Below are 230,686 nucleotides of genomic sequence, written 5' to 3'. Positions count from 1 at the left end.
GTGCCTTGAACAGTTTACCTGCTTATGCAGATGGCATAAGTTATGAAAATGAACCTACTCAGACTATGCGGATGATAGCGGCTGCTGGTCGAAATATTATTAACAGGGAACAAACGGAGCCTCAAAGTGGCAATGTTTATTATCAACCCTCAAGCGATAACAGCGACATTATTGTGTTATTACAAGAATTAATTGTTGCTGTTCGAGAAGGAAAAAATATTGTTATGAATGATAGGGAAGTCGGTCGAATTATAGAGCCGCATATCACTGAAACACAAGATAGAAATAAGAGGGTGAGGGATAATTTTGCATAGATCATTAACCTTTAACGGAATTCGCAAAGAATGGTTGTACTTGTTAAGAGGTAGGCTAGAATCCCCTTACGCTCCAATCCGGCATGGTTTAATCAGAGTTCCGGGTATGTCCGGGGTACATGTATCATCAACTGACACGGATGAATTGTATGTGTACCAACCTGTTGGATTTAAAGTAGAGGATGAAAACCATGAACAGGAATTGCTAGATGAATTAAAAAACTGGCTCATAAAAAATGAGGACGCGGAAATTCAGTTCGATAACGTTCCGGGGAAAACCTATATCGGGAGAGTGACAGGTGAGATAACGGACTATTCTCGTCCTGCTCCCACGCTACGATCTGGAACGTTAGTGTTTTTGTGTAAACCATTCAAGTACGGTCCTGAACGCTCTCAATTACTCACAGCAGACACAGCCATAATCGAAAACCCCGGTACAACAGAAGCCGATCCCATTTTTGAAATGGAAGTGCTTGAACCTGTAACTTTTGCTATGGTGTCAAATGGTGAGGAATATAATTTAATTGGAAAACCGGTAGAGGAAGAGGGAAATGAAGAAATTGTTGACGAAAAAGTCAGTGTGCTTTACGAAAATGGCAGCACGGTTGATGAGTGGGAAATATCATCTCCCGATCATGTTGACGAGCATGCAAATGATATAGACGGAAGAATGGTCGGCGATCCAGGTGTAGGAATCCGAGCAGATAGCTATGGAACAGGAAACCGTATGCACGGACCAGCAATCACAAGAGAATTACCAGAGGCCATACAGGATTTCGAGATAAGTTCAGTATTTGACATTATTTCGAGACGGGAAATTGAAAATTTTAGAATGGAAATTTACTTTCATGATGAAAACATGAACAACCTCGGGAAATTAGGGATAAAAGACAACACGAGAAGTTTTTTACGTAGACGAGGATTAGGACGGGCTGGGCATTATCGAGGAGATGGTCCTAGCAATGGCTATGCAATAGGTCAGCATAATCACTCTTATGATAATGTGCCTGAGGCTACTATTATGCAATTAAGAGTTAAAAGAGAAGGAAATAAGTTTACTTTTTATATTGCAAGATGGTATACACAAAGACACGTTGATGTTGTCACTGAAAGTTTCAATGATGTCAACAACGAATTTTCCGGCAGATTAAAGTTTATAACTTTATTTATTGGTAGTTATCAAGATAGGGTGACTCCATGGCGATTGAGAATGAACAGTGTTGAAGTCTTTGAACTTAGAACAGTTACTGAAGATCAAACACCGTATATTGCTTATCCCGGAGATATAATCACGTTTGATCATATTACAGAGGAAATACTGTTAAATGGCGAAGACGCAACACCTCATAAAGATTTTGGTGGGGACTATTTTCAGTTACAAAAAGGAGAAAACCAAATAGCCGTGCTGCCAGATTTATCGTTTAATTCGGAATTGAAATACAGACCGCGCTATAGGTAGGAGGTGAGATAATATGAAAAAAGAAAAAAACACGAGCATTAAAAATGCCCGTGAAATAGATGCGTATAAAACACTTAATTTACCTTATAAGATTTGGTTTTCTAAGTATTAGAATCTTCATCGTCTACAAGTGTTCCAGTTTCAACCAAGGCATTAAGAGTTAGATTCACAGATTCCATCACAATCATTTGGGCATATAATTTTAGAAATGTGTCCAAACTCTTTTTCTTTGTTTCGGCGTCAACATCATCAGAAATTAAACTATCGATGTTCGACCAAATCACATCAAATACCTTTTGATAATTTGAATCATCAGCTTCAATACTTTCTATTGCTAAATGTTTTAGCCGTTCAGAATCAAAACCTTTTACCATACCATTCACCCCCCTCTCAATATTCAATATTCGACAGGGGGTTATATTTTTCCTGCAATTGGAGGTGAAGCCATGATACACATTACCGGCGCACAATCAGACAATATTTTAGATTTCATTACACATAAAAACACTATTGATAATGAACATCTAAAGTCTCTTGAAAGCACCATGGAAACATTTAACTTTACAACATTCGGTGACAAACGTTTCTCTGAACATTTATCAAAACGAAACAGGCTAATAATTCCTGGTGAAGATAGTGGCTATATAGAATTTATCATTCATGAAGCGGTTAAATATCGAGACTCTGAAGGCTTGAAAATGGATGTATTTTCATCTGCTAGTTATCTGGAAGACTTGAAAAAAGGTGCGGTTATTGAACCGCAAACATTAGAAAGTCAAACCGTATCAACAGCAGTAGCGCGTGCCTTGAATGGTACTAACCACAGAGCAGGAATTTTAGAAGGAACAGGCAGCCGTACTTTTGAAATTGAAAACAACACGAATCCATATGCTTTTTTAAAAAGGATTGCTAACGAATTTGACCTTGAATTAAATTTCCGTGTGGAGACGGATGGTAACCGTGTTACCGGTCGCTACGTTGATTTATTAGAACGAACTGGTGAATGGCGCGGCAGAGAAGTTACTTTTGGAAAAGATCTGCAAGGCATACGTCGAATTGAAAAAACAGACAATATTTATACGGCTCTGAAAGGCATCGGCCCAGAACAGGAAGACGGCACGCGGCTTGAAGTGTTTGTCGAAGATCAAGAAGCTTTACAACGATGGGGCAGACCTAATGAATTTGGTGAGCTGCAGCATCTTGTAGGTGTGTATGAACCACAATCATCACGATTGGAAATGACTTTATCAGAGTTGGAACAATACACCCGGACTGAATTAAATAAGCGCATTAATGAAGTTGTAGAATACGAAGGAGATATTGTTGATCTTGAACATGTACCCGGAATGGCAAATAAAAAAATACGTTTTGGCGATACAATACGGACAAAAGATACTGAGTTTAATCCGCCCTTATATTTGGAAGCACGCATTTTTGAACAGGCAAGAAATATATTTCTCAAGGGCAGAAAACGCGTAAAATTAGGAGATTACACAGAATACACCGAAGAAGAAGTACAGGCGATATGGCAGCAACTACGTGATGAGATTCGGGATAAAATCAGTAGTGCCGAACTAATAGAATACACCTACGATAAGATTACCATTGATGACAAGGACGAATATGTGTTTACTGAAGGACAGACTTTTGCGGAAGCAGTAGGTGAAGATGCAAAAGGTCATGCAGACATTGTAGCTGGAAATGCAGAATCAAACGCTAGGAATTATGCAGAACAGGTTGCAAGTGATGCAGAGGATAGCGCAAAAGATTTTGCAGAGGATAGAGCAGATCAAACGTTAATAGATGCACAAAGTTATGCCGTTGCTCAAACTGTATATGACACTAAAATGCAGGAAATTGCAGATGACCTTGCAGACAGGACGACAATTGAGTATGTGGACGGTCAACTGGTCGATAAGGCAAATGTTGATGATGTCTATACAATTGAAGATATTGATAATAGGCTATTAAATTATGTTGGTGTTACTGAATATGAAACAGACATTGATGGTATCGTACAGACCTTGGACGACCAAGGCACACAGATTGGTCAGAATGAAGAGGCCATTGGTTTAAAAGCTGATAGCAGCAGAGTTGATACTGTAGAAGGTATTGTGGATGACCATTCAGCAGAATTATTGGTCATGGCTGACGAGATAAGCAGTAAAGTTGATTCCACATATGTGGATGGTGTTGTTGGAGATTTGTCAGATGACATTAACAACATTATTGATGATATAGAAAATGGCATTGGTGATTTAGATAGTAACCTTTCTAATTTGGAAGGTATGCTGGATGGAATAGATGCTACTGTATCGCAGCACAGCACAGACATATCCCAAAATGCGACAGCAATTACGCAAAGAGCGTTACAAACTGACTTAGATACAGCCACAGGACGTATTACGGATGCAGAAGGTCAAATAAGCACCATTGCTGGAGAAGTAGCTTTAAAGGCAAGCCAGACTGACTTAAACACGCTTACTGGTGAAGTTGATACTCTCGAAGCTGAATTAGTGGTTATGTCCGATGAAATAGCCTCGAAGGTTGACGATGGGGAAGTACGTTCGATATTTACGCAGGAGGCAGGCTCATTTACGTTCGATGCTGATCAGATAAATTTTGATGGTCATGTGTTTGGGGAGGATGCTACTTTTTCAGGCAGAGTCGAAGGTGCTGTAATTGAGGGTAGTCGCTATGAATCTAGTTTTTATTCAACTAATCTTACTATTGATGCGGGCTGGCTCAGAATACAGACTACACACGGGGAGTTTGGTATTAGTGACGATGAAGGTTTTTATAGTGTAGAGGACGAGGTTAGTGCATTGCAGAGACGTATGTGGGCATCTTATGAAGGTTTGTTTTTAGATATGGGATCATCTAGTTTCCGTTTGTCAACAAGTGGTATCAATAGAAGGGTAAACTTCGATTCAGAAGCTATAGACGAGTATCGCTTTGACAATGATGTAGTGATTGATGGAGACATTATTTCCAATGGTGGAATTCGTTTATTGAATGCTGATGGGTTTGCAAATTGGCAAGGTGTAAGGTTTGGCGCAGACGACAGTGACTCTATAAGTTATGGAGATAGAATTCTTACCATATACGGAAATAGAGCCCTTGGCGGCGCTTCTTTTAGAGTGAGATCGCATGATAATCAAAGTAATTTTAGGGACGATCTATGGATTAGAGATGATGGAACGTTGTACAGCGACCCAACTTATGAAAATACATCTTCAAACTCATCAAATGTCCGTATTGGCTATAGTGCTAGTTTAGGGAGTAGATTTTTACGCACAACATCAGCCCGAAAATATAAAACGAACATTGAACCAGTAGACGTTGATCCTTACAGATTGTTAGACATGAACCTTAGCATGTGGAATGACTTGAAAGAGGTTAAGGAAAACGGTTGGACATCAGATGGTTTGAAAAAACATTATGGGATTATTGCCGATGAACTTGTGGATGTTGGACTAGGCCAATATGTTGATTATCATGACGGGGAAGTCGAACATTATGAAGAAAGAGTATGGACTCTTCTAATCCCAATTACAAGGGATTTGGTTGATGACGTTGACTGGCTAAAATATGAAAATGAACTACTGAAAAAGCGTGTTGAACAATTAGAAAAAGGAGTGGCATAATGAAGCTAACTGTTAGAAAGTTATACGATTTAAAAGCTGGATTAACTGATCTTTTGGATAAAGAGCTGCCGACTTCGGTAGCTTTTTCTATTCAGCAAAATTTTAAAAAGGTAGGTGATGAGTTAAAGCCTTCTGATGAAGTGAGAAGGAAGATAACAGAGAAATATAAAGATCATATCACAGAAGATGGGCGCATACCTGATGTCAAAAAACGAGAAGCCTTTAAGAAGGAAATTGATGAGTTAATGGAACAGGAAGTCAAAATTGATCTAAAGAAACTTAAGCTGTCAGATTTAGGGGAAGAGATCAAACCGCGTACATTAGGATTGTTAAATATTATTTTGAAGGAGGAGAAATAATGAACTTTGAAATTAGATCAGTGAATACTAGATATAAAGATGGTGATGTTTCCGGTGTGCAGGTGGTATATTCGGCGAAAACGGATAACCGTAGCATAAATGTGAATGGAAACTTTGAGTTATCAGCTGAAGAATATGAAAACAACGAGGCCATTGAGCAGTTAGAAATTATGGCTAAAGAGCATTTGTTGACTGAGATAAACGCTGAATAGGCGTTATTTTTTATGTGAAAAAGCAGGACTTTGTTTCCTTCTGTAGAATTATGTAGGCAGGAGGGGATGAGATTGTCAAAAAATAAAAACGTATTCTTTAATTTTTTTAGGAGCACAACATATAATAGTGTTCGCGGAAGAAACGAAAGGCTTGAAATTCATGAACTTCTTGAAAGCATTAGAAGTAGTTATGCAAAAGGTGAAAAAAAAGGCATACCTGATTACAAAATTGTATATACCTACAACGATGACATTGCAATGTTAACTGAGATTACCTTTGATACAGAACATCAAGTGTATCATTTAGTTTTTGAAAGGTTGGTCTATAATGTACCAAACAGAACTAGTATTGACGGAAGTTCAGAAGTAATTAGGTTAGAAGAAAACGAATATATTGGACACGAGGTAAGCCTTATTTATGATCCTGAAAATTGCGTGTTAATGGTTCAAAGAAATAGAGATTCATTAAGCCCTAAAGGGATAGAAAGTTGTTTAAATTCACAAGTGTTAAAGTATGAAATTGCAGATAACTTCGATATGGCTATAATTACAGATCCAGACGCTAAAAGAAAAGCCTTTAATCAAAGCTCATACAGGAAAATTCATGCTAAAATTGACGGAGCAAAAGCCGATGGGCTTGTTGAAAAATTAAGCGAAATGGTTGGGTTAAGTGAAAGAGATCATAATATAGATAACATAGAGGTTGTTTTAAGTTCAGGAATCAAAAAAGATGATGAAATAAATGATCAGTACGCTAAACAAATCCTAGAAGATTTTGATCCAGAAGACGATGACATAAAGACTTTAAGGATAAGAAGTAGGCCGGAAGATGGTGATAGAGTTCAAACAATCGATTTAATTGAACATAAAATTGAGGTTTTTGATACAGTGAAAATTGATGACAATAGGAAAATAAATGCGTATAGTATATTTGATAAAATGACTGTTCTATATTTTGGAAATGAAGAGTTCAGGGGAGTAAAATTCAATCTACCAACAAGATGAAGTGGTGAGGCATAATGTCTTTTGTTTATAAGAGTCTTATTGGGGTCGTCTCGCTGTGCATCATTATAAGTATTATCACATTTTTGTGGCTTCCGTTTTATTCTTTTAAAGGGTTTGAAAAAGCTTTAGATGGGGTTTTACTTCTATCCTCAATAGGATTAGGTTTTTATGGAGCTTGCCTAAGTGTTTTGGCATCGATTTTTAACACAAAGGCTGTTAAAGAAATTATGAATGATAATGAGTATAGGAAGGAGTTTATAGTCCTATCTTTATCTACTTTAATAATAAGTTTTTTTACAGTACTTACCACTATAGTATACCAAGTTTTATTGGAAAATGAAGGGTTCAGTAACTTTGGTATGGGTCTAATTAATGCATTTTGGGTAGGTGCTACTAGTGGGTTTATTATGTTGAATATTCTATTTATACTTGTATCTTTTATGATTTTCTTCGCTAATGAAAGTTAGTTCTTTAAACAGAAATTATTTTTAAGCACCCATAAAGGGTGCTTTTTTTCTATGTCTAAAAACAGGGGGTCGAGCATGCCACAAAATGAGGATGTGACCGAAGTGAAAGAGTTCATGAATGTGCTGACAGAGGTTAAAGTGTCGGTTGCCGAAATGAACGGAAAAATGGACCGCGTGATGGATTCAACTGACGATACGAAAAGAGTTGTAGAGGGTTTGCAGAAAGAGCATGCGGAAACAAAAGAAACCGCCAATGCTGCTTACAATAAAGCGGAAACAAATGAGAAAAGCATTGAGAGAATTGAATCAAACAATAAGAAGACAAATTTAGCACTCCTGTCCATAGTGGGTGCTTTTGTTTTGCAGCTTATCTATTTCATTTTGACCTTTAATTTTTAAGGGAGGTGATTTTATGCAAGAAATACTCATGATAGCAACCATCATTGCGCCAGTTACTTCCGGACTTATCCAGGCTATTAAAAAAGCCTCAAACATCAATAAACGTTACGTGCCCGTCATGGCGGTTGGAACTGGTGTAGTGCTGGGAGCAGCTGCTTTTTTTGTTGACGCAGAAATCGGTCAAAGATTGTGGGCAGGAGGTATTTCCGGTTTAGCGGCAACCGGCTTATTTGAGTTAGGGAAAAACACAAAAAAGGAGGATAAATAATGAAACTTTATTTAGATCCGGGGCATGGAGGAAACGACTCAGGAGCAACAGGAAATGGTTTAATGGAAAAGAACGTTGTTTTGGATATTTCTTTGAAAATCAGGAATCTGTTAAACGATTACGAAGGGATATCAGTAAAAATGAGCCGAACCAATGATAAATCTGTCAGTTTATTGGCACGAACCAATGAAGCTAATAACTGGGGTGCTGATTATTTTTTATCTGTACATGCCAATGCTTTTAACGGTTCTGCAAATGGATATGAGGACTTCATTCACAACAGTTTAGGAAGTAATAGCCAAACGGCAAAATTACGGGACACTATCCATGCTGAGATCATGAAGCAGGTTGATTTTAATAACCGTGGAAAGAAGTCAGCTAACTTTCATGTTTTACGTGAGACAAGCATGTCAGCCATCTTGACCGAAAACGGTTTTATTGATCATGCAGGTGATGCTGCAAAATTAAAAAGTGATGCATATCTCAACCGGATTGCACAAGGTCATGTAAATGGACTGGCAAAAGCATTTAATTTAAAGAAAAAGTCATCCGGCGGAGGTAACTTGCACTTGGTACAGATTGGAGCATTTAGTGATAAATCTAATGCCGACAGTTTAGTTAAACAAGCCCATTCTAAAGACTTTGATGCATATGTTAAACAGGAAGGGGGATTATTTAAAGTACAAATTGGTGCATTTGCTAACAGGAAAAACGCTGAAGATCATGCGACTGTAGCCAAAAGAGCAGGATTTGATGTTTATATAACCGAGTAATTAATTTAATAAGTTAGTGTTATTTGACCGTTTATGACCAGGGCGTGGAAAACCCTGGTCTATTCATCTTCTATTTCCTTCATTTCATCATTAATTCTGTCGAGCGTTCGTTTGATTGCTGTCGCAGATTCATAATCTTTGTCTTTTTCAGCCTCAACCAATTTTTTCAATAGTTTTTGCTCTTCATTATAGAGATTTTCCATTTAATCAGTCCTTTCTTTTTAATTACATAATTCTACATAAAAATAATAAATCCTTTAATTTAAGTGACCAAAAAAGTGACCAACAGGATAAATTATGGTCACTTTTAATGAATTAAGAAAAACCAAGATATAGTTTCAATTGCTGTAACCCTTGGTACATCAAGGTTTTCACATTAAGATAAACCAAACTAAAGTTCGGATAACGAAATGCATCCATTGTACATCCAAGGGAAATCTTCAGAGAAGCAGTAAAGCGATCTGCCGCCTCTATTATTGTAGTTCATAATCACCCATCCGGCGACCCCAGTCCATCCCAGGAAGATATTCATGTAACAAGGCGGCTTTTGGAGTCAGGGAAATTAATCGGCATCGACGTATTGGACCATCTTATTATCGGTGATAGGAAGTTTGTGTCCCTTAAAGAAAAAGGATACTTATAAATACTATCTATTTTACTGGTTTTTTCGTATAATTGAATAGAAGAATGATAGGATAGCGCCATTTTTCAATTTGTTGAAAGTGGCGCTTATTCAACTTTTATTGTAAAAAATACTTTTGATAAACAGCAATACATATTATAATGATGCTATTGCTACACATAAAATGAACAGATAAACTAAAGCTATAAACAGAAAATCGAACGCAGTATGGAAGGGAAGATTTTTTTTGGGAATATTTAACTTTTCACATGGTATAGGTATAGATTTGGGTACAGCAAATACGCTTGTGTTTTTAAAAGGTAAAGGGATCGTTTTAAGTGAGCCTTCTGTAGTGGCAAAAAATAAGGAAACCGGTGAAATAGAGGCAGTGGGCAGAGATGCTTATAATATGATAGGAAGGACTCCAGGAAATATTTCAGTCATACGTCCAATGAAAGATGGAGTCATAGCCGACTACGAAACAACTGCAGCCATGATGAAATATTATATAAAAAAAGCAATGCGAAAACGTTCGTTTTTAGCCAAAAAACCCAGTATTATGGTATGCGTACCATCAGGGATCACCATGGTGGAAGAAAGGGCGGTCATTGACGCGACAAAGCAGGCAGGAGCAAAAGAAGCCTTTCCAATAGCGGAACCATTTGCAGCAGCAATCGGTGCCGGTTTACCTGTATGGGAACCTACCGGCAGCATGATTGTGGATATTGGTGGTGGCACTACTGAAGTTGCGGTAATCTCTTTGGGCGGAATAGTTACGAGTGCATCCATCCGGACTGCCGGAGATAATCTGGATGAAGCGATAACAAATCACATTAGGAAAACGTATAGTTTAATGATTGGTGAAAGAACAGCTGAATCCATCAAATTTGAAATAGGGACAGCCGGTACAGTTACAAATAATGAAAAAATGGAAATCAGGGGACGGGATCTGTTAACCGGACTGCCGAAAACAATAACCATTACGGCAGAGGAAATTGCTGAATCGCTGGAGGATACAGTCCAATCCATCATTGACGCCGTAAAGGATACACTGGAAAAAACGCCTCCGGAGCTGGCGGCGGATATTATGGATCGGGGCATTGTTTTATCCGGTGGTGGTGCGCTGCTTAAGAACATTGATCAGGTTATTAGTGACGAAACGAAAATGCCTGTATTTGTTACGGAAGATCCATTGGAAAGTGTAGCAATCGGTACAGGGAAGTCATTGGAATACATCGAGCATTTCCGTTCCATCCCACATGTCTCCTCTCGTCCTACGGTTAAATAAGCAGGTGTTTATATGAAATTATTTCAAAAGAAACGACTTTTTATCTTTTTGATTGGCTTCATTATCCTCGTCGTATTAATTGGTTTTTCCATAAGCGGGAGAGATGGTTTAACTACAGCCGAACAATTTATCAATGATACAGTCGGCTGGGGGCAGCGAATTGTGCATGCACCGGTAAACTTTGCTGCGGATGTACTTACCAATATTGAGGATATCAGAAATACGTATAATGAGAACCAGCTGTTAAAAGAAAAACTGGCAGAATATACGGGACTGATTTATGAAAATCAAAAATTAAATGAAGAAAATGAAGACCTTAGAAATCTGATGGAATGGGGGGAGGATTCTATCAGGGATTTCAATCCGATTCAGGCGACAGTTATTTCCCGTTCACCGGAACGATGGGTGGAGCAGGTGACAATAAATAAAGGAATACAGGACGGCGTGGAGATAAACATGGCAGTCATTACTGCAGACGGAATGATCGGAAAGGTGCAAACCACTTCCCAATTTACCTCAACAGTCCAACTGCTTACCGGTTTTGATCAATTCAATCGAATTTCAGCTACCGTTTCCCGGGAGGACAGTGATGATATATTCGGAATGATTGAAGGCTATGATGAAGAAACTGAATCACTTATGTTTAGGATTATTGAAGAGTCAGATGAGGACCTGGAAGAGGGAGAGCTGGTGGTTTCTTCCGGAATGGGCGGTGTATTCCCAGCCGGATTGGTTATTGGCAATGTAATTGAAGTAGTTTCTGATCAATATGGCCTAACCAGAACTGCACTGGTTGAACCGGCAGCCGATATGTATGAAATTAATCATGTCGTAGTTGTAGATCGATCCTTACCTGAAGGGGAAGAAGATGAGGAGGAGAATGATTGATGCAGCACTTGTATATACCGCTTATCCTCTTTTTCTTCCTCATTCTTGAAGGGGTGGCCCTGGAGCTTTTGCCGACTGGTTTATTTACGGGTGAATTGCTGATCGTTCCTCATTGGATTTTATTATTCTTAGTGATGACAGCCATTTTTTACGAAAAGGACAAGACATATTTCTCAGTGATCTATGCCCTTGTGTTTGGCTTGTTAATTGACGTCGTTTACACGGGAATTCTTGGTGTGTATATGTTTTCCTACGCACTTGTCATCTACTTTATGCTGGGTTTTAGAAAAGTGTTGCACGGAAATATTCACGTAACTCTATTATTGGGTATAATAAGTGTAGTACTTGCTGATGCAGCAATTCATGTTATTTATTCAGCAGCCGGTGTGATTCAGATGGTATGGAGTGACTATGCCATTTATCGTTTGTTGCCGACTGTCCTAATGAATATTATATTTTTACTCATTCTCTATCCTTTTACTGCAAAAAAGCTCAGCAAATGGAGCAAAGGGCTTTTGTCAGGGAGTGATTCGTTATAATAATAAAGAGCAAGGTGATTTGGGGTGAGAAATAAGTGCTTGAAAATAAAAAACAGCTGGTTACAATAAAAGGTACCAGGGATGGACTTACATTCTTTATTGATGATACCTGCGCCTTTGATCAAGCTGTTCAGGAACTGCATGATAGAATTAAAAACAGCCGGCCGAAAGAAGACGAGCCGGTCATATCCGTGAAAGTAAAATTGGGTAACCGGTATTTAACAAAAGAATCGGAAAGCCGGTTAATGGAATTGTTTACCGAAGAAAACCGTTTTCAGGTCGACAGGATTGAAACAGATGTGATCCATAAAAAGGATGCAATGCAATGGAAGCAGGAAAGTGAAATAAAAGCCATAAACCAAATAGTTCGCTCCGGTCAGGTACTGGATATTACTGGAGACCTGTTATTAATTGGAGATGTAAATCCCGGCGGGAAAGTAGCAGCTACCGGGAATGTTTACATAATGGGAAGTTTATACGGTATCGCTCACGCAGGTTCGGACGGTGATCGAGAAGCATTTATAGCCGCATCGTACATGAAACCAAGCCAACTGAGGATTGCTGATTACATCAGTCGAGCTCCGGATTATGAATCTGATGGTGTGTATATGGAATGTGGTCTTATTGATGAAGAACAGGATAAAATTATTATTGATCGACTGCAGGTTCTGTCACATAGAAGAAAAGAAATCAGCGGATTCGAAAGGAGAATACAATATGGGTGAAGCAATCGTCATCACTTCCGGTAAAGGCGGAGTCGGAAAAACTACTACTTCTGCAAATATCGGGACTGCTTTGGCGCTGATGGATAAGAAGGTATGTTTAATAGATACGGATATTGGTCTGAGAAATCTTGATGTAATTATGGGATTGGAAAACCGGATTATTTTTGATATCGTTGATGTTATTCAGGAAAGATGCAGATTAAACCAGGCACTGATCAAAGATAAGCGGTTTGAATCCTTATCTCTGCTTCCTGCAGCGCAAACAAGTGATAAAACAGCGGTAACGGAAGAAGGCATGAGGAAAATTATCGATGCTTTAAAGCCGGAATATGATTATATAATTATAGACTGTCCTGCAGGTATTGAGCAGGGGTTTCAAAATGCTGTAGCCGGAGCTGATAAAGCAATTGTAGTAACCACCCCGGAAAAATCCAGTGTCCGAGATGCTGATAGAATCATAGGTTTACTGGAGAATAAAGAAATGGAATCCCCGAAGTTAATTATTAACAGAATTCGCAATCATATGATGAAAAGTGGGGAAATGATGGATATAGATGAAATTATCCAAATCCTTTCCATTGATTTAATTGGTGTTGTAGCTGATGATGAAGATGTCATCAAAGCTTCCAATAATGGTGAACCGGTGGCAATGCAGTCAAAATCAAAAGCGTCCATTGCTTACCGGAATATTGCCAGAAGAATACTTGGGGAAAGTGTCCCTTTACAGTCTCTTGAAGAGGATCAAGGTATGATGCACCGAGTAAAAAAGTTTTTTGGCATGCGTACTTAAATATAAGATTAATCCGCATTATAGAAAATAAAGTAAAACAGCAGAATGGTTCTTTGGAATCGGCATCTGCTGTTTTTCTTGCTTTTTACCATTCCCCGGGTTTTTCTTTCATCATAACTTGTACCACCTTTACATACAATGGAACAAAAGCATGTGAAGGAATGAAGGTTAAATGAAAAAAGGAGTAAAAAGAGTTCGCAAATCGATTGAACAACGAAAAAAGGCACGGGGCTATCCTTACAGAGAAGGAAATAATAAACAGATCATTTCCCATTTACCGCAGGAGGAAGAAAAGCATGGCTATCTTCCGGTTTTTACTGATGTGGCAGGCAATAGAAAGAAAGATAGGGCAATCGCCGGCTTTTTTATGAAAGGTACTTTATCTGTCATGCTTTTTTTTGGTACAGCGTTGTTGTGGCAGTCAGACGCTGCATTTTTGGAATCGCCAAAAAGGTGGTCAAGCATGGCTCTCACTCAGGAATTTCCGTTTGCCAAAGTCAATGTCTGGTATCAGGAAACGTTTGGAACTCCATTGGCATTTACTCCACCAAGCGGAGAAGCTGTGGAAGCTGATGGTTTACTGGCATTTCCGGTAAGCGGTAATGTAACAGAGACGTTTCAGGCAAATGGAAAGGGGATTATGATTGAACCTGGCGAAACAGCGGATGTGGCTGCATTACAGGAAGGGATTGTAATTTTTGCCGGAAATGACCGGGAAACGAATAAAACTATAGTTATACAGCATCCGGATGGCACTAATTCCACTTATGGATTTTTGAACTCCATCGATGTTCATTTATATCAGTATGTTGGCAATAATCAAAGGGTTGGCCAATTTTCTCCAACGGAAAACGAAACAATGTATTTTGCTATAAAAAAAGATAATGACTATATTGACCCGGTTCAGGTGATTCAAGTCGATGATCAAGAATAATTTAAAAAAAGTTCATATCCACCCCATCCTGATTGTATTTATACTTATATCCTTTCTTACAGGTACTTTTTTTGAATTAAGCATTATCCTTTCGATTGTATTGTTGCATGAAACCGGTCATTTCCTAATGGCTGTTTTTTTCAAATGGCGAATAAGAAGAATTATGCTTTGGGTGTTCGGCGGTGTTATGGAGACGGATGAACATGGAAATAAACCAATCCGGGAGGAAGCCCTTGTTATTCTTGCAGGCCCCTTTCAGCATGTTGTCATTTACTTTGTCATACTCCTGATGTCAAGCATGCAGTTGCTGCCGGCATCGGTGCTGGAACTCATTTTTTTCTATAATACGATTATTCTTATTTTTAATTTATTGCCTATTTGGCCGTTGGATGGAGGAAAGCTTTTATTCCTGCTTATTTCCAACTATTTCCCTTTTAAAACCGCGTATCATTTTATTATCTTTTTTTCCATGTGTATAAGTATTTTTCTTTTGTTATTACAATTATGGTTATTCCCCTTTACTTTAAGTGCATTGTTGATTATGCTGTTTTTGTTCATGGAAAACAGGACGGAATGGAAAAATCGTTATTATGTTTTTATGCGTTTTTTATTAAAACGCTATGATGGGGAAAGTACGGTCAGTGGTGTAAAATCCATTGTTTTGCCACATAGCAGTTCGCTGATGGATGCCTTTTCGCATTTTAACCGGCAGAAAAAACACGCTATTTATGTGACATTTCCTGATCAGAAAAGAAAACTACTGGATGAAAATGAATGTTTGCGTAACTTTTTCTATCATAAATACCATAATAAAACGATGGGAGAAATCACGGAAATTGTCAGCTGATTACCGATATACAATGCAAAGAAACGAACACACCTCGTTGACAAGTAGTGTTTAAATATGATAATATCAATACGTTATTCATCGTAGCACCATTGCTACAACCGCTCAGAACAGGTTTTAAACTCGAGGGTATGAGTGCCTGTATGGCGAGTCTTAGTTTATTAAGGAGGTGCAGAAATGTACGCAATTATTGAAACAGGCGGTAAACAGGTAAAAGTAGAAGAAGGTCAGGAGATTTTTGTGGAAAAAGTGAATGCAGATTCGGATGAAACGATTACTTTTGACAAAGTGCTTTTCGTTGGTGGAGATGACGTGAAAGTTGGTGCTCCATATGTGGAAGGAGCAACTGTGACTGCAAAAGTGGAAAAGCAGGGTCGTCAGAAAAAGATTACTGTATTCAAATACAAGCCTAAGAAAAACTACAAGCGTAAACAGGGTCACAGACAGCCTTTTACAAAACTTGTTATTGATAAAATCCAGGCATAAAGGATTTTACGATGATTAAAGTAACTGTAGCACGCTCAGATGGAAAAATTAATGCATTTGAATTGACCGGTCATGCCAAAAGCGGCCCCTACGGTTATGATTTGGTTTGTGCTGCTGTTTCAGCAGTATCGATCGGTACCGTAAATGCTGCTTCTGTTCTGACAGAGGCTGATCTTGACATAAAGCAAGGGGATGAAGGTGGTTACCTGAATGTAAGTATTCCGGAATCTCTTACAGGAGAGACTATGGAAAAACTGCAGCTCTTGTTTGAAGGCATGATCATATCATTAAAATCAATTGAAGCTGAATATGGCGAGTTTATAAACATACAGAGTGAATAAGGAGGTGCATCCAAATGCTTAAAATGGATTTGCAATTTTTTGCCCAGAAAAAAGGTGCTGGAAGTACAAAAAATGGTCGTGATTCCGAGTCCAAACGACTTGGAGCAAAACGCGCAGATGGCCAATTTGTAACTGGTGGATCCATCCTTTACCGTCAGCGTGGAACAAAAATTTATCCGGGTGAAAACGTGGGCCGAGGTGGAGATGATACCCTTTTTGCCAAAGCGGACGGCATTGTTAAATTCGAACGTTTTGGCCGAAACCGTAAAAAAGTAAGTGTTTATCCAGTTGCACAGGAAGCGTAAAATAATGAATTTGTATGAAAAGAGAGGCTGTAGGAATTTTACAGCTTCTCTTTTTTGTTTTTTTTCCAAGCATGTTGAGATTTGGACATGGAGGCCAAATATTTTATAGCATGACCTTTGACGGTTTTTCTGCTATACTTCTTGTTACATAAGGGGGGGCAGTATAATGGAAGATGCCGAAGTAGTAAAACTCCTGCAGCAGTACCGTCATGATTTAATGAATCATTTGCAGATTGTGCAGGGATACATAAGTATGAACAATAGAGAGAAAGCGGAGAAAAAATTAAAAGAAACGATAAGGCATTATGAAAATGAACGTAAATTAATGAATCTAAAGGTACCGGCATTCACACTTTGGCTTATGCAGGTAAATAACTTATTTAACCATATAAAATTGGAATACCATGTATTAACAGAAAAGAAATTGTATCATGTTGACCATGACCTGGTATCCAAAGGAAATAAAATTATATCTGCCATTAATAATACGTACAATAAGGAAGAACTGCTTGAAATAAGCATGGAAATCAAGGATGCAGAGGATTTAATATTTCCACAAGTAAATTATGTTATTCAAGGGCAAAATAGCCGGGAAATGGTGTTGAAAAGGAATTTAAATGATGATGAAGTTCAAGTTAAACAAACACCTGCCGGAATTATTTGCAGTTTTTTAATTCAGTAAAGTCAGTGAGGTGAAAACATTGTTTGTAGATCAGGTTAGTGTTTTTGTAAAAGCAGGAGATGGAGGAAACGGACTTGTTGCCTACCGCAGGGAAAAATACGTCCCCAAAGGCGGCCCTGCAGGCGGTGATGGGGGAAACGGTGCAGATATTGTTTTTAAAGTGGATGAAGGACTAAATACGTTAATGGATTTTCGTTACAACCGCCACTTCAAAGGAAAGCGCGGGGAAAATGGCATGAGTAAAAACAAGCATGGAAAAAATGCCGATCCTTATATCATTTCTGTCCCCCCCGGCACTACCGTTATCGATGAAGAGACAGACGAAACCATTGCTGACTTAACAGCGCATGGGCAGGAGGCCATTATTGCCAAAGGTGGAAGGGGAGGCAGAGGAAACAGCCGTTTTGCGACCCCGCGAAATCCCGCACCTGATATGGCGGAAAATGGGGAGCCCGGGATAGAAAGAAAGATAAGAGTGGAATTGAAATTGATTGCCGATGTAGGTCTGGTTGGTTTCCCAAGTGTGGGTAAATCTACATTCCTATCTGTTGTCAGTGCAGCAAAACCAAAGATTGCTGATTACCATTTTACTACATTGGCGCCTAATTTGGGTGTAGTGGAGACAAGTGATGGACGCAGCTTTGTAATGGCTGATCTGCCGGGGCTTATAGAAGGTGCACATGAAGGGGTCGGTCTGGGCCACCAGTTTCTTCGCCACGTGGAAAGAACCAGATTGCTTGTACATGTTATTGACATGGCTGGAACGGAAGGCCGGGACCCCTATGAAGATTATCAGAAAATTAATCAGGAATTGCAGGAATATGATGATAAAATGATGGATCGCCCACAGATCATTGCTGCAAATAAAATGGACATGCCCGGAGCCGAAGATAATTTAAGAGAATTTAAAGCCAAGATGCAGAAAGATGAACCTGTTTATCAAATATCAGCACTTACAAAAAATGGAGTAAGAGATATATTGTTTGCCATTGCTGATGTTCTGGATACGATTCCAAAGGCTGCACCGCTTACTGAAGAAGTTGAGGAGAAAGTAGTTTACCGTCATCAAAAACAGGAAGCTCCATTTCAGATTACCCGTGATGATGATGGTGCGTATGTTTTATCCGGTGACCGTATAGAGAAATTGTTTAGAATGACGGACTTTAACCACGATGAAGCAGTACAGCGATTTTCAAGGCAATTGCGGAAGATGGGCGTTGATGATGCGTTGAGGGAACGAGGCGCTGAAGATGGTGATACAATTCGTTTATTAAATTATGAATTCGAATTTATTGAATAATATTGCAAACGTGTATAGTAAACAAGGAGGGGAAATGTTGACAACGAAAATCGGTTATTTAGGACCAAAAGGAACATTTACGAAACTAGCGGTGGATACAGCATTTAACGGGGAAGCAAAAGAAAGCTTTGATACGATACCTGAGTGTATAGATGCAGTGGAGGAGAATCGGATTGACATTGGGGTTGTTCCTCTTGAAAATGCTATAGAAGGCACTGTTCAATTAACGGTTGATTATCTGGTTCATCAGGTGCGTCTGCCAATCATGGCAGAAATTGTTGTCCCTATTCAACAGCATTTACTGGTTCACGAGGGTTTTGACGGAAGTTTGGAAGAAATTACAGAGGTACATTCCCACAGTCATGCGATAGCCCAGTGCCATCAATTTTTACATAAAAACATGCCCAATGCAAAATTGGCATTTACTTCTTCAACCGGGAAGGCTGCTGAAATTGTAGGCCGGAGCAACAGTACTAATGCTGCCATTGGCAACTATTTGGCAGCAGAAGAGTATGGTTTGCGTCTGCTTGAGGAAAATATTCATGATTTTTCAAATAACCATACACGGTTTCTAGTGTTAAGCAAAAACAGCAGCCAACCGCTTCAGATTAAGCACGATGTTCAGATGGAGAAAACGAGTCTGCTCATTACACTGCCAAGCGATCAGCCGGGAGCTCTCCACCAGGTATTATCCGCTTTTGCCTGGAGGAAGATGAATTTGTCCAAAATAGAATCCCGTCCGATGAAAACGGGTTTGGGGAATTATTTTTTTATTATTGATGTGAACCAACCGTACGATGATGTTTTATTTCCCGGTGTAAAAGGTGAGCTGGAAGCATTGGGATGTAAGGTAACCTTTCTTGGCAGCTATCCAGTTTACGAGATGAAAATATAAGTATAAATCAGTTTAAAACCGCCAATCACCCTTTGGCGGTTTTTTTATGCAGTATGGATGGTGGAATGGTTATTATTTATCCGACGTTAATTATGCAAAAATATAAATTTGGTTCAACTTTTAACTGTTTTATGCATATGTTGATATAGAGTAATTAGCCCAGTGTTATAAGAAAGGAGATTAGATTGTTTTGAAAATACACGTCGTGCAAAAGGGAGATACATTGTGGGAGATTTCACAGAAATACGGGGTGGATTTTGAGGAATTAAAACAGTTAAACAGCCAGTTGTCCAGTCCGGATATGATTATGCCTGGCATGAAGATTAAAGTGCCTTCGTCTTCCAAAACAGTTAAACACGAAACGAAACCGATCAAGGAGACGAAGAAGGAACCGGTAAAAGAGCCATACAAAGATATTTCGCCAAAGCCGATGCCGGTAATTAAAGAGGATGATAAAAAACCGCCTAAAGAGATAAAGCCTGAAAAACCTAAAATGCCCAAAATGCCCGAAATGCCTGTTCAGCCAATTATTCAAATGCCCATATTGGAACAGGATTTTGATTACCATACTACAGTAAAATTTCCACAGATGCCAAAGCAGCCTGAAGAGAAAAAAGAAAAACCGAAACCACAGCCAAAACCAATGCCAAAACCACAGCCAATAAAAGAAGAGAAGAAAGCGGTAATGCCACCACAACCAATGCCAATACCTATGGCACCATGCTATATGGTTCATCCCTGCTTTGCACCAGCGCCATATCCGATGATGGCACCACCATTTGATTATCATGCTGGACCAATGCAGAAACATGGAAAAAAAGATTGTGGTTGTCAAGGTACAGGAATGCAGTATCCGCAAATGATGCCATATCAAATGTCTGAAGGCATTGGTAACCCGCCATCAAGTATGGCAGCGCCGCAGCAGCCGTTGCCGCAAACCGGTTTTACATCCCAGCAACAGCAGCAGCCAGATTTTATTCCGGCACAACCACAACAATCAACGATGTATCCGCCGCCATTATCTCCGGGTATGAATCCGTCTTACCCAAGTCCTCCGGAATATCCACAAAACTACCTTAGGAAAGATGAGGACGAAAAAGGTAATGAGGAATGAATTAATTCAAAGAGACGAAATAATTAATCGTCTCTCTTCTTTTTTGTTCAAAGAAGGAAAATTAAAAGTAAAGAAATTAGCTGCAATTAAGTCGCATGTTTTACTTATGGAGACACAAAATAACCGAAAATATATTTTAAAGAAACATATAAATAAAAAAATCCTGCTGCAACAATGGGGTTTTTTCAAGATGATCGGCAATGAGTATATCGTTCCGTTTCACCCTTTCCCAAATGGACGGGAATTTCTGACTTATAATAATCATTACTATACCATCGCACCATATATAGAAGGGAAAAAGTTAAATTATCAATCAGCCGGAGACAGAAGATCAGCAGTGGATACTTTAAAACAATTTCATGAAAATGCAAGTAATATTCATATGAAAAACCCTGTGGAAAGAAAACAATTTCTTATTAAATGGCATGAGCGGTTTCAGGCATTTAAGCAAACAGAATCTTTATTTTACAAATACGGATTTGGGCATTTATATGCGGACATAGTACAAACAACAACATTTTATTTTCAATTCCTTTCTCAATTTCCTTGGCAGCATCTTGAAAAAAATGCAAAAAGAAAAGGGACATGGATCCATGGAGATGTAGCCTCACACAACTTTATACGTACCCCACAACAAACCATCATGATTGACTTCGATTTATTGCATCGCACTCCCCAGCTGTATGATTTTATTCAATTGGGTCAAAGGTTTCTCCCGTACGAAAAATGGGAAATAGATGAATTAATCGGGTATAATATGGTGCCGGAAGAGCATTTAAAAATGTGGGCTTACGCCATGGCCCTGCCCAGTGATGTGTTCAGGGAGTGGTTGTATTTCCTGAGGAAAAAGCCGGCTTCTGTTTTTAATTATTTGAACCAACTTGATAATGAGTGGGTCCATCGACGATATTTCTTTAAAAGTATAAAAAATATGATAAACTAACATAAGACAGGTTTCAAAATAGGAGTGATAGCTATGAAAGAACATGTAGACGGAATTGTCAAATGGCTGCAGAACCAGGTTAACGAAACTGGGACAAAAGGATTGGTTGTGGGTGTAAGCGGTGGACTGGATTCTGCTGTTGTTGCTCATTTAATGAAACGAGCCATGCCGGATAACTCACTGGGTGTTTTACTGCCAATTTACACCTCCGAAGAAAATATGGGGCATGCGAATGAGGTTATAAAAAGCAGTGGGATAGATTCGGTAACAATTGATTTAACGGAAACGCATAAAACCATGTATTCAGAAATTAAAAACCAATTAAAGGAAAGCAATGCTTTTATTGATGCAAACGACCGATTATCCTCTGCCAATTTACGGGCCAGACTGCGAATGAGTGCGTTGTACGCATTGGCCACAAATTATAATTATTTGGTTGTTGGGACGGATAATGCTTCTGAATTTTATACCGGTTATTTCACGAAATACGGGGATGGCGGTGTCGATATTTTGCCGGTAGTGGAATTTACCAAGAAGGAAATCCGGGAAATGGCTGCTTACTTGGGCGTTCCGGATGATATCGTTCAGAAAAAGCCAAGCGCCGATTTGTGGGAAGGTCAAACAGATGAGGATGAGATGGGTACAACTTATGACATGATCGATGATTATTTGAAAGGGAAGGAAATTCCGTTAAAAGATAAAGAAATTATTGAAAGAATGCATGCCAAAAGTGCACATAAACGTGATCCCCTTCCACAGTATAAACGGCGTTAATTCCCTGTAATTAACAGTGTAAAAAAACCTCCTTTATACAAACTATTGTATAAGGGAGGTTTCATATGTATGGTTAAACGACTGATATTACCGTGTAGTTTATTGCTGTTTTTTATTGCCGCCTGTACAAATGCCGGTGAAGAGGAAACAAGTATGTATGCTGATGACAACGACGTTACCGAGCCTATTCACTATGAAACAGAGCAGGAACGAAAAGATCGTCTGAATGTGCGTGAACCTTCGATTGGAGAACGGGGAGGGTATCCTCAATCGAAACAGGAAAATGTCAGTGATGCAGATTTTGAAAGTGAATATACGGACTTGTATACAACTGACAGAACAGAGGAAATTGCTGATTATTTAAAAAGAAAACAGGAAATTGTTCAGGCACAGGTGGCGGAAACTGATGACCGGATAGTAATTGGTGTTTTGCTTCCGGAACATACAAACCGTGACGTTGAGGTAAGCGGATCAATTGAGGAAGAAGTCAGAGATATCCTCCCCGGAACAAATAAGCAGATTATAGTAATTACGGATGACGTATACTGGGATCGGATGAAGAACATTGATGCCAGATGGAAGGCAAGGGAAAGAGGCGAAGATCTTGGCGAAATGCTTGAAGATTATTTTAACACGGGGAACAACAATTAAAAGTCTTTGCTGATGCAAAGGCTTTTTTTACCTTGAATAAATACTTCTTTATGAACCATTCATATTTTGGTATAGTATAAATGGAATTTATCGTCATTTAAATTTGAAAGAAGAGAGAGGAGAATGTCCGATGGCAGGTCATTCTAAATGGAATAATATAAAAAGAAGAAAGAATGCCCAGGATGCAAAAAAAGGAAAAATCTTTATGCGCCATGCCAAAGAAATATATCAGGCTGCCAAGGAAGGTGGCGGTGACGTGTCAATGAATGCCTCTTTAAGAACTGCCGTAGAAAAGGCGAAAGCAGTTAATATGCCAAATGACAATATTGATCGTGCCATCAAAAAGGCAACCGGCACCCTGGACGGTGCCACCTTTGAAGAGATAACCTATGAAGGTTATGGACCTGGCGGCGTTGCAGTTATCGTTCATGCCTTAACGGATAATAAAAACAGAACCGCAGCAGAGGTCAGGCATGCATTCAAAAAGAATGAAGGTAACCTTGGCGAAAACGGAAGTGTTTCTTTCATGTTTGACCGGAAAGGCTATATAATCATTGCAAATGAAGATGGAACCGTTGACGAGGATACCATCACGATGGATGCTTTGGAAGCAGGGGCGGAAGACATTGTTGCACAGGAAGATGTATATGAAATAATTACTGCGCCGGAAGACTTTCGTGATGCAGTTGCATATTTAACAGAGCATGGTTACACGATTGCTGATGCAGAAGTAACATATCTCCCGCAGAATTACAATACAGTTTCAGAGGAAGATGAAAAAAAACTGGAAAGTATGATTGAAGCTCTGGAAGAAAATGAGGATGTCCAGGACATTCATCATAATCTGCAAATAACTCAATAATGTACTATGGTTGAGATTTAGACATGTATACCACCTTTACATTTTTAAGAATGCTTCCTTGCCGGATTTTACTTACTATTGGATGGCCTGAGAGAATGCGAGGGGTTAGCGTTTTTCCCCGCTTATGTTAAAATGGGATGAGGTAAAAAAGGAGAAGAAGAGATGATTGCATATATCAGAGGGAAACTTTCTACGATACAGGATGATGCTGTGATCGTGGATGTACATGGAATTGGGTATGAAATTATCTGTCCCAATCCTTTTGTTTTTCAATCCTATTTAAACGAGGATTTATTAATTCATACATACCATTATGTCCGGGAAGATCAGCAGCTGTTATACGGATTTAAAAACAATGATGAAAAATATTTATTTACCAAGCTTATTTCCGTGTCCGGTATCGGCCCAAAAGGGGCATTGGCTATATTAGGGTCTGTCCATATTGAGGATTTTGTTGCTGCCGTAGAACAGGAAGACGAAAAATACCTGACGGGTTTCCCTGGTGTGGGCAAAAAAACAGCCAGACAGATCATCCTGGATTTAAAAGGCAAGCTGACTTCGGAAATCTCCATAGCCACCAGGGAAGAAGATGGAGAAAAGAACAGCAGCCAAAAAGATGTTTCCGGTCTTCTGGAAGCACAGGAAGCACTCCTGTCACTGGGCTATACGGACAGAGAAATTAGAGGAGTCTTACCGGAACTGCGCAAAATGGAAAGTAAGCAAACGGATGAGATTATCCGCAGGGCATTGTCATTATTAATGAAAACTTAGGAAGGGGGGGTACGGATGGAAGAACGCATGATTACCGGCGAATTGCAAAAAGAGGATGAAACGGTGGAATTGAGCCTTCGCCCGGATACGCTGAAACAATATATTGGTCAGCAAAAGGCAAAGGAAAACCTGAGTATTTTTATCCAGGCAGCGAAAATGCGGGAGGAACCGCTTGATCATGTTCTGCTTTACGGACCACCTGGACTCGGGAAAACAACTTTGGCTTTAATTATAGCCAACGAAATGGGTGTACAGTTCCGCTCGACTTCTGGTCCTGCAATTGAACGGTCGGGGGACCTTGCAGCCATCCTTTCATCACTTGAACCTGGAGATGTCCTGTTTATAGATGAGATTCACCGCCTGCCAAGGTCGGTGGAAGAAGTATTGTATCCTGCAATGGAGGATTTCTTTTTGGATATTGTCATTGGAAGTGGTCCAAGTGCCAGGTCTGTCCGCATCGATCTGCCTCCTTTTACACTTGTAGGAGCAACGACCCGGGCAGGCCTCCTGTCTGCTCCGCTGCGAGATCGGTTTGGGGTGTTGAGCAGACTGGAATTCTATGAGACAGCGGATCTTTGTGCGATTATAGAACGTACAGCGGATATTTTTGAAACGGCGGTAACAAGGGAAGCTGCGGTGGAAATAGCCAAAAGGTCAAGAGGAACACCACGTATTGCAAACCGATTGTTAAAGCGGATCCGCGATATTTCCCAGGTGAAAGGAGAAAAGGAAATCAGCTTGGATACAACAGATGAAGCTTTAAAAATGCTCCAGGTGGACCAGGCGGGATTGGACCATGTTGACCATAAATTACTAAAAGGAATTATAGATCATTATCAGGGCGGGCCTGTCGGACTGGATTCCATTGCCGCTACTATTGGGGAGGAATCCCAGACGATTGAAGATGTATATGAACCATTTTTATTACAGCTTGGGTTTATACAGCGTACTCCAAGGGGAAGGATAGTAACAGAAAAAGCCTACCGCCATTTTGGGTTGAAAGTGAATGATGGAGAATGAATCCAGGTAAACTATTCATTATACTCGGTATTATATTTCTTGTGATTGGATTGCTGTGGACCTTTATAGGTCGCCTGCCGGGAGATATAAGTTTTAGAAGGGGCAATTTCTCCTTCCACTTTCCGATTATGACCTCCATCGTAGTAAGTATTATTTTAACCTTAATTTTTTACATCATAAGCAGGTTTCGTTAAAGGAGATACAGCATGCAAATTGAAGATTTTGATTTTGAATTACCGGAGGAATTAATTGCCCAGACCCCTTTAAAAGACAGGGCAGCTTCCCGTCTGCTTGTACTGAATAGAAAGACTGGGAAGGTGAATCATGCGCATTTTCCATCCATCAAAGATTATCTGTCTCCGGGTGATTGTCTGGTGCTCAATGATACCCGGGTGCTGCCGGCCCGTCTGTATGGAACGAAAAAGGATACCAATGCGAATGTGGAAACACTGCTGCTTCACCAACAGGAAAAAGATAGATGGGAAGTGCTGGTTAAACCCGCAAAAAAAGTGAAAGAAGGAACGGAAATATCTTTTGGCGATGGAAGGCTGCAGGCAGTATGTAAGTCGGTGAAGGAGCACGGCGGACGAATACTTGAATTTTCCTATAAAGGCATTTTTTACGAAGTCCTTGATGAACTGGGGGAAATGCCGCTTCCCCCATATATAAAAGAACAGCTTTCGGAAAAGGAAAGATACCAGACGGTATTTGCAAAGGAAGAAGGTTCTGCTGCTGCACCGACAGCCGGTTTGCATTTTACAAATGAATTGTTGGAAGAAATAAAAGAAATGGGTGTACAAATTGCATTTATCACCCTGCATGTCGGACTTGGCACGTTTCGCCCTGTTAGTGCGGAGACTATTGAAGAGCATAATATGCATGCTGAATTTTACCACATGTCAAAAGATACAGCCCGTGTATTAAATAATGTAAAAGAAAAAAACGGAAAAATTGTTTCTGTTGGGACCACTTCCACCAGAACACTGGAAACGATTATGCGGGACCATGATGGCATTTTCAGAGAAGCGTCCGGTTGGACGGATATATTTATTTATCCACCCTATAAATTTAAAGCAGTGGATGCCCTTGTTACAAATTTTCATTTGCCAAAATCCACTTTGATTATGCTTGTCAGTGCATTTGCCGACAGGGAAACGATACTTGAGGCGTATGAGGAAGCAGTCAGGGAGCGCTACCGTTTCTTTAGTTTCGGGGATGCAATGTTAATTTTATAAAAAGGAACGAATAAGCTATGACACCTATAACATATGAATACATTAAAACCTGCAAACAAACCGGTGCAAGACTTGGACGGGTGCATACACCTCACGGCTCTTTTGATACTCCAACATTTATGCCGGTCGGAACATTGGCAACGGTAAAAACAATGAGTCCGGAAGAGTTAAAGGAAATGGACGCAAGAATTATTTTGTCCAATACATATCATCTCTGGCTGCGCCCCGGAGAGGATATAATCCGGGAAGCGGGAGGACTTCATCAATTTATGAACTGGGATGGTGCGATATTAACGGATTCCGGCGGTTTCCAGGTATTTAGTTTAAGTGATATGCGGCAAATAGAAGAAGCAGGCGTTCACTTTAGAAATCATATCAGTGGAGAAAAGTTGTTTCTCTCACCGGAGAAAGCTATGGAAATCCAAAATGCGCTTGGTTCGGATATTATGATGGCTTTTGATGAGTGTCCGCCTTATCCGGCTTCCCATGAATATATGAAAAAATCGGTGGAACGAACATCCCGCTGGGCTGAAAGATGCTTAAAAGCTCACCAAAATGAAAATACACAGGGCTTATTTGGAATTATTCAAGGGGGAGAATATGAAGATTTAAGGAGACAAAGTGCTTCAGATCTGGTATCATTGGATTTTCCCGGGTATGCAGTCGGCGGCCTGTCAGTTGGTGAACCGAAAGACGTAATGAATCATGTACTGGAATTCACTACACCACTATTGCCGGAGAATAAACCACGTTATTTGATGGGAGTTGGGTCTCCTGATGCTTTAATTGATGGAGCGATCCGCGGCATTGATATGTTCGATTGTGTTCTTCCGACCCGAGTTGCCAGAAATGGAACATGCATGACTTCCAACGGGAGGCTTGTCGTTAGAAACGCAGCCTACAGCCGTGATTTTGGTCCGATTGATGAGGACTGCGATTGTCATGTATGTAAAAATTACAGTCGTGCTTATATCCGTCATTTAATAAAATGCAATGAAACATTCGGTTTCAGACTTACTACTTATCATAACCTGCATTTTCTGTTAAAATTAATGAAGCAAGTACGAGACGCGATAAGCGACGATCGGCTTGGTGACTTTAAACAAGCATTCTTTGAGCAATATGGTTTTAACAAACCAAATGCAAAGAATTTCTAGCTCGAATGTTGAAAGGAGGGAAATAGATGGAACTGTTAATTTCGTTATCACCGATTATTTTAATGTTTGTGATTTTTTACTTTCTGCTAATTCGTCCACAGCAAAAACGCCAAAAGCAAGTAAGACAAATGCAGGCGGACCTGCAAAAAGGTGATGCAGTTATTACCATCGGCGGTTTGCATGGATCCGTTCATGCTATTGATGAGGATACGATCGTCATTCAATCTAATGACGGTACAAAACTTACATATGACCGTTCTGCTGTGCGAGAAGTGAAACAGTAAAATACTGTATTTCTATCTTACAATCAAACAGGCTGTCCCTGAATAAAGCATTATGGGACAGCCTGTTTTTAGTTTTGGGAGTTTAATATATTGACACCGGCAACGCCGCCAAACAATGCAGCCACTATATATGCTGCGTGATGAATGGACTGTTCCAGAGAAAATCCCTGTTCGAATCCCAGGTATTGTACAAGAAATGTAAATAAAGTGAAGCCCAGCCCTGTAATTATGCCTGTAAACCAGCCTTTTTCTTTGCCTTTTATTCCGGCAACCAATCCCCCTATAAAAAGTGATATTAAACCTATTACCAGTGTCACCCACGTCAGTGCCGGTTCCTGGAAAGTTGTAAACCGGAGCAGGAAACCCAAAATAACACTTGCAAAAAGAATTAAGCCCAGTACGATAATCCATCCATATAGTAACCCAATGAATTGATGTTTCCGCACCAATATCCCCCCTATGATTGTCCATTTATATTAATCCTATTCACAACTGAAAAAAATAGAATAAATAATTTCACTTTTTGTTACATATAGTTTTATGAGGGTGGACAAGTACAGAATTATTCACTGTCTTTGTATGTTGCAACAAACCTGAAACAACCCGTTATATGTTTTTAAGCTCTTGATGAAGAAAGCAGGTGAAAGATGGATATAATTCTTGCGAGTATTATTTTTATTGTCAGTTATGTATTTATTATGACAGATCGGATCAATCGTGCTGTAGTTGCACTGGCAGGAAGCGTGTTATTGCTGCTAACCGGTATTTACACCCCGGACGATGCTTTTGTCAATTATATTGACTGGAACACCATTGCCCTACTGTTTTCCATGATGATTCTGATTGCCATCACGGAAAAAACAGGGTTATTTGCCTACATCGCCATCCGCTTTGCCCAGTTGGTACAAGGGAAACCGCTGCCGTTATTGATGGGGGCAGCATCTCTGACGGCATTTGGTTCCGCTCTGCTGGATAACGTAACGACCGTGCTCATATTTGTACCGATTTTGCTTAAAATAACAAAGCTGCTAAAACTGCCGGCATTCCCTTATCTGCTGGCAATTATATTCAGTTCAAACATTGGAGGAGCTGCAACATTAATTGGTGATCCGCCCAATATTATGATTGGTCAGTCGGTAGAACACCTTACTTTTTATTCGTTTATTATTCATATGGCCCCTGTAGCTATTATTTTGTTTCTATTTCTTTGTTTCGGATTATATGTCGTTTTTCGTAAATCACTGGAGAAAACAGAAACGGAAAAAGAAGAATTGATGAAGTTGGATGCAGATGCACATTTAAAGAGAACACCGATGCTTTATCAATCCGTCACTGTTTTAATTGTAACGATTACCGGTTTCTTAATGCATGCTTTTGTCCATGTGGATTTAACAATTATCGCGCTGTCGGGTGCTATTTTACTATTATTGCTGACAGAGAAAGAACTTGCGGCAGAACATATTTTTGAAAAAGTGGAATGGGTCACTCTGTTTTTCTTTATTGGGCTTTTTATGCTCGTAGGAGGTCTGCAGGAAACAGGTATCATTGATGAAATAACAAGAATGATTGTCATGTCCACTGACGGTGACTATACGAAAACAGCTTTGCTTATATTGTGGGTATCCGGTTTATTGTCCGGTTTGGTGGATAACATTCCATTTGTGGCTGCGATGATTCCGGTGGTGTATGAATTGGAAAGCTATGGAATGGTATATTTGGATCCAATCTGGTGGTCATTGGCTTTAGGGGCATGTCTGGGTGGAAATACGACCTTGATCGGCGCATCTGCTAACGTGGTTGTCGCAGGACTGGCGGAAGGTGCAAACGAAAGGATATCCTTTATCCGTTTTATGCTTTACGGCATCCCCATTGTACTACTTTCATTAATCGTAGCAAGTATATATGTTTATTTCCGATATTTACTGCCTTATATGGGACAATAAAAGAAATTCAGCATATGTTTGCTCTGTAAATAAAAAGAGTCTGGCACATGACAAAAAAATCTATTAAAAAGTCGAACGGTGTACCACATTATCTCCAGCAATATACGTAGACTCCTTGAAAATGCTATGCATTTTCTGCGTGCGATGTAATGCTGCCGAAGCTTTATTTGTCCTGCGGGTAAAAAGGCATCGGCGAGACCACACAGTGAAACATAAATGAAGGCCGACTAAAAACGCCCTTTGCGGGCAACGTCGGCATACCCCTTGTCGGGGCAAGGAGGTTCACCAGCCGCCCGCGGTGAAAGCGTAGTATATTGCCGGAGCGGGTTATGTGCGCTTACGTTCGGCTTTTATTTTAAATATTATGTGATTGTCCAGCCTCTTTTTATAATTCAAGAAAAGATAAAGTTATTATTCAGAGGCTAACTTTCATATCAGTTTAGCCTCGTTTCTTTTATTCCCAGGAGGATTAAGTTTAACGATATGATAGAAATCAAACCCATTTTTGTATGATAGGAATTTGTCTCAGTTCATCTTTTGTAATAAATCTTAACAGGAAGAGAAACACAACATATATCAGGGTGAGCATAACCAGAGAAAGCAGAAACAGGATTAGATTTGGCTCCTGCAAGTCATACACATATTTCACCAGGGAGCCTGCCTGCCAAGTCAATAATAATAACAGAATCATTTTACTGATATCCTTAATTGGAATCCGGAAATGAATCGCTTTATATAATGCAGCCAAATGCAATAATGTTACTAATACGACACCCGCCGACATAGCAATGGCAACACCCATTATTCCAAAATGGGGGCTTGAAGCAAGAAAAAATAAAACGACTAATTTACAACCGGCACCTATCAGGCTGTTCCACATGGCGGGTTTTGCAAGATCCAGTGATTGCAAGGCCGCTTGTAATGGTGCCTGAATATAAAGTAAAATGAAAAAAGGTGCCATTAAAACTAAAAAGTGACTGGCGTTTGCTGTACCGTACATATACGATAAAATGGGTACGGAAAAAAGGGACAGCACAATGGTTGCCAATGCCCCGGAAGCAAAAGAAATTCTGATTGATTGATGAATTCGGTAATGGACGAGCTGTTTATTCAAATTTGCTTCTGCTTCCGATATGGAAGGGACAAGTGCTACGGATAAAGAGTGTGTAATAAAGGTCGGCAGAAATAAGAGCGGCAAAATATATCCCGTCAGCTCTCCATACTGTTTTGTCGCTACCGTAGTGGATATACCTGCCAGCGCAAGGCTCTGAGCGACCAATATAGGTTCCAGAAAGTTTGATATGGAACTGATCACCCGACTGCCTGTGCTTGGCAGTGCTATGGAAAACAACTCTTTTAGCGTAGTTTTGCTGGTTTTTAAATATGAAAAAAATCGCTGGCGTACTTTGATGACTTTTCTCCTTTTAAACTGATGCACCATATAAATCAGCGAAACAAATTCACCTAGAATAATACTGATCATTGCGCCTGCTGCTGCAAATTCCACGCCATAAGGAAGCAATAGTTTAACAAACAAAGCAACAAAGGAAATGCGGACAATTTGCTCGATCACCTGAGAATAGCTTTGCGGCTTCATATTTTGTTTCCCTTGAAAATAGCCCCTGAGCACGGAAGTTATAGCAATAATCGGGACGATAGGGCTGATAGCAAGCAATGGGTATAAGGTCCGTTCGTCTGTTAACAGGTTGGAGGCGATGAATGGTGCCGTGACAATCATGCCAATAGTAAAAATTAAACTGGAAGTACCGGTAATGGCCAATGAAACAACGAGTATTTTTTTAATTTTTTGCTGGTCATTTAACGCTTCCGCTTCCGCCACTCTTTTAGAGATAGCTACAGGAAGCCCGAGTTGAGTTAAGGTCATGACGAGAAATAAGGTGGGCAGGGCCATCATATAAAGTCCAACGCCTTCTTCTCCCATGAGCCGGGCTACAACTATACGGTTAATAAAACCAAGAAAGCGTGTAATCATGCCGGCAGCTATAAGAATTAACGTACCTTTTAAAAAAGTTTGTTTGGTCATTATTGTCGACCTGCCTTCTCAAATTATAAAATTTCATATACAATGATATATATGCAAGAAGAGTGGCCAAGCATGACAAGTTGATGCATAATATATTCTCCTGACAGGTGGGATTACATAAATGGAAATAAAACAAAAGGTATCGGAATGGAAGGCAAGTGTTTATCCGGCATTGGAGTCCAAAGTAAGCGAATTTCATTTAATGGGGTATACCAAGGCAACAGAAGAGGAAATTTGGGAATGTTTAAAACAAAAAGTTTGGAAAGGGGAGCCTGAAAAAAGACTCCATGAAGTAATCCAGGATATTTTTCATTTGAATCCAACAGTTTACATGAATCATCTCACATTAAAAGTCTATCAGGATACCGACTTAATGGATTCCATCAGTGCGGTGATGGATGTTGAAAAGAAATAAATACATAAGCTTTTTTGGAGAAGTAAAGAGGGAGGAATTGTGTTAAATGAAAAAGAGAGGCAGAATTGTTGCCTTTTTTCTGATCGTTATTGCTCTATTTACAACGATTGGAACGACGGTTACAGGAATTGCAAAAGATATTAACTTAGGTTTGGATTTACAGGGCGGCTTTGAAGTGCTGTACGAAGTGGAACCGGTGGATGAAGAACAGGAAATTGATCGGACATTAATGGAATCCACAGTGCAGACTTTAAATGATCGTGTGAACCGCTTGGGGATTAGTGAAGCCAGTATAGATATAGAAGGACAAGATCGTATTCGGGTCCAGCTTGCGGGTGTGGAAGATCAGACAGAAGCCCGAGAATTGCTGTCCACCTCGGCCAGGCTTTCTTTCCGTGATGTGGATGATAACGAAATGCTTGACGGTTCCGATGTTCAGGAGGGAAGTGCAAGACAGGATTTTGATCCGAATACGAATGCACCGATTGTAACGTTACAATTACAGAATGCTTCTGATTTTGCTGAAGTAACTACGGAAATTAAGGAAAAAGGTGCTCCTGATAATTTATTGGTTATTTGGATGGATTATCAGGAAGGCGACTCTTTTCGTGAGGAAGTTACGAAAGAGGACCCAAAATATGTTTCTGCTCCAAGTGTAACGGAAACGCTTAATACAACAAATGTAATGATTAGCGGTAATTTTACCGTGGAATCGGCTCAGCAGTTAGCTAACATTATCAATTCCGGGTCACTGCCTGTACATATGAATGAAATTTTCTCCACTTCGGTTGGAGCCCAGTTCGGTGAACAGGCTTTAAATCAAACTGTCTTCAGTGCGTTCGTGGGTATAGGTTTAATTCTTTTATTTATTGCTTTTATCTATCGCTTCCCCGGTATTATTGCTGCGGTTAATTTAATTGTGTATATTTATATCGTTCTTTTGGTATTTGAATTAATGAATGGTGTCCTCACTCTACCTGGTCTTGCCGCGTTAATTCTCGGTGTCGGGATGGCAGTGGATGCCAATATTATCACGTTTGAACGAATTAAAGAAGAACTCAGGACCGGCAAGTCTGTAATGGCCTCCTTTAAAGCAGGGTTAAAGAATTCACTGTCTGCTATACTGGATGCGAATATTACAACCATGCTGGCCGCTGTCGTGCTTTTTATATTCGGGACAAGCTCTGTGCAAGGATTCGCCACTATGCTGATTGTAAGTATTTTAGTCAGCTTTCTGACAGCGGTATTTGGTACCAGACTATTTTTGGGATTATGGGTAAAAAGCCGTTTTCTGAATAAGCGGAAAACCTGGTTTGGCGTCAAGAAAGAAGCTATTCAGGATATAGCGGATAAAGAGGAACCTGAACCGGTTATATTCAACAGAACGCCAAATATAGTGCAGCACAGAAAAAAGTTTATTTTGGCTTCCGTGATCATGGTGTTACTGGGAACAGTATCCCTTTTACTATTTCAGCTGAACCCCGGCATAGATTTTACAAGCGGTTCCCGAATAGAAGTACTTGCTGAAGAAAGTCTGACCGCCGAGGAAGTGGATGGTGCTCTTGCCGATCTTAATTTGGAAGCTCAATCGATTGTTCTTTCCGGAGACAATAATGAAAGAGCAGCAGCAAGATTTGATACCGTTTTGGATGATGATAAAATAAGGGAAGTAAATGATTATTTTATAGCAGAGTACGGAAATGAACCGAGTGTTGGTGTCGTTTCTCCTATTGTCGGTGAGGAACTGGTGAAAAATGCTATATATGCTGTAGCAATTGCTTCGGTATTTATGATTATCTATGTTACCTTCCGATTTGAACTGTTTTTTGCAATAACAGCTATTATTACATTGATGCACGATGCTTTCTTCGTTTTATTAATATTTAGCATAACGAGGATTGAATTTGATGTAACGATTGTGGCGGCGATTTTGACAATTGTAGGTTACTCCATCAATGACACGATAGTAACCTTTGATCGGATGAGGGAGAATTTGCGTAAGCAGAAAAAGCAGATAAAATCCTTTAAGGAACTCGCATCCATTGTTAACAGAAGCATCATACAGACGATGACAAGAAGCATTAACACTTCTTTCAGTACTTTAATCGCTGTATTGGCCTTTTTAATCCTGGGAGCAGAGTCTATTTTCGGATTTGCCGTTGCGCTGGCAGTTGGTTTAATTGCCGGTACGTATTCTTCCCTATTCCTTGCTGCTCAGCTTTGGCTGATGTGGCGCGGGAAGTCCATTAAGAATAAGCCGGTTGATTTCCGAAAAAAGAAACGTGTGGAAGGCCCACAGGTATAAACAAGCAAGGAAAGGCTATTCCTATTTTAAAGTGGAAATGGGAATGGCCTTTTTGCTTAAATGGAATGGAAATGGGGTAAATATGTATGATAGAGCGAATGCATAAGGAGGTAAAAGAATGAAGGGACAAACTTATGTCATATTATCCATTATTTTAGTTATTATAGTAGCTGTATTTGCAATTGCAAATGTGGAAACGGTGGAGGTTAACTATCTGTTCTGGACCGGGGAATCCCCACTGATACTGATTATATTATTTTCAGTTTTAATGGGTGGAATTATTACAGGGACAGCAGGAGCAGTGAAAGTATTTCAACTCCAACGTGAAAACCGTCTCATGAAGGCGGAAAATGAAAACATGCGTAAAACTCTGAAAGACAGAGGAATATTGAATAAGAACAAACATGAAGTTTCCGGTGGTGATATTAAAGATAAAAATGAAAAAGATAAATAAAAGGAAAACTTTGTGTCTGTTTTGTTTTAAAAAAGACGAAGTCATTGCCCCCCTTGTTTCACTTTTGTATAATAAGTGAGTCAGGGGTGAATTTATGTTACAAAGTAAAGCGAATTGGAAACATGTGGATACCGGAGATTATGATCAATGGATGGACGACTCCATTGAATACTCCCCTGTAATTCGGGAACTGCTATTACAGCGGGGAATAACGACAAAGCAGGCAGCAGACAAATTTCTTTTCCCGGCTATTGAAGATTTATATCAGCCTGAGCAGATGCCCATGATGGAAAAAGCAGCAGCATGTGTTCATGCTGCAGTGGAAAAGCAGGAAAAAATACTCGTTTATGGAGATTATGATGCTGATGGCGTAAGTTCCACGACAGTTCTTCTAAAAACGTTAAAAGAGCTGGGGGCTATTTGTGATTTTTACATACCGAATCGATTTACAGAAGGCTATGGACCGAATGAAGATGCCTTCAGACGGGCTTATTATGATGGGTTTCAATTAATCATTACCGTGGATACAGGAATTGCTTCGATACATGAAGCAGAAATAGCTAAAGAATTGGGCATTGATCTAATCATTACTGATCATCATGAAATTCAGGAAAAAATACCTGATGCTTATGCAATCATTCATCCGAAACACGCTCCTGATTATCCGTTTCAGGAGTTGGCAGGAGTCGGTGTAGCATTTAAATTTGCCGAAAAACTTCTTGGTTATTTTCCAAAACATTTATTGGAGTTTGCGGCAATTGGCACTATTGCTGATTTAGTCCCGTTAATTAGTGAAAATCGGATATTAGCCTATTATGGGCTAAAAGCGATGACGCAAACATCAAACGAGGGCGTAAAGGCTTTAAAACAACTGTGTAATATAGAAGGGAATGTTACGGAGGAAGATATTGGCTTTTTGCTTGGACCAAGGATCAATGCAGTCGGCAGACTCCAGGACGCCGGTTTGGCAGTCCAACTTTTTATGACGGAAGATATGGAGGAAGCCAGGCAAATTGCCGAGGAGATTGCGGAACTTAATCTGGAAAGACAGAGAATAGTTGAAAAGATCGTACGTGAAGCAGAAAAAATGGTCATAGGAGATAAAAAAGAACAGCCGGTGATTATTGTATGTAAAGAAGGCTGGAATGAAGGCGTGCTTGGGATTGTTGCTTCAAGACTGGTACAGAAATATGACAGGCCCGCTATAGTTTTGGCATATAAACCGGATACGGGTGAAGTAAAGGGCTCTGCAAGAAGTATTCCTGCTTTCGATCTATTCACCAATTGTATGGAAGTAAGGAATTTATTCACACACTTTGGCGGACATGCCCAGGCAGCCGGAATGACCCTGCCGTATGAAAATGTGGATCAGCTCGACGTGGAATTGAAGAAGCGTATACTTTCCCGTTTATCCATGGAAGATTTTAAACAGCAGCTTGAAATCAGCAAGTCACTGGGGATTCGGGAAATTGATGAAAACCTCATACATGATATAAATAAGCTGGCTCCTTTTGGGATGAAAAACCCGAAGCCTTTAATTGAAATTAAATCGGTACCGTTTGAATCAAGACAAATTGGTGCCACTAAAAATCATCTAAAGATCCAGTTTAAAGAGGATCATGTTCAGTTAGATGCCATCGGTTTCGGAATGGGAAAACTTTATTCCAAACTCACACCCGACACACCGGTTTCCATTGCTGGTGAACTTGGAATCAACGAGTGGAATGGAAACAAAAAACTGCAAATACTATGTAAGGACATGAAAATTGAAGAATGGCAGTTATTTGATTATAGAGGTAAGAAAAACCTGGACGCAAAAGACGTAGTGAATGATACCGAAGCATCTTTAATAATAACAGATCAGCAAAAGAGTCAACTGCGTCATTCAAGGCAGGTTACATATCAGACTGATCCGGCAACCATAGGCAAAACACAGGATTTATATCTTTTCAGCTTGCCGGATGACCTGGGAAAATTAAAAACAATCATTGCATCCGCAACCCCAGACAATATTTTTGCCTGTTACTATATTGAAAAAAGCAGTTATTTTCAGGCACTGCCTTCACGTGAGGATTTCAAATGGCTCTACATCATATTAAGGAAACAAAAACAACTGGACATTAAAAATGCAATTGGAACAATTATGAAGGCGCGAAACTGGAATAAAGAACAGGTGATTTTTATGTTTCAAGTTTTTCATGAATTAGGTTTTGTTCATATAGATCATGGGGTCGTAAATATAAATAAACAACCGGCCAAAAAAGATCTGAATAAATCACAATCCTATAAAAATAGATTACATGCTATGGAAATAGAAAAAACATTATATTATTCAAGTTATACCGAATTAAAAAAATGGTTCTCAAACTATATGGAACATGCAGAAAATCCCAAGGAGGGAGTATTAAATGGATTATAAGCAATATATTAAAATTGTGGAAGACTGGCCGAAAGAAGGAATTAAATTCAAGGATATCACACCATTGATGGAAAATGGGGAGGCATTTAAATCTGCGGTAAATGAAATTGTGGACTACGCCCGGGAAAAACAGATTGATGTAGTTGTAGGTCCGGAAGCACGCGGATTTATTATTGGCTGTCCTGTATCCTATGCACTGGAAGTAGGTTTTGCCCCGGTAAGAAAAGAAGGAAAGCTGCCGAGGGAAGTTATTAAAGTGGATTATGGACTAGAATATGGAGATAATGTACTGACGATCCATAAAGATGCCATTAAACCAGGACAGCGAGTATTGATTACAGATGATCTGCTGGCGACAGGAGGAACTATTGAAGCGACTATTAACCTGGTGGAACAACTGGGCGGGGAAGTTGTGGGATGTGCCTTCTTTATAGAATTGGGCTATCTTCAAGGCATGGAAAAGTTAAAAGGATACGACGTTTTAACATTAATGCGATTTGAATAAATAAAGATTATTCATCAGGTCTGACGCAGATGAAATGTACTGACGTCAGACTATTCTTTTATAATAAAATGTTTGATTGTACATAACAGCGAGAAAAGCATATAATCAGTAATATATTCATTTTACGCGAAAAAACAGGATTTTTGACTTTTTATAATGATTGTAAGCATAATTATCTAAAAGATGAAAGTATTTATATAAGGGAGTGATATGTCCTCCCTTTTTACGATGCAGACAGCAAATTGGAATACAGACAAGGTGATTGTATGGCAAAAGGTGACATTCTAACAATTGAAGAAATCATAAATAAAGCGGAAAAATATTTATCTGAAGATGATATTTCGTTTCTTTGGAAAGCCTACGAATTTGCAAAAGAAGCCCATAAAGACCAATTTCGAAAATCAGGAGAACCCTATATTATTCATCCGGTCCAGGTAGCGGGTATTCTTGTAGACCTGGAAATGGATGCCGAAACAATTGCGGGTGGATTTCTGCATGATGTCGTAGAGGATACAGAGATAACATTTGAGGAAATTGAGCATGCTTTTAACCATGAAATTGCCTTGCTGGTGGATGGTGTAACTAAACTTGGAAAGATAAAATATAAATCCCAGGAAGCAATTCAGGCAGAAAACCATCGAAAAATGTTTGTTGCAATGGCTAAGGATATTAGGGTGATCCTGATTAAACTGGCAGACCGTTTGCATAATATGCGCACACTTAAACATCTGCCTCCAAAGAAACAGTTTCGCATTTCCAATGAAACGCTGGAGATCTTTGCTCCCATTGCGCATCGTTTGGGGATTTCTACCATAAAGTGGGAGTTGGAGGATACTGCATTACGTTACTTAAACCCTCAGCAGTATTACCGGATTGTTCAGTTAATGAAACAAAAAAGGGAAGAACGGGAAACCTACATTGAAGATGTTATGGACGAAGTTACCAGACAGCTGGATGAAGTGAATATAGAGGCGGAATTGTCAGGCCGGCCAAAGCATTTATATAGCATTTATCGCAAAATGGCCAAACAGAATAAGCAGTTTAATGAAATATATGACCTTCTTGCCGTGCGGATTTTGGTTAATAGTATCAAGGATTGCTATGCTGTCCTGGGAATAATTCATACGTGCTGGAAACCGATGCCAGGCCGGTTTAAGGATTATATAGCAATGCCCAAACCCAACCTTTATCAATCGCTGCATACAACGGTTATTGGACCAAAAGGCGATCCACTGGAGGTTCAAATTCGCACCAAGGAAATGCATCAGATTGCCGAGTACGGGATAGCGGCACATTGGGCATATAAGGAAGGCAAGTCAGTCAATAGTAGAGAAACATATGAAAAGAAGTTAAGCTGGTTCAGAGAAATACTCGAGTGGCAAAATGAAACACATGATGCCGAAGAATTTATGGAAACATTGAAAATTGATTTATTTTCCGACATGGTATATGTTTTTACCCCAAAGGGAGATGTGATTGAACTCCCAAAAGGGTCTGTCCCTCTTGATTTTGCTTATAAAATCCATACGGAAATTGGAAATAAAACAGTTGGGGCTAAAGTGAACGGAAAAATGGAGCCGTTGGACTATCATTTACAAAACGGGGATATCGTGGAAGTTATGACCTCAAAGCATTCCTATGGCCCATCAACAGATTGGTTAAAGTTTACACAGACTTCACAGGCCAAAAATAAGATCAAACAGTTCTTTAAGAAGCAAAAACGTGATGAAAATATTGCTAAAGGAAAGGAAGCAGTAGATAAAGAAATCCGTGCATTTTCCATCGATCCCAAGGTGGCTTTAACTCAGGAAAACCTGCAGCGTGTTTTTGAAAAATTTAACTTCAGCAATGAAGAAGACATGTATGCAGCAGTTGGTTATCAAGGGATCACCGCAGCGCAAGTGGCAACCCGCCTAACGGATAAAATACGCAGCGAAAGGCAGCAGGAACAGGATCTTGCCAAGGCAATTGAAGATGTAAAAACCGCGGATGTAAATGAAAAACAATTACAGAAAAAAGATTCCGGTGTAAAGGTGGCTGGGGTGGACAACCTGCTGGTACGCCTGTCCAAATGCTGCAATCCGGTTCCCGGTGATAAAATTACAGGTTATATAACCAAGGGAAGAGGAGTTTCCGTTCACCGCTCAGATTGCCCTAATGTACAAACGGAAGAAGCTAAACAGCGATACATTCATGTGGAATGGGAAAGGAGCAGCACACACAAAAAGCAGTATCATGTTGACTTGGAAATTTCCGGGTATGACCGGCGCGGCCTGGTCAATGAAGTGTTGCAGGCAGTGAATGAAACCAAAACAAATATTACGTTTGTAAACGGCCGTTCCGACAGAAACAGAATGGCTGTAATCCAGCTGACGATTCTAATACAAAATACTAACCATCTACAGAGAATAGTAGACAGAATCAAACAAATAAAAGACGTATATACAGTAACACGCACACTGCATTAGTCAAAACATATGCCAGGTAGTGCAGAACATATGAATGACATAGTTGCTTGGCCGGAAATAAAGTATTAAAAATCAGCAAACAAACTACTGTAACAAAACCTTGGTAAATTAAGTTTTTTTCAATATGAATTAAAGGAGTAAAATGAATGAAGGCGGTAATTCAACGAGCGAAAAACGCCAGTGTTTCCGTTCATGGTGAGAAGGTTGGAGAAATTGATTACGGTTTGGTTGTACTTCTCGGTGTTACCCATGAAGATACACTGGAAGATGCAAAATATCTTGTGAATAAAATTATTCATTTACGCATCTTTGAGGATGAAGATCATAAGATGAATCGATCACTATTGGATGTTGGCGGCAGTATATTATCCATTTCCCAATTTACACTGTATGGAGACACGAGAAAGGGAAGACGACCCAGTTTTACCCGTGCGTCCAAACCTGATGAGGCCCTCAACCACTATAAACAATTTAATCAGCTTATTAAAGACGAGGGAATACCTGTGGAGACAGGAAAGTTTGGAGAAATGATGGATGTACAGCTTACAAACGATGGTCCGGTAACATTAATTATTGACAGTAAAGACAAATAGTGTATTTTCCGGTTTATATTCAGTTCGTATTCGTATCCGGCAACAGTAGTAATTGCAGACAATACCATCGAAATAAGACTGCCCACCATCAGCCTGTTAGGAGGCTGATGGTGGGCAGTCTTCACATTTCACTCATAAGCAAAATATTTTCCTAATCCATTAATGATACCACTCACGATTTTTCTTTGGTATCCAATCGTTCCAAGAAGCTCTTCTTTCTCTTCATTGGATATGAAACCCAACTCAAGCAGGACTGCCGGTTTTACATTTTGCATAATTACAAGGTAATTCCCATTGGTGGTTCCGCGATCATTCGCATCTGTCGCTTTAATCAGCTCGGTTTGAATATAGGATGCAAGTTTTTCATTTTGCTCTTGAAAATAATAGGTTTCAATTCCTGTTACGTCAGGTAATTCCGGGACGCTATTATAATGAATGCTGATAAATACATCTGTATTCATCGTGTTGGAAAAGCTGATTCTGCTTCCTAATGAAATAAATTCATCATCCGGTCTGGCCAACAGCACATTCGCACCAAGCATCTTCAATTCCTGTTTTAGTTCAGTTGCTGTTAAGAAAGCAAAATCTTTTTCATACGAGCCGGATGCTCCAATCGCTCCAACATCTCTGCCCCCATGGCCGGGATCAATGACAATGGTTTTATCCTTGAACCCTGCCGAGGCGGCTGTCGATTTTTCCAACAGATCTTTATTAATATAGCCGTGCAGATCCTCATCGGTTAGTTCAAACCAGCCTTCTGTTTCTCCGGTAACTTGATATTCACTTCCTTCTTCGGCAAAATGAATAATTTCACTTTCCGTGGAAGGGGCTTGACGAATTTGTGTGTTGTCACGGGGAATAGTAACCGAGGATTGATTGGACTCCTCTATACTATTATCATTTCCTGGTTCGATTGTAATATATTCAATGGCTACCCAGCCAGTATCATTTTCCAATTGGATTTCAGCCCAATCTCCTTCCTGCGAAAGAACTGGATACGTCTCCCCGGTGTTTGTTTGTCCAATTGAATCATACTCCGTTCCCGGACCGCTGCGGATATTTAAATCATTCGCATTAATTACAGCATCGTCTGCTTTCACAGTCTGCATTCCCAGCTGTACAACTAATATGAAAAGCGCTGACATAGTTACCAATATGAATTTATGTAAGTTAAACATGGTTCCCCCCAAAAAAATCAAAAGAATAATTAATGTATCATTCATTATAATAAAAATGAGGTCTATAGGCAAAACTATCTCCTGTAAAGTAATGAAAGGGGAGAAGTGCTTATGCGCAGCCAGGAAAAACAATGGTCGTCCATAAATAATAAAGAGGTGTTTGGCGTTAATTTACATAAATTTATGGAAATGGAGGAGTATGCAAACCACCTGGAGATGGCTCAGGAATTTGGGTTATCCATTGGGGAAGTAAATAAGTTGAAAAAAAAGATAAACCGAACTTGACATTCCCCTCACTATTGCTTAATATAATAGACATTCAAGGATTACAATTCACTACATAATAGCAAACCGATGACGGAATAAGTAGTTAAACCCCACATGCACAGAGAGAAAATATCACCGGCTGAAAATATTTTCACATGATGGCTTAACGAAAGACACTCCTAAGGGTTAATATCGAACTTGAAGTAGGTATAAACGTAATACAGGCGTTAACTGTTTAAGCGGGTGCTGGATCAGCACCAATCAGGGTGGCAACGCGGGAAAACTCTCGTCCCTTTTCACAGGGGATTGAGGGTTTTTTTATATTTTACAGGTAAGAAAGCGTAGAAATTTTTTATTTGCATAATTGCAAGGAAGACTTGAAAATTGCAGTATAAGGGCTTCTGTGAAAGGAAGTTACGCTTTCCAGAACCGCTTTAGCGATCAGCAAGGTTTACTAATAAGGGGGTTATCGATCATGAGTTTTAAAGCTCCACGCGGTACGGTGGATGTTTTGCCTGATGAAGCAGCAAAATGGCAATATGTCGAGTCAAAAATTAAAAATGTATGTGAAAGATTTCATTATAAGGAAATCAGGACACCGCTTTTTGAACATACGGAAGTTTTCCAACGGGGAGTTGGAGATTCAACAGACATTGTGCAAAAAGAAATGTACACCTTTGAGGATAGGGGAGGAAGAAGTCTTACATTAAGACCCGAAGGAACAGCCCCTGTTGTCCGTGCTTTCGTCGAAAATAAAATGTATGGTGAGCCAATTCAGCCGGTGAAACTGTTTTATTTTGCTCAGATGTTCCGTTATGAGCGGCCACAAAAAGGGAGGATGCGCCAATTAAATCAGTTTGGCGTAGAAGCTCTCGGTAGTGCAGACCCGGCTATAGATGCTGAAGTAATTGATTTGGCAATGACCTGTTATCAGGAGCTTGGGCTAAAATCATTAAAATTGGTCATTAATTCGCTTGGTGATCTGGAAAGCAGAACGAATCACCGGCAGGCGTTGGTCGATCACTTCACACCTCATCAGGATGAACTTTGTGAAGATTGTCAGGTAAGGCTCACACAAAATCCATTGCGGGTACTTGACTGTAAAAAAGATAGAGATCACCCGGCCATGAAAACAGCACCTTCCATTTTGGATTATTTAAATGAGGAATCAAATGCCTACTTTGATCAGGTGAAGACATATCTAGACCAAATGGGAATTGAATATGTTGTGGATAAAAATCTGGTCAGAGGACTTGATTATTATAATCATACTGCCTTTGAAATCATGAGTGAGGCAGAAGGCTTTGGCGCAATTACAACATTGGCCGGCGGAGGCAGATACAATGGTCTCACGGAAGAGCTTGGCGGACCGGATGTTCCGGGAATTGGTTTTGGAATGGGACTGGAAAGGCTTTTGATGGCCCTTGAAGCTGAAAACATCCGTACACCGATTTCAAACAATTTGGATTGCTATATGATTGCTCTTGGCGAAGATGTAAATAGAGAAGCGGTACGTCTTGTTCACGAATTGCGAAAGCATGGCATACGAATTGATAAGGATTACCAGGGACGAAAAACGAAAGCCCAATTCAAAGCTGCAGACCGGATTGGGGCGAAGTATGCTCTGGTGCTTGGCGGAGATGAGTTGGAGAAAAAAGTAATCCAGCTGAAAGATTTGAAGACGGGCAATGAAGAGGAAGTGCCGCTGTCGCAATTGACAGATAGATTGAAGGAGTCCATAGGAGGAAAGTGACATGAGTAAAAGAATTTATGCAGGGACACTGAAAGCGTCCGATGTAGAAAAGCATGTATTGTTAAAAGGGTGGGTGCAGAAACGGCGTGACCTCGGCGGCTTGATTTTCATTGATCTTCGTGATAAATCAGGACTGGTTCAAGTTGTTTTTAACCCTGATCACTCTAAGGAAGCCCTGGAAACAGCTGAAACGATCCGAAGTGAATATGTGGTTGAAATCGAAGGCACCGTTGTTAAGCGGGATGAGGGAACCATAAACCCAAACATGGAAACAGGAGAAATTGAAGTTATTGCTTTATCCATACATGTCTTAAATAAATCAAAAACTCCTCCTTTTGCTATAAAGGAGGAACCAGCTGCTGCCGAAGACTTGAGGCTTAAATACCGCTATATTGATTTGCGGAGAAATTCATTGCAGGAGACATTTAAGTTAAGACATCAGACAACACAAACCGTTAGAAATTTTTTAAATGAACAAGGATTTTTGGAGATGGAAACACCAATCTTAACGAAAAGCACTCCAGAGGGGGCACGTGACTATTTAGTGCCGAGCAGGGTGCATGGAGGCGAGTTTTATGCGCTCCCGCAGTCACCTCAATTGTTCAAGCAATTAATTATGATGGGTGGTTTTGAAAAGTATTATCAGATTGCCCGATGTTTTCGGGATGAAGACCTGAGGGCGGACAGACAGCCGGAATTCACACAAATTGATATTGAAACCTCTTTTATGACCAGTGATGAAATTATGGAAATGACAGAGGAAATGATGCAAAAAATAATGAAAAAAGTGAAAGGGAAAGAAATTGCGAGGCCATTTCCGAGACTGTCCTATGAAGAGGCGATGGGACGTTTTGGTTCAGATAAGCCGGATACAAGATTTGAAATGGAACTTATCCATGTTTCTGATCTTCTTAAAAATTCTTCTTTTAAAGTATTTCAATCGGCTATCGAATCCGGAGGGATTGTTAGTCTATTAAATGTAAAAGGACAGGCAGCAAATTACTCCAGAAAAGATATTGATAATTTGACGGATTACGTGAAAGTGTATGGAGCAAAAGGGCTTGCATGGCTAAAAACAGAAGGAAAAGAATTGAAAGGACCTATTGCTAAATTCCTGTCCGATGAGGAAAAGGCTTCCTTAAAGGCCAAAGCCGGTGCAGAAGATGGAGACTTGCTTTTATTCGGCGCTGACAAAAAATCTGTTGTCTATGACAGCCTGGGTCAGCTTCGGCTTAAACTTGGCAAGGATCTGGAATTAATTGATGAGTCAAAATATAATTACCTGTGGGTTACGGACTGGCCATTGCTTGAATATGATGAGGAAGAAGGCAGATACTTTGCAGCCCATCACCCCTTTACCGCACCGTTGGAGAAAGATGAAGGGGAATTACTGACAGATCCGCAAAATGTAAAAGCAAATGCCTATGACCTGGTTTTGAATGGGTATGAATTGGGCGGAGGTTCGATTCGTATCCATAAAAGGGAAAAGCAGGAAGAGATGTTTGAAGTGCTTGGTTTTACCAAAGAACAAAGCGAAGAGCAATTCGGGTTCTTGCTGGAAGCCCTTGAATATGGAGCCCCTCCCCATGGTGGAGTAGCTTTGGGTCTTGATCGGATTGTTATGCTGCTTGCCGGAAGAAGTAATTTACGCGACACTATTCTATTTCCAAAAACAGCCTCGGCATCAGATTTATTAACAGATGCCCCTAGCAGTGTGAGTAAGGAACAGTTGAAAGAACTTGCTATACAGTTAACTGAAAAAAATGACTGACTCCATCCATTTGTTATAAACTTGTAAAAAATGTAACCTACTCTTCACGACTGTGAATATTGAAAAACAGTAAACCTTATGCTAAAATAAGGTTACAGAATTTGAAGATCAAATCCTGATGTGTACGTCTAATAAAAGTGTTTTGACCGAACACCTTTATCATTGGGAGCTTGAATTGTTTCTATGTTGCGTGCATGCCCCGACAATTACATTTGGGGAAGCACAATAAATATAGAACAAAGCACCCACCTGCCAAGAGCGGGATCAAAGCTTGAATTTAGACGGCACAATTGGGATTTGATATCTTACATAATATTAAAACACGACCACATTATGATTCCGTGGTCGTGTTTTAATTTAATAACAAGTGATGTTATTTTAATAACGATTCAAAATTTCTGAATTACAATAATAAGAAGAAGGGAAGTTCCACAGTTTGTTATGTATCTTGGAAATTAGTACGAGCTATCTTTCTTTACCGAAACCCCTGCTATTCTCCTTATGTATACAATAAAGGCTTATTTTTGTAATTTCTTATACATAATATTTTATACATCAATACTCTTAAGATCTTTATCTATTAATGGAAATAATCCACATAAAAATATCCATATCCCAGCAAAAACATATAAAATACTAACATCATATAAGTCGGCAATCCACCCACCTATTAAGACTGTTGGCGCAATTACTACAGAAGAGAGTGCTCCAGTAATTGTATTTATTCTAGCACGAACTTGGTCTTTTACGAGTAAAATTAATATAGATCCGAACATCACGTTACCTAAAATACTTGTAAAAGTCATCATAAGATAAAATAATAAACCGATGTAATAATTTGTTGTAAGTGCCATTCCAAGAAACGCAATACCTGAAATTATATAATCAAAAGCTATAACCAAATAGGGTCTTACTAAACTTGTCAATTTCCCTGCAAAAATTCCAACTATTATTCCAACAAATGCAGCAGAAGCATTAAAGATTCCAAATTGAATTGCGCTTGCTTGGTAATGGTCTGAAACAAGTACAACTAAGAGTGAACCAGCTATAGTGGTTAAATTGACTGCCATTGCCAGCATAACTAATTTAAAAACCGGTGGATTATTTTTGAAGGAATTAATTCCAAAAATAAGATCACTTTTCATTGTACTCTTTTTTGAATTGGTGCTAACTTCATCTGACCTCTCAGTTGAGTCTTTGATAGCTTGTTTTTTTTGGATAACAATAAAAGTTAATAAAATGCTGGCAAAAAGATAAAATATTGAATGCGTAAGCATGACTCCTATGAACCCTATAAAGCTGATCAAAACACCACTTATCATTTGTCCTATCAACTCACTAGTTTCACTTGTTGAAGAAATATACCCATTCGTCTTTATAATTCGGTCTCTCTCAACTATTTGTGGAAGAAGTTTGTACTTAGCTGGTTCTACTAGTAACATGCTAATATGATGGATAATAACTGAAATATAGATAAATGCTATTAAAGCATTTATCCAAAATATAAACACTAAACTCAATAATACTCCTACAGAGATCATTAATCCATAACCTAATTGCATTGATTTTTTTGGCTTAGCTCTATCAATGAAAATACCCATTATTGGACCAATCAACACATTTATAAGTGATGTAACAGCAGTAATACCGGCTGCAAATAAAGCTGATTGGGAATATTCATATACATACCATAATATAGCAACGTTAAATACACTATCAGCTAATACTGTTAGAAATTGGTTACTAACAATTAGTGATATATTTATTTTCACAAAACCACCACCCTATTATAACTAAATTTAACCCCGTATTTTTATTATCTTAAAAATAATCCAATTACGATTAAATACTAACATCCGTATTAATAATCTCTTTTTAACTTTTCTAATTAAGCCACGTATATCAACTTGGAAATATCTATAATAATTTTTAAAGGATTCAATAAACAAATACTAGACAAAAATGTAATATAATTTATAAGACTACGTGCTAAAGCAGGTGGATTTGGACATGAAATGCCAGTGACTAAATTCGCTATACAGGGGCGAAGTCCTGCTCAAAGTCCATAAGCTGTAGCATACTCTAAATTAGGCTAAACTCATTTTACAATTATAAAGATCTCATCCTTGCCTCCATTGAATTGATTAGCAACGTAGTTCCGTATTATTTCTTCCGTAACAGTTCAGACAGTAGCACAAAAGTAAGCTCTAGTTCACAAATGCTGTGCCGAACACCTTTTCTTGAGTTCTGAGAATTCATCCTGTAGTAACTTTGATCTTGGCGCTATAATCGGTGAGCAAAATAGCAACAAATGAATATGTCCTTTGCCTACACTTCCCTGTAAGATTTGTTATATTTCTTGTTCGCACCCTTGCCAGATCAATTCCTTAGCTCTTCTTGCTATTTGAATGTATTACATCTCATTTGGTTACCCATACATGATACTTTATATCATAAACTATATGGGTTCCGTCAAGAAGTATGTGTAAATTTTAATAGGGTATTCCACAGAATTGGTGGGGGAGCAGACATCATCCCCCGGGTACCCGGGGGATGATGTCTGAAAATTCTCCCGGTTACACTTTGCTTGTTTTTCCATATCTTGCTTCAAACATGTCTTGAAGCGGTTGATAAGCACTCGCAAAGCCTCGCAGTTTCCGTTCTGCCCATTTTTGATTGTAGTCAATGGATTGGAGATAAACCACTTTCTCTGCCGCCTTTTCGCTGGGCAGGCTGTTCATCGTCTTGGTACGTTTTTTGATTTCCTTCATCGTTCGCTCAATGATGTTTGTCGTGTAGATCATGCGCTGGATGGATGACGGGTAATTTAAAAACGTCAGAAGCACATCTAAGTCTTTCTCCCACGATTTGACGATTTTAGGATGCTTAGCCTCCCAAGCATGTTTAAAAGTCTGGAATTGCTTTTTGGCTTCTTCTCTTGTACTTGCCTCGTAAATGGGCTTTAGATCCTCGGCAACGGCCGTTTGGTCTTTTTTGCGCACGGCATTTATGGCATTTCGGATTTTGTGAACGACACAGCGCTGCACATCAGCCTTTGGATAAACTTCTTTCATTGCGTCTTCTAAACCAGGCAGGCCGTCAAATACACCAAGCAGCACTTCCTCGGCACCACGCTTGTAAAGGTCAAGAAGGATTTCTTTCCAACCGAGTGAACTTTCTTGGCCGCCGACATAGAAACCGAGAATCTCGCGATAACCATCTTCGGTGATGCCAATGACCAGGTAGACGACTTCGTTATCAACGTCATCGCGACGCAGCTTGAGATAGGTTCCATCAAGATAAAGAACCGAATAGCGTTTCTGCAGCTTGCGCTCTTGCCATGATTCGATATTTTCCAGTGTGACATCCGTTATATTGCTTACCGTTGTTGCCGAATAAGCAGAACCCAACATGTGCTCGATCATTTGACCGATTTCACGGGTGCTGATGCCTTTCTGGTACATTCTCGTGACCGTTTCTCCAACCCATTGGTCACGGCGCTGGTAAGGATCAAACAACTCCGTCTTAAATTCACCGTTGCGATCACGCGGAACAGCAAGGTCATCGATATGACCGTGCTTGGTGTCGAGAGTGCGTGTGTAGTACCCGTTTTTCACCTGTTTCAGTTCAGGGTGCTCCACCTTAAAAAACTGTTCCATTTCTTCTTTCATAATGGTTTCCAGGTGCTCTTTGACAAAGTCACGAACAAGTGTGTCAAGTTGATTCATAAAGTCATTATTGGTTATACTATGAGACATGGTAGGGTTTCTCCTCTCTTAGAATTTTAGCCAATTCCGAGGGTACCCTACCTCGTTTTTTGTCTCAAATAATTTACACAAACTATTTTACGTCATCAACTATATGACCTGCTTTTCCTATATTTGGCCATATTTTCACCTCTACCTTAGTATGGATATTAAAAGTGTTAAGGCTAAAAGCGGATACGGCCTAAAGTTAATAGAGTTAGGCTCTGCATTTGTATGTTAAATAAGGATAATAAATAAAAAGTTTTTGACAAATAAATTATATCATAAAAGTCAAATTCTTTCGCTAATTAATAAACATTAACAACTAAACTAATAGTAGCATTTATAAGACTACATATAAAATATAGTATTATCTAAGTATTAAATATAAAAAAAAGGTTGTGTCACATCTGAATATATGATATTGTTCAGCATATAGGGGGAGGGAAAATTTAGGAGGAGTTAAGATGGAAAAAGTTCTTAGTTTACAAGTTATGGAAACACCAGTTAAAAGAGAAGCACAAGTTATGGCGAGTACTAGAAGTGTTTCGTGTGCTATTTGTACAGGTCGTCCGTAAGTTTTTTGATACTTCATTATAGTTAAAAATATAAACCTTCCCCTTTCTCTAGTAAATTATCAATATATAGAGAAATAACGGTGCAGTCAAAGGGACAGTTCAGCCTCAGAGGGATTTTCTGAAAGAAGAGATACCCTAGAAATTTATCATATTAATATTAAAAAATAGGATGAATTGTTGTGATAATACGAAATACGATTAAACGGCATTCGGATCACCTGTAACCGTCAAGTGAAAATGGACACTTTTTGCTAATTAATTCTGGACACTTTTTCCCATAAAAATGGAAGAACGATGTTTCATCCGATAACTGTCATCATTTTGAAAATGAAGTACTTCTGCACGGTGTAATAGTCTGTCCAGGATGGCTGCTGTTAGTCCGGGATCTCCTAATAATTCTCCCCATTCATTCGGCCCTTTATTTGATGTTAATATTACTGACGCCTTGTCATAAAGGTCGTTAATCAGATGAAAGAAGAGATTTGCTTCCCGTGTATCCATTGCCATAAACATTAAGTCATCAATGATGACGAGATTGGCGCCCCGGATGCGTTTCATCCTTGTCTGGGACTTTCTTGTAACTTCCTCCGTCTTTAACGTATGAATAAGTTCCCCCATGGATATAAAGGCAACCTTATAACCCTGGTGGATTGCTTCTATTCCTAATCCCGTTGCTAAGTGAGTTTTCCCCACGCCCGGAGGGCCCAAAATAATTAAATTGTACAGCTGGTCCAGCCATGTAAACTCGGTTAGTTGCTGGAGCTGTTTTTTGCTTAAGGATTGTTGTTCATCCAACTCAAACGCCTCTATCGTTTTGTAAGTAGGGAATGCTGCCCATTTCAAACGTTTTTCAATTTGTTTCTCTTCGCGGCGTTTCTGTTCATATGCAGTTAGATGATGTAAGAAAGTCCGGTATGTCCAATCTTCTGATTCAGCTTGCTGAATCAGAGAAGGCAAATGTGCTGCCGTCTCTGATAGCCTTAAAGAACGAAGTTGTTGTTGTAACTGTTCAAGAGAATATTTCATACCGTTACACCTTCTTTTAACACATTTAAATAGCGATCCAATTCCCTTGTCTCTGCCTTTGTGTTTAATAATGCCGGATCAACGTAATGCAGTGTTTTGATTTCCTCACTTGCAGCTGTTTGGTCGGAATCGGATGGATGCTGCCGCTGAACGAATGCCACCACATCACGAAACTCTGTTGCGCTGTATAATCCGCGCTTTACACATTCTGATAACGCTTCGTTTCGGATGGCTTGATCCACCGACTGAGAAGCTTTTAATACCATCTTTAACTGATCTCTCACATAACGCGGATATCTTTGTTGAATCTCCTCCAGGAAAGCCGTGGCTGTTTCCTTATCCTCAAACCCTTCGGAAACAGTGGCAATATAAGCTGGAATGCCTTTGGAACGATCCCGCATATGTTGGGTAGCCTGTATAAGTTTCCCTTTTTCAGTAGAAATGAGATGATCTGCAATAATCGGCCCGTCTGATTGCTCTCGTATAACTAAACGGTTTCTATCTGTTACCTCGATAGTGACCTCTTTATTTTTTTCATAGGTACCAAGAGGAACCGAGTAGCGGTTGGATTCATACATAATCGTATTGTCCTTTCGCACCGTTCTTGTTATACTTGAGGCAATACTTGTTATATGAATTTCTTTGGTGATCGGCCTGAGGTGTTGTTTCTCTAATTTGAACACTTCTGCCGGTCTCTTTTTTGTTGTATTATGCACGTTCCCATTTCCTGTTCTCTCCAGCCATGCTAAACAATCATCATTCCATGTGTCTATGTGTTGAAATACTCGGTTTCTGGCGAAGTTTTTCTTTACAAAGCCAACCACATTTTCAATTCTCCCTTTGCTCTCCGGATCGGCTTTCCTACAGATAAAAAATTTAAGTTTACGCTCATCGCGGTAAGCCTGGAACTCACTTGTCAGTATTAAATCACCTGCATTCTCACTCACCACGAGCAGGGAATCCTGGTCATAGACAAGTTCATAGGGGATGCCGCCATAATACTGAAATACATGTTCATGCGCTTGAATCACATCTTTTGTGGTAAATGGCCTGTCCAACCACTCTACATATTTATATCTGGAGTGCGAAAGCACGAAACTGATAAAGTATAGCTTGATTACCTTTCCTTGAGACGTTTTCTGTTTTGTTTCCCCAAAATCAACTTGCGCCTGTTCGCCCATTGGCGGATCAGGAATAGCTTGATAGACACGTTTAGGCTCTGTTTTAGGAATATCATACTTATTTCTAAGGTCTTTGACATAACTTCTCACTGTGCTGTCTCCAACGACTAACTTGGGAAATCTCTCCTTCAGCCAGTCATGGATCTGTGATGCCGAAAGGTCAGGATGTTCACTAAGCCACGTGTGAATAAGCATTTCATATGGATCCAATTTCCTGGCTCGCGTTTTGGTGGATGCCATCCACTCCGTAATTTCCTCCGGTGACTTCTCCAGGTATTTATACACTGTTGTCCTTGATACTCCAAGCTTTCTGGCAATTCGCCGTATCTTAAATCCCTGTTCTTTTAATTGCTTGATCTTCATGTACATTTCTAGAATTTCCACCTTTTCTCTTTCCCCCATTACATATAATCAACATAAATGATTATATCGTAATGAAGCGAATTTTTATTGGGCAACGGCCGCCGCGATGCATTTGAGAGATGCTGCCCCTCCCCGGGGCAGCATCTCTCAAATGCAAATACTCCCCCAAAAAAGTGTCCATTCTTATCTAGCAGAAATGGTCTATTATAGTTTAGCAGTTACAATCACCATTCTTTGGTGTTTAACCAAGGATACATGTACTTGCATATTATGATTAAGAAGACATAAATCCTCATGGATCACACATAACTAAAAATCATGGGATTCATGAATGGTCTTTTACTAAATTCTCTATTCAAAATCGCCAAATTTTTATAATAGAAGTGTTGTTAAATTTTTTCATAAGTAGAGTTATTTTTTTAGAAAAATGACAATATTAATGAGAGAAACACGAAACCCCCTTAAATTTTTAAAACTGACCGTTAAAGAGAATATAATGGATATCTATGCGAGGAGGAATTTTTAATGCAAGAAATTACTACATTAGATACTTTAGTAAGTAAAATATATTTTTTGCCGGTTGACCATTATAATAAGTCAGATTATTTTATAAAGTTAATAAATAAACGTCTTCCAAAGAATTGGGAAATTATTGATAGTAAGGTATTTACTAATTGCTCCCCTCCTAATTATAAATATTTAGAACATGGCTGGAAAATTCATATATCTGCGACAATATGGAATTCTTTCGAAATTTTGGATATTGTATCTAAGTATTGTATTACAAGGAGTATTTCTTTTAAGTTTATTAAAGATGATTTTCTCTATGCGCTAATGCAAGATAAAACTTCTGATAGGAGGTCATCAGGGAAATTTATAACAATTTATCCATCTTCGTATAAATTATTCAAAAACCATGTAGTTAACCTTACAAAATTATTAAAAGGATATAACGGTCCATATATACTAACTGATAAACGATACGGCAAAGAAGGAGTAGTGTATTATAGGTATGGTTATATGATCCAAGGAGAAAGTGATATTATACATGGTCCTAATGGAGAAGTTTTTTATGATGATAGATTTCCTATATACAAAGTGCCTAGTTGGGTTGAGGATCCTTTTGCAGAAAAGACACATAACTTAGAGAAAAATAGTACAATATTTTTAAATGACAGGTATGAAGTTATTTCTGCAAAAAGATTTACAAATGCAGGTGGAACCTATATTGGGAAAGATTCAATAACAGGAGAGTCTGTAATCATAAAAGAAGCTAGGCCTTACACTGTGCAGTATGGAGAAACCCCCACTCAAGGTAGTATAGAAATGAAAGAAAAAGAGTATGCGATTTTAAAGAAATTGAATAATTATAATATTAATTTCATACCTCAGCCAATTGATTATTTTAAACAATGGGAACATATCTTTCTTGTTGAAACATTAATCAAAGGTGAGACATTAAATAGATATGTTGCAAAGAATAACCCTTTTAGCTTGCCAAATACGACAGACAAGGAAATAATGGAGTATATGATTGATGTTATAAAAATTATTGACAGTGTTAAAAATAATATAAAAGAAATCCATAATAAAAACATTATCATAAATGATATAAGTCCTGAGAATATAATCCTCCATAATAAACAACCATTTTTTATTGATTTTGATTCTTCAACGAATTTAGATGAAAACAGTGATGAACCAATAATATTAGGAACAGCTGGTTTTTATAGCTCAAAGAATAATACTTCTTCTTTTAAAAGAGATTATATAGGTATCGGGTATTTGCTTTTCTATATGATTGCTCCAAATAACTACCTTATAGAAATAGATAATGAATATCCGGAAAGATTTATGAACTATTTAGTTACTTATTATGGTTTTCCTAAAGAAATAAAAAGTTTAGTTTTAGAACTGATGAAGGGGGAACACAACAATATTTCAGATTATTCACCTCAATATTTTATCGATATTTTATTAAAAAGTAATATTAGAAGGCCAAAAGGAAACGAATGTATTTTAAATTTTAGTGATATTTCTAATAAAATAATCAATTTTATTAATTATAGTAAATTAGATTTTAGTAATCAACTTTTTCCGGGAGACTATACTGCTAATAATTATTATTGCCTAAATACTGGAGCTGCAGGAGTATACAAAGCATTGAGTAATTTCAAAAGTACAGATTCTGATGAATTATTAAGTATAAAAGAATGGCTGAATGATTCGATTTTTAATCACAGGTCTAGGTTCTCGCTAGGATTTACAGATGGATTATGTGGAATATTATGGTGTCTTATTACAAATAAAAGTACTTCTGATGAATATGCAAGTATAATTACAAGTTTGAAGAAAAAGTTTCTAAATCTAAAAGATTTAAGTGTAGAGAGTGGGCTTTCTGGTTATGGATTATTACTTGTAAAACAATATATATTTTCTAAAGATAAAAATTACTTTAACGATATCATAAATATAGCAGATTTAATTTGCAAAGAGTTGAAAAATGACGATTATTATATAGAAAATCTTGGGCTAATGAAAGGGAAAAGTGGAATATCATTATTTTTATATTATACTTATAAATTAACGGGTCACAACCTGTATTATTTTACAGGGGAACAATTATTAGAAGAGGAATTGAAATTTGGAAAAGAAATTAATGGTGGGTACCTATTTCCGGAGACAAGAAGCGAGAATGAAAATATATTCTTCCCATACTTATTAACCGGAACTGCTGGAATAACATCGGTTGTGTTGAGATATTCAATAGAATCAAAAGATAACAAAATGCAACAATATTTACCAAAATTAATAGCGGGGCTAAATTCAGATTTCTCAGTTCAATTGAATCTTTTTAATGGTATTTCTGGATTAATTGCTACACTGCATGATGTATATATAGTAAAGAAGAATCCAGAGTATCGAGAATTAGTATACAAGTTGATTAATAATATAACTCCTTTTTTAGATCTTAATAATGAGAATATGATTTCAATACCAGGTTCTCTTATGTTTAGATATAGTTGCGATTATGGTCATGGAGCTTCAGGTGTATTAGAAATAATCAATAAGGTGCAAAATAATTCGTTAGATTATTTTATATTTATTGATGATTTGATAAATGGATTTAATGAGGTTACTACAATTGAAAGTGAGTATTTAGTGAAAAAGTAAATCTGCATTACATTAAAGGATTTTAGATAAAAACCTTGTTAAAAATAGAAAAAAGATGGTATCAAATGAATTTAAATTGGGCTAGCCAACTCCAAACCTATTTTCATTGATTTACCATCTTTCAAAATAACCTATTGTGACAGTGATCCAACATATTTTTAGACGTATATTGAAATTATGTTAGGTTATCTATTCAACATGTAGGCTCTTCGATTTCTTACAGTCTTTTAACTGTTGCCATGGGCTATTTGCTGCAGGTTGCCGTTTTTATCCATTCTAAAGGCTGGTGATGAGGCTGCTCCATTCTCTTCCAATACAGCCATTTTTCTTGCCCTGTCCATAATCTGAATAAAGGCCTGATAGTCTTCCTGCATAGTAGCCAATTGTTTTTCCGTTTCTTTCAGCTTTTTCTCCAGCATAGTTACCTGTTCTTCCAATTTTTCTTTCTCATTTTGTGCGTCTTCGAGGTCAGCTTTTGATTGATTTGAAGCATAGTAGTCTTTTTTCATTCCTTGGAGGAAATGAATAACACGATCAAGGTTAATATTATTATCAGCTTCTTGTCCCGTTAATACATGTTCATATGTATTCGGTTTATTTGTGGTATATTCCTGCTGAAGTGAAATAGTAGGTTTCCTTGTCTTTTTCATATTTTTTGCCATGGCCCGTTTCTTTTCTTTTCTCTGTCTTTTCGCAAGATCAATAGCACTATCATATTTATTTCTTACTTCTGCATTCCAGCGAAAACCACAGGCAGCTGAAGTCCGGTTGAGTTTATCACCGACTTCCTCAAACGCATTTAATTGAGTGCTGCCTTCGCGGATATGCCGCAATACGGTTTCCGCCAATAAAAGATCATCCTCATGTGACCAGGCATCTTGTCTTACTTTTACCATATCGTTCAACTCCTATTCCGATAAATTAACGATGAAAAATAGATTTCATATTTTTATAATCTATTGTTGCCTCAGGCTATCGGAATTATACGTTTCTCATAAAATCTTTTTTTATGATGGTCACATTTGGTAGTTATTTCGTATTTAATGTTTTTGAATTTTTTCATAGACCTGTTTTAGTGCCTGTTCAAATTTACCGGTTTCTTTTGGCTGGTAGTAGTATTTATTTTTGATAGAGTCAGGTAAATATTGTTGTTTTACCCAGCCATTTTTATGATGATGAGGATATTTATAGTTCTGTCCCCTGCCCAATGATTTTGCTCCCGCATAATGGGCATCTTTTATATGAGGAGGAATGTCGCCGGTTTTCCCTTTTCGAATATCAGAAAGCGCAGCATCCAATGCGGAATATGCCGTATTGGATTTAGGAGACAGGGCAAGTTCCACGATAGCTACAGACAGTGGGATCCTTGCTTCCGGAAAGCCCAGTCTTTCGGCGGCTTCCACCGCGGCAACTGCTCTGGGTCCTGCTTGCGGATTGGCAAGGCCGATATCTTCATAGGCCGTAACGATCATTCTTCTTGCGATACTGTCCAGGTCTCCAGCTTCAATTAATCTCCCCAAATAATGCAGTGCTGCATTGACATCACTACCCCTGATGGACTTTTGGAAAGCTGAGAGAACATCATAATGGGCATCCCCGTCTTTATCATGGGAAAAGCTTTTTTTCTGCATGCATTCTTCAGCTGTTTCACGTGCAATTTTGACTTGACCATTTTCATTTTCAGGGGTTGAAAATACGGCAAGTTCCAAACCGTTTAAAGCAGCACGCATATCCCCGTTGGCACTCCCTGCAAAATGATCCAGTGCCTCATCTGAAAGGTCTATGTCGAAATTTCCAAGCCCTTTGTCCTTATCTTCTATAGCTCGTTCTATCGCTGTTTTAACATCTTCCATTGTCAGAGGATAAAGCTCGAATAAATGGCATCTGCTTCTGATTGCCGGATTAATGGAATGATAAGGGTTGCTGGTTGTGCAGCCGATCAGCGTCAGCAGGTTACTTTCCAAATGCGGAAGCAGAAAATCCTGTTTTGCTTTGTCCAGACGGTGAACTTCATCAAGTATTAATACAGTTTGTCCGGTCATTTTCGCTTCGGCTACAACAATTTCCATGTCTTTCTTTTTATCCGTGACAGCATTTAATGTTTTAACAGGAAGCTGTAAACTCTTGGCAAGCGCAAAAGCCATAGATGTCTTCCCTGTACCGGGTGGGCCGAATAAAATCATGGAAGCCAATCTTTCCGCCTTCACCATTCGGTTAATGATTTTATCTGGAGCCACCAGGTGTTTTTGTCCAATAATCTCGTCTATATGTTCAGGCCTCATCCGAAAAGCAAGTGGCTGTTGTTTCATCGCAATCATCCTTTTATTTATCGGTTATTTACATTACTGGGTATTTTCGTTAGTATATATAAGGAATTTTATGTGCTTTTGTTATAGATGACACACACTTATTATCAAGCTTAATTCCGATTTCAATAAAATGCAAGATGAGAATCATTCGTGCTATAATGTCATGAGAGTATTGTCTGGAAAGCAAATTGAGGTGTAAAGTAGATGAAAATTTCAACCAAAGGAAGATATGGTTTAACGATTATGATTCATTTGGCCAAAAAATATGGAGATGGTCCTGTTTCTTTGAAGCTGATAGCCAAGGAAAATGATTTATCAGAGCATTATTTGGAACAGCTTGCAACGCCTTTAAGAAACGCTGGATTAATAAAGAGCACACGTGGTGCTTATGGCGGATATACGTTGTCAGGGGAGCCGAATAATATAACGGCCGGCGATGTGATCCGGGTGCTCGAGGGACCGATAACACCGGTGGAAGGCATAGAGGATGAGGAGCCTGCAAAACAGGCTTTATGGATGCGTGTCCGCGATGCGGTAAAAGATGTATTGGATACAACTACCCTGGAGGATTTGACTCATCATGATGATGAACCACGGGAAGCATATATGTTTTATATTTAACAACCGGAGAACTTGACACGATACCACTATCCAAATCAGGAAGGAAGATTGAAAAAAATGGATGGGATTTATTTGGATCATGCTGCGACTACCCCGATTCACAAAGATGTGATTGCCGCGATGCAGCCAGTATACAATGACGTGTTCGGCAATCCTTCGAGTGTGCATTCATTCGGCAGAAAGGCAAGAAAATTTTTGGATGAAGCCAGAAGGAGCATGGCGAAGAGTATCCATGCAGATGAAAAAGAGATTATCTTTACAAGCGGGGGAACGGAAGCTGATAATTTGGCATTAATAGGAGCAGCAATAAAAAACAGGAGAAAAGGAAATCATATTATTACTTCGGCCCAGGAGCATCATGCTACATTGCACACAATTCAAAGCCTGGGGAAACAGGGATTTGATGTCACCTACCTGCCGGTTTACAATGATGGGAAAATCTCGCTCAATGATTTGGCCAAGTCCATTACAGAAGACACCGTACTGGTTTCCGTTATGTATGTAAATAATGAAACTGGTGTCATACAACCGATACACGAAATAGCTGAAATGTTAAAGGAACATCAGGCTAACTTTCATACAGATGCTGTTCAGGCTTACGGTTTAATTGATATAAATGTTAAAGAAACGGGAATAGATATGATGAGCGTATCTTCCCATAAAATAAACGGACCAAAAGGAATTGGTTTTTTATATGCATCAGAGGAAGTAAAGTTGAATGCCATTCAGTTTGGTGGGGAACAGGAGAGAAAGCGGAGACCAGGTACGGAAAATGTCCCTGCTGCCATTGGATTTCAAAAGGCTGTCGAATTGGCAATCAACCATAAAGAGGAACGCAGAGAGCTTTACCAGTCCTACAAGGAGCTTTTTATAAAGGAACTAAAAGCGCATGATATTACATTTTTTATAAATGGAGATTATCATGCGACTATTCCCACTATAATAAATATCAGCTTCCCGGGTGCGAATGTTGAAGCATTACTGTCAAACTTTGACCTGGATGGAATCGCAGCATCCAGTGGAAGTGCCTGTACAGCGGGTTCGATTGAACCTTCCCATGTGCTTTCTGCCATGTTTGGGAAAAACCATGAATGTACCACAAATTCCATACGCTTTAGCTTTGGACTTGCAAACACAAGTGAAAATGTGAAGGAGGCGGCCACCAAAGTGGCCAAAGTCGTAAAACGTTTAACTGCTTAACATGCATAATTAAAAGGAATGATAAACGATGAAAAATAAAAAAGATACAAGGGTAGTTGTCGGGATGAGCGGAGGTGTGGACTCTTCCGTTGCTGCCCTTTTACTGAAGGAAGAAGGCTATGATGTAGTAGGCATTTTCATGAAAAACTGGGATGATACTGATGAATTCGGTGTATGCACTGCAACAGAAGATTATGAGGATGTAGTCCGTGTTTGTAATCAGCTGGACATACCGTACTATGCTGTCAATTTTGAAAAGCAATACTGGGATAAGGTATTCACCTACTTCCTTGATGAATATAAAGCAGGAAGAACACCGAATCCGGACGTGATGTGCAATAAAGAAATAAAGTTTAAAGCGTTCCTGGACCATGCAATGTCCCTCGGGGCAGACTATTTGGCGACCGGGCACTATGCACAGGTACGGGAAAATAAGGGAAGGTACGAAATGCTGCGTGGAGTGGACCACAATAAAGATCAAACTTATTTCCTGAATCAATTAACAGAAGATGTCCTTGAAAAAGTCATGTTTCCCCTCGGTCATATGCAAAAGCAGGAGGTACGTGAAATAGCAAGGAAACATGATTTATATACGGCCGATAAAAAAGACAGTACGGGTATTTGTTTTATCGGCGAGCGGAATTTCAAAGAATTCCTGAGTGAGTATTTGCCGGCTCAGCCTGGTGAAATGAGAACTTTGACCGGGGAAACAAAAGGACGGCATGACGGTTTAATGTATTACACAATCGGACAGCGTCAAGGGCTTGGAATAGGCGGTGCCGGTGATCCTTGGTTTGTCGTAGGGAAGGATTTACAGGAAAATGTTTTATATGTTGGGCAAAGCTATACAAATGATGCCCTTTATTCGGATGCGCTTATTGGTACGGATGTAAATTGGATTCACCCGGATAAAATTCCCGCGACTTTTACGTGCACGGCAAAATTCCGTTACCGTCAGGATGACAGTGAAGTAAGTGTCAAGAGAATGGATAACGGCAAAGTATACGTGACGTTTTCCAAGAAGGAGCGTGCCATTACACCCGGACAGGCGGTTGTATTTTATGATGGCGATGTTTGCTTAGGCGGAGCCACCATCGATGAAATTATCAAGGATGAACAAGTTCTTGATTATGTCGGTTAAATCCGTTCTTTTTTAGTCAGGCGCAAGTTTATCAAAGCCTTCCGCCTGACTAAAAAGATCAGGATAAAGATGGAGGTTTTTGGCAATTATTCCGTGTTATCGCGAAAGACAGTGCAATTAAATCATTTAACAAGGAGATTTTATGATGAATAAAAACAGACAAGCTATTGAACTGATGAAAGAAAATAAATTTGAAGAGGCAGCAGCGTTATTTAATGAACTGATTGAGGAATCACCGGAAGATCCCGTTGGATATGTTAATTTCGGAAATTTACTGCTTCATTTAAATGATTATACCCGTGCAGAACGCTTTTTCAAAAAAGCCCTTGAGTTGAATGAGTATGTAGGCACAGCCTATTACGGGCTCGGCAATTTATATTACGAGCAATCCGAATATAAAAAAGCACAGGAAAACTTTCAAAAAGCGATTGACTTAAAAATTAAAGACGCGGATGTGTATTATATGATGGGAATGACATATATTCATCAGGAAGAAATCAAATTATCCATTCCCTTTTTACAGCGCGCTACTGAACTGAACCCGAACGAAGCAGAATTTTTATTCCAGTATGGATTATCGCTCGCCAAAACAGAGCATATCGATGAAGCAGCATCCGCATTTTCCAAAGTACTGGAATTGGAATCGGAGCATAGTGATGCCCACTACAATCTTGGTGTGATAGATTTATATCATGATAAGGTGAAAGAAGCGTTAGACCACTTTGAAGAAGCACTCCGGATTCAGCCGGAGCATGTACTTGCAGCAAACGGGAAGAAAAATGCAGAATCTCTGCTGGAAGAATAGGAAAATTAATGGGGTTGTTTTAAATGGGAATGGACCGTCAATCGGCGGAGAACCGCAAATATATTAAAGGTGAGCTCTTATATACGATTTTTCACAATGAAAGTGAAAACTTTGTAATTGCAAAGGTAAAAGTGCTGGAGACCAATGAAGATTACAGAGAAAGGGATATCACATTAAAAGGATATTTTCCAGAGCTGCAGGAGCAAATAGCCTATTACTTTTATGGTGTGTTTGAAAAACACGCTAAATTTGGGCTGCAATATCGGGTGCATTCCTATGAAACATACATACCGGATTCGAAAACGGGTCTGATCAGCTATTTATCCAGTGATTTATTTTACGGTGTTGGTAAAAAGACGGCTGAAAGAATTGTTGAGTTTTTGGGAGAGGGAGCCATCAGCAGAATACTTAATGATCCTGAAGTATTAAATCAGGTAAAAGGATTGAAAAAGGAAACGAGGGATTCCCTTGTTAAAAGTCTCCAGGAAAACCAGGGATTTGAACATATTGCCCTATACCTGTCAAAGTATAATATAGGATTGAAAATGGCGCAGAAGATTTATAGAGAATATAAGGAAGAAGCAATCACCATTTTGGAAGAAGACCCGTATCAATATGTATTTGATATAGAAGGTTTCGGCTTTCAAACAGCAGATGAAATTGCCATGAAGAATGGATTATCAGCAACACACCCGAACAGAATTGGTGCCGGGTGTATTTATGTTTTACAAAAAAATATTCAGCATGGTCACGTCTTTCTCCCGATGGAAGAGTGTGCAGCAGAGGTTTTGCAATTACTGCCTGCCAGCGGGCTGACAAAAAAGGTTATCGAGGAAAGGTTAATTGAGCTGAATAAAAATAAATCAGTGATCATTTCCGGGGGAAATGTCTATTTGCCTTCATTGTATTATGCTGAAGATGGTTTTGCTTCCCATTTAAAACGGGTAATGGAAAAACCCTTAGAACATCAGACAACTGCTGCTGAGCTGATGAAAATTACAGGAGAAATCGAAGAAGCGGAGTCCATCAGCTACGGAAAAGATCAGTTTGAAGCCATTAACCAGGCCATACATTCCAAGGTCATGATCCTTACCGGGGGCCCCGGCACCGGGAAAACGACCGTGATTAAAGGGATATTACAAGCTTATGCGGATATTCATGATTTATCTCTGGATAAAGGTGAATACGAAGAAAATAAAGAGTATCCATTTATACTTACTGCTCCTACTGGGCGTGCCGCCAAGCGCCTGGCACAATCAACATCCCAGGAGGCTGTTACGATACATCGGCTACTGGGTTGGGATGGAAAAGAGGGCTTCAGTAAAGGAGAAGATGAACCATTAGCCGGTAAATTATTGATTGTCGATGAGTTTTCGATGGTGGATATATGGCTGGCTAATCATTTGTTTAAAGCTATACCAAGTGATATGCAGGTTTTGCTCGTCGGGGATGAAGATCAGCTTCCATCTGTCGGCCCCGGTCAAGTATTGACAGATTTGCTGGAAACAGAAGTAATTCCAGTAGTCCGGCTTACAGAAGTATATCGCCAGAAAGAGGGTTCGAAAATAATTTCTCTTGCTCATGAGATCAAGAATAATCGGCAAATTAATTTGCACAATGACAAGGATTTCAGTTTTTTTCCATGCAGGGAATCACAAGTTCTTGATGTGATTATTGGAATTTACAAAAAGGCTATGGAAAAAGGGGTGGATGTAAAGGATATTCAGGTGCTGGCTCCCATGTATCGCTCTCAGGCAGGCATTACAATGATAAATCAGGAACTGCAGCAATTAGTAAATCCTAAAACAACGACGAAGCGGGAAATCAATGCCCACGACCGGGTTTTCCGTGTAGGCGATAAAGTGCTGCAGCTCGTTAATCAGCCGGAAGACGGCGTTTATAACGGAGACATCGGAGAAGTAGCAGCGATCTTTGAAGAGGATGAAAACACAGATAACAAAGAACAGCTTGTCATTGAATTTGAGAATAGAGAAGTGGTATATGAAAGAAAGGATTTTGTGAATCTCATGCATGCCTACTGCATATCGATACATAAATCCCAGGGCAGCGAATTTCCGATTGTCATTCTTCCGGTTACACCAGTGTATCGAAGGATGTTGAGAAAAAACCTGCTTTATACTGCCATTACCAGGAGTCAGCAGTCATTGATTATTTGCGGGGATGCCCAATCACTCCTGAATGGTCTTAAAACAATAGATACAAACAGGCGTTTTACTACATTAAAGGAACAGATCAAGGAGAGGCTGGAGCATGTGCCTCCACCTACTGTGGAAGAGGACAATGAAATATCCCCATATGATTTCATGTGAAGAGGTATATTTTACTACCAATCGGGTTAGCATAACATAATAATCTTTTCAAAGGAGATTTGTAAGTTATGCGGTGCCCGAATTGTCAGGAGAAAAATATTGGTAAAATAGGTGCAGATCAATTTTATTGCTGGACATGTTTCATAGAAATGGCCATTGATGGCAATAAACTAACTATCCATCAGGTTGAAGCAGATGGTTCATTAAGTTCGTTAAATGATTTGTTTTCCGAGGAAGAAAGAAAAGTAAACGGGTAATCCCTTGGCTTCAAAAACATTCATCTTGTTAAGCCGGGGAGGAACTTTTATGTTCAAAGATAAGAAAAGAGCTTCAATACTTTACTGGTTGCTGCTCGCTATTCTATTATTCGTTTTCCTTTACCTGTTCGTCAGGTTATTTCCGTTATATGGGAGATTTTTTGCATTTATATGGCAGCTTTTCCTGCCTTTTTTAATTGCAGGTTTGATTGCCTATCTGCTTTATCCGATTATTGTAAAAATAGAAGACTGGAATATTCCACGCAGTATAGCGATACTCTCCATTTATCTGTTATTTTTTGGCGGAATCGGTTACCTTATTTATCGGGTTTACCCTGCAACGATCGTGCAATTGCGTGATTTGAGCGAGCAATTGCCCCAATTTATTTCTATGTATCAGACATTTATAAATCAAATGTATGAGTCTACCTCCTTTTTGCCGGAAACGGTTCATGATAAGATGGATGAACTGATTTTGCGTGTAGAATCTTCCATTGATCATCTGCTGTCAAGACTGGCAGCCGGGTTTACAAGAATTTTCGATATGATTATTATTATTACTGTTATCCCTGTACTCGTATTTTATTTTTTAAAGGATTACGGTAAATGGAAAAAACTATTTAAAAAGTATATTCCGGTAAAGCACCGAACCAATGTGAATAATATATTACATGGGATAGATAAAAGTCTCGGAGGCTATATTCGCGGACAATTGATTGTAAGTCTATTCGTTGCCGTAACCGCTTTTATTCTTTTTGAAATTCTTAGCTTGGAATATGCATTGCTATTGGCTATTATAATGGGAGTCACCAACCTCATTCCTTACTTTGGTCCAATTATCGGAGCTGTGCCGGCTGTGGCAATTGCTTTTACAGTTTCTTTAAATACCGTTATTTTTGTAATCATTGCCATCTTCGTGATCCAACTGCTGGAAAGCAATATGATTGCCCCTTACATTGTTGGCAGAAGTATTGCCATACACCCTGTGGCAATTATTTTTGCATTGCTGCTGGGAGGTAAAATTTCCGGTGTAATAGGAATGGTTCTGGCTGTTCCTCTTTTAACCGTTTTAAAAGTGATTGTTACTCACGCTTTTGCATTTCGTAATTATTATTGACAATCAAGGTAAAGTTTTCTATAATATCGCTAAACACATGATTCATAAAACATATATGAATACAAGGAAGGTTCTGAGTACATGATACCGGTTTAAAGAGAGGGATTTTCGACAGGCTGAGAGAAATCCCAAATGCAGATCATGGAAAGCTAAACCTGAGTGCGGCTAATCCCCGCCGGTTTCATACCGTTACCATGGGAAAGTGATGTCTGGTGGAAAACCGGATATAATTAGGGTGGTACCGCGATAATCTCGTCCCTGCATTGTGCAGAGAGGGGATTTTTTTATTTTCTAAAGTTTTTTTGCATAGTGGAAGGGATAACGAAAATGAAATAAAACAGTCATAATTAAAAATCAAATAACATGGGAGGTAATTACAATGAAACAATTAACATCATCAGAGGTAAGACAAATGTTTCTTGATTTTTTTGAGGAGAAGGGGCATCGGGTGGAGCCGAGTGCGTCTCTTGTGCCAAAAGATGATCCTTCCCTCTTATGGATTAACAGTGGCGTAGCAACATTAAAGAAATACTTTGACGGCAGGGTTGTGCCGGAAAACCCAAGAATCGTAAACGCCCAGAAATCAATAAGAACCAATGATATCGAAAATGTCGGCTATACAGCAAGGCACCATACTTTTTTTGAAATGCTCGGAAACTTTTCGATTGGCGATTACTTTAAAAAAGAAGCGATGGAGTGGGCATGGGAATTTTTAACGAGTGATAAATGGATCGGATTCGATGAGAACTTATTATCCGTTACTGTACATCCGGAAGATGATGAGGCTTATGATCTGTGGCTTAATCATATTAAAGTTCCACAGAAACGGATTATCCGCCTGGAGGAGAATTTTTGGGATATCGGGGAGGGTCCCAGCGGTCCCAATACCGAAATTTTTTTCGATCGCGGAGAAAAATATGGGAATGATCCAAATGACCCGGAGCTATACCCCGGTGGGGAGAATGAACGTTATTTGGAGATATGGAACTTAGTATTTTCTCAATTTAATCATAATTCGGATGACACCTACACACCTCTTCCTAAAAAGAATATTGATACAGGCATGGGTTTGGAGAGGATCGTTTCCGTTATTCAAGATGCACGGACGAACTTTGACACTGATTTATTTGTTCCGATTATTAAGGAAACAGAAAAGTTTGCGGATAAAGCATATGGAAAAGATAAAGAAGCGGATACGGCATATAAAGTTATTGCCGATCATATCCGCACTGTCAGTTTTTCCATAGGGGATGGAGCCGTACCATCCAATGAAGGCCGTGGATATGTATTGCGCAGGCTATTGAGAAGGGCTGTTCGTTTTGCAAAAGATATTGGTATTGAACAGCCTTTTATGTACGAACTGGTGGAAACAGTGGGAGAAATCATGAAGGATTTCTATCCGGAAGTGTTAAAGAAAAGTGACTTTATTAGAAATATGGTTAAGACAGAGGAAGAACGATTTCATGAAACATTGCAGGACGGTTTGGATATGCTGACGGAAATAATGAATAAAGAAAAAGAAAGTACCGTAATCCCCGGTGAAGAAGTTTTTCGTCTATATGACACGTATGGGTTTCCAAAAGAGTTAACTGTCGAATATGTGGAAGAAGCAGGTTTTACAATTGATGAAGCAGGCTTTGATAAAGAAATGGAAAAACAGCGTGAAAGAGCGAGAAACGCTCGTCAAAAAGTGGATTCCATGCAAGTACAGGACAGCATTCTTGCAGAAATTGAAGCAGATAGCGAATTTATCGGGTATGACCAGCTGGAGACTGAGACAGAGGTTACATTTATTATTCGGGACAATAAACAAGTACGTTCGGCTAATGCTGGGGAGGAAGTATTTATATTTCTTAAAGAGACACCATTTTATGCTGAGAGCGGTGGTCAAATAGCTGACCCGGGCTGGATTTATACTGATGGTATGTCCGCTTACATCAAAGATGTTCAGAAAGCACCAAATGGGCAGCACATCCATCAGGCGGAAATTAAAGAAGGCGTATTGACGCAAGGGGTTCAAGTGAAAGCAATCGTCGATTCGGCATATCGTAAAGGTATTATCAAAAACCATACAGCTACTCATTTATTGCATCAGGCGTTAAAAGAAGTTTTAGGCAGTCATGTCAATCAGGCTGGGTCTTTGGTGGCACCGGAAAGGCTTCGGTTTGACTTTTCTCATTACCAGGCAGTTTCACAGGATGAAATCGAGCAGATTGAACAAATGGTGAATGAAAAAATATGGGAATCTCTGCCGGTCATAATAGATCATAAAAAGCTTGAGGAAGCTAAAGAAGCGGGTGCGATGGCACTTTTCGGGGAAAAATACGGAGATATTGTCAGGGTAGTACAAATAGCTGACTTCAGCATTGAATTATGTGGTGGCTGCCACGTAAATAATACAGCGGAAATAGGTATGTTTAAAATCGTTTCAGAATCCGGTATCGGTGCCGGCACGAGAAGAATAGAGGCGGTAACAAGCAAGGAAGCTTATGGATTTTTGAATAAAAAGCTCACTATATTAAACAATGCAAGCGGGTTGGTAAAGGCGAATGAACCGGAAAAATTACCTGAGAAGATTGAAGGGCTATTTACAGATATGAAAGCTTTACAGAAGGAAAATGAATCACTGATCCACAAGTTATCAAACATAGAGGCAGATTCCATTATGGATCAAGCTGAAATGGCAGGCAATGTAACATTAATAGCAGAAGAAGTTGATGTAAAGGATATGAATCAGCTTAGAGCAATGGTGGATGATATAAAACAAAAACTTGAATCCGGCATTGTATTACTCGCAGCGGTAAATAATCAAAAGGTCCAGCTTGCAGCAGGAGTTTCCAAAGATCTTGTGGAAAAAGGTTATCATGCAGGACATTTAATTAAAGCTGCAGCAAAAGAGTGCGGCGGCGGAGGCGGCGGTCGCCCGGATATGGCCCAGGCCGGGGGTAAAAACCCTGAAAAAATAAAGGAAGCTTTAAAAGCAGCAAAAGTGTATACAGAGGCACAATCGCAACAATAATTTGAATAATAATCCATTAAAACGTTATAATGGATAAGGAATCATGTTAGAATAAACAAAACAGACATTTTATAATGTACAGTTATAATAAGGGCGAGGTGTCACGATGAGCAATATTGATAAAACAATGAAATTCAATTTTCCAGAAGAGCCGTTTGACGAGGATATAAAAGAAGTGCTTTATACGGTCCATGAAGCATTAAGAGAAAAAGGATACAATCCGATTAATCAAATAGTCGGATATCTCCTGTCCGGTGACCCCGCTTATATACCAAGGTATAAAGATGCACGGAATATAATCCGCAAAATGGAGCGGGATGAAGTAATCGAAGAACTGGTAAAATTTTATCTGGAAAATAATAAAAAGGAATTATGATGAAAATTATAGGTCTTGATGTTGGTTCAAAAACAATTGGTGTTGCTGTCAGCGATGCAATGGGCTGGACAGCACAAGGGTTAACGACAATCAAATGGGATGAAAATGATTTCTCATCCGCTGATTCCGAACTTGGAGAAATAATAAAGGAGCATGGAGTTGGAAAAGCTATTATTGGCTTGCCCAAAAACATGAATGGCACCATCGGGGAACGAGGAATCATTTCCCAAAACTATGCCAATTACATTGAAAAAGCATATGATATCCCTGTTGTTTTATGGGATGAGCGCCTGACTACAGTAGCAGCAGAAAGAGTATTGCTCGAAGCTGATTTAAGCAGGAGTAAAAGAAAGAAAGTTATAGATAAGATGGCAGCAGTTATGATATTGCAAGGCTATCTGGATCAAAAATAAAGGAGGGATATCATGGCATTGGAAGAAAAAGAACGTATTATCATACCGGATGAGAATGGGGAAGAACATTTATTTGAAGTATTGTTCACCTTTGATGTGGATGAAACAAAGCAGTCTTATATTGCGGTTGTGCCTGTTGAACAGTCAGAGGAAGAAGAAGTGGAAGTCTATGCGTTTCGCTATGAAGAAAAAGAGAATGAAGATAATGATTTATCTTTATTTCCAATTGAAAATGATGATGAATGGGAAATGGTGGAGGAAATGCTTCATACACTTGCAGATGAAGATAAAGATGTGTAGAATTTCTTATTATATTCCTAACTGTTAAGTTCGTCGTTACTCTTAGCTGAAAAAGGCTTTCATTTGTTAGTAAGGACTGCAACATAACTAATTTTATCGGAAAGAAACCAAACAGGCTGCGTATCCGTTTCGGGAATATATCAAGCTTGAAACACTATGTATTTGTTCACTAAAAAGTAATACTGCCGACCCTTTTATTATCCTGTGCAACAGGAGGGAAATTGCGCCGAACAGACCGCATCGGGTGCTATGCACCCCATGCGGTCTCATTTTCTTTTGGTGCAAGTAGGCAAAGGGAAGTGCGCACAACACTGTGATAACACCCTATCTACCATGTTTTATGTTCGATCTACTTCGACCCGAGTTCTACAGCCACTAGGTAAACATAAAGCCCTCAATCCCTTGACACCCAAAGGATTGAGGGCTTAAAAAGACATACTTATTGTGTTACTAGCTCTTAGGCTGAATATCCAAGATTTCTGGTGGCAAGTTCACCCCAACTTTTTGAAACACTTCCTTTTGCTTAGCTGTAGGGGTTGTTGTGCGGTAGAGATCTCCGTCGTCTGTAGTAAAATGCCCTACCTGCATCCGTTGCATCTCTCTACGTGTAGACTCCCAGCTTGCGTTCGTTTCCATTTCAATAAGCCTTACAAGTAACAGTGCCAACCAACTAATGATTACATGTGCTCGAATCCGGTCTTCCAAGCGATGATACATGGGGCGCAATTTCAGCGTGGACTTCAGTGTGCGAAAGGCATCTTCCACTTGAAGCAGCTGCTTATACCCCAAGGCAATATCTTCAATCGACAGCGTGTCATCTGATGTTCTGATTAAATATTTGCCGTCGTATTTGCTTGCATCGCGGATTGCCTGCTTATTCAATTTCAGCGTGCCGTCTTTCAATTGACGGATATATTTGCCATACACTTTATGTGCACGGAGTGCACACGCCTGTTTACGGTGGGCTTCATTGGGCAGCTGCTTTAAATTCTCCAGCTTCCGTTCAATCGTTTGGACAATCTGGTCTCTTTGATGTCTGTCACGTTCAGCTTCTTCAGGGTTAAAGGCAATCACATAACGTTTTCTGGCTTCGCCATCTCCCACAATGGATTCCTTTACCTGAAGGTTGTCACGAATCGTATGGAAACGACCACGTTTACTGAGGGCGGCTTCCACATCCTTTTTACCTGAACGCATACGTTCCCCAATAATGTAATGACCGGCACCCCGCTGAAGGATACGCAGGTTTTCTTCGGAGGAAAAACCACGATCCATCACTTGTACAATGCGTCCCAGTCTCCAGCCCATAAGATCTTTTTTCACTTCTTCGATGACATTCATATCCATCGTATTACCGGGCCAAGTCCACACTTTAATTGGAATACCTTCCCGTGTCACGGCAAGTCCAATCACCGTTTGTACAAGGTCAGATCGTTTATCCTTCGAATAGCCCTGAAGGCGGAACCGATCATCTTCAGCTGTTTCATCCGGATTGACTTCAAAGTAGCTTGATGTGGTATCAAAGTAAAGTAGATCCACTTCCAGGTTGAACAGATTGGAAACATTATCAAACACACGATCCTCAAGCTGGCTCTGTACAGCAAGAAGCTCGTCCATAGCACGGTATAGCTGATGGCTCTGAATCCGGGAAAGGCCAGGCATATAGACATCCTCTGAAATCCATTCTTCCATTCCCAATTTACTTGTAGGAGCGAGTCCGCGGTTTGCGACCATGGCGAAAATCGCACGTTCCAGATCCATCTCATGGTTGCGGTTGCGGAAAATATCTTTCAGGATCGTATCCATGCCGAGCTTTTTCCACAATTGGTCAAACAGCCAAACACCACCCAGCCGTTTGGCGGAATGAAATAAAAACTCCGCTGCATCGCTAATTTTTTGCTTCGACTTCAGCGCTTCCTCCGGAGTAAGGAATCGGCTAATACTTTGGGCCAGTCGTTCAAGTACGGCCATATCGACTTTATCTTCACGGCCGAAAGAGTATATCACCTTCGCTTTCGCATATTTGGCCTTCGAATCCCACTCATTATGAGCCAGCTGAATGTACGAAACCTTTGATCCATCTTTATTTTTACGGGTAACTCTTCTTATATACATGCCTATATTATACCAATTTAACATTGGTGTGTAAAGGTAAATATTGTAAATCGTGTGCCTATTAAAGTTTAAAAAATTAAGAGGCACTAATCCACAGAAAGACTGACCTCATCGAGAATCCAGTTTATCCACAAGTGAATTTGTGCCTATCTACTGTCGAACTCGGGTTCGAGACTTTAAGGTATATCCCAGCCCTCTTTTTATATGTTATTATTTGGCTCATTTCACATTTACCTGCTATTATTGATAAGGTAAAATGCAGTAGTTATGCAGTAACATGATTGAAGCAGAACAATCAGAAGAACATCTTTCATTTTATGATGGAATATACAGTCGAATTTTAGTATAATAACCGTGATGAAAGGGGGCTCCGGCATGTCCAAAAGAAAAAAGAGGGGAAGTTTCAGGGACAACCTAATTGCCAGAAGTGAGGAAGCAAAGACAGTACGGAAAATTGTTGCTATTATCATTATATCTTTATTGGCTATTTTGGTAATCGGTGTTCTTTCCGGTTATTTGTATATATCATCGGCACTTGAACCCGTGGATCCGGACAGTGATGAAGAAATTACGGTTGAAATACCAATTGGGTCATCTTCGTCTACTATAGGGGAAATTTTAGAGGAAAATGGACTTATTAAAGATAGTCGCATATTTCGGTTTTATGCCACATTTAATAATACTACAGACTTTCAGGCAGGAGAATATACCTTTACCCCTGCAATGACAATGGAAGAGCTTACGGCTTCTCTTCAGACTGGAAGAGTAATTGCTGATCCCGTTCATACGGTAACCATACCTGAAGGAACGACAGTAGATGACATTGCTGAGATATACTCGGAACACCTGCATTTTTCAAAGGATGAATTCCTGGAAATGGTGAATGATCCTGAATATATTGAACAATTAATCGAATCGTATCCAACATTACTTTCCGAAGATATTTTGTCTGAAGATATACGAACACCACTGGAAGGGTATTTATTTGCTTCCACTTACAGTTTTTATGAACAGGAACCAACTATAGCTTTGGTTGTGGAAGAAATGTTAAATAAAACGGTTTCTGTTGTGGAAGACTATGTGGAAGAACTGGAAGAGAGCGATTTATCGGTACATGAAATTCTCACCTTTGCTTCATTGGTGGAAAACGAAGCAAGAACTGAGGAGCAGCGCATGAATATTGCAGGTGTTTTTTACAACAGGCTGGATGAAGGGATGCAATTGCAGACAGACCCAACTGTTCTCTATGCTTTGGGTGAGCATAGGGATCGTGTATTGTTTGAAGATCTGGAAGTGGAGTCACCTTATAATACTTATTATATTGAGGCGCTTCCGGTAGGTCCCATAAGTAATTTTGCCGAGAATTCCCTTCAGGCCACATTGGATCCGGAAGAATCGGAATACCTTTATTTTCTTCATGATGAAGAAGGGGAGATTCATTACGCTGAAACATTTGAAGAACATGGTGAAAATAGAGAGCTGTATATAGATTAAGAAAAGCTAAAAACAGGGAGTGTGAAATTATTTCACATTTCCTTTTTTAGCACTTGAAAATATAGGTTGCTGATTATTTTTGGGTCAAATCACCGTTGAAAGAATGAGGTTATAAAATGAAACAAGGTTTAGATGGGTATTTACGTTCCCTATTACCTAATGCAAAAGAATGGATAACAGAAATGGAGCTTACAGCCCAAAAAAACCATATACCCATTATGGACCCTGTAAGCATGCAGTTTGTAACACAATTAATTCAGATGCAAAAGCCAAAAACCATATTGGAAATAGGGACAGCAATCGGTTATTCGGCACTGCGTATGGCCGAAGCTTTCCACCATGCGAAAGTGACGACTATTGAAAGGGATATAAATCGATACTACCAAGCAAAGGAAAATGTAAAGAGACTGAATAAGGAAAATCAGATTGAATTGATTTATGGGGATGCAATGGAGGTATTGCCTTCTTTGCCGCCTGAATCCTTCGAAATGATATTTATTGATGCAGCCAAAGGAAAATATAAACATTTTTTTGAGCTCTCCCACCCATTGCTGAAATATAATGGCATCATCTTGTCAGATAATGTATTATTTAGAGGGTATGTTACGGATCCTGAAAACATAAAGCAGCCAAGGCATAGGAAAATGGTGAATAAGCTGCAGGAGTATAATCGATTTATTTCCGGACATTCCGAGTACAGCACTTCAATTATACCGATTGGTGATGGAGTAGCCATTAGCATGAAGGTCGAAGGGAGAAGTTAATTTTATGAAAGACAAACCAGTAGTAATTGGTGTGGCAGGCGGCAGCGGAAGTGGTAAAACTTCAGTTACCCAGTCCATTTGCAAACGCTTTGCAGAAAAGACCATTCTGGTTATTGAACAGGACTATTATTATAAAGACCAAAGCCATTTGCCTTACGAAGAAAGACTAAATACAAATTATGACCATCCTTTGGCTTTTGATAATGATTTACTTATTGAACATGTAAATAAATTGCTGAATAACGAGCAAATTGAAAAGCCGGTATATGACTACAAGATGCATACCCGTTCTGACGAAGTCATCTTAGTGGAGCCTAAGGAAGTAATTATAATCGAAGGCATTCTTATTCTGGAAGATCCAAGGCTGGTTGACTTGATGGATATTAAAGTGTTTGTGGATACAGATGCTGATCTCCGTATCATCCGGCGCTTACTGCGGGATATTAAAGAACGGGGCAGAACCCTTGATTCCGTTATTGAACAGTATATAAATAATGTACGTCCCTCTCATTTGCAATTTATTGAACCAACCAAGCGTTATGCAGATATTATTATTCCGGAGGGCGGACAAAATCATGTAGCCATCGATATTATGGCAACAAAAATTGAAACGATCTTATCCAGAAACAAACAAATGGATGGAAATCAATAGGAAATACAATAATTAAAAGAAATGTATTGAAAAAATACATGATTTCTGCCATAGTATTGATTAGTATATTTTAACAGTACAATAATAAATGAAAATAATACTGATTCATAATACATGGAAAGAAAGAAAAAGGAGTGTGCTGAATGGCAATAGAGAAAGAATATTACATGACACAAGAGGGAAAAGAGAAGTTGGAGAAAGAATTGCATTACTTGAAAACAGACAGACGTCAGGAAGTTGTTGAAAGAATAAAAGTTGCAAGGGATTTCGGGGATCTATCGGAAAACTCGGAGTATGATGCAGCGAAAGATGAACAGGCGTTTGTTGAAACAAGGATTGCCCAAGTGGAAAAAATGATACGTAACGCAGTTATTATAGAAAATAATAATGATAATCCAAATGTGGTTGCATTGGGTAAAACGGTAACATTTCAGGAGCTTCCTGATGGGGAGGAAGAGACCTATACAATAGTCGGCAGTGCGGAAGCCGATCCTTTTGAAGGTAAAATATCAAATGATTCTCCGATGGCCAAGAGCCTTATTGGCCAGGAAGTTGGTACAGAGGTGGCAGTGGCAACGCCAGGCGGAGACATGCAAGTGAAAATAATAAAAGTGGATTAAAGTGAAAGGGTCTGTACCTGCAGAGAAGGGAGGACCCTTTTTCCACATTTTCTGTTTTACACTGCTCGGCAAAACGGGAGATAACTAAATATACAGAGAAACCAGAAGCAGGGCTACCTGCTTCTTTTATCTTACACTATGGAAATGGACGAATATGTTATCATCGGTTTAAAGTTCGGAAATTAGAATAGCATATTTAAGTTTATATCAAATATGCTATTATAGTAGAATAGTGATAGGAGGGGATGAAGGATGAGTGATTTTGACAAGCATTCAAGGTTGAATAAATTTGAAAAGCGCAGGAAAAACACAAAGAATATTTCTATTCTGCTTGTTATAGGCAGTGTATTTCTTGTTGCACTCATTGGAATATGGATTTTTGGCGGCGGAAGTGAAGATGAAATGGCAGACACTTCAAATCCTTCCTCTGATAACGAATCAAATGAAGATGACAGTTTTGTGGTCATAGAAGATGATGAAGAAAACGGAGAGGGAACAGAAAGCGCAGAAGAAAATGAATCTGAAGAAAATGAGGAAAGAGAAGATGAAGACGAAGAAAGCCCTCCCTTGCAAGAGGATGTTGAAACAGAAGAAGCGGAACCTTCAGACGATAATGTGATTGAAGCATATACCGGTAATTGGCAGCCTATTGGCACAGAACAGGAAGGTCCTCATACTACCGATTACAGTAAAGACTCACAGGACTGGATTGAAATTCATGAAGCAGTCTTTTATGCAACAGGTTTAAATGAAGATGATATTACTACACATTGGGTGGGAAATGATGGCGAGCAAAAGGTTGTGGCTACCGTTTCCACAAGTGATCATTCCGAAATTTACCGTGTATTTTTATCATTTATTGAAGGGGAAGGCTGGCAGCCAACGAAAGTAGAAGTATTGGAAGAAGTTGATGTATGATGAAGATAGATCAGGATTGGAGGCTTGTTAAGTGACAATAGGTATTATTGGAGCAATGGATGAGGAAGTTGCAATATTACTTGATAACATGACAGAAAGAGAAGAACATACAGTGGCTAATTGTCTTTTTGTGAAAGGACGCATTCACGGAAAAAAAGTGGTGTTATTAAAATCCGGAATTGGAAAGGTCAATGCAGCAATGGCCACAACGATCATGCATGAACGGTTTAAGCCCGCCCAAGTAATAAATACCGGTTCGGCAGGTGGGTTTCATGACGATTTGGAGATTGGGGATATTGTAATCTCCACAGATGTCGTTCATCATGATGTAGATGCTACAGCATTCGATTATGAATACGGCCAGGTACCGGGAATGCCTTTATCCTATCAAGCAGACAGTAAATTGGTGGACAAAGTAATGTACGCCCTGGACAAGCTGGAACTCCCATATAAAAAAGGGTTGATTGCAACCGGAGATTCTTTTATGGATGATGAGCACCGAGTGCGATTTGTAAAGGAAAAGTTCAACGGATTAATTGCAGCTGAAATGGAAGCAAGTGCCATTGCTCAGGTTTGTTATCAGTACGGTATTCCGTTTGTTATTATTCGTGCACTTTCCGATATTGCAGGAAAGCGTTCCTCCGTATCATTTGATGCTTTTTTGGAAAAAGCAGCGAAAAATGCTTCAGATTTAATTTTGTCCATGCTAAAGGAAATATAACAACACCATTAATTTCCACTCATTCCAAGGAAGATTATATGTTATTCTTTCCTAAAGAGGAGGGGGAGAAGATGGGTTCCAAAAGAAAGCAGTTAATCCTTAAACAACAAGATTTCAGGCGTTTTATGGCTGTGCTGCTGATTATCGGCACTTATTTATATTTAGGTGCCATAACAGTTACTTATATCCAGCCGGAAAATGGAGGAACACCTTTATTTGTTCTATCCCTGCTTATTATTCTATCGGGGTTAGGCTATGGCTGCGCGTCATTAAAGATAAAAATTCAATTGGAAAATGAGCACAACTGAATGTGCTCATTTTTTTTGAAGGATTAATGAGAAAAAGTATTCTTGCTCACTTTCTTTCTTTTCGGTAATATTCATGGAATACTTTCATTAAAGCTCTCTTTTCAATCCGGGAGACATAGCTTCTGGAGATGTTCAGCATTTTAGCAATTTCTCTCTGTGTCATTTCTTTGGAATCGTTTAAACCGTATCGATGCACGACAACTTCCCGTTCGCGCTTATCTAGAACTGTAAAGTAATCTTGCATCTTTTTTATTTCCATGTTCAATTGAATGTATTCAATAATATTTTCATTTTCAGCTTCCAATATATCAATCAAGCTAATTTCATTTCCCTCTTTATCCTGACCAATGGGATCATGAAGTGAAACATCTTTTTTCACTTTTTTTAATGCTCTCAGATGCATAAGAATCTCATTTTCAATACATCTGGCTGCATATGTTGCAAGCTTTGTTCCTTTGTCCAGGGAAAAGCTCTCAACCCCTTTGATCAGTCCGATTGTACCTATGGAAATTAAATCTTCCACGTCCTCGCCGGTATTCTCAAACTTTTTCACAATATGGGCCACAAGTCTTAAATTATGTTCTATCAGTTTGTTTCTGGCTGTCTCACTTCCATCCTGCATCTCTTTAATATACTTCATTTCTTCTTCGGGCGGAAGTGGTTGGGGAAATGCATGGTTTTTTACATAGGAAACAAAAAAGAGTGTTTCTTTGATCAGAAGAGCAAGAACACTTAAGATTCCGGACAAACAGTACACCTCCTAAATAGAGCTGGGCTTTAGCCTATACATAAATGTATGTGGGCTTTGGAGGTTTTGTGTCTGTCCGATTCTTCTTTATCAAAATTTAAAATTAAAAGCTTGGGGTACTATCCTGATACTTTTGCTGGCATTGCTCCATAGCAATGGCCAAATCGCTATGTGGCTGCTTTTTGTCTTGAATAATCTGATAATCTTCGCGTCCTTTTCCGGCAAACACAATAATATCACCGGGTTCACTTATTTCAATGGCATGGCTGATTGCTTCCTTCCTGTCCGGAATCAATGCATAGTTATGATGCAGCATGCCTTGTTCCATCTCTCTGAGAATTACTTCCGTATCTTCATTTCTTGGGTCATTAATCGTCAGAATAACGATATCAGCAGAAGAGGCCTTTTCGGCTATAAAGGGACGTTTATAGGCGTCCCTGTTTCCACCAGTACCGACCACATAAATAAGCCTGTTCTGTTTAAACGGCAGCACGGTGGATATGGATTTTTCAATGGCATCAGGTGTATGGGCATAATCCACATACATGGTTACTGGTGCTTGTATCGTTATTTTTTCCATCCGTCCCTGAATAGGACCAATTTCTTTAAGTATATTCACTAATTTTGATACTGAAACTCCCTTCGCGTATAATGAAGCGATGGTAGCAAGTGCATTATACACATTAAATTCACCGAGCAATCTCATTTCGGCTTGAAACACGCCTTCAGGAGAATGGAGTGAAAAATAAGTCCTGTCCTTATAATACCGTATATTGGATGCATGAAAGTTGGCTTCTGCATAGACAGCGTAAGTAATTACTTCGGCGGAAGTTACGTTCCGATAAAAATCTGACCAGGGATCGTCTTGGTTTAAAACAGCAAATTTAGGTTTTTTCATGGCATTCCCAAGCTGTGAAAATAAAAGGGATTTAACATAACCATATTGTTCCATCGTTTCATGGTAATCAAGATGATCATGTGTCAGATTGGTAAATGTAACAATATCAAAATCTATCCCCCATAGTCTGCCTTCTGATAAGCCCTGGGAGGACACTTCCATTACTACATCCTCTATATTACTTTTCACAACCTGATGGAGCAATTGCTGGTTTGTCAATGCATCGGAGGTTGTATTCTTGCTCGGAAAACATTCATTGCCGATCTCAAGTCCATTTGTGCCGGATAAAGCTGCGGGATTGCCCAATTTTTCAAGTGTAGCCTTGATTAAACTGGTTACTGTCGTTTTTCCGTTTGTACCAGTCACCCCAAAGATATTCATTTTTGTTGACGGGTATCTGTAAAATTTATTCGCGAGAATAGAGAGTGCTTTTTTGGAATCCGGGACAATGATAAGTGAAGCTTTTTTAAAATCTATGGGAATTTTTCTTTCAGCTATAATCACGGTTGCCCCTTTGCTGACAGCTTCACTGCAATAATTATGCCCATCCACCGTGTAGCCATGAATACAAACAAATAAGGTACCAAATCCGACTTTACGGGAATCTTGTTGAATATCGTTAATTTTTTCAGGCAGTTTACCGTAAGTTCTTCTAATTCTTAAGCTGGATAGTAGATCTTGAGTATTCATTGGTTGGGATCCCTCGTTTTGCTTATTGTTAATGTTAACTTGTCCAATAAATGACGAAATATAATCATATATAACCTGTTTTTGCTTTCTGTAAACCTAAAATTAATAAATAAAAAACAAAAAACGAATTTTAGAATAAAATTCGTTTTTAATGATTTGTTCCTTCACTTTTTGTTTCTATATATTTTTTTAAATCATCTTCCGTGCTTTTATTCCATAGCTTTATGCCGAAGCGATAAGCTGAACGACCAATCATAAGACTTGCTACCGGGGCAGTCAGGAAAACAAAAAAGATTGCCAGCAAAAGTTTTGGAACAAATATACCGTCAAAAAGGAAAAACAAAAAAGCTGCTGTCATGATGAAAATAACACCAAGAGTAGATATTTTGGCTGCCGAATGGATACGGCTGTAAACATCGGGCAGACGAAGAATACCTATGCCGCTAATGATGGATAAGATACCACCAAGAAGAAGGAATATACTTACTATCACCTCAATCAGGGTCAAAAATAACACCTCTTTCGATGAATTTGGATAATGCGATAGTTCCTATAAATGCAAGAATACTGATAATCAAAGCAACTTCAGAATAAGCAATAGTTTGCTGAGCAATCATAATTGTACCGATAATTCCAATGAGCTGCATCCCAATCGCATCCAACGCCAGGATGCGATCGGGAATGGAAGGACCAATAAGTGCCCGTATGGAACAAAGAATAATGTTAACGGCAAGCATGATAAGTACAATATTAAGGATGGTCTCAAACATTATTCGGTCACCTCCAAAATCGCATTTTCAAAGGATTCATGTATTCCCCGAATTGTTTCTTCTCTGGATTTAATATCTATGGCATGCACAAAAATGACTTTGCTGTCATCTGAAAAATCCATGGATAATGTACCGGGGGTCAAAGAAATAAGGGCAGCAAATAATGTGACTTCCATGTCTGTATCCAATTTTGTAGGAATAGCAATGATGCCGGGCTTAATGTCCATTTTTGGCTTCAGGATTATTTTTATCATATCAATATTGGCAAGTATAAGCTCCCGAAAGAAAATAAAAGTGAGTTTGAAGAAAGCCCATACTCTTTTGAAGTAGAAATCAAATACAAGAAACCGGCGCAGGGCAAATAGGACGACAATCCCAATAATATAGCCGATTAGAAAAGTAATAACACTATAATTGTTTTGTAAAAGCATCCATATAAAAGCCATTAAAATATTGATCAAAATTTGAAAAGCCATAGATAACTACTCCTTTAAAACAGAATCAATATAGTAGGATGGGTCCATTATTTGTTCTGCTGCCAGTAATGAATAAGAAAAAATGGGCTCTGCTGCCAAACCAAGTATGATCGTTAAAGCAACTAATGGTATGACAGGCAATAATAATTTCCCAATTGGATATTTTGCCTGTTCGTCTGTATGCTTTTGTTTTCCCCAAAAAGCATAGCTGAAAATTTTCATCATGGAAAACAGGGTTAATAGACCGACGAGCAGGGCAACTCCCCCAATCACGTATTGCTCTTCCTGAAAACTGGACAATATAATGGGGAATTTACTGAAAAATCCGCTTAACGGCGGGATGCCTGCCAGAGATAGTGCTGAAATAAAGAACATCCAGGCAAGCCATGGGTGAGTTTTCAGCAAACCTCCCATTTGCTTTAAGTCATTCGTTCCCGTTATTTTCTGTGTCGCACCGGCAAACAGGAACAATGCTGATTTTACAATTATATGATGGACGATATAATAAATAGCTCCTGCTACCGCCAGGGTAGTATACACACCCAGTCCCATCACCATATAACCGACCTGACTGATAATGTGGTAGGAAAGGATTCGTTTGAAATCAAACTGTGAAACGGCCCCAAGAACGCCCAACAGCATGGTGAACCCTGCAATGGCAGTGATAATACCTTTATGGGTAAAGCCGGAATCGTGATAAAAAATTAAGGTGAATGTACGGATAATCGCGTACACACCAACTTTTGTCAATAGCCCCCCAAACAATGCCGCAATCGCAGCCGGCGGGCCATAATAAGAACGCGGCAACCAGAAATACAACGGGAACAATGCTCCCTTAATTGCAAAGACGATAAAGAACAGTACAGCAATGACATTTAATGCGCCAGCCTGTTCCAATTCATCCACACGCTCCGAAAGGTGAGCCATATTGACAGTTCCCGTAATGGAATAAATATAGGCAATCGCCACCAAAAACAACATGGAGGAAAACACATTAATAATCACATATTTAAAAGATTCCCTGAGCTGGTACTTGGTACCGCCATGTACAATCAATACGTAGGAAGCAATAAGCATAACTTCAAAAAATACAAACAGGTTAAACAGGTCGCCTGTTAAAAACGCGCCATTTACCCCGGTCAATAGAAAGAAGTAGAAAGGGTAAAAATAAAACCTTTCCCTTTTAGGGTGAATGGTCTGAAAGGCGAAAAACAGACATACAACGCCTACAATGGCAGAGAGCATAAGCATGATGGTGGCAAAAACGTCTGCAACCAGAACAATTCCAAAGGGGGCCGGCCAATCCCCAAGTTCTATAACAGCTATTCCGTGTTGGTATACATAAATGGCCAGATATATGGCTGACCCCAGTATACTAAAGGCGGCAACACTACTTATTATACGCTGTGCTTTATGTTTTTTTGAGATTAAAATTAACAGTGCTCCAACAAAAAATGGTATTAATACCGGAAGCAAAATAATATTATTCATCTTTTGATCCCCTCAATTGGTCTAAATCGTCTGTCTTATGTACTTTAAACGTACGATAAGCTAATACAAGTAAAAATGAAGTCACTCCAAAACTGATTACGATCGCTGTCAGCACCAGCGCCTGGGGAAGCGGATCCGTATAGGCTTCCGCTTCCAGTCCCAATAATGGGGGCCCGCCTCTTTGCAGTCCCGCCATGGTGATAAGGAGCAGGTGGGCGCCGTGTGAAATCAGCATCGTACCGATAACAACACGCAGCAGGCTTTTCATTAATAGCATATACGTACCAACAGTAAAGAGGACACCGACGATGATGGATATCAGTATTTCCATTAATTATCATCCTCCGCAATTGTTAATATAATAGTCAGTGCCGCACCTACAACGGCCAGATAGACACCTAAATCAAACGGGAGGGCTGTTGTCAATTCCACCTCACCGAGCAAAGGTATCTGGAAGTAATCAAAAAATTGTGTCAGGAACGGAAAGCCTAATAACATGGAAACTATACCTGTTACGAGAGCTATAATCAGTCCCCAGGCAATCATATTTAAAAAGTTTATCGGTAAAGATTTTTTTAATGTTTTCATATCAAATGCGAGATACATTAACACAAAAGCGCTGGCAGTCATCAGTCCGCCAATGAATCCTCCGCCTGGATTGTTATGTCCTGCGAAAAACAAGTAAATGGAGAAGGCCAGGATAATAAAGGAGACGATGCGTACTAATGTATGCAGCATAACATTATTCGTTTTTATTTGTTTCACACGTCTTCCCTCCCGTTAAATCGAAGTTTAACTAAGGACACAACACCAAGTGCTGCCACACCTAGAACCACAACTTCCAAAATGGTATCAAGGCCACGGAAGTCAACAAGTATCACGTTAACCATGTTATATCCACCTGCCAAAGCAACCGAGTTTTCAATGAAATACTCTGAAATGGTATCAAATCCTGCTTCATGTCCCATAGCAAAAGAACTTAAAGCAATAACAGTTACAATCACACCAACACTAAGGGAAATGACAAGATTAACCAGGTTAAATCGCAGCTTAAATGGCTCTTTCTTGAGCTTAGGCATGTGAAAAAATACGAGCATGAATAATACTACTGTTACACTTTCAACCAGTAACTGTGTCAAAGCCAGATCAGGTGCACGGAACTGAACGAAAAAGAGTGACAATAGAAAGCCCAGTACCCCTACAACAATAATTGCCGTTAAACGATTGTTTATAAACGGGATGGCTAATGTAGACAATATAAACAAAATCGACAGCGCCCACATATACGGACTGATTTCCGATGCGTTTGCCGTATCTATGGCAAAAATATTATCCCGGAACATCGTATAGCCAACCAGTAAAATAATAAATACATACATGTAAACAAAATAATCTCTTAATAAACCAGTCATTTGTATCCTTGTAATGGCTTGTGACCCTTTGATGAGTCCATTGTTACCGTAATCGTATAAATTGTTAAAAGGGTCTCTTTCATTTAAGTAGAAAGCAGATTGCGACCACTTTTTCATAGACATGTAAAGCAGCGTTCCAATAGCCACCACAACCATAGTCATAAATAATTCAGTATTAAATCCATGCCAAAGTGTCAATTCAATATCAATAGGTTCTGTAATATTCGGCAATATAGAAGTAATTACCGGATGAATAATGTTATAGGACAGGATATTTGGAAACAGACCAAAAATGATAACCAAAGCCCCAAGTATAGCAGGACTGATCAGCATGCCCCATGGTGCTTCGTGCACATTCACATCATAATTTTCCGGTTTAAACTTTCCTGTAAAAGTTTTAAATAGAAAAATCGCACAATAAAGAAAGGTAAAGATACTTGCTATTACTGCCACCACAGGGAAGATGAATCCCCAAGTACTTAAATCAAGCATTTCATAGTCCATGACATTTAACGTACCTGTAAAGAATAACTCTTTACTGATAAATCCGTTAAAAGGCGGCAATCCTGCCATGGACAAGAGCCCGATCAGTGAAATTGTAAAAGTAATCGGCATTACAGTCATCAGACCGCCAAGCTTTCGAATATCCCTGGTTCCCGTCTCATGATCAACAATACCCGCTGTCATAAACAGGCTTCCTTTAAAGGTTGCATGGTTAATTAAATGAAATACTGCAGCAAGTATTGCTGTATAATAAATTGCGTCCGGTACCCCATCAAAGTAAACAGCAGCCGAACCTACTCCAAGCAGGGATATAATTAAGCCGAGCTGACTGATGGTAGAGAAGGCCAGTATTGCCTTTAAATCCTTTTGTCTGACGGCAGAAATCGATCCCCAAAGCAGGGTGAAAAGACCAGCTAGGGAAACAATCCAGAACCATTCCATGGATCCGCCAAACACAGGTGTTAAGCGAGCTATTAAGTAAATTCCTGCTTTAACCATCGTCGCCGAATGCAAATAAGCACTGACTGGAGTCGGAGCTTCCATGGCATCAGGCAGCCAGATGTGAAATGGGAACTGTGCAGACTTCGTAAATGCGCCAAGCAGGATTAAAATCATAGCAGGCAAAAACAAAGCACTTGTTGTTACAAGCTCGACATTTGCAATAATTTCACGGATGCTGAAGGAACCGGCCATCACGTAAATTAAGGAAAATCCCCCCAACATGGAGAGTCCCCCGAAAACCGTAATATACATGGATTTCAGTGCACCCAATATCGATTTCTCCCGCTGAAACCAATAGCTGATCAATAGGGAAGAAGAAACACTGGTAACTTCCCAGAATACATACAAAACAATTAGGTTATCTGTCATGACTACACCAAGCATGGCGCCCATGAACATTAACATATAAACGTAGAACTGATTTAACTTCTCACTCTTTTTGGATAAATAATAAATGGAATATAATACTACCAATGTCCCTATACCTGTGATCAAAAGAGCAAACAGCATACTCAATCCGTCCAAATAAACATCAAAATTGATGCCAAGCGAAGGTACCCATGGCATGGTATGAAGAAGCACATTACCATTTGATATCTCCGGTAAATGGGAGATGAGATAAATGAACAATACGAATGGAAGGGGTAAAACAAACCAACCAGTATGTATTCGTTTTGTATACGTATAAATAATCGGAATTAAGATTGCCAATATAAAGGGCGACAGGACTACCCAATGTAAAGCAGTCAAATAAACTACCTCCTTACTAAATGCGTCATTCATTGATATAACTTGTTTTAAGCAGAAACTTAGTGATTAGTATAACGTATTTTTATTCACCTTGCATGGATAAACGCCGGGGATTTTTTTTAAGTATATTGCCCTTTAAATAAGAAGAAACAAGGTAAAATCGATAAAAAATTTAATATTTATCGCTGATTTTATATTCCATATTTCCCTTATGTGAAGCAATACGTTAAAAGATATACTCCCCATACGGTCAAAAAAAATGTACCTTTACAAAATCAGGTATTTTGTAAAGGTACATTTATGAATATGATACTACGTTTTCGTTGATTCCTTTATTTTATGCGATAAACGTCTTCTATGAATTTCTTCTTCAATTAATAAAAGGAAGTCAGGGCTTAATTTTAATTCATTTGCAGTAAAATAAGATTCGAGAAGTAACTCATCCGACAAATGCTCCATCCTCCAGCCCTCCTGCGCAAAATAGATTAGTAATAATTTAACATGGAATCCCTCTCTGGACAAGGTTTGGGTTATCTACAACCATCTGTAGATAACTTGTGAGCAACCTGATTTACATTCAATTCTTGGCTGTTATAGCCTTGTTTTCGGTGTGAATAAAGTTATCCACAACGCGGAAAATGAAGGTATTTGTCGAACGATTATAGTGATTTTTGTGCTAATTTGCACCATTATTGATTATACTATTTATTTTCTGTCGAACAGGAAAGGTGATATTGAGAAAACTTCGATAGCCAACATAAGATTTAAGATACTGTTTTCTGATTAAACAACTTTAATAAAGAAAAATTGATTATAAGGACAGTCTGAAATTTATCTCTTTCACTTTATATTACTAGAAAGTTGGTATACGATAGGGTTATAATTAAAAATCGGTATTTGCTTTGCAGTCGAATTAATTGAAGTCTGAGGTGTCCAATTTGTTAAAATCTTTTTTGCCAAATGAACATGTGAAGAGTATTTTTGAAATTCAGCCAGAAGCATTAAAGAAAAAAGGGATAAAAGGAATTATCACTGATTTGGATAATACACTCGTTGCCTGGGATGTGAAGGATGCAACCCCGGAAGTGATAAAATGGTTTGAATTAATGAAGAATCATGATATAAAAATCACCATTATTTCAAACAATAAACAAGATCGTGTAAGGATCTTCTCTGAACCGCTTGCTACACCATTTGTCTACAGTGCCAGAAAACCATTGAGCCGGGCATTTAAAACGGCAGCAAAGGAAATGGAACTGAAAAAGGAAGAGGTTGTTGTCATCGGTGACCAAATCTTAACGGATGTGCTTGGGGGCAACTATGCAGGTTTTTATACTATACTTGTCGTGCCGATTGTAAAAACTGACGGTAAAATAACCCGAATTAATCGTCAAATAGAAAGAAGGATATTAAATTACATGCGACGTAAAGGTAAAATCAGCTGGGAGGAATAGGAATGGAAGAAACAGCATGTCAGGGGTGTGGAGCTTCTCTTCAATCTAACGATCCAAAAGGCCTTGGTTATATACCCGCCCCATCCCTTGAAAAGGACAACCCATTATGCAAGCGTTGTTTTCGTTTGAAACATTATAATGAAATACAGGATGTGGACATGAACGATCATGACTTTTTGCAAATGGTCAGTACCATCAGAAATACAAAAAGCCTGGTTGTACATTTGATTGATATATTTGATATTAACGGTACATTGCTTAAGAGCCTGCCGAGGATTGTCGGGGATAACCCAATTATTCTGGTTGGTAATAAAATGGATATATTGCCCAAGTCCACAAACGAAAGAAAACTTACTCAGTGGTTGAGAAGTTCTGCGAAAGACGCGGGGTTAAAAGTAGCAGATGTTCTCTTAATATCTTCCGAAAAAGGGCATGGTTTTGAGCAACTCGAAGAAACAATCGAGAAACTAAGAAGAAAGAGGGACGTATATATCGTAGGAGCAACAAACGTGGGGAAATCCACATTTATCAACCGGCTTATTAAACAGTCAACCGGCTACAGCGATGTCATTACCACTTCATATTTTCCCGGCACAACGCTCGGTTTCATAGAAATACCTTTAGATGATCATGCATCTTTAATTGATACACCAGGCATCATTAACAAAACGCAAATGGCACATTATGTGTCTGCAAGGGATTTAAAAGTGATTACGCCCAATAAAGAAATTAAACCGAGGACTTATCAATTAAATAGTGGACAAACTCTCTTCTTTGGAGGACTCGCCAGACTGGACTTCCTTAAAGGGGAAAAACAGTCGTGTGTTTGTTATTTTTCCAATGAACTGGAAATCCATCGGACGAAGCTGGAAAAAGCGGATGAGCTGTATAAGAATCACGCAGGAAAATTATTGAGCCCGCCTGATCAAGCATCTATGGAGCGATTGCCTCCTTTTCTGGAAAGCACGTTCCACATAAGAGAAGGGAAAACAGATATTGTATTTCCAGGACTGGGCTGGGTAAGTATTGAAGGATCAAATACAGCCGTTGCCGCCCATAGCCCAAAGGGAGTTACAGTTACAAAGAGAAAAGCTTTAATTTAAGGGGGAGAAGGATGTACTACCAATTTGCGTTAATTGGTTATCCAATTAAACATTCATTATCACCATGGATCCACAATAATTTTTTAAATAGAGCCGGACTTCGGGGAGAATATAAAATTCATGAAATTGAACCAGACACATCCTTCGAGGATGAAATAGAAAAATTGAAAACAAAGGAGCTGCACGGTTTTAATGTGACCGTGCCTTACAAGCAAAAAATTTTACCACTGCTTGATCACGTGGATTCACTCGCGCAAAACATGGGGGCTGTAAACACGGTAGTAAATGATAACGGAATCTGGACAGGCTACAATACGGATGGGGTAGGTTACGTGCGTTCCCTGGAAAGCAAATTTCCCGAATTGTTCAGTAAAAAAGCAGGAAGAATACTTATTATCGGCGGAGGGGGAGCGGCAAGGGGCATTTATGTATCCTTAAGCAAGGAAGGTTTTTGTCACATTGATATTGCTAACCGGACTGAAGAAAGTGCCCGGCTGATTTCGGAAAAAAGAAAGGAACAAACAGAAACAAATATCTTATCGCTTGCAGAAGCAGAACAGCTTGCAGGTGATTATGATCTTATTATACAAACAACATCAGTTGGTATGAAACCGGCCGAAAATACATCCATTATTTCCTTGCACCATGTAACAGAAACTGCCATTGCAAGTGACATTATTTACCAGCCGATAAACACACGGTTTCTGCAACAGGCAAAACAAGCGGGTGCTTCCGTACACTATGGGCATACAATGCTTTTATACCAGGCCCAGTATGCTTTTGAACTGTGGACCGGCGAGAAAGTACCGATGAATGGATTGGATAAGGAATTAATGGAAGAACTGAAAGGAAGATAATATGTTAACCGGTAAACAGAAAAGGTTTTTAAGAAAACAGGCCCATCAATTAAAACCGATCTTTCAGGTCGGTAAAGATGGGGTGAATGATCAAATGCTGAAACAAATCAATGAAGCACTGGAACGCAGGGAATTGATAAAAGTAAGCATACTACAAAACAATTTGGATGATAAAGATGAAGTTGCCAATGAAGTTGCAAATGGCACGGAGGCGGAATTGGTGCAGGTAATAGGCAATAATTTTGTCCTTTATAAAGAATCAGAAGAACATAAACAAATACAGTTACCATAAAAAGGGTGGGTGTTATGAAGCGTACTGGAATTCTAGGTGGTACTTTTGACCCGCCCCACCTCGGTCACTTAATTATAGCCGAGGAAGTCCGTCAGAAAATGGAGCTGGATGACGTGTGGTTTATGCCATCTTATACGCCTCCCCATAAAGACGGGGCAAAAGCCAGTCCGAAAGACCGGATAAAGATGGTGGAATTAGCCACTGACTCCAATCCATACTTTAAGGTGAATACCATTGAATTTGAACGGACGGGTCATTCCTATACCTATGATACGATGAAATTATTAAAAGAAAATTACCCGTCACAGGATTTTTACTTTATAATAGGAGCGGATATGGTGGAATATCTGCCAAAGTGGCATAAAATAGAAGCGCTCATCAAGCTGATTGATTTCGTCGGTGTTAAAAGGCCGGGATATAAGCTGGATTCTATTTATCCCATCATTGACATCGACATCCCCATGGTTGAAATATCTTCCACTTTATTGAGACAACGTTTGCAAAGAAGGGAATCCATAGCTTATCTAACACCTGATAAGGTTTACAGCTATATTGAGGAGAAGCGATTATATGCAAAAGGAAAAGGCCATTGAAAAAGTAAGGGAGCAATTGACAAAGGAACGGTTTGAACATACGTTAAGAGTTGCAGAAACAGGAGTCCATCTTGCGGAATTATATGGTGTTTCGACAAAAAAAACAGAACTTGCAGCTATTTTTCATGATTATGCAAAATACCGGCCGGCGGAAGAAATGGCAAGGTGGATTAAAACTACGAAGACATTGCCAAAGGATTTATTGAATTATCATCATGAACTCTGGCACGGACCGGTCGGTGCGGTTTTAGTCGAGCGGGAATGTGGAATAACAGATAAAGAAGTTCTGGCAGGCATCCATTATCACACAACTGGAAGAGCCGGGATGAGCAAACTAGAAATGATCATATTCTTAGCTGATTATATTGAGCCAAAAAGAAGTTTTCCGGGTGTAGAAGAAGTAAGGGAGCAGGCTCAGTCAGATTTGGTTCATGCCTGCTGGCTGGCACTTCGAAATACGTGCATGTTTCTGGTGAAGAAGAAAGCCACTGTTTATCCGGATACTTTTTATGCATATAATGACTTAACGAAAAGTGTATGGAGGTAATATATAGATGGAGAAAGAAAAAATATTACAGCTTGCCGCAGACGCTTGTGATGGAAAAAAAGCGGAAGACGTGATGGCATTAAATATGAATGAAGTGTCTCTTGTTGCGGATTATTTCCTGATTTGCCATGGAAATACCGAGCGCCAGGTACAGGCTATTGCGCGAGGTGTAAAAGAAACAATGGAAGAAAATGATATTCAAGTAAATCGGATGGAAGGCTTTGAACAGGCCAGATGGGTTCTTGTCGATATAGGTGACATTGTCTGTCATATTTTCCATAAAGATGAACGCCGTTATTATAATCTGGAACGTTTATGGGGAGATGCGGACCAGGTGGCTTTAACGCTGAGTGGGGAATAGGAATGGCATACAGGCAAATGGCTGGAGTGTATGATGCCTTGATGACAAATGCACCCTATAATAAATGGCTGGAGTTTACAAAGCAAATGATTCATAAAAACGGAAAGTCTGTTCACACGATTGTTGATCTGGGCTGCGGAACCGGGGAAATTGCGCTGCGGCTGGCGGAGGAAAACTACCGGGTTATTGGAGTGGATGTTTCTTCGGAAATGCTTACGCTGGCTGCACATAAGGCAAATGAGAAAAATCTCCCTGTACATTGGATTCATCAGGATATGCGTGAGCTCGACGGTTTCAGGGATATGGATCTGGTGATCAGTTATTGTGACTCAATGAACTATATGACAACGGTGGAAGATGTAAGATCCGTCTTTGAGCGGGTGGCTTCTTCCTTAAAACGGGACGGGCTGTTTATATTTGACGTGCATTCTCTGCATCATATGGAGTACCAGTTAAAAAACCGGACTTTTGCAGATGTAACAGAAGATGCGTCCTATATTTGGTTTTGCTCGGCAGGGGAACACCCTGGGGAAGCATATCATGAGCTGACATTTTTTTCTTTAGAAAATGATAAATATATACGGTTTGATGAACTGCATCATCAACGAACTTTTTCTGTGGATGTGTATAAAGATTTATTGGTTCATGCCGGCTTTAAGAATATAAAAGTATATGGTGATTTTTCCTTTCATGATGCAACGGTTAATGAAGATACGGAAAGACTCTTCTTTACAGCGGAAAAATAACTCCGGGGATAAATAATTCTTCCCGGGTTATTTTTTTGGAGGATTTTCAGGAACCATGTCGAATATATTATTACATAGCTATTTTTTTTATCTTTCTCTTCACCGCAATTAACTTCATTTTATGAACAACAATTCACCTCCAGGTTATTCCATTATTTCGGTTTTATAAAAGGGGCTGTCCAAATTGAATGAGTTGCTGAAGAAAAGCTTATTTGTTGTGGCTGCCATTATTGCCATAGGATTATTTTTATTATTTACAAGAGGTGATGATGGAGCAGAGCTTTATAAGGTCGAACATTTACAGAATGATGAGGTTTTATCTGAGGCAGACGCAGAAATGAAGGTAGATGATTCCTTATCGGAAATGCAAGTAATGGTGGACGTAAAGGGGCAGGTAAAAAATCCTGACGTATATGAGGTGCCTGCGGATTCAAGAGTAAACGATGTGATTTTAAAAGCAGGCGGATTTACGGAGGATGCTGATGAGACACAGGTGAATTTAGCTCAGAAGGTGCAGGATGAAATGATCATTATGATACCGAGCACAGGAGAAAATGAAGAAACAGCCAAAGTCTTAAATGGAGCGGTTCATAAAGGAAAGGTACGTATTAATTTCGCCGACCCGGCTGAAATTGAAACCCTCAGCGGAATAGGACCTGCCAAAGCTGAAGCGATCATCCAATACAGGGAAGATAATGGGCCGTTTCAAACAGCTGAGGATTTGCTGAACATATCAGGAATCGGGAAGAAAACACTTGAAAATATGATTGACAATATAATCATACCTTAGCAGTTTGACGTATAGTACCCGGAATCGTAAACTTAATGAATAGCTTGCTTTTGGAAATAATTGAGCTTAAAAAATACAAGGGGAGAATTAACAGATGGAAAGAATATCATGGGATCAATATTTTATGGCGCAAAGCCATTTACTGGCACTGCGCAGCACATGTACGAGATTAATGGTAGGAGCTACGATCGTCAGGGAAAAACGGATTATTGCTGGCGGATATAACGGAAGTGTATCAGGGAGTGTTCATTGTATTGATGAAGGCTGTTATGTTGTGGATGGTCACTGTGTGCGGACAGTTCATGCGGAAGCCAACGCGTTGTTGCAATGTGCGAAATTTGGTGTCCCTACAGAGAATGCAGATATTTATATCACTCATTTTCCCTGTCTGCAATGCAGCAAACAGCTGATTCAGGCAGGTATTAAGACTGTCTACTATCAGGAAGATTACCGGAACAATGAATTTGCTATACAGCTATTTAAAGAAGCCGGAGTGGAAACGAAAAAAGTAGAGCTGGATTATTTGGCAGTGGATACAAATTATCAGCAGAAAAAGAATTATGTAGATGAGCTGTTGCAAAAGCTTGAACCTGTGATTGATGATAAAGATGAAATTGAAAAATTAAAGCAGCAGGCGGAAAAACTGTTTCCTGCGGGCCAATAGGATATGTTTTGAAAAAATGAAGGGCTATTGGCATCTTCCCGCAGCAGCTGCCGTTGTTTGTATTCTTTCTGTTCACCTTGGTTATGGCATACTTTTTATCTGTTTTTTCATATGGCTGATCTGGTTACATGTTTCAAACAGGTTAGGAAAAATCCCCATTATTTTATCCCTGACCTGTTACATCTTCTTTTACATTCATATACCCTCCATTGACTTACATACTGCGGAAATGAATGAACCTGCGCAGGAAACCATAAACGGCATTATCAGTAGTGAGGCTGATATTACAAAAAAGAAAGTGGAATTCACCCTCCAAAAAGAAAACGGTTACAAAATTCTAATCTTATATTTTCCTCCTCAAAAAGATACACCGGATTTTTCTCATTATACCGAGCTGAAATATGGAGCTTCATGTATTGTTCATGGAAAGGAAGAGATACCGGATGAAAGCAGGAATCCGGGGGAATTCAACTACCGGGAATATTTATTGACCCGTGGTATTACAAAGCAGGTTATTATTTCTTCTTTGGATGACTTATCCTGTGAAGGCTCCGCTTTTTTACATCATTTTTACTCCCTTCGATTAACATTATATCAATATGTTGGAGAAAATGTGAGCGCTTTTACTGCTGCCTGGTTAAATGCACTCGTTCTCGGTAATGATACTGGAATTGGGGAGGAGACTATAGATTTGTTTCAGCGCTGGAGCTTATCCCATATTCTTGCTATTTCGGGATTGCATATTGGCATTATCGTATCCCTGGTTTACTTCTTGCTCATTAAATTAAACATAACAACGAAGGAGAAAGCCGCCTCGATTATGTTATTAATTCTTCCGGTTTATGCTCTTTTGGCAGGTGGAGCACCGTCGGTATGGCGGGCAAGTGGCATGGTCCTCCTTTTTATTATGTTAAATAAATTCAGGCTTCGCTTAAGTCTGACCGATGTACTGAGCATTGTATTTCTGTTGTTTATTGTATTTAATCCTTACATCATCTATCATGTCGGATTTCAATTATCCTTTGCGGTTACATTTGCTTTGCTCCTGTCAGGAAAATGGATTTCTTCCTCGAACTATATGCTGTTTAAGAGTATGCAGATAAGCTTTGTAGCACAAATGATGATTCTGCCGCTGCTTATTGCCTATTTTTCCTATTTTCAGCCACTGTCTATTCTCCTGAATGTTGTTGTAGTACCTTATTTTACTTTTTTTGTCATCCCTTTTATGTTTATTTTTTTACTCACCTCGCCTTTTTCCATACTGACCAATGTATTTGATCAATTTTTTATGTTTGTCCATCAGTATTTTCTTGACTTCATCGAATGGATTGATGCCTATTTGAATTTCCCCTGGATCACCGGCTCCATGCCATTTTATTTTATTGTTGCCTACTATGCTTTCTTTTTTCTTATGATGTTACATCTCGAGAGAAACAATCGCAAAAAAGCTTTTATGTTTGGGGTGTGTATTAGCCTGTTAATGTTATGCCTGCTGGTCCGTCCCTACCTATCCCCGGAAGGCAGAATTACGATGCTTGATATCGGGCAGGGGGATGCTATTGTTATCGAACTTCCTTATCGGCGTGGCGTCATCATGATCGATGCAGGGTCGCGATTTTCATTTGAGGATATGGAAGCGAGCAATACTGTATATAAACAGATCATAAAACCTTATTTGTACTCAAGGGGGATCAGAAAAATCGATGCTGTATTTTTAAGTCACGAGGATATCGATCACATGGGCAGTGTAACGTATATGGTGAAGGAATTGGAGATAGATCAAATTCTGATTAGTGATTACTATGAGCTCGATGACCAAACAGCTCGGCACTGGATGGAGAATAATGCGCAAATAGAAAGGGTCTCCCATAATGAAAAATGGAAAATTGCCGATCAGCTTTTCCTCGTACTTGCACCAAGTGGAGACCAGGGCGGGGCAAACGAAAATTCCCTCGTATTGTATACAGAAGTAGGCGGAAAAAGTTGGATTTTTACTGGTGATATTGGAAAAGAGGAAGAAAAAGAAATAGTGAAAAGCTATCCAAACTTACGTGCTGACGTTTTAAAAGTGGCGCATCATGGCAGTAATACTTCCTCGGATCCGGCATTCATTAAAGCATTAGACCCAAGTTATTCTTTAATCCCTGTTGGAGTGCATAATTCCTATGGACATCCTTCCGGGAAAGTAATTGACCGTTTACATGAAACAACAATATTAAGAACGGACCAACATGGGGCCATCCAGTTCCGTTATAAAGAAAAGGAAGGAACGTTTTATCAATTTCTCCCATAGAATATGATGTAACCTGGTACGACATGAAGTCCGCATAGTTATTCACTTTTCATTTTCCCTGCACAAATAAAAAAGAGACTGTCCAATTTCAGTCTCTTTATTGTATGTGCCGGTAAGTATAATTTTGCATTACATCATAACTACACTGATTACGACACCGATCGCAAATAGCACGATCCAGAAAAGGAATGAGAAACCAAAGCCTTTGATTGAATCGACGACATCGTTATTCTTTGATTGTGCATCTTTTTCAAACTCGTTCACACTAACCCCTCCTATGTCATCATTAGTATAAAATAAATTCATTAAAAAATCTACTTAAGCCTCTAAAATGTCATATAATTATTTCTTAACCATTTTTAGAAAGACTTTACATCTATAGTTTTGCTGAGGTGGGAAAATCTATAAGTAAGCAGCAAATATCGTTTAGCGTGCAGGTCCTAGGGCTGTATTCTAAACGTTGATATAGATTCCAGGGGAATTTACAGCTGCAATTCCCCTGATTTCCCTTGCTATTCGATAATGAACAATTTACCATAAAGATAAAAGAAATTGCTGGGGTGGACGAGTTGTCATATGAAACAGTGATAAAGCAATTAAAAAATAAACAAATTTCTCCGGTGTATTTAGTTTACGGGTCGGAAAGCTATTTTATACAGCAATTTAAAACAGTAATCACTGACACTGTTTTAGGAGAAAATAAAGATGAATTGGCGGTTTATGACCTGGAAGAAACACCTGTACAGGAAGTAATCAGAGATGCAGAAACCTTTCCATTTTTTGAAGAAAGAAAACTGATTATCGCCATGAACCCGACCTTTTTAAAAGCTAAGCCTGTCACTCTTGATTTTGAACATGATCTTGCCGTATTGGAAGCATATCTTGATCATCCTGCTGATTATTCAATTCTTGTTTTTATCGCATCATACGAGAAGATTGATGAACGAAAGAAAATAACTAAGCTGTTGAAAAAGACCAGCTCCGTCGTTCCATGTCATCCGATAAAAGAAAATGAAACAGGAAAGTGGCTGAATGAAATGGCTTCCCGTTATCAAGTACAAATGGATAGAGGAGCCCGGGACCTTTTGGATACAGAGTTTACAACAAACCTGCATTTATTGGAAAATGAAATGGAGAAGCTGGCTGCTTTTGCAGGTGAAGGTGGTACGATTACGAAAGAAGCTGCAGAAAGCCTCCTGTCACATACGCCGGAAAATTCTTCGCTAAAGCTGGTAGATGCAGTGATAGACAGGGATTTACATAAAGCCATAGCAATTTATAAAGATTTGGAAAAAATGAAAGAAGAACCAATAGCACTGATTGCATTGCTGGCTTTTCAATTTCGGATGATTTTTCAGGTGAAACTGTTAAAGCAAAAAGGAATTAGCCAATATGACATGCAAAGGAGGCTGCAGGCACACCCCTATGTCATTAAAATTGCATTAAGCAGGGAAAGGCAGTTTTCAGTGGAAAGCTTAAAGGAAATTATGGATAAATTGGCTGACACAGATGCTCAAATGAAACAGGGAACGATGGAGAAAGGACTCTCGTTTGAACTACTGCTCTATGACCTTATCCGGCCTAAGGTATATTAGAATAACTATACACCTTACCCGTAAAAAAAAAGATCCCATCCATGAAATGGGATCTTTTTTTTATGCGCCAAGATTGTTTACTTTTTGAGCAAGACGGGATTTCTGACGATTCCCGTTATTTCTGTGTATAAGTCCTTTTTGTACCGCTTTATCAATTTCTTTATTTGCAGTTTGTAGAGTAATTTTTGCGTTTTCTGCGTCATTTTCTTCCACAAGTTTTTCAACCCGTTTCATTACGGAACGCATGGCTGCCTTTTGTGCACCATTTTGTGAGCGCTTTTTATTGTTGACTTCAACACGTTTGATAGCAGATTTAATGTTAGCCATTGTTTCACCTCCCAATTGTAAGCATGTTAGATCATTAATTGCTAATGTAGCTTTACATAAAAGCAATGGCCGAATCTACATCCATCTATAAGTGGACAAGAGTCATTTTATCAAAGGTTCACCCTGTTTTCAAGAGCTTTCACAGCGATGTATGACTTTTGTTAATTTGTGAACGCTATTACTGAGGAAATGCGAAAGGATGAAAACGATGAAAGAAAAGCAACCAGATTTTCAGGTCAGAACAGACCTTGCAGTAGAAGCTAGAGATATGTTTGTGGAACAGGAAGAAAAGACGGAAAAGGAAAGTAAGTTGAAGGGAGTAACCATAAAGGAGAGGGAGCAGGATAATATAAAAATTTCCTATGTGGAGATTGATGAAACAGGGGAAAGGTTAATTGGGAAAAAACAGGGTTCCTATGTAACGATTTATGCAGATGGAGTAAAAAGGCAGGATACAACAAGACAGGAAAAAGCTGCGGAAATACTGGCAAAAGAACTGGAGCAATTAATTAAAAATAATAATATACCTCTGGGCAGTAAAGGTTTAATTGTAGGACTCGGCAACTGGAATGTTACACCCGATGCACTGGGGCCAATGACTGCAGAAAAGATTTTGGTGACCAGCCATTTATTTGAACTGGAACACGAATCCGTGTCTGAAGGATATCGTCCGGTCGCAGCTGTCACTCCCGGCGTGATGGGGGTAACAGGCATTGAAACAAGTGATATTATTTTTGGGATTGTAGAAAAGTTTAAGCCTGATTTTGTTATTGCTATTGATGCTCTAGCATCGAGATCGATAGAAAGAGTAAATGAGACAATACAGCTTTCGGATACAGGTATACATCCCGGCTCAGGAGTAGGAAATAAGCGGAAAGAGTTAAGCGAAGAAACGCTGGGGGTACCAGTGATTGCAATAGGTGTTCCCACCGTGGTAGACGCTGTAACCATTGCAAGTGATACCATTGATTTTCTGCTGAAGCATTTTGGAAGGGAATGGAATGAAAAAGATAAGCCATCCAGGTCGCTGGCTCCTGCAGGAATGACATTCGGCGGCAAGAAGTATACGGAGGAAGACTTGCCTGATGAAGAGAAGCGTGAGACATTTCTGGGAATAGTAGGAAACTTATCAGAAGAAGAAAAAAGAAAACTGATTAATGAAGTACTAACGCCGATTGGGCATAATTTAATGGTCACACCAAAAGAAGTGGATGGGTTTATGATAGATATGGCCAGCCTCATAGCAAATGGGGTCAATGCTGCCTTGCATGAACAGGTGGATATTGATAATTTCGCATCCTATTCGAGATAGGTTTTGCTCTATCTGAATGAAAGATGGTTCTACTTCCTGAAGTTACTTCATAGATTTTAACTATAAGGACTTCGGGAAAGGTGGAGCCATCATGTTAATCAACAAAAATACCAGGCAGGACCGTTTTAATCCCTTTTTTAAAAAAAGCGGTATTTATTTAATGAGTATCATCCTATTATTTGTCTCCATAGGATTTTTAACGACAGTTCAACCTGCTTACCGGTTGTCTATTCAAACAATTACCGAATGGACAAGCGATATAGACAGCTCTACTTTTTTGTACTTATTTGGTATAGAAAACCGTGCTTTTCAGCAGGCATACCCCAACAATCAGACCATGCCTAATTTGTCAACAGCACTTTTGCAGGTAGCTACAAGTATAAAGCCAAATGATCCAAGAAGTCTTTTGGGAAATGAAATACCCGGTTTTTCCGTATATGACCGTATTTTAATTGCCGGGGAAGGAACTAATTATGCAAATATGCCGGTAGAATCCTCCCCTCCGCTGGAAGAGGTTTTAAGAGAAAGAGAAGCGGTATTTGAAGACGGAGAAAAGGATGAAGAGGATAAAGAAAAGCCTCAGGAAAAAGAAGATGAAATAACACCCTCCACTGGTGACCGGAATGTTGTATTTCTTTATAACACCCATAATTACGAGTCTTTCCTTCCGCATTTGCCGGGTGTGACAAACCCTGATCATGCACATCATGATGAAGTAAATATTACAAAGGTAAGTGACCGGTTTGCCCAGGCTCTGGAAGAAAAAGGGATTGGTTCCAAGGTCGATGATCATGATTTCATGAATATATTAAATGAACGCGGATGGGGTTATGGGCAATCCTATGAGGCATCAAGAGAAATAGTAGAAGAGGCAATGGCTGGAAACAATGATTATAATTATGTTTTTGATATTCACCGGGACTCGATTTCCAGAGAGAAGACAACGGTAGACATAGATGGAGAGTCGTATGGCCGTATCTTGTTTGTTATCGGCGCGGAACATGATTCCTATGAAAAAAATCTTAACTTGGCAAAGGAACTGCATCATCTGCTGGAAGAAAACTATCCTGGTCTCAGCCGTGGATATTTACCGCTGGAAGGGGCAAGAACAAATGGAATATTTAATCAGGACTTAAATGAAAATGCCTTGTTATTTGAATTTGGCGGTGTGGAAAATACGCTGGATGAACTGTACCGCTCGGCGGATATTCTGGCAGAAGTATTCAGTGAATATTATTGGGATGCCGAAGCAGTTGATGCAGACGGCTAGGAGGGGAATGCTATGATACGCTCATTTATTGTTTTGTTATTGTTTGCTGTCTTTTTCCTATCAGGCATGCTGTATGGAGTGGAACGGGGAATTCAGGAGACCCCTCCGGCAGTTACGGAGGAAAGTTCATCGGAAAGCGTACAGGACAAAATTGCTTTTTATGAACAAAGAGATAGTAGTGTGGAAACGGAGGACATATTGGCTACAACAGAAGGAAAAAGCCTTACACAACAGACTGCTTCCTTTCTTGAAGCAGGTGTAAAAGGGGTATATGATGTGATTGTTCACTTACTCTATCAGTTTGCGCAATTATTTTTTTAGCAGTAAAATTTCACATGAATTAGTATGAGGTTGTTACTCTGACAAACGTCAGATTAGGATGTATTCGAATTGTTGATTTATTTTCTCGTCCATCCTGTGAACAGGCTTAAATCTCGTTTCTGATTTAAAAATCCTGGAACGATTAATAAGCTGATGGATCATATTCCGGTAAATATACTGGTAAGGTAACTGTTAAAAAAGGAAGTACTGTCTAACGTTATGATTGAACATAGCTTGTTCTACTGCTATAATCAACCTAGTAATTGCCGAACTGAAACTGAATTTTTATTTTCCGGTTTGGAAGATATTATTCAAATAGACTTGGCGGAATCGTTGCAAGAGAATTTTGAACTTCCCTTGCGACAACAAAGCTTAAGGAAAGCCAAGTCTTCCTAGAAGAAGACATGTAGGAGTGAACATCACTAATGACAAAGAAACAGCGGAACGTAAGGAATTTTTCCATTATCGCTCATATTGATCATGGGAAATCCACATTGGCTGATCGGATCCTTGAAAATACAAAAGCAATTGAAGAACGGGAAATGAAGGAGCAATTGCTGGATGCCATGGATTTGGAGCGGGAACGCGGTATCACCATAAAATTAAATGCGGTACAGCTGCAATACACGAATAAAAAAGGCGAAGATTTTATCTTTCATTTAATTGATACACCAGGTCATGTCGATTTTACATATGAAGTTTCAAGAAGCCTGGCTGCCTGTGAGGGAGCCATTCTTGTAGTGGATGCTGCCCAGGGTATTGAAGCCCAGACATTGGCCAACGTGTATCTTGCTATGGATAATGATCTTGAAATCATTCCGGTTATTAACAAAATTGATTTGCCGAGTGCAGACCCTGAACGCGTAACAAAAGAACTGGAAGATGTGATCGGTATTGATGGCGATGAAGTCATATTGGCATCAGCAAAGTCAAACATTGGCATTGAGGAGATTTTGGAGAGAATTACCGAAGTAGTTCCAGAACCTTCAGGCAATACTGACGACCCGTTAAAAGCACTTATTTTTGATTCATTATATGATTCTTACCGGGGTGTAATTGCCTATGTTTGTATAAAAGAGGGCAACCTTAAAGTCGGCGATAAAATTAAAATGATGGCTACGGGAAAAGAGTTTGAAGTAAATGAAATTGGTGTGTTCGGACCAAAGCCGATAAATAAAAAGGAATTGACAGTAGGGGATGTCGGGTATTTAACTGCTTCCATTAAAAATGTGGGAGATTCCCGGGTGGGCGATACCATTACTCATCCCGACCGGCCTGCAGCAGAACCGCTGCCCGGTTACAGAAAATTAAATCCGATGGTTTTTTGCGGATTATTCCCGGTTGATTCCAATAATTATAATGACTTGAGAGAAGCACTGGAGAGGCTGGAATTAAATGATTCCTCCCTGCAATATGAGCCGGAAACATCACAGGCGCTTGGTTTTGGGTTTCGCTGCGGTTTTCTGGGCTTATTGCATATGGAAATCATCCAGGAACGGATTGAGCGGGAGTTTAATATCGATTTAATTACTACTGCTCCAAGTGTAATTTACGAGGTAGAACAGACGAATGAAGAATTGCTTGAGATTGACAACCCATCCATGATGCCGGATGCGCAGCAAATCGAGGAAATCCGCGAGCCGTTTGTAGAGGCTACAATTATGGTTCCAAATGATTTTGTAGGTGCAGTCATGGAGATTGCACAAAAGAAACGTGGCCAATTTATGGATATGGAGTATCTTGATGAAATCCGTGTTAATATTGTTTATCATATTCCATTATCGGAGATTGTATATGACTTCTTTGATCAGTTGAAATCCCAAACGAAAGGCTATGCTTCCTTCGATTATGAATTGATTGGCTATCAGCCTTCGAAATTGGTAAAAATGGATATTCTGTTAAACGGGGAAACAATCGATGCCCTGTCATTTATCGTACACAGGGATTTTGCCTATGAGCGCGGAAAACAAATTGTGGATAAGCTGAAAGACCTTATACCAAGACAGCAATTTGAAGTTCCGGTACAGGCGGCAATTGGAAATAAAATAGTTGCCCGTTCCACGATTAAAGCGATGCGTAAGAATGTGCTGTCAAAATGCTACGGCGGCGACATATCCCGTAAACGAAAACTTTTGGAAAAACAAAAAGAAGGAAAAAAACGCATGAAAATGGTTGGTTCCGTAGAGGTGCCACAGGAAGCTTTCATGGCAGTCCTTGAAATGAATGATGATTAAGGCAAGGTGACAAAAGGGAGAACTTACAGCCTATCAGGGCTTATAAGTTTTCCCCTTTTTAAGTGTATTGCCGAATAACAGACAGACCTTTATATTAGCCATTATTATAGTAAGTAAAATACAGCTTTGTTAAAGTTGACTCTGATGAAGGAGAAGAGGAGAAATGAATACTATTCAATCTGTGTATATTCATATACCATTTTGTCAGCAAATTTGTCACTACTGTGATTTTACCAAGTTTTTTTACAATGAAAAATTGGCAGATGAATATATAGAAGCATTAAAAAATGAAATAAACACACATGTAGCCGGAACACAAAATAAAATAAGAACGATATTTATAGGAGGAGGCACACCTACCGCATTAAACGTAGAACAACTGAAAACGCTGCTTGCCTTCATAAGCCAAAAATTTGATGTATCGGGATGTGAAGAATATACCATCGAAGCCAACCCCGGTGACTTTGATGAGGATAAAGTAAAATTGCTTCAGGAGTATGGGGTAAACAGGGTGTCTCTTGGTGTACAGGTTTTCGATGATCATATGCTTGAGGAACTCGGGAGAATACACAAAGTAAGTGATGTGTATAAAACAGTGGATTTATTACAGCAATACAGCCTTACCAACATAAGCACGGATCTTATTTATTCCCTTCCGAAGCAGACAGTTAATCATTTTAGAAAATCCCTGGAAGATGCTTTATCATTAAACCTTCCGCATCTCTCCACTTATTCCTTACAAATTGAACCGAAAACGATATTCTATCAACGGCATAAGAAAGGAAAGCTGCATCGGCCCAAGCCGGAAGAAGAAGTGGAAATGTACTATATTTTACTGGAGGAAACAAAGCGTTACGGTCTCCAGCAGTATGAAATAAGCAATTTTGCAAAACCGGGATTCGAGAGCAAGCATAATTTAACCTATTGGAGCAATGAGCATTACTATGGATTCGGCGCAGGAGCCTATGGGTATCTCCCCGGTAAACGTATAGGAAATCTTCGACCCCTTCCGGCTTATACTAAACAGGCCATGAAGGATGGCAAACCCGTTTTGCATAAAGATGAGATCGGCCAAAAAGAAAAAATTGAAGAAGAATTATTTTTGGGTTTACGCAAAATGAGCGGAGTAAATAAGAACGAATTTCAGAATAAATTTGGATTCCCCTTGGATAAATATTACAGGGGGGCCATTGACGAATTAAAAGCGAGGAAATGGCTTCAAGAAAGCGAAACGGATATTTATCTGACGGATGAAGGGAAGCTTTTGGCAAATGAAGTATTTGAAAGATTTCTATTGGACGAGCTGCACGTTTAATATGTTTAAGAGATATTACCTTCTTGTATGAATTCAAGTTCATTGACAAAGAAATAATGATTTGATAATTTATTATTAGCATTAGCACTCGCACTATTAGAGTGCTAACAGAGGTGAACATCATGTTAACAGAAAGGCAGATGTTGATACTACAAGTCATTATTGACGAATTCATAGAGACAGCGCATCCGATCGGCTCAAGAGCAATTGCCAAAAAAGGAACCATTCCGTACAGCGCTGCTACCATACGTAATGATATGGCGGATTTGGAAGATCAGGGCTTTCTGGAAAAAACGCATTCATCCTCGGGTCGTGTCCCTTCGGAAAAAGGGTACCGGTATTATGTGGATCACATTATTGCATCCCTCTCTGGTCAAAGCGATAGAAATGTTATTAAAGATATCATCCAGGATGGCTTTTATGAATTTGAACAGATTGTCCAATTATCTGCCGAAGTGCTATCGGAATTAACCAATTACACTTCCATTATTTTAGGACCGGAACTTTTGGAAACAAAATTAAAACAAATACAAATGATCACCTTAACTCCACATACAGCTGTTGTCATCCTTGTAACCAATACCGGGCACGTGGAGCACCGTACTTTTACCATACCGGCGCAAATTAATTCGTCTGATTTGGAAAAAATGGTAAACATCATTAATCATCATCTCGCAGGCAGCCCGATTATCAGTTTGCCTGAACTCTTTAATTCGGAGATTATTTCAATGATGAAAAGGTATATGGATGATTTTGATCAGTCTTATCAGTATTTAAAAACAGCTATTTTGGCTGAGCAGCCCGTTAAATTATACATTGGTGGTGTATCCAATATCTTAATGCAGCCTGAATTTAACGATGTGGAGAAAATCCGTGCCTTCTTAAATATGATGGAAAACGAAGATGAAATAGCTTCTTTATTAAAGCAGACAGATAATGGGATTAATGTCACCATCGGCCAGGAAAATGAGGTGGATGCCATCAAGGATTTCAGTCTGATTACATCCACGTATCGACTGGATGAAGGCCAGCATGGGACGATTGCATTACTCGGTCCGACAAGAATGGAATATAAAAGAGTCATATCGCTCTTAAAGATTCTGTCAAATGAGATGACAGACGCGTTGTATATGTGGTATAAAAACAATGGTTAAAAAATCTCTGTTTACAGGTGGCAGGAGTAACGCCTGCCACTGCTTTGGCGAGTATGAAAAGGCGAAAAGCCCGATGAGAAGTGAAGGGTATTTGTTTTGAGAGTCGGTTTTTCAAGTAATGTTTTCTGTATTTATAGGAGGTGTACCAGCGATGGAAAAGGAAGAAAAAGTAACTGCTGAGGACGAACAGGACAAGGCAGAGCAGGAAGAAATTGAAGTTATTGACGAAGCAGAAAATGAAGATGACGGGAAAAATGAAAATAATCAGGATGAATCACAAACAAAGCTGGAAGATCTGGAAAAAGAAAAAGAAGAGGTCTATCAGCGATTGCTCCGGCTGCAGGCTGAATATGATAATTATAAAAAACGATCACAAAAAGAGAAGGAAGCAAGTCTCAAATATAAATCCGAGGACCTCGTAACCGAACTGCTGCCTGTAGTTGATAATTTTGAAAGAGCATTGCAGGTGGAAAAGAATGACCAGACCAAGGGGATTATTGATGGAATAACCATGGTCTATAATCAGTTTAAAACAGCACTTTCCACTGCAGGCGTGGAAGAAATTGAGACGGTTGATAAGGAATTTGACCCCAACCTGCACCATGCTGTAATGCAAACAGAAGATGAAGATAAGGGTTCCAATATTATTGTGGAGGAACTGCAAAAAGGATATATGCTTAAAGACCGGGTCATTCGTCCGGCAATGGTAAAAGTAAATAAATAATTGTCAGTCAGTTAAGGAGGAAATGGAAGATGAGCAAAATAATTGGAATTGATTTAGGTACAACAAACTCATGTGTATCAGTGATGGAAGGTGGAGAATCGGTTGTCATCCCAAACCCTGAAGGAAACCGTACAACCCCTTCTGTGGTAGCTTTTAAAAACGGTGAAAGACAAGTGGGAGAAGTGGCAAAACGTCAGGCAATTACAAACCCAAACACCATTCAATCCGTAAAACGTCACATGGGCACGGATTACAAAGTGGAAATCGAAGGAAAAGAGTATACACCGCAGGAAGTTTCAGCAATTATTCTGCAGCATATTAAATCCTATGCAGAAGACTATATAGGGGAATCAGTGGAAAAAGCAGTAATTACAGTACCTGCATATTTTAATGATGCAGAACGTCAGGCTACCAAAGATGCAGGGAAAATTGCCGGTCTGGAAGTAGAGCGGATTATCAATGAGCCGACTGCAGCAGCTTTGGCATACGGAATTGACAAAGAAGATCAGGATCAGACTATTTTGGTCTATGACCTTGGTGGCGGTACTTTTGATGTGTCCATTCTCGATATTGGAGACGGAACGTTTGAAGTTGTTGCTACAGCCGGAGACAATCGTCTTGGCGGAGATGACTTTGATGAGGTCGTCATTGACCATATGGTTGCAGAATTTAAAAAAGAAAATGGAATTGACTTATCCCAGGATAAAATGGCAACTCAGCGTTTGAAAGATGCTGCCGAGAAAGCGAAGAAAGATCTTTCCGGTGTTTCCCAGACCCAAATTTCCCTACCCTTTATTACAGCAGGAGACGCTGGGCCACTTCATTTGGAAATGAATTTAACACGGGCAAAATTTGAAGAGCTTTCTTCTGATTTAGTGGAGCGCACGATGGTACCTACCCGAAAAGCACTATCGGATGCCGGTTTGTCAGCAAATGAGATTGACAAAGTAATTCTGGTCGGTGGGTCAACCCGTATCCCTGCTGTGCAGGAAGCGATTAAACGTGAAACAGGTCAGGATCCTTCCAAAGGAGTAAATCCGGATGAAGTTGTTGCACTAGGTGCTGCCATTCAGGGTGGAGTGCTTCAGGGAGACGTAAAAGACGTTGTATTATTGGACGTTACGCCATTATCTTTGGGAATTGAAACGATGGGATCCGTATTCACAAAATTAATTGAGCGTAATACCACTATACCGACAAGTCATTCGCAAATATTCTCAACTGCTGCCGATAATCAGACTGCAGTGGATATTCATGTGCTACAAGGGGAGCGGGAAATGGCTGCTGATAACAAAACACTGGGCCGTTTCCAATTAACCGATATTCCACCGGCTCCAAGAGGCATGCCGCAAATTGAGGTTTCTTTTGATATTGATGCCAATGGTATTGTCAATGTACGTGCAAAGGATATGGGAACAAATAAAGAACAATCCATTACAATTAAATCCTCTTCAGGTCTTTCCGATGAAGAAGTGGATCGCATGGTAAAAGAAGCGGAAGAAAATGCGGAAGAAGATAAAAAGCGCCGGGAAGAAGTTGAATTGCGTAACGAAGCGGATCAGTTGATCTTTACTACAGATAAAACGATAAAAGATCTGGCTGATAAAGTAACAGAAGATGAAAAACAGAAAGCGGAAACTGCCAAAGACGAGTTAAAAACTGCGCTGGAATCTGATGACCTTGACGCAATAAAGGCCAAGAAAGAAGCACTTGAAGAGCAAGTACAGCAGCTATCCGTAAAAATGTATGAACAAATGCAACAGGAACAGCAGGCACAAGAGGGTGCAGAAGGAAATCAGGACAGTAGTGACGACGTAGTCGATGCAGATTATGAAGAGATGGATGACGAGCAGGATAAAAAATAAACAATTTATGTAAGCATTGCGTTCTTCAAAAGGAAGTCAAAGTCAGGAACCTCTTGACTTTGACTTTTTACTTTCAGGTTGGTTGTCACTGAACGGGAAGTAGTGGTAACATTAAAGTTATGCAATAGTGTCGGGAGTGTGAATAAACGGTGAGTAAGCGTGATTATTATGACGTACTTGGAGTAAGTAAAGATGCTTCAAAAGAAGAAATTAAAAAATCATATAGAAAATTAGCCAGAAAATATCATCCGGACGTAAATAAAGAACCAGATGCTGCAGATAAGTTTAAGGAAGCGAAAGAAGCCTATGAAGTGTTAAGTAATGAGCAGAAACGGGCACAATATGACCAGTTTGGCCATTCAGGACCGCAAAGCCAAGGCTTCGGAGGTTTTGGAGGCGGCGGCCAGGATTTTGGTGGTTTCGGAGATATTTTTGACATGTTCTTTGGCGGTGGTGCTAGACGTGATCCGAACGCTCCTCAACAGGGGGCAGACCTTCAATTTACCATTGTTTTGGATTTTGAAGAGGCTATTTTCGGAAAGGAAACAGACATCCGAATCCCCAAAGAAGAAAATTGTGAAACCTGTCATGGTTCAGGAGCCAAGCCGGGGACAAAGACAAATACCTGTAGTCATTGTAATGGATCAGGGCAATTAAATACAGAACAAAATACTCCATTTGGCCGTGTCGTAAACAAAAGAGTCTGCCACCATTGTCAAGGCTCAGGAAAAATAATCCCTGAAAAATGCGGTACATGCGGCGGTTCAGGAAGAGTGAAAAAACACCGTAAGATTAACATTAATATTCCTGCCGGTATTGATGAAGGTCAGCAGGTTCGCGTTGCAGGAAAAGGGGAAGCAGGCATCAATGGTGGTCCTCCAGGGGATCTGTATGTCGTCGTCCAAATCAGGTCACACGACTTTTTTACACGGGACGGAGATCATATATTTTGCGAACTTCCATTAACATTTGCACAAGCAGCGCTAGGGGATGAGATAGAAGTGCCGACTGTGCACGGGAAAGTAATGCTGAAAATTCCTGCAGGAACACAAACAGGAAAAACGTTTCGATTAAAAGGAAAAGGTGCACCAAACGTTCGAGGATACGGACATGGTGACCAGCATATTAAAGTGAAAGTCATGACACCGACAAATCTGACTGAGCGTCAAAAAGAGCTGATACGTGAGTTTAATAAGCTGGGTGGACATGATGCTACAGATGAACAGGATAATTCCTTGTTCAAACGATTTAAAAAAGCATTTAAAAACGAATAATTCATTATTAAGGAAAAGAGTGGATCCGAATATGCAATGGGCAGAAGTACGTATTCATACAACAAATGAAGCAATCGAACCAATATCAAATTTATTACACGAGGCAGGGGCAGGAGGTCTGGCGATTGAGGATCCACTCGACTTATCTCGTGAGCATCGTGATACATTCGGTGAAATGTATGATTTAAACCCGGATGATTACCCCCGGGAAGGTGTATACATCAAAGCATATATTCCAATTAACAGCTTCCTGAAAGAGACAGTTGAACAGATTGATGAAGAAATTAAAAATCTAACGCAATATGGAATTAATATCGGGAAGAATGATATTACGGTAAACAAACTTGATGAAGAAGACTGGGCAACGGCATGGAAAAAATACTATAAGCCAATTAAAGTATCTGACAAAATTGTTATTAAACCAACATGGGAAAAGTATCATCCTGTTTCCGATAATGAAATGATTATTGAGCTCGATCCCGGAATGGCCTTTGGGACCGGTACACATCCAACTACAATGTTAAGTATTCAGGCGCTGGAGAAATATATAAAGCAGGATGATTTTGTCATGGATGTAGGCTCAGGTTCCGGTGTATTAAGCATTGCTTCTCTTTTACTCGGGGCCAAAAAAGTACATGCATACGACCTTGACGATGTAGCTGTAAAAAGTACATTAATGAATGCCGGTCTTAACGGGCTGGAGAAGAGAATGACAGCAAGGCAAAATAATCTTCTGGAAGGTATAAATGAGCAGGCGGAAGTTATTGTTTCCAATATATTGGCGGAAATTATCGTTAAATTCACCCGCGATGCATGGAATAACTTAAGAGATGAAGGATTATTTATTACTTCAGGTGTTATTCAAAGCAAGAAGCAATTGGTAGTGGACAAGCTCAAACAAGATGGATTTCTTATCCTGGAAATAAACGAAAAGGATGACTGGCTATCGATTGTTGCCAAAAAGAAATCATCAAACGGAAAGTAAATCAAGTTGACAAGAGCATACCTTCTTAAAGTTGACATCTTAACAAGCAGGTGATCTAATTGCAGCGATATTTTGTTCAGGAATCAGGCTGGAAAGAAAATCAGGTTATTATAACAGGTCAGGATGTTCATCATATAAATAAAGTGATGCGTTTAAATGAAGGGGATCAGGTAATTTGCAATCATCCGGATGGCTATCAAGTAATTTGTGAGATCATCAGCAGCAGTCCCAATGAGGTACATACAGTAATACGCAAACAGCTTGAAAATATTACAGAGCTTCCTGTCAGTGTTACCATTGCTCAAGGCTTGCCAAAAGGGGATAAAATCGATTATATTGTACAAAAAGGAACAGAGCTTGGTGCTGCATCCTTTTTACCATTTGAAGCAGAAAGATCTATTGTCGTATGGGATGACAAAAAGAAAAGAAAAAAAATAAGCAGAATGAATAAAATTGCAAAAGAAGCAGGCGAACAAAGCCACCGAAATAAAATTCCTCACATCCATCCGGTTATGTCTTTTGCCGAAATGATAAATGAAACAAACAAGGGTGACCTCAAACTCTTTGCATATGAAGAAGAAGCCAAAACAGAGGATTACCAATCATTAAGCACCATACTAAGAGAAATGAAGAATAACCATTCACGGCGGATCACCATATGCATTGGTCCCGAGGGAGGCTTCTCCTTGAATGAAGCAAATATGCTGAGAGAGCATGATTTCCAGCCCGTTCGCCTTGGGCCGAGAATACTGCGGACGGAAACAGCATCTCTCTATGCACTTGCAAGTATTTCCTACCATTTTGAAGAATTGGGGTGTACATGATGCCAACAGTTGCATTTCATACATTAGGCTGTAAAGTGAATCATTACGAAACTGAAGGAATATGGAATATGTTTAAAAATAACGGGTACGACCGCGTGAATTTTGATCAAAATTCAGATGTATACGTTATTAATACATGTACGGTAACAAACACCGGAGATAAAAAAAGCAGACAGGTAATCCGCCGGGCGGTCAGAAAAAACCCCGAAGCGATTATTTGTGTGACAGGCTGCTATGCCCAGACATCTCCAGGGGAAATCATTGAAATTCCCGGTGTGGATGTGGTCGTTGGTACACAGGATCGGAAAAACATGCTGAAATATATAGATGAGCACCAGCAAACAAGAGAACCGGTTAATGGTGTGAAAAGCATTATGAAGAATCGCGTATTTGAAGAGATGGATGTTCCCGAATTTACAGATAGAACCCGGGCTTCCCTTAAAATCCAGGAAGGCTGCAACAATTTCTGTACATTCTGTATTATCCCGTGGTCCAGAGGGCTGTTACGTTCCAGAGACCCGGAAAATGTGCTGATACAAGCCCGCAAATTGGTTGAGGCAGGCTACAAGGAAATTGTCCTGACAGGGATTCATACAGCCGGCTACGGGGAAGATATGACAGATTATAATTTTGCAAACCTCCTTCATGATCTGGAAACAAAAGTGGAGGGATTAAAGCGAATACGCATATCTTCCATAGAAGCAAGCCAGATCACAGATGAGGTTATTGAAGTATTGGATAAATCGGAAAAAATAGTACGGCATCTGCATATTCCACTGCAGTCAGGATCCGATACCGTATTGGAGAGAATGAGAAGGAAATATTCCAGCGGTTATTATAAAGAAAAAGTGGAAAAAATTAAAAAAGCACTGCCCGGCCTCGCCATTACATCCGATGTAATTGTAGGATTTCCCGGTGAAACAGAAGAAGAATTTATGGAAACCTATCAATTTGTAAAAGAAATAGGATTTTCCGAGCTGCATGTATTCCCATTTTCCCGCCGCACCGGCACACCTGCAGCCCGTATGAAAGCACAGGTTGAGGATGATGTGAAAAATGACCGCGTGCATCGTCTAATAGCACTGTCGGATCAGCTGGCAAAAGAATATGCTTCCCGTTACGAGAATGAAGTACTGGAAGTAATCCCCGAGGAGCAAAGCCAGGACGGAGACCATCTGGTCGGCTACACGGATAATTATTTAAAAGTTCAATTTGAAGGAACACCGGACATGATCGGGGAAATTATCCGGGTGAAAATAAATAAAGCCGGCTATCCAATAAATGAAGGAACATTTGTTAGAATCATGGATAAAGCAGTAAACATTTAGGTACAGAGGGTCAGTTCCCTCTGTAACAAATTCCACGGAAAAGAGGTAAGGGTATGCTGAATACGAAACTGGCAAAATATATCGACCATACATTATTAAAACCGGATACAACAAAGGAACAAGTGGAGAAATTGGTATCGGAAGCAGAAGAATATAAATTTGCCTCCGTGTGCATCAACCCGTATTGGGTGCCGTTCTGCTACGAAAGATTAAAAAACACAGAAGTAAAAGTATGCACGGTAATCGGTTTCCCATTAGGAGCTACCTCTACGGAATCAAAGGCTTTTGAAACAAAACAAGCAGTGAATGACGGTGCAGCAGAAGTGGATATGGTAATAAATATTGGTTTATTAAAAAGCGGTGATCATGAACTGGTAAAAAACGATATTAAGGCAGTTGTACAGGCAGCCGGAGAAAAAACACTTACTAAAGTGATTATTGAGACAGCATTATTAACAGATGAGGAGAAGATAGCTGCCTGCCAATTGGCGAAAGAAGCCGGAGCAGACTATGTAAAAACTTCTACCGGATTTTCCGGCGGGGAGGCAACACGAACTGATATAGAACTGATGAGGGAAACTGTTGGTAATGATATGGGTGTAAAAGCATCAGGAGGGATCCGCGACGTAAATGCAGTCAACACGATGATTGATGCCGGGGCCACCCGTATCGGGGCCAGTGCAGGTGTGGATATTATAAATGACAGCACAGGTAATGATGATTATTAAAGGTTATTAATTAATTTGTTGACCAATAAGTAGTATTATATTATACTTTAAAAAGGCATATGATTATATAATACATATGCACCTTAACTTGTTTTGTGCTTCGGAGGGAGGGAAAATAGCATGTCAAATACAACTCGCGTTCGTAAAAACGAGTCTCTTGAAGATGCTCTTCGTCGCTTTAAGCGAAATGTGTCAAAAAGTGGTACACTTTCGGAATATCGTAAGCGTGAATATTATGAAAAACCAAGTGTTCGTCGTAAAAAGAAATCAGAAGCTGCCAGAAAACGTAAATAATAAAGAGGGTGCAATAAACAGTGACATTACTGGAAAGACTCAATCAGGATATGAAACAGGCGATGAAGAATAAAGATAAACAAACCCTTGGCGTTATTCGAATGGTAAAAGCTTCCATACAAAATGAAGCGATAAAACTTGGAAAAAATACACTTTCCGAAGATGAAGAACTGACTGTTTTGTCCAAAGAGGTAAAACAAAGAAAAGATTCCCTCCAAGAATTTAAGTCAGCTGAACGCGATGATCTTGTAGAAAAAACAGAATCCGAAATTAATATTTTACAGGAATATATGCCAAAGCAGCTTTCCAATGAGGAACTGGAAACAATCGTTCAATCAACAATCGAGGAAGTAAATGCGACCTCGAAAAAGGATATCGGAAAGGTAATGAGCGCAATCATGCCGAAAGTAAAAGGAAAGGCAGATGGCTCGCAAATCAATCAAATCGTACAAAAAAAGTTAAATTAATTTCAATGAAAGAACCTTGTCACTAACTATGGCAAGGCTCTTTTTATGCCCCAAAATTCAAGTTATAGGCAATACCTGTAACAGACTTGTTTTACTTTCTTCATTTTTCATGCAATTGATATACGAAGGTGAATAATTTATGATACTATAAACATAAGAATGGGAAAAAATGAAACTAAACCCATCGGTTATCCGTATGGAACAATACAGATTGTAAGGGGGTGATCCTTGTGCCGGGAAAAAAGAAATTCACATACATAGTATTGCTGTTTTTACTGGCTGCAGTTGCCGCAGCCAATGAAGTTGGCGTCATACATGCAGATGATGATCATGGCGGGGGCCAGTCGGTATACGTAATACCAATTGAAAAAGAAGTGGAACGCGGACTAGAGGCATTTTTATCCCGGACAACTGAAGAAGCGATTGAAGAAGGGGCAGACCATATTATCTTTGAAGTCAATACACCGGGAGGACGCGTGGATGCAGCGGGAAATATTGCGAGCAAGCTGCAATCCATTGATATACCAACAACTTCCTTTGTCATTAATCAGGCATTATCAGCAGGTTCCTATATTGCGTTGAATACAGACAATATTTATATGAGACCGCAGGCAACAATGGGCTCAAGCGGTGTCATTACCGGAGATGGTACAGCTGCTGATGACAAAGCCCAATCCGCCTGGCTTGCAGCAATGAGGAGTGCGGCCGAATCCAAAGGGCGTGATCCCTTATATGCTGAAGCGATGGCGGACCCTTCTGTGGACTTGCCTGAAGTGGGGGCTCCGGAAGGCGACTATCTGACTTTGGATCCATCGACAGCTTTGGAGGTCGGCTATTCGGAAGGAACGGTTGGAGATCGTGTGGAATTATTGTATGAGCTGGGCCTCTCTGATGCAACAATAATTGAGATGGAGACTTCATTTGCCGAAGAAATTGCACGGTTTTTAACGAATCCGGTTGTCATCCCTATTCTGTTATCCCTGGCAAGTCTGGGGTTGATCGTGGAATTGTATTCCCCCGGGTTTGGTGTAGCAGGAACAATTGGTATTGTTTCTTTGATTTTATTCTTTTATGGACATATTGTTGCTGGATTGGCTGGAGCCGAAGCTGTTATTTTGCTTGTTGCAGGTATTGGATTAATTGTAGCCGAAATTTTTGTGGCAGGCGGGATTTTGGGACTGTTGGGTGCTGCAGCAATCATTGGTTCATTGTTTATGTCCGGATATGATATGGGTCATATGTCAATCAGTATATCCATTGCTTTTTTAGTTGCTTTAGGAGCAGCAATTATTCTTTTTAGAAGGATTGGAATGGATAAAGGCATTTTCCGGCACATCGTACTCAGAGATGAAAATACGACAGAGCTTGGATATGTATCCACTGCAAACAGACTGGAGTTAATAGGTCTGGAAGGGGAAACCGCTACTCCATTACGACCTTCAGGTGCAGCCATATTTAATGATGAGCGGTTGGATGTCGTGTCCGAAGGCGCTTTTATTGATGCAAACGCAAAAGTTAAAATAGTAAGAGTTGAAGGAGCCCGTATTGTAGTTAGAGAAATATAAAAGAATGATAAGTAAAAAATAGGAGGAATTTTCATGGAATTAACGGAACTTATGCCGCTGATTATAATTGCGGTCATCATTATTGCACTGGCAATATTGTTTACATTTATCCCGGTAATGCTCTGGATCAGTGCACTTGCTGCCGGAGTAAAGGTGGGTATCTTTACTTTGGTTGGGATGAGATTACGCCGCGTCGTACCCAACAGAGTAATTAATCCATTGATTAAGGCACATAAAGCAGGACTTGGATTAAGAACAAATCAACTGGAGAGTCACTACCTTGCCGGAGGTAACGTTGACAGAGTGGTAAATGCTTTGATTGCTGCCCACCGGGCCAATATTGAGCTTCCGTTTGAACGCGGTGCTGCCATTGATTTGGCAGGACGGGATGTATTGGAAGCTGTTCAAATGAGTGTAAACCCGGAAGTAATTGAAACGCCGTTTATTGCAGGTATCGCTATTGACGGTATTGAAGTTAAAGCGAAAGCAAGAATTACCGTACGTGCCAATATTGACCGCCTCGTCGGGGGTGCAGGTGAAGAAACAATTATTGCCCGTGTCGGTGAAGGTGTTGTAAGTACGATTGGTAGCTCGGAAACGCATGCCCGTGTGCTGGAAAACCCGGATACCATATCGCAGACCGTACTAAGTAAAGGTCTTGATGCAGGTACTGCTTTTGAGATTCTTTCCATTGATATTGCAGATGTGGACATTGGCAAAAACATTGGTGCCATTCTGCAAACAGACCAGGCTGAAGCAGATAAGAATATTGCACAGGCTAAAGCGGAAGAACGCCGTGCCATGGCTGTTGCACAAGAACAGGAAATGGTTGCCCGTACGCAGGAAATGCGCGCTAAAGTGGTGGAAGCAGAGGCAGATGTACCACTTGCTCTGGCCGAAGCATTACGTTCCGGAAACCTGGGTGTTATGGATTATATGAACTATAAGAACATTGATGCCGATACAGATATGAGAGATACAATTGGTAAACTAACAGAAGATAATAATGATAATAATAACAATGACTCAAATAGCTAAGAAATCTGCTGTTAAAGGAGAATACCCATGGAAGCTCTCTTGGAATTAATATTTGGCAATTTCTTTATTGTTCTGCTGATCATTGTGGGGATTTTAAGTTTTTTGCGGGATAATGCTGCCAAGCAGAAGGAAGAAGAACAAAGAAGAAGGCGATCAAGACAGCATCCTGCACCTAAAACGTCACAGGCGCCACCATCTTCACGTGATGACATTCAAACGAGCAGCAGGAGTACATTGGAAAGAGCCAGGGAAACGATTTCCTCTTCAACGATAGAAGAGCAGCAAAAAGAACAGATGGAAAAACTGGCCAATCGTTTTAACACAAAGGCCAATGAAGCAATGGATGAGCTGCAGGAAGAGTTTTCTGATACTAAAAGTGTATTGAGGGAAAAGAGTAAGGACCTTTCCAAAGAACAGGAAGAAATAAAAACTGGTGTCTCTCAAAGTTTGAGAGGAAAAGGGTTAATAAACGGCATTATTATGTCGGAAGTTTTAGGCCCGCCCAGGGCAAGAAAGCCTTACCGAAGTGTTATTACAGAAAGAAGAAATGGATAAAATGGCAATATAAGCCTAAGTAGTCTAATAACGTCTTTTATATAAAAACCGATGAGAAAGCTTTTGTTTCTCATCGGTTTTTTATTTTTAATCATCTTCAACTATTCTTTTGTTTTCTCTAAAAAAATACCATACCGACCACCGACCGCGCACCGACATTTTCACCTCCAGAAAGAAGGGGAACACGATTGGCAACCTTATAATTCCCCTGGATATATTGAATACCTGCAATTTTTTCGATTCCTGTTTTTGCAACGATGTGCATTCTGGTAATTTCGATGACTTCGGTTACATGTTTGCCTATGGCTTTCTCTTTATTAATACCAAGAAATTCACAATAATTTTGGTTATAGGTTAAACACAATTTACATATTTCCAAGTTCTTATTACGTAACCTTTTTCATAAATATGATGAAGAGAGGGGGCTTCATGAATGAAAATCTGGCAACAGGGAATGAAACCATGGTTGATAAAATACCTGGCCCTTCCATCCGATGTTGTTCTTGAATTACCGAGAATAACAATCGTCGGAAATTTACATGTGTATGTTGAAAATCACCAGGGATTGATCACTTATTCGGAAACAGAGCTTAAATTGAAATCAAATAAGGGGTATATCCGGATTACGGGTACATCATTTGTTCTGAAAATGATGCTCCCGGAGGAAATATTATTAGAAGGGATGATCAAAGAGGTGGAATTTATCCCGGAATAAGGAGGGTGTCATGAAACAAATACAAGGGTCCTTTTTCACAGGATATGTAACCATTTCAGTGAGGGGAAATCAACCGGAGCTTTTCTTTCAATTATGTGCCCGAAATGGTGTCACCGTATGGAATATAAAAAAAACAGCTGCTGATCAATGTAAAGGGAATGTTAAACTCCAGGATGTAAAAACGCTGAAGCACTTGAGAAAGAATACTAATTATAAAATCCGATTTATACAAAAAAAAGGTGTTCCTATATACGCAAGCCGATTTTTAAAAAGAAAGGAATTGCTTACCGCCGGCGTACTGAGTATCCTGCTAATATTATTTTTATCGAATATTATCTGGGAAGTAAAGGTTACCGGTGTACCTAAGGATATTGAAGAAAAAATCACAAAACAGCTGGACAGCTATGGGGTACATTCGGGCGCATGGAAATTCTCCATTGATTCACCGAAAGCAATACAAAAAAAACTCGTGGAGGATGTGCCTGAATTACTTTGGGTTGGGGTGGATCAAAAAGGGACAACCTACAACTTGGAAGGTGTAGAAAAAGTAATTGTTGAAGAAGAAGAAGTGGACGGACCGCGACACCTGGTTGCCACGAAAAAAGGGGTAATAAAAAACTTGTATGTTACTGAGGGGATCCCTCAGGTAAGTGTGAATGATTACGTGGAGCCCGGAGATATACTGGTTTCCGGAATTATAAATGAAGAGAGGAAAGAAGATGAGGATGAAGAGAATGATGAAGAACCGGAATACGTTGCTGCAGATGGAGAGGTAACTGCTACCACTTGGTATGAAGCAGAGGTTACCATCCCCTTGCAGTCCAATCTTGAAGTCCTCACTGGAAATCAGGAAAAAAAATACTATCTCAGGTTGGGGAATAAACAGTTTCCTGTCTGGGGTTTTTCTGAGCCTGATTATCAGGCGATCCATAGGGAGGCAGACGAGAGACCCATCCATTTTATGAAATGGGAATTGCCAATTTCCTTTGTGGAGATGAGTCTGAATGAAATGCTGTATGAAGAGGAAGAGAGAACGGAGGAAGAAGCAGTTCGAATTGGCATTGAACAGGCGAAAAATGAATTGGCTTTACAACTCGGGCAAAAAGCTGAAATTATATCTGAAAAAGTTTTGCATGAAAGTACAGACAGTGGTAAAGTTAAAGTAAACTTATATATAAATGCAGAAGAAGATATTGCGAAAGTACAACCAATAGAACAAGGAGATTAAGTATGTCAGAGAACCTCACGGAAATCGATCTACAATTGACGGATCCAAATGAAGCAATGGCTTTATTTGGCATTAACGACAAATTTCTTTTACAACTTGAGGAATTATTGAATGTGTCTATTGTAACCCGCGGAGAACAAATCAGTGTTTCCGGGAAAAAAGAAAGTATTGTATTGCTTGAAGAAATATTGCCGGCTTTATTAACGGTAATCAGAAAAGGACTGACAATTTCTGAAAGGGACGTCGTATATGCTGTTGACCTTGCTAAAAAAGGGAAATTAAGCCAATTTGAAACTCTTTTTGAGGATGAAATAACGAAAAATGTACATGGTAAATCAATCCGGGTTAAAACACTAGGGCAAAAAAGATATATTGCATCCATCAGGGCAAATGACCTTGTATTCGGTATTGGGCCTGCAGGTACCGGGAAAACATACTTGGCAGTGGTCATGGCGGTTCATGCCCTGAAGAACGGCATGGTCAAAAGAATTATACTTACAAGGCCTGCAGTGGAAGCAGGGGAAAGCCTCGGTTTTTTACCAGGGGATTTAAAAGAAAAGGTAGATCCATATTTACGTCCCTTATATGATGCCCTGCATGATGTACTTGGTGCTGAACATACATTAAGGCTTATTGAAAGAGAAACGATAGAAATCGCCCCGCTTGCATATATGCGCGGAAGAACCCTTGATGATGCATTTGTAATTCTGGATGAAGCACAAAATACGACACCTGAACAAATGAAGATGTTTCTGACCCGTCTGGGATTTGGTTCAAAAATGGTCGTAACCGGAGATATTACTCAAATCGACCTCCCCAAGGGTGTTAAATCAGGCCTGCAAATTGCCGATCGGCTTTTGAGTAATGTAAAAGGGATTTCATTTGTACACCTTGATGCAACAGACGTGGTAAGACACCCATTAGTACAGCGGATTATTGAAGCATATGAAATAAATAATTAGATAACGGCAGTAAGACCCTGAGGAATGGGTCTTATTTCTCTATTTACCGGGGTGAATGAAATGAAGAATATAGTAAGAAAAGGAAAATCATTTTTTACCCATTTTAATAATAAGATATTAATCTTATTTGGCATATTCTTCTTAGCGGTTTTTTTCTTTTTTATAACGATATCGAACGTGTCCATGGAGACATATGATATTGAGAGGTTTACCAATGCCAGAGACACCATCCGTTCTCCAATTACAATAGAAAATGAGCAGGCTACACAGAGGCAAATCCGGGAAACAGTACAGGCTGTGGAAGACAGGTATAATATATCGGAGGAAGTCACGGAAGAACGAATGGAATATGTAATGGAGATTTTTGAAGCAATCTCCAAGCTTGATAATGAAAGTTTGAGGCCGGAGGAAGACGGTGATGAACAGTTGCCGGTTCCGGTTTCCAACAGGGAAAAAGTACAACAGCTGAAAGAAATCCTCTCAGCGGAAATTACAGAATCCGTCAATGACAGTGTGTTTATCAATCTGGTTGAAACTTCAGAAAGAGAAAGGGAAGATGCCCTGAACCTCTTTGTAAACGTCCTGGAAGAAACGATGCAGGACGGGGTACGAACAGAAAATATTCAGAGTGCCAAGTCCACGATGAAGCAAAGTATTAGTTATTCTGAACTGTCTCCGGAAATAAAAAATGAATTGAATAGGCTAACTGATTTTGCCGTAGTTGAAAACTCTTTTTTTGATATGGAAAAAACGATGGAAGCAAGAAGGGATGCTGCTTCCGGAGTTGATCCTGTTGTTATCAGGGCCGGAGAAGTAATAGTAAGAGAAGGTCAAACGATTACAAATGAAATTTATGAGGAACTGACTATGGTAGGAGCATTGGATAATGACCGGAACCTATATCCACTTATCGGTCTTGCTATATTGCTTATCATTATTTCCTTTATTGCTGCCCATGAATTGTTCTGGCTGGCCAGGAAGAAAAAACTTGATCGGCGAAAAATTATCGCTGTACTTATTATAAGTATTATGGTTGCTTCATTCATGAAAATTGTAAGTTTATATACAACTGAAGGTAATAATCTGTTCTTTGCTGTTCCTGTTGCGACCGGAGTTTTATTAATTAAACAATTGATTCATGAAAGGGCAGCCATTGTATTTAGCGTGCTTTATGCGATTTTGGGAAGCATAATTTTTAATGGCCAAATTCCCGGTTCATTAAATATTGAAGCAGGAATCTTCTTTCTCCTTGCTCAACTGGGAGGCATTATCTTTTTAATGAATGTTAAAGACCGCTTGTCCATCTTGAGGTCTGGTATCGGCATGACGATCATTAATGTATTGACTGTACTATTATTTTTATTTCTCTCTATTGAGAAATATTCCACCTTTGATATTTTAATTCAATCATCTTTCGGCTTGGTTTCGGCCTTTCTTTCAGCAGTACTAATGATAGGACTGCTTCCGTTTTTTGAAACAGGTCTTGGAATTTTATCCGATATTAAATTACTCCAGCTCTCCAGTCCGAATCAGCCTTTATTAAAAAAGTTGTTGACAGAAGCGCCGGGTACATATCATCACTCCGTTATGGTGGCAAATTTGAGTGAAACTGCATGTGAAGCCATTGGTGCAAATGGTTTGCTGGCAAGAGTGGGGGCATATTATCATGATATTGGGAAGACCGTTCGACCGCATTATTTTATAGAGAACCAATTGTCCATTAATAATCCGCATGATGTAATTACACCGAAGCAGAGTGCGGAAATTATCATCAGCCATCCATATGAAGGAGCGGAGATGCTGAGAGAACACCGCCTGCCCAAGGAGATAATTGATATTGCTAAACAACATCATGGCACTACACTTCTGAAATATTTTTATTATAAAGAGAAGGAAACAAATAAACACGTCAAAGAAGAAAACTACCGCTACCCCGGACCCAAACCACAAACAAAAGAGGCGGCAATCGTCTGCATCTGTGATTCTGTGGAAGCAGCTGTTCGCTCCTTAAAAGAGCCGACAGAGCAAAAAATAGAGGAGATTGTTTCTTCCATTGTGAATGACCGTATGACAGACGGACAGTTAAATGACACTCCTTTAACATTGCAGGAGTTGGATGTGGTTCATCGAACGGTTTGTGATGCGTTGAAGGGAATATTCCATTCGCGTATTCAATATCCCATGAAGGAGGCAAAATAATGCATATTGACTTTCTTGATCAGACAAGATCTGTGCAAAGCGATTATATCGATTTATTGCAGCAGCTAATTATTTTTACCGCAAAGCAGGAGGGTATTTCAAGCGAAGCCGAAATCTCCATAAATTTTGTGGATAATAATGAGATAAAGGAATTAAATCGCAATTACCGGCAGAAAGATGAACCAACAGATGTAATTTCATTTGCCATGCAGGAAATGGTGGAAGGTGAATTGGAAATCGTCGGGGAAGAGATTCCATTAACGCTTGGTGATATTGTCATTTCTGTTGATAAAGCGGTAGAACAGGCATCAGAGTACAATCATTCGCTGGAGAGAGAACTTTGCTTTTTGGCTGTTCACGGCTTTTTGCATTTATTGGGATATGACCATATTAATAAAAAAGATGAAGAAATTATGTTTAAACGGCAGGAAGAGATCTTAGGCGGGTTCGGCATTGAAAGATAAAAAAAGATCCATCGGTTTTTCTTTTGCATGGAATGGTTTGAAGCAGGTTACGAAACTGGAGAGGAACTTTCAAATCCACCTGGTATTCGCCGTTATTATTATTATATTTGGTTTTCTTTTTCAATTAACACGACTGGAATGGGCCATAATTATTTTCGCCATCGGGTTTGTTTTAGTGACGGAACTAATAAACACCGTAATTGAAAAAGTAATTGATTATATAAAGCCTGATATTCACCCTACGGCAAAATTGATCAAAGATTATGCTGCAGGAGCTGTTTTGGTAACGGCAATCACTGCTGTTCTAATCGGTATGATTATTTTTGTACCCAAGCTCTATATATTATTTTAACCAAAAAGCCCTGGGACTGCGCGTGAATGCTCGTCCCACCAAAAAGCCTTGCGATCAGCGTGAAGGCTTTTTTATATTGCTTTAATTTTCTCGGGGCGAATAAGAGAAAGTTTTTTCTTGTTTTGTCGAATACATGAAAGTGCTCTGTAATTATAGTATGATTATGATGAGAAAACGAGGCTGATCGAAAAGCCGCTTGTTTTTTGTGAACTTGTTTTAGTGAACAGAAGAATTCATATTTCCATCGGAAAATGGGTATAGAAAAGTAATAAACTTTGAAAGGCTGTCTTGGAGGAAATAGTATGCACACAACATTTAAATCAGGATTTATTGCGATTATCGGAAGACCAAACGTAGGAAAATCAACTTTCATGAATAAAGTCATCGGGCAAAAAATCGCTATTATGAGCGATAAGCCGCAAACAACACGGCATAAAATTCAAGGGGTATTAACAGAAGAAGATAACCAAATGGTTTTTATCGACACACCCGGTATTCACAAGCCAAAACATAAGCTTGGAGACTTTATGGTAAATTTGGCAGAGAATACGTTGAATGAGGTTGATGCCATCCTTTTTATGATTAACGCAGAGGAAGGCTATGGAAAGGGGGACCAATATATATTGGACAGACTGCAAAAGGTAAACAGCCCGGTTTACCTGCTTATTAATAAAATTGACTTGGTTCACCCGGATGATTTATTTCCATTAATCGATCAATATAAAGACAAATATGATTTTCAGGAAATTATTCCAATCTCGGCATTGCAAGGCAACAATATAAACAGGTTGCTGGAAATTTTAAAAAGGAACTTCCCGGAAGGTCCACAATATTACCCTAGTGACCAGGTAACGGATCACCCGGAAAGATTTTTAATGGGAGAACTGATAAGGGAAAAAGTATTGGAGTTAACACGTGAAGAGATTCCCCATTCCATTGCGGTTGTCATCGAGCATATTGAACAAAGGGATTCGGATACCCTGTTCATTCAAGCAACGATTATTACGGAAAGAAAGACACAAAAAGGCATCCTGATTGGAAAGCAAGGCAGCATGCTGAAAAGTATAGGAAAAAAAGCCCGTCAGGATATAGAAAACCTATTAGGCACAAAAGTATTTCTGGAACTGTGGGTGAAGGTAAAGAAAGATTGGCGAAACAGGCAGCAGCAGCTGCAGGAATACGGTTTTCGGGATGATGAATATTAAACATGGAAAATTTTAATACACATGGACTTTTCGCGGAGGGAAACGATAAGAAGGAAACACTTTAAAGAAGAAAGGTGTGGTTTCTTGTGATTGATCTTACCTGGAAAGTATTTAGTCAGACGGGAAACATTGAAACTTATTTACTCATGAAACAAATTGAAAATGAATCCGATTCATCATGGAGAGAAGCGGTAACCGAAACCGAAAATAAAGAGGTCCATTCTGTGGACAGCAAAATATAACGTACTTGGTCAGCTTTATATAAAATCGGCTCCTTTGTCAATCTGATTTGATATAATAGACAATACAATTGAAAAAGTGGCCTTTTCACAGGCTGCTATGGGGAAAGCTTTAGTTAAACATATGCAGGAAAGAAGGATTTATGCTTTCTTTTCTGCTGAGGAAATGGAAAGGGGAAGCTGAGTGCTGGAAAAAATTGAAGGGGTTATTATAAAATCCAATGATTACGGTGAATCACATAAAATAGTAACAGTTTTCAGCAAAAAACTTGGTAAAATCTCCGCCTTGGCAAGGGGAGCCAAAAAGCCTAAAAGCAGAATGGCAGCAGTCACACAGCCATTCATCGTGGGCCAATTTTACATGTATGTGAACAGCGGTTTAAGTACCATTCAACAAGGGGAAGTGGTCAATTCCTTTCGGGCGGTGCGTGAAGATATTGTCAAGACGGCATTTACTGCGTATATCGTTGAATTAACAGATAAACTGACTGATTCACAAAGTCCGGACGGTTTTCTGTATGAAGAACTTCTGGATACGATGAGATGGATAGAAACAAATGAAGATACTGCTGTTCCGATCATGATGTATGAATTAAAAATATTTAAAAGAGGCGGCTTTGCACCAACCGTTGACAGTTGCATTAATTGCGGCGGAATAAAAGGGCTTACTTCTTTTTCCGTGCGGGAAGCAGGATTACTGTGCAATGGGTGTGAGGGTTTAGATCCAAATGCGTTTTCAATATCCCCCGCTGTTGCAAAATTATTGTATACATTTAGTAAAGTGGAATTAAAGCGAGTAGGGACCATCTCAGTAAAACAGGAGAATGTCAACCTGCTTCGAAAAATTATCGATGCTCATTATGAACAATACGGTGGCTACTTTCTTAAATCCCGAAAGGTAATTAACCAGCTTCATTTATTAAAATAAATAGGTTTTGATTGACAGATCGTCTTTCATTGTCGTACCATTCTACATATGAATAATATAATGAATAGGCACTGATGGAGAAGAGTACTTTTTGTTCCCTGTATAAAGCGAGTTCAGGACAGTGAAAGCTGAACAATAAAGCAAAAAGGAAAGGCGCTCCGGAGCACTTGTGATAAAGTGGCTTCTTGGAAATGAAGCAATTAGGGTGGAACCGCGGGTCGATATCCCGTCCCTATGTCTTGTTAAGGCATAGGGACGGGATTTTTGAGTTTGGATGCTATTTTTAAAGCGGAGATGAAGGAAAATGTGACGTAACTTTAAATGTTGTTCGGGCATCGATTATCGCTCCGGAAATACACTACCTGTCCGCCCGAAGTGATTACAGACGGTAGGTGTTGCTGAGACTTAGTAAATAACGAGTAGTTACATCGCAGTTTTTGTAAAAAGAGCTTAGCAGGAAAAAATTTAGCAGTTGAAGGGAGATTTGATGATGAATATACAGGAAATGATCTTAAACCTGCAGAAATATTGGTCTGAAAAAAATTGTATTATCATGCAGGCTTATGATGTGGAAAAAGGAGCGGGCACCATGTCACCGATGACATTGCTGCGGAGCCTTGGACCCGAACCTTGGAATGTGGCGTATGTGGAACCATCAAGAAGACCTGCCGATGGAAGGTACGGAGATAACCCGAACCGTTTATATCAGCACCATCAATTTCAGGTTATTATGAAACCATCCCCGGATAATATCCAGGAATTATATTTGAATTCCCTCATACAGCTGGGGATTGATCCGAAAAAACACGATATTCGCTTTGTGGAGGATAATTGGGAAAACCCCACATTGGGGGCTTCCGGTTTGGGTTGGGAAGTATGGCTTGACGGCATGGAAATTACACAATTTACTTACTTTCAACAAATCGGGGGACTGGAGGCCGACCCTGTTTCCGTCGAATTGACATATGGAATTGAACGGCTTGCTTCCTATATTCAGGACAAAGAAAATGTTTTTGATTTGGAATGGACCGATGGTGTAACAGTTGGCGATATATTTTACCAGCCTGAATATGAACACTCCAAATATACTTTTGAGACTTCCAATACTGATATGCTGTTTAACCTGTTTTCCACTTATGAAAAGGAAGCAAAAGCTACGATGGAGAAGGGGCTTGTGTTCCCTTCCTATGATTACGTACTGAAATGTTCCCATGTTTTTAATTTGCTTGATGCCAAAGGAGTTATTTCCGTGACGGAAAGAACTGGTTACATTAAAAGAGTCAGAACACTTGCCAGAGAGATAGCCAAAGCATATGTAACAGAAAGGGAAAGGCTTGGATTTCCGATGTTAAAGCAAGAGGAGGGGAATGTTAGTGGCTAAGGATGTTTTATTTGAAATCGGACTAGAAGAATTGCCTGCAAGATTTATCGACCAGGCTGAGAAAGAACTGCGGGAAAAAACTGCAGACTGGCTGGATGAATTAAGAATTAAGTATGAATCGATTGATTCCTTTTCCACCCCGAGAAGACTGAGCGTAATTATTACCGGACTGAGTGATCAGCAGACCTCTCTGGAAGAAGAAGTTAAAGGTCCTGCGGAAAAAATAGCAAAAAATGCTGAAGGCAATTGGTCCAGAGCAGCAGAAGGCTTTACCCGGGGACAAGGAAAAACAGTTGAAGATATTTATATAAAAGAAGTAAAAGGAACACCGTATATTTTTGTAAAAAAATATGTTGAAGGTGAACAAACAGCGACTATTTTGCCCGAATTCAAACATATCATACTCTCCCTTACATTCGGCAAAAACATGCGTTGGGGTGCTGAATCCGTACGATATGCCCGTCCGATCCGATGGATTGCTGCTTTACACGGGGAAAAGATTATCCCTTTTGAAATTGCCGGAGTTCGTTCAGGAAACATTACCTACGGACACCGATTTTTAGGAGATAAAATCACCTTAACAAATCCAGAAGAATATGAAGCAGCTTTATTGGACAACTATGTTATTGGAAATGCAAAAAAACGGGAGCAGCGGATTGTAAAAGAAATAAAAGAATTGGAAGCTAAAGATAATATTCAGGTTCCAATCGAGGAAAGCTTATTGGTTGAAGTAAGAAATCTGGTTGAATATCCTACCGTCTTTACCGGCAAATATGATGAATCATTTTTGACATTGCCACCAGAAGTGTTAATTACTTCAATGAAGGAACATCAGCGTTATTTTCCTGTAAAATCAACATCAGGGGATTTGCTTCCTCGATTCGTTGGCGTTCGAAACGGAGATGATCATGAGCTTGAGACAGTGGTGAAAGGTAATGAAAAGGTACTTCGTGCCAGATTGCAGGATGCCAAGTTTTTCTATGAAGATGACAAAAGGAACTCGCTTGATTATTATTTAGCGAAATTAGAGCGTGTTGTATTCCAGGAAAAACTGGGGACCTACCATGATAAAGTACAAAGAGTAGTGCATATAACAGAAGAATTGACGAAATTGCTTCAGCTGGATTCATCTACTTCCCGCTCAGCAATCCGTGCTGCAGAAATCTGCAAATTTGACTTGATGACGAATATGGTCAATGAATTTACCGAACTCCAAGGAATAATAGGAGAAAAATACGCGCTGACTTTTGGTGAAAGCGAACAGACGGCAAAAGCGGTGGGTGAGCATTACATGCCAGTCCACGCAAATGCAAAGCTGCCGCAAACCATGGAAGGTTCCCTTGTCAGTATTGCTGATAAACTGGATACCGTCGTAGGCTGTATATCGGTTGGTCTGAAGCCGACCGGATCACAGGATCCTTATGCATTAAGGCGCCAGGCTGCCGGTATTTTAAAAATATTAAATGAGAATGAATGGAATATTTCACTCGAACATATATTGGTCGTTGCTGAAAAACTATTTGAAAAACAAGCACAGTCAGCAACGTGGAAAGAGGATGTCCGTTCCTTCTTTAATTATCGTACTCAGGTGATTTTGAAAGACAACGACTTGGAGCAGGATGTGATTCAGGCTGTACTTCATCAGGGTGTAGGTGTTATTCATTATACTGCCGAGAAAGCAAATGTCCTGTCCGAAAAACGTCATGAGGCAATATTCAAACCGGTACACGAAGCTCTTGTCCGTGTATTGAATATAGCGAACAAAACGGATCTTACGGAGGTTAATACAGCTTTATTAAAAACGGATTCCGAAAAAGTATTATATGAAAAGTTTCTGAGTTCGAGGGATCAGTTTATGGAACTGAATAATAAATTGGACGCACGTAAGACACTTGCTGTAATTGGGGAACTTACAGAGGAAATACATGACTTCTTTGAACATAATATGGTGATGGCAGATGAAGAAGAATTGAAAAACAATAGATTGGCTATGATGAACAACATCGCTGTTCTAATCAAAAACTACGCCGATCTGTCACAAATTGAATGGAAGCAAACCTTCTAAACATGTCACCCGTAATTTCCTTTTTCTTTAATTTAGGATATAATATTAATAAGTAGTATGTCACAATTGGTGGTGAAAAAATGGAACTAACTAACAGACAGGAATTGATTATAGAAATAGTAAAAGAAAATGGACCAATTACGGGTGAGAAGATAGCAGATCGTCTTAGTCTGACGAGAGCTACACTAAGGCCGGACTTAGCCATTTTAACGATGGCCGGATTTTTGGAGGCAAGGCCTCGCGTTGGATATTTTTATACCGGAAAAACCGGTACAGAACTACTAACCGAACAAATGAAGAAGTTCAAAGTTCATGAATATCAGCATGTACCTATTGTGGTGAAGGAAAATGTATCAGTTTATGATGCTATCTCCACCATGTTTTTAGAAGATGTAGGAACACTTTTTGTTGTTGATGACAATGCAGCTTTAACCGGTGTCCTCTCCCGAAAGGATTTACTCCGGGCTAGTATTGGCCAGCAGGACTTGAATGCTGTTCCCGTTCATATTATTATGACAAGAATGCCAAATATAACCGTATGCAGGAAAGATGATTTATTGTTGGAAGTAGCAAAACAGCTTATGCAAAAGCAGATTGACGGAGTACCGGTTGTAAAAGATACCGATCACGGACTGGAAGTGATAGGAAGAGTTACAAAAACAACTATTACAAAGGCCTTTGTCGAGCTGATTTCAGATGAACATTTATAAGTAAAAGAGGTGTATGCTTGTGGGCAAATTACCAAACGTGTATATATTGTCAGACTCTGTTGGGGAAACGGCTGAACTTGTAATTAAAGCGGGGTTGAGCCAATTTAACAGCGGCGATTATCAAATTCAGCGTGTCCCATATGTGGAAGATAAAGAAACCGTTGATGAAGCAATCCAACTGGCAAAAGAAAAAGAGGGATTAATCGGATTTACACTCGTTGATCCCGAGCTGAGAAATTATGTGAATACGCAGGCTGACAAATGGAATATAGAAGCGATTGATATTATGGGGCCGACACTTTCAGCAATGGAAAAAGTGTTTAAGATTCAGCCTAAGCTTGAAGCCGGTCTTGTACATAAACTGGATGAAGATTATTTCAAGCGGATTGAAGCCATTGAGTTTGCGGTTAAATACGATGATGGGCGGGACACAAGGGGCATTGCAAGAGCAGATATTATACTTATAGGCGTTTCACGGACTTCAAAAACACCATTATCCCAATTTTTGGCACACAAAAGATTAAAAGTAGCCAATGTACCTATTGTGCCGGAGGTAGATCCGCCGGAGGAGTTATTGGAAGTGGACCCGGCAAAATGTGTCGGCCTTCGCATCAGTCCGGAAAAACTGTATGAAATCAGAAGGGAACGACTGAAAGCATTGGGTTTGGGGGATCAGGCAACCTACGCCAACATGGAGAGGATTCATACTGAACTCTCCTACTTTGATAAAACCGTGGAAAGGATTGGCTGCAAAGTAATTGATGTCTCGAATAAGGCTGTTGAAGAAACAGCAAATAATATTTTGCAGGTTATCCGTGACAAAACATACGGTGAATGATCTTGAAGCTTTATGAACATACTGTGTAAGAGACTACCCTGTACAGGGTTAGTCTTTTTGCTTTATGGCTTAATCCATTGCCGGACTCAAACTTTTTAATAGCATTTTTAAGCATTATGTATTATAATTGATTTTTGTGTAAAGATTAGTAATTAGAAACAATCGTTCTATATCTACCCTGGAACATATTCTGAAAAATAAAACATTCATAAACATGAAGGATTATAAAAGGGTGATGTAGAATTAAGTACATGAAGTGAAGTGATATTAATTCGTATGCAGTGGTAAGCTTGAGTATTGATCCTTTAAAATACAGTTCGGTATTGGCCGAAAGTAGAAGTTGAAAAGGGGGTTTATCCTTTAACTCCCAAGGTAACATAGTAACAATAGCGGTTTATAGCGTTTAAACGCTGCAAAGCGAATGTTACTACGATTAATTTTAAACCCTTCTGGCATAAATAAAAGCATCCCTTGTTGGATGAAGGCTGTAAGAAGGTATTTTTTTCGCCCGAACAGAAAAAAATGTCGAATTATAAAGGATTTTTTTCATAAAACTTGAATATATATATAGTATGGTGATTTTAAAATGGCCAAACACACAATTCCCGAGGATGTAATTGAAGAAATCCGATCATCCAATGATATTGTGGATGTGATTGGAGAATACATCCAATTAAAAAAGCAGGGAAAGAATTTCTTTGGATTATGCCCTTTTCATGGAGAAAAAACGCCATCCTTTTCGGTTACACAGGAGAAACAAATTTTCCATTGTTTCGGTTGCGGAAAAGGGGGGAATGCCGTTACCTTTCTCATGGAAATGGAAAGCTATTCGTTTTATGAAGCTATAAAACATCTTGCAGACAGAGCTGGTAAAACCCTTCCTGAACCATCAGGGAAACAAGAAACTTCCAAACTTTCGGATGAAAATCAGCAAACCCTGGAAGCTTATGATTGGCTGACAAAATTGTACCATCACTTAATCCGTTATACAAAAGATGGCAAAGAAGGATACCGTTATTTTACTGATAGAGGAATTACCGATGAAGCCATCGATGTATTTCAACTGGGGTTTGCTCCTAATATAAAAGGTTTTACAGCTGAGTTTCTGGGAAAGAAAGGTTTTCATCAGCAGATGCTTGTGAAAAATGGCCTGGTAAGTATGCTTGACGACGGGTCAACCATGGACCGCTTTGGTGGACGTGTGATTTTTCCTATTAGAAATCATCTGGGAAAAACAGTGGCATTTGGCGGACGATCTCTTGGAGAGCAGGAACCAAAATATTTAAACAGTCCTGAAAGTGAACTGTTCCAAAAGGGTAAGCTGTTCTACAACTTTGACCTAGCAAAAAGATATATACGAAAAGAGAGCCAGGCTATTTTATTCGAAGGTTACTTGGATGTTATTACGGCGTATCAGGCGGGAATAAAAAATGTAATTGCCACCTTGGGAACTTCGCTTACAAACACCCAGGCAAAACTGTTAAATCGGTACGTGGATACAGTTATTCTTTGCTATGATGGGGATGAAGCAGGAATGGAAGCTGCTTACAAGGCTGCTGTTTCATTAAGACAGGCCGGCTGTGATGTGAGGATAGCCCAACTTCAGGATGGGATGGACCCTGATGACTTTATTAAGACCCATGGCAAGGATGTCTTTGAAAAAAAAGTAATAAAAGCCAGTGATACTTTTATGGCTTTTTATATGCGTTATATGAAAAAGGATTACAATTTAAGCCTGGAATCCGATCGCATCAACTATATAGAAAAAGTGCTCCAGCAGCTGGCTGCAATCAAAAGCTCTGTTGAAAGGGAATATTATTTAAAAGAACTCAGCAATGAATATGATATATCCATGGAAACATTAAAGGAAGAACTGCAGCTCTATCGCAATAAACCGGGATTTCAAAACGAAATTCGTAACGAAAAAGAATACAGCAAAAAGGCATTGAATTACTACAATAATAAAAGGTTGCTCCCGGCATTTCATAATGCAGAAAGAAAACTGCTGCAATATATGTTGCAGGATGCAATGATTGCGGAAAAAACACGCGAGGAAATTGGTGCAAATTTCACGATTGATGAACATAAAATAATAGCAACCCATTTATATGCTTTTTATGAAGAAGGCAATCCGGCTGATGTCAGCCTGTTTATAGATCATTTAAGCAATGAAAGTGTTAAACAGCTTGTCATAGAAATAGCCATGAATATGGAAGGGAAAGAAATCAGTGACAGGGAGATCAATGATTATATAAGGATCATACGCACTGAAAATAGTGAAAAGCCAAGTATTCAATCACTGAAGGAACAACAGCAGATGGCCGAAAAACGGAATGATCCGTTGAAAGCGGCGGAAATAGCTGTGCAAATTATGGAAATGGAAAAGGAATTAAAAAATACTTTTTGATGTAAAGCAGTCTGGAAGGAGGGGGACTCATGGCAGAAAATAAACCTTCACAAACAAAGGAAAATGAGCCGGAGCAATCACTGGATCAGGCAAAAGATCAATTGCTTGAAATAGGAAAAAAACGTGGTGTTCTGGCATATGAAGAGATAGCGGACCGGCTGTCCAGTTTTGTGATTGAATCCGATCAAATGGATGAATTTTATGAGTACCTGGGAGAACAAGGTGTTGAAGTAATAGGTGAATCTGAAGACGATCCAAGCATGCAGCAGATTGCCAAAGAAGAAGAATTTAACTTAAATGATTTGAGTGTCCCGCTGGGAATAAAAATCAATGATCCTGTTCGTATGTATCTGAAAGAAATCGGACGTGTTGATTTACTCTCAGCTGCAGAGGAGATCGATCTGGCCACTAAAATTGAAAATGGAGATGAAGAGGCAAAACGCAGGCTGGCTGAAGCAAATCTTCGGCTCGTAGTCAGTATTGCAAAAAGGTATGTAGGACGCGGAATGCTATTTCTTGATCTTATTCAGGAAGGAAATATGGGATTAATTAAAGCAGTGGAAAAGTTTGATTATCGAAAAGGTTTTAAATTCAGTACCTATGCGACATGGTGGATCCGCCAGGCGATAACAAGGGCGATTGCGGATCAGGCAAGAACTATTCGTATCCCTGTCCATATGGTGGAAACGATAAACAAGCTTATCCGTGTCCAGCGCCAACTGTTGCAGGATTTCGGCAGAGAACCTACCCCGGAGGAAATCGGCGAGGAAATGGAACTATCCCCGGATAAAGTACGGGACATTTTAAAAATTGCTCAGGAGCCTGTTTCCCTGGAAACACCAATCGGCGAAGAAGATGATTCTCATTTAGGTGACTTTATTGAAGACCAGGAAGCTGTTTCACCTTCCGATCATGCATCATATGAATTATTAAAAGAACAGCTGGAAGATGTATTGGACACGCTGACTGACAGAGAGGAAAATGTATTACGACTTCGTTTTGGACTGGATGATGGCCGTACCAGAACATTGGAAGAGGTCGGCAAAGTATTTGGAGTAACCCGTGAGAGAATTCGACAGATTGAAGCGAAGGCTCTCCGTAAACTTAGACACCCTAGCAGAAGCAAACGGTTAAAAGATTTTTTGGATTAATATGATGGTCATTGGTCACAATTAGGTGACTATGGCTGTCATATACATAATGCTGCAATCGTTGATACCTCATTTATTTTTACAGAGATGATCATTTTACAGCAATGTAAAAAAGTATTCACTTATAAATACTTTAAACTATCCACATTTTCAAGTAAAATATATATAGTCTTTTATCTATCTTAGAATAAGGGGATTACATAAGGAGGAAAAGTCATGAGAAGAAACCCGGTTATACCATTTGCAACTATAGCAAGCATCGGCATACTTCTGGTAATTATCATCTCTTTTGTAGGAGCAAATCAGCGTGAGGATATAGCAGAAGAAGATGGGGACGATGTACAGACGGAAGAAGCACAGGAAGAGGAAACACAAGAGGGGGAAACCGCCGGTGACCCTGAAGAAGTTTATCAAAATAGCTGTGCATCCTGCCATGGTGCTGATTTATCAGGAGGAGCCGGACCTGAACTTGTTGAAGTTGGAAACCGAATGAGTGAAGAAGAAATATTTGAAATTATTATGGAAGGCGAAGGCAGTATGCCGGGTGGCCTTGTAAGTGAAGAAGAAGCAGAAGCCATTACCACATGGCTTTCAGAAGATCAATAAACTATAAAATAAAAGCTTTCTGCGATAAACAGAAAGCTTTTATTTTCGTGCCGGAAAAGAGTGGAAGTTACATTGGAAAATAATATTCCTGTATATTTGCCATTTACTTAGTTATAGACAGAAAGAAAGTAGAGATGGTATGAAAAAGATGATAAATTTGTCAAAACGGCTGGAAAAGGCAGCGTCCTATTTACCTGAAGGAAGCTTATTTGCTGACATAGGCTCTGACCACGCTCATTTGCCCTGCTATATATGTTTGGCGGATCCGACTGCCAGAGCAATTGCCGGAGAAGTTAATGAAGGACCATACAGCAATGCAGCTAAGACGGTGAAAAATTATAATTTGGAAGACAGAATTGCTGTCCGACTGGGAAATGGACTGGAAGTTATTCAGCAGGGGGAAATAAACGAACTTGTCATTACAGGAATGGGCGGCACATTAATTCGTTCCATTCTGGAGTCAGGGAAGAATAAACTTGTTGGAGTTAACCGAATTATTGCACAACCGAACAATGAAGCCGCCACATTAAGAAAGTGGCTTGACTTGCACAGTTATACGATTATGGATGAGGATATTTTGGAAGAAAATGGTCATACTTACGAAATACTTATGGCAGAACACCAGAAAAAACATTATCCATTAACGGAAAAAGAAATATTGTTCGGGCCGGTTTTAATGAGAAGGCAATCAGCTGTATTTATCAGAAAGTGGGAACAGGAATTTCAAAAGTACAAGCGAGTAATAGAAAATATGAAAATGGCACAAGTACCAAATGAAGAAAAAATACAGCATTTTAATGAAAAAATGAATTTAATAAAGGAGGTCATCCGATTTGAGGAATAAGGATATTTTTAACGTAATGGAGAAATGGGCGCCTCGCAACTTTGCGTATGAATGGGATAACGTTGGTTTGCAGATCGGCTCTTCCCATAATGAAGTGAAGCGTGTAATGGTAACACTGGATGTTATGGAAAATGTCGTGGATGAAGCGATTGATCAGGACGTTGATTTAATTATTTCCCATCACCCCCTTCTTTTTCAGCCCATGAAACAAATAGATACGAATACACCGAAAGGCCGCATAGTGCAAAAATTAATTCAGCATAATATTTCTGTTTACTCCTCACATACTAATCTGGATATCGCGTCTGGCGGTGTAAATGATATATTGTGTGATGTAATAGGCATTAAAAACACAGTAAATTTAATACAAACTGAAAAACAACAACTTTTTAAAGTCGTTATTTTTGTTCCCGAATCCCATAAAACAAAGGTTATGGATGCGATGAGTGCGGCCGGTGCAGGACACATAGGCAATTACAGCCATTGTACCTTTCAGACGAAGGGCCAGGGAACGTTTAAACCATTGGAAGGCACTAATCCATATATCGGAAATCAGAACGAATTGGAATTTGTCGATGAAGTAAAAATTGAATCTATTATAGAAGAAGATAAATTAAATAAAGTTATTTCCAGCATGGTTCATGCCCATCCATACGAAGAAGCTGCCTACGATATTTATCCTTTGGCAAATGAAGGTATGACACATGGCCTTGGGAGGATTGGCGAACTTCAACAACCGAAGCATGTAGAAGATGTTTGCAATCATATTAAAAATGTGCTTGATCTTAAGGCGTTACGGGTGACCGGAGACCTTGATAAAGAAGTGAAAAAGGTTGCAGTGTTGGGAGGGAGTGGTGAAAAATATTGGTCTCATGCATTGCGGAAAGGAGCCGATGTTTATATAACCGGCGATATGACTTTTCATGCAGCACAGGAAGCATGGCAGTATGGGCTGGTAATTATAGACGTTGGTCATTATTCAGAGCATGTGATGAAATCTGCTGTAAAAAGATATTTGGACCAGGAATTGGAAAATGCTGACGTCGAAGTGATTGAATCCGTATTAAGTACGGATCCTTTTCAAACGTTTTAATCAGCTATTTCACTCCATAATGAAAAGGAGTTTACCATAATGACAAAGAAGACATTTGAGAATTTCTCTTTCAACCCTTCCTTATATGAAGCAATCAGGAAATTAAAATTTCAAAAACCGACTGAAATACAATCAAAGGTCATTCCAGCAGTGTTGAACGGTGAAAGTGTCATTGGAAAGTCAAGGACAGGTTCCGGAAAAACCCATGCATTTCTTCTGCCATTGGTAAATCAGCTTGACCCGGAAAAGAATCATGTTCAATTTGTAATAACAGCCCCAACTAGAGAGCTGGCTATGCAGCTTTATGACGAGCTAAAAAAAGTCATCCAATATGCTGACATGGAACATCAATGGAAAATGAAGCTATTAACAGGCGGGACCGATAAACAGAGAATGATGGAAAAACTAAAAGAGCCACCACATATTGTCGTGGGTACACCGGGAAGAATTCTTGACCTGGTAAAGGAAGAAGCATTATCCATTTTTAAAGCTTCGTCCTTTGTCATAGATGAAGCAGACTTAATGCTGGACCTGGGGTTTATTCAAGACGTAGACCAGCTGCTGGTACGAGCCAATCAGGATATTCAGTTACTCGTTTTTTCGGCTACAATACCTGAAAAGCTGGAACATTTTTTGAAAAAGTACCTTCAAAATCCGACTTATGTTAAAATGGATGAGCATTTTTCACCGGAAAAAATGGAGCATCGATTAATACCCCTAAAGCATCGGGATGAGGCGGAAGTTATTATGGAAATCTCGAAAGCCATCCAGCCTTATTTGGCCATCATTTTCACCAATGGCAAAAACCAGGCAAATGAGCTTGCGGCTGCTTTGCAGGAAAAGGGTCTGAATGCTGGTCTCATACATGGCGGACTTGCTCCCAGAGAACGGAAGCGGGTTTTAAAAGAGATTCAGAATTTGCGGTACCAGTATATTGTTGCTACAGATTTAGCATCAAGAGGTATTGATATAAAAGGAGTTAGCCATGTGATCAATGCCCAGCTTCCCAAAGAAGAACATTTTTATATTCATCGGGTAGGAAGAACTGCGCGTGCTGGTCATGAAGGAACTGCGATAAGCCTTTATCATGATGAAGACCTTAAATTGATCGAAAAATTGGAGTTAAAAGGGCTGACTTTTACGTATGTGAACGTAAGCAATGGGGAATGGCGGCAAACAAAATCATGGAATAAGCGGGCCCAAAGAACAAATGTAACAACAGACCTGGATAGAGAAGCATGGAAGCGTGTCAGAAAGCAAAAAAAAGTAAAACCGGGATATAAAAAGAAAATGAAACAGCAACAATTGAATATGAAAAAAAAATTAACGAAGAAAAGAACACACAGAAAATAGATAATAATAGGGAGAGGTGCAGGAATTGCTTAAACTTGGATCACATGTTTCAATGAGCGGAAAAAAAATGCTTTTGGCATCCAGTGAGGAGGCTGTTTCTTACGGTGCCAACACATTAATGATATATACAGGAGCACCCCAGAACACAAGAAGAAAACCAATAGAAGAGCTGAACATTGAAGCCGGCAAAGAACATATGGAGCGAAATGGCATAGAAGATATTGTTGTCCATGCCCCATATATTATTAATATTGGCAATGCCAAAAAACCGGAAACGTTTGAGTTGGGAGTCAATTTCCTCCGTAATGAAATGGATCGGACAGCAGCAATTGGTTCAGGACAAATTGTCCTCCATCCGGGTTCCCATGTTGGAGAAGGTGCAGAAACCGGCATTCGGAAAATTATCGAAGGCCTGAATGAAGTGCTTGAAAAAGATAAGAATGTGCAAATTGCACTTGAAACAATGGCAGGAAAGGGATCCGAAATTGGCAGGACATTTGATGAACTGGCTGCAATTATCGATGGGGTGACCCACAATGAAAACTTGTCCGTATGCTTGGATACATGCCATATTCACGATGCCGGGTACGATGTCGTAAATGATTTTGACGGGGTTTTAAATGAATTTGATAAGATCATTGGAATTGATCGGATTAAAGTGGTTCATGTCAATGACAGCAAAAATGAAAGAGGAGCCCATAAAGACCGCCACGAAAATATTGGATTCGGCCATATTGGGTTTAAAGCACTGCATCATGTCATTTTTCATCCACAACTGGAAAAACTGCCAAAGATCCTGGAAACACCTTATGTCGGAGAAGACAAAAAGAATAAGAAACCACCGTACAAATACGAGATAGAAATGATTAAAGCAGGAGAATTTGATGCAGAGCTAAAAGAAAAAATTATGAATTCCTAAATTTGGAAAGCTGCCCATAAGAACGGGCAGCTTTCTTCATTCAAGCAAATGTTCCAGGCCATACGATTTGATCAGCTCGTGAAATAATTCTTGTGCTTTCTTTGCAGTCTTTTTATCCGTAATACGAGCAAGCTCTTGAAGCATTTGTCGTCTTCCTTCCAAATGAAAAGGGTCAACAGAATTAGTTCTGAGGAATGCTGTAATTTCTTCCGCTTCCTGTCTGTTTAAGGCAAAACCGTATTCCTTTCCATAATAAAGAAGCTCCTCGACACTTACCTGCTTTAATTTTCTGGAAACAAATTCCTTTATAAAAATGGACATTAAACTACTCCTTTTCGATTGACATATTGCTGCTATACTATATGCAATCAAAGCGAAAAAATAAACTTGGCCAGAACGAGGTGGCAAAAAATAACATAATATAAATACAGCTTATCCATAAACTATAAATGCACCTCAACCTGAAGAAAAGGAGGTCTTTGCTATGCCTGAGTTTAACGATAACAATGGTAGGAACGTGCAACAGGCACCAAGACATGGACAAAACGCTGATCGAGATATAGAAAGCGCCAGAAACGAAGAATACGCTGCGGAAATCACTGCTGATGGTCACGATCGTGCGTTGGATAAAGATAATATAAGACACGACGAAGAAATAAATACAACGTATGGCTGGATTGGAATTGCTTTATCCATAATTGCATTCTTCATGTGGCCAATAATTATGGGTGGAGCAGGAATTATTCTCGGTTTTGTTTCCAGAAGCCGTGGTGCAGATACGTTAGGGAACATTGCCATTGCTGCAGGGGCGATCGCTATCGTTATTACCCTATTTATCCTGCCTTTCGTATAAATAAAAGGACTGTTTCCAGGATGGGGACAGTCCTTTTATATTTATGTAAAAAGGAGTTCGAAACAAAATTTAATATAATGGAAAGTAATAAAAATGTCCTGTTTTCAATTGATAGGGGTCAGCATTCGGATTCATTAACTTAAAATCCTCTATAATCCGGTCCATATCCAATACAGTCATTTCTGTTTCATTGATGTTTTCCATGATGGATAAAATAGTGTCTCCATGTTGTACTTTTATATAAACAGCATTATAATTTGTTATAGTGTCATCTTCTTTTCCAGGGTGGGTATTATTTTCTAATGAACCGACATGAAGATCTTTATAAACACTAAATAAAAATAAGAAAACGATGGAATAAATCAATATTTTTTTCATGCTGACACTCCTTTGATGAAACTAAATATAAAAGTATTTCGTATTTACAGGTAGAGGGAAAAGGGGGAATTTATATGGACATCTTTGACTTGCAGTGGATAGCTCTTGTTATCACCGGTTTGGGTACGCTGTTTTTGTTGGGGGAAGTGCTTGTAAATATGCGCGGTTTCTTTGCGTTAATGGGTATCGGTTTTATTACAGTATATTTTACCGCCTATGTTGAAACGAGCTCTTTTATTCTCATGCTTATTATTTACTTTACCGGATTATTACTCATTGTAATCGATGGAAAATTATTAAATGACGGTACACTGGCTACATTGGGGCTGGCCAGCATGCTTATATCAGTTGCTCTTGCAGCACCCGATTTGACAAGTGGTTTATATGCAGTACTGGGTGTTCTGCTTGGTGGTGGCGCTTCCTTTCTGTTTTTAAAAGTATTCAAACGCCGTCAGATGTGGGATAAAATCACGCTGAGAGATCAGCTGACAAAGGAAGCTGGCTATAACTCGATCAATGAATCCTACGAACAATTGGTCAGCCAGGAAGGTATTACTCTGAACGACCTTCGCCCCGTCGGTACAATCAGGATTAATAATAAAGACTATAGTGCCGTTTCCAATGGGCAATGGATTGAAAAGGGTTCCGAAATAAAAGTCGTACAGGTGGATGGCACAAAGATACTTGTAGAAAAAGTAAAGAAGTAACAAAAAAGAAGATAATTTTCCGGATAGGAATATTATCTTTTTTTGTATGATCCCACCCTACATGGATGAGAAAGGAATGGTGGTACATCATAAACATATGAGCCATTGTAAATTCTACGTAAATTTTTGCATAAAAGCTTTACAAATGGTTTATTTTCATTTAATAATTAGATGGTATGCGACAAAATTTCTACAGCGTGACGAAGGGTAGGGCTCGATTTTGGAAATCGATATTCAAACATTAATATTTGAATTTATTGGCGGCCTGGGTATATTTCTCTTGGGTATTAAATATATGGGAGATGGACTGCAAAAGTCAGCCGGAGACCGTTTAAGGGATATCCTTGACCGATTTACCAGCAATCCATTTATGGGTGTATTAGCAGGTATTATAGTCACTATTCTGATCCAAAGCAGTACCGGCACCACGGTATTAACCATTGGCCTGGTGAACGCCGGATTTATGAGTTTCAGACAAGCAATCGGGGTTATTATGGGTGCGAATATCGGAACGACAGTAACTGCATTTATTATTGGTTTTGATCTTGGTGCATACGCATTGCCAATTGTTGCTGCAGGGGCTTTCCTGATATTCTTTTTTAAGCATCAGAAAGTAACTGCTGTTGGACAGGCCGTGTTCGGTTTCGGTGCTCTTTTTTTAGGTCTGGAATTAATGAGCAGTGGAATGTCTCCTTTGCGTCACTTGGATGTTTTTAGGGAATTAACCGTAAGCATGAGTGATACACCTATTTTGGGAGTAGTGATTGGTACTGTATTCACTTTAATTGTGCAAAGTTCCACCGCGACCATAGGTGTGCTGCAGGGATTATATGGGCAGGATGCCATAAGTTTAAGTGCGGCACTTCCAGTGTTGTTTGGTGATAACCTGGGAACGACCATCACGGCGATTTTAGCTTCGATCGGTGCTTCTGTAGCTGCCAGAAGAGCTGCATTTACCCATGTAACCTTTAATTTAATCGGGGCAACCATAGGTGTTTTATTACTTGGATTGTTCACACAGTATGTATCATTTCTCCAGGCCCAATTTAGCTTAAATCCGGAAATGACCATTGCTTTCGCGCATGGAAGCTTTAATATTGTTAACACTATTATTCAGTTTCCATTTATCGGAGCATTAGCCTGGTTTATTACTAAGCTTGTACCAGGTAAAGATGTAATTGTTCAATATAAACCGGTACATCTTGATCCCATTTTTATACAGCAATCATCAACCCTTGCATTGGATCAATCAAAGGCCGAGATTATTCGCATGGGAGAATATGCTTCACAGGGATTGGAAGAAACTGCGAAATATTTAAATACAAACCAGCAGAAGCACGCAGAAATGGCGATGCAAATTGAGGGTGCTCTAAATAATCTGGATCGTAAAATTACTGATTATCTGATTGATATTTCCTCAGGTTCATTGTCAGAACTGGAGAGTGCCAAACATACTGCTTTAATGGACACTGTACGGGATATAGAAAGAATTGGCGATCATTTTGAAAACATCATTGAATTAATCGATTATAAAATATCCAATAAAGTTCAAATGACAAACCAAGCGAATGAAGATTTGAATGAAATGTTCGATTTGACCATTCTTACCGTTAAACAGGCAGTCGAAGCACTGCAGGGAACGGATAGGGAAAAAGCTTTGGCAGTCGTGCAAAAAGAAGACCAAATAGACAAGATGGAAAGAAATTTCCGGAAAAAACATATCATTCGTATGAATGAGGGATTATGCACGGGGTCGGCAGGAATCGTATTTGTCGACATTATCAGCAACCTGGAAAGAATCGGTGATCACGCGGTAAACATTGCTGAAGAGGTATTGGGTGATTAATCCTGATGTATTGAAAAAGAAGAAAAGCAGTCGAATGAATACTTCGTTTGTCTGCTTTTCTTCTAATTACATATATTTCAAAGGTAAACAGAAATCTGTATAAAAAGTGTTGACAGAACCTGTCGAACATGATAAATTATATCTTGTCGCTGTCATAGTGAACGATATTGAAAAAGTAATAATTACTTATTTTTTCCCAATTCAATCCACAGTAGCTCAGTGGTAGAGCAGACCGCTAACATCATCGAATTAACTTCTATGTGCAGGTCTGCGAGGAGTGCAGCTTCAAGAATCATCTTGCAACACGACGAGCAATTTATTGAACAACTTTGCCGAATTAACTGGCAGAAATGCATGTATATATTCCACAGTAGCTCAGTGGTAGAGCAATCGGCTGTTAACCGATCGGTCGTAGGTTCGAATCCTACCTGTGGAGCCATGTGGCGGTGTAGCTCAGCTGGCGAGAGCGTACGGTTCATACCCGTGAGGTCGGGGGTTCGATCCCCTCCGCCGCTACCATTTATAAAAACATACGGCGGTCGTGGCGAAGTGGTTAACGCACCGGATTGTGGCTCCGGCATACGTGGGTTCGATCCCCACCGGTCGCCCCATTTAATTAAAAAAATAAGGACCCTTAGCTCAGCTGGTTAGAGCTATCGGCTCATAACCGATCGGTCGCAGGTTCGAGTCCTGCAGGGTCCACCATAATTCCTTGGAGGTATACCCAAGTCTGGCTGAAGGGATCGGTCTTGAAAACCGACAGGCGGGTCAAACCGCGCGGGGGTTCGAATCCCTCTACCTCCTCCATACATAACAATTTCAGATGAAAATTCAGATCGAGTAAGGCTCGGTAGCTCAGTCGGTAGAGCAACGAGCAAAGCTTCTTCCGATTAAGCTTCGAGTAACTCCGAAGCACATAACATCCATGAATAAACTGGAAGATGCAGGAGTAACAGGCCGCCTGCTTCATCGATCAACTACCATGTGCAGGCCTGCGAGGACTGCCGCATCACCGAAAACGCATGCAAAACGACGGGCAACCTTTCGTGACTGCTATGCTCCATAGTAAATACTACTTTAAAATTGGCTCGGTAGCTCAGTCGGTAGAGCAAGGGACTGAAAATCCCTGTGTCGGCGGTTCGATTCCGTCCCGAGCCATCTTGCAAAACAAGCAACTTGCTTGTTTTTTTGTTTCCGCCATAAAAGTGGATGACATATTGGAATACAGTTTCATTCATGAAATAAAAAGGTATAGCTATGATAACCAGGTGTTAATCTTATGCATATAATTTGCAAGAAGTGATATGCTTTGATAATCTTGGATTAAAGGGTGAATTTTCATTCCTTTTAATAAAATCATTTATTAGAGGAGGAAGTAAATCATGGCAAAATTTGAATTACCGGAATTACCATACGCATACGATGCTTTAGAACCTACAATCGATAAAGAAACGATGAACATTCACCACACAAAGCATCACAACACTTATGTTACAAAGCTAAACGCTGCTTTGGAAGGGCATGCGGATCTTCAGGACAAATCCCTGGAGGAGCTTTTATCCAATCTTGATGCAGTACCTGAAAGTGCCCGCACAGCTGTTAGAAATAATGGTGGAGGACATGCAAACCATACATTATTCTGGAAAATTATGTCTCCTAACGGTGGCGGCGAACCATCTGGAGAGCTGGCAGATAAAATCAACAGTAAATTTGGCAGCTTTGAGAAGTTTAAGGAAGAGTTTGAAGCTGCTGCTGCAGGTCGTTTTGGATCCGGCTGGGCATGGTTGGTCCTTGACAACGGAGAAGTGGCTATTACAAGCACACCTAACCAGGATACACCTGTAATGGAAGGTAAAACACCATTATTGGGCCTTGATGTCTGGGAGCATGCCTATTATCTGAAATACCAAAACAAACGTCCTGAATATGCAAAAGCATTTTGGAATGTCGTGAACTGGGACGAAGTAGAAAAAAACTATAATGAAGCAAAATAATAATATGGTTAATTAATAAAGGGAGTATGTGGATTTTTTATTCACGTACTCCTTTTTGCGTGTATAGAAAGCTGTATGCTGGTGTATCATTAGCCGATTTCACATTACAAGTACCCATGCATCTTATTCGATCCGCCTGCTGCATATCTCACTCTTTATTGTTCAAACTAAAAGAAGAGAACAAAAAGGAGTATGGATATGCGAAAAAGTCTTTCATTTATGGATGATATAGATATAAATAAAGATCTGATCTTGCTGTTGGTTATTGGCGGCCTTTATTCATTGGGAATTTTTCTGTCCAATACATTTGTCAATATTTATTTATGGAGACAGTCGGGAGATTATATTACGATAGCTATGTATAATTTGGCTATATTTATATTCCAGCCAATTACATTTATTTTGGCAGGGAAGATTGCCAAAAAGATTGACAGGGTTATTGTACTGCGATTGGGTGTTATTTTCCTTTCTCTTTTTTTTCTGGCTGTTCTACTGATAGGAGACCAGGCAACCAAATATAACTTTATGTTGGGGAGTATCCTTGGGATTGGTTACGGGTTTTACTGGCTGGCCTTTAATGTGCTTACTTTTGAGATTACAGAACCGGAAACGCGGGATTTTTTTAATGGGTTCTTAGGTGTACTCCAGTCTTTCGGTGGTATGATCGGTCCGATATTGGCGGGGACCATTATTGCAAAAATGGAGGATACGATAGGTTATACAGTCATATTTACAATTTCCTTCATATTATTCATTTGTGCAGTTGCCGGCAGCTTCTTTTTGAACAGAAGGCAAGCTGAAGGAAGTTTTCATTTTAGAAGGATTTTGCAGGAAAGGCATAATAATAATAACTGGAAAAGAATTTTGTATGCAAACACCTTTCAAGGTTTGAGAGAAGGAATATTCGCTTTTATCATTGCCATATGGGTCTTCCTTATCACGCAGAGTGAATTTGCTCTGGGGACTTTCAATTTAGTCTTATCCGGTTTATCCCTTTTATTTTATTTTGCTGCAACTAAATTTATTAAGCCTGCTTTAAGGAAAAAAGCAATTCTGACCGGATCACTCATCCTTTATTTTTCCATTTTTATCATTTTATTTGATATCAATTATTTTCGGCTGATTATATATGCTATTTTAATCGGAGTTGCCTATCCGATTATTAATGTGCCTTATATATCATTAACCTATGATGTTATAGGTAAGGCCTGGAAAGCAAAGGATTTCAGGGTGGAATATATTGTTGTACGGGAATTGTTCATTAATATCGGCAGAGTAACTTCCATTTCTGTATTTCTTCTTGCTGTTTCTTTGTTCGATGCGGAGACGGTTATCCCATATTTACTGGCTGTTTTTGGCTTGGGGCCGATATTCATTTATTTATTTTCCAAAAATATTCATTTAGGCAGCAAGCAAAAGAAAGAGGTATTAATTAAAGAACAGATTACCGACGAAAAAAATAGATAAACAGGTTAGAATTTGGGAAATTACGTGCTATAATTATATTTATGATACTTGAAGCATTTGGGGGAGAAGAAAAGAATGGTTAAAAGAAAAAAGAAGAAAAAGGCACAACTTCCCTTTCGTATAAACATACTATTTTTTATCGTATTTTTATTATTCTCCGTGCTGATTATGCAGCTTGGGGTTGTTCAAATATTACAGGGACAGGATTTTCAGGATGAAATTGAACGTACGATTCAGGATACAACCAAGATTCCTGTCCCCCGGGGGAAAATTTATGACAGCAATCATAATGTCATTGTGGACAACAAGCCGTTATATTCCATTACTTATACGCCGGCAAAAGGAACACAGGCTGATGACCGGCTTGAAATTGCTGTGGAGCTGGCAGAGCTTATATCGATGGACAGTGAAGATGACCTGAAAGGGATTACCGAAAGGGATAAGCAGGAATATTGGTATTTAAACAACCAGGATGATGCTGAAGAAAGGCTTAGAGAGTCCGATATTGACACATCCGATTTGAGCAATGCAGAGGTATACAACGAAACACTGGAGTTAATTACGGAAGAGGAATATGAAGATGTTACTGAGAAGGATCTTGAAATTATTGCCATAAAAAAGGAACTTGATAAAGCTTATTCATTAACACCGCAAATCATTAAAAATGAAGATGTAACACCGGAAGAATATGCCCGGGTTGCCGAGAATCTGGACAGGCTCCCGGGAGTTAATGCAACAACAGACTGGGATCGCGATTATCCGTATGGAAATACATTAAGGAACATACTCGGATCGATTACAACCCAGGAGCAGGGGATCCCACGGGAGGAAGAAGACCAATATTTAACGAGAGGTTACTCTCGGAATGATCGTGTGGGCCGAAGCGGTCTGGAAACATATTATGAGGATTTGCTCCGTGGAAGGAAAGAACAAATTCAATATACAACAACAAGTGACGGCAGAGTGATTGAAACAGAAACTGTAGTGGAAGGGGAAAGAGGAAAGGATCTCGTATTGACCATTGATATGGAATTCCAGGAGGAAGTGGACAATATTGTCCAGGAGGAACTGGAAGCAGCCATTAATAAGCATCCATATCAAAATCAATATTTGCAGGATGCACTTGCCGTTGTAATTAATCCAAAAACCGGTGAGCTTCTTGCAGTGAGCGGTCAAACGTATGATCATGATGAAAGGGAAGTCAGTAATGCTGAACAAAAGATTTTATATGATGCGCATGCTCCTGGGTCTACTGTCAAAGGTGCAACTGTACTTGCGGGCTATGAGTCAGGAGTTATTTCACCGGGCCAAACATTTTATGACAGCCCGATCAATATTGCCGGCACACCAAGCAAAGGATCTTACAGTACACTAGGTCCGGTAAATGATTATTCTGCATTAAGCAGATCATCCAACGTTTATATGTTTTATATTGCTTTGAAAATGGGCGGGGAACATCGTTATCCTTTTCCGGAAAACAGTACGGCCAGTTTTAATACAAGTGCTTTTCAGGAAATGCGCAACTATTTCCGTCAGTTTGGCCTTGGCGCCAGGACAGGGATTGATTTTCCATTTGAAAGTACTGGTTACGAAGGACCGGTAAGAAATGATCCGGGACTTTTAATGGACACCGCAATAGGACAGTATGACACTTATACCGCCATGCAATTGGCTCAATATATTGCAACTATTGCCAATGACGGCTACCGTGTTCGTCCGCATTTTCTCAAGGAAGCCCGCAACCCGGTTTCCTCTGATGATGAATTGGGACCTGTTTATCGCAGTACAAATACAGAGGTAATGAACCGTATTCAGATGGATCAATCAGAAATTGAACGTGTGCAGGAAGGTTTTCGCCGGGCATTTCAATTTTCTGAAGGCACAGGGTACGAACATTGGCAGAACAAAGATTATAACCCTGCCGGAAAGACCGGAACTGCAGAGACTGAGTACTATCTTGATGGAAGAAAACTGGCTGATACGAACAACCTCTCATTGGTCGGTTATGCACCGTTTGAGGATCCGGAGGTGGCATTTGCCATCATTGCTCCGTATACAGGAAGAGTAAGTGAACAGCATCAAATTACTCATATGATTGGTACCAGGATTATGGATACGTATTTTGATCTGAAAGAAGAAAGAGATGAGGAAATAAAGGAAGAGAATGAGGGAGAATAATAAAATTGAGGTTGATTCTGACTAACTAAACGCCTATCAGCATAAAAAAACTTGCAGTAATATTTACTGCAAGTTTTTTTATCTCGTTATTTCTTCGGCTATTTCATACATGCTCATGTCACTCGTGAGTTCGAACTCACCAATCTGCACCCTTAAACTGTAATCCTCGTCTTCAATATACTGATTAAATTCTCCGGCATCTTCAATAATATCATTTTCTTCGAGAAGGGAACTGAACTCCGAAGTCGTCATACCTGATTCAATATTTAATGTGTATGTAGTAATCTCTTCTTCCTCTTCATTCTCTTCTTCGCCGGAATCCCCGTTCGAATTATTATCTTCTGTGTTTTCCTCTTCTTCAGCACTCTCGTCGGCTTCTTCAGCTTCATCATTGCTTTCTTCGTTTGCTTCTTCTCCTTCTTCTTCAGCCGGCTCGTTATTGCCTACGGACAAAGAAATATAATCCTGCTCTGAAATAATCCTGTATCCTTCCTCTTCTACAAGCGGCACCATTTCCTCCACTGTTAATTCTTTTGTTTGTCCGGTTCCACTGTCAAAAAAGTAAAAACCGACCAGCATAACAATACCTGCTGTAAGTAACCCGATGGAAAATGATCGTACGGTCTGTTTCATGATTTTCTCCCTCTTTAATATTCTTTTAAGTTAAGAATGGTTTCTTTTTTCAAGGATTTCTTCTGGAAGTTCCTCGGTCAGCAATTCTTCTTCAAGAATCTTGATTTTCTTTTTCATCTGATATGTATCCTGCATGGTCGTGATGGAGAACTGTTCGAGCTGGCTTTCCAGATCTTCTATTCTATCGTTCATAAAAAATGATAGAATAAATAATACGGCCCCAACAGCAATAAGGGCAATGATTCCGTATAACATGTTTATTCCTCCGTTTCTTTTCTACATATAGTTATAACATAGATTGCATAGAGAGAAAACCTTAATTTTTTTCCATTCAATTCTTGCCTATTGGAAGAACATCTGCTATTATAAATAAGTCGAAGAAGAATATTCGCTGCCTAAAAAGCAATTTTCTTATAGTTTGGAGGGAAAATTATGCGCGTAAACATTACTTTGGCTTGTACAGAAACAGGAGATCGTAATTATATATCAACAAAAAATAAACGTACAAATCCTGAACGTATCGAGCTCATGAAATATAGTCCAAGACTGAAAAAACACACTTTGCATCGTGAAACAAAATAAATATGTAACTGCAGAAGCCTTTATCGTTTATGAAGAACGATAGAGGTTTTATTTTTTCTTCCCGCTTATTTCCGTTATAATAAAATTAACATAATATTTTGGCATACAATTTGATGGTCAAGGCATTTTAAAATAAATAAACCGAATTGGGAAACAGATTAAATTAGTAAAAAAGGAGTGTGTTTTCCATAAATAAAAATGCATTAAGAGCAGATACCGTACAAAAACTAAAAAGTTTTCCCGAGAAGGAAAAAAAACAAGTGGAGGAAGCATTTTTAAAGCGATTAACAGATTCAAACATATGGAAAGAGGCAAAAACAATCGGCATTACTATTGCCCAAGGATTTGAATGGGATACCAAACCGTTGATTGAAGCCGGCTGGAAGGATCGTAAAACGGTAGCAGTGCCTAAATGTTCGCCAAAAGGAAAAAAGCTGACATTTTATCAATTGGAAGATTACAGCCAATTGGAAGTTGTCTATTATAATTTAATGGAACCAAAGCCTGAGGAAACAGTAAGAATTACTAAACAGGATATTGATGTTCTATTCGTTCCGGGTTTATTATTCGACAGACAGGGCTATCGGGTTGGGTTTGGCGGGGGTTTTTACGATCGCTTTTTAATTGACTTTCCAAATAAGACTGTATCCATGCTTCATTCAAGTCAGCTGATGGATAGCATACCGAAAGAATCGTTTGATATTCCGGTACAATATTTAATGACGGAAAACGGTTGGTTGGAGGACAGATATGAATAAGGAAAGGTATACAAGACAAATTCTGTTTCAGTCTATCGGAGAACCAGGACAAAAAAAGCTGGAAAACAGCACGGTACTTGTCGTAGGTGCAGGAGCATTGGGGACGGTAATATGTAATCACCTGGTGCGCGCAGGAATAGGGAAGATCCGGATTATCGACAGGGACTATGTGGAAATCAGCAATCTGCAGCGGCAAATGCTATTTGAGGAGGAGGATGTGGAAAAGGCTTTACCAAAAGCAGTTGCAATAAAAGAGAAGTTGCAAAAAATAAACAGCAATGTAATCATTGAAGCTATTACCGGCAATGCATCCACAGAGAATATTGCAGCATTGGCAGCGGGAGTAGATGTTGTTTTGGATGGTACAGATAACTTTGCGACAAGATATCTGCTCAATGATATTTGCTATAAAAAAAATATTCCTTATTCATATGGAGGGGTGGTAAGCTCCAGGGGAATGACAGCCTTTTTTATTCCAAACGAAACTCCTTGCATGCGCTGCGTTATTAAGGAAGGTGGCGATTCCGGCCAGACTTGTGATACGGTTGGTGTGATTTCCCCGGCTGTCGATATGGTTTCTTCTCTGCAGGTAACGGAAACATTGAAATATTTAACCGGGAATAAAGACAGACTGCGAAATACATTGTATACCTTTGATCATTGGCTTAATTACCAGTATGAAATAAAACTTGCCAATAATAATCCGGATTGCCCGACCTGCCAAAAGCAGGATTTTCCTTCCCTGAAACTGAAGGCGGAAACAAGAGAAACTGTTTTATGCGGAAGGGACACAGTGCAGATTCACGAGAAAAAGGAAATGGACCTTGCCGTTTGGGAGGACAGGTTGAAACGTATTGCCAGCACAAAACGGACCCCCTTTTTATTAAAGGCGGAAATTGATCATCAAACCTCATTCGTTCTTTTTCCGGATGGCCGGGTGCTTGTTCAGGGGACGGAGGATATCATTTCCGCAAGAACCTTGTATGACCGTTACATAGGTTCCTAATGTATAATTTTTAACGTAATAAGAATAATAATAACACCATCACTACACTTAGGAGAAGGTGTTAAAATGAGATTCCTTTTATTGTTTACTGTATTATTATCAGCCATCACTTTGCTGTATAAATGGAGATACCGGGTAGTCAATCTGTTATTGGCAATTAGTTTTTTAAGAAGAATGGCTATTTCCATATCCATGAAAATGCCGGGGTTAAGGGAAAAAGTATTGCCGGGTCTTTTCACAAGACGGTCTGCAGGGCCTCAAGAAAATCACTAAGCTTATCTGCAAAAGAAGCTGTTTAAAAAGCAGTTTCTTTTATTATTGTTTTATAAGCATGTAGCTAAGTACCTTTCAAAAGAAATATCTCCCTTAATTTGATATGATGGTTAGGTAAGGGGAGAAGAGGCCATGTATTTAAATGAACAGTACAGCATGTATAAATTAGCTTATCATTTAACAGCAAACCATCACTTTTATGTTTTACATATAAATGAAAAAGCTGAAGAAATATGGCTGGAAAAGTACGAAAATAAAAAGTCCATAGTCATCCGGCTTTTGCACCGCGGGTTTGATTGGAAGAATCATCTAAAAAAGGATATAGCTCAGGTTTTTCAGCGGACTAAGGCGATGAAGCGTGTATTGACCGCTAAACATATTGAAATACATAACGTTTATGTTTCGAATTATCCTCCTGTAGATGACTGGGAATCGCTGAAAAAGCCGATGCAATTAAAAGAAAAAAATCCCCTGAAAATGAAAGTGTATTATTTATCCTATAATGACAGAAGTGAGGAGACTGCAAGATTATTAAAAGAAGTGGATGCATCTGACCTGCCGCAGGAAAAAGAACAGGAAGATATGGTTGATAAAGAAAAAAAGGTGGATGAATATAAACATTACCTAAAATCAGAAGTGGACCGCAAACAAAGGGAAACCGAAGAAGTATTTTCCTATGGAAAGCCCTTTTACACTTATATACTGTTGATTACAAATATGATCATTTTCTTTATCATGGAAGCTGCCGGGAACAGTCAATCCGTGGAAACATTAATTGAGTTTGGAGCCAAATACAACCCTGCAATTATCGAGGGGGAGTGGTGGAGAATTATCAGCTCCATGTTTCTGCACATTGGATTTCTTCATTTATTTATGAATATGCTTGCCGTGTATTATCTTGGATCCATTGTCGAGCGGATATTTGGTTCCGGCCGTTTTATGTTTATATACTTTTTAGCCGGAATCGGGGGAGGGCTGGCTAGTTTTGCTTTTTCCATGAATGTTTCTGCCGGTGCTTCAGGAGCATTATTTGGACTTTTTGGTACCTTGTTGTATTTCGGCATTAATTATAAGCAAATATTTCTGCAAACAATGGGAAGAGGCGTACTGCTGGTAATTATAATTAATATTGTATTCGGATTTACCATTCCGCAAATTGATAATGCGGCCCATCTCGGGGGACTAGTCTTCGGATTCATCGCTTCAGCCATTGTTCATTTGCCAAAAAAACAGAAATGGAAGCAACAGGGGATCGCATTGGTGATATACATGGTAATGATAGCTTCTCTCATTGGCTATGGTATTCAAAATAATGTATCAAACCAAGGCTATTATTTAATGCTCATGGAAGAAACATTGTTGGAGAACGATTATGAGGAAGTTATTGAGTTGGGTACGAAAGCGTTGGAAATGAATGGTGATATGGAAGTAGCAATTCTTTTTCAACGAGCATATGCCTATATTGAATTGGGGGAATATGAGTTCGCTATAGAGGATCTCGAACAAAACGTAACATATCAGGAAGAAGAGTCGGGAGCACCTGAAATGCCAGAAGCTTATTACAATTTGGCTTTATTATATTATCAAATGGATCGGTTGGAAGAGGCCGGAGAAATAATTGAACAAGCCTACGTTTTAGACCCGGAAAATGAAGATTTTATTCAATTGTATGAACAAATTACCGGTGAGCCGCCGAAATGACCCTCAGACGGTCATCTAAAAACAAAGTGGATGCCGTCTGCTTTATTCCCTGCTAAATTTTTGCAGCAACTGTTGCTTTTCTCCATTTAATTCAAAGAGCACCTGCAGATGGTTCTTTTTTTTATCGAATAAAACAATGGGTATATAACTGTTTATACGATCAGTATCTTCGCTGACAATAGGAATAATATAATTTTTATACAGCCCTTCCCATAACTGCCCCATAATTTTATCCGTTTCGTCCTGTGTCATGGAGGGGAGCGGTTCCTTAACGTATTTATTCAGTTCGGTAAGAGGAACCGCCAAATAGTTCTCCTCGTCAACCCCAAAATAAGTAAATAACTGATGCCAGTGAAAAAGCAATTGCTGTTTCGATGCTTTATCCAACAGATTTTTCCACTCAGCTTCATAGCTGTTATTAGGCTCTTTAAAGGATTCCAGAGGTGTTGTCGGAGAATCAATAACATATAAGTAATCCCCGGAAAGGGTGTGAATACTGGTTATCTTGCTATCGTCATTATGAATTTCCCCATGATGGAAACTGATGACTTGAAAGAATCCGCTGTCTTCCTGAAGTATTTTTTCCTTTATTTGAATCACGTCAGTGTCTTCCACCCATTTACTGCGCACCCCCTTAAGCAGTCCATTTTCATATAAAAGGGATACATCCTGGCGCAGATAAAAAGGTTCATCACTTTGCGAACTGGAAGACCATTTTATTTCATACCGATCCTTCTCATTTTCTGCAATTAAAGACAAGGTTGAATCAGCTTCCACAAATGCCCTTTCTTTATTCAATGGAAAAAAGGTTATCGCCGGAGAAGAGATAAATTTAAAACTATATATAATGGTAAAAATTGACACAAGTAAAAATAAGAAAAAAAATAGTCTCCATTTGTTCATACCGCTGCCGCCCCCTAAAATAGCTAGTCCTTTAACATATATGTCTTTTAATACTTGTTTATGAGTGTGTGTTGGGAATAAAGTTGTTCTCTTAGGAGCAGCTGGCAGGACTGTTGAAGAAGAATTGCAACTTGATTATTTACTTCTTTCTATTTTCTTGTATAATTAATTAGGGACTTTTTACTATTACCCTCCACGATCGAATTTGATATAATGAATCTTGGTGACTTTTATATGAAAACCGTCTATGAAGTACAAAAGCTTTTAATAAAATTTGGAACTGTTATTTATACGGGAAACCGCATTGGTGATCTTCAATTGATGGATTCAGAGCTGGATGAATTATTCAACCATCATATGATAAATAAAAATGACTACACACATGCCAAATTGCTCCTGAGAAAAGAAATCACGAAATTAACCGAGAAAAAAGGTGAAGGATCATGCCGGAGAGAATAATTGGAGTGGATATTGGCGGGACAACAATAAAAATAGGATTGATTGACGATCGGGGAAACATAATTAAAAAGTGGGAAATCACAACGAATAAAACCAAAAACAGCACCCTTATTGTTCAGGAAATTTGGGAATCAATTTATCAGGAATTGAGAAGACAGCAAATAAAAGAGAATGAAATTACAGGAATTGGTGTTGGTTCCCCAGGGGTTATTGACGAAGCAAACGGAATAGTATACAACGCTTTTAATGTCGGTTGGCTAAAATATGATCTAGTTCATCAATTTAAAAAGCTCACAACCCTGCCGGTGTATCCGGCTAATGATGCTAACATTGCCTCTTTGGGGGAAAATTGGAAAGGTGCCGGTAAGCAGGTGGAAAATATGTTGATGATTACGCTTGGCACTGGTGTGGGCGGGGGTATCATTACAAATGGTCAACTGCTGACTGGGGAAGCAGGTATGGCAGGTGAAATTGGGCATATGACTGTGGATATTGATGGTTATCGTTGCAGCTGCGGCCGCATAGGATGTGTAGAAACGATTGCATCAGCACCCGGTATTGTCCGTCAGGCAAAGGAATGCATTAGTAAAGAGCCGAAAAGCAAACTGGCACAGATTGAAAAAGTAAGAGGCACAATCTCGGCAAGAGATGTTTTTAACCTTGCCCGCGCAGGGGACAGCAATGCTTTAACAATCAGGAGACATACTGCTGAAAGTCTGGGGTTGCTTATAGCCAATACCGCAGCTGTTTTGAACCCCGCAAAAGTCATCATCGGTGGGGGAATATCACACGCAGGAGCCGATTTTCTTGCTGAAATTCAAACAGCATTTAAACATTTCTCATTTCCCGGAAACTTTTCCTCTTGTGAATTAAAATTAGCACAATTGGGAAATGACGCCGGGATCATTGGAGCTGCATTTCTTGTTAAACAAAAGACACAAAACATGCTATTTTAGATTTGTTATCTATTAAAATAAATTTTTCAAGAAAAACTATGAAACTTTATAGGTAAAACAATCGTCATATATATTGAGATTAATTTGAGGATGAGTTTGTAACAGGCACAAATAGGGTATAAGAGCTATGATCATTACCGACGCAAAAGTTTGAAATTGAATCATTAAAACAATGAAAATATAAAAGAAGATATAAATACGGGGGTTTATGGAATAGTTTTTTCAGGAGGATCAGGTTATGAATTTTAAAAAAATAAATATACCACTATATATTATTGCAGCATTATTATTTGGTTTAAAAACATATATCGTTTATCGGTTTGTTTTTACCATTGATTTGGAAAACTCCATGCAGGAGTTAATCTTATTCGTTAATCCATTTGTTTCGGCATTTTTGATTCTTGCCATCAGTGTATGGTTTAAAAAGCATTCAAGGCAGATGAAATATATTCGTTATATGATGCTTATCGGTACACTGATTGTATTTGCCAATCTGGTTTTTTACCGTTCATTTACGGACTTTATTACGATCCCGCAGTTATTCCAGGGAAGTAATGCAGCCGATTTGGGTTCAAGTATTTTAACCTTAATAAAGCCCTATGATATTTTACTGTTTGCAGATGTAATTCTTGTATGGATTTTAAGCAGGAAAAAAGAAAATGTGATGGCAGTCAATTACCCAAAGAGCGGAAAGGTATTTGCTACCGCTTTGTCATTTGCGTTGCTGGCAGGAAACTTTTTTCTTGCCGAAATGGAAAGACCTCAGTTATTTACACGCGGTTTTGACAGGGAGTACCTTGTAAAAAATATCGGATTGTTTAATTATCACGTTTATGACATTGTCATTAATACAAAAACTCAGTCACAAAAGGTATTTGCGGATGGAAATGAACTACCGGAAATAGAAGATTATGTGGAAGAAAATATTAGAAGTGACCAAGAGTCCGAATTATACGGTATTGCCGAGGATAAAAATGTGATATTTATTTGGGCAGAATCCATTCAGAGCTTTGTCATTGATAACGATGTATACGGCCAGGAAATAACGCCATTTTTAAATAGTCTGGTAGAGGATGAGGATACGTACTACTTTGAAAACTTCTATCATCAGACAGAGCAGGGAAAAACTTCTGATTCTGAGTTTATTGTAGAAAATTCTCTTTATCCATTATCGCGGGGGGCCGCATTTTTTACCCATGCACAAAACGAATACCATGGTCTGACGGAAATGGTAAAAGAAAAAGATTATCATTCAGCTGTATTCCATGCAAATAATAAGAGTTTCTGGAACAGGGATCAAATGTACGACAGTATAGGCGTCGATCATTTTTATGGAGAGGAAGCGTATGAAATATCGGATGAAAATTCAGTTGGCTGGGGCTTAAAAGATAAACCATTCTTCGAACAGTCCATGAAATATTTACAGTCAATGGAAGAACCTTATTTCGCTAAATTTATTACGTTAACCAACCACTTTCCGTTTGAATTGGGTGAAGAGGACCGATCCATCGAACCTTATGATTCGAACTCAAATACACTGAATAACTTTTTCCCTACGGTCAGATATATGGATGAATCCATTGAATTATTCTTTGACCAGTTAAAAGATACAGGAATATATGATGACTCGATTATCATTATCATGGGAGACCATGATGGTATCAGTGCCAACCATAACCGTTCCATGGCCCAATACCTTGATAAAGAAGAAATAACGCCATATGATTATGTGCAGTTGCAACGCGTCCCATTTTTCATTCATATACCCGGACATGGAGAAGGGGAAATAAAATCTGAAATTGCTGGTCAAATTGACGTTAAACCGACCTTACTGCATATGCTTGGCATTGAAACGGCGCATGATTTTTACTTCGGGAATGACCTTTTCCATGACGACCGTAAGGAATTTATTGCCCTGAGAAATGGCGACTTTATAAGTGAAGACTTTGTTCAGGCCAGCGGTGCATGTTATGACAGGGAAACTGGAGAACCCCTGGATGAACAAGGTAATGGAGATAGTCAGGGAGATGAAGCGGAAAGCCCAAGTGCATGTGACCCTATCAGAGAGCAGGTTGAGCTGGAGCTAACGTATTCTGACGATATCGTATACGGAGATCTATTCCGCTTTATAGACATTGATCCAATAACTGATAAAAATTAAGCGTGATCCAAGATTCAATTTCCAATATAAAGAGCCAGCCGACTCCGGCTGGCTCTATTCATGTACAGATTATTTTAAAAACAAGCTTACAGCATTTTTGCTGTAAGCTTGTTTTTACCTCACTATCCGGCTATTTCAGTAATAATGGTGGCGATCGCAAAAAAGCCAAATGCCAATGCTGTTATTCCGGAAAAAACCAATGCGAACATATTTTTAATCTTCAATTGACGTATAACCGAAACAACCGCGAGTATTGCAACAAGTAAAAATATGATTCCCAAAATAATATGCATATTGCTGTTCCTCCTTGTTTGTTCCCCGATTACATTATTGGTACAGGAATGTTATTTATATTATTATGTAACTAAGCAGTTATAATACTTATTTTAAAGTATTCTGTTCTGTTTGTCGAGTTATTTCCTGTTTGGTTTTTCTTTTGACGAAAGATAGTCTAATAATAAGGGCAAGATTATTTTGCCGATTATCTTCGTCTTTTTCGAAACTCACATTAGAATGAATGGATAAGGAGCATTCCTGTAATGAAGAAATTTGAGGTTTGAACAAAAATGAGCCCTCTTGGTATAGTACAGGGTGTCAATGCATTGACCCCGAAATTAAATAAATACCAAGGAGGACTCGTAATGAATTATAATCAAAATCTTAAATTAGCGCAAATCACACCATCCACATTGATAGTAGGAATCGATATTGCCATGGATAAACATGTGGCACGTGCCCAGGATGATCGGGGCGTGGAATTGGGTAAGAAATTGGTCTTTGACAATCGCATACATGGCTTTCAACAGCTTTTAGACTGGATTTCCAGATTGCAGGAGAAAAACAACAAAAGCGAAGTGATTGTTGGTGCAGAACCAACCGGACACTTTTGGCTTGGTTTGGCTTACTATCTAAAAGCCAAAGACATTCGCTTTGTGGTTGTAAATCCAATGCACGTTAAGAAGTCCAAAGAACTTGATGATAACTCACCAACGAAAAATGACACCAAAGATGCGCGCGTTATTGCACAGCTTGTGAAAGATGGGAGATACTCCGTACCAAATCTTCTCGACGGCATTTATGCCGAATTACGGGAAGGGATCAAATTAAGAGATCAACTCATCAAGCAGCTGATGATCATCGAAGGTCGCGTTCAGAATCATATTCAGCGGTACTTTCCGGAATTTGATGACGTCTTTAAAGACTGGTCCGGTAAGACAGCGTTATTCACACTGCGCGAGTTCCCGTTCCCTTATGAGATCCGTCAAATGACTCCGGAAGAAGTGCTGGCAGCGTGGAAAACCGTTATCAAACGCGGCATGGGTATAGAACGGGCAAGGAAATTAGTCAAGAAAGCACAGAAGAGCATTGGCATTGAAATTGGGCTCAGGTTCGCAAGAAAAGAACTACACAGCCTTTTAGACCAGTATGAGCTGTATCAAAATCAGTTAACAGAGTTGGATGAGGAAATCACAGAGCTATTGAAAGATATACCGGGTGCTGAGGAATTGATAAATATTAAGGGGCTTGGTGCCATAACCGTTGCCACGTTCTTTTCTGAAGTAGGGGATCTCACCAAGTATGATCACTCACAACAATTGGTAAACATGGCGGGTTTAACGTTACGGGAACACAGCTCCGGGAGATTGAAAGGGCAAACGAAAATCACCAAACGTGGCAGAAAAAAATTGCGAAAAGCCCTATATCTGGCTGTACGCCCCCTAGTGGCGAGTAACCCGACGTTTAAGGCACTGCATAGGTATTACACTACCCGCCCCAACAATCCGTTAAAGAAACAGCAATCACTTATTGCGTTATGCGGGAAATTAATACGTGTTATGTTCACCATAGGCAAGAAACAATGTGAATTTGATGGAAGCAAGTTACTAAAAGGTTTACCTCAAATAGAATCATTACAGGCTGCTTAGGCTTTATGAACAAAATGGATGGATAAATGCACTTGGAATTCTGGAATTAAACAAACACCAACAATGCAGAGTCGGAGCTTATTTACACCATTCGGGCATATGACCCAGCTAAGGAGCATATCCGACCTCCACCTTGTGGATACGCAGGACGAGGGAATGTGTGGATAACATCCCGTGATACATGGGAGGGTAAGCGACCATAAGAAGCGTGGAGAATGAAGCATGGTCATACCATTTAAGCACCAAATGTTCACAATTTGGCTGATAGGATGGATATACCCCAGTAAGAATATTCTGTATTCCGGGTTGTAAAGGATTAGCTCCAACACATTCCAAAGTGGATGTTTATGAAATTCTAAGAAAACAAGAGCATTTTGAAGATATTTTAATTATATAGAGGGAGGATCTATATGAATATAAAAACAATGCCACTGGGGCCTTTGGGCACAAATTGCTACATTGTTTACGATGACACCACAGCAATCATCGTTGATCCAGGAGGCGATGCAGAAAAAGTAAAGCATTTTTTAGATAGTGAAAAGCTTACACCTGCAGCTATTTTGTTGACACATGCTCACTTCGACCACATAGGTGGAGTGGACGAGCTTAGAAATTATTTTGGAATAGACGTATATCTCCATGAAAAAGAAGCAGATTGGTTAACTGACGCAAAATTGAATGGTTCGTCCCGCTTCATGGGACAAGGAATTATGACAGAGAAGCCAGATCAACTGCTGGAACCCGGTAATAAAGAGATCGGTCCCTTTCGTTTTGAAACTGTTCACACCCCCGGCCACTCTCCCGGGAGTGTAAGTCTGATCTTTCATGATGAAGAGATGGTTTTAAGCGGAGATGTATTGTTCAACCGGGGGATTGGCCGTACTGATTTACCCGGCGGAGATATAAGGGAGTTGGAATGGAGTATTCGAAATGTGCTGTACAGGTTAAAAGACGATTTCGTTGTCTATCCCGGCCACGGCCCTGCAACTACGATAAAAGAGGAAAAAAAGAATAACCCGTTTTTTTCTGTTTGAAATGAAAGAATTTGGAGAGGGATTCATAAAACAAGAGGAATGATTAATTCAGGAAGGCAAAAACCCCTGTCGGAAATAGACAGGGGTTTTGCTGATTAATGTCCGAAACCAGGTACAAGTATAAATTCGGAATACCAGGTAAATCCAACCATAAATACAGTCAGATACGCCGCGAATAAATACATATACATGCGTTCAGATAATTTTAAATAACTTACTGTAAGGAAAAATGCCGTTTGAACAAGGAATAATAAAGATGTTGTATACATGTCACCTACAAAAAACATCACTGTAAATATACCCGTCCAAAAGGCAAGCACACGAAACATTCGCTCCATGCTATCCCCTCCTTCTGGTAACCTTCATTTGTTATTATAAACGAGGAACCTCATCTTGTAAACGAATCTTACTATGCTCTGGAAAGTTTTGCAACATATTTACAGCTTTGGCAGCCTTCAAACATATTCTCTTCCTCTTTCAAATCAATATCCGTAAACAATACTTCAAGCATTCCTTTAATAAATGAGTGGTGCATATTGCATATCATTGTATGGTTGTGTACTGCTACTTCTTTAAAAGGGCAATTGTTAATACTGAATCTGATGCTTTCCATTTCTTCATTGTATTCAAAATTTGGATACATACCAAGCATCGTACCCGCATCCTGCAAGATGGTTAATTTTTGCTTGACAGTTAATTCCTGATTTACCGGCATCTTTTGATAATGCTCCATCACTTTGGTACCATATTCTTTACCTGTCCTGTATAAGGCCTTTCTGCCGGGTTCACCCAAGTCCAGAAAAGATTCCAGTGCGATCGTTGCAAGCATTTTATAATCGCGGTGAGGAAAATTAAGCTCTATTACTTCATCAGAGAGCCGATACAGCCTGCTTGGTCTGCCTCCCTTTCCGCTTTTTTTCGAATAGGATTTAACCATGTTTATATCTTCCAGTTTTGATAAATGTAACCTGGCTACATTTGGGTGAATATCAAATTTTTCCGCTATGTCCACTACACTTACTTCTCTCTGATTTTGGATGATGTGCTGGTAAATATTATATCTTGTAGGATCGCTTAATACATTCGTCACCTTTAATGTTTGTTCCACCTCAATCACCTCTCCAATTGTAATTACTTATATTATAGTAAATATGTTGGGGATGATGGAGGAATTCCTTGAACTGTTGGAATTTGTACACATTTATTTGACAATTATATTAAGATGATTGTTCGGTTAGTAACATATAGGTGATAATGCTGAATTTCGTATGAGTATTTGTAGTGATGTAAAAAGTTAATTGATTATAACGTTCCCTTGGAATAATAGATATTTCTACTGTTCCCGCTGGGAATGTATAATGAACCCTGTCCGGGAGGTGGAGGGAAGGCATTTCCTCTTTCACCATTTCCCATCCCAATTGAAATAGTGATTCAATAATAACATGTTCCACTTGTCTGTCTGTTATGTATATTTCATTTTTATAACTTTGAATACTGGCAGTTACAATAATAATTACTATTGTGATGATCAACATAACATAGGGAAGGAAGAATCCACTGTCATTACTCATAAAAGACAATCGATTTTTCATGCATGTCACCTTCCAAAGTAGTAATATTTATTTGAAAACCATAATCGAGTTCTACTAACTGCATATGTGCCACATCCCGTAAGTATACTTCATGACCTGTACCGTTTAATTGCCTTCGAATGAGATCCTCATACTGTTCAATGGATGCTGTATCTCCATTTTTCAATTCCAAAACAAGTTCGGGGGGATGAGAACAAATTTGGTAGTCTACAGCCTGAATAACTTCATTACGCATATACTGAAAAAATTGCTGGACCGATATATCATTGTAATTATTCTGATCAGCAGCTGCCTGTAGTAAATAGCTCAAAAAAGGCAGGCTGATGGACAATATAGAAACCGCCAGAAGCAAATGAATGAAAGTAAATCCTCTTTCATTTTTTTGGGTAGCCGTAGAGACAAAAGGATTCATTTTCTTTTTTAGCATTTTGCCATTCTGCACATCCTTTCACAAAACCATTTTCACTTTTGAAGGAAAACTCTATTTCTTTCTGCTGAAGGGTTTCAGCAAAATTGGAAGGAAGAGCCGTATCGTCCATCCATAGAAATGATTGCAGTTCATCATGCAGCTTCAGGGTAAAGTTACGTCGTTCACTTAATACTTCCCGTTCAGTTTGTACAAGGGAAATAATCGGCACAATAATACTTACGAAAGTCATGAGAAGTGAAGCAGCAATAAGAATTTCTATAAATGAAAAACCATTACTCTTTTTCAATATAATACCTCCCTTTTCCAAAAGGGAAAACCATCAGGTATGTGTCGTGTCTTGTATGAATATAGATGGTTCTTGGATTTTTCACGGAGCCATAACGATTAAAAGTAATCGTATTATTTGAGTGTGTTTGCACTTCAAGCCCTGTTGGATAACTTCTTCTTATTATTCCACCCTGACTCCCTCTGACAATTTTATAATGATCATCAGCAAACCTGATTGAATACAAAATATCTTCATGTGCCATACTCTGTATAAATAAAACATCTGATTCAATGGTTCGGAAAAAAGCTTTCTCTTCTGCGTTTTGCAGGGCGGACAGGGAAAAGGGGACAACAAGCAGTAGTAGGATCGTTATGATACTTAGTGACAGCAACAGTTCAATCAGGGTGAAACCATTGTCTCTTTTCATTGCGGCGGTGAGACTTCTCCATTGCTATACTCCAAATCGTTTCCATCCGGACAGGTTTGTTGTTCTGTATTGATGTAATCCGCCTCCTCCAGTTTATCCAGGGAGGCTGGATAGTTGCCATTATCAATGTAATAGGCATCAACCTGAGCCTGTACAACTGCAGTCAAGGCATCACAGCCTTTTTCATTAATATTTTCACTGTTTGTATTTAAGTTCGGTACAATCAGAATTATCAATACGGAAATGACCATTAAAACGACAAGCATTTCAATTAATGTGAATCCTCTGTTATTTTTTAGCATTTTTCGCACTCCTTTTATATTGTTTGTATTAATTGAAACATAGGCCACATTAGCGTTATATAGATAAACATAATGAAACCCGCCAAAATGGCAAAAAACAGTGGCTGAATATACGTTATGGCTTTCATAGTTTTTCTTTCTATCTCCTCTGTTAATAATTCTGCGTAAATGCTCAGGTCTCTTTCCAGTGCATCACTGTTTTGCTGATGATGGAATATACCTGTCAACTGTTTTTCCAGCAGGCTGAATTGGGATAAAAGCGATACAATGGGAATTCCTTTGATCAATTCTTCTTTTATTAATAATGAATAATGGGATAGAATCGGGAGTTGTTTTTGATCAGCCATATGCTCGATTATATCCTTATATGGCATGCCCGTTTTCAGCAGTGTACTGAAGTGGGTTGCAAAGTGAAAGGAAGTTTGCAGTTTTACCATTTTCCGGTAAACAGGAATAGATTGTATAACTTTAATTTGTGTTTGTATCTCTAATTTGTCCTTGAAAATCCGCCATCCAAATAAGCTGATAAGCAACAGTATAATAATCAATAGGCCTGCATGAAACAGAAAGTCAATGATAAAAATGGAAAATAAAAGGGAAGACGATGCTTGTGAACTTGATTGGAAAAGGTCAAGGAAAGATGGCAGGACGAACAGTTGTATAACATAAAGCAGCATGAGAAAAATAAATAAAAGGATGAGTGGATATCTGGCTGTTTGCAAAAATTTATTTCTGTATTTGATCCGGCTTTCAAACATGGTTAAACATTTTTGAATACTCCCTTCCAGATCCCCATTGGATTTAACAAAAGATAAATACCCGACAATAGTGTGATGAAAGTTTGCCTGCAAAAACGATGTGTCAATCGATTGGCCATCTTTTAAAGCACGGGATATGATTTCTGCCGGTGTCACCAGCTGTTTATCCCATTTTAAAACCTGCAGTGCTTCCAATAGGGGATATCCAGAGGACAAAAGACGGTTCACCCTTCTTAAAAATATAATTTGGACATTTTCGGAAATGTTATTCTTTCTCCGTTTGATAAATCTCTTTAGAAATATACCCATAAGCAAAAGCCTTCTTTCTTAAATGTTCAAATGTGTGGTAGTTATGCTGTTTTAATGGTTCAGCTCCTTCTAATATATTGGCTAATGATCCGCCGTCCAACAGTTCTAAAATGGCACCTCGTCTACCGGCGTATTTCTGCAGGGAAAGGGGAAGCAGCTGCAAAGATGCAATCGCTATTAAAGACTGCTCCAAATCTGTCCGGCTTAGTCCCATTTCCAGTAAACGGTGAATGGTTCCTTTTGTGTTCCTGGCATGGAGTGTACTGAGTACAAGGTGACCGGTCAATGAGGCATCAAAAGCAAAATGCGCTGTATAGGCATCCCGGATTTCCCCCACCATAATAATATCTGGGTCATGTCTTAAAGCTGCCTTCAGTCCTGTCTGGTAAGTTATTCCCGCCTTCTCATTCACCTGAACCTGCAGGATGTGCTTCATTTGTTTTTCAATCGGGTCTTCCAGTGTGATCGCCTGATAGGATTTTTCTTTTAAAATGGTTTCCAATAAAGCATACAAGGTAGTTGTTTTTCCGCTCCCTGTCGGCCCTGTAAACAAAATAATGCCAGTACGGTGTGATATCCATTTTTTCAGTTTTTTCAACTGACTGGGAAATAGAAAGAGGTGGTCCAGACTGAGATCTTTTTCCTGTGGAAGAATGCGGATTGCCAGACTTTCCCGATCATTAACCGGAAGTGTGGATAATCGCAGGGAAAATAATTGTGTATTCAGCTGATGAGTAAGTACTCCGTTTTGCGGTTTTCGGCTTTCTCCTATATCCATTCCTGAAGTGAATTTATAATAAGTGATCAAATGCTGGTATTGTTCAATTCGCATCGATTGATAACGTGTTCTTTTTCCTTGTATCCGAAAATAAATCTCCGAGCGGTCTTTGAATGGATAAAAGTGGATATCCGAGGCTTGTGCTTGAATGGCTTCGCGGATTAATTTATTGGAAAGTTGAGCAGCATCGCTCATGCGGTTGCTCACCTCCTTATGCAATTTGGGCTGTCATAATACAATATTCGACATACATCCTTTAATCCCTTCTTTTTTTATATAAAAATAAAATAAATCGAATACCTGAACCCAGCGGAGGTTATCCTATACATAAGGAAATGGGGTGATATCTATTTCAGCAAACGATTATCTAAAATTCATGACAGAACAAGTTATAAGCTATATTGATTTACCGTCAGAAGAAAGAAAGAGAAGAAAAAAGGAACAAAAAAACAACCATCGATTGTATTCAAACCGATGGCTTGGAATCCTGCCATTTGCATTCCGCATATGGATCAGAAGAACGGATTAGCAGGTATCTCCCCGTGGAGTGCCTGCTTTCATTATTTATTTTATACTTTCTTCCGCCAAATAAAATAATCCACCGTTAATCACTTCATAAGACACCATGGGATGGTACCTGTCCAAAAGTTCTTTCTTTTCTTTTTCGATTTGTTGTTGTTCTTCCTCGTTTTTTGTGTCATAAAAATGTTCAAGCAAGGTGAGTTCTTCGTTAAGCAGATTAAATGATTCCTGTGCCCATTCGTGAGTTTGGTTTTCTATATAATGATCAATAACAGATTCAATTCTTTTAAATCCACTTTTTATTTTAATCAATGGGGAAATGGTATAACAATAATCCGATATGGTTGGCTTTAGTGTATAAGTATTTAAAATATCCATCATTTCCACTTTCATCATGCCGTTTACCAAATGAAGGCCGACGGAAAACAGTTCATCCCGTTTATGCTGTCCTTTATAGCTTACCTTTAAATTAATGACAAGCCATGGATATAGCGCCGTATTTGTAACGGTGTTTACGGATTGAAATAATTTTGTGTATTTTTCATTCATTCGCAAATGGTTGATGATTTGCTGTAACCTCGGGCTGCCGAAATGTATCCATTCGGCTTTTGGATCACTTTTTGAGGGATTGGTGTTTAAGCTTAATTGCATCGGTTCTCCGGGTTGTCCCATTTTTTTTATATAATGCCAATAGAAGGGGCGGTTCATTAAAGCTCTGTCCATGTCTTCTGTCAGCTTTATACGAAGTACGCCGTCATGATTGGATAAAATTTCACAATGATGAGCAGTAAAATAGTTAAATAAAAAGGCGTTTAAATCATTAATTGCCATATTGTTCATGCTCCTTTGCCTCTTCATAGTGATGTTGTATGATGGAAGAAAGGTTATCCAGTTTAATCCTCGCTTCTCCAACGGAAGCAGAATCATTAAAAATCGTTCTGACTTCCTTTTCCATATTCTCTATATCCAGTTCGGCCAATATATCATCCAGTTGTCCGATCACTTGTTCAAAAAGTTGGATCTTCTCATACAATAAAGACATAATGTGTTCTTCTACTGTATCTTTGATGGCGAAATTATAAATGTGCACATCATTTTTCTGACCGTATCTGTGAATACGTCCAATTCTTTGCTCCAGCCGCATCGGATTCCATGGCAAGTCATAGTTAATCATGTGGCTGCAAAACTGCAGGTTGATTCCTTCTCCTCCAGCTTCTGTTGCGATCAGCACCTGGGCATGATTTTGAAATAACTGACGCATCCAGTCTTTTTTGCCTTTTTTAAAACCGCCTCTAAACGGAACGGATGAAATACCATGCTGCTGAAGATACCATTGTAAATATAGTTGGGTAGCTCTGTACTCCGTAAATATTATTACTTTTTCGTCACCTGTTTCCTTGATTAATTCTACTGCTTTTTCAGCTTTTGTGTGGTGAGGAAGCTGTTCAATCCGGCTTATAATTTCATTGATATGATCATTTTCCTCTGTCTGTTCAGCAGATTTTTTCAACGATAAATAACAGGCTTCCCTGGATGAACATAATTCTCTTAAAAAGGTGATCTTTGAAAAAGATGAATACGACCGTATATTATTTTCCAACTGGGAATAGACCATTTTCTCTTCCTCGGAAAATTCTAACCAAACTGTATTAATATGACGTTTAGTATCACTGAAATGGGTATCTTTACGGGTGTTACGAACCATTACCTTTTGAACCAGCTGTTTTAAATAGGCATCTTCTTTTATCTTATTCCGGTGGTTTCCATATTTTTTGATAAAAGAATCGTAGTTTCCCAAATGTCCCGGCTTTAAAATTGAAACCAAATTAAATATTTCAATCAGCTTATTTTGAACAGGTGTAGCTGTAAGCAGCAGACAATACTTTTTTTTCAGGGAGCGGACAAACTGATAATTTTTCGTTTTATGGTTTTTCAATTTATGTGCTTCATCTATAATAATAAGATCGTAGTCTATATCCAGAATTTGTTCTCTGTGCGGAGAACGTTTTGCTGTATCAATGGAGGAAATCATAATGTCGACTTGTTCCCATGCATAATTTTTCCTGTGGCCAACAGCAGGAATGAAAAATTTTCCGTTCAATTCTTTTTCCCACTGATTCACAAGGGAAGCAGGAACTAGAATCAGTATTTTTTTAGCGAGGCCCCGCACCATATATTCCTTTAGTATAAGACCGGCCTCAATCGTCTTCCCGAGTCCAACCTCATCTGCGAGTATTGCTCTGCCGTTCATCTGGTCAATTACCTGGTTTGCACAGTTTATCTGATGTTCCATAATTTCCAGATGAGGCAGATAATCAAGTGATCGCAAGCCGTTAAAATTGCTGCTCATTGTGGTTAATTCAGCTTCATAAGTCATTTGAAACAGCTCCCAAGGAGAAAGCCTTTCTCCCTTATCCAAACGATGCTGAAGCTCGTCAATAAAATCTTTATCTTTATGAAGATGGATAGAATGCATAGCTATCTTCCTTTTTCAGATGATGGTAAACCTCTACTTAATGTTTCTTTTCTATGGTATAATAGGCCATAACAAAACAGATTTTTCACTTTAACGTTATGTTAGTATTGCCAAGGTGAGCATTTTTATTATTAATAATAGCGAATGATTGCAAGGGGAGAGATTACTGTTGAAGTTTAACAGTAACGCCGAAGGAGCAAGCAGAAATGTGAATCTCTCAGGCAAAAAGACTCTTGCGGGACGCGCCTCTGGAGAGTGTTTACATAGGTAAACCACCCACGAAGCAAATACCCGGAAGGAATATACATTTTGGGTATGCAACTTTCTGGTTTAAGGACAGAGATTTCATGAGTAAACTTAGTGAAATCTCTGTTTTTCTATGATTTTTATATTGAATTGGAAAGGAGCTAACAAATGACTAATTTAAAGCGAACACCCATTTTCCCGGAATATGAAAAACTAAACGCAAAAACCATTGATTTTGGTGGCTGGGAATTGCCCGTACAGTTTTCCGGCATTAAAGAAGAACATTATGCAACAAGAAATCATGCCGGTCTATTTGATGTTTCTCATATGGGGGAGATCACGGTGAAAGGGCCAAAGAGCCTGGAGTTCCTCCAGAAAATGGTAACCCAAGACGTCTCAAAGTCGACACCAAACCGTGCACAGTACACGTTTATGTGCAATGAAAACGGGGGAACTGTTGATGATTTTCTGATTTATATGATAGGGGAGGACGATTATTTACTAGTTGTAAATGCGGCAAACACAGAAAAAGATTATGAATGGCTTCTTAAGAATAATGATTACACAGAAGACGAGGTAGAAATAAAAAATGTTTCGGAAGACTATGCACAGCTTGCTCTGCAAGGACCAAAAGCAGAAGCTATTTTGCAATCGTTAACAGAAACGGATCTAAAGAGTATAAGGTTTTTCCGATTCAATCAGGAAGTTGTATTCGGTACACTGAATTCTCCTGCTTTAGTTTCCCGTACAGGCTATACCGGCGAAGATGGTTTTGAAATTTATATAGACAAAGACCTCGGCAGAGAGCTCTGGAAAATGATTCTTGAAGCAGGTGAGGGTAAGGGGTTGAAACCAGTAGGCTTAGGCGCCCGGGATACCCTGCGTTTTGAAGCAAACCTTCCATTATACGGCCAGGAGATTTCAGAAAGTATTTCACCTGTGGAAGCCGGCATGGCCTTTGCTGTAAAAGTGAATAAAGATGAAGATTTTATTGGAAAAGAAATCTTGAAAAAACAAATAAATAATGGCCCTGACAGGAAATTGGCAGGTATAGAGATGATTGATAAAGGAATTCCGAGAACCGGTTATGAAATATTGGATGGAGAAAAGGAAATAGGGTTCGTTACTTCCGGAACACAATCGCCGACACTGAAAAAAAACATCGGCCTTGTTCTCGTGGATTCATCTTATGCAGAACCAGGAACTGAATTTAGTGTAAAGGTTAGAAAAAGAAAATTAATGGCGAAAGTAATCGAAACACCATTCTTAAAAAAATAGATCGCTTAAATTAGGGAGGTAAAAAAATGGAATTTCGTTATTTGCCGATGACCGAAACCGATAAAAAGGAAATGCTGGAAAAGATCGGCGTATCATCTACAGACGAACTGTTTTCAGATATTCCAAAAGAAGTTAGGCTGGAGAGGGAATTAAACCTTCAAAAACCAGCCAGTGAATATGAGCTGAAAAAAGAACTGACAGAAATGGCAGGAAAAAATGCTAATTTAACAGAATATCGTTCTTTTTTAGGCGCTGGTGTTTATGATCATTATATTCCGTCCGTCGTTGACCATGTTATTTCCAGGCAGGAATTCTATACTGCTTACACACCTTACCAGCCGGAAATTACACAAGGTGAATTGCAGGCTATGTTCGAGTTCCAGACAATGATTTCTGAATTAACTGCCATGCCTATCGTCAACTCTTCTTTGTATGACGGGGGAACAGCTGTAGTTGAAGCTGTGCACTTGAGTACAGCCCAGACGAAACGCAAAAAAGTACTCGTTTCTGCTGCCTTACATCCTGAACACCGTCAACTTGTTAAAACAGCTGCAAACGGGAAGAAGCTTGAAATTGTAGAGATTGATTACAAGGACGGTGTTACTGACCTTGAACATCTGGAAAAGGAGCTTGATGAAGATACTGCTGCAGTATTAGTACAATATCCTAACTTCTTCGGTCAGATCGAGCCACTGGAAGAAATAAATAAACTTATAAAGGCGCAAAAGAAAACCATGTTTATTGCTTCCAGTAACCCTCTTTCTCTTGGGTATTTAACGCCTCCAGGAGAATTTGAAGCTGATATTGTCGTTGGGGATACACAAGTATTTGGTATTCCGGCGCAATTGGGCGGACCGCATTGCGGCTACTTTGCAACGACTAAAAAGCTAATGCGTAAAGTACCAGGACGTTTTGTTGGTCAAACAACTGATGAAGATGGCCAACGTGGGTTTGTTTTAGCATTACAGACAAGAGAACAGCATATCAGGCGCGAGAAAGCAACATCTAACATTACATCCAACCAGGCCTTAAATGCTGTGGCCAGTTCAGCTGCAATGAGTGCTCTTGGTAAGAACGGTGTGAAAGAAATGGCAAAGTTAAATATGCAAAAGGCAAGATATACCAAACAAAAGTTGGCAGCAGCTAACTTACCAGCTGTATTTAATGGTACATTTTTCAATGAATTTGTAATTAAACTGTCCAAGCCGGTTGATGTTGTAAACAAGGCGTTATTTGAGAAAGGGTTTATCGGCGGATTTGATCTTGGCAAAGTATATCCGGAATTAGAAAACCATATGCTGATCGCTACTACTGAAATCCGCTCCAAAGACGAAATCGATGCATTCGTAAAAGAAATGGGGGATATCAATGGCTAAAGAAAACTTTCCATTAATTTTTGAACGAAGCAAGGAAGGCAGATCGGGCTATAATCTGCCAGCACTTGATGTTCCTGAAGTCAACCTTGAAGAAGAAATTGAGGAAACATATATACGTCAAGTTGATGCGGCACTTCCTGAAGTTGATGAATTGGAATTAATGCGGCATTACACTGGGCTGTCCAATCGCAACTTCGGTATACTTTCCGGATTTTATCCGTTGGGGTCTTGTACAATGAAATACAATCCAGTGGTTAACGAAGATATCGCCCGACTTCCCGGATTTAGTCATATCCATCCATATCAGGATCCAAAAACAATTCAAGGTGCACTTGAATTGATGTATGACTTGCAAGTACATCTTGAAGAAATCACAGGAATGCATGAAATTACTTTACAGCCAGCTGCCGGTTCACAAGGTGAGTGGACATCACTCATGATGATTAAAGCATTTCACGAAGCGAATGGTGATCACCATCGGAATGAAGTTATTGTTCCTGATTCAGCACATGGTACAAACCCTGCTTCTGCAGCAGTTGCCGGATTTAAGGTTGTTGAAGTTAAGTCAAATGAAAATGGACTCGTTGACGTTGACGATCTAAAACGTGTAGTAAGTGAAAATACAGCAGCATTGATGTTAACAAATCCAAACACATTAGGTTTATTTGAAACAGAAATCGTTGAAATGGCAGAAATAGTTCATGGTGTGGGCGGTAAATTATTCTATGATGGCGCCAATCTAAACGCTATTATGGGCTATAGTCGACCTGGAGACATGGGATTTGACGCAGTACACCTGAACCTTCATAAAACATTTACCGGACCACATGGGGGCGGCGGACCTGGCTCCGGTCCAATCGGGGTTTCGGAAGAACTGGCACCGTTCCTGCCAAAACCGGTAATACGTAAAAATGATGGTATGTATGATTTTGACTACAACCTTCCACAATCCATCGGTATGGTGAAAGGTTACTACGGAAACTTTGGTATTAATGTTCGTGCTTATACGTATATCCGTACCATGGGGGCAGAAGGGTTAAAGAAAGCCAGTGAGTATGCTGTACTTAATGCAAACTACCTGATGCGCAGCCTTGAAAAAGAATATGAACTTCCATTTACACAACATTGTAAACACGAGTTTGTCCTGTCTGGTAATAAACAAAAGAAACTTGGCGTAAAGACATTAAATATCGCCAAACGTCTTTTGGATCTGGGAATACATCCGCCGACTGTTTACTTCCCGTTAATTGTAGAAGAAGCTATGATGGTCGAGCCTACGGAAACTGAATCGAAGGAAACATTGGATCATTTCATCGATGTCATGCTTCAAATTGCGGATGAAGCGAAGAACAATCCGGAAATTGTTCAAGAAGCTCCACATCACACAGCTGTTAAACGCCTGGACGAAGCAACTGCATCACGTAAACCGGTTTTACGCGCTCAATTAGAAGGCTAACTTTAGCGAATGGAAGAAAGAAAAACATGAAAAAGATTGAACTCATGTTGTCGTAATTTGGATGTTTATCTGCACATAACTGTTAAAAGTAAATCGAAGTACAGCTAACAAAATTTTTCCGGGTCAACCGGAAAAATTTAAACAAAAAACTCCTGAGCTAATGAACAGCTCAGGAGTTTTTGAATCTTTATTTTTTTACTTTTATTTTCCCTGTCCATTTTTTAAATCCGCCTTTGAGTGTATTTATATCCTCATAGCCTTTTTTTCGCAGCAGTTGTGCTGCTCTGGCGGACCTGGAACCTCTTTGGCAGTATAAATAGACCGGCTTGTCTTTTCTCAATTCCACCAAACGTTGTTTCATCTGGGTAACAGGAATATTCCTGGCTCCGAGAATATGCCCTCTCTCAAATTCCTGCGGTTCCCGCACATCAATTAATTGGGCTTTTCTATAGCCTTCCCGAAATTGATCCTCAGTTAAAACTTTTAAATAACTCTTTTGTCTATAATAGCGAAAAACCATTACTGCTATAAAAATTACAAGTGCCAAGATAAGAATTTCCATACATTTCCCCCATTTATTTAACTGCCTGTATTTCCATTATAGGATGAAGCCTATTATTTTTCAAAACTTTTATCTATGTGCTACAATTACTTTCTGTCTGCCTCGTTTTTTAGTGGATAAAAGTCAGATTTCATTGAGAGGCAATAATAGAATAACAAAATTTGTCCACCACCCAATCTTTGCAAAAAAATCTCTTTTATAATTAATTGAGACTTTAAGCTCACTTTATCATCGTTTTACATAGAATATCATGGAATTTCTTTTTTGACAGAACCATTGAAATTTGCTTTTAAACACAATATATAGTGTTCTTCATAAAAAATAATTCAATATATTGTTTTGGAATGATTAATTGTGGTAATGTATTACTAAACGGTTAAAAACACTAACTAGACAATGATAACCAATAAAGGAGTGTGCATATGTCGACAATTGTTGAAGCCAACAAGCGTATAAATGTACAAGCATTGAATCAGGATATTAAACTATTTCCGCAGGTACACCCTATTACCGAAGATATGAAATTAAGTCATAAAGGGGTATCCCGCCTTGTTATGCTCGATCGGTATGCCTTTAAGGACACGGAAAAGAAAACACTCAAAGAAGGGGATTTTGTTGTATTAACAGTAAAAGCTGACCCTAAATTCCCCGCCAGAGGGCTTGGATTCGTAAAATCGATTGACTGGTTTAATAAAGAGGCGGAAATACAAGTGGACAGTGAGTATGTATCCGTTCTGGACCAGGATGAGGAAGCCAAAACAGGGATTGTAAAACGCAAGCTCGATGTGATTGATAAACCACTTGAAATTTTTTATGAACAAATTGCAAAAAGAAATGCACAGGGACTCTCCGCTGTAGAAACTTCAGAAGTAAAGCAGCAGGAATGGTTCAGCAAATTCAATGATGAACTCAGCAATATGAACTTTATCCCGGCAGGAAGGGTCCTTTATGGTGCCGGCGCTGATACGGAAGTAACCTATTTCAATTGTTATGTCATGCCATATATTAAGGATTCCCGTGAAGGCATTTCCGACCACCGGAAAAAAGTAATGGAAATTATGTCTAGAGGCGGGGGAGTGGGAACAAACGGATCTACACTCCGTCCGCGGAATACACTGGCCAGAGGGGTAAACGGAAAATCTTCCGGATCTGTATCTTGGCTTGATGATATTGCAAAACTTACGCATTTGGTTGAACAGGGTGGTTCAAGACGTGGAGCTCAAATGATCATGCTCGTGGACTCTCATCCGGACATTATTGAATTCATTATTTCCAAAATGCAAAACCCAAGAATTTTACGCTTCCTGATCGAAAATACAGAGGATGAACAAATCAGACGAATGGCAAAAGAAAAACTGAAGTTTACACCATTAACGGATACGGAAGCGGACCTTTACCAGGGAGTCGTCAATTATAGAAATATGCCCGGATCCGGAGGTTTTACAAATGCTGCCATCGGGGAAGCAGAAGAAAAGTTGCGGACGGGCGGAACATACTCCGTGCACAATCCGGAGTTTTTGACCGGCGCAAATATTTCTGTGTGCCTAACCAATGAATTTATGGAAGCAGTGGAAAATGATGATTATTACGATCTTCGGTTCCCGGACGTGGAAAATTATACGAAGGAAGAAATGGAAGCATATAATGAAAAATGGCATGATGTTGGCGATGTAAGAAAATGGGAAGAAATGGGTTACGGTGTACGTGTATACCGACGTGTAAAAGCGAAAGAACTGTGGAATTTAATAAATATTTGTGCCACTTATTCTGCAGAACCCGGTATTTTCTTTATTGATAATGCCAACGACATGACAAATGCCAAAGCATATGGGGATCAGGTAGTAGCAACAAACCCATGTGGGGAACAACCGCTCGCCCCTTATTCTGTCTGTAATTTAGCTGCCGTTAACCTGGCCGAGATGGCAAATAAAGCAACAAAACAGGTTAATACAGAAAAGTTAAAGCAGACAGTGAGAACCGGGGTGCGCATGCAGGATAATGTGATTGATGCAACTCCGTATTTCCTGGAAGAAAATAAAAAGCAGGCACTTGGTGAAAGACGAATTGGCCTTGGTGTAATGGGGCTTCACGATTTATTAATATATTGCGAAACAGCGTATGGATCAAAAGAAGGTAATAAGCTCGTTGATGAAATATTTGAAACGATTGCAACTACTGCCTATAGAGAATCCATTGAACTGGCAAAAGAAAAAGGAAGTTTCCCATTCCTGGTTGGCGATACAGAAGAAGAAACAAAAGAATTGCGTGAAGCATTCATTAATACCGGTTATATGAAAAAAATGCCTGAGGATATAAGAGAGGGTGTAATTAAACATGGAATCCGAAATTCCCATCTGTTAACTGTTGCCCCTACGGGAAGCACCGGTACTATGGTAGGTGTCAGCACGGGGTTGGAACCATATTTTTCCTTTTCTTATTACAGAAGCGGCCGACTCGGCAAATTTATAGAAGTAAAAGCAGATATCGTTCAGGAATACTTGGACAATAATCCGGAGGCAGATCCGGATAATCTACCGGACTGGTTTATAACTGCCATGGATCTCGAGCCGGAAGCACATGCTGATACACAGTGTGTCATTCAGCGCTGGGTCGACAGTTCCATATCCAAAACAGTAAATGCACCAAAAGGCTATTCTGTGGAGCAGGTGGAAAATGTATACCAGCGTCTCTACAACGGTGGTGCAAAAGGCGGGACCGTTTATGTTGATGGAAGCCGTGATACGCAGGTCCTGACTTTAAAAGCGGAAGAAAACTCCTTTGGGGAGCAAACAGAGCTGTTTGAAAAGTCGGATTCTCCAAAGGTTGTATTGATGGATACAATACAGGAATTGGAAAAAACAGATGTTACCATCGGTTCTGAAATTGGTGACACCTGCCCTGTCTGCAGAGAAGGAAGCATAGAAGATATCGGCGGATGCAATACCTGTACAAACTGTAATGCCCAGCTGAAATGCGGGCTGTAATAAGCGTCTAAAAGAGGCAATGCCAATTGTGTCAAACCAAAAGCAAAGTGGGGGTTTGAAGCAAAGAGGTTGCCTCTTTTCTTTTTGGGCATTTAAGTATATCCCATTCATGCTGCCCATCTGAGCAATTGATGTATTTGTTGTAAAATCAGGGCCGTGTTCACAGCAAATACTTGTTTAAAGGAAGCTTTTACGTTATGCTCGAGACAGCAACAATGTTGCACTTGATAAAAATTATTGAAATGAGGAGATGCTATGCCTACACCAAGTATGGAAGATTACATAGAACAAATATACAATCTGATAGAATCCAAGGGATATGCCAGAGTATCCGATATCGCAGAAGCGCTGCAGGTGCACCCTTCATCTGTTACAAAAATGGTGCAAAAGCTGGACAAGGACGATTATTTAAATTATGAAAAGTACAGAGGGCTTATCCTGACACCTAAAGGAAATAAGATAGGAAAACGGCTTGTTTTCCGTCATGAGCTGCTAGAAGAATTTCTTGAAATCATTGGTGTAAATAAAGAAAATATATATGAAGACGTAGAGGGTATTGAACATCATTTAAGCTGGAACTCGATTGACCGGATTGGTGACCTTGTAAACTACTTTAAAGAAGATGAGACAAGAATAGATTACTTAAGAAAAATTCAGATGGAAAGCGAGAAATGATAAAAGGAAAATGGCAAAAACGGATTAACCTACATTTTTTATTGTTCTAAATCATTCTCCTTAAGCTTACAAATATAAAAAAGCCAACGAGGAGAATAACAGATGAAAATTGATGGGGTTTTTTCAGGTGGGGGAGTAAAGGCCTATGCATTTATAGGTGCACTGGAAAGTATTGAAAATAAAAAACTGCAGTTGGAACGTGTGGCCGGTACATCGGCAGGAGCTATTATAGCTGCTTTTATAGCAGCGGATTACCGAGGCAGAGAAATCAAAAACTTATTAGACGATGTAAATCTGCAGCAATTCGCCGACCCACCGAAAATTACAAAGCTGCTCCCTTTCAGTAAATGGTTCTTTTTATATTTTCAACTGGGTATCAATCGTGGAGACAAATTGGAATCATGGTTATACGAAAAAATGGCAAAAAAGAACATTTTTACATTTAATGACTTAAAGCCCGGCTATTTAAAAGTGGTGGTAAGCGATCTTTCCTTAGGCAAGCTAGTGGTTATTCCTGATGATCTGGACAGGATTTACGGTATTAACGGCAAGTATTTTCCTGTAGCTAAAGCAGTAAGAATGAGCGCCGGTTTTCCTTATTTTTTCATGCCAAAAAAGCTGCCGGGAATAAATACAAATAAAAAAAGCATCATAGTTGACGGAGGATTATTAAGCAACTTCCCGCTTTGGATATTTGATAAAGGTACATACAAACGCGACAGGCCCATTCTGGGAGTGAAATTAAGCACTTCCATGGACGAACATCATCAACCCCATAAAATAAAAAACGCCCTCCATATGTTCCAGGCATTGTTCTCAACGATGAAGAAAGCGCACGATACAAGGTATATATCCACTGCCGAAAAGCAAAATATTATTTTCATTCCTGTGGAAGATATCGGAACGACTGATTTCTCAATTAATAAAAATACAACTGATTGTTTAATTCAAACCGGTAGGGAATACACAGATACATTTTTAAAAAACTGGCCAAAATAAATACGGTTTACGATTATATTACTAAAAAAAACCGGGCTTACAAAGAAGCCCGGTTTTTTGGATTTGATTTATTTCCATCAATTACCCGCAGATGAGAAGCCCGTTTATGAAGCTTCTTTCGGGACTGCAACGATGTGTTTGCTTTTTTATTTTTAGCCATCATGGCACGACTCGGTTCTTGACTTTTATATTTTGCCTTTGATTGCTTAACCGCTTGTTTATACTTTTTTGCGTCATTGGAAGGAGATTTTTTTCTGAGAAACACGAAGTAAATGATCCCAAAAATGGCCAGACCGAAGGCAAGCATGACTAATATATTCGTCAGAAAGCCTACTGTATTCGTGAGTAGTTGGGAAACTAAACCAATAGCAGCTAAACCAATGATGATATATACCAATGTTGCTAATTTATTACTGGACATGAAAAAGCCCTCCTTTCTTTAATAAATCATTTCAACAGTATTTTCTTATAGTATAATTAAGATTAACAACAAGAGCATGAAGGTGAACAGGCTCTATGTTTTATATACCACTTTAACCTATTTTTACACCTTATTTTAATAAATTTAAATAACTCGTCTTCATATTTTAATGATACCCTTATATGCTTTTGTATATGCAGGAAATGTATTTTTATATATAATATCAGATAATAGTTATTTTAGAAAATTTTCAGCTCACGAATATAATAATATTATAGCATAATAATTCGTCCGGGAAACTCATTGTTTTAACAAATAATGGTCATACTATAAATTGGAGGTGACCATTATGAAGGAACAACAGAATCAAACGGAACAAAATAAGCGGGAGGAACCCCTGTCTTTGATAACAAGAGCAATGATTACCGGATTTACCGGAGGCATTACTGCGGGAATTGCCGGATTAATCATGTATTATTTTAATTTTACGGAGGTGTCTCCTAAATCCTTTGTTTTGCGGTCATGGATTCGGGCACCATGGGTTGAGGGATGGCTTGGCGATGCAATCACCATTATCATCATCGGATTATTATCCCTGTTGATTGCCTTTATTTTTTATATTACTCTCAGGAAAGTGTATACGATTTGGACGGGAGTTATTTTTGGCATTATTCTATGGGGGATAATTTTTTTCGTTTTACATCCGCTGTTTCCTAATATTCCCATCTTTACGGATCTGGAGATCAACACTTTGGTTTCCACTGCGTGTCTATTTATCTTATATGGTACTTTTATTGGTTATTCCATTGCTTATGATTATCATGATACAAAGGAAAAAGAAAATAAGGAGCAAGTGCAGGGATAAAAAAGTGAAACGATCTATACGGACAGCAGCACTTTATCGTTATCCAAATGAAATCGTTTATGATAAACTTAAATCGGCATGTAGATATTGGAAATGGGAAGGATGATTTCATGGCAATATTGGATAAAGTGAGAGAAGCGCTTGATCAGCACGGGGTGGATGGAATTTTAATTACGAGTTCCATCAATAGAAGGTATGTTACCGGGTTCAGCGGAACTGCCGGGGCCGCTTTAATAACAGAAGGAGACGCCCGTTTTATTACGGATTTTCGGTATACGGAGCAGGCGGCTGAACAAGTGAAGGATTTTCAAATTGTGGAACATAAACAATTGCTGGAACAGGAAATTAAAGATCAATTAAAAGAAATGAATGTGAAACGACTTGGATTTGAAAAGGACCATGTAAGCTACAGCAAGTATGAAAACTATTATAAAATGCTTGATGTGGATCTGGTTCCTATCAGTGGGGTAATAGAAACACTTCGCTTAATTAAAGATAAAGATGAAGTGGAAATAATGAAAAAAGCTGCCAAGATTGCAGATGATGCTTTTGAGCATATTCAATCATTCATTAAACCCGGAGTGAAAGAAATAGAAATATCAAATGAACTGGAATTCTTCATGAGAAAACTCGGAGCCGTTTCTTCCAGCTTTGATATTATTGTTGCTTCCGGCTATCGTTCAGCACTTCCCCATGGAGTCGCTTCGGAAAAAGAAATTCAATCCGGTGAGCTCGTTACCATGGATTTCGGTGCGCTGTACCAGGGGTACTGCTCTGATATAACACGAACTCTGGCAGTTGGGGAAATAAATGAAGAACTGAAAAAGATTTATGACACTGTATTGGAAGCACAAAGGCGTGGTGTGGACGGTCTTCGTCCTGGTATAACAGGAAAAGAAGCGGATGCCCTTACAAGAGATTACATCAAGGAGAAAGGATACGGGGACTATTTTGGCCATTCTACCGGTCATGGCCTGGGTATGGAGGTACATGAAGGTCCTTCGCTTTCCTTCCGGTCGGATCAAAAACTGCAGCCCGGCATGGTTGTAACTGTCGAACCAGGTATATATGTCCCTGAAGTGGGCGGATGCAGAATTGAAGATGATGTGGTGATTACGGAGACAGGTAATGAACGTCTGACATTTTCTTCTAAAGAATTAATATATGTTTAATGATCAATTAGGTAGAGAGGAGTATGTACATGATTTCAGTAAACGATTTTAAAACAGGTTTGACGATTGAAACAGATAATGATATTTGGCAGGTTATGGAGTTCCAGCATGTCAAGCCCGGTAAAGGAGCAGCATTTGTCCGTTCCAAGCTGCGCAATTTAAGAAATGGCAACATACAGGAAAAAACCTTTCGTGCCGGGGAAAAAGTAGGGAAGGCACATATCGAAAATAAAAAAATGCAATACCTGTACGCTTCCGGTGATTCACATGCATTTATGGACACGGAAACCTATGAACAAATTGAATTGACAACAGATCAAATGAAAGAGAACTTAAATTTTATGAAAGAAAACATGGAGGTTTCCGTTCTTGTTTATGAAGGGGAAGTATTGGGGGTCGAATTGCCCAAGAATGTGGAACTGGAGGTTATAGAGACAGAGCCTGGAATAAAAGGGGATACATCAAGCGGCGGCTCCAAACCCGCTACGCTGGAAACTGGATTGACAGTTCAAGTCCCATTTTTCATTAATAAAGGAGATATGCTCGTGATCAGTACTTCTGAAGGGAAATATGTATCCAGGGCATAATAGTTAAACAAGAAACAGTCCTCATTGAAGGACTGTTTTTTTTGTGATTGTTAGTTTCCAATATTTTCAAATTAAGCTTGTTTCATATATAGCTTTATTTCACTTGGTTTAATTGATTTATTACAAAATAATATCCGGACATAAATGCTTTGGCCAATCCTATTTTGCCTTTTATCCTTCTTGTTTAAAACGATGAGGTCATAATTTTTATTGGACAACATACATTTACTATTAAGTATCTATTAAAAGTGGGGACAGGTTATGGAAGCAATTTTATCGTTATTTCCCGATCCTTTCAAAAAGGTGATTCAGGAAGAAATCAAGACGCGCTGGGACGAACTGCAGGAAATTCGAATGCGCCTCGAACAGCCGATAGAACTTATCTTTAATGACAGAAGTGCATGGCTGTCTTCATGTAAACCGAATAAAAACGACTTTATTTTTATTATTAATCAATTAAGTGAACATTCCCTCTATCGGATGGAAAATGAACTCAGGGAAGGATACATGACAATCGAGGGAGGGCATCGGGTGGGATTAGCCGGAAAAGTCACAACAGAAAAAGGAAGAGTAAAGGCAATCCAGTATATTACATTTTTAAATATTCGGATCGCGAAAGAAAAAATTGGAGCAGCAGTACCGATTATACCCTATATATATCATCATGGGTATGTAAATACGCTAATCATCGGCCCACCGCAAACAGGGAAAACCACCCTGATAAGAGATATAGCGAGAATCGTCTCTTCAGGAAGAAAGGGAGTTCCTGGGAAAAAAGTGGGAATTATTGATGAACGCTCCGAGATAGCTGCCTCCATAAAAGGGGTTCCCCAGCATAATTTAGGACCAAGAACGGATGTAATGGACGCCTGCCCAAAAGCGGAAGGAATGATGATGATGATCCGTTCCATGTCGCCCGATATGCTTGTAGTGGATGAAATAGGCGGTAAAAAAGATGTGGAGGCACTGTTGGAAGCAATTAATGCAGGTGTTACCGTAATCTGTACCATACATGGAAAATCTGTGGACGAGTTGAAGAAGCGTCCGGTGTTACAGCATGTATTCGAACAGAAAATATTCCAAAGGTTTGTTTTGCTGAACAAAGCTCAAAAGCCGGGAAGTATTCAGCGGATTTATGATAAAGAAGAAAATTTATTGAGATCGGGGTGCCTGCCTGATGCAGTGGATTGGAGCACTTCTTTTCGTAGGGACAACCACCTGGGTAGGGTTTGAATGGAGTCATCGTCTGACGACCAGACCAAAGCATATTAGACAGTTAAAAAATGCACTGCAGATTTTGGAGGCTGAAATCGTTTATAGTCATTTGCCATTGCAGGATGCCTTTTACAATATCAGCAATCAAATACCGGAACCGGTACAGACTTTTTTCACATCGCTTCATACAACAATGAATACGGAGAAAAATAGCCTTTATGAAATCTGGGAAGCTCAGGTTCGACACTTAATGGTAATTTCCTCTTTAGGCAATAATGAAGCGGAAATTCTGCGTCAATTCGGACGGACACTGGGCCAGCATGATGTGGAGCAGCAACAAAAACATATTCAATTGGCCGTTCATCACCTTGACAGAGAACTGGAAAATGCAAGGGATAACCAATTTAAATACAGTAAAATGGCAAAAAGCTTAGGGATATTATGCGGATTATTTATTGTTCTATTGCTTATCTAGCAGGAAAGGAGCTTACCCTACATGTTTAATGATGCCTCTATTTTATTTCAAATTGCCGGGATCGGCATTATTGTGGCATTGATCCACACCATATTGAAACAAATGGGGAAGGAAGAAATAGCTCAGTTTGCAACATTAATTGGATTTATTATTGTACTAGTAGTCGTTGTAAATAGTTTGTCGGATCTATTTCAGCAAATTAGATCTGTTTTTCTATTCCAAGGGTAATGCACCATGGAAATTTTACAAATTGTTACATTGGGGATTATAGCCAGTATTCTTTATGTTGTTACGAAGGAATTAAATAGCTCTTTCGCGTTTTACATCATTATTATTATGGTAGTTATCATCTTTTTATCAATTATGCAGCAGATTGGAGCTATCTTTCATCTGATTGAAACCTTAGGGCAAAGGGCAAATGTGGAAGGCATGTATATGAAGACTATTTTACAAATCATCGGGATAGCTTATATTGCAGATCTTGGGTCAAGTATTGTAAAAGATGCCGGACTTTCTTCCGTAGCGGCAAAAATTGAGCTGGCAGGTAAGATATTTATTTTAATATTAGCCGTTCCAATTATAACTGCAGTGATAGAGGCAATACTCAGTTTCCTGCCTGGATAAACCTTTTGTGTTATAAACCAGGGATATGTGATAAAAACGGAAAGGGGAAATGACGGTGAATGATATGTAAAAGCATAAGGATTACTATTTTATTCATCTTGCTGATTACCTTTTTTGGACAAACACATATCTTTGCTGCAACGACTGATGATCGTTCTGAAGAGGAGCATAATTTGGAAGAAGAATTATTGGAGGAAATTCACCTGGATGATGTCCAGCATTATTGGCATGAACTTGTAAACGAATATGGCGGATACCTTCCTGAAATTGAAAGAAACAGTGTATATGATCTGATTAAATCGAATGGTGACTTTTCATTTTACAGTATGATGGTTGGATTATTGGAGTTTATCTTTCATGAATTAATTTTAAACGGAAAATTGCTTGGCACCTTATTAATGCTTACACTATTTTCCGTTGTCCTGCAAACGATGCATCATGCACTGGAACGGAGTGCAGTAAGCAGAATTGCTTATTTTGTAGTATATATTGTCCTCATTTTTATTGCTTTAAACAGTTTTTATTTGGCAGCAAGCTATGCCCAGGAAGCAATTAACACCATGAGCAGTTTTATGATTGCTCTTCTGCCTCTTATATTGGGCCTTATGGCATCTTTTGGAAATGTTGTTTCCGTATCTTTTTTTCACCCCATTATTATCTTTTTAGTAAATATAAGTGGGGTTTTGGTTTCAACCATCGTTTTGCCATTCCTGTTTATTTCAGCTTTAATGCTGATTGTCAGCAGTCTCAGTGAAAATTATAAAATCACACAGCTGGCCGGTTTGTTTAAGTCTGTAAGCCTGGCTGTGCTCGGCGTATTTCTGACTATTTTTCTCGGGGTGACTTCAGTCCAGGGTGCAGCAAGTGCGGTGCAGGATGGAATAGCAATGAAAACCGCCAAATTTATTACCGGCAACTTTATTCCTGTGATCGGCCGAACACTTACCGATGCTGCAGATACCATTCTAAGTGCCTCCTTACTGCTGAAAAACGCAGTCGGGATTGTCGGCTTAATTATTATTATTTTTTTTGCTATGTTTCCGGCAATTAAAATCTTTGCCATTGCGATTATTTACAAAATAGCTGCTGCTGTACTGCAGCCCATTGGAGGCGGCCCGGTGATAACTGTACTTAATACTATAAGTACCTATATTATATATATTCTGGCGTCTTTATTGGCGGTATCTTTTATGTTTTTCTTATCTATTGTCATTATAGTGGCAGCAAGCAATATAACCGTTCTCTTACGATAGGATGATCGATATGGAATTTATTATGGAATGGATTACCCAGATTATTATATTTGTATTATTGGCAACCATTATCGATTTAATAATCCCGACCAATGCGATGAAGAAATATATTAAATTGGTAGTCGGTCTGATCTTATTATTAATTTTATTAAAACCGGTTTTTTATATTTTTCAGATTGATATACAACATGAACTGGAAGGTGCATTCTCAACGATTGCATCCTCAACGGAAAATGAAAATTCCCTCGAAAATTTAGTTGATTTTCAAAAAACAGAAATAGAAACGAGACAAGATGCATATATTCTAGAACAAATGGCTGTCCAACTGATAGAAATTGCCAAGGATCCATTATACGAAGAATACAGGATGAAAATAAACAACATAGACTTTCAATTTTCAGAAGAAGCAGTTTCTCAGGAATTGAATTTTGAATCGCTGGATGGACTCATTGTATTTGTGGAACAAGCAAAAGACGGGGAGGGTGCTGTAAATGCAGTTGAGGATGTGGTAATAGACACGGAGGATCCTTTAGTAAAAGAAGAGTTGGAGGATTACGAAGGGGTAGAACAGCTGCTTAGGGACGTTTGGGAACTGGACAACAAAGAACTAATCATTGTTGAGGAGGGAGGGGCATCTTGAAGCATTTTTTTGAAAGGTTTTTCTCATCGGATAAATCAAAATCAGATCCGAAACAAAAAAATCCATCCAAAAAAGCTGGATATATACTTGTTCTTGCTTTAACAGGATTAATGCTGATCATCGTTGGTAATATATTTACTTCGTCTTCCTCGGATTCCAATTATGAAATGGAACTGCAGCAGCAAACGGAAAATACGGAGCAGCAAAGCACACATGCAAATTCAGAGGAAGCAAATGTAACGTCAGATATAGGGGAACTGGAGGCAATTTATAAAAAAGAGCTGGAAGAGATGCTTAATAAAGTACAAGGGGTATCAGAAGCAGAGGTGATGGTTAATCTTGATTCAACAAACGTGAAAGTATTTGAAAAGAATTTGATTAGAGGCCAGCAGACAACAGATGAATCAGATCGGAATGGGGGGACAAGAAAGGTAGAGGATCACACAGAGGAAGTGCAGACAGTCCTTGTCAGACAGGGGGACAGAGAAGTGCCATTATTGGTGGAAACAAAAAAACCAGATGTAAGAGGCGTGTTTATTGTAGCAAATGGAGCAGATCATGCATCTGTGAAGAGTTGGATTGTGGAGTCTGTATCACGAGTACTTGATGTCCCAACACACAGAGTGTCAGTAATGCCAAAGAATTAAGGGGGAAATGAAATGTTGAAAAAACAAACCATTTGGTTATTAACCATGCTAAGTTTAATGATTGTGTTGAGTGTTTATTATATGACATCACCGGAAAATGACGATCTGGCCTATATTAACAATGGACAGGAAGAGATGGATGACACTGTGAACACGGAGGAAGATATTCAGGCAGCAGATGGATCAGCCGAGGTGGAAGATATAACAAACCTTGGGCAGGATGAATTGTTTACAACGATAAGAATGGAACTGCAGGATGAAAGAAGTATGAAGAAAGACCGGTTAACGGACGTAGTTGCTTCAAGCAATGCCTCCTCGGAAGAAAAGGATGAGGCTTTAAGAGACATTGATAAGCTTGATAATTTGTCTGCCAAAGAAAGCATTTTGGAAGAAACAATTATTGCTTCCAATACTTACGATGATGTGTTGGTACGTACGGACGAAGATAAAGTGCATGTCCACGTGAAAGTAGATGAACTGTCAAATGCTGAAGTTGTTAATATCATGCAAATGGTCAGAGACGAGATGGGAGAAATGACGGTCGATGTTATCTTTCAGCCATCAGATGGGGGCCAGCCTGAAGAAGAGTCAACAGGTGAGGAAGACTAAAAAAGCAGGAGAATAAATACGTTTATTTGCAAATCAATATAATGATGTATGAGGTTGGGACATAATTAATTTTATTGGAGAAAAATCCAAACAAACCAGTTGCCCCAGCTCCGGGAATATACTCATCAGCCACCAGCGGCAAAGAAGACACAAAGAAACCGATCAACGGTAGTCTAATTAGATTTCACACTTATGCCCGTGGTGAAAGTGAAGTATATTCCCCGGAGCGGCCGGTAATAATCTATCACCACGATTTGTTCGGATTTTCTTCGAGGATTTATCGTTATGTCCCGGCCTCTTTCTTTTTTTGGCAATTCTTACATAGGAATGCCAAGCGGGTTGCCTTTTAACACTTTGGAAACATTCGCTTTACAGTAAATTAGTTGATATAATATACATTATTCCATGTAAGACTGTTTGGTTGAGAAAAAAGATACCATAAAACTTTCCATTATCAGAGTTGATTTTTTAATTCTTGAAGTTTTGTGGAAGGTTAGCGTAAAATGTTAAGGGAAGATTTAAATACATAATAAGTATAAACAAAGGGGTGCAGGTATGTTAAAAGTACAGGAAATACGGGAAATCATTAAGCTAATTGATCAATCATCCATCAGTGAATTTACTTATGAATCAGAAGGCGCTACAGTGTCCATGAAAAAGTCAGGTGCAACCCCATCTGTCAGCCGGGAGGAAGTGCCGGTTACAGCAAATGAACCGGAGCAGCCAAAACTTGAAAAAGAAGTGGCACCAGTAGTTGAAGAAAAGAAGAATGATCAGCCTAAAGAGATTCAGGAAGAAAATAAAAATAATGAAAAGAATGCCGATACCCATGAAATTGTCTCCCCGATGGTCGGGACTTTTTACGCTGCACCATCACCGGAAAGCGATCCATACGTGACAAAGGGAAGTAAAGTGGATCAATCTACCGTCGTATGCATTGTGGAAGCAATGAAATTATTTAATGAAATTGAAGCGGAGGTATCCGGTGAAATTGTGGAAGTGCTGGTGGAAGACGGTGAGCTGGTGGAATACGGACAGCCATTGTTCAGAGTCAGCAAAAACTAGGGGGGACGTTTGTTCATGATAAAAAGACTGTTAGTTGCCAACAGAGGAGAGATAGCAGTACGAATCATCCGTGCCTGTAAAGAAATGGGGATTGAAACAGTTGCCGTCTATTCCGAAGCAGACCGGGATGCATTACATGTGCAATTGGCGGATGAAGCATATTGTATTGGTCCTATTGCAAGTAAGGACAGCTATCTTAATTTCACAAATATAATGAGTGCAGCAACATTAACTGAAGTGGATGCCATCCATCCCGGCTACGGATTCTTGGCTGAAAATGCAGACTTTGCGGAAATTTGTAAAGCATGCAATGTTACCTTTGTAGGTCCAACGGCTGAGTCCATTCAGAAGATGGGTATAAAGGATGTCGCCAGGGAAACAATGAAAAAAGCAAACGTTCCTATTGTACCCGGCTCTGACGGCATCATTGAAAATGAAGAAGAAGCAAAGAAAGTGGCAGATAAAATTGGATATCCGGTGATTATTAAAGCTACAGCCGGCGGTGGCGGAAAAGGGATACGCGTTGCAAGAACGGAAGAAGAATTAATAAAGGGCATCCGGGTAACCCAAAAGGAAGCAGAAACAGCTTTTGGAAATCCTGGTGTTTATCTGGAGAAATTTATTGAAGACTTTCGCCATGTAGAGATACAGATTCTTGCCGATCAATATGGAAATGTTGTTCATTTGGGTGAGAGGGATTGTACCATTCAACGCCGCCTGCAAAAATTAGTAGAGGAAACACCTTCACCAGCGATCACCCCTGATATCAGAAAGAAAATGGGTGAAGCTTCGAAAAAGGCTGCAAAGGCAGTGGATTACCGTGGAGCAGGTACGATAGAGTATATTTTTGACAGAAAAACGAATGAGTTTTATTTTATGGAAATGAACACACGGATCCAGGTGGAACATCCGGTAACGGAAATGGTAACCGGGATAGACCTGATTAAAGAACAAATTAAAGTTGCTGCAGGAGAAGTGCTTTCTTTTACACAGGAGGAAGTGAAAATGGAGGGTGCGTCTATTGAATGCAGAATAAATGCAGAGAATCCGTTCAAGAACTTCATGCCTTCTGCAGGGGAAATTAATATGTATCTTCCACCGGGGGGCTTCGGTGTAAGAGTTGACTCACAAGCCTATACAGGATACCGTATCCCGCCTTATTATGATTCCATGATTGCCAAGTTAATCACTTATGGTGCAACCCGTGAAGAAGCAATCAGTAAGATGAAACGTGCATTGGATGAGTTTATAATTGAAGGTGTCCATACAACGATTCCATTTCATCGGTTAATAATGGAACATGATGTATTTGTGGAAGGGGATTTTAATACAAATTTCCTTGAAGATTACCCGATTAGCGAACAGTAGGCTTAACTGGCTTTAAACGATTAATAAAGGAGTGAAGATATGAATGAACAACCTTTGTTAAATGTAGATGGAGACACCAGTTTAGGAAAGGTGGAGATCGCACCGGAAGTCATTGAAGTTATCACAGGCATTGCAGCAGCTGAAGTGGATGGATTATTTGCCATGCGGGGAACTTTTGCCTCTGGTGTCGCGGAGCGATTTGGCAGAACCACACATAGTAAAGGGGTTAAAGTTGAACTGACGGAAAAAGGAATTTTAATCGATTTATTCGTTATTTTATATTATGGTGTTTCCATTCCAAAAATTGCCCAGGAGCTTCAATCAAGCATTAGACAAACAATTAAAAATATGACTGCATTGGAAATTGATGAAATTAACGTCCATGTTGTTGGAATACAAATGGACAATGCTGATGGTGAAAAGCAGGATTAAAGATCAATCCCTGCAGCAAATGCAGAAGGGGGCTGCCCCTTACCAGACAGGGTAAACATCAGGGGCAGTCTTTTGCATCAGTCTGTATGGCTGGATCATTTGCAGCTGAGGGCGCAAGTAAAGTAATCATGCTATCATCTGTGTAGACAAGTCATCTGCAATGGTTAAAGGAGATAGACCGATGAATAGACACACTGCAAGAAAAAATGCACTTCAGATACTATTTCAACTCGATATTAATGATAATAAACCGGATGAGGCGATACAACATTTTTTAGAGGAGGAAGCAGCGGATCCATTTTTAATCCGACTTGTTCATGGTGTGGTGGAAAATAAATCGAACTTGGACGGTTTAATAGCAGAGCATCTTGAAAATTGGTCGATTGACCGGATTGCATCTGTTGAAAAAACAATTTTGCGCATTGCCGTTTATGAAATTATTTATGCGGAGGATATTCCAAAAAACGTCTCTATTAACGAGGCTGTGGAGCTGGGTCATACGTTTGGTGATGAAAAATCAGGAAAATTTATTAATGGTGTTTTGTCAAAAATTGAGGCTGTGTCCTAAAAGATTGTTTTGTTTTTATAGCAATCTTGAAGATAATATAGGCTTGTGAAAAACCATAGTGCGATATATTTTACTGTTGCGGTTAAAGTGTTGGTAAACGGTACAATTCACCAAAATAAAAATACAAAGGAGACATTGTCTATGCCAGCTGAAATAATTAGCGGAAAAGATCTGGCTGCAGAATTGAGATTGGAAATGAAAACTGAAGTCAGCAAATTAAAAGAAGATGGGGTTATTCCTCAGCTGACCGTTATTCTCGTTGGAGATAATCCAGCTTCAAAATCCTATGTCAAAGGTAAAAAGAAAGCCTGCAATGAAACCGGTATTGATTCTGATGTCATTAAAATGCCGAGCACTGTTACAGAGAGTGAACTCCTTCAAAAGATTGAAGCATTAAACCAGAATGATACTGTCCACGGTATACTTGTACAATTGCCCCTTCCCGACCATATTCGCGAACAAAATGTAATTGATGCCATCAGCCCGAGAAAAGATGTGGACGGCTTCCACCCAATAAACATCGGCCGCATGATGACAGGGAATGATACATTTCTTCCATGCACACCATATGGTATTATGACGATGCTGAAATCAAAGAATATCCAGACGAAAGGAAAAAATGCAGTCATTATAGGCAGAAGCAATATAGTGGGAAAACCCGTAGGTCAGCTATTGCTTAATGAGGACGCAACTGTTACATACTGCCACTCAAAAACAGACGATATAAAGAAACATACACTGCATGCCGACATTCTGATCGCAGCAGCAGGGAAACCCCATTTTATAAAGGGGGAACACATCAAAGAAGGTGCAGCGGTTATTGACGTTGGGATTAACCGCATGGACAACGGTAAATTAACAGGTGATGTTGACTTTGAACAGGCCAAGGAAAAAGCTGCCTACATTACTCCGGTACCGGGGGGCGTAGGGCCAATGACCATCACTATGTTATTGAAAAACACCATTAAAGCAGCAAAGGGATTGGTTCTGCATTGAAAGATAAATACTTAACTGTCACTGCACTTACGAAATATATAAAAAGAAAAATGGATGGCGATCCCCATTTAAGAAATATTTGGTTAAGAGGAGAAATATCAAATTTTAAACACCATAGCAGAGGTCATATGTATCTAACCATTAAAGATGACCAATCACGTATACAGGCGGTTATGTTTGCAGGCAATAATCGCTCCTTAAAATTCAAACCGGAAAACGGTTTAAATGTACTGATCCGGGGAGAAATCAGTGTATTTGAGTCATTTGGCCAGTATCAGCTGTATATTGAGCAAATGGAGCCGGATGGTATAGGGGCTCTTTATCTGGCTTATGAACAGCTTAAAGAAAAATTACATAAAAAAGGATATTTTGATGCCTCCAATAAAAAGTCAATACCTGCCCATCCAAAAAACATTGCTATTATTACATCACCAACCGGAGCAGCAGTAAGGGATATTATTACAACAATTAAACGAAGATATCCGATTGTGCAAATGACTGTCATCCCTGTTTTGGTACAGGGACCCCATGCTGCTGACTCCATAAAACAGGGAATTGAAAAGGCAAATAATACAGGACAATTTGACTTGTTAATTGTCGGTCGGGGCGGTGGCTCTATTGAAGAACTTTGGGGGTTCAATGAAGAAGTAGTTGCAGAAGCTATATTTCATTCCTCTGTTCCCGTTATATCAGCGGTAGGGCATGAAACGGATATAACCATCAGTGATTATGTTGCAGATTTACGTGCTCCAACACCGACCGGAGCTGCAGAACTTGCTGTTCAGTCACAGGAGGAATTAAAAGAAAAACTGATAATATTGGAGAAATCGCTGCACAGGGAATTGGATAATAAAATGTCCTCCCTTGAACAGCATTTAAAAAGAATAAAACAATCCTACGCATTTCGTTATCCTGAACAACTGCTTAAACAGAAGGAACAGGAACTTGATAAGTTCGTGGAGGAAATGCAAAAGTCATTAAAAAATAATATCATGAATAAAAGAAAAGTATATGAGAGTCTCATGCCCCGTTTAATAAGGCAGCATCCGGAAAAACAGGTGGTTTTACTTAAAAAGCAATTGGATCAGTTGACGAAAAGACAAAATGCTTATATAACCCAGGCAATAGAAAGAAAAAAAAGATACTTGTTGAGCAATATGGATAAATTAACATTGCTTAATCCCCTGGAAGTAATGAAAAGGGGATTTGCCCTACCGTACTCCCTGAACGGAAAGATTATAAAATCAGCAGGGGAAGTAAAGGAACAGGATCCGATCACCATTCATTTATCCGATGGAAAATTGGATTGCCGGGTATTAGAGGTGGAGGAGAATGGATAATATGAAAACCGAAGATTTTTCATTTGAAGAAGCAATGGAAAAATTGGAAGAAATTGTATCAAAACTGGAAGAAGGGGAAGTACCGCTGGAAAAAGCAATTAATTATTACCAGGAGGGAATGAAGCTTTCCAAAATTTGCAGCGATAAACTGGAAAATGCCCAGGAGAAGATGACACAAATCATGAACGAAGAGGGTAAACTTGATGCTTTTCATGTACAGGAGGAAGAATAATTGCAAGTAAATCTGAATGAGTATATAAATCACTATAAAGTAAATATACACAAGGAGTTAATTCATCACCTGAAACGCCTGCATATTCCGGATGATTTAAAAGCTTCCATGTTATATTCCGTGGAAGCAGGCGGGAAAAGACTTCGTCCCATTCTTTTAATTGCAAGCTATGAAAATTATGGAAGTGATATAAAAAAAGCTATGGCACCAGCCATGGCACTGGAATTAATCCATACATATTCACTAATTCACGATGATTTACCAGCAATGGATAATGATGACATCCGAAGGGGAAAACCTACAAACCATAAAGTCTTTGACGAATCAACCGCTATTTTGGCCGGTGACGCTTTATTGACCTACAGCTTCGAAATTCTGTCTGACAGTCCTTACTTGGAGGATCAGGAAAAGGTTGAATTGATTAGAATGCTGTCAAAAGCAGCTGGACCACGGGGGATGGTTGCGGGTCAAATTATGGATATGGAGGCAGAAAATAAACAAATCAGCCTCAAACAGCTGGAAACCATTCATGAGCTTAAAACCGGGGAGCTTTTAACGTTTTCCGTATGTGCAGGTGCTTTTCTCGGACGTGCTTCCAAAGAGGAACTAAACCATTTAAAAGAATTCGCGTATTATTTAGGCCTTATATTCCAGGTGCAGGATGATATTTTGGATATATCAGGCGATCCGGAAAAGCTTGGAAAACCTACCGGCAGTGATGAGGATAATAAAAAAAGCACATATCCAAATTTATTGGGATTGGATGGAGCAATAAAACATAAAGAAGTTTATGTGCAAAAAGCAAAGGCAGCGTTGAAAGAAGCGAAAGCCGATAATTCCTATTTAATGGCTTTAACGGAGTATTTCAGCCATAGAGACCATTAATGCCAAATATGGAATTCCCACTGGAAATATGCTATAATTGATAAAAAGAGGGATGGTGCAGTATTCTAGTCAGTCTACCGTTTCTGAAGGCGGGCCTAAAAATCCGCCAAAGGGCACATCGATGAAGTTTCTTGTGTTGGCTTGAGGCGCCCAGCCTTGGGTTGATGCTGGAAGTTAAGGTTTTCGGGCGATCCGCAAAGGCATGTGGGCGTTGACCCGATTACCGTGGAGGCCCATCTCTGTAATGGCTGCTAAGCCTAGGAGCCGTTATGGAATGGGGTATGAACCTGCATGAAGTGTAAGGGACACATGGCGTGCAGCGTAGCCTGCCTTGAGTGGTGTACGAGGGGATTAGAGTTCCAAATAATAAACCGGGTGGCCACTGGTTATTATTTTTATCTCTATGAAATCGTCGCTGCAAAAGAGGCTAGGAATCGGTTAAAGGCTGTTGAGGAAATCTCCTAGACTGTTCATTGACATTTAAAAGGGATTATAGTGCGGACTAAGTGGTAATCCAGTCCGGCTCTTGGCAACAAAGCCGAGATGAATTTAAAGGGGAACCGCCTTGCATGGCAACATGGGGTATTCGTCTGGGAAAACCTACTGGACCTAAGCCGCAGTCTTAACCTTTTAAATGACCATTCCTCATACATAGTCTTTGTATTAAAGCATGAATTTATTAATGAAAATTGAGGTATAAAATGAAATCGCAAATAAGACGCTCTTTGAGATTCAGTATTGTAATTGCCGTTATCACTTTTGTGTTAGCGGCTATTTTTTCAGTTATTTCCTCTTCTATCTTAAGTGGGGTCGTATGGATCGCAGGTTTAGTTATTGTTTTCATCATTGTATTGATTGGCGTTGTATTTGATATGCTTGGCATTGCCTCTACAGCTGCACAGGAAGCACCTTTTCATGCCATGGCCGCAGAAAAGGTAACGGGAGCCAAAGAAGCGGTAAGCATTATTAGAAACGCAGATAAATTTGCAAGTTTCTGCAATGATGTAATAGGGGATATAACCGGCATAGTGAGCGGAACAGCCACTGCTATCGTAGTACTTCAAATAGTAACTATAACAGGCCACGGGGAAGGCTCCCCCTATCAGATTCTATTGTCTGTATTATTGACAAGCCTGGTTGCCGCAATTACAGTTGGCGGCAAAGCAATCGGCAAATTTTTGGCGATCAACGCTTCCACGAAAATTATCTTCTTTGCGGGAAAGATCATAGCCATTATTCAAAACAAGTTAAAAATAAAAGTATTACCGGCGAATAAAAAGCAGTAAAGGATATTTAATATGGGAAAAAAGCGTTTGGATGTTTTACTAGTGGAAAGGAACCTTATTGAAACAAGAGAAAAAGCAAAGCGTGTCATCATGGCAGGACTTGTTTTTTCCAATGAAACCAGACTGGATAAACCCGGCATGAAAGTAGATGAAGCGCTTCCGTTAAACATCAAAGAAAAATTACGCTACGTAGGACGCGGGGGTTTGAAATTAGAAAAAGCGATTAATCATTTTAACATTTCTTTACAGGATAAAATAATGGTTGACGTCGGTTCATCCACGGGAGGTTTTACCGATTGCGGCCTGCAAAATGGGGTCAAGCTCAGCTATTGTATTGATGTCGGCTATAATCAACTGGACTGGAAACTGAGAAATAACCCCAACGTAGTTACGATGGAACGAACCAATTTCAGGTATGTTACAGAAGAAAACTTTAAAAAAGGTACACCGGATTTTGCAGCCATTGACGTTTCGTTTATTTCATTAAAACTAATTTTACCTGTGTTAAAAAATATACTTGCCGAAAATAGTGATATTATTGCATTAGTAAAACCGCAATTTGAAGCCGGCAGGGAACAGGTCGGGAAAAAAGGAATTGTCCGGGATAAAAAAGTACATATCCAGGTAGTGAAGGACATTGTTCTTTTTGCGATGCAAGAACAGTATGACTTGTATGGCATCACATTCTCTCCGATAACAGGGGGAGATGGCAATATAGAGTTCCTGGTTTATTTAGGGTGGAGAAAAGAAAAAAATGGAATAACCCTGCCGGATGCAGAAATCGAGAAGCTGGTTAACCAAGCGCAGTCTGCATTCCAGCCAACCGGCAATAGTCGAACGGAGTGAGGTGCAAAATGAGTAAAGTACAACGTCATATTAAGATAAGAGAACTAATCACAGAGAACGAGATAGAAACACAGGATGATCTTGTCGACCGGTTAAAAAATCTGGGCTATAATGTCACACAGGCTACAGTTTCGCGTGATATTAAGGAACTGCGACTTGTAAAAGTACCGGCAACAAACGGAACATACAAGTACAGCCTCCCGGCCGACCAAAAATTTAATCCATTAAATAAGTTGAAGCGTTTGATTATGGATGCATTTGTCAAAATAGAGCATGCAAGTCATTTTATTGTGTTAAAAACATTACCCGGGAATGCGCATGCAATAGGGGTGCTGATTGATAACCTGGATTGGGATGAAATAATGGGAACGATTTGTGGAGACGATACATGCCTGATTATTTGCAGAACTGATACCGACGCAGGGGTAATTAAAGAACGCTTTATTGAAATGTTATAAATAGGGGTGGTTCCGGCTTGCTTACAGAATTGTCTATTAAAAACTTTGCAATTATTGATGAAATATCCATTACATTCCATGAGGGACTAACTGTGTTAAGCGGTGAAACCGGAGCAGGCAAGTCCATAATTATTGATGCTGTACAGTTATTGGCAGGAGGAAGAGGATCTGTTGATTTTGTAAGACATGGAAGCGATAAAGCTGAAATTCAAGGATTATTTACAATTGAAGAGAGTAACCATCCTGTATATGAGCTCGGTGAAAGTTATGGTTTAGAGATGACCGATCAGCAGATTATTCTGCATAGGGTAATTACAGCAGGCGGAAAAAGTATTTGCCGCGTTAATGGTAAGCTGGTAACTTTGGCGATTCTAAGAGAGTTCGGAAGGAAGCTTATCGATATCCATAGCCAGCATGAAACACAATCACTTATGAACCCCGAGAACCATATTGAATTACTGGATCTGTATGATTCGGGTACAATAAACAAAGAAAAAAAATCTTATCAACAAATATTTGATAAACTGCAATTACTAAAAAAAAGGTTTAAAAAACTAAATGAAAATGAACAGGAAAATGCGCACCGTCTTGATTTGCTGGAATTCCAGAAACGAGAATTGGAACAAGCCAACCTAACACCAAATGAAGATGAAGAATTGGAGCAGGAACGCAATAAACTGGCAAATTTTGAGAAAATATACAATGCAATACATGATGCATATTATGCGTTATATGGTGAGCAAAAAGGTTTGGAATGGGTCAGCAGAGCACAAACTGCATTACTGGACCACAGCAAATATGATACGTTTATTGCCGAAAAAGGAGAAGAGATTGCTGAACATTATTTTGCTCTGGAGGAACTATCCTATGAACTGAGTAGCTATATGGAAGGACAGCAATACGACCCGGATCAATTAAATGACATGGAAGCCAGGCTCGATGAATTAAACAGGTTAAAGAAAAAATATGGGTCATCGGTAAATGATATGATCAAATATGCAGCTGAAATCGATGAGGAAATTGACCAGCTGAAAAACAAGGACTCCCACCTTGCAAATTTACAGGAAGAAATAATGGGACAAGAAAAGGATGCATATCTGGAAGCGAAGCAATTACACGATAGCAGACAGAAGGCAGCAAAATTATTAACAGAAGAAATTTATGATGAATTTAAAGATTTATATTTGGAAAAAGCTTCATTTAAAATTCAATTTAACTCGGATATTGAGAGGGAAGGAACTCCAAAACTCCATAAGGATGGGTTCGATCAAATACGGTTTTTAATCTCCACAAACCCTGGTGAACCGCTAAAACCACTCCATAAAATTGCTTCCGGAGGGGAGCTTTCAAGAATAATGCTTGCATTAAAAAGAATTTTTGCAAGGCATCAGCGTGTTACCAGTGTCATTTTTGATGAAGTCGATACAGGAGTCAGCGGCAGAGTAGCTCAAGCTATTGCAGAAAAGATTTATCAAATCTCTGTCGGGTCTCAGGTATTATGTATTACTCATTTGCCTCAGGTAGCATCCATGGCAGACACGCACAAATTAATTGAGAAGAAAGTAAACAATAACAGAACTGCTACAGTTATTAACCAGTTAGACACTGCTGAGCAAACTGATGAGTTGAGTCGGATGATTACTGGAACCAAACTGACTGAAACAGCTAAACAGCATGCGGAAGAGATGCTTGACTTAGCTGAAAAATTTAAGAATAAGTATGCCAAAAAAGCCGGAAATTAAGACAACCGGCTTTTTTGTTACCCCGTTTTAAAAAAGTATTATCCTCTATTACAAATATATGGTTTGGAAAATAATCCAATAGTACATCATCATTGGATTATTCATCACATCTGTTATTTTCAAAAGGAAATTATACACAGCATTCTTATGTTTCACCAGTTTAAAACAGCAGAAGAAAGGTCAAATTAGAAATACAGATAAAAACAAGGTATGGGTTTGGAATAAGGAGAGTGAATTAGTTGAACTGGAAACACACGGATCATATAAGAAAAATAATTGGCGCGCTTCTCCTTATATTTGTATTGGCAATTCCTTTTTCCGCCCCAATTCAAGAATACCTTTCCATTCCAGATGAAATTGTTACTTTTAACGATCAATCCCCGGTAAAGCTTCCGGAGCTAGGGAAAAATGTATCGATGAAAGCTTCTGGTGAAAGTGTTAAAGCGATTGACTCCGACACATTCTTTGCCGAAGAACCCGGTAACAGTGAGTTAATATACGAAGTTGCAGGTTTTCCGATCAAAAGAGTCAATCTTTCTGTATTAGATGAAGTTAAGGTAATTCCGGGAGGCCAATCAATCGGAGTGCAGCTTCATACCCAGGGCGTACTCGTTGTTGGTCATCATCTCGTAAATGGTGAGGAAACAGCTTTATCACCGGGTGAGGAAGCAGATATTCAAGTAGGAGATATCATTTTGGATATCAATGGTGATCCCATAGAAGAAATGAAAGATGTAAAACCAATTGTTAAAAAAGCGGGCGAGGAAGGCAGTCCTCTCATTGTAAAAATAAAAAGAGGAAAGCAAACGATAGAAACAGAATTAACCCCACATTTAGACGAGAATGATCATGAATATAAAATCGGTTTATATATTCGTGATGCTGCAGCCGGGATAGGAACAATGACATTTCATGAACCTGATTCCCACAAATATGGTGCACTTGGACATGTTATATCGGATATGGATACGAAAAAACCAATTGAAATTCATAACGGAACGATTGTAAGATCATCCGTGAACTCCATTGAAAAAGGAAATAATGGAATTCCAGGTGAAAAGCAGGCGAGGTTTTCCAATGACAGTGATCAATTAGGTACTATCACTAAAAACAGTCCCTTTGGTATCTTTGGTAAGCTGGATGATGAAATAAAAAACGGTGAATTTGATGAACCAATGCCGGTAGCATTATCCCATGAAGTGGAAGAAGGTCCCGCGAAAATACTGACAGTAGTTGATGGGGAAAAAGTGGAAGCCTTTGATATTGAAATTGTAAGCTCAGTGCCACAAAAATTTCCGGCTACAAAAGGGATGGTGGTCCAAATTACCGACCCTGAATTATTAAAACATACCGGAGGGATTGTTCAGGGAATGAGCGGAAGTCCCATAATTCAAAACGAAAAAATAGTTGGTGCAGTTACACATGTATTTGTCAATGATCCAACTTCCGGGTATGGTGTCCATATAGAATGGATGCTGAACGATGCAGGTATTACAGTTAATAAAGAAACACAAGACGAAATAGCTGGTTAAAAAGACTTGTGGGTGTAATCATCCACAAGTCTTTTTTGCAATTCCATGCATAGTTGTTCAAAATTTTATGATATAATTTAATTAAATATTATTCGACAAATTTGTCGATTTAAATCAAATTATATCGTAAAAACGAGAAAATAAAAGTAAACTAAAGAAAATCTTAAAAAATCCAAAGTTTTTTTGAATTAAAAAAGGATATTAATTATTTATGTAGAATAAGTAAGTAAGAGAAGGCGAATGAATTACATAAAGGGAGGAAATTTGCAGTGAATAAAATATCAGTTGCTTTAGTGGATGACAACAAAGAGCTCGTACAATTGATGGAGGATTACTTTGAAGAACAGGAAGATATTGAAGTTATTGGTACAGCTTACAATGGGAAGGAATGTCTGAGCTTACTTCAGGAAACAAATCCGGACGTACTTCTTCTTGATATCATTATGCCGCATATAGATGGACTCAACGTACTGAATAAGATAAAAGATGATCCTGATAAACCACATGTTATCATGCTGACGGCGTTTGGACAGGAGGAAGTCATGAAAAAAGCAGTGGATTATGGTGCTTCCTATTTTATTTTAAAGCCATTTGACCTGGATAACCTTTCCGATCAAATCCGGCAGGTTCAAGGCAATAGTGCAGCACTTCCAACAAGCAGCAGAAAAGGAGTAAAAAGAGAGAAGAAAAAGCAGGATTTAGAAGCAAGCATAACCAATATCATTCATGAGATTGGTGTTCCGGCTCATATAAAGGGATACATGTATTTAAGGGAAGCAATCACCATGGTATATAATGATATTGAACTACTCGGTTCCATTACAAAGGTGCTTTATCCTGATATCGCTAAAAAATATAATACAACCTCTTCACGGGTTGAGCGCGCTATCCGCCATGCAATTGAAGTGGCTTGGAGCAGAGGTAATATAGACTCCATTTCAGCCTTGTTCGGCTATACGATCAGCATAACGAAAGCAAAGCCTACAAACAGTGAATTCATCGCCATGGTTGCAGATCGTCTTCGGCTGGAACACAGGGCAAGCTAGAGGAAACGTAAAAATCTTTCTTTCAGATAGCAATTGGCAGGAAATACCCTAAATTTTAAAAAAAACCGATGGGATAATAAATCGCACCCATCGGTTTTTTATTTTATTTCAAGCTGTTTTTGCAACAAACTGTAAGAACAGCGCCTTTTTACAAAACAGTTGCTGTTTCTTTCGTTTCCACTTCTTCAAAATAAGCTTTGTACAAGGAACTTACAGCTTTATCCAGGTTTTCTGATTTAATCCCAAACATCATGGATACTTCCGAGGATCCCTGATTGATCATTTCAATATTCACATTGGCATTGGAAATGGCTGCAGTTGCTTTACTGGCAATACCAATGGTACTAACCAATCCTTCTCCCACAACCATAACAATGGCGAGATCCCTTTCCATTTTTATGGTGTCAGGCTCCAGTTCATCCTCTATTCGTTTCAATATATAAGCTTCTTTTTCCTTTGATAATTTACTATCACGTATAATGATTGTCATGTCATCAATTCCGGAAGGTGCATGTTCAAAGGATACACCGGCATCTTCCAGAATGCTGAACAGCCTTCTGCCAAAACCTACTTCCTGGTTCATGAGGTACTTGCTTATATACAAGCTCGAAAATCCGGTATCACTGGCAATCCCTGCAACATATTTCTGATTTTGTTCTTTCTCTGCAATAATCATCGTTCCCGGCAAATCAGGGTTGTTTGTATTTTTTATACAAACAGGGATCTTTTTTTCGACTGCAGGTCTTAATGCTTCATCATGAAAAACAGAAAATCCGGCATAGGACAGTTCCCGCATCTCCTTATAGGATAACGTGTGGATTTTCTTTGGATTCTTCACAATCTTTGGATTAACTGCGTAGACGGAATCCACATCTGTAAAGTTTTCATACAGGCTTGCTTTTACACCTGCTGCTACAATAGAACCACTTATATCTGAACCACCTCTGGAAAAGGTGACTAGCTGACCGTCTTTTGTAAATCCGAAAAAACCGGGAATGACTAATATACCGTCACGCTCTCTTAATTTATATAATGTTTCATAGCTCTCCGGCAGAACTTTTGTATTGCCTTTATTATAGCTTAGAATGATTCCTGCCTCATTTGGGTTGACATACTCTGCTTTCACACCGGTTTTTTTCAAATACTCACTCAGTAATTTGGCTGAACTATCTTCTCCAATCGCTTTCAATGCATTTAATTTCATCGTATTGGAAGAAGACATTTCGAGTACTTGCCTGATTTTGGCATGTATCTCTTCCAACAGACGTTCAGGAAGATCCAGTTCCTTTACGATTTCCCTGAAACGTTCCATAACAATTTCTTCGCAATCTTCGTGTGGTTCATTGTTTATGTAACAATTCCCCAGTTGAATTAACATGTCCGTTACTTTAAAATCTTCTTCACATCTTTTTCCGGGTGCTGATACAACAACGAACTTTCTTTCGGGGTCACTTGTAATGATGTTTGCCACCTTTTTCATTTGTTCTGCATTTGCTACTGAAGTCCCCCCGAATTTTGAAACCTTCATGTTACTATCATACCTCCATGTATTTATTCTATTTTACATAATAACATAAATGAGCAGGAATGAAAGTGTTTGTGGAATGATGTTTCCAAGAATAATTGCTCCACATTGAGCAGCATCACTCCTCATAACAAAAAATTATTCTCCATTTTGGTTTTCCTGTTTCCTTGTTCTTTGCCGTTTCCGGTCCCGATGAACAATAAATCCGCCAATAAAAGCAACACCACCGATAAATAAAATGAAACCGGCAATAAATTGAATACTGATATGCAAAAATACTGGAATGAATTCATTAAACAAAGAATCTCTCATCAATTTAATTCCATATGCTGCAAGCACACCCGGAATTATCAACGTAAGCACTGCAATAAACCTGGCCATTCCACTTCCCCTAACTGAATAATTAATGAATACCATAAACAGTATAACAAATTATGGCCATAAATAGGAACGAAAGATATTTGATAAACATTGCACGTTATTGTATGCTAAAAACATGCAAAACAATGCAGGGCGGGATATTGATGAAGAATGTATTAATTGTCGGCGCCGGAAAAGGCGGATCTGCTTTACTGAATATATTACATGAGACTGAGAAGTTGAATATAGTGGGAGTAATTGATAAAAACCCCCATGCTCCAGGGATGAAGCTTGCAAAAAAGTATAATATACCTGCAGATTCAAAATGGAACAAATGGCTGGATAAAGAAATAGATATTATCGTGGAAGCAACCGGGGATGATCATGTACTTGAAGAATTGATCCGCCACAGGAAAGGACAGACTGTTGTTATTCCGGGTACAGTCGCATACATCATCTCCGAACTATTTAATGAGAAAGAAAATCTGCTGAACAGAATTAAATTACAAATGAATAATCAAAATTTAATCCTTGATAATATAAGGGACGGCATGATCGTTGTTGATCACAAGGGGATCGTGCAGTTTGTAAATCGCAGTGCAGAGCAAATAATCGGACTGGCAAAGGAAAATTTTGAAGGTAAATATATACGCCATGTCATTTCCAATTCAAGATTACCGGATGTGTTGCGGGAAAAGGGTAAAGAAGTAAACAGAAAGCTCATATTGAAAAACGGAAAGCAAATAATTACAACACGAATCCCCATTATTAATGATGAAGATTCCCTTGTTGGTGCTTTTGCTGTATTTAAGGATATAACCGAAGTAATGAATTTAGCGGAGGAAAATACAGATTTAAACGAAATAAAGACCATGCTGGAAGCAATAATCCAATCTTCGGATGAGGCCATTAGTGTGGTCGATGAAAAAGGTGTTGGCTTAATGATAAATCCTGCCTATTCACGTATAACAGGCCTGAAAGAATCCGATGTGATCGGAAAGCCGGCGACTGCCGATATATCCGAAGGGGAAAGCGTACATATGAAAGTCCTGCAAACCCGAAGGCCTGTTAGGGGGGCACGGATGAAAGTCGGGCCAAAAAAGAAAGATGTCTATGTTAATGTGGCTCCCATTATCGTGGATGGTGTTATTAAGGGAAGTGTTGGTGTTTTACATGATGTGACGGAAATACAGTCACTGACGAGTGAATTAAAGCGGGCGAGGCAAATCATACGAAATCTGGAAGCCAAATACACTTTTGATGATATAATCGGAAATTCGCCGGAAATGAAATTGGCTCTGGAACAGGCAAAAGTAGGTGCCAGAACTCCGGCAACTGTTTTATTGCGTGGTAATTCCGGTACCGGCAAGGAACTGTTTGCCCATGCGATACATAATGAGAGCGACAGAAAACACGGAAAGTTCATTCGGGTTAATTGTGCTGCTATTGCAGAGACTTTACTGGAAAGTGAGCTATTCGGATATGAAGGGGGAGCTTTTTCAGGAGCAAAGCATGGCGGGAAAAAGGGACTGTTTGAAGAAGCTAACCATGGAAGCATTTTTCTTGATGAGATAGGTGAGCTTTCATTAAATATGCAGGCGAAGCTATTACGGGTTTTACAGGAAAATGAAATTGTCCGTGTTGGTGGAACTGATCCTGTTTCCATCGATGTACGAGTAATAACAGCTACAAATGTGAATTTGGAAAAGGCTATTATGAATCAAACGTTTCGTGAGGATTTGTATTACAGATTAACCCGTCTGCCGATCTATATTCCAGCATTGGAAGAGAGGCTGGAGGATCTGCCTGAGCTGACAGCACATATTATTTTAAAATTGAATCAGGATTACGGCAGAAAAATACATGATATTTCAAAAGAAGCATTATTAAAATTATCCAGCTATCATTGGCCGGGAAACATTCGTGAGTTGGAGAATGTGATTGGCAGAGCAATGATCTATATGGATATAAACGAGGAAACAATAGAGAAACATCATTTACCGGAGCTTCGAAGTTCCGAAGAGTTGGAACACGAATATGGCAGTGGAGAAAATATATCATTAGAAAAGCCGTTGCAGCAAGCATTAGACCGGTTTGAAAAAAATTATATTTACGAAGCTTATAAACAAAATAACTTTAATAAAACAAAAACCGCCAAAATGTTAAATATTTCATTAAGAAGCTTATATTATAAAATGGACAAACACCAACTTGAAAGAAACAGCATGCAATAATTTGCGTTATTTGCAATTCTTTGCATGCATGGGCATCTGTAAATGAAGCGCTTACAGGGGGTGGGGAGTTGGCATGTTTCTTGCAATAAAAATAATTGGGACCTTTAGGAGGATAAAATGCATACATTAGCTGCTATCAAAGAAAGGGCAAAACAGGGAAAGAAAAGGGTTGCGGCAGTAGCAAATGCAACGGATGAACAATTGCTGCGAGCGGTTAAAACAGCATTAGATGAAAATCTATGCGGATTTTTATTGTTTGGTAATCTGGAGGAAATAACCAGTTTGGCAGCAAAAATTAACCTGGACCTGTCCGTTTCCGGGATTCATGTTGAACATACTGACACCAAGGAAGAAAGTGCGACAGCAGCAGTAAAAGCCGTACACAGCAATCAGGCACAAATTCTTATGAAAGGAAACCTGCCCACAAAAGAATTAATGAGACCTGTTTTAAATAAAGATTTCGGGTTACGGACAGGAAAAGCATTGTCTCATGTAGCCGTTTTCGAAGTACCAAATCAAAGCAGGCTTTACTTTCTCACTGATGCTGCAATGATGATCTCCCCAACAATAGAAGAAAAAGCAGAAATCATTAAAAATGCTGTTCAGGTGGCACAGGGTGTCGGGCTGGAAGTTCCAAAAGTGGCTGTGCTTGCCTCTGTGGAAACCGTTAATACTAAGATGGACTCTACTGTAGACGCAGCCGTTTTAACACAAATGCAAAAAAGAGGGCAAATAACCGGGTGTCTTGTTGATGGACCGCTTGCTTTTGATATTGCCGTTTCCAAACAAGCGGCAAGTTATAAAGGGATTCATTCCGATGTAGCCGGTGCCGCTGACATATTACTTGTTCCCACTATTGATATGGGAAATGCATTATATAAGTCTTTTGTATATTTTGCAGGTGCAAAAGTGGCAGGGGTAATCAGTGGAGCTAAAGCGCCTATTACTGTAACTTCAAGAGCAGACTCTGCTGAGGATAAATTATACTCACTCACGTTGGCGTTAGTTTCCGCTAAAAAATTTTAGGAGGATGGGAAATGGAAATATTTACTTATATGGAAAAATATGATTATGAACAGCTTGTCTTTTGTCAGGACGAAAATTCAGGTTTGAAAGCGATTATCGCCCTACATGATACGACTTTGGGACCTGCATTGGGTGGCACAAGAATGTGGACGTATGAGACAGAAGAAGCTGCGATAGAGGATGCTTTAAGATTGGCAAGAGGGATGACTTACAAAAATGCTGCCGCCGGTTTAAATTTAGGGGGAGGAAAAACAGTAATTATCGGCGATCCAAAAAAAGATAAAAACCCAGAAATGTTCAGGGCATTTGGTCGATATATACAAAGTTTAAACGGCCGTTATATTACTGCGGAGGATGTTGGTACAACAGAAGAAGATATGGACCTGATCCATATGGAAACGGATTTTGTCACCGGAATTTCAAAAGAATCACAAGGTTCTTCAGGAAATCCATCCCCTGTAACTGGTTATGGCATTTATATAGGAATGAAAGCTGCGGCGAAAGAAGTTTACGGGAATGATTCTCTGGAGGGTAAAACCGTTGCAGTGCAGGGTGTTGGGAATGTGGCTTATGCATTATGTGAACATTTGCATGAAGAAGGCGCTAAATTAATTGTGACAGATATTAATAAAGAAGCTGTAAATCGGGCTGTAGGTGCATTTCAGGCAGAAGCTGTTGACCCTGAGGATATTTATGGAGTGGAATGCGACATATACGCGCCATGTGCTCTTGGAGCCACCATCAATGACGAAACAATACCTCAAATAAAAGCTAAAATTATTGCTGGTTCAGCCAATAATCAATTAAAGGAGTCCAAACACGGGGACATTCTTCATGAAAAAGGAATTTTATATGCCCCTGATTACGTGATAAATGCCGGCGGAGTCATTAATGTTGCCGATGAACTAATCGGTTATAACCAGGCAAGAGCAATGAAAAAAGTGGAAACCATATATAACAGCCTGAGTAAAGTATTTGAAATCGCGAGAAGGGATCACATCCCTACCCATACGGCTGCTGACAGAATGGTGGAGGAAAGAATTGCTTCCCTGAAACGATCAAGAAACCAGTTTCTGTTGGACAATCATCATATTTTAAGCAGAAGATAATACCGGCTTAATACTACGGAGGTCTGCATTTTGCAATCACACTACCGAGTTCTTGTTATTAACCCTGGATCAACATCTACAAAAATAGGTGTTTTTGATAATGAAAGTTGTATTTTTGAGAAAACGATACGTCATAAACTGGAAGATATAAAAGAATTTATGCATATTATTGATCAATATGACTATCGAAAAAATATTATCCTTGAACAATTGGATTATGAAGGAATAAATATTTCCAAATTGGATGCCGTTTGTGGAAGAGGAGGTCTGCTTCAGCCCATCGAAGGGGGGACCTATACAGTCAATCAGGCGATGCTGCACGATCTGCAGAGTGGATATAACGGAGAACATGCATCCAATCTGGGTGGGATCATTGCCAATGAAATAGCAGCAGGTCTTAACATCCCGGCTTATATTGTAGATCCGGTTGTGGTGGATGAAATGAACGATATTGCCCGTTATTCCGGCGTTCCCGATATCCCGAGGAAAAGTATTTTCCATGCATTGAATCAAAAGGCAGTAGCCCGCAGAGCGGCGAATGATTTGCATGCAAGCTATAATGATATCAATTTAATTGTTACACATATGGGTGGGGGCATCACCATCGGCGGTCATAAGAATGGAAAAGTAATTGATGTGAACAATGGACTTCACGGGGATGGTCCATTTTCACCCGAGCGTGCAGGAACTGTTCCTGCCGGGGATTTGGTTTCATTATGTTTTTCCGGGCAATATTATCGTGATGAAATAATGAAAAAACTGGTAGGGCAAGGCGGTCTGATGGCATACCTGGAGACCAACGACGCCCTCGAAGTGGAAAGGCGCATAGAAACCGGTGATCAAAATGCCAAACATGCCTATGAAGCGATGGCTTATCAGGTTGCCAAGGACATTGGCTCCATGGGTGCCGTGCTCAAAGGGGATGTGGATGCTATTGTATTAACCGGCGGCCTTGCGTATGGAAAAAATTTTGTGGAAATGATCACAGAGCGAGTCAATTGGATTGCAGATACCCTCGTATATCCGGGGGAAAATGAATTGCAGGCTTTAAATGAAGGTGTGTTGCGCGTATTAAGGCAGCAGGAGGAAGCTAAAGTATACCCAAACAATCGTTAGGAGTGAACAGTATGGCAAAAGATTACGATCTCGTGATACTTGGAGGAGGTACCGGCGGCTATGTTGCTGCAATTCGGGCATCACAACTTGGCATGAAGGTCGCCATTGTGGAAAAGAACGAACTTGGAGGGACATGTTTGCACCGGGGGTGCATACCATCCAAAGCATTACTTCGCAGTGCTGAAATCTTCAGGCAGACAAAGGATGCGGAACGATTCGGTGTAATGACAGCATCCCCTTCGATTAATTTTACCAAGGTACAGGAAAGAAAAGAGAGCATTATTCACAAACTGCACCAGGGTGTTCAAGGGTTAATGAAAAAAGGGAAAATTGATGTTTATGAAGGCTTTGGCCGTATACTTGGCCCAAGTATTTTTTCTCCCATGCCGGGAACCATTTCCATAGAGTATGATAACGGTGAAGAAAACACAATGCTTGTTCCCAATAATGTGCTAATTGCTACCGGTTCCAAACCAAAGTCACTCCCCGGTTTAGAAATTGATGGAAGCATTGTAATGACTTCAGATGAAGCACTGCATATGGAATCGCTTCCTTCATCAATTATAATTATTGGTGGCGGTGTAATCGGAATAGAATGGGCTTCCATGCTGGCAGACTTTGGTGTCAAGGTAACTGTCATTGAATACACCAGTCAAATATTGCCTACTGAGGATGAGGCGATTGCAAAAGAAGTGGAAAAGCTTTTGAAGAAAAAGGGCATCAGCTTTGTGAAAAGTGCAAAAGCATTGCCTGAGTCACTATCGAGGGAGAATGGAGTTTCCATAGATGTTGAAATAAATGGAAAGCCGGAAAGTTATCAGGCTGAAAAACTGCTTGTTTCCGTTGGAAGAGAAGCAAATACAACGAATATTGGGCTGGAGAATACTGATATTGTAGTTGAGAATGACGTTATTCAAACAAATGAATTCTACCAGACAAAAGAATCACATATTTATGCCATTGGAGACGTTATAGGCGGGATGCAACTGGCCCACGCAGCCTCACATGAGGGTATTACTGCTGTAGAACATATGGCAAATGAAAATCCGTTTCCGATTGATTACAACAATGTTCCTTCTTGTATTTATTCCAGTCCGGAAGTTGCCAGTGTCGGAATGACAGAAATACAGGCTAAAGAAAGCGGGTTTGAGATTAAAACAGGCAAATTTCCTTTTCAGGCCATTGGAAAAGCACTCGTCCACGGTGAATCGGACGGGTTTGTAAAAATTATTGCAGATAAAAGTACAGAGGATATTCTTGGCGTTCATATGGTTGGTCCTCATGTGACAGACATGATTTCAGAAGCCGGGCTTGCCAAAGTACTGGATGCCACACCTTGGGAAGTAGGACAAGCGATCCATCCTCACCCTACCTTATCTGAAATCATGGGAGAGGCATCACTTGCAGTCGAAGGAAAGCAAATTCATGGATAAGAATGAAGGAGGGAATAATGATGTCAAAAAACAGACACAAGGAATTGGGACTGACGAATGAAGAAGTATTGGAAATGTATAAAACCATGCTATTAGCACGAAAGCTTGACGAAAGAATGTGGCTTCTAAACCGGGCGGGTAAAATCCCGTTCGTCATATCATGTCAGGGACAGGAAGCAGCACAGGTAGGTGCCGCCTTCGCCCTCGACAGACAAAAGGATTATGCAGCTCCTTATTATCGTGATTTGGGTGTTGTATTGGCATTTGGCATGACTGCCAAAGAAATAATGCTTTCCGGATTTGCCAAAAAAGAGGATCCGAACTCCGGAGGACGGCAGATGCCTGGTCACTTCGGACAGAAAAAGAACAGAATCTTAACCGGGTCTTCACCAGTGACTACACAGCTCCCTCATGCTGTTGGAGTAGCTCTTGCTGCCAAAATGGAGAAAAAAGACTTTGTTTCTATTGTGACATTGGGAGAAGGCTCATCCAACCAGGGAGACTTTCATGAAGGCTTAAACTTTGCCGGGGTACATAAATTACCGGTAATCACGATGGTGGAAAACAATAAATATGCGATATCCGTTCCGATTGAGAAACAACTTGCGAGCAAAACAGTCGCGGATCGCGGACAAAGCTATGGGATGCCGGGCTTTACTGTAGACGGAAATGATCCATTGGCTGTATATGAATCTGTAAAGAATGCCAGGGAACGTGCAGTAAATGGAGAAGGGCCTACATTAATAGAAGCAATAACGTATCGCTTAACTGCTCATTCAAGTGACGATGATGACCGTTTATATCGGGAAAGTGATGAAGTGGAAGAAGCAAGGAAAAACGACTCTATTATTACCTTTGCTGCCTATTTGAAAGATAATGAGATACTTACCGACGAATCAGAAAAAGAACTTAATGAGGAAATCAGTAATTTGGTCAATGAAGCTACCGATTATGCGGAAAATGCACCATATGCTGAACCTGAGGAAGCCTTAAAATTTGTTTATGAGGAGTAAGGAGGGAAATAAACTATGCCAGTAATGTCATATATACAAGCTATTACCACTGCATTAAAAGAAGAAATGGTGCGGGATGAGAAAGTCTTTATTTTAGGTGAAGACGTGGGGAAAAAAGGCGGTGTTTTTCGCGCAACCGATGGATTGTATGAGGAGTTCGGTGAATACCGGGTGCTGGATACACCCCTTGCGGAATCTGCCATTGCCGGGGTGGGTATAGGCGCTGCAATGTACGGCATGCGTCCGGTTGCTGAAATGCAATTTGCCGATTTTATCATGCCCGCAGTCAATCAAATCATATCCGAAGCTGCAAAAATCCGCTATCGTTCCAACAATGACTGGAATGCACCGATTACAATACGTGCTCCTTATGGAGGCGGCGTTCACGGGGCACTTTATCATTCCCAGTCCGTGGAAGCAGTTTTTGCCAATCAGCCGGGACTGAAAATCGTTATGCCGTCAACACCATATGATGCGAAAGGATTACTGAAAGCTTCCATTCGCGATAATGACCCGGTTCTTTTCTTTGAGCATAAACGTGCCTACCGTTTATTAAAAGGGGAAGTGCCTGAGGATGACTATGTACTTCTAATCGGTAAAGCGGACGTGAAGCGGGAAGGATCGGATGTAACCATCATTACTTACGGCTTATGTGTACATTTCGCATTGCAGGCTGCCGAAAAACTGGCTGAAGAAGGCATTGATTCTCATATATTGGATCTAAGAACGGTTTACCCGTTAGATCAGGAAGCCATCATTGAGGCTGCAAAGAAAACAGGCAAAGTGCTGTTAATAACCGAAGATAACAAAGAAGGAAGCATTATTGGTGAGGTTGCAGCGATTATCGCGGAAAACTGCCTCTTCGATTTGGATGCTCCTGTCCAGCGGCTCGCCGGCCCAGATGTACCTGCCATGCCATATGCACCAACAATGGAGAAGTACTTTATGGTAAACCCGGATAAAGTGGAAAAAGCAATTCGCGAACTAGCAGAATTTTAAATGAAGGAAGGTGTATAAAAGATGGCGAAAGAAAAAATAAACATGCCCCAATTAGGTGAAAGTGTAACAGAGGGAACGATCAGTTCGTGGCTAGTGAGTGTAGGTGACAAAGTAAATAAGTATGATCCTATAGCAGAAGTAATGACAGATAAAGTAAATGCCGAAGTTCCTTCTTCCTATACCGGTGTAATAAAAGAACTGGTAGCCCAGGAAGGGGATACAATTGCTGTAGGTGAATTAATGTGCTATATAGATACGGAAGGGGATTCAAGCGGCTCTGCATCTGTATCAGAAACAGATTCCAGGCAATCAGAAGAAAAGCAATCTGCAACAGATCAACAAAAATCAGGGCAGCCTGACAATGAAGACGTATCAATGAAAAAACGTTACTCTCCCGCCGTGTTAAAAATGGCTCAGGAAAATGATATTGACCTTGATCAGGTAAATGGTACCGGCAGAGGGGGAAGAATAACCAGGAAAGATGTGGAAAAAATAATTGAAAGCGGAGAAATTCCAAAATCAGAAGCAGCGGAAGCCAAAGCCGCAGCCGCACCGGAAACTCCAAGTTTGTCAACACACGCCGCCGCTACAGGAGCCCCGCAACAAAAGGCACAATCCGGCGATGTCGAGATCCCTGTAACCGGGGTCCGTAAAATGATTGCCCAGAATATGGTCCGTTCCAAGCAGGAAATACCACATGCCTGGATGACCGTTGAAGTGGATGTCACCGATCTGGTTTCTTACAGAAACGAAATAAAGAATGAATTTAAGCAAAAAGAGGGATATGGTTTAACTTTCTTCGCTTTCTTTGTAAAAGCAGTTTCCCAGGCTCTGAAAGAATATCCGGAGCTGAACAGCACATGGGCTGAAGATAAAATTATCCAAAGAAAAGATATTAACCTTTCCATCGCTGTGGCAAAGGATAATGAATTATTTGTTCCTGTCATCAAACATGCAGATGAAAAAAGCATTAAAGGAATTGCCCGAGATATTAATGACCTGGCCGCAAAAGCAAGGACAGGAAAGTTGACAGCTGATGATATGCAAGGCGGTACGTTTACCGTAAACAACACAGGTTCTTTCGGGTCTGTGCAATCCATGGGAGTGATTAACCATCCCCAGGCAGCAATTTTACAGGTGGAATCCATAGTGAAACGTCCTGTTATTTATAATGACATGTTTGCTGCAAGAGATATGGTGAACCTATGTTTATCACTTGATCACCGTATCCTGGACGGTCTAGTCTGCGGCAAATTTTTAAGCAGGGTGAAAGAGATCCTGGAAAACATGAATAAAGACACCACCAATATATATTAAATATCCTGCTGCCGAAAGTTAACAGTAGCGCCTGGAGTGAAGCTGCAATGCTTTCGGATACAGGCGGTTGTAAAGTTTTTGGATTGTTTTCCAACTAATAATGATAAAACAAATCCTGTAAAAAGAATCCAAAACTGTGAACCACTATTATTTAAAATGTAATACCATGTCAATAAATTGAAAAATGTAACAGGAATTGATATGCTGAAAAGGAGTTTTACTATACTTAGCCTATAAGGGGATGAAAGATATATGGATTTCAACTTATTCATGAATGATGTTGTTGATGCCGCTCGGAAGGATATAACCGAAGCTGGTTATAAAGAGCTATTAACACCGGATGAGGTGGATGAAGCATTAACGCAAAAGGGAACCACATTAGTGATGATCAATTCCACTTGCGGCTGTGCCGGAGGAATTGCCCGTCCTGCTGCTGCAAATGCGATCCATTATGATAAAAGGCCGGATCATTTGGTAACAGTATTTGCAGGACAGGATCCGGAAGCCACTGAAAAAGCAAGGGAATATTTTGAAGGATTTCCGCCTTCTTCACCATCATTTGCTTTTATGAAAGACGGAAAAATTGTAACTATGCTGGAACGCCATGATATTGAGGGATACAGTGCGATGGATGTCATGGGTAAGCTGCAGCAGGTTTTTGATGAACATTGTGAAGAAGTGTAACAAGCCTTGAGGCTGGCTCTATGCAAATAGGCCAGCCTCCTTTACATTAAGGTTTGCAATGCATTATGCACCAAATACATAGAAATAAACTAAACCTGTAAGTCGGGAACATTCAGGAATATCCCGGCAAATCAAAGTTCATTAATGAATTTTTTTAAAGACATAGAACAAAAAAGATATTATACTGTATTGAAGCAGGGTTAAAGTTCTACAATTTCTTTGCCCGCTCATACTTTTTTGAAAGCCATTTATAAAAGACTGGCAATTTCCCAGTCTATGTCTCTTTTTTTATATAAACATGGCTAAGCCGGCAGTCAAAGATGACAGTATCATTGCAATAATCATAATATAGATAATGATTCTCGTTCTTCGTTCACGTTTTGATTTTTTGCGTGTTGCCACAATTAGTCCTCCTTTAGTACAGCTTACTACTTGTATTTTAGCGTGAAAATGCTATATGAACAAGTGAAAATAGAAAAGAAATAGAGAAATAAGGGTAAATCTATGTCAATATATAACATACGGGGGTAGTAGAACAATGAGTGAGAACAAAAATAATAAGAGAAAAGAATGGGAGAATGCTGTCGATGCAGTAGTAAAACGCTTTCCCGAAAGAAAAGAATCGTTTACGACGTCTTCCAATATTGAAGTGGACCGGTTATATACCGGAGAGGAAGAAAAAGAGGACATTGGATACCCGGGAGTATATCCCTACACAAGAGGCATCCAGCCTACGATGTACCGCGGAAGATTCTGGACGATGCGGCAATATGCCGGCTTCGGCTCAGCTGTAGAAACGAATAAGAGATTTCGGTATCTGCTGGACCAGGGACAAACAGGGCTGTCCGTTGCCTTTGATTTGCCCACCCAAATCGGCTATGACTCCGATGACAGTATGGCAGAAGGTGAAGTAGGCAAGGTAGGTGTTGCCATTGATTCCCTTGAGGATATGGAAAAGCTTTTGGATCAGATACCACTTGATCAGGTAAGCACCTCCATGACTATAAATGCACCGGCTTCCGTCCTTTTGTGCATGTATATTGCTGTCGGTGAAAAGCAGGGTGTTCCACTGGAAAAGCTTACAGGTACGATACAAAACGATATACTAAAAGAATATATTGCACGTGGTACGTATATTTATCCGCCGAAACCGTCCATGAGACTGATCACCGATATTTTTGAATTCTGTCAAGAAAATGTGCCAAAGTTTAATACGATCAGCATATCCGGTTATCATATCCGCGAAGCCGGCTCCAATGCTGTCCAGGAAGCGGCATTTACAATTGCAAATGGCATGGCTTATGTCGATGCTGCATTGGATGCGGGACTTGATATAGATTCCTTTGCGCCCAGACTGGCCTTTTTCTTTAACGCTCATAACAACTTCTTTGAAGAAGTGGCAAAATTTCGTGCTGCAAGAAGAATTTGGGCCAAATTAATGAAAGAGCATTATAAAGCAAAAGATCCAAAAAGCTGGAAGATGCGTTTTCATACCCAAACCGGCGGCTCCACACTAACAGCCCAGCAGCCAGATAATAACATTGTACGGGTAACATTGCAGGCTTTGGCAGCGGTAATGGGTGGAACACAAAGTCTGCATACAAACTCAAGGGATGAAGCTTTATCCCTGCCGACGGAAGAGTCTGCCAGAATCGCACTCCGCACACAGCAGATTATTGCGCATGAAAGCGGTGCAGCGGATACGATCGATCCATTGGGCGGCTCCTACTATGTGGAGCAGTTAACAGATCAAATGGAAAAAGATATTAACGCTTATCTGGAGCAAATTAAGGAAATTGGCGGTGCGGTACAGGCAGTGGAAGAAGGCTATATGCAGCGGGAAATTCATCAAAATGCCTATGAAACGCAAAAAAATATTGAAAAAGAAGAAGAAATTATTGTCGGATTAAATAAATTTACTTTGGATGAAGAAGTGGATCCGGACCTATTAAAGGTAGACGAGTCATTGGAAAAAGCACAAAAAGATGCCATCAACAACATAAGGGAAGAAAGAAACCAGACCGAAGTGGACAGAAAACTGGATGCGCTCCGTAAACATGCAAAAAATGAGGACAGCAATCTGATTCCATATATTTTGGATGCAGTTAAGACATATGCTACCATCGGAGAAATTTGCAACGTACTGCGCGATGAATTCGGCGAGTACACAGGGATATAAGACGAGGGGGATAATGATGGGAAAGATTCGAGTATTAGTAGCCAAACCTGGTCTCGACGGGCATGACCGCGGGGCATTGGTTATTTCACAGGCATTAAGGGATCGCGGAATGGAAGTCATTTATACGGGACTGCGACAATCACCGGCACAAATTGCCCAGGCAGCAGTTCAGGAAGACGTGGATGTAATTGGTTTATCTTCTTTATCGGGAGCGCATAAGTCATTGTTCCCAAAAGTGATCGAGGAACTGGACAAGCGGAATGCAGCTGATATTCCGGTAATTGGTGGTGGAGTAATCCCGAGTGAGGATATATCATTTTTACTGGAAAGCGGGATTAAAAAGATTTTTACAAGTGGTGCTTCCACTGAAGCGCTGGCAAACTATATCGAGGAATTAATTGACCCGAAAAAGGAAACATTGCCGCCTCCGGAGAAGATTGCCCATATCGGAATCGCGGTCAAGCAAATTGATCACGTGCTCCCCTTTTATACCGATACATTGGGACTTACACTGGAAGGTGTGGAAGAGGTGGAATCGGAAGGAGTTAAAGTTGCCTTTTTAAAAATCGGGGAAACCAGGTTTGAATTATTGGAACCTGCCAATGATCAATCACCGATTCAGCAATTTCTCGATAAAAAAGGAGAAGGGATTCACCATATCGCCTTGGAAGTGGACCATATTCAGGCACGTTTGGAAAAACTGAAAACAGAAGGGATAGAAATGATCAACGAGGAACCGAAACTTGGGGCACACAACAGTCAAATTGCCTTCATTCACCCAAAAGCCGCAAATGGGGTGCTGTTTGAATTATGCGAGCATGACAGCGGAGGTGAGGCATAGTGGATATTTTTGATAAGATCAATGAACTGTATGACAAGCGAAGGGAAGTAGAGCTTGGCGGCGGGGATGAACGAATCGATAAGCAGCATGAAAAGGGTAAAATGACTGCAAGGGAACGGATTGAGTACTTATTGGATAAAGGTTCATTTGTTGAACTAAATCCATTTATTGAAACCCGTGCATCTGATTTCGGTATGAGCAATAATACGGCAAAAGGTGAAGGGGTCGTGACCGGGTATGGGAAAATCAATGGAAGACCAGTTTACTTATTTGCCCAGGACTTTACCGTTTACGGTGGAGCGCTCGGAGAAATGCACGGCAAAAAAATTGCCGCTGTCATGGATTTGGCAGCAAAAAACAAGGTGCCGTTCATCGGATTAAATGATTCTGGAGGGGCACGTATTCAGGAAGGCGTATCTTCCTTGGACGGATACGGCCATGTCTTTTACCGGAACTCGGTCTATTCGGGAGTAATCCCGCAAATTTCCGTCATCATGGGACCGAGTGCCGGTGGTGCCGTATACTCCCCGGCAATTACCGATTTTGTCATTATGGTGGAAAAAACGTCACAAATGTTTATTACCGGTCCAAAAGTGATTGAGACAGTGACCGGGGAAAAAATCTCATCTGAAGATCTTGGCGGAGCTGCCATTCACAATGCCAAAAGCGGAAACGCCCATATAAAAGCAGCCAATGAAGAAGAAGCACTGGATGCCGTACGCAACCTGTTGTCCTATTTACCGAATAATTTCAAGGAAAAGCCGGAAATACGGGAATGGCCATCCGAAAATGAGGGACGCCCTGCCTTAACGGATATTGTGCCATATAATGCAAGGAGTCCTTACGATGTTAAAAAAGTAATTGATGAGGTCGTTGATGAAGACAGTTTCTTTGAAATCCATGAAAACTTTGCGAAAAACATCGTTGTCGGCTTTGCCAGAATAAAGGGAAAGACAGTGGGACTCGTATGCAATCAGCCTAAATATCTTGCAGGCGGCCTTGATATTGATTCCAGTGATAAAGCGGCCAGATTCATTCGTTTCTGTGACTCTTTTAATATTCCGCTTATTACTTTTGAAGACGTCACAGGATTCTTCCCCGGAATTAAACAGGAACACGGCGGAATCATCAGACATGGCGCAAAGATCCTTTATGCCTATTCCGAGGCTACGGTACCAAAGATAACGGTAATAACGAGAAAGGCTTACGGTGGTGCCTATGTTGCCTTAAACAGTAAGTCCATCGGTGCTGACCTTGTCTATGCCTGGCCGAATGCGGAAATTGCCGTCATGGGACCGGACGGGGCAGCGAATATTATATTTGCCAAAGAAATTGCGGAAAGTGAAAATCCCGAAGCGACAAGGCAAGAAAAAATAGATACATACCGCGAAAAATTCGCCAACCCATACGTAGCAGCAGGTCTTGGCATGGTTGATGATGTGATTGATCCGAGGGAAACGCGGGTCAAGCTGATTCAGGCCTTGGAAATGCTGTATAATAAGCAGGAAGAAAGACCGGACAAGAAGCATGGAAATATTCCTTTGTAAAAAAAGATGCCTACGTTCATCGATGATAAAAAATGGAGGCTGTAAGTTATGACAGAAGTTAATAAAGAAAGATTAATTAACGAATTTATCGAGCTTGTGCAGGTAGATTCAGAAACAAAGCATGAAGCAGAAATTGCCCGTGTTTTAAAAGATAAATTTACACAGCTTGGCCTGGATGTAAAAGAAGATGCAAGCATGGAGGAGACCGGCCATGGTGCAGGGAATTTAATTTGTACGCTGAAAGGGGATAACCCGGATGCGGAACCCATTTATTTTACTTCCCACATGGATACCGTTGTTCCCGGCAAAGGGATTAAGCCAAGTATAAAGGATGGATATATTTCCTCTGATGGATCCACTATTCTAGGAGCGGATGATAAGGCTGGGATTGCAGCCATGCTGGAGGCAATCCGCACATTGAAAGAAAACAATATACATCACGGGGATATTCAATTTATTATAACAGTCGGAGAAGAATCCGGACTGGTGGGAGCCAAAGCACTGGATGTTTCCCTTATTAAAGCAAAATACGGTTATGCACTCGACAGTAACGGCAAAGTTGGTGAGATTGTAGTGGCAGCGCCAACCCAGGTGAAGCTGTGGACCATTATGAAAGGGAAAACAGCCCATGCCGGTCTGGCACCGGAAAAAGGAGTTTCTGCGATTACGCTTGCTGCAAAAGCAATTGCAAAAATGCCGCTTGGCAGAATTGATGAAGAAACGACTGCAAATATCGGCCGCTTTGAAGGCGGAAAACAAACTAATATCGTAGCAGACCATGTAGAAATACTGGCAGAGGCACGTTCATTGGATCCCGATAAAATGGACAGGCAGGTTCAAAAAATGAAAGAAGCCTTTGAACAAACCGCAGAAAGCTTTGGGGGATCTGCAGATGTCACGGTTAAACTCATGTACCCGGGGTTTAAACAGCAAGCAGGCGACCATCTCGTCAAAGTTGCACGCAAGGCAGTAAAATCGATAGGCCGTGAAAGCAAGCTTGTAAAAAGCGGTGGAGGAAGTGATGCCAACATTATTGCAGGCCATGGTATCCCTACGGTTAACCTGGCAGTTGGGTACGAAGAGATTCATACAACGAATGAAAAAATGCCGGTGGAAGAACTCGTAAAGATAACTGAATTGGTTACTGAAATTATAAAAGAGGTTAATGAAAATTAAATCCTCTTCATCCCTTTGTATAGACAATAATCTATAACAAAGGGATTTTCCTTATTATGATATAATAGAGCTATCAAAAAAATAAAAAAGGACGTCTTACCATTGATCCAGCTGAAAACCAAAGGACCCAGAGTAATTTTTCATGTTGATATGAATTCTTTTTATGCATCCGTGGAAATGGCCTATAATCCCGAGTTGAAGGGAAAACCGCTGGCAATCGCAGGAAACCCTGATGAAAGAAAGGGGATCATTGTAACAAGCAGCTATGAAGCAAGAGCCAAAGGGGTAAAAACAACGATGACTTTATGGGAAGCAAGAAAATTATGTCCTGAATTAATTGTCATGCGACCAAACTTTGATCGTTACCGCGCTGCATCCAGAGAAATATTTAAAATGCTAGCCGAAATTACACCTTTTGTACAACCCGTGTCCATTGATGAAGGGTACATGGATGTAACGGACAGCCTTTCACATGGAAACCCGGTGAATATTGCTCATGATCTGCAGCAAAGAATCTTCAAGGAATTGGATCTTCCCTGCAGTATTGGCATCGCTCCAAATAAATTTCTTGCCAAAATGGCCTCTGACATAAAAAAACCAATGGGAATTACAGTATTGCGAAAAAGGGAATTGCAAAAAATCCTCTGGCCGCTGCCTATCGAAGAAATGTATGGTGTCGGTGAAAAAACAGCAACGAAATTGAAAAAAGTAGGAGTAAATACAATTGGCGACCTGGCAAAAAAGAATGTTTATGACCTGAAGCAGATTCTTGGCATAAATGGAGAACGCCTTCAGAATAGAGCAAATGGCTTGGATCCACGGCCAGTTGATCCGGATGCCATCCATGAATTTAAAAGTATAGGTAGCTCGCAAACCCTTCCCCATGACACAACGGATGAAAGGGAGATTCAGCAATTATTGCAGTCGCTCAGTGATAATGTACAACGAAGACTGAACAGGAAACAGGCAGTGGGAAAGAGCGTGCAATTAATGATTCGTTTTCACGACAGGAAGACGATAACAAGAAGCAGGAAATTGTCCAATTATATAGAAACAAAGGAAGAAATTTTTGAAGTTGCCAATGACTTGCTGCAAAACCATTGGAATGGCGAACCCGTCAGGTTAATTGGTGTTACAGTTCAGGACATTAATGAAAAGCAGTATATTGGTAAGCAACTGAATTTATTTACGTATGAAAAAGAGAAAGATAAAGAAAAACTGTACAATGCCATTGAAGACCTGTCAAAAAAATACGGAAAGAATCCATTTAAACAATGGAAACAGGAAGATTTTAAGAAGGATCAGCCCAGAACAAGTTTTCAAAAAGACTTTCTGGATGATTATAAAAGGGAATAGAGTCACATGGTTGTCTTGCACAACTATAAAGTTTTGAAACAAGACCGGAGGGTGAAGCATCAACGGTCACGCCAGGAATATACTTTGCTTTTACTATGGACACATAAATTGCGACATCCGCATTAAACTTTGATCGGTCGTCTACACCATGACCCTCTTTGCCGCAGGCAGCTGATGAGCTGCTCGGGCACATCGTTTCCGAGAGAGCTCATCGATATCTTTTCTCCTGCTGAAAAAATAAAATTCTTACCAAGTATATCTTTGTGATTAAATCCATGGAAATTTCAAGGTGTTGCTTTTTTTGCCGAAGCTGGGTTATTAATTTGTTTGGATTTTTTCCGACAAATGATACAGGTCATATCGAAACATTGCTATTTCATGATTTTTTTAACCAAAGATTGAGATAGCTTTCCTCCGGGATAGCGAAATGGCAGGTCAAATTTTGTCGTCTGTTTTAAAATACTCTTACTATGGGAAAAAGTGTCAAAACTGTGTTTTCCGTGGTACGCTCCCATACCGCTGTTTCCTACCCCGCCAAATGGGAGGTGGGGGTTTGCCAAATGATAGAGTGTATCATTGATGCTTCCGCCGCCAAATGATAAATATTGTATAATCTGTTGCTGTGTCTTGCCATTTTCCCCAAAATAATAAAGTGCCAATGGCTTCTCTAGTGGCTTAAGTCTTTCTACAGCTTCTTCGATATCCTGAAAACTGAAAACAGGCAAAATCGGTCCGAAAATTTCCTCCTGCATGATTTCATCTTCCCAGGAGACTTGATCTATAATCGTTGGTTCAATCATCAGGTATTCCCTGTCCACATTGCCTCCGTGAAGAATAGTTCCTTTATTTAAATAGCTTTCCAGCCTATTGAAATGCTTTTCGTTAATGATTCGGATATAGTCCTTGTTTCTTAATGGTGATTTACCATAAAAAGACTTGATTTGCTTTTTCATTTCTTTCAGTAGTTTAAATTTTACTTTTTCATGCACATACAGAAAATCCGGTGCGACACAGGTTTGGCCGGCATTGGTAAATTTCCCCCAAACAATCCGCTTGGCCGCATGCTGGATGGAAGCATCCTTATCTACAATTACCGGACTTTTCCCTCCCAGTTCCAGGGTAACCGGTGTAAGGTGTCTGCTTGCTTCCTTCATAATTATTTTTCCAACAGGCGTACTGCCGGTAAAAAATATATAATCAAAGCGCTGTCTCAACAACTCCTGGCTGATCTCTTTGTCTCCCTGAACTACTGTAATATATGAAGGATCAAAAGTTTCCTTAATCATCTCTTCCAGAATAATGGAAGTTGCTTTTGCATACTCTGATGGTTTAATAATGGCACAGTTCCCGGCAGCAATGGCTCCGATTAGAGGAGCAAGCGCCAATTGCAGGGGATAATTCCAGGGCGAAATAATCAGGCAGACACCGTATGGCTCCTTAAAAATATAGTTTTTCGTCCCTTTATGTGTCAAAGGTGCATTTACCTTCTCTGGTGCCATCCATTCCTGCAGATGTTTCAAGGCAAAATCAATCTCTGTATAAAGGAGCCCCAGCTCAGTCGTTAATGTCTCATGTTCTGATTTATTCAAATCAATTTTCAAGGCATCATAAATGTCGGTTTCATAGCTTTTAAGCATTTTTTTCAGCAATTGCAATTTTTCTTTACGGATGGAATATTCAATAGTATTGCCATTCATAAAGAAAGACCTTTGGTTATTTACTAACTTCTCCATTTCCTCCATGTTTATCTCTCCTCTTGTCTGAGCTGTCTTTACCTTTTGCCGGTACCGTATAAAATCTTTGTAGGGATCTATACCATCAACCGATAAAAATCGGATGCAACCTCTGTTTCAGGGAAAATCTTTTTTGCTTCCTGCAATAGGGCTGCGCTTTCTTCTCTCTGATAGCGGGACGAAATGTGGGTCAGTACAAGACGACTGCAGTTATTCTTTTTTGCCAGGTTTGCTGCCTCTGTTGCCGTTGAATGAAAATATTTATGTGCCAAATCCCTGTTTTCATGACGAAAGGTGGATTCATGCACCAGTACATCGGAACCTTTAACAAAATCACCGAATGCTGATGGATAACGGGTGTCTCCTAAAATGGTAATAACCTTACCGGGTTTATCAGGACCCACCACGTCTTTCCGGAAAATAACCCTCCCGTCCTCCAGGGTGACTTGTTTTTTCTCTTTTATTTGCCGGTATACTGGTCCCGGCTCGATCCCGAGATTTTTAAGTTTTTCCACGAGCAATTCACCAGGTCTGTTTTTTTCAACAATACGAAACCCAAAGGTAGGTATTTTATGGTCCAGTTCTTTTGCATATACGGCAAATTTGTCATTTTCGAACAGGAATCCTTCAGAAATTTCTTCTATTTCCAATGGGTATGTTAAAGTGGTCTCACTTAAACGTAAAGTTTTTTCTGTATATTCCTTGATTCCCTTTGGACCGTAAACCGTTAATGCCTCTTTACCTCCTTGAAATGAACGGCTGCTTAATACACCGGGTAATCCAAAGATATGATCACCATGCATGTGGGTAATAAAAATTTTGTTTATTTTGCCCGGTTTTATGGAGGTGTGAAGCATTTGATGCTGTGTTGCTTCTCCACAGTCAAACAGCCAAATGCTGTTAAGTTCCTGTAATAGTTTCAGTGCGATGGATGATACATTTCTTTCCTTTGAAGGAATTCCTGCACCAGTACCAAGAAAAAAAAGTTCCATATGAAATCCTCCACCTTATTACTTCCAGCCTCGTTCATATTGCTTTGGCGCTTCCAATGCAAAATTTAATTCATCTGCAGCTGCTTTTGGCCAATACGGATTTTTTAAAAAAGCTCTCCCGATAAAGACGAGGTCAGCACGTTCGTTTTGTATAATTTCTTCTGCCTGAATGCCGGTTGTAATTAAACCGACGGCTCCTGTTGCCGTATGTGCAGCCTGTTTTATTTTTTCAGCCCGTTTCAGCTGGTAGCCGGGATAAGTTGTCATACCGGCCGGTACAACTCCGCCTGAGCTGCAGTCAATTAAGTCTATTCCCTGCTGTTTCATTTTAGATGCGAAATAAAGAATATCTTCAAAAGAATTTCCATTGTTATCGTATTCGTCTGTGGAGATCCGTATAAAAAGCGGACCTTCCCATTCCGTTTTTATTCCTTCAATAATTTCTTCTATTATCCTATATCTGTTCTCTTTTCCGCCTCCATATTCATCATTCCGTTTATTCGACAGAGGTGATAGAAACTGATTCAATAAATATCCATGTGCAGCGTGAATTTCAATAATATCAAAGCCTGCTTTTCTTGCTCTGCGTGCAGCAAGTACAAATGCTTCTATCGTTTCTTTTATATCATTCAATGACATCTCCGAAGGAACCCTGGAAGCTTCATTAAAAGCAATAGGGGAGGGGGCATGGATTTTCGATGGAATATTTGCTTTCCTTCCGGCATGGGCCAATTGAATAGCGGATTTTGCTCCGTATTGATGTATTTGGTCATTCAGTTTTTTAAATCCATTTATATGGGCATCATCCCATATCCCCAGATCCTGAGGAGAAATTCGTCCGATCTCTTTAACTGCAGTTGCTTCCACCATGATAAGTCCGGCACCGCCAACCGCCCTGGATACATAATGCGTCTGATGAAAATCCGTCAAATGCCCATCTTCTTTCATCGACGAATACATGCACATTGGCGACATGACAATTCTATTTTTTAATGTAGTTGATTGAAATGTAATTGGTGAAAATAATTTTGACATACAACTCCTCCTGTCCCATTTATCGAATAAAGTTTCGAATCGCCCGGGCATGATCCGGAACATCAGTAATTATACCGTCCACCTGGTATTTAATGCAGCGGATGATACGCATTTTTTTGTTTACTGTATATACTCGGAGGGGCATGTTTTTTTGCCTGCTTTCCTCCACCAACGCTTTATGTAATATGTTGTATTTTACATGAAGGGCATTACCGCCAATTTCCTTCACTGTACCAATAATATTTTTTAACCTTTTTGAAGTCAGAAAGGCAATTTCCACATGATCCCTATATTTTTTTAAACGTTTTATGCTGTTTGGATTAAATGTGGATAGTGTGGTACGATTTAGTAACCGATAGTGATTTACCCTTTCATAAACGAAGCTTTCCAAGTGTCTGTAATCTATTTTATTATTTTTAAGCTCTATATTTAAATATAATGACTTATTTGCAGCCCATTGGAGAAATTCATCCAAAGAGAGAATATGTGCTCCTTTATACTTATTGGAAAACCAGCCTCCTGCATCCAGGTTTTTCAGCTCGTGAAAGGTAAAATCCCTGACATACCCATAACCGTCTGTTGTTCTTTTAACATTTTCATCATGTATTAATACAGGTATATCGTCTTTTGTCAGCTGTACATCTGTCTCAATCCCGTCCGCTTCCATTCTATAAGCCAGATGAAAAGCGTGCATCGTGTTTTCAGGTGCGTATTTACTCGCTCCTCGATGAGCAATTATTTTTGTTTTCAATACTTTCACCTCTTTAATGATTGTGATTTACTTTAGGAAAAAAGTCAATTTATTTTAAACCCGGCATACACGCAAGGTTCACTGATGAATGTCCGCAAAATGTATGCAGGTAAAAATTATCGTCCCCTGAACTGTCAAGGAGGTAATAGAAAGATGGAATGGCAAACGAAAAAGGAACTTACTGACTTATTATGTTCGCTTGTGCAGTACCCGAGTATTACAGGCTCGGAAGCGGAGATTGCAATTGCAGAGTACGTACATACACTTTTAGAGCAAAAACCATATTTCAAATCAAATCCTGACCATTTGCAACTCCATCCGCTTGAAGACGGAAGAAGACTTGTGACAGCGCTGGTTAAATCCACTTCAGAAACAAAGGAAACAGTCATTCTATTAAGTCATTTTGACGTTGTAGGAGTAGATGATTATGGATCTTTAAAGAACCTTTCTTTCCAACCGAGAGAGCTGACGGAAGAATTGAAAAACAGGAAGAAACAACTGCCTCAATCAGTACAATACGATTTGGAGAATGGAGACTGGCTGTTTGGCAGAGGAACGATGGATATGAAAGCAGGTCTGGCGTTACAGCTATCGATGCTGGAAAAAGCGATGGATGGTCAATTTAACGGTAATGTTTTATTGCTAAGCGTGCCGGATGAAGAAGTAAATTCAAAAGGGATGCTGGAAGCTTTGCCGGCGATTGATCTCATAAAAAAGGAAGAGGGACTCACTTTTAAGGCTTGTTTAAACAGTGAACCTTCCTTCAGCAAATATCCAGGCGATCCCAATCATTACATTTATACAGGTTCTGTAGGAAAAATTCTCCCCGGGTTTTACTGTTACGGCAAGGAATCACACGTGGGAGAACCCTTTTCCGGAATAAACCCCAATCTGATGATTAGCTTTTTGTCCCAGGAAATCGAATTAAATGATTCATTTATTGAAAAAGCGGAGGAGGAAGTGACACCACCGCCGGTAAGTTTAATGCAGCGGGACTTAAAAGATGAATATTCAGTTCAGACTCCCCAGGCCGCAGTCGCTATGTTTAATGTATTGTATTTGAAACAGACTTTTGAAACATTGAATGCCAAACTGCTCCGCTGTGCTGAGGAAGCTGCGAAAAAGGTAGATGTGTATGTACAGAATAAAGCTGCAGGGTTCCGGAAAGCCGTGTCGGATTTTTCCATCCCGGTTTCCAATGTAAGCGTGATAATGTATGAGGATTTGTATGCCGAAGCAGTTAAGCAATATGGAGAAGCAGAAATAAAACGCAGGCAGAATCTCCTGGTAAGTCAGCGCAATAAAGGAGACCGTGATTTTTCCACTTTACTCGTACAGGACCTTGCCGCTTTATGCAAGGAAATGGCACCGATGATCGTCTTGTTTTACAGTCCGCCATTTTACCCAGCGGTGTCCTCCTTCCATGATCCTTATATAAGAAATATAATCGGTCATATTCAGCATTATGCCAAAACCAATTACGATATTTCTTTTACGGAAGCAGCTTTTTTTACCGGTTTGTCTGATTTAAGTTTTATAGGATCACCATCTTCTGAAAATAAACTTGGGAAGCTGACAGACAATCTTCCATTACAAAATAACGGTTTTGTCTTTCCAAGTGATGTAATGGAGCGGTTGACCATGCCGGTATTAAATATAGGCCCATTGGGCAAAGATCCCCATCAATGGACAGAACGGCTTGAAATCACATACAGCTTTGATTATCTGCCGCGTATTTTAACTGAAGCTATTCATCAATTATTGGATAATCAATACGCTGCTTAAACTGAAGAAAAAAACATGAATTTTTCATAGGCTTATCCCTGTTAAAGGACAGCGATAAGCCGATTTTTTTATAAATTAGCCAAGGAACAATCGTAAGTTCAGCTATGTGATGAATCAGCTTCGGGCAAGTTTATCTTTTAACTCATTTTCCGACATATGTGGTGAAATGACTAAGGAAAATGCTGAAATATACTGTAATTGAGAGGTGTTAAGGGACGAAATTGATATAAAATACTACATCGAATTACAGCTGAGAATGGAAATTGACTGTGATCTTCTCCTGTTAATTGCACACTACAGGATACAGATCCCCTACATGATTAGAGCATAGAAAGGTGTTTCCGCAAAACCGCTTTAAGAGCGCATCTCCAGTTAGTTCAAATGACAAATTTGTGAATAAGGTGTACAATAACAGATAAACTGAATGACAATTCATTTTGGGGGAGCTTACATGAGAGATACAATCAGCAGGATTACGATCCCGACACCGTTTGCAGTTGGGGATACACATATGTATTTATTAAAAGGGGACAGGCTGTCTCTGATTGATGCAGGGGTAAAAACGGAACAGGCATGGGAAGCCTGTAAACAGCAACTAAAAGAGCATGGTTACGGCCCCAATGATATTGAGCAAATTATATTAACACATCATCACCCGGATCATATTGGTTTGATAGAACAATTTCCGCGCGCAGAGAGCATGATTGCCCATAAAAATGTGGATTTATGGTTAACAAGGGATGAATCTTTTTTTCATAGGTATATACAGTTTTTTAAATATGTTTTTGTCGCGGGTGGAATTCCGGAATATTTGCATGGTTTCCTTGATCATATACGAAGTCCTTTGCAATTTTCCGGTAAAGGCAAGCTGACTTCTGTAATTGAGGAAGGCGACATTTTACCCGGACATGAAGAATGGCAGGTGATTGAAACAAAAGGACATGCTCAAAGCCACTTGTCTTTTTTCAGAGAAAGTGACGGTGCGTTCATTGCGGGTGATCATTTGCTGTATCATATATCACCGAACCCGCTGATGGAACCATCCATCGATCCAAAAGAGGAACGGCCCAAGCCGATGCTTGGTTACCGTAATAATTTGAAGAAATGTTTATCACTTGGAATAAATACTGTATTTCCCGGGCATGGAAAGACATTTAATAAAGTGGAAGAGATTATTACCAAACGTTTAAAGAGCCAGGAAAAACGCGCGGAACAAGTGTTTCTTATGCTGAAAGATAAACCACAGACACCATTTCAGTTATGCCGGCAGATCTTTCCTTCCCAATTTGAAAAACAAATTGACTTAACCATGTCGGAAACGATTGGTCAGCTGGACTATCTGGAAAATGAAGGCCGGGTTGGAAAAACCATGGAAGGAAATTTGGTATATTACTATATTAAATAAGAACGTGGAGGTTATTTACTGATAAATACTGGCTATTGAACAGGCTGGGACATAACTAATTTTATTCGAGAAAGACTTAATAACTATGATTTGTTCGGATATGCTTAGAGACTTTACCGTTATGTCCCAACCTTCACTCATTACAGCTGTAAAGTCAACGATGCTGTGTATATTTATTTAATTTGGTAATTTGCTGCAGTTGAAGGTATGTTTCATTATCCAATGGTTCTTCAAAGTTTCCAATTATATTTTCTTCTGCCTGTTCCTCAGAACTTGCTCCAAAAACAGCACTGGACAAAGCAGGATGCTTTAACACATATTTAAATGCAAGCTCATTGAAGGGTACTTCACTTATATTTTTGATTTTGTCGTATACTTCTTTTAATTCCTGATAGGAGTAGTCCAGATACCCATCTTTACCTTTCCTTTCCATTATTGACAATGCATCGCTGCTCAGTATCCCCTTTGCCAAAGGCCCGCGGGCAAGCACACTAATGCTGTTGGCGTGAAGCAGATCCAATATTTCCTCTTCCGGTCTTCTGTCAAGGAGACTGTATTGTACCATTACTGCGTCGATATTTGATTTTTTTACATATTCCCGAATAACGTTTGGCCGAATGGAGGAAATGCCATATGCGCGAATCAGACCTTCCCTTTTTAAATCTTCGAAAGCACCAATTGATTCATCTATATTATCCTCTATTGTTCCGCCATGCAACATGTATAAATCGATATAATCCGTCTGCAGCCTTCTCAGACTGGCCTTTATGCCATTTTTAATATGGTCCGCGGATGGATCCCAGTACCAATCTTTGTTCTCCTTATTAAAATGATTACCTACCTTGGTAGTTAAAATAATGTCATTTCGCTTCTCCTTAATCACACCACCAATAATTTCTTCATTCAAACCAAAATCGTATAAATCTGCTGTGTCAAGATGATTCACTTCCATATCCAGTGACTTATCAATAATTCGGGCAGCTTTTTTGCTGTCTGTTCCAAGAGACATACAGCCGAGCGTTAACGCACTCACTTTCATATCCGATTTCCCCAATTGATTTTTTATCAAATTTATCAGCCTCCATCCTATTTTCAGGTTGCTTATATTGTAAGAATACCCACTTCGTTTTACAACTATTTCACAATGGATGAACAAGTAGTGTAAAATAGAGTAAATATAAATTACATGGTTTTACATAAGGAGAAATTAGATGCGGAAATTTGAAGAAAAAACGATAAAAAGCGAAAAAATTTATGACGGAAAAATAATTGAGGTACAAGTGGATGAAGTGCAACTGCCCGACGGAAATACATCAACAAGGGAGCTGGTCAAACATCCGGGGGCAGTAGCAGTCATACCCATTACGGAAGAAAACAAAATAGTCTTAATAGAACAGTACCGTAAACCGCTGGAAAAATCGATAATAGAGATCCCGGCAGGCAAAGTGGAAAATTGGGAGAACCCGGAGCTGACTGCCATAAGGGAACTGGAAGAAGAAACGGGTTATACGACAAGTGAACTGTCTTTTGTAGCTTCATTTTATACGTCTCCCGGCTTTGCCGACGAGTTGATGCATATTTTCATTACAGATGATCTTATCCCCATGGAGAAGCCTGCAGAAAAAGATGACGATGAATTTATGGAAGTAATCGAAGTGACGCTGGATGAAGCAAAGCAATTAGTGGAAGAAGAAAGAATACATGATGCGAAAACAAATTATGCAATCCTGTATTTACACGCATTGGAGAGAAAATAAATGCTGGAGTCCTATTATGCCGACATGCATATTCATATTGGGAGGGATATGTATGGAAAACCGGTCAAAATAACAGGAGCGAAAAGCTTAACATTAACAAATATTTTAAAAGAAGCCGGCCGTAAGAAAGGTATTGATTTAATAGGGGTCATTGATTGCCATGCACCCAATATTCAACAGGAAATCATCAGGCTCATAAAGAACGGGGAAGCCTGTGAACTGGATGGCGGGGGCATTCGATTTGAAGATGTTACACTGATACCAGGTGCTGAAATCGAAATTTATGATGAGAACTGCCAAGGACCAATTCATGTGTTATGCTATTTTCCCACATTAACCAAAATCACCACTTTTTCCGAGTGGTTAACAACAAAGATGAAAAACCTTAATCTGAGCTCACAGCGTTATTATGGATCTGGAAAAGAACTGCAATATAAGGTGAAGGAGTTGGGAGGTATTTTTATCCCGGCGCATGTGTTCACCCCCTTTAAAAGCCTGTACGGAAAAGGTGTAAAAAAATCATTGCGGGAAGTGCTCCATCCCGATCTGATTGACGCCGTGGAACTTGGTTTAAGCTCGGATACTTTCATGGCTGACCAAATCAGTGAATTGCACGATTATACTTTCGTTACCAATTCTGATGCCCATTCCCTCGGCAAAATCGCAAGGGAATACCAGCAGATTGACATGAAAGAACCTTCATTTAAAGAGTTTGAGAAGGCATTGCATCAGTCCGGCGGCCGCAAAATTATTAAAAATTTCGGGATGAACCCAAAGCTCGGAAAGTATCATACAACTGTATGCAGCCAATGTTTTTTGCCGTTATCTCCAGATACGCAAGAATGCCCTGAATGCAGCTCCCGAAAAATAATTAAAGGCGTTACAGAGCGCATACAGCAATTAAAGGACAATGATCTCATGTTGGAAAATAGACCTCCCTATTTATATCAGGTACCATTGGAAT

The 230,686-nt window shown here is 39.5% G+C and carries 232 protein-coding genes, 6 tRNA genes, 1 other RNA gene, 1 pseudogene, 1 riboswitch and 4 other annotated features (2 of these 245 running past the window's edge); of the genes and pseudogenes, 188 read left to right on the top strand and 52 right to left on the bottom strand.

Annotated features, from left to right (window positions below):
• Both ACZ42C_RS06150 and ACZ42C_RS06145 read left to right on the top strand, forming a co-directional pair.
• Positions 1 to 314: the 3' portion of a phage tail tape measure protein gene (locus ACZ42C_RS06150; protein WP_461181825.1), read on the top strand. It extends 3,139 nt beyond the left edge of the window; the window shows 314 of its 3,453 coding nt (coding positions 3,140–3,453); its start codon lies beyond the left edge, outside the window; its stop codon occupies positions 312 to 314.
• Complete coding sequence (locus tag ACZ42C_RS06145) at positions 307 to 1,773, top strand: distal tail protein Dit (RefSeq protein WP_464891336.1); 1,467 nt, start codon at positions 307 to 309, stop codon at positions 1,771 to 1,773. Before ACZ42C_RS06150 ends, ACZ42C_RS06145 begins: the two co-directional genes overlap by 8 nt.
• 101 nt (positions 1,774 to 1,874) lie before the next feature.
• Here the strand turns inward: ACZ42C_RS06145 and ACZ42C_RS06140 are convergent, their stop codons facing one another.
• A complete protein-coding gene (locus ACZ42C_RS06140) occupies positions 1,875 to 2,147 on the bottom strand; it encodes a hypothetical protein (RefSeq protein WP_461183772.1) in 273 nt (90 codons plus the stop codon).
• A gap of 72 nt (positions 2,148 to 2,219) precedes the next feature.
• Here ACZ42C_RS06140 and ACZ42C_RS06135 point away from each other — a divergent pair, with 72 nt between their 5' ends.
• The 8 genes from ACZ42C_RS06135 to ACZ42C_RS06100 all read left to right on the top strand — a co-directional run bounded on the left by ACZ42C_RS06135 (position 2,220) and on the right by ACZ42C_RS06100 (position 8,903).
• Entirely contained in the window at positions 2,220 to 5,420 is a 3,201-nt protein-coding gene (locus ACZ42C_RS06135) for a phage tail spike protein (protein ID WP_461183773.1), read from the top strand.
• A complete protein-coding gene (locus ACZ42C_RS06130; protein WP_464891335.1) occupies positions 5,420 to 5,779 on the top strand; it encodes a hypothetical protein in 360 nt (119 codons plus the stop codon). Before ACZ42C_RS06135 ends, ACZ42C_RS06130 begins: the two co-directional genes overlap by 1 nt.
• Positions 5,779 to 5,991 carry a hypothetical protein gene (locus tag ACZ42C_RS06125; protein ID WP_461182674.1) on the top strand — a complete coding sequence of 71 codons (213 nt, stop codon included), beginning with the start codon at positions 5,779 to 5,781 and terminating at the stop codon, positions 5,989 to 5,991. Before ACZ42C_RS06130 ends, ACZ42C_RS06125 begins: the two co-directional genes overlap by 1 nt.
• 72 nt (positions 5,992 to 6,063) lie before the next feature.
• On the top strand, positions 6,064 to 6,996 hold the full coding sequence (locus ACZ42C_RS06120; RefSeq protein ID WP_461182675.1) for a DUF6731 family protein: 933 nt from the start codon (positions 6,064 to 6,066) through the stop codon (positions 6,994 to 6,996).
• 14 nt (positions 6,997 to 7,010) lie between these two features.
• Complete coding sequence (locus ACZ42C_RS06115; RefSeq protein ID WP_461182676.1) at positions 7,011 to 7,463, top strand: hypothetical protein; 453 nt, start codon at positions 7,011 to 7,013, stop codon at positions 7,461 to 7,463.
• Positions 7,464 to 7,538: 75 nt separating this feature from the next.
• Positions 7,539 to 7,862, top strand: coding sequence for a hypothetical protein (locus ACZ42C_RS06110; protein WP_461182677.1), 324 nt, complete (start codon positions 7,539 to 7,541; stop codon positions 7,860 to 7,862).
• 13 nt (positions 7,863 to 7,875) lie between these two features.
• The gene (locus ACZ42C_RS06105; protein WP_461182678.1) at positions 7,876 to 8,130 is read left to right on the top strand and encodes a holin; all 255 of its coding nucleotides are present in this window, start codon (positions 7,876 to 7,878) and stop codon (positions 8,128 to 8,130) included.
• On the top strand, positions 8,127 to 8,903 hold the full coding sequence (locus tag ACZ42C_RS06100) for an N-acetylmuramoyl-L-alanine amidase (RefSeq protein WP_461182718.1): 777 nt from the start codon (positions 8,127 to 8,129) through the stop codon (positions 8,901 to 8,903). Before ACZ42C_RS06105 ends, ACZ42C_RS06100 begins: the two co-directional genes overlap by 4 nt.
• Before the next feature lie 59 nt (positions 8,904 to 8,962).
• Here the strand turns inward: ACZ42C_RS06100 and ACZ42C_RS06095 are convergent, their stop codons facing one another.
• A complete protein-coding gene (locus ACZ42C_RS06095; RefSeq protein ID WP_461182679.1) occupies positions 8,963 to 9,106 on the bottom strand; it encodes a hypothetical protein in 144 nt (47 codons plus the stop codon).
• A gap of 206 nt (positions 9,107 to 9,312) precedes the next feature.
• On the opposite strand from ACZ42C_RS06095, the pseudogene ACZ42C_RS06090 reads away from it, so the two are divergent.
• The 25 genes and pseudogenes from ACZ42C_RS06090 to yajC form a co-directional block, all read left to right on the top strand.
• Positions 9,313 to 9,546: pseudogene (locus tag ACZ42C_RS06090) on the top strand (JAB domain-containing protein); the annotation flags it as partial.
• 226 nt (positions 9,547 to 9,772) lie between these two features.
• Positions 9,773 to 10,813 (top strand): rod shape-determining protein, encoded by a 1,041-nt coding sequence (locus ACZ42C_RS06085; protein WP_461182680.1) that lies wholly within the window; start codon positions 9,773 to 9,775, stop codon positions 10,811 to 10,813.
• A 12-nt stretch (positions 10,814 to 10,825) separates the two neighbouring features.
• Positions 10,826 to 11,701, top strand: a complete 876-nt coding sequence (gene mreC, locus ACZ42C_RS06080) for a rod shape-determining protein MreC (protein ID WP_461182681.1) — start codon at positions 10,826 to 10,828, stop codon at positions 11,699 to 11,701.
• Positions 11,701 to 12,240, top strand: a complete 540-nt coding sequence (gene mreD / locus ACZ42C_RS06075) for a rod shape-determining protein MreD (RefSeq protein WP_461182719.1) — start codon at positions 11,701 to 11,703, stop codon at positions 12,238 to 12,240. The genes mreC and mreD overlap by 1 nt, the downstream gene beginning before the upstream one ends.
• 35 nt (positions 12,241 to 12,275) lie before the next feature.
• The gene (gene minC / locus ACZ42C_RS06070) at positions 12,276 to 12,965 is read left to right on the top strand and encodes a septum site-determining protein MinC (RefSeq protein WP_461182682.1); all 690 of its coding nucleotides are present in this window, start codon (positions 12,276 to 12,278) and stop codon (positions 12,963 to 12,965) included.
• Positions 12,958 to 13,755, top strand: a complete 798-nt coding sequence (gene minD, locus ACZ42C_RS06065; protein ID WP_461182683.1) for a septum site-determining protein MinD — start codon at positions 12,958 to 12,960, stop codon at positions 13,753 to 13,755. The genes minC and minD overlap by 8 nt, the downstream gene beginning before the upstream one ends.
• Positions 13,756 to 13,927: 172 nt before the next feature.
• Entirely contained in the window at positions 13,928 to 14,689 is a 762-nt protein-coding gene (locus tag ACZ42C_RS06060; RefSeq protein ID WP_461182684.1) for a peptidoglycan DD-metalloendopeptidase family protein, read from the top strand.
• Positions 14,676 to 15,536, top strand: coding sequence for a M50 family metallopeptidase (locus ACZ42C_RS06055; protein WP_461182685.1), 861 nt, complete (start codon positions 14,676 to 14,678; stop codon positions 15,534 to 15,536). The genes ACZ42C_RS06060 and ACZ42C_RS06055 overlap by 14 nt, the downstream gene beginning before the upstream one ends.
• An 89-nt stretch (positions 15,537 to 15,625) precedes the next feature.
• Positions 15,626 to 15,700, top strand: a sequence feature (ribosomal protein L21 leader region).
• 13 nt (positions 15,701 to 15,713) lie between these two features.
• Positions 15,714 to 16,022: a 50S ribosomal protein L21 gene (gene rplU / locus ACZ42C_RS06050; protein ID WP_461182686.1), complete on the top strand. Its 309-nt coding sequence runs from the start codon at positions 15,714 to 15,716 to the stop codon at positions 16,020 to 16,022.
• Positions 16,023 to 16,033: 11 nt separating this feature from the next.
• Entirely contained in the window at positions 16,034 to 16,363 is a 330-nt protein-coding gene (locus ACZ42C_RS06045) for a ribosomal-processing cysteine protease Prp (RefSeq protein WP_461182687.1), read from the top strand.
• 14 nt (positions 16,364 to 16,377) lie between these two features.
• The gene (gene rpmA, locus ACZ42C_RS06040; RefSeq protein WP_461182688.1) at positions 16,378 to 16,668 is read left to right on the top strand and encodes a 50S ribosomal protein L27; all 291 of its coding nucleotides are present in this window, start codon (positions 16,378 to 16,380) and stop codon (positions 16,666 to 16,668) included.
• 166 nt (positions 16,669 to 16,834) lie between these two features.
• Positions 16,835 to 17,350 (top strand): Spo0B domain-containing protein, encoded by a 516-nt coding sequence (locus ACZ42C_RS06035; protein ID WP_461182689.1) that lies wholly within the window; start codon positions 16,835 to 16,837, stop codon positions 17,348 to 17,350.
• Positions 17,351 to 17,369: 19 nt separating this feature from the next.
• Positions 17,370 to 18,650 (top strand): GTPase ObgE, encoded by a 1,281-nt coding sequence (gene obgE, locus ACZ42C_RS06030; RefSeq protein WP_461182690.1) that lies wholly within the window; start codon positions 17,370 to 17,372, stop codon positions 18,648 to 18,650.
• A gap of 34 nt (positions 18,651 to 18,684) precedes the next feature.
• The gene (gene pheA, locus ACZ42C_RS06025) at positions 18,685 to 19,545 is read left to right on the top strand and encodes a prephenate dehydratase (RefSeq protein WP_461182691.1); all 861 of its coding nucleotides are present in this window, start codon (positions 18,685 to 18,687) and stop codon (positions 19,543 to 19,545) included.
• Between the two features lie 190 nt (positions 19,546 to 19,735).
• Positions 19,736 to 20,659 carry a SafA/ExsA family spore coat assembly protein gene (gene safA, locus ACZ42C_RS06020; RefSeq protein ID WP_461182692.1) on the top strand — a complete coding sequence of 308 codons (924 nt, stop codon included), beginning with the start codon at positions 19,736 to 19,738 and terminating at the stop codon, positions 20,657 to 20,659.
• Positions 20,649 to 21,602, top strand: a complete 954-nt coding sequence (locus ACZ42C_RS06015; protein WP_461182693.1) for a phosphotransferase — start codon at positions 20,649 to 20,651, stop codon at positions 21,600 to 21,602. Before safA ends, ACZ42C_RS06015 begins: the two co-directional genes overlap by 11 nt.
• 33 nt (positions 21,603 to 21,635) lie before the next feature.
• Positions 21,636 to 22,376, top strand: a complete 741-nt coding sequence (nadE, locus tag ACZ42C_RS06010) for an NAD(+) synthase (RefSeq protein ID WP_461182694.1) — start codon at positions 21,636 to 21,638, stop codon at positions 22,374 to 22,376.
• A 69-nt stretch (positions 22,377 to 22,445) separates the two neighbouring features.
• On the top strand, positions 22,446 to 23,027 hold the full coding sequence (locus ACZ42C_RS06005; protein WP_461182695.1) for a YhcN/YlaJ family sporulation lipoprotein: 582 nt from the start codon (positions 22,446 to 22,448) through the stop codon (positions 23,025 to 23,027).
• 130 nt (positions 23,028 to 23,157) lie between these two features.
• A complete protein-coding gene (locus tag ACZ42C_RS06000; RefSeq protein WP_461182696.1) occupies positions 23,158 to 23,889 on the top strand; it encodes a YebC/PmpR family DNA-binding transcriptional regulator in 732 nt (243 codons plus the stop codon).
• Between the two features lie 162 nt (positions 23,890 to 24,051).
• A complete protein-coding gene (gene ruvA, locus ACZ42C_RS05995; RefSeq protein ID WP_461182697.1) occupies positions 24,052 to 24,660 on the top strand; it encodes a Holliday junction branch migration protein RuvA in 609 nt (202 codons plus the stop codon).
• Positions 24,661 to 24,675: 15 nt separating this feature from the next.
• The gene (ruvB, locus tag ACZ42C_RS05990; RefSeq protein WP_461182698.1) at positions 24,676 to 25,680 is read left to right on the top strand and encodes a Holliday junction branch migration DNA helicase RuvB; all 1,005 of its coding nucleotides are present in this window, start codon (positions 24,676 to 24,678) and stop codon (positions 25,678 to 25,680) included.
• Positions 25,677 to 25,874 (top strand): DUF2905 domain-containing protein, encoded by a 198-nt coding sequence (locus ACZ42C_RS05985; protein WP_461182699.1) that lies wholly within the window; start codon positions 25,677 to 25,679, stop codon positions 25,872 to 25,874. The genes ruvB and ACZ42C_RS05985 overlap by 4 nt, the downstream gene beginning before the upstream one ends.
• A gap of 12 nt (positions 25,875 to 25,886) precedes the next feature.
• A complete protein-coding gene (queA, locus tag ACZ42C_RS05980; protein WP_461182700.1) occupies positions 25,887 to 26,915 on the top strand; it encodes a tRNA preQ1(34) S-adenosylmethionine ribosyltransferase-isomerase QueA in 1,029 nt (342 codons plus the stop codon).
• A 17-nt stretch (positions 26,916 to 26,932) separates the two neighbouring features.
• Positions 26,933 to 28,072 carry a tRNA guanosine(34) transglycosylase Tgt gene (tgt, locus tag ACZ42C_RS05975; protein ID WP_461182701.1) on the top strand — a complete coding sequence of 380 codons (1,140 nt, stop codon included), beginning with the start codon at positions 26,933 to 26,935 and terminating at the stop codon, positions 28,070 to 28,072.
• A 26-nt stretch (positions 28,073 to 28,098) separates the two neighbouring features.
• Positions 28,099 to 28,356, top strand: a complete 258-nt coding sequence (gene yajC / locus ACZ42C_RS05970; protein WP_461182702.1) for a preprotein translocase subunit YajC — start codon at positions 28,099 to 28,101, stop codon at positions 28,354 to 28,356.
• Positions 28,357 to 28,424: 68 nt separating this feature from the next.
• On the opposite strand, the gene ACZ42C_RS05965 is transcribed toward yajC, so the two are convergent.
• Complete coding sequence (locus tag ACZ42C_RS05965) at positions 28,425 to 28,802, bottom strand: TIGR04086 family membrane protein (RefSeq protein WP_461182703.1); 378 nt, start codon at positions 28,800 to 28,802, stop codon at positions 28,425 to 28,427.
• A gap of 201 nt (positions 28,803 to 29,003) precedes the next feature.
• Here ACZ42C_RS05965 and ACZ42C_RS05960 point away from each other — a divergent pair, with 201 nt between their 5' ends.
• On the top strand, positions 29,004 to 30,299 hold the full coding sequence (locus ACZ42C_RS05960; RefSeq protein ID WP_461182704.1) for an ArsB/NhaD family transporter: 1,296 nt from the start codon (positions 29,004 to 29,006) through the stop codon (positions 30,297 to 30,299).
• A 493-nt stretch (positions 30,300 to 30,792) separates the two neighbouring features.
• Here ACZ42C_RS05960 and spoVB read toward each other — a convergent pair whose 3' ends face one another.
• A complete protein-coding gene (spoVB, locus tag ACZ42C_RS05955) occupies positions 30,793 to 32,343 on the bottom strand; it encodes a stage V sporulation protein B (RefSeq protein WP_461182705.1) in 1,551 nt (516 codons plus the stop codon).
• Between the two features lie 121 nt (positions 32,344 to 32,464).
• Here spoVB and ACZ42C_RS05950 point away from each other — a divergent pair, with 121 nt between their 5' ends.
• From ACZ42C_RS05950 to dtd, 7 genes are all read left to right on the top strand, one after another.
• A complete protein-coding gene (locus tag ACZ42C_RS05950; protein ID WP_461182706.1) occupies positions 32,465 to 32,758 on the top strand; it encodes a post-transcriptional regulator in 294 nt (97 codons plus the stop codon).
• Between the two features lie 46 nt (positions 32,759 to 32,804).
• Positions 32,805 to 35,063 carry a protein translocase subunit SecDF gene (gene secDF / locus ACZ42C_RS05945; RefSeq protein ID WP_461182707.1) on the top strand — a complete coding sequence of 753 codons (2,259 nt, stop codon included), beginning with the start codon at positions 32,805 to 32,807 and terminating at the stop codon, positions 35,061 to 35,063.
• Positions 35,064 to 35,181: 118 nt separating this feature from the next.
• Positions 35,182 to 35,517: a LapA family protein gene (locus ACZ42C_RS05940; protein WP_461182708.1), complete on the top strand. Its 336-nt coding sequence runs from the start codon at positions 35,182 to 35,184 to the stop codon at positions 35,515 to 35,517.
• A 94-nt stretch (positions 35,518 to 35,611) separates the two neighbouring features.
• Positions 35,612 to 37,936 carry a single-stranded-DNA-specific exonuclease RecJ gene (gene recJ / locus ACZ42C_RS05935; protein WP_461182709.1) on the top strand — a complete coding sequence of 775 codons (2,325 nt, stop codon included), beginning with the start codon at positions 35,612 to 35,614 and terminating at the stop codon, positions 37,934 to 37,936.
• Positions 37,926 to 38,441: an adenine phosphoribosyltransferase gene (locus ACZ42C_RS05930; RefSeq protein ID WP_461182710.1), complete on the top strand. Its 516-nt coding sequence runs from the start codon at positions 37,926 to 37,928 to the stop codon at positions 38,439 to 38,441. Before recJ ends, ACZ42C_RS05930 begins: the two co-directional genes overlap by 11 nt.
• 266 nt (positions 38,442 to 38,707) lie before the next feature.
• Complete coding sequence (locus tag ACZ42C_RS05925) at positions 38,708 to 40,909, top strand: RelA/SpoT family protein (protein ID WP_461182711.1); 2,202 nt, start codon at positions 38,708 to 38,710, stop codon at positions 40,907 to 40,909.
• A gap of 146 nt (positions 40,910 to 41,055) precedes the next feature.
• Entirely contained in the window at positions 41,056 to 41,502 is a 447-nt protein-coding gene (dtd, locus tag ACZ42C_RS05920; RefSeq protein WP_461182712.1) for a D-aminoacyl-tRNA deacylase, read from the top strand.
• Positions 41,503 to 41,630: 128 nt separating this feature from the next.
• Here the strand turns inward: dtd and ACZ42C_RS05915 are convergent, their stop codons facing one another.
• Positions 41,631 to 42,680, bottom strand: coding sequence for an N-acetylmuramoyl-L-alanine amidase (locus ACZ42C_RS05915; RefSeq protein WP_461182713.1), 1,050 nt, complete (start codon positions 42,678 to 42,680; stop codon positions 41,631 to 41,633).
• 111 nt (positions 42,681 to 42,791) lie between these two features.
• On the opposite strand from ACZ42C_RS05915, the gene ACZ42C_RS05910 reads away from it, so the two are divergent.
• From ACZ42C_RS05910 to ssrS, 4 genes are all read left to right on the top strand, one after another.
• Positions 42,792 to 42,965 carry a hypothetical protein gene (locus ACZ42C_RS05910; RefSeq protein ID WP_461182714.1) on the top strand — a complete coding sequence of 58 codons (174 nt, stop codon included), beginning with the start codon at positions 42,792 to 42,794 and terminating at the stop codon, positions 42,963 to 42,965.
• 60 nt (positions 42,966 to 43,025) lie between these two features.
• Positions 43,026 to 43,244, top strand: a binding site (T-box leader).
• Positions 43,245 to 43,422: 178 nt separating this feature from the next.
• Positions 43,423 to 44,700, top strand: coding sequence for a histidine--tRNA ligase (gene hisS / locus ACZ42C_RS05905; protein WP_461182715.1), 1,278 nt, complete (start codon positions 43,423 to 43,425; stop codon positions 44,698 to 44,700).
• 1 nt (position 44,701) lies between these two features.
• Positions 44,702 to 46,471, top strand: coding sequence for an aspartate--tRNA ligase (aspS, locus tag ACZ42C_RS05900; RefSeq protein ID WP_461182716.1), 1,770 nt, complete (start codon positions 44,702 to 44,704; stop codon positions 46,469 to 46,471).
• A 109-nt stretch (positions 46,472 to 46,580) separates the two neighbouring features.
• Positions 46,581 to 46,772, top strand: a non-coding RNA gene (ssrS, locus tag ACZ42C_RS05895) — 6S RNA.
• Positions 46,773 to 47,019: 247 nt separating this feature from the next.
• Here the strand turns inward: ssrS and ACZ42C_RS05890 are convergent.
• The 4 genes from ACZ42C_RS05890 to istA all read right to left on the bottom strand — a co-directional run bounded on the left by ACZ42C_RS05890 (position 47,020) and on the right by istA (position 53,371).
• The gene (locus ACZ42C_RS05890) at positions 47,020 to 48,243 is read right to left on the bottom strand and encodes an MFS transporter (protein WP_461182717.1); all 1,224 of its coding nucleotides are present in this window, start codon (positions 48,241 to 48,243) and stop codon (positions 47,020 to 47,022) included.
• Between the two features lie 804 nt (positions 48,244 to 49,047).
• A complete protein-coding gene (locus tag ACZ42C_RS05885) occupies positions 49,048 to 50,229 on the bottom strand; it encodes an IS256 family transposase (protein ID WP_464891313.1) in 1,182 nt (393 codons plus the stop codon).
• An 821-nt stretch (positions 50,230 to 51,050) separates the two neighbouring features.
• Positions 51,051 to 51,821, bottom strand: a complete 771-nt coding sequence (gene istB / locus ACZ42C_RS05880) for an IS21-like element helper ATPase IstB (protein WP_464891334.1) — start codon at positions 51,819 to 51,821, stop codon at positions 51,051 to 51,053.
• Positions 51,818 to 53,371 (bottom strand): IS21 family transposase, encoded by a 1,554-nt coding sequence (gene istA / locus ACZ42C_RS05875; protein WP_464891362.1) that lies wholly within the window; start codon positions 53,369 to 53,371, stop codon positions 51,818 to 51,820. Before istA ends, istB begins: the two co-directional genes overlap by 4 nt.
• A gap of 519 nt (positions 53,372 to 53,890) precedes the next feature.
• On the opposite strand from istA, the gene lanKC reads away from it, so the two are divergent.
• On the top strand, positions 53,891 to 56,539 hold the full coding sequence (gene lanKC / locus ACZ42C_RS05870; RefSeq protein WP_461183510.1) for a class III lanthionine synthetase LanKC: 2,649 nt from the start codon (positions 53,891 to 53,893) through the stop codon (positions 56,537 to 56,539).
• Positions 56,540 to 56,766: 227 nt separating this feature from the next.
• Here lanKC and ACZ42C_RS05865 read toward each other — a convergent pair whose 3' ends face one another.
• Both ACZ42C_RS05865 and ACZ42C_RS05860 read right to left on the bottom strand, forming a co-directional pair.
• Positions 56,767 to 57,435, bottom strand: coding sequence for an RsfA family transcriptional regulator (locus ACZ42C_RS05865; protein WP_461183509.1), 669 nt, complete (start codon positions 57,433 to 57,435; stop codon positions 56,767 to 56,769).
• 144 nt (positions 57,436 to 57,579) lie between these two features.
• Positions 57,580 to 58,848, bottom strand: coding sequence for a replication-associated recombination protein A (locus tag ACZ42C_RS05860; protein ID WP_461183508.1), 1,269 nt, complete (start codon positions 58,846 to 58,848; stop codon positions 57,580 to 57,582).
• Between the two features lie 204 nt (positions 58,849 to 59,052).
• Between ACZ42C_RS05860 and cymR the strand changes: the two genes are divergently transcribed.
• From cymR to ACZ42C_RS05805, 11 genes are all read left to right on the top strand, one after another.
• Complete coding sequence (gene cymR / locus ACZ42C_RS05855; protein ID WP_461183507.1) at positions 59,053 to 59,469, top strand: cysteine metabolism transcriptional regulator CymR; 417 nt, start codon at positions 59,053 to 59,055, stop codon at positions 59,467 to 59,469.
• A gap of 57 nt (positions 59,470 to 59,526) precedes the next feature.
• Positions 59,527 to 60,669 (top strand): cysteine desulfurase family protein, encoded by a 1,143-nt coding sequence (locus ACZ42C_RS05850; RefSeq protein ID WP_461183511.1) that lies wholly within the window; start codon positions 59,527 to 59,529, stop codon positions 60,667 to 60,669.
• Between the two features lie 28 nt (positions 60,670 to 60,697).
• Entirely contained in the window at positions 60,698 to 61,810 is a 1,113-nt protein-coding gene (mnmA, locus tag ACZ42C_RS05845) for a tRNA 2-thiouridine(34) synthase MnmA (RefSeq protein WP_461183506.1), read from the top strand.
• A gap of 142 nt (positions 61,811 to 61,952) precedes the next feature.
• Entirely contained in the window at positions 61,953 to 62,615 is a 663-nt protein-coding gene (locus tag ACZ42C_RS05840) for a tetratricopeptide repeat protein (RefSeq protein WP_464891333.1), read from the top strand.
• 23 nt (positions 62,616 to 62,638) lie between these two features.
• A complete protein-coding gene (gene recD2, locus ACZ42C_RS05835) occupies positions 62,639 to 64,945 on the top strand; it encodes an SF1B family DNA helicase RecD2 (RefSeq protein WP_461183504.1) in 2,307 nt (768 codons plus the stop codon).
• Between the two features lie 68 nt (positions 64,946 to 65,013).
• On the top strand, positions 65,014 to 65,202 hold the full coding sequence (locus ACZ42C_RS05830) for a hypothetical protein (RefSeq protein WP_461183503.1): 189 nt from the start codon (positions 65,014 to 65,016) through the stop codon (positions 65,200 to 65,202).
• 49 nt (positions 65,203 to 65,251) lie between these two features.
• The gene (locus tag ACZ42C_RS05825; RefSeq protein ID WP_461183502.1) at positions 65,252 to 66,319 is read left to right on the top strand and encodes an AI-2E family transporter; all 1,068 of its coding nucleotides are present in this window, start codon (positions 65,252 to 65,254) and stop codon (positions 66,317 to 66,319) included.
• A 55-nt stretch (positions 66,320 to 66,374) separates the two neighbouring features.
• Positions 66,375 to 66,582, top strand: a binding site (T-box leader).
• Positions 66,583 to 66,698: 116 nt separating this feature from the next.
• Positions 66,699 to 69,338 (top strand): alanine--tRNA ligase, encoded by a 2,640-nt coding sequence (gene alaS / locus ACZ42C_RS05820; protein WP_461183501.1) that lies wholly within the window; start codon positions 66,699 to 66,701, stop codon positions 69,336 to 69,338.
• A 106-nt stretch (positions 69,339 to 69,444) separates the two neighbouring features.
• Entirely contained in the window at positions 69,445 to 69,714 is a 270-nt protein-coding gene (locus ACZ42C_RS05815; protein ID WP_461183500.1) for an IreB family regulatory phosphoprotein, read from the top strand.
• A complete protein-coding gene (gene ruvX, locus ACZ42C_RS05810; RefSeq protein ID WP_461183499.1) occupies positions 69,714 to 70,127 on the top strand; it encodes a Holliday junction resolvase RuvX in 414 nt (137 codons plus the stop codon). The genes ACZ42C_RS05815 and ruvX overlap by 1 nt, the downstream gene beginning before the upstream one ends.
• Positions 70,128 to 70,139: 12 nt before the next feature.
• Positions 70,140 to 70,427 carry a DUF1292 domain-containing protein gene (locus ACZ42C_RS05805; protein WP_461183498.1) on the top strand — a complete coding sequence of 96 codons (288 nt, stop codon included), beginning with the start codon at positions 70,140 to 70,142 and terminating at the stop codon, positions 70,425 to 70,427.
• Positions 70,428 to 70,877: 450 nt separating this feature from the next.
• On the opposite strand, the gene ACZ42C_RS05800 is transcribed toward ACZ42C_RS05805, so the two are convergent.
• Complete coding sequence (locus ACZ42C_RS05800) at positions 70,878 to 72,542, bottom strand: IS1634 family transposase (protein WP_464891279.1); 1,665 nt, start codon at positions 72,540 to 72,542, stop codon at positions 70,878 to 70,880.
• Positions 72,543 to 72,917: 375 nt separating this feature from the next.
• On the opposite strand from ACZ42C_RS05800, the gene mltG reads away from it, so the two are divergent.
• The 7 genes from mltG to ACZ42C_RS05765 all read left to right on the top strand — a co-directional run bounded on the left by mltG (position 72,918) and on the right by ACZ42C_RS05765 (position 78,019).
• Positions 72,918 to 74,036 carry an endolytic transglycosylase MltG gene (gene mltG, locus ACZ42C_RS05795; protein WP_461181357.1) on the top strand — a complete coding sequence of 373 codons (1,119 nt, stop codon included), beginning with the start codon at positions 72,918 to 72,920 and terminating at the stop codon, positions 74,034 to 74,036.
• Positions 74,037 to 74,152: 116 nt separating this feature from the next.
• A complete protein-coding gene (locus ACZ42C_RS05790; protein WP_461181358.1) occupies positions 74,153 to 74,800 on the top strand; it encodes an O-methyltransferase in 648 nt (215 codons plus the stop codon).
• A 4-nt stretch (positions 74,801 to 74,804) separates the two neighbouring features.
• Positions 74,805 to 75,452 (top strand): uridine kinase, encoded by a 648-nt coding sequence (udk, locus tag ACZ42C_RS05785; protein WP_461181359.1) that lies wholly within the window; start codon positions 74,805 to 74,807, stop codon positions 75,450 to 75,452.
• Between the two features lie 143 nt (positions 75,453 to 75,595).
• Positions 75,596 to 76,072: a transcription elongation factor GreA gene (gene greA / locus ACZ42C_RS05780; RefSeq protein ID WP_461181360.1), complete on the top strand. Its 477-nt coding sequence runs from the start codon at positions 75,596 to 75,598 to the stop codon at positions 76,070 to 76,072.
• A 252-nt stretch (positions 76,073 to 76,324) separates the two neighbouring features.
• The gene (locus ACZ42C_RS05775; RefSeq protein WP_461181361.1) at positions 76,325 to 76,990 is read left to right on the top strand and encodes a YrrS family protein; all 666 of its coding nucleotides are present in this window, start codon (positions 76,325 to 76,327) and stop codon (positions 76,988 to 76,990) included.
• A 31-nt stretch (positions 76,991 to 77,021) separates the two neighbouring features.
• The gene (gene mtnN / locus ACZ42C_RS05770; RefSeq protein WP_461181362.1) at positions 77,022 to 77,711 is read left to right on the top strand and encodes a 5'-methylthioadenosine/S-adenosylhomocysteine nucleosidase; all 690 of its coding nucleotides are present in this window, start codon (positions 77,022 to 77,024) and stop codon (positions 77,709 to 77,711) included.
• Positions 77,712 to 77,782: 71 nt separating this feature from the next.
• A complete protein-coding gene (locus ACZ42C_RS05765; protein WP_461181363.1) occupies positions 77,783 to 78,019 on the top strand; it encodes a YrhC family protein in 237 nt (78 codons plus the stop codon).
• Between the two features lie 46 nt (positions 78,020 to 78,065).
• On the opposite strand, the gene sigK is transcribed toward ACZ42C_RS05765, so the two are convergent.
• The 10 genes from sigK to sda all read right to left on the bottom strand — a co-directional run bounded on the left by sigK (position 78,066) and on the right by sda (position 86,718).
• Positions 78,066 to 78,767, bottom strand: coding sequence for an RNA polymerase sporulation sigma factor SigK (gene sigK / locus ACZ42C_RS05760; protein ID WP_461181364.1), 702 nt, complete (start codon positions 78,765 to 78,767; stop codon positions 78,066 to 78,068).
• Between the two features lie 103 nt (positions 78,768 to 78,870).
• Positions 78,871 to 80,355, bottom strand: a complete 1,485-nt coding sequence (locus tag ACZ42C_RS05755; RefSeq protein ID WP_461181365.1) for a UDP-N-acetylmuramoyl-L-alanyl-D-glutamate--2,6-diaminopimelate ligase — start codon at positions 80,353 to 80,355, stop codon at positions 78,871 to 78,873.
• 148 nt (positions 80,356 to 80,503) lie between these two features.
• Positions 80,504 to 80,863, bottom strand: a complete 360-nt coding sequence (gene mnhG / locus ACZ42C_RS05750; RefSeq protein ID WP_461181366.1) for a monovalent cation/H(+) antiporter subunit G — start codon at positions 80,861 to 80,863, stop codon at positions 80,504 to 80,506.
• Positions 80,850 to 81,125 (bottom strand): Na(+)/H(+) antiporter subunit F1, encoded by a 276-nt coding sequence (locus tag ACZ42C_RS05745; protein ID WP_461181367.1) that lies wholly within the window; start codon positions 81,123 to 81,125, stop codon positions 80,850 to 80,852. Before ACZ42C_RS05745 ends, mnhG begins: the two co-directional genes overlap by 14 nt.
• A complete protein-coding gene (locus tag ACZ42C_RS05740; protein ID WP_461181368.1) occupies positions 81,125 to 81,601 on the bottom strand; it encodes a Na+/H+ antiporter subunit E in 477 nt (158 codons plus the stop codon). The genes ACZ42C_RS05745 and ACZ42C_RS05740 overlap by 1 nt, the downstream gene beginning before the upstream one ends.
• Positions 81,602 to 81,607: 6 nt before the next feature.
• Positions 81,608 to 83,092: a Na+/H+ antiporter subunit D gene (locus ACZ42C_RS05735; RefSeq protein WP_461181369.1), complete on the bottom strand. Its 1,485-nt coding sequence runs from the start codon at positions 83,090 to 83,092 to the stop codon at positions 81,608 to 81,610.
• Positions 83,085 to 83,423 carry a Na(+)/H(+) antiporter subunit C gene (locus ACZ42C_RS05730; RefSeq protein ID WP_461181370.1) on the bottom strand — a complete coding sequence of 113 codons (339 nt, stop codon included), beginning with the start codon at positions 83,421 to 83,423 and terminating at the stop codon, positions 83,085 to 83,087. Before ACZ42C_RS05730 ends, ACZ42C_RS05735 begins: the two co-directional genes overlap by 8 nt.
• Positions 83,423 to 83,857: a Na(+)/H(+) antiporter subunit B gene (locus ACZ42C_RS05725; RefSeq protein WP_461181371.1), complete on the bottom strand. Its 435-nt coding sequence runs from the start codon at positions 83,855 to 83,857 to the stop codon at positions 83,423 to 83,425. Before ACZ42C_RS05725 ends, ACZ42C_RS05730 begins: the two co-directional genes overlap by 1 nt.
• On the bottom strand, positions 83,854 to 86,259 hold the full coding sequence (locus ACZ42C_RS05720; RefSeq protein WP_461181372.1) for a Na+/H+ antiporter subunit A: 2,406 nt from the start codon (positions 86,257 to 86,259) through the stop codon (positions 83,854 to 83,856). The genes ACZ42C_RS05725 and ACZ42C_RS05720 overlap by 4 nt, the downstream gene beginning before the upstream one ends.
• Positions 86,260 to 86,571: 312 nt before the next feature.
• Entirely contained in the window at positions 86,572 to 86,718 is a 147-nt protein-coding gene (sda, locus tag ACZ42C_RS05715; protein WP_461181373.1) for a sporulation histidine kinase inhibitor Sda, read from the bottom strand.
• A gap of 479 nt (positions 86,719 to 87,197) precedes the next feature.
• Here sda and ACZ42C_RS05710 point away from each other — a divergent pair, with 479 nt between their 5' ends.
• The 11 genes from ACZ42C_RS05710 (at position 87,198) to ACZ42C_RS05660 (ending at position 95,959) form a co-directional block, all read left to right on the top strand.
• On the top strand, positions 87,198 to 87,713 hold the full coding sequence (locus ACZ42C_RS05710) for a YqeG family HAD IIIA-type phosphatase (protein WP_461181374.1): 516 nt from the start codon (positions 87,198 to 87,200) through the stop codon (positions 87,711 to 87,713).
• 2 nt (positions 87,714 to 87,715) lie between these two features.
• Positions 87,716 to 88,816: a ribosome biogenesis GTPase YqeH gene (gene yqeH / locus ACZ42C_RS05705; RefSeq protein WP_461181375.1), complete on the top strand. Its 1,101-nt coding sequence runs from the start codon at positions 87,716 to 87,718 to the stop codon at positions 88,814 to 88,816.
• An 11-nt stretch (positions 88,817 to 88,827) separates the two neighbouring features.
• Complete coding sequence (aroE, locus tag ACZ42C_RS05700; RefSeq protein ID WP_461181376.1) at positions 88,828 to 89,673, top strand: shikimate dehydrogenase; 846 nt, start codon at positions 88,828 to 88,830, stop codon at positions 89,671 to 89,673.
• Between the two features lies 1 nt (position 89,674).
• Positions 89,675 to 89,965, top strand: a complete 291-nt coding sequence (gene yhbY / locus ACZ42C_RS05695; protein WP_461181377.1) for a ribosome assembly RNA-binding protein YhbY — start codon at positions 89,675 to 89,677, stop codon at positions 89,963 to 89,965.
• Positions 89,966 to 89,979: 14 nt separating this feature from the next.
• Positions 89,980 to 90,558 carry a nicotinate-nucleotide adenylyltransferase gene (locus ACZ42C_RS05690; protein ID WP_461181378.1) on the top strand — a complete coding sequence of 193 codons (579 nt, stop codon included), beginning with the start codon at positions 89,980 to 89,982 and terminating at the stop codon, positions 90,556 to 90,558.
• Positions 90,536 to 91,105: a bis(5'-nucleosyl)-tetraphosphatase (symmetrical) YqeK gene (gene yqeK / locus ACZ42C_RS05685; protein WP_461181379.1), complete on the top strand. Its 570-nt coding sequence runs from the start codon at positions 90,536 to 90,538 to the stop codon at positions 91,103 to 91,105. The genes ACZ42C_RS05690 and yqeK overlap by 23 nt, the downstream gene beginning before the upstream one ends.
• A 7-nt stretch (positions 91,106 to 91,112) precedes the next feature.
• On the top strand, positions 91,113 to 91,466 hold the full coding sequence (gene rsfS / locus ACZ42C_RS05680) for a ribosome silencing factor (protein WP_461181380.1): 354 nt from the start codon (positions 91,113 to 91,115) through the stop codon (positions 91,464 to 91,466).
• Positions 91,467 to 91,468: 2 nt separating this feature from the next.
• Positions 91,469 to 92,212: a class I SAM-dependent DNA methyltransferase gene (locus ACZ42C_RS05675; RefSeq protein ID WP_461181381.1), complete on the top strand. Its 744-nt coding sequence runs from the start codon at positions 91,469 to 91,471 to the stop codon at positions 92,210 to 92,212.
• Between the two features lie 184 nt (positions 92,213 to 92,396).
• Entirely contained in the window at positions 92,397 to 93,002 is a 606-nt protein-coding gene (locus ACZ42C_RS05670) for a helix-hairpin-helix domain-containing protein (protein WP_461181382.1), read from the top strand.
• A gap of 94 nt (positions 93,003 to 93,096) precedes the next feature.
• Positions 93,097 to 93,666 (top strand): ComE operon protein 2, encoded by a 570-nt coding sequence (locus tag ACZ42C_RS05665; RefSeq protein WP_461181383.1) that lies wholly within the window; start codon positions 93,097 to 93,099, stop codon positions 93,664 to 93,666.
• A 16-nt stretch (positions 93,667 to 93,682) separates the two neighbouring features.
• Positions 93,683 to 95,959, top strand: coding sequence for a DNA internalization-related competence protein ComEC/Rec2 (locus ACZ42C_RS05660; RefSeq protein ID WP_461181384.1), 2,277 nt, complete (start codon positions 93,683 to 93,685; stop codon positions 95,957 to 95,959).
• Between the two features lie 129 nt (positions 95,960 to 96,088).
• Here ACZ42C_RS05660 and ACZ42C_RS05655 read toward each other — a convergent pair whose 3' ends face one another.
• Positions 96,089 to 96,223: a YqzM family protein gene (locus ACZ42C_RS05655; RefSeq protein WP_461181385.1), complete on the bottom strand. Its 135-nt coding sequence runs from the start codon at positions 96,221 to 96,223 to the stop codon at positions 96,089 to 96,091.
• Positions 96,224 to 96,528: 305 nt separating this feature from the next.
• Here ACZ42C_RS05655 and holA point away from each other — a divergent pair, with 305 nt between their 5' ends.
• The gene (gene holA, locus ACZ42C_RS05650; RefSeq protein WP_461181386.1) at positions 96,529 to 97,554 is read left to right on the top strand and encodes a DNA polymerase III subunit delta; all 1,026 of its coding nucleotides are present in this window, start codon (positions 96,529 to 96,531) and stop codon (positions 97,552 to 97,554) included.
• A 60-nt stretch (positions 97,555 to 97,614) separates the two neighbouring features.
• On the opposite strand, the gene rpsT is transcribed toward holA, so the two are convergent.
• Positions 97,615 to 97,881 (bottom strand): 30S ribosomal protein S20, encoded by a 267-nt coding sequence (gene rpsT / locus ACZ42C_RS05645; protein WP_461181387.1) that lies wholly within the window; start codon positions 97,879 to 97,881, stop codon positions 97,615 to 97,617.
• 208 nt (positions 97,882 to 98,089) lie between these two features.
• On the opposite strand from rpsT, the gene gpr reads away from it, so the two are divergent.
• The 18 genes from gpr to ACZ42C_RS05555 all read left to right on the top strand — a co-directional run bounded on the left by gpr (position 98,090) and on the right by ACZ42C_RS05555 (position 117,134).
• Positions 98,090 to 99,193 carry a GPR endopeptidase gene (gene gpr, locus ACZ42C_RS05640; protein ID WP_461181388.1) on the top strand — a complete coding sequence of 368 codons (1,104 nt, stop codon included), beginning with the start codon at positions 98,090 to 98,092 and terminating at the stop codon, positions 99,191 to 99,193.
• A 91-nt stretch (positions 99,194 to 99,284) separates the two neighbouring features.
• Positions 99,285 to 100,463, top strand: a complete 1,179-nt coding sequence (gene spoIIP / locus ACZ42C_RS05635; protein WP_461181389.1) for a stage II sporulation protein P — start codon at positions 99,285 to 99,287, stop codon at positions 100,461 to 100,463.
• Between the two features lie 12 nt (positions 100,464 to 100,475).
• Positions 100,476 to 100,784 carry a hypothetical protein gene (locus tag ACZ42C_RS05630; protein WP_461181390.1) on the top strand — a complete coding sequence of 103 codons (309 nt, stop codon included), beginning with the start codon at positions 100,476 to 100,478 and terminating at the stop codon, positions 100,782 to 100,784.
• A gap of 425 nt (positions 100,785 to 101,209) precedes the next feature.
• Positions 101,210 to 103,018: a translation elongation factor 4 gene (gene lepA / locus ACZ42C_RS05625; protein WP_461181391.1), complete on the top strand. Its 1,809-nt coding sequence runs from the start codon at positions 101,210 to 101,212 to the stop codon at positions 103,016 to 103,018.
• Between the two features lie 163 nt (positions 103,019 to 103,181).
• Complete coding sequence (gene hemW / locus ACZ42C_RS05620; protein ID WP_461181392.1) at positions 103,182 to 104,333, top strand: radical SAM family heme chaperone HemW; 1,152 nt, start codon at positions 103,182 to 103,184, stop codon at positions 104,331 to 104,333.
• Between the two features lie 122 nt (positions 104,334 to 104,455).
• Positions 104,456 to 105,487, top strand: coding sequence for a heat-inducible transcriptional repressor HrcA (gene hrcA, locus ACZ42C_RS05615; protein ID WP_461181393.1), 1,032 nt, complete (start codon positions 104,456 to 104,458; stop codon positions 105,485 to 105,487).
• Positions 105,488 to 105,638: 151 nt separating this feature from the next.
• Positions 105,639 to 106,211, top strand: a complete 573-nt coding sequence (gene grpE, locus ACZ42C_RS05610; RefSeq protein WP_461181394.1) for a nucleotide exchange factor GrpE — start codon at positions 105,639 to 105,641, stop codon at positions 106,209 to 106,211.
• A 29-nt stretch (positions 106,212 to 106,240) separates the two neighbouring features.
• Positions 106,241 to 108,076, top strand: coding sequence for a molecular chaperone DnaK (gene dnaK, locus ACZ42C_RS05605; protein WP_461181395.1), 1,836 nt, complete (start codon positions 106,241 to 106,243; stop codon positions 108,074 to 108,076).
• A gap of 149 nt (positions 108,077 to 108,225) precedes the next feature.
• Positions 108,226 to 109,350 carry a molecular chaperone DnaJ gene (gene dnaJ / locus ACZ42C_RS05600; RefSeq protein ID WP_461181396.1) on the top strand — a complete coding sequence of 375 codons (1,125 nt, stop codon included), beginning with the start codon at positions 108,226 to 108,228 and terminating at the stop codon, positions 109,348 to 109,350.
• Positions 109,351 to 109,381: 31 nt separating this feature from the next.
• Positions 109,382 to 110,335: a 50S ribosomal protein L11 methyltransferase gene (prmA, locus tag ACZ42C_RS05595; protein ID WP_461181397.1), complete on the top strand. Its 954-nt coding sequence runs from the start codon at positions 109,382 to 109,384 to the stop codon at positions 110,333 to 110,335.
• Between the two features lie 59 nt (positions 110,336 to 110,394).
• On the top strand, positions 110,395 to 111,159 hold the full coding sequence (locus tag ACZ42C_RS05590; RefSeq protein ID WP_461181398.1) for a 16S rRNA (uracil(1498)-N(3))-methyltransferase: 765 nt from the start codon (positions 110,395 to 110,397) through the stop codon (positions 111,157 to 111,159).
• Entirely contained in the window at positions 111,159 to 112,487 is a 1,329-nt protein-coding gene (gene mtaB, locus ACZ42C_RS05585; RefSeq protein WP_461181399.1) for a tRNA (N(6)-L-threonylcarbamoyladenosine(37)-C(2))-methylthiotransferase MtaB, read from the top strand. Before ACZ42C_RS05590 ends, mtaB begins: the two co-directional genes overlap by 1 nt.
• Before the next feature lie 53 nt (positions 112,488 to 112,540).
• The gene (gene deoC / locus ACZ42C_RS05580; protein ID WP_461181400.1) at positions 112,541 to 113,215 is read left to right on the top strand and encodes a deoxyribose-phosphate aldolase; all 675 of its coding nucleotides are present in this window, start codon (positions 112,541 to 112,543) and stop codon (positions 113,213 to 113,215) included.
• A 120-nt stretch (positions 113,216 to 113,335) separates the two neighbouring features.
• Complete coding sequence (gene rpsU / locus ACZ42C_RS05575) at positions 113,336 to 113,509, top strand: 30S ribosomal protein S21 (protein WP_015009841.1); 174 nt, start codon at positions 113,336 to 113,338, stop codon at positions 113,507 to 113,509.
• A 20-nt stretch (positions 113,510 to 113,529) separates the two neighbouring features.
• A complete protein-coding gene (locus tag ACZ42C_RS05570) occupies positions 113,530 to 113,976 on the top strand; it encodes a GatB/YqeY domain-containing protein (protein ID WP_461181401.1) in 447 nt (148 codons plus the stop codon).
• A 230-nt stretch (positions 113,977 to 114,206) separates the two neighbouring features.
• Positions 114,207 to 115,541 (top strand): NfeD family protein, encoded by a 1,335-nt coding sequence (locus ACZ42C_RS05565; RefSeq protein ID WP_461181402.1) that lies wholly within the window; start codon positions 114,207 to 114,209, stop codon positions 115,539 to 115,541.
• Between the two features lie 33 nt (positions 115,542 to 115,574).
• A complete protein-coding gene (floA, locus tag ACZ42C_RS05560; RefSeq protein WP_461181403.1) occupies positions 115,575 to 116,579 on the top strand; it encodes a flotillin-like protein FloA in 1,005 nt (334 codons plus the stop codon).
• A 27-nt stretch (positions 116,580 to 116,606) separates the two neighbouring features.
• Positions 116,607 to 117,134 (top strand): hypothetical protein, encoded by a 528-nt coding sequence (locus ACZ42C_RS05555; RefSeq protein WP_461181404.1) that lies wholly within the window; start codon positions 116,607 to 116,609, stop codon positions 117,132 to 117,134.
• A 118-nt stretch (positions 117,135 to 117,252) separates the two neighbouring features.
• Here the strand turns inward: ACZ42C_RS05555 and ACZ42C_RS05550 are convergent, their stop codons facing one another.
• Positions 117,253 to 117,498, bottom strand: coding sequence for a hypothetical protein (locus tag ACZ42C_RS05550; RefSeq protein WP_461181405.1), 246 nt, complete (start codon positions 117,496 to 117,498; stop codon positions 117,253 to 117,255).
• A 69-nt stretch (positions 117,499 to 117,567) separates the two neighbouring features.
• On the opposite strand from ACZ42C_RS05550, the gene yqfC reads away from it, so the two are divergent.
• From yqfC to ACZ42C_RS05450, 20 genes are all read left to right on the top strand, one after another.
• Positions 117,568 to 117,849 (top strand): sporulation protein YqfC, encoded by a 282-nt coding sequence (gene yqfC / locus ACZ42C_RS05545; protein WP_461181406.1) that lies wholly within the window; start codon positions 117,568 to 117,570, stop codon positions 117,847 to 117,849.
• A gap of 10 nt (positions 117,850 to 117,859) precedes the next feature.
• Positions 117,860 to 119,077 carry a sporulation protein YqfD gene (yqfD, locus tag ACZ42C_RS05540; protein WP_461181407.1) on the top strand — a complete coding sequence of 406 codons (1,218 nt, stop codon included), beginning with the start codon at positions 117,860 to 117,862 and terminating at the stop codon, positions 119,075 to 119,077.
• A gap of 2 nt (positions 119,078 to 119,079) precedes the next feature.
• On the top strand, positions 119,080 to 120,039 hold the full coding sequence (locus ACZ42C_RS05535; protein WP_461181408.1) for a PhoH family protein: 960 nt from the start codon (positions 119,080 to 119,082) through the stop codon (positions 120,037 to 120,039).
• 60 nt (positions 120,040 to 120,099) lie between these two features.
• The gene (locus ACZ42C_RS05530; RefSeq protein ID WP_461181409.1) at positions 120,100 to 122,238 is read left to right on the top strand and encodes an HD family phosphohydrolase; all 2,139 of its coding nucleotides are present in this window, start codon (positions 120,100 to 120,102) and stop codon (positions 122,236 to 122,238) included.
• Positions 122,238 to 122,702 (top strand): rRNA maturation RNase YbeY, encoded by a 465-nt coding sequence (ybeY, locus tag ACZ42C_RS05525; RefSeq protein WP_461181410.1) that lies wholly within the window; start codon positions 122,238 to 122,240, stop codon positions 122,700 to 122,702. Before ACZ42C_RS05530 ends, ybeY begins: the two co-directional genes overlap by 1 nt.
• Complete coding sequence (locus tag ACZ42C_RS05520) at positions 122,692 to 123,054, top strand: diacylglycerol kinase family protein (protein WP_461181411.1); 363 nt, start codon at positions 122,692 to 122,694, stop codon at positions 123,052 to 123,054. Before ybeY ends, ACZ42C_RS05520 begins: the two co-directional genes overlap by 11 nt.
• A gap of 302 nt (positions 123,055 to 123,356) precedes the next feature.
• Positions 123,357 to 124,259 (top strand): GTPase Era, encoded by a 903-nt coding sequence (gene era / locus ACZ42C_RS05515; RefSeq protein ID WP_461181412.1) that lies wholly within the window; start codon positions 123,357 to 123,359, stop codon positions 124,257 to 124,259.
• A gap of 86 nt (positions 124,260 to 124,345) precedes the next feature.
• A complete protein-coding gene (locus tag ACZ42C_RS05510; protein ID WP_461181413.1) occupies positions 124,346 to 124,501 on the top strand; it encodes a YqzL family protein in 156 nt (51 codons plus the stop codon).
• A 181-nt stretch (positions 124,502 to 124,682) separates the two neighbouring features.
• Complete coding sequence (recO, locus tag ACZ42C_RS05505; protein WP_461181414.1) at positions 124,683 to 125,426, top strand: DNA repair protein RecO; 744 nt, start codon at positions 124,683 to 124,685, stop codon at positions 125,424 to 125,426.
• 62 nt (positions 125,427 to 125,488) lie between these two features.
• Positions 125,489 to 125,663, top strand: a binding site (T-box leader).
• A gap of 253 nt (positions 125,664 to 125,916) precedes the next feature.
• Complete coding sequence (gene glyQ / locus ACZ42C_RS05500; RefSeq protein ID WP_461181415.1) at positions 125,917 to 126,807, top strand: glycine--tRNA ligase subunit alpha; 891 nt, start codon at positions 125,917 to 125,919, stop codon at positions 126,805 to 126,807.
• Positions 126,800 to 128,872, top strand: coding sequence for a glycine--tRNA ligase subunit beta (glyS, locus tag ACZ42C_RS05495; RefSeq protein ID WP_461181416.1), 2,073 nt, complete (start codon positions 126,800 to 126,802; stop codon positions 128,870 to 128,872). Before glyQ ends, glyS begins: the two co-directional genes overlap by 8 nt.
• Before the next feature lie 80 nt (positions 128,873 to 128,952).
• Positions 128,953 to 129,582, top strand: coding sequence for a helix-turn-helix transcriptional regulator (locus tag ACZ42C_RS05490; protein WP_461181417.1), 630 nt, complete (start codon positions 128,953 to 128,955; stop codon positions 129,580 to 129,582).
• Positions 129,583 to 129,595: 13 nt separating this feature from the next.
• Positions 129,596 to 130,420 (top strand): pyruvate, water dikinase regulatory protein, encoded by an 825-nt coding sequence (locus ACZ42C_RS05485; RefSeq protein ID WP_461181418.1) that lies wholly within the window; start codon positions 129,596 to 129,598, stop codon positions 130,418 to 130,420.
• 586 nt (positions 130,421 to 131,006) lie between these two features.
• Positions 131,007 to 132,827, top strand: a complete 1,821-nt coding sequence (gene dnaG / locus ACZ42C_RS05480) for a DNA primase (protein ID WP_461181419.1) — start codon at positions 131,007 to 131,009, stop codon at positions 132,825 to 132,827.
• Positions 132,828 to 132,856: 29 nt separating this feature from the next.
• On the top strand, positions 132,857 to 133,978 hold the full coding sequence (gene rpoD / locus ACZ42C_RS05475; protein WP_461181420.1) for an RNA polymerase sigma factor RpoD: 1,122 nt from the start codon (positions 132,857 to 132,859) through the stop codon (positions 133,976 to 133,978).
• 216 nt (positions 133,979 to 134,194) lie between these two features.
• Positions 134,195 to 134,584, top strand: coding sequence for a cytochrome c550 (gene cccA, locus ACZ42C_RS05470; RefSeq protein ID WP_461181421.1), 390 nt, complete (start codon positions 134,195 to 134,197; stop codon positions 134,582 to 134,584).
• 139 nt (positions 134,585 to 134,723) lie between these two features.
• Positions 134,724 to 135,428 carry a tRNA (adenine(22)-N(1))-methyltransferase gene (locus tag ACZ42C_RS05465; RefSeq protein ID WP_461181422.1) on the top strand — a complete coding sequence of 235 codons (705 nt, stop codon included), beginning with the start codon at positions 134,724 to 134,726 and terminating at the stop codon, positions 135,426 to 135,428.
• On the top strand, positions 135,418 to 136,521 hold the full coding sequence (locus ACZ42C_RS05460; RefSeq protein ID WP_461181423.1) for a Nif3-like dinuclear metal center hexameric protein: 1,104 nt from the start codon (positions 135,418 to 135,420) through the stop codon (positions 136,519 to 136,521). Before ACZ42C_RS05465 ends, ACZ42C_RS05460 begins: the two co-directional genes overlap by 11 nt.
• Positions 136,522 to 136,560: 39 nt before the next feature.
• Complete coding sequence (locus tag ACZ42C_RS05455) at positions 136,561 to 137,874, top strand: DEAD/DEAH box helicase (protein WP_461181424.1); 1,314 nt, start codon at positions 136,561 to 136,563, stop codon at positions 137,872 to 137,874.
• A 25-nt stretch (positions 137,875 to 137,899) separates the two neighbouring features.
• Positions 137,900 to 138,793, top strand: coding sequence for a deoxyribonuclease IV (locus ACZ42C_RS05450; RefSeq protein WP_461181425.1), 894 nt, complete (start codon positions 137,900 to 137,902; stop codon positions 138,791 to 138,793).
• A 36-nt stretch (positions 138,794 to 138,829) separates the two neighbouring features.
• Here the strand turns inward: ACZ42C_RS05450 and ACZ42C_RS05445 are convergent, their stop codons facing one another.
• Entirely contained in the window at positions 138,830 to 139,114 is a 285-nt protein-coding gene (locus ACZ42C_RS05445; protein ID WP_461181426.1) for a DUF2624 domain-containing protein, read from the bottom strand.
• A 163-nt stretch (positions 139,115 to 139,277) separates the two neighbouring features.
• Here ACZ42C_RS05445 and ACZ42C_RS05440 point away from each other — a divergent pair, with 163 nt between their 5' ends.
• Positions 139,278 to 139,646 carry a hypothetical protein gene (locus ACZ42C_RS05440; protein ID WP_461181427.1) on the top strand — a complete coding sequence of 123 codons (369 nt, stop codon included), beginning with the start codon at positions 139,278 to 139,280 and terminating at the stop codon, positions 139,644 to 139,646.
• 69 nt (positions 139,647 to 139,715) lie between these two features.
• On the opposite strand, the gene ACZ42C_RS05435 is transcribed toward ACZ42C_RS05440, so the two are convergent.
• Complete coding sequence (locus tag ACZ42C_RS05435; RefSeq protein WP_461181428.1) at positions 139,716 to 140,024, bottom strand: hypothetical protein; 309 nt, start codon at positions 140,022 to 140,024, stop codon at positions 139,716 to 139,718.
• A 74-nt stretch (positions 140,025 to 140,098) separates the two neighbouring features.
• Here ACZ42C_RS05435 and ACZ42C_RS05430 point away from each other — a divergent pair, with 74 nt between their 5' ends.
• From ACZ42C_RS05430 to ACZ42C_RS05380, 11 genes are all read left to right on the top strand, one after another.
• Positions 140,099 to 140,731 carry an NfeD family protein gene (locus tag ACZ42C_RS05430; RefSeq protein WP_461181429.1) on the top strand — a complete coding sequence of 211 codons (633 nt, stop codon included), beginning with the start codon at positions 140,099 to 140,101 and terminating at the stop codon, positions 140,729 to 140,731.
• Between the two features lie 220 nt (positions 140,732 to 140,951).
• On the top strand, positions 140,952 to 142,577 hold the full coding sequence (locus ACZ42C_RS05425; protein WP_461181430.1) for a Na/Pi cotransporter family protein: 1,626 nt from the start codon (positions 140,952 to 140,954) through the stop codon (positions 142,575 to 142,577).
• A 364-nt stretch (positions 142,578 to 142,941) separates the two neighbouring features.
• Positions 142,942 to 143,016, top strand: a tRNA-Asn gene (locus tag ACZ42C_RS05420).
• 3 nt (positions 143,017 to 143,019) lie between these two features.
• Positions 143,020 to 143,096 (top strand) — tRNA-Met (locus tag ACZ42C_RS05415).
• Positions 143,097 to 143,112: 16 nt separating this feature from the next.
• Positions 143,113 to 143,188, top strand: a tRNA-His gene (locus ACZ42C_RS05410).
• Between the two features lie 17 nt (positions 143,189 to 143,205).
• A tRNA-Ile gene (locus ACZ42C_RS05405) sits at positions 143,206 to 143,282 on the top strand.
• Between the two features lie 9 nt (positions 143,283 to 143,291).
• Positions 143,292 to 143,384 (top strand) — tRNA-Ser (locus ACZ42C_RS05400).
• A 278-nt stretch (positions 143,385 to 143,662) separates the two neighbouring features.
• Positions 143,663 to 143,735 (top strand) — tRNA-Phe (locus ACZ42C_RS05395).
• Positions 143,736 to 143,959: 224 nt separating this feature from the next.
• Positions 143,960 to 144,571, top strand: a complete 612-nt coding sequence (locus tag ACZ42C_RS05390) for a superoxide dismutase (protein WP_461181431.1) — start codon at positions 143,960 to 143,962, stop codon at positions 144,569 to 144,571.
• 198 nt (positions 144,572 to 144,769) lie between these two features.
• Entirely contained in the window at positions 144,770 to 146,038 is a 1,269-nt protein-coding gene (locus ACZ42C_RS05385) for an MFS transporter (RefSeq protein ID WP_461181432.1), read from the top strand.
• 75 nt (positions 146,039 to 146,113) lie between these two features.
• A complete protein-coding gene (locus ACZ42C_RS05380) occupies positions 146,114 to 148,216 on the top strand; it encodes a peptidoglycan D,D-transpeptidase FtsI family protein (RefSeq protein WP_461181433.1) in 2,103 nt (700 codons plus the stop codon).
• Positions 148,217 to 148,294: 78 nt separating this feature from the next.
• Here the strand turns inward: ACZ42C_RS05380 and ACZ42C_RS05375 are convergent, their stop codons facing one another.
• The gene (locus ACZ42C_RS05375) at positions 148,295 to 148,849 is read right to left on the bottom strand and encodes a hypothetical protein (protein ID WP_461181434.1); all 555 of its coding nucleotides are present in this window, start codon (positions 148,847 to 148,849) and stop codon (positions 148,295 to 148,297) included.
• A gap of 30 nt (positions 148,850 to 148,879) precedes the next feature.
• Positions 148,880 to 149,104, bottom strand: a complete 225-nt coding sequence (locus tag ACZ42C_RS05370) for a hypothetical protein (protein WP_461181435.1) — start codon at positions 149,102 to 149,104, stop codon at positions 148,880 to 148,882.
• A 177-nt stretch (positions 149,105 to 149,281) separates the two neighbouring features.
• On the opposite strand from ACZ42C_RS05370, the gene rpmG reads away from it, so the two are divergent.
• The 5 genes from rpmG (at position 149,282) to ACZ42C_RS05345 (ending at position 153,169) form a co-directional block, all read left to right on the top strand.
• Positions 149,282 to 149,431 carry a 50S ribosomal protein L33 gene (gene rpmG, locus ACZ42C_RS05365; protein WP_017797039.1) on the top strand — a complete coding sequence of 50 codons (150 nt, stop codon included), beginning with the start codon at positions 149,282 to 149,284 and terminating at the stop codon, positions 149,429 to 149,431.
• A 179-nt stretch (positions 149,432 to 149,610) separates the two neighbouring features.
• Positions 149,611 to 150,189 carry a 5-formyltetrahydrofolate cyclo-ligase gene (locus tag ACZ42C_RS05360; RefSeq protein WP_461181436.1) on the top strand — a complete coding sequence of 193 codons (579 nt, stop codon included), beginning with the start codon at positions 149,611 to 149,613 and terminating at the stop codon, positions 150,187 to 150,189.
• A complete protein-coding gene (locus tag ACZ42C_RS05355) occupies positions 150,182 to 151,195 on the top strand; it encodes a ThiF family adenylyltransferase (RefSeq protein WP_461181437.1) in 1,014 nt (337 codons plus the stop codon). Before ACZ42C_RS05360 ends, ACZ42C_RS05355 begins: the two co-directional genes overlap by 8 nt.
• Positions 151,196 to 151,261: 66 nt before the next feature.
• A complete protein-coding gene (locus ACZ42C_RS05350) occupies positions 151,262 to 151,468 on the top strand; it encodes a hypothetical protein (protein WP_461181438.1) in 207 nt (68 codons plus the stop codon).
• Between the two features lie 132 nt (positions 151,469 to 151,600).
• Positions 151,601 to 153,169, top strand: coding sequence for a rhomboid family intramembrane serine protease (locus tag ACZ42C_RS05345; RefSeq protein WP_461181439.1), 1,569 nt, complete (start codon positions 151,601 to 151,603; stop codon positions 153,167 to 153,169).
• Between the two features lie 42 nt (positions 153,170 to 153,211).
• On the opposite strand, the gene ACZ42C_RS05340 is transcribed toward ACZ42C_RS05345, so the two are convergent.
• The gene (locus ACZ42C_RS05340) at positions 153,212 to 154,072 is read right to left on the bottom strand and encodes a hypothetical protein (protein WP_461181440.1); all 861 of its coding nucleotides are present in this window, start codon (positions 154,070 to 154,072) and stop codon (positions 153,212 to 153,214) included.
• A 234-nt stretch (positions 154,073 to 154,306) separates the two neighbouring features.
• On the opposite strand from ACZ42C_RS05340, the gene ACZ42C_RS05335 reads away from it, so the two are divergent.
• From ACZ42C_RS05335 to ACZ42C_RS05325, 3 genes are all read left to right on the top strand, one after another.
• On the top strand, positions 154,307 to 154,531 hold the full coding sequence (locus ACZ42C_RS05335; protein ID WP_461181441.1) for a YqgQ family protein: 225 nt from the start codon (positions 154,307 to 154,309) through the stop codon (positions 154,529 to 154,531).
• Positions 154,516 to 155,487, top strand: coding sequence for an ROK family glucokinase (locus ACZ42C_RS05330; RefSeq protein WP_461181442.1), 972 nt, complete (start codon positions 154,516 to 154,518; stop codon positions 155,485 to 155,487). The genes ACZ42C_RS05335 and ACZ42C_RS05330 overlap by 16 nt, the downstream gene beginning before the upstream one ends.
• A gap of 238 nt (positions 155,488 to 155,725) precedes the next feature.
• Positions 155,726 to 157,648 (top strand): LTA synthase family protein, encoded by a 1,923-nt coding sequence (locus ACZ42C_RS05325; RefSeq protein WP_461181443.1) that lies wholly within the window; start codon positions 155,726 to 155,728, stop codon positions 157,646 to 157,648.
• Between the two features lie 122 nt (positions 157,649 to 157,770).
• Here ACZ42C_RS05325 and ACZ42C_RS05320 read toward each other — a convergent pair whose 3' ends face one another.
• On the bottom strand, positions 157,771 to 157,941 hold the full coding sequence (locus ACZ42C_RS05320; RefSeq protein ID WP_461181444.1) for a DUF2759 family protein: 171 nt from the start codon (positions 157,939 to 157,941) through the stop codon (positions 157,771 to 157,773).
• A 348-nt stretch (positions 157,942 to 158,289) separates the two neighbouring features.
• Between ACZ42C_RS05320 and ACZ42C_RS05315 the strand changes: the two genes are divergently transcribed.
• The gene (locus tag ACZ42C_RS05315) at positions 158,290 to 159,573 is read left to right on the top strand and encodes an IS110 family RNA-guided transposase (protein WP_464891332.1); all 1,284 of its coding nucleotides are present in this window, start codon (positions 158,290 to 158,292) and stop codon (positions 159,571 to 159,573) included.
• A 410-nt stretch (positions 159,574 to 159,983) separates the two neighbouring features.
• Positions 159,984 to 160,607: an MBL fold metallo-hydrolase gene (locus tag ACZ42C_RS05310; RefSeq protein ID WP_461180547.1), complete on the top strand. Its 624-nt coding sequence runs from the start codon at positions 159,984 to 159,986 to the stop codon at positions 160,605 to 160,607.
• 95 nt (positions 160,608 to 160,702) lie between these two features.
• Here the strand turns inward: ACZ42C_RS05310 and ACZ42C_RS05305 are convergent, their stop codons facing one another.
• The 9 genes from ACZ42C_RS05305 to comGA all read right to left on the bottom strand — a co-directional run bounded on the left by ACZ42C_RS05305 (position 160,703) and on the right by comGA (position 165,666).
• Positions 160,703 to 160,945 carry a DUF2626 domain-containing protein gene (locus tag ACZ42C_RS05305; protein ID WP_461180548.1) on the bottom strand — a complete coding sequence of 81 codons (243 nt, stop codon included), beginning with the start codon at positions 160,943 to 160,945 and terminating at the stop codon, positions 160,703 to 160,705.
• 71 nt (positions 160,946 to 161,016) lie between these two features.
• The gene (locus ACZ42C_RS05300; RefSeq protein WP_461180549.1) at positions 161,017 to 161,715 is read right to left on the bottom strand and encodes a helix-turn-helix transcriptional regulator; all 699 of its coding nucleotides are present in this window, start codon (positions 161,713 to 161,715) and stop codon (positions 161,017 to 161,019) included.
• Between the two features lie 109 nt (positions 161,716 to 161,824).
• Positions 161,825 to 162,199 carry a hypothetical protein gene (locus tag ACZ42C_RS05295; RefSeq protein WP_461180550.1) on the bottom strand — a complete coding sequence of 125 codons (375 nt, stop codon included), beginning with the start codon at positions 162,197 to 162,199 and terminating at the stop codon, positions 161,825 to 161,827.
• The gene (locus tag ACZ42C_RS05290; RefSeq protein ID WP_461180551.1) at positions 162,171 to 162,626 is read right to left on the bottom strand and encodes a competence type IV pilus minor pilin ComGF; all 456 of its coding nucleotides are present in this window, start codon (positions 162,624 to 162,626) and stop codon (positions 162,171 to 162,173) included. The genes ACZ42C_RS05295 and ACZ42C_RS05290 overlap by 29 nt, the downstream gene beginning before the upstream one ends.
• On the bottom strand, positions 162,574 to 162,915 hold the full coding sequence (locus tag ACZ42C_RS05285) for a hypothetical protein (protein ID WP_461180552.1): 342 nt from the start codon (positions 162,913 to 162,915) through the stop codon (positions 162,574 to 162,576). Before ACZ42C_RS05285 ends, ACZ42C_RS05290 begins: the two co-directional genes overlap by 53 nt.
• Positions 162,902 to 163,324, bottom strand: a complete 423-nt coding sequence (gene comGD, locus ACZ42C_RS05280) for a competence type IV pilus minor pilin ComGD (protein ID WP_461180553.1) — start codon at positions 163,322 to 163,324, stop codon at positions 162,902 to 162,904. The genes ACZ42C_RS05285 and comGD overlap by 14 nt, the downstream gene beginning before the upstream one ends.
• Positions 163,321 to 163,626 (bottom strand): competence type IV pilus major pilin ComGC, encoded by a 306-nt coding sequence (gene comGC / locus ACZ42C_RS05275; RefSeq protein WP_461180554.1) that lies wholly within the window; start codon positions 163,624 to 163,626, stop codon positions 163,321 to 163,323. Before comGC ends, comGD begins: the two co-directional genes overlap by 4 nt.
• Before the next feature lie 14 nt (positions 163,627 to 163,640).
• Positions 163,641 to 164,693, bottom strand: coding sequence for a competence type IV pilus assembly protein ComGB (comGB, locus tag ACZ42C_RS05270; protein WP_461180555.1), 1,053 nt, complete (start codon positions 164,691 to 164,693; stop codon positions 163,641 to 163,643).
• Complete coding sequence (gene comGA / locus ACZ42C_RS05265) at positions 164,650 to 165,666, bottom strand: competence type IV pilus ATPase ComGA (RefSeq protein WP_461180556.1); 1,017 nt, start codon at positions 165,664 to 165,666, stop codon at positions 164,650 to 164,652. The genes comGB and comGA overlap by 44 nt, the downstream gene beginning before the upstream one ends.
• A gap of 145 nt (positions 165,667 to 165,811) precedes the next feature.
• Here comGA and ACZ42C_RS05260 point away from each other — a divergent pair, with 145 nt between their 5' ends.
• Positions 165,812 to 166,000 carry a YqzE family protein gene (locus ACZ42C_RS05260; RefSeq protein ID WP_461180557.1) on the top strand — a complete coding sequence of 63 codons (189 nt, stop codon included), beginning with the start codon at positions 165,812 to 165,814 and terminating at the stop codon, positions 165,998 to 166,000.
• Positions 166,001 to 166,035: 35 nt separating this feature from the next.
• Here the strand turns inward: ACZ42C_RS05260 and ACZ42C_RS05255 are convergent, their stop codons facing one another.
• Positions 166,036 to 166,833, bottom strand: a complete 798-nt coding sequence (locus tag ACZ42C_RS05255) for a YqhG family protein (RefSeq protein ID WP_461180558.1) — start codon at positions 166,831 to 166,833, stop codon at positions 166,036 to 166,038.
• Positions 166,814 to 168,469 (bottom strand): DEAD/DEAH box helicase, encoded by a 1,656-nt coding sequence (locus ACZ42C_RS05250; protein ID WP_461180559.1) that lies wholly within the window; start codon positions 168,467 to 168,469, stop codon positions 166,814 to 166,816. The genes ACZ42C_RS05255 and ACZ42C_RS05250 overlap by 20 nt, the downstream gene beginning before the upstream one ends.
• A gap of 144 nt (positions 168,470 to 168,613) precedes the next feature.
• Positions 168,614 to 168,712, top strand: a riboswitch (glycine riboswitch).
• A gap of 171 nt (positions 168,713 to 168,883) precedes the next feature.
• Here ACZ42C_RS05250 and gcvT point away from each other — a divergent pair.
• From gcvT to gcvPB, 3 genes are read left to right on the top strand one after another with little or no spacing between them, the layout of a single operon-like run.
• On the top strand, positions 168,884 to 169,993 hold the full coding sequence (gene gcvT, locus ACZ42C_RS05245; protein WP_461180560.1) for a glycine cleavage system aminomethyltransferase GcvT: 1,110 nt from the start codon (positions 168,884 to 168,886) through the stop codon (positions 169,991 to 169,993).
• A gap of 26 nt (positions 169,994 to 170,019) precedes the next feature.
• A complete protein-coding gene (gene gcvPA / locus ACZ42C_RS05240) occupies positions 170,020 to 171,369 on the top strand; it encodes an aminomethyl-transferring glycine dehydrogenase subunit GcvPA (protein WP_461180561.1) in 1,350 nt (449 codons plus the stop codon).
• Positions 171,362 to 172,825: an aminomethyl-transferring glycine dehydrogenase subunit GcvPB gene (gcvPB, locus tag ACZ42C_RS05235; protein ID WP_461180562.1), complete on the top strand. Its 1,464-nt coding sequence runs from the start codon at positions 171,362 to 171,364 to the stop codon at positions 172,823 to 172,825. Before gcvPA ends, gcvPB begins: the two co-directional genes overlap by 8 nt.
• Positions 172,826 to 173,012: 187 nt before the next feature.
• Here the strand turns inward: gcvPB and ACZ42C_RS05230 are convergent, their stop codons facing one another.
• Positions 173,013 to 173,387, bottom strand: coding sequence for a rhodanese-like domain-containing protein (locus tag ACZ42C_RS05230; RefSeq protein ID WP_461180563.1), 375 nt, complete (start codon positions 173,385 to 173,387; stop codon positions 173,013 to 173,015).
• A gap of 422 nt (positions 173,388 to 173,809) precedes the next feature.
• Between ACZ42C_RS05230 and ACZ42C_RS05225 the strand changes: the two genes are divergently transcribed.
• The 3 genes from ACZ42C_RS05225 to ACZ42C_RS05215 all read left to right on the top strand — a co-directional run bounded on the left by ACZ42C_RS05225 (position 173,810) and on the right by ACZ42C_RS05215 (position 178,045).
• The gene (locus tag ACZ42C_RS05225; protein WP_461180564.1) at positions 173,810 to 176,371 is read left to right on the top strand and encodes a vitamin B12-dependent ribonucleotide reductase; all 2,562 of its coding nucleotides are present in this window, start codon (positions 173,810 to 173,812) and stop codon (positions 176,369 to 176,371) included.
• 255 nt (positions 176,372 to 176,626) lie between these two features.
• Positions 176,627 to 177,046: a transcriptional regulator MntR gene (gene mntR / locus ACZ42C_RS05220; protein WP_461180565.1), complete on the top strand. Its 420-nt coding sequence runs from the start codon at positions 176,627 to 176,629 to the stop codon at positions 177,044 to 177,046.
• A gap of 102 nt (positions 177,047 to 177,148) precedes the next feature.
• Positions 177,149 to 178,045 carry a patatin-like phospholipase family protein gene (locus ACZ42C_RS05215; protein WP_461180566.1) on the top strand — a complete coding sequence of 299 codons (897 nt, stop codon included), beginning with the start codon at positions 177,149 to 177,151 and terminating at the stop codon, positions 178,043 to 178,045.
• Positions 178,046 to 178,082: 37 nt separating this feature from the next.
• On the opposite strand, the gene ACZ42C_RS05210 is transcribed toward ACZ42C_RS05215, so the two are convergent.
• Positions 178,083 to 178,466 (bottom strand): SA1362 family protein, encoded by a 384-nt coding sequence (locus ACZ42C_RS05210; RefSeq protein WP_461180567.1) that lies wholly within the window; start codon positions 178,464 to 178,466, stop codon positions 178,083 to 178,085.
• Positions 178,467 to 178,815: 349 nt separating this feature from the next.
• Between ACZ42C_RS05210 and ACZ42C_RS05205 the strand changes: the two genes are divergently transcribed.
• The 25 genes from ACZ42C_RS05205 (at position 178,816) to spo0A (ending at position 200,349) form a co-directional block, all read left to right on the top strand.
• Positions 178,816 to 179,331: a YqhR family membrane protein gene (locus ACZ42C_RS05205; protein WP_461180568.1), complete on the top strand. Its 516-nt coding sequence runs from the start codon at positions 178,816 to 178,818 to the stop codon at positions 179,329 to 179,331.
• A gap of 110 nt (positions 179,332 to 179,441) precedes the next feature.
• Positions 179,442 to 180,503 (top strand): M24 family metallopeptidase, encoded by a 1,062-nt coding sequence (locus ACZ42C_RS05200; protein WP_461180569.1) that lies wholly within the window; start codon positions 179,442 to 179,444, stop codon positions 180,501 to 180,503.
• A gap of 29 nt (positions 180,504 to 180,532) precedes the next feature.
• Positions 180,533 to 181,090 (top strand): elongation factor P, encoded by a 558-nt coding sequence (gene efp, locus ACZ42C_RS05195; protein WP_461180570.1) that lies wholly within the window; start codon positions 180,533 to 180,535, stop codon positions 181,088 to 181,090.
• Between the two features lie 261 nt (positions 181,091 to 181,351).
• Complete coding sequence (gene spoIIIAA / locus ACZ42C_RS05190) at positions 181,352 to 182,323, top strand: stage III sporulation protein AA (protein ID WP_461180571.1); 972 nt, start codon at positions 181,352 to 181,354, stop codon at positions 182,321 to 182,323.
• A complete protein-coding gene (spoIIIAB, locus tag ACZ42C_RS05185) occupies positions 182,268 to 182,780 on the top strand; it encodes a stage III sporulation protein SpoIIIAB (RefSeq protein WP_461180572.1) in 513 nt (170 codons plus the stop codon). Before spoIIIAA ends, spoIIIAB begins: the two co-directional genes overlap by 56 nt.
• Before the next feature lie 21 nt (positions 182,781 to 182,801).
• Positions 182,802 to 183,008 (top strand): stage III sporulation protein AC, encoded by a 207-nt coding sequence (gene spoIIIAC, locus ACZ42C_RS05180; RefSeq protein ID WP_461180573.1) that lies wholly within the window; start codon positions 182,802 to 182,804, stop codon positions 183,006 to 183,008.
• 6 nt (positions 183,009 to 183,014) lie between these two features.
• The gene (gene spoIIIAD, locus ACZ42C_RS05175) at positions 183,015 to 183,404 is read left to right on the top strand and encodes a stage III sporulation protein AD (protein WP_461180574.1); all 390 of its coding nucleotides are present in this window, start codon (positions 183,015 to 183,017) and stop codon (positions 183,402 to 183,404) included.
• A gap of 59 nt (positions 183,405 to 183,463) precedes the next feature.
• The gene (gene spoIIIAE / locus ACZ42C_RS05170; protein ID WP_461180575.1) at positions 183,464 to 184,657 is read left to right on the top strand and encodes a stage III sporulation protein AE; all 1,194 of its coding nucleotides are present in this window, start codon (positions 183,464 to 183,466) and stop codon (positions 184,655 to 184,657) included.
• Positions 184,658 to 184,667: 10 nt separating this feature from the next.
• On the top strand, positions 184,668 to 185,297 hold the full coding sequence (gene spoIIIAF / locus ACZ42C_RS05165; RefSeq protein WP_461180576.1) for a stage III sporulation protein AF: 630 nt from the start codon (positions 184,668 to 184,670) through the stop codon (positions 185,295 to 185,297).
• Positions 185,294 to 185,944 (top strand): stage III sporulation protein AG, encoded by a 651-nt coding sequence (gene spoIIIAG, locus ACZ42C_RS05160; protein ID WP_461180577.1) that lies wholly within the window; start codon positions 185,294 to 185,296, stop codon positions 185,942 to 185,944. Before spoIIIAF ends, spoIIIAG begins: the two co-directional genes overlap by 4 nt.
• A gap of 12 nt (positions 185,945 to 185,956) precedes the next feature.
• The gene (locus tag ACZ42C_RS05155) at positions 185,957 to 186,553 is read left to right on the top strand and encodes a SpoIIIAH-like family protein (RefSeq protein WP_461180578.1); all 597 of its coding nucleotides are present in this window, start codon (positions 185,957 to 185,959) and stop codon (positions 186,551 to 186,553) included.
• A gap of 555 nt (positions 186,554 to 187,108) precedes the next feature.
• Entirely contained in the window at positions 187,109 to 187,618 is a 510-nt protein-coding gene (accB, locus tag ACZ42C_RS05150; protein ID WP_461180579.1) for an acetyl-CoA carboxylase biotin carboxyl carrier protein, read from the top strand.
• Positions 187,619 to 187,633: 15 nt separating this feature from the next.
• Entirely contained in the window at positions 187,634 to 188,986 is a 1,353-nt protein-coding gene (gene accC / locus ACZ42C_RS05145) for an acetyl-CoA carboxylase biotin carboxylase subunit (RefSeq protein WP_461180580.1), read from the top strand.
• A gap of 39 nt (positions 188,987 to 189,025) precedes the next feature.
• Positions 189,026 to 189,418, top strand: a complete 393-nt coding sequence (locus tag ACZ42C_RS05140) for an Asp23/Gls24 family envelope stress response protein (protein WP_461180581.1) — start codon at positions 189,026 to 189,028, stop codon at positions 189,416 to 189,418.
• A 181-nt stretch (positions 189,419 to 189,599) separates the two neighbouring features.
• On the top strand, positions 189,600 to 189,986 hold the full coding sequence (gene nusB / locus ACZ42C_RS05135; RefSeq protein ID WP_461180582.1) for a transcription antitermination factor NusB: 387 nt from the start codon (positions 189,600 to 189,602) through the stop codon (positions 189,984 to 189,986).
• 141 nt (positions 189,987 to 190,127) lie between these two features.
• The gene (gene folD / locus ACZ42C_RS05130; RefSeq protein ID WP_461180583.1) at positions 190,128 to 190,982 is read left to right on the top strand and encodes a bifunctional methylenetetrahydrofolate dehydrogenase/methenyltetrahydrofolate cyclohydrolase FolD; all 855 of its coding nucleotides are present in this window, start codon (positions 190,128 to 190,130) and stop codon (positions 190,980 to 190,982) included.
• Positions 190,979 to 192,322 carry an exodeoxyribonuclease VII large subunit gene (gene xseA, locus ACZ42C_RS05125; RefSeq protein WP_461180584.1) on the top strand — a complete coding sequence of 448 codons (1,344 nt, stop codon included), beginning with the start codon at positions 190,979 to 190,981 and terminating at the stop codon, positions 192,320 to 192,322. The genes folD and xseA overlap by 4 nt, the downstream gene beginning before the upstream one ends.
• A 1-nt stretch (position 192,323) precedes the next feature.
• A complete protein-coding gene (gene xseB / locus ACZ42C_RS05120; RefSeq protein WP_461180672.1) occupies positions 192,324 to 192,554 on the top strand; it encodes an exodeoxyribonuclease VII small subunit in 231 nt (76 codons plus the stop codon).
• Positions 192,555 to 193,439, top strand: a complete 885-nt coding sequence (locus ACZ42C_RS05115) for a polyprenyl synthetase family protein (protein ID WP_461180585.1) — start codon at positions 192,555 to 192,557, stop codon at positions 193,437 to 193,439.
• Positions 193,440 to 194,140: 701 nt separating this feature from the next.
• The gene (locus ACZ42C_RS05110) at positions 194,141 to 194,725 is read left to right on the top strand and encodes a hypothetical protein (protein WP_461180586.1); all 585 of its coding nucleotides are present in this window, start codon (positions 194,141 to 194,143) and stop codon (positions 194,723 to 194,725) included.
• Positions 194,726 to 194,737: 12 nt separating this feature from the next.
• A complete protein-coding gene (locus tag ACZ42C_RS05105; RefSeq protein WP_461180587.1) occupies positions 194,738 to 195,571 on the top strand; it encodes a TlyA family RNA methyltransferase in 834 nt (277 codons plus the stop codon).
• An 8-nt stretch (positions 195,572 to 195,579) separates the two neighbouring features.
• Positions 195,580 to 196,029: a transcriptional regulator AhrC/ArgR gene (gene ahrC / locus ACZ42C_RS05100; protein ID WP_461180588.1), complete on the top strand. Its 450-nt coding sequence runs from the start codon at positions 195,580 to 195,582 to the stop codon at positions 196,027 to 196,029.
• A gap of 17 nt (positions 196,030 to 196,046) precedes the next feature.
• Entirely contained in the window at positions 196,047 to 197,771 is a 1,725-nt protein-coding gene (gene recN / locus ACZ42C_RS05095; RefSeq protein ID WP_461180589.1) for a DNA repair protein RecN, read from the top strand.
• Positions 197,772 to 198,010: 239 nt separating this feature from the next.
• Positions 198,011 to 199,303, top strand: a complete 1,293-nt coding sequence (gene spoIVB / locus ACZ42C_RS05090; RefSeq protein ID WP_461180590.1) for a SpoIVB peptidase — start codon at positions 198,011 to 198,013, stop codon at positions 199,301 to 199,303.
• Between the two features lie 269 nt (positions 199,304 to 199,572).
• Positions 199,573 to 200,349 (top strand): sporulation transcription factor Spo0A, encoded by a 777-nt coding sequence (spo0A, locus tag ACZ42C_RS05085; RefSeq protein WP_461180591.1) that lies wholly within the window; start codon positions 199,573 to 199,575, stop codon positions 200,347 to 200,349.
• A 148-nt stretch (positions 200,350 to 200,497) separates the two neighbouring features.
• Here spo0A and ACZ42C_RS05080 read toward each other — a convergent pair whose 3' ends face one another.
• Together ACZ42C_RS05080 and ACZ42C_RS05075 are read right to left on the bottom strand one after the other, a co-directional pair.
• Positions 200,498 to 201,877, bottom strand: coding sequence for an aspartate kinase (locus tag ACZ42C_RS05080; protein ID WP_461180592.1), 1,380 nt, complete (start codon positions 201,875 to 201,877; stop codon positions 200,498 to 200,500).
• Between the two features lie 135 nt (positions 201,878 to 202,012).
• A complete protein-coding gene (locus tag ACZ42C_RS05075; protein ID WP_461180593.1) occupies positions 202,013 to 202,255 on the bottom strand; it encodes a DUF2627 domain-containing protein in 243 nt (80 codons plus the stop codon).
• A gap of 143 nt (positions 202,256 to 202,398) precedes the next feature.
• Between ACZ42C_RS05075 and ACZ42C_RS05070 the strand changes: the two genes are divergently transcribed.
• The 9 genes from ACZ42C_RS05070 (at position 202,399) to ACZ42C_RS05030 (ending at position 213,165) form a co-directional block, all read left to right on the top strand.
• Entirely contained in the window at positions 202,399 to 204,468 is a 2,070-nt protein-coding gene (locus tag ACZ42C_RS05070) for a sigma-54 interaction domain-containing protein (RefSeq protein ID WP_461180594.1), read from the top strand.
• 117 nt (positions 204,469 to 204,585) lie between these two features.
• Positions 204,586 to 205,494, top strand: coding sequence for a bifunctional enoyl-CoA hydratase/phosphate acetyltransferase (locus tag ACZ42C_RS05065; protein WP_461180595.1), 909 nt, complete (start codon positions 204,586 to 204,588; stop codon positions 205,492 to 205,494).
• Positions 205,495 to 205,505: 11 nt separating this feature from the next.
• Positions 205,506 to 206,603 carry a Glu/Leu/Phe/Val family dehydrogenase gene (locus ACZ42C_RS05060; protein WP_461180596.1) on the top strand — a complete coding sequence of 366 codons (1,098 nt, stop codon included), beginning with the start codon at positions 205,506 to 205,508 and terminating at the stop codon, positions 206,601 to 206,603.
• 27 nt (positions 206,604 to 206,630) lie between these two features.
• On the top strand, positions 206,631 to 207,719 hold the full coding sequence (gene buk / locus ACZ42C_RS05055; protein ID WP_461180673.1) for a butyrate kinase: 1,089 nt from the start codon (positions 206,631 to 206,633) through the stop codon (positions 207,717 to 207,719).
• An 11-nt stretch (positions 207,720 to 207,730) separates the two neighbouring features.
• Positions 207,731 to 209,152 (top strand): dihydrolipoyl dehydrogenase, encoded by a 1,422-nt coding sequence (lpdA, locus tag ACZ42C_RS05050; protein ID WP_461180597.1) that lies wholly within the window; start codon positions 207,731 to 207,733, stop codon positions 209,150 to 209,152.
• Between the two features lie 20 nt (positions 209,153 to 209,172).
• On the top strand, positions 209,173 to 210,165 hold the full coding sequence (locus tag ACZ42C_RS05045) for a thiamine pyrophosphate-dependent dehydrogenase E1 component subunit alpha (protein ID WP_461180598.1): 993 nt from the start codon (positions 209,173 to 209,175) through the stop codon (positions 210,163 to 210,165).
• 15 nt (positions 210,166 to 210,180) lie between these two features.
• The gene (locus ACZ42C_RS05040) at positions 210,181 to 211,164 is read left to right on the top strand and encodes an alpha-ketoacid dehydrogenase subunit beta (RefSeq protein ID WP_461180599.1); all 984 of its coding nucleotides are present in this window, start codon (positions 210,181 to 210,183) and stop codon (positions 211,162 to 211,164) included.
• A 21-nt stretch (positions 211,165 to 211,185) separates the two neighbouring features.
• Positions 211,186 to 212,481 carry a dihydrolipoamide acetyltransferase family protein gene (locus ACZ42C_RS05035; RefSeq protein ID WP_461180600.1) on the top strand — a complete coding sequence of 432 codons (1,296 nt, stop codon included), beginning with the start codon at positions 211,186 to 211,188 and terminating at the stop codon, positions 212,479 to 212,481.
• A gap of 252 nt (positions 212,482 to 212,733) precedes the next feature.
• A complete protein-coding gene (locus ACZ42C_RS05030) occupies positions 212,734 to 213,165 on the top strand; it encodes a BrxA/BrxB family bacilliredoxin (RefSeq protein ID WP_461180601.1) in 432 nt (143 codons plus the stop codon).
• Positions 213,166 to 213,453: 288 nt separating this feature from the next.
• On the opposite strand, the gene prli42 is transcribed toward ACZ42C_RS05030, so the two are convergent.
• Positions 213,454 to 213,567, bottom strand: coding sequence for a stressosome-associated protein Prli42 (gene prli42, locus ACZ42C_RS05025; protein WP_461180602.1), 114 nt, complete (start codon positions 213,565 to 213,567; stop codon positions 213,454 to 213,456).
• A gap of 136 nt (positions 213,568 to 213,703) precedes the next feature.
• On the opposite strand from prli42, the gene ACZ42C_RS05020 reads away from it, so the two are divergent.
• The 5 genes from ACZ42C_RS05020 to ACZ42C_RS05000 all read left to right on the top strand — a co-directional run bounded on the left by ACZ42C_RS05020 (position 213,704) and on the right by ACZ42C_RS05000 (position 220,264).
• A complete protein-coding gene (locus tag ACZ42C_RS05020; RefSeq protein WP_461180603.1) occupies positions 213,704 to 215,344 on the top strand; it encodes an acyl-CoA mutase large subunit family protein in 1,641 nt (546 codons plus the stop codon).
• A gap of 16 nt (positions 215,345 to 215,360) precedes the next feature.
• Entirely contained in the window at positions 215,361 to 216,185 is an 825-nt protein-coding gene (mce, locus tag ACZ42C_RS05015; RefSeq protein ID WP_461180604.1) for a methylmalonyl-CoA epimerase, read from the top strand.
• Entirely contained in the window at positions 216,182 to 217,732 is a 1,551-nt protein-coding gene (locus tag ACZ42C_RS05010; RefSeq protein ID WP_461180674.1) for an acyl-CoA carboxylase subunit beta, read from the top strand. Before mce ends, ACZ42C_RS05010 begins: the two co-directional genes overlap by 4 nt.
• Positions 217,733 to 217,780: 48 nt before the next feature.
• A complete protein-coding gene (locus ACZ42C_RS05005; RefSeq protein WP_461180605.1) occupies positions 217,781 to 218,908 on the top strand; it encodes a M20/M25/M40 family metallo-hydrolase in 1,128 nt (375 codons plus the stop codon).
• 102 nt (positions 218,909 to 219,010) lie between these two features.
• Complete coding sequence (locus ACZ42C_RS05000) at positions 219,011 to 220,264, top strand: DNA polymerase IV (protein ID WP_461180606.1); 1,254 nt, start codon at positions 219,011 to 219,013, stop codon at positions 220,262 to 220,264.
• 371 nt (positions 220,265 to 220,635) lie between these two features.
• On the opposite strand, the gene ACZ42C_RS04995 is transcribed toward ACZ42C_RS05000, so the two are convergent.
• The 4 genes from ACZ42C_RS04995 to ACZ42C_RS04980 all read right to left on the bottom strand — a co-directional run bounded on the left by ACZ42C_RS04995 (position 220,636) and on the right by ACZ42C_RS04980 (position 224,775).
• Positions 220,636 to 222,006: an aldehyde dehydrogenase gene (locus ACZ42C_RS04995; RefSeq protein WP_461180607.1), complete on the bottom strand. Its 1,371-nt coding sequence runs from the start codon at positions 222,004 to 222,006 to the stop codon at positions 220,636 to 220,638.
• A gap of 68 nt (positions 222,007 to 222,074) precedes the next feature.
• Complete coding sequence (gene rnz / locus ACZ42C_RS04990) at positions 222,075 to 222,989, bottom strand: ribonuclease Z (RefSeq protein WP_461180608.1); 915 nt, start codon at positions 222,987 to 222,989, stop codon at positions 222,075 to 222,077.
• An 18-nt stretch (positions 222,990 to 223,007) separates the two neighbouring features.
• A complete protein-coding gene (gene namA, locus ACZ42C_RS04985) occupies positions 223,008 to 224,024 on the bottom strand; it encodes an NADPH dehydrogenase NamA (RefSeq protein WP_461180609.1) in 1,017 nt (338 codons plus the stop codon).
• A gap of 19 nt (positions 224,025 to 224,043) precedes the next feature.
• Positions 224,044 to 224,775 carry a glycerophosphodiester phosphodiesterase gene (locus tag ACZ42C_RS04980; RefSeq protein WP_464891331.1) on the bottom strand — a complete coding sequence of 244 codons (732 nt, stop codon included), beginning with the start codon at positions 224,773 to 224,775 and terminating at the stop codon, positions 224,044 to 224,046.
• A gap of 153 nt (positions 224,776 to 224,928) precedes the next feature.
• Here ACZ42C_RS04980 and ACZ42C_RS04975 point away from each other — a divergent pair, with 153 nt between their 5' ends.
• Together ACZ42C_RS04975 and ACZ42C_RS04970 are read left to right on the top strand one after the other, a co-directional pair.
• On the top strand, positions 224,929 to 226,560 hold the full coding sequence (locus ACZ42C_RS04975) for a M20/M25/M40 family metallo-hydrolase (protein WP_461180611.1): 1,632 nt from the start codon (positions 224,929 to 224,931) through the stop codon (positions 226,558 to 226,560).
• A 451-nt stretch (positions 226,561 to 227,011) separates the two neighbouring features.
• Positions 227,012 to 227,965 (top strand): MBL fold metallo-hydrolase, encoded by a 954-nt coding sequence (locus ACZ42C_RS04970; protein ID WP_461180612.1) that lies wholly within the window; start codon positions 227,012 to 227,014, stop codon positions 227,963 to 227,965.
• 154 nt (positions 227,966 to 228,119) lie between these two features.
• Here the strand turns inward: ACZ42C_RS04970 and ACZ42C_RS04965 are convergent, their stop codons facing one another.
• Positions 228,120 to 229,034 (bottom strand): aldo/keto reductase, encoded by a 915-nt coding sequence (locus tag ACZ42C_RS04965; RefSeq protein WP_461180613.1) that lies wholly within the window; start codon positions 229,032 to 229,034, stop codon positions 228,120 to 228,122.
• A gap of 142 nt (positions 229,035 to 229,176) precedes the next feature.
• Here ACZ42C_RS04965 and ACZ42C_RS04960 point away from each other — a divergent pair, with 142 nt between their 5' ends.
• Positions 229,177 to 229,722, top strand: coding sequence for an NUDIX hydrolase (locus ACZ42C_RS04960; protein ID WP_461180614.1), 546 nt, complete (start codon positions 229,177 to 229,179; stop codon positions 229,720 to 229,722).
• A protein-coding gene (locus ACZ42C_RS04955; protein ID WP_461180615.1) for an endonuclease Q family protein crosses the window boundary here: on the top strand, positions 229,723 to 230,686 show its 5' portion. Its footprint extends 206 nt past the window's final position; the window shows 964 of its 1,170 coding nt (coding positions 1–964); the start codon lies at positions 229,723 to 229,725; its stop codon lies beyond the right edge, outside the window.

The sequence above is a fragment of the Virgibacillus kimchii genome (assembly GCF_055379185.1).
This window is presented reverse-complemented; position numbering and strand designations above follow the sequence as displayed.

Bases quoted from the DNA above. Each gene is read 5' to 3' on its own strand.
- rsfS (WP_461181380.1), top strand. From the start codon at position 91,113: ATGGAGAAAGAAAAAATATTACAGCTTGCCGCAGACGCTTGTGATGGA.
- mnmA (WP_461183506.1), top strand. From the start codon at position 60,698: ATGAAAAATAAAAAAGATACAAGGGTAGTTGTCGGGATGAGCGGAGGT.
- rpsU (WP_015009841.1), top strand. From the start codon at position 113,336: ATGTCAAATACAACTCGCGTTCGTAAAAACGAGTCTCTTGAAGATGCT.
- spoIIIAA (WP_461180571.1), top strand. From the start codon at position 181,352: ATGGAAGCAATTTTATCGTTATTTCCCGATCCTTTCAAAAAGGTGATT.
- ACZ42C_RS05325 (WP_461181443.1), top strand. From the start codon at position 155,726: ATGAATTTTAAAAAAATAAATATACCACTATATATTATTGCAGCATTA.
- mce (WP_461180604.1), top strand. From the start codon at position 215,361: ATGGGAAAGATTCGAGTATTAGTAGCCAAACCTGGTCTCGACGGGCAT.
- rpsT (WP_461181387.1), bottom strand. From the start codon at position 97,881: ATGGCTAACATTAAATCTGCTATCAAACGTGTTGAAGTCAACAATAAA.
- ACZ42C_RS06045 (WP_461182687.1), top strand. From the start codon at position 16,034: ATGATTAAAGTAACTGTAGCACGCTCAGATGGAAAAATTAATGCATTT.
- yqfD (WP_461181407.1), top strand. From the start codon at position 117,860: ATGAAACAAATACAAGGGTCCTTTTTCACAGGATATGTAACCATTTCA.
- accB (WP_461180579.1), top strand. From the start codon at position 187,109: ATGTTAAAAGTACAGGAAATACGGGAAATCATTAAGCTAATTGATCAA.
- gcvPB (WP_461180562.1), top strand. From the start codon at position 171,362: ATGGCTAAAGAAAACTTTCCATTAATTTTTGAACGAAGCAAGGAAGGC.
- ACZ42C_RS05830 (WP_461183503.1), top strand. From the start codon at position 65,014: ATGCGGTGCCCGAATTGTCAGGAGAAAAATATTGGTAAAATAGGTGCA.
- comGA (WP_461180556.1), bottom strand. From the start codon at position 165,666: ATGAGCGATGCTGCTCAACTTTCCAATAAATTAATCCGCGAAGCCATT.
- ACZ42C_RS05255 (WP_461180558.1), bottom strand. From the start codon at position 166,833: ATGAACAATATGGCAATTAATGATTTAAACGCCTTTTTATTTAACTAT.
- yqeK (WP_461181379.1), top strand. From the start codon at position 90,536: ATGCAAAAGGAAAAGGCCATTGAAAAAGTAAGGGAGCAATTGACAAAG.
- gcvPA (WP_461180561.1), top strand. From the start codon at position 170,020: ATGGAATTTCGTTATTTGCCGATGACCGAAACCGATAAAAAGGAAATG.
- ACZ42C_RS05910 (WP_461182714.1), top strand. From the start codon at position 42,792: ATGCGCAGCCAGGAAAAACAATGGTCGTCCATAAATAATAAAGAGGTG.
- rpmA (WP_461182688.1), top strand. From the start codon at position 16,378: ATGCTTAAAATGGATTTGCAATTTTTTGCCCAGAAAAAAGGTGCTGGA.
- nadE (WP_461182694.1), top strand. From the start codon at position 21,636: ATGAAAGAACATGTAGACGGAATTGTCAAATGGCTGCAGAACCAGGTT.
- ACZ42C_RS06005 (WP_461182695.1), top strand. From the start codon at position 22,446: ATGGTTAAACGACTGATATTACCGTGTAGTTTATTGCTGTTTTTTATT.
- ACZ42C_RS05730 (WP_461181370.1), bottom strand. From the start codon at position 83,423: ATGGAAATACTGATATCCATCATCGTCGGTGTCCTCTTTACTGTTGGT.
- ACZ42C_RS05295 (WP_461180550.1), bottom strand. From the start codon at position 162,199: ATGAAAAATCGATTGTCTTTTATGAGTAATGACAGTGGATTCTTCCTT.
- spoVB (WP_461182705.1), bottom strand. From the start codon at position 32,343: ATGACCAAACAAACTTTTTTAAAAGGTACGTTAATTCTTATAGCTGCC.
- ACZ42C_RS05335 (WP_461181441.1), top strand. From the start codon at position 154,307: ATGAAAACCGTCTATGAAGTACAAAAGCTTTTAATAAAATTTGGAACT.
- spoIIIAF (WP_461180576.1), top strand. From the start codon at position 184,668: ATGGAATTTATTATGGAATGGATTACCCAGATTATTATATTTGTATTA.
- ACZ42C_RS05210 (WP_461180567.1), bottom strand. From the start codon at position 178,466: ATGTCCAGTAATAAATTAGCAACATTGGTATATATCATCATTGGTTTA.
- ACZ42C_RS05805 (WP_461183498.1), top strand. From the start codon at position 70,140: ATGGCATTGGAAGAAAAAGAACGTATTATCATACCGGATGAGAATGGG.
- ACZ42C_RS06055 (WP_461182685.1), top strand. From the start codon at position 14,676: ATGATCAAGAATAATTTAAAAAAAGTTCATATCCACCCCATCCTGATT.
- ACZ42C_RS05030 (WP_461180601.1), top strand. From the start codon at position 212,734: ATGGATTTCAACTTATTCATGAATGATGTTGTTGATGCCGCTCGGAAG.
- ACZ42C_RS05305 (WP_461180548.1), bottom strand. From the start codon at position 160,945: ATGGAGCGAATGTTTCGTGTGCTTGCCTTTTGGACGGGTATATTTACA.
- ACZ42C_RS06140 (WP_461183772.1), bottom strand. From the start codon at position 2,147: ATGGTAAAAGGTTTTGATTCTGAACGGCTAAAACATTTAGCAATAGAA.
- ruvB (WP_461182698.1), top strand. From the start codon at position 24,676: ATGGAAGAACGCATGATTACCGGCGAATTGCAAAAAGAGGATGAAACG.
- sda (WP_461181373.1), bottom strand. From the start codon at position 86,718: ATGGAGCATTTGTCGGATGAGTTACTTCTCGAATCTTATTTTACTGCA.
- ACZ42C_RS05630 (WP_461181390.1), top strand. From the start codon at position 100,476: ATGATACGCTCATTTATTGTTTTGTTATTGTTTGCTGTCTTTTTCCTA.
- lanKC (WP_461183510.1), top strand. From the start codon at position 53,891: ATGCAAGAAATTACTACATTAGATACTTTAGTAAGTAAAATATATTTT.
- ACZ42C_RS06015 (WP_461182693.1), top strand. From the start codon at position 20,649: ATGAGGAATGAATTAATTCAAAGAGACGAAATAATTAATCGTCTCTCT.
- ACZ42C_RS05075 (WP_461180593.1), bottom strand. From the start codon at position 202,255: ATGGCCAGGTTTATTGCAGTGCTTACGTTGATAATTCCGGGTGTGCTT.
- udk (WP_461181359.1), top strand. From the start codon at position 74,805: ATGAAAGACAAACCAGTAGTAATTGGTGTGGCAGGCGGCAGCGGAAGT.
- yajC (WP_461182702.1), top strand. From the start codon at position 28,099: ATGGAACTGTTAATTTCGTTATCACCGATTATTTTAATGTTTGTGATT.
- ACZ42C_RS05330 (WP_461181442.1), top strand. From the start codon at position 154,516: ATGCCGGAGAGAATAATTGGAGTGGATATTGGCGGGACAACAATAAAA.
- hemW (WP_461181392.1), top strand. From the start codon at position 103,182: ATGAATACTATTCAATCTGTGTATATTCATATACCATTTTGTCAGCAA.
- ACZ42C_RS05005 (WP_461180605.1), top strand. From the start codon at position 217,781: ATGACAGAAGTTAATAAAGAAAGATTAATTAACGAATTTATCGAGCTT.
- ACZ42C_RS05060 (WP_461180596.1), top strand. From the start codon at position 205,506: ATGGAAATATTTACTTATATGGAAAAATATGATTATGAACAGCTTGTC.
- ACZ42C_RS05380 (WP_461181433.1), top strand. From the start codon at position 146,114: ATGGTTAAAAGAAAAAAGAAGAAAAAGGCACAACTTCCCTTTCGTATA.
- ACZ42C_RS05110 (WP_461180586.1), top strand. From the start codon at position 194,141: ATGAAATCGCAAATAAGACGCTCTTTGAGATTCAGTATTGTAATTGCC.
- ACZ42C_RS05215 (WP_461180566.1), top strand. From the start codon at position 177,149: ATGAAAATTGATGGGGTTTTTTCAGGTGGGGGAGTAAAGGCCTATGCA.
- minD (WP_461182683.1), top strand. From the start codon at position 12,958: ATGGGTGAAGCAATCGTCATCACTTCCGGTAAAGGCGGAGTCGGAAAA.
- namA (WP_461180609.1), bottom strand. From the start codon at position 224,024: ATGTCAAAATTATTTTCACCAATTACATTTCAATCAACTACATTAAAA.
- ACZ42C_RS05485 (WP_461181418.1), top strand. From the start codon at position 129,596: ATGCTTGTGGGCAAATTACCAAACGTGTATATATTGTCAGACTCTGTT.
- hrcA (WP_461181393.1), top strand. From the start codon at position 104,456: ATGTTAACAGAAAGGCAGATGTTGATACTACAAGTCATTATTGACGAA.
- ACZ42C_RS05745 (WP_461181367.1), bottom strand. From the start codon at position 81,125: ATGTTTGAGACCATCCTTAATATTGTACTTATCATGCTTGCCGTTAAC.
- glyQ (WP_461181415.1), top strand. From the start codon at position 125,917: ATGAATATACAGGAAATGATCTTAAACCTGCAGAAATATTGGTCTGAA.
- efp (WP_461180570.1), top strand. From the start codon at position 180,533: ATGATTTCAGTAAACGATTTTAAAACAGGTTTGACGATTGAAACAGAT.
- ACZ42C_RS05660 (WP_461181384.1), top strand. From the start codon at position 93,683: ATGAAGGGCTATTGGCATCTTCCCGCAGCAGCTGCCGTTGTTTGTATT.
- ACZ42C_RS05675 (WP_461181381.1), top strand. From the start codon at position 91,469: ATGGCATACAGGCAAATGGCTGGAGTGTATGATGCCTTGATGACAAAT.
- ACZ42C_RS05290 (WP_461180551.1), bottom strand. From the start codon at position 162,626: ATGCTAAAAAAGAAAATGAATCCTTTTGTCTCTACGGCTACCCAAAAA.
- ybeY (WP_461181410.1), top strand. From the start codon at position 122,238: ATGCATATTGACTTTCTTGATCAGACAAGATCTGTGCAAAGCGATTAT.
- prmA (WP_461181397.1), top strand. From the start codon at position 109,382: ATGCAATGGGCAGAAGTACGTATTCATACAACAAATGAAGCAATCGAA.
- ACZ42C_RS05930 (WP_461182710.1), top strand. From the start codon at position 37,926: ATGGATTATAAGCAATATATTAAAATTGTGGAAGACTGGCCGAAAGAA.
- ACZ42C_RS05490 (WP_461181417.1), top strand. From the start codon at position 128,953: ATGGAACTAACTAACAGACAGGAATTGATTATAGAAATAGTAAAAGAA.
- istB (WP_464891334.1), bottom strand. From the start codon at position 51,821: ATGAAATATTCTCTTGAACAGTTACAACAACAACTTCGTTCTTTAAGG.
- mreD (WP_461182719.1), top strand. From the start codon at position 11,701: ATGCAGCACTTGTATATACCGCTTATCCTCTTTTTCTTCCTCATTCTT.
- recJ (WP_461182709.1), top strand. From the start codon at position 35,612: ATGTTACAAAGTAAAGCGAATTGGAAACATGTGGATACCGGAGATTAT.
- yqeH (WP_461181375.1), top strand. From the start codon at position 87,716: ATGGAAGAAACAGCATGTCAGGGGTGTGGAGCTTCTCTTCAATCTAAC.
- era (WP_461181412.1), top strand. From the start codon at position 123,357: ATGCACACAACATTTAAATCAGGATTTATTGCGATTATCGGAAGACCA.
- ACZ42C_RS05385 (WP_461181432.1), top strand. From the start codon at position 144,770: ATGCGAAAAAGTCTTTCATTTATGGATGATATAGATATAAATAAAGAT.
- ACZ42C_RS05370 (WP_461181435.1), bottom strand. From the start codon at position 149,104: ATGTTATACGGAATCATTGCCCTTATTGCTGTTGGGGCCGTATTATTT.
- ACZ42C_RS05435 (WP_461181428.1), bottom strand. From the start codon at position 140,024: ATGAAAAAAATATTGATTTATTCCATCGTTTTCTTATTTTTATTTAGT.
- rpmG (WP_017797039.1), top strand. From the start codon at position 149,282: ATGCGCGTAAACATTACTTTGGCTTGTACAGAAACAGGAGATCGTAAT.
- ACZ42C_RS05225 (WP_461180564.1), top strand. From the start codon at position 173,810: ATGTCGACAATTGTTGAAGCCAACAAGCGTATAAATGTACAAGCATTG.
- mreC (WP_461182681.1), top strand. From the start codon at position 10,826: ATGAAATTATTTCAAAAGAAACGACTTTTTATCTTTTTGATTGGCTTC.
- gcvT (WP_461180560.1), top strand. From the start codon at position 168,884: ATGACTAATTTAAAGCGAACACCCATTTTCCCGGAATATGAAAAACTA.
- ACZ42C_RS05065 (WP_461180595.1), top strand. From the start codon at position 204,586: ATGCATACATTAGCTGCTATCAAAGAAAGGGCAAAACAGGGAAAGAAA.
- recD2 (WP_461183504.1), top strand. From the start codon at position 62,639: ATGGGAATGGACCGTCAATCGGCGGAGAACCGCAAATATATTAAAGGT.
- ruvX (WP_461183499.1), top strand. From the start codon at position 69,714: ATGAAAATTATAGGTCTTGATGTTGGTTCAAAAACAATTGGTGTTGCT.
- ACZ42C_RS05355 (WP_461181437.1), top strand. From the start codon at position 150,182: ATGAATAAGGAAAGGTATACAAGACAAATTCTGTTTCAGTCTATCGGA.
- deoC (WP_461181400.1), top strand. From the start codon at position 112,541: ATGCTGAATACGAAACTGGCAAAATATATCGACCATACATTATTAAAA.
- ACZ42C_RS05140 (WP_461180581.1), top strand. From the start codon at position 189,026: ATGAATGAACAACCTTTGTTAAATGTAGATGGAGACACCAGTTTAGGA.
- ACZ42C_RS05070 (WP_461180594.1), top strand. From the start codon at position 202,399: ATGAAGAATGTATTAATTGTCGGCGCCGGAAAAGGCGGATCTGCTTTA.
- ACZ42C_RS05445 (WP_461181426.1), bottom strand. From the start codon at position 139,114: ATGTCCATTTTTATAAAGGAATTTGTTTCCAGAAAATTAAAGCAGGTA.
- istA (WP_464891362.1), bottom strand. From the start codon at position 53,371: ATGTACATGAAGATCAAGCAATTAAAAGAACAGGGATTTAAGATACGG.
- ACZ42C_RS05045 (WP_461180598.1), top strand. From the start codon at position 209,173: ATGTCAAAAAACAGACACAAGGAATTGGGACTGACGAATGAAGAAGTA.
- gpr (WP_461181388.1), top strand. From the start codon at position 98,090: ATGAAAGAAAAGCAACCAGATTTTCAGGTCAGAACAGACCTTGCAGTA.
- ACZ42C_RS05840 (WP_464891333.1), top strand. From the start codon at position 61,953: ATGATGAATAAAAACAGACAAGCTATTGAACTGATGAAAGAAAATAAA.
- spoIIP (WP_461181389.1), top strand. From the start codon at position 99,285: ATGTTAATCAACAAAAATACCAGGCAGGACCGTTTTAATCCCTTTTTT.
- lepA (WP_461181391.1), top strand. From the start codon at position 101,210: ATGACAAAGAAACAGCGGAACGTAAGGAATTTTTCCATTATCGCTCAT.
- ACZ42C_RS05925 (WP_461182711.1), top strand. From the start codon at position 38,708: ATGGCAAAAGGTGACATTCTAACAATTGAAGAAATCATAAATAAAGCG.
- spoIIIAE (WP_461180575.1), top strand. From the start codon at position 183,464: ATGATATGTAAAAGCATAAGGATTACTATTTTATTCATCTTGCTGATT.
- comGC (WP_461180554.1), bottom strand. From the start codon at position 163,626: ATGCTAAAAAATAACAGAGGATTCACATTAATTGAAATGCTTGTCGTT.
- alaS (WP_461183501.1), top strand. From the start codon at position 66,699: ATGAAACAATTAACATCATCAGAGGTAAGACAAATGTTTCTTGATTTT.
- secDF (WP_461182707.1), top strand. From the start codon at position 32,805: ATGAAAAAGAGAGGCAGAATTGTTGCCTTTTTTCTGATCGTTATTGCT.
- ACZ42C_RS05690 (WP_461181378.1), top strand. From the start codon at position 89,980: ATGAAGCGTACTGGAATTCTAGGTGGTACTTTTGACCCGCCCCACCTC.
- ACZ42C_RS05815 (WP_461183500.1), top strand. From the start codon at position 69,445: ATGAGCAATATTGATAAAACAATGAAATTCAATTTTCCAGAAGAGCCG.
- ACZ42C_RS05230 (WP_461180563.1), bottom strand. From the start codon at position 173,387: ATGGAAATTCTTATCTTGGCACTTGTAATTTTTATAGCAGTAATGGTT.
- nusB (WP_461180582.1), top strand. From the start codon at position 189,600: ATGAATAGACACACTGCAAGAAAAAATGCACTTCAGATACTATTTCAA.
- ACZ42C_RS05340 (WP_461181440.1), bottom strand. From the start codon at position 154,072: ATGAACAAATGGAGACTATTTTTTTTCTTATTTTTACTTGTGTCAATT.
- ACZ42C_RS05315 (WP_464891332.1), top strand. From the start codon at position 158,290: ATGAATTATAATCAAAATCTTAAATTAGCGCAAATCACACCATCCACA.
- ACZ42C_RS04970 (WP_461180612.1), top strand. From the start codon at position 227,012: ATGAGAGATACAATCAGCAGGATTACGATCCCGACACCGTTTGCAGTT.
- ACZ42C_RS05465 (WP_461181422.1), top strand. From the start codon at position 134,724: ATGAAAAAGATGATAAATTTGTCAAAACGGCTGGAAAAGGCAGCGTCC.
- dnaK (WP_461181395.1), top strand. From the start codon at position 106,241: ATGAGCAAAATAATTGGAATTGATTTAGGTACAACAAACTCATGTGTA.
- ACZ42C_RS05250 (WP_461180559.1), bottom strand. From the start codon at position 168,469: ATGCATTCTATCCATCTTCATAAAGATAAAGATTTTATTGACGAGCTT.
- lpdA (WP_461180597.1), top strand. From the start codon at position 207,731: ATGGCAAAAGATTACGATCTCGTGATACTTGGAGGAGGTACCGGCGGC.
- mntR (WP_461180565.1), top strand. From the start codon at position 176,627: ATGCCTACACCAAGTATGGAAGATTACATAGAACAAATATACAATCTG.
- ACZ42C_RS05535 (WP_461181408.1), top strand. From the start codon at position 119,080: ATGTCAGAGAACCTCACGGAAATCGATCTACAATTGACGGATCCAAAT.
- ACZ42C_RS06035 (WP_461182689.1), top strand. From the start codon at position 16,835: ATGGAAGATGCCGAAGTAGTAAAACTCCTGCAGCAGTACCGTCATGAT.
- pheA (WP_461182691.1), top strand. From the start codon at position 18,685: ATGTTGACAACGAAAATCGGTTATTTAGGACCAAAAGGAACATTTACG.
- ACZ42C_RS05430 (WP_461181429.1), top strand. From the start codon at position 140,099: ATGGACATCTTTGACTTGCAGTGGATAGCTCTTGTTATCACCGGTTTG.
- ACZ42C_RS05735 (WP_461181369.1), bottom strand. From the start codon at position 83,092: ATGAATAATATTATTTTGCTTCCGGTATTAATACCATTTTTTGTTGGA.
- ACZ42C_RS05755 (WP_461181365.1), bottom strand. From the start codon at position 80,355: ATGAATACTCAAGATCTACTATCCAGCTTAAGAATTAGAAGAACTTAC.
- comGB (WP_461180555.1), bottom strand. From the start codon at position 164,693: ATGGGTATATTTCTAAAGAGATTTATCAAACGGAGAAAGAATAACATT.
- ACZ42C_RS05310 (WP_461180547.1), top strand. From the start codon at position 159,984: ATGAATATAAAAACAATGCCACTGGGGCCTTTGGGCACAAATTGCTAC.
- ACZ42C_RS06135 (WP_461183773.1), top strand. From the start codon at position 2,220: ATGATACACATTACCGGCGCACAATCAGACAATATTTTAGATTTCATT.
- greA (WP_461181360.1), top strand. From the start codon at position 75,596: ATGGCAATAGAGAAAGAATATTACATGACACAAGAGGGAAAAGAGAAG.
- ACZ42C_RS05020 (WP_461180603.1), top strand. From the start codon at position 213,704: ATGAGTGAGAACAAAAATAATAAGAGAAAAGAATGGGAGAATGCTGTC.
- ACZ42C_RS05740 (WP_461181368.1), bottom strand. From the start codon at position 81,601: ATGGCTTTTCAAATTTTGATCAATATTTTAATGGCTTTTATATGGATG.
- dtd (WP_461182712.1), top strand. From the start codon at position 41,056: ATGAAGGCGGTAATTCAACGAGCGAAAAACGCCAGTGTTTCCGTTCAT.
- grpE (WP_461181394.1), top strand. From the start codon at position 105,639: ATGGAAAAGGAAGAAAAAGTAACTGCTGAGGACGAACAGGACAAGGCA.
- ACZ42C_RS05765 (WP_461181363.1), top strand. From the start codon at position 77,783: ATGGGTTCCAAAAGAAAGCAGTTAATCCTTAAACAACAAGATTTCAGG.
- ACZ42C_RS05555 (WP_461181404.1), top strand. From the start codon at position 116,607: ATGGAAGCTCTCTTGGAATTAATATTTGGCAATTTCTTTATTGTTCTG.
- floA (WP_461181403.1), top strand. From the start codon at position 115,575: ATGGAATTAACGGAACTTATGCCGCTGATTATAATTGCGGTCATCATT.
- hisS (WP_461182715.1), top strand. From the start codon at position 43,423: ATGAGTTTTAAAGCTCCACGCGGTACGGTGGATGTTTTGCCTGATGAA.
- folD (WP_461180583.1), top strand. From the start codon at position 190,128: ATGCCAGCTGAAATAATTAGCGGAAAAGATCTGGCTGCAGAATTGAGA.
- ACZ42C_RS05105 (WP_461180587.1), top strand. From the start codon at position 194,738: ATGGGAAAAAAGCGTTTGGATGTTTTACTAGTGGAAAGGAACCTTATT.
- ACZ42C_RS05915 (WP_461182713.1), bottom strand. From the start codon at position 42,680: ATGTTTAACTTACATAAATTCATATTGGTAACTATGTCAGCGCTTTTC.
- ACZ42C_RS05800 (WP_464891279.1), bottom strand. From the start codon at position 72,542: ATGTATATAAGAAGAGTTACCCGTAAAAATAAAGATGGATCAAAGGTT.
- accC (WP_461180580.1), top strand. From the start codon at position 187,634: ATGATAAAAAGACTGTTAGTTGCCAACAGAGGAGAGATAGCAGTACGA.
- mltG (WP_461181357.1), top strand. From the start codon at position 72,918: ATGTCCAAAAGAAAAAAGAGGGGAAGTTTCAGGGACAACCTAATTGCC.
- ACZ42C_RS05350 (WP_461181438.1), top strand. From the start codon at position 151,262: ATGAGATTCCTTTTATTGTTTACTGTATTATTATCAGCCATCACTTTG.
- ACZ42C_RS05950 (WP_461182706.1), top strand. From the start codon at position 32,465: ATGGAAATAAAACAAAAGGTATCGGAATGGAAGGCAAGTGTTTATCCG.
- ACZ42C_RS05035 (WP_461180600.1), top strand. From the start codon at position 211,186: ATGGCGAAAGAAAAAATAAACATGCCCCAATTAGGTGAAAGTGTAACA.
- aroE (WP_461181376.1), top strand. From the start codon at position 88,828: ATGTACTACCAATTTGCGTTAATTGGTTATCCAATTAAACATTCATTA.
- ACZ42C_RS05320 (WP_461181444.1), bottom strand. From the start codon at position 157,941: ATGCATATTATTTTGGGAATCATATTTTTACTTGTTGCAATACTCGCG.
- rplU (WP_461182686.1), top strand. From the start codon at position 15,714: ATGTACGCAATTATTGAAACAGGCGGTAAACAGGTAAAAGTAGAAGAA.
- yhbY (WP_461181377.1), top strand. From the start codon at position 89,675: ATGTTAACCGGTAAACAGAAAAGGTTTTTAAGAAAACAGGCCCATCAA.
- ACZ42C_RS05155 (WP_461180578.1), top strand. From the start codon at position 185,957: ATGTTGAAAAAACAAACCATTTGGTTATTAACCATGCTAAGTTTAATG.
- ACZ42C_RS05080 (WP_461180592.1), bottom strand. From the start codon at position 201,877: ATGAAGGTTTCAAAATTCGGGGGGACTTCAGTAGCAAATGCAGAACAA.
- ACZ42C_RS05825 (WP_461183502.1), top strand. From the start codon at position 65,252: ATGTTCAAAGATAAGAAAAGAGCTTCAATACTTTACTGGTTGCTGCTC.
- ACZ42C_RS06105 (WP_461182678.1), top strand. From the start codon at position 7,876: ATGCAAGAAATACTCATGATAGCAACCATCATTGCGCCAGTTACTTCC.
- ACZ42C_RS05205 (WP_461180568.1), top strand. From the start codon at position 178,816: ATGAAGGAACAACAGAATCAAACGGAACAAAATAAGCGGGAGGAACCC.
- ahrC (WP_461180588.1), top strand. From the start codon at position 195,580: ATGAGTAAAGTACAACGTCATATTAAGATAAGAGAACTAATCACAGAG.
- tgt (WP_461182701.1), top strand. From the start codon at position 26,933: ATGACACCTATAACATATGAATACATTAAAACCTGCAAACAAACCGGT.
- ACZ42C_RS05775 (WP_461181361.1), top strand. From the start codon at position 76,325: ATGAGTGATTTTGACAAGCATTCAAGGTTGAATAAATTTGAAAAGCGC.
- rpoD (WP_461181420.1), top strand. From the start codon at position 132,857: ATGGCAGAAAATAAACCTTCACAAACAAAGGAAAATGAGCCGGAGCAA.
- ruvA (WP_461182697.1), top strand. From the start codon at position 24,052: ATGATTGCATATATCAGAGGGAAACTTTCTACGATACAGGATGATGCT.
- ACZ42C_RS05440 (WP_461181427.1), top strand. From the start codon at position 139,278: ATGCCTGAGTTTAACGATAACAATGGTAGGAACGTGCAACAGGCACCA.
- ACZ42C_RS05960 (WP_461182704.1), top strand. From the start codon at position 29,004: ATGGATATAATTCTTGCGAGTATTATTTTTATTGTCAGTTATGTATTT.
- xseB (WP_461180672.1), top strand. From the start codon at position 192,324: ATGAAAACCGAAGATTTTTCATTTGAAGAAGCAATGGAAAAATTGGAA.
- ACZ42C_RS06110 (WP_461182677.1), top strand. From the start codon at position 7,539: ATGCCACAAAATGAGGATGTGACCGAAGTGAAAGAGTTCATGAATGTG.
- mtaB (WP_461181399.1), top strand. From the start codon at position 111,159: ATGCCAACAGTTGCATTTCATACATTAGGCTGTAAAGTGAATCATTAC.
- dnaG (WP_461181419.1), top strand. From the start codon at position 131,007: ATGGCCAAACACACAATTCCCGAGGATGTAATTGAAGAAATCCGATCA.
- ACZ42C_RS05390 (WP_461181431.1), top strand. From the start codon at position 143,960: ATGGCAAAATTTGAATTACCGGAATTACCATACGCATACGATGCTTTA.
- cccA (WP_461181421.1), top strand. From the start codon at position 134,195: ATGAGAAGAAACCCGGTTATACCATTTGCAACTATAGCAAGCATCGGC.
- ACZ42C_RS05985 (WP_461182699.1), top strand. From the start codon at position 25,677: ATGAATCCAGGTAAACTATTCATTATACTCGGTATTATATTTCTTGTG.
- ACZ42C_RS06000 (WP_461182696.1), top strand. From the start codon at position 23,158: ATGGCAGGTCATTCTAAATGGAATAATATAAAAAGAAGAAAGAATGCC.
- yqfC (WP_461181406.1), top strand. From the start codon at position 117,568: ATGAAAATCTGGCAACAGGGAATGAAACCATGGTTGATAAAATACCTG.
- queA (WP_461182700.1), top strand. From the start codon at position 25,887: ATGCAAATTGAAGATTTTGATTTTGAATTACCGGAGGAATTAATTGCC.
- ACZ42C_RS06115 (WP_461182676.1), top strand. From the start codon at position 7,011: ATGTCTTTTGTTTATAAGAGTCTTATTGGGGTCGTCTCGCTGTGCATC.
- ACZ42C_RS05940 (WP_461182708.1), top strand. From the start codon at position 35,182: ATGAAGGGACAAACTTATGTCATATTATCCATTATTTTAGTTATTATA.
- spoIIIAB (WP_461180572.1), top strand. From the start codon at position 182,268: ATGCAGTGGATTGGAGCACTTCTTTTCGTAGGGACAACCACCTGGGTA.
- ACZ42C_RS04975 (WP_461180611.1), top strand. From the start codon at position 224,929: ATGGAATGGCAAACGAAAAAGGAACTTACTGACTTATTATGTTCGCTT.
- ACZ42C_RS04995 (WP_461180607.1), bottom strand. From the start codon at position 222,006: ATGGAGGAAATGGAGAAGTTAGTAAATAACCAAAGGTCTTTCTTTATG.
- ACZ42C_RS05375 (WP_461181434.1), bottom strand. From the start codon at position 148,849: ATGAAACAGACCGTACGATCATTTTCCATCGGGTTACTTACAGCAGGT.
- ACZ42C_RS05345 (WP_461181439.1), top strand. From the start codon at position 151,601: ATGTATTTAAATGAACAGTACAGCATGTATAAATTAGCTTATCATTTA.
- ACZ42C_RS05530 (WP_461181409.1), top strand. From the start codon at position 120,100: ATGAAGAATATAGTAAGAAAAGGAAAATCATTTTTTACCCATTTTAAT.
- spoIIIAD (WP_461180574.1), top strand. From the start codon at position 183,015: ATGGAAATTTTACAAATTGTTACATTGGGGATTATAGCCAGTATTCTT.
- ACZ42C_RS05860 (WP_461183508.1), bottom strand. From the start codon at position 58,848: ATGAAACAACAGCCACTTGCTTTTCGGATGAGGCCTGAACATATAGAC.
- ACZ42C_RS05865 (WP_461183509.1), bottom strand. From the start codon at position 57,435: ATGGTAAAAGTAAGACAAGATGCCTGGTCACATGAGGATGATCTTTTA.
- ACZ42C_RS05455 (WP_461181424.1), top strand. From the start codon at position 136,561: ATGACAAAGAAGACATTTGAGAATTTCTCTTTCAACCCTTCCTTATAT.
- comGD (WP_461180553.1), bottom strand. From the start codon at position 163,324: ATGAAAAGAGACAATGGTTTCACCCTGATTGAACTGTTGCTGTCACTA.
- ACZ42C_RS05200 (WP_461180569.1), top strand. From the start codon at position 179,442: ATGGCAATATTGGATAAAGTGAGAGAAGCGCTTGATCAGCACGGGGTG.
- ACZ42C_RS06060 (WP_461182684.1), top strand. From the start codon at position 13,928: ATGAAAAAAGGAGTAAAAAGAGTTCGCAAATCGATTGAACAACGAAAA.
- cymR (WP_461183507.1), top strand. From the start codon at position 59,053: ATGAAAATTTCAACCAAAGGAAGATATGGTTTAACGATTATGATTCAT.
- ACZ42C_RS05790 (WP_461181358.1), top strand. From the start codon at position 74,153: ATGAAACAAGGTTTAGATGGGTATTTACGTTCCCTATTACCTAATGCA.
- rnz (WP_461180608.1), bottom strand. From the start codon at position 222,989: ATGGAACTTTTTTTTCTTGGTACTGGTGCAGGAATTCCTTCAAAGGAA.
- ACZ42C_RS05665 (WP_461181383.1), top strand. From the start codon at position 93,097: ATGGAAAGAATATCATGGGATCAATATTTTATGGCGCAAAGCCATTTA.
- aspS (WP_461182716.1), top strand. From the start codon at position 44,702: ATGAGTAAAAGAATTTATGCAGGGACACTGAAAGCGTCCGATGTAGAA.
- ACZ42C_RS05850 (WP_461183511.1), top strand. From the start codon at position 59,527: ATGGATGGGATTTATTTGGATCATGCTGCGACTACCCCGATTCACAAA.
- ACZ42C_RS04960 (WP_461180614.1), top strand. From the start codon at position 229,177: ATGCGGAAATTTGAAGAAAAAACGATAAAAAGCGAAAAAATTTATGAC.
- ACZ42C_RS06130 (WP_464891335.1), top strand. From the start codon at position 5,420: ATGAAGCTAACTGTTAGAAAGTTATACGATTTAAAAGCTGGATTAACT.
- ACZ42C_RS06095 (WP_461182679.1), bottom strand. From the start codon at position 9,106: ATGGAAAATCTCTATAATGAAGAGCAAAAACTATTGAAAAAATTGGTT.
- ACZ42C_RS05040 (WP_461180599.1), top strand. From the start codon at position 210,181: ATGCCAGTAATGTCATATATACAAGCTATTACCACTGCATTAAAAGAA.
- spoIIIAC (WP_461180573.1), top strand. From the start codon at position 182,802: ATGTTTAATGATGCCTCTATTTTATTTCAAATTGCCGGGATCGGCATT.
- ACZ42C_RS05885 (WP_464891313.1), bottom strand. From the start codon at position 50,229: ATGTCTCATAGTATAACCAATAATGACTTTATGAATCAACTTGACACA.
- ACZ42C_RS06125 (WP_461182674.1), top strand. From the start codon at position 5,779: ATGAACTTTGAAATTAGATCAGTGAATACTAGATATAAAGATGGTGAT.